Genomic DNA, 226,032 nt, shown 5'->3' with positions numbered 1-226,032 from the left:
GCTTCTCTTTTTCGGCATCGGAACCGGCGCCTACACGCTCGTGCTCGCCTGGCTACCTCCCTTCTACACCGCACTCGGCTGGAACCGCGCGGACGCAGCCTATCTTCTCGGCGGCTTGACTGTCACTGAAGTATTGGCGGGTCTTGCCGTGTCCGCGTTCGTCGGCCGCTTTCCCGATCGCCGAGGCCCACTCCTGTTCGTGCTGGCACTGCTTCTCGCGGGTCTTGTCTGCCTGATCGTGGCGCCCTTGTCCCTGCCCGTGCTTGCGAGCGGCCTGCTCGGGCTCGGAATCGGGGCGCTCTTTCCGCTTTCGCTGATCCTGACGCTCGACCATCTGGAGGATCCGGTCGCTGCAGGCGAGTTCGCAGCCTTCGTCCAGGGCGGCGGCTACCTCATCGCCAGCCTGATGCCGTTGCTGGCCGGCATCCTGCGCGACCGGTTCTCCGATCTCTCGCAGGCCTGGATGGTAATGGCCACGGGCACGGTGCTTCTTGCCCTCTTGTGCCTGCGCTTCTCTCCCGCCTCCTATCCCCGCCTTTCCCGCTAAGCCCATCACCCGAGGAGATCATCATGGCCTACTACACCTCCGGCAATCGCCGGAACTACTTCATCGAGTTCGGAGCCGGCCGCCCGATCGTCCTGCTGCACGGCATCAGCAACTCCGGCCGCGCCTGGGCGCCTCAGGTCGCGCCGCTGGTTGAGGCCGGCTTCCGGGTGATCGTGCCGGACCATGCCGGTCACGGCGCTTCGGGAAAACTCGACCGCCTATTCAGCGTCTCCGATCTCGCCGGCGATGTGCTCGCCCTGTTCGACCATCTCGCCCTCGACAGCGCCGACGTGATCGGATTGTCGCTCGGCGGAATGGTGGCGATGGAAATTGGGCTGACGCACCCCGAGCGCGTGCGCAAGCTCGTGGTCGCGAACAGCTTCTATACAACCGCGACGGACGAATTCCGGACCATGGCCAAAGGATGGGCGGCCACCTTCCGTAGCGAAGATGGCCCGGTGAAGCGCTTGGAGGGAATCTGGCCAATCAATGTCAACGAGACATTTCGCGCAAGTTCCGATGGAATGAAAACCTATCAGGTCTGGCACGCCCTGGCGGCAACGGCGGACGGGCCATCGATTGCCCATGTGGCCGAGGGCATCGCAGGCTTTGACATAGGTACAGCGCTTGCATCGCTTTCAATGCCAGTCCTCTTCATCGCGGGCGATCACGACCGCATGTCGCCACCGGCCCTCTCGCAGCGAATGGCGAGCCAAGTCAGCCGGTCGGAATATGTAGAGATCGCTGGCGCAGCGCACATCTCCAACGTCGATTCCGCGGATCAGTTCTCGAAGGCCGTGCTTGCGTTTCTTTGCGCTGATGCGAAACAGTAGCGCCGATAGATGGCCTTCTCGGTGTCCAGGGGGATGCCCATGAGTTTTCCTGGCTGGCTTGCGCCCCTTCGCTCATCTACTACGTCTGAAGGCTCGCGGCCCGTTCTGCGAGCGCAGCCTGCCTGCGCTCATTCTCTTCAATACGGGTCCGCCATGGCTGCTTTACCCGGCGACCGTAAACACGACGACCGACGCGACCAGGCAGTAGCAGCCGAACAGGTACCACCGCCCCTGCTCCAGCCAGCGCGACAGCCAGCGCAGGGCCAGCAAGCCGGCGATAAAGCTGAACACCATGCCCAGCAGGCTCGGGGCTAGCATGTGCAGCAGGCCGTCGGTCGCGCCCGCATGCGCCTTGAAGAAGCGATAGCCCTCCTTGGCGATGACGGCTGGCGTCAGTATCACGGCGAGCGCGAAGCTGAACTCCTCGGCGCGGCGGCGCTGCACACCCAGCAGCATCCCGCTGGAGATCGTCGCGCCCGAACGCGACAGTCCGCGGAACGGCAGGCACAGCCCCTGCACGGCCCCAATCCACAGGGCACGCCGGCCAGTCAGGTCTTCGGTGGCCGTGCCGGCGCGCCTGGAGGACACGATGATCAGCACGCCAGCCACGGCCAGACTGACCGCCATCAGCTTGGTATTGCCAAAGAGATGTTCCACCTCGAAGCTGTCGGCGCCGCCCATCACGGCATGCTTGATGACATACAGCAGGGCCAGCCCGACGACGCCCGTGGCTGCCGTGGCCACTGCCAGCAGGACACCGTTGTTCCACAGCGCCTTGGTCGACGAGAAATACGTCTGCCGCCACGAGCGCCAGAAATAGGCGATGACCGCGAACATGGTGCCCGTATGCAACATGACCAGCATCAACGTCATGTCGGGCGAGGTCGGGTCCAGCCCCAGCCATTTCTCGGCCAGGATGACGTGGGCCGAACTGGAAACCGGCAACAACTCGGCAAGGCCTTGCACACAGGCCAGGATGATGATGTGGAGCGTGGTCATGCGATGTTGGATGGGTGCGCTGAACGCTGTGTGGTTGATTCGCTTTTGGCACAGCCAAGGCGTGCCAGAGCGAAACGCTTTTCAATCTACCGTGATGCTACCCGGTTCGAACTGTCGTTTGCCGTGATCCGTCGATGGCAGCGACAAGCAACGACGCCTGGCGGGCAAGCGGGCGATTTCACGACGAGTGATTTGCGCAACAGGATACTAGCCCTCGGCGACGTCGAGGTAGTCCGCCGGACGCGTTTGGTCAGCCGCGTCGGCAATGCCAAGCACCCACAAGATGGCGCTGACCGCAATCGCCACCACCAGGTTGGCGATCAGGGCCCACACCGCCGCATAGCCCGGGATCGCCATGCCGCCCAGATGGATGGCATAGATCGAGCCTGCCAGTTTGAGGGATGCCGCCATCCACGTGCCGGTGGCGATGCCCGCCGCCCAACCCAGCAGCAGCCCGCGTGGATCGAGCAGACGGGTATAGAGGCCGAGCACGATGGCCGGCAGCGTCTGGATGATCCAGATGCCGCCCAGCAACTGCAGCTGGATGGCATAGGTCTGAGGCAGGCCGAGCACGAAGGCCACCGCGCCAAGCTTGACCACCAGCGACGCGAGCTTGGCCACGCTTGTTTCCTGCACGTGCGTCATCTCCGGGTTGATGAACGCCTTGTGAATATTGCGCGTGTAGAGGTTGGCCGCCGCGATCGACATGATTGCCGCCGGCACCAGCGCGCCGATGCCGATCGCCGCGAAAGCGAGGCCGACGAGCCAGGGTGGGAAGAAATGCAGGAACAGCGCCGGCACGGCGAAGTTGGCGCCATAAGCCTTGAAGTAGGGCACGAACTCGGGCATCTCATGGACACCGGCTGCCAGCGCCATGTAGCCGAGCAGCGCCAGCAAGCCCAGCACCAGCGAGTAGGCCGGCAGCAGCGCCATATTGCGCCGTATGGTGTTGCCCGACGACGAGGACAGGATGGCAGTGACCGAGTGCGGGTACAGGAACAGCGCCAGCGCCGACCCGAGGGCGAGCGTGGCATAGGCGCTGTAGCCGTTCAGGCTGGTGCTGTCGGGCGCCTTGAGCAGCAGTTTTTCCGCAGGCACCGCGCCGAAGATGTGCGCAAACCCGCCCAGGCGCATCGGAATCACGACGATGGCCACGGCGATGGTGATGTAGATCAGCAGGTCCTTGACCACCGCAATCATGGCCGGCGCGCGCAGGCCGGAGGTATACGTGTAAGCCGCCAGGATGGCGAAGGCGATGATCAGCGGCAGGTCGCCCACCAGGCCGGTCGTATTGAAGCCCAGCCCGCCGATGACCACTTCCAGGCCCACCAGCTGCAGCGCGATATAGGGGAGCGTGGCGACGATGCCGGTCACGGCGATGGCCAGCGCGAGCGCGCGGCTGTCGTAGCGCGCGCGCACGAAATCTGCTGCGGTCACGTAGCCGTGGCGCTTGGCAACGCTCCACAGCTTGGGAAAAACGACGAAGGCAAAGGGGTAGATCAGGATCGTGTAAGGCAAGGCGAAGAAGCCGGTGGCGCCCGCCCCGAACACCAGCGCCGGCACCGCGATGAAGGTATAGGCGGTATAGAGATCGCCGCCGAGCAGGAACCAGGTGACGATGGTGCCGAAACGCCGTCCCCCAAGGCCCCACTCGTCCAGGTGCGCAAGATCGCCTTTGCGCCAGTGCGCTGCAACGAAGCCGAGCACCGTCACGAAGGCGAACAGGGCGACGAAAACCGAGGTGGCGACGACGCTCATTGCGGCCCCCCTTGGGTATGGATGCCCCTGGTCTTCACATAGACCAGCGCCGTGATGACCGCGCCGATCAGCACCCAGGCGAGCTGGTACCAGTAAAAGAAGGGGAAGCCGAACAGCACCGGGTCGACGGCATTGTAGGAAGGCACCCAGAGCATGGCGATCCAGGGCAGCACCAGCAGCCACAGCCAGTGCCGGCCACCCGGTTTCGGCGTGCCTCGATCCGTCATGACGGTCTCCTGTACGCTATGCGTCCCTCCGGCACGCAGCGGCGCCGGAATGCCAGGCGGCGAATATGTCGCTCCCCGTGCAACGCGAGTATAGAACCGCATATTGCGGGGTCAAGGTGGGGATCCGTGCGCCCCGCGCGGCCGCGCACAGTTCGCCGCGGCAGCTTTGTCCCGCACGGCAAGGCAGGTCGAGCTGCGGCCGCCTGAAGACAAACCAGCAGCCACCGCGACGATGCGCGGACGAGATTGCGCGCGGGCCGCGGGGGCGGATGCGGCGATACGCCGCACCGCTGCGCGGGAACCATCGCAGCGGTACGCCCCGCCCCAAACTGATACGCAAAAATTTAAATTTCCTGATTCTGTTACCGTTCCGGCACCACGAGCAAACTGCAGGCATCCCTCGATGTCATTGCGAAGTTCCCGTGTTCCGCTACAAGCCAGATGACCCGCCGCCACAGGTGGCACAAGCCACGCCCGGTACATCGCCGGCGCCGGCCAGCAGCCCGCTGCACCCTTCCAGCCGCGCAGCAATCCACCCATCCCCCGCCCGCCTTCGCGCCGCGGCCGGCAGACAGCAGGAGCAATAAATGCATATGCTCAGCGCCGTCGACCTGGCACGCATCCAGTTCGCCTTCACCGTTTCCTTCCACATCATCTTTCCCGCGCTCAGCATCGGGCTGGCCAGCTTCATCGCCGTGCTCGAAGGGCTGTGGCTGAAGACCGGCCGCCAGGTCTACCTGGACCTGTGCCGCTTCTGGTCGCGCGCCTTCGCCGTCGCCTTCGGCATGGGCGTGGTCTCGGGCGTGGTGATGAGCTACCAGTTCGGCACCAACTGGAGCGCCTTCTCCAATTTCGCCGGCAGCGTGACCGGCCCGCTGCTGACCTATGAGGTGCTGACCGCCTTCTTCCTGGAAGCGGGCTTCCTCGGCATCATGCTGTTCGGCTGGGACAAGGTGGGCCGGCGCGCCCACTTCGCGGCCACGGTGATGGTGGCGGTCGGCACGCTGATCTCGATGTTCTGGATCCTGTCGTCCAACAGCTGGATGCAGACCCCCACCGGCTACGCCATCATCGACAACCGGGTGGTGCCGACCGACTGGTTCGCCATCGTCTTCAACCCGTCCTTCCCCTACCGCCTGATGCACATGGCACTGGCGGCCTTCCTGTGCACAGCGCTGCTGGTCGCCGGCACGGCAGGCTGGCACCTGCTGCGGCAGCGGCGCGACCAGGCCATCCAGACCTCCTTCTCGATGGCGCTCGGCATACTGTTGGTGCTGGCGCCGCTGCAGGCCCTGGTGGGCGACGCGCACGGGCTGAATACGCTGCACCACCAGCCGGCGAAGATCGCCGCCATCGAAGGGATCTGGGAGACCGAGTCCGGCGGCACCGCGCTCAACCTGTTCGGCATCCCGGACATGAAGGCCGAGGTGACCCGCTACGCCCTCTCCGTGCCGCATCTCGGCAGCCTCATCCTGACGCATACCTGGGACGGCGAGATACGCGGGCTCAAGACCTTCCCGCCGGAAGACCGGCCCAACTCGCTGATCGTGTTCTGGTCCTTCCGCCTCATGGTGGGCCTGGGCCTGCTGATGATCCTGCAGGCGGGGCTGGCGTTGCTGCTGCGCAAGCGCGGTCGGCTCTACGGGGCCGGCTGGTTCCACCGCTTCTGCCTGCTGATGAGCCCCGCCGGCTTTATCGCCCTGCTCGCCGGCTGGGTCACCACGGAGGCCGGACGCCAGCCCTGGGTCGTCTACGGCCTGCTGCGCACGGCACAGGCGGCTTCGCCGGTCAGCCGCCAGCAGGTAAGCGTCTCGCTGATGATCTTCGTGGTGGTCTATCTGCTGGTCTTCGGCACGGGCATCTACTACCTGCTGAAGCTGCTGCGCAAGGGGCCGCATGCCGACGAACACACGCCGGCCGGCGAGCGCGAAGCCATCGGCGCCCTGACCACCTATTCGGGCCGCCGCCCGCTCTCCGGCGCGGACGACCTGATCGATTCCACGCTGCCTGGGGAGACCGGCCATGCTTGACCTTTCCTTGATCTGGGCTGGCATCATCGCCCTGGGCGTGTTCATCTACGTGATGCTGGACGGCTTCGACCTCGGCATCGGCCTGCTCTTTCCCTTCTTCCCCCATGAGAAGGAACGCGACGTGATGATGAACACCGTCGCGCCGGTCTGGGACGGCAACGAGACCTGGCTGGTGCTCGGCGGCGCCGGCCTGTTCGCCGCCTTCCCCGTCGTGTACGGCGCGGTGCTGTCCGCCCTGTATCTGCCGCTGACGCTGATGCTGGTCGGGCTGATCTTCCGCGGGGTGGCCTTCGAGATCCGCTCCAAGGCCAATCGCACGCGCCATCTGTGGGACCTGGCCTTCATCGCCGGCTCGGCCACGGCGACCTTCTTCCAGGGCGTGGCACTGGGCAGCTACATCCAGGGCATCCCCGTGGTGAACCGCGAATTCGCCGGCGGCGGCTTCGACTGGCTGAATCCCTTCAGCCTGTTCACCGGCCTGGGCCTGTTGTTCACCTATGCCACCTTGGGCTGCGGCTGGCTGCTGATCAAGACCGAAGGCGAGCTGCAGCGCAAGATGTTCGTGCTGATGCGGCCGCTGACGGCGCTGCTGCTCTTGATGATCGCCGTGGTCAGCCTGTGGACGCCGCTGGTCGACCCCGCCATCGCGCGCCGCTGGTTCAGCCTGCCCAACCTGTTCTATTTCCTGCCGGTGCCGGCGGCGGTGGCGCTGTGCGCCTGGCGCATCTTCCGCGCCGTGGCCCTGCGCCGTGAAAAGGCACCCTACTTCCTGGCGTTGGCCATCGCCGCGCTCGGCTACATGGGCTTCCTGATCAGCATCTGGCCGCATATGATCCCGCCCTCGGTCACGCTGTGGCAGGCCGCCGCCCCGGCCAGCAGCCAGGCCTTCGCCCTGGTCGGCGCGCTGATCATCATTCCCGTGATCCTGGCCTATACGGCCCTGGGCTACTGGGTCTTCCGCGGCAAGGTGCGGGAGAGTGACACCGGCTATCACTGACTCGCAGGGAGACGGCCATGACGTCAACCAGGACAACCCGTTCCATCAAGGCAAGCCGGGCAAGGCAGGCCCTGTGGTTCATCGGCCTGTGGCTGGCAGGCGTGATGACCATGACGCTGGTCGCCTCGCTGATCCGCCTGGCGATGCGGCTCGAGATGTAGCGCTGTAGACAGCCACCGGGCGGGCCGCCCCGCCCCGGTCCATACACGCATTGGGCGGGAGGCAGCACCTTCCGCCATCCCCTCCGGCCGTCTCTCTTTGCCCCGCCCCTCAGGCTGCGGCACCCCCCAAAACCCTCCGAAACGCCACATTGAGGCCCGTTGTCGGCCTGCCTGCTCGCAGCAGCGGTACCTGACAGCCTGCGGCCGCCTCGGCCGGGGCCGATTCGCAGCCCGGACCCAGCCAATAATGCAACCAGTTGCATATCAACGCGGGCACTGCTATGCTCAGTGCAACGAGTTGCATATCTCGATCGCCGCATCCACCGTAGGAGACCCCGCATGGAAGCCAAGAACCTGTCGGAAGCCGCACAGCGCACGCTGGCCGCCTGGCACCAGATCCTCGAACGCAATGCCATGGAGGAACTGGACCCGCTGCTGTCCGACAAGATCGTGTTCCGCTCGCCCGTCGCGCACACACCCTACCCGGGACGCGCGGCGATCAAGCTGGTGCTCAAGACGGTCAACACGGTCTTCCAGGACTTCCGCTATCACCGCAGCTTCGTCAGCGAGGACGGCCACAGCATCGTGCTGGAATTCAGCGCCAACGTCGCCGGCAAGGCCCTCAAGGGCATCGACATGCTGCGCCTGGACGCGCACGGCAAGATCGAGGAGTTCGAGGTCATGGTGCGCCCCATGAGCGGCCTGCAGGCGCTGGCCGCCGAGATGGGTGCCCGGCTCGCCGCGCACAAGGACGCGCTCGCCGGCACGGCGGCCTCCGCCTGAGCCCCACTGTCATCACCGGCTGGCGCCGGCGCCAGCTGTTTGCTTTTTTGTTAGTTCCAGTCTTACCGGAGAAACCGATGTCCCTCCCCGCCATCCTGGAAGGCCGCCTCTCGCTGCCCGTGGTCTGCTCGCCGCTGTTCATCATCTCCAACCCCGACCTGGTGATCGCCCAGTGCAAGGCCGGCGTGGTCGGCTCCTTTCCCGCGCTGAACGCACGCCCGGCACCCGTGCTGGAGGAATGGCTGGATCGCATCACCACCGAGCTGGCCGAACACAACGCCAAGCATCCGGACCGGCCCGCCGCGCCCTTCGCGGTCAACCAGATCGTGCACAAGTCCAATGACCGCCTGGAGCACGACCTGGAGGCCTGCGCCAAGTACAAGGTGCCCATCACCATCACCTCGCTGGGCGCGCGCGAAGAGGTGAACCAGCAGGTGCATAGCTACGGCGGCATCGTGCTGCACGACATCATCAACAATAAGTTCGCCAAGAAGGCCATCGAGAAAGGCGCCGACGGCCTGATCGCCGTGGCGGCCGGAGCGGGCGGCCATGCCGGCGTGCAGTCGCCGTTCGCGCTGCTGCATGAGATCCGTGAATGGTTCGATGGTACGCTGCTGCTGTCGGGCGCCATCGGCAACGGCAACGCGGTCCTGGCCGCACAGGCGGCCGGCGCCGACCTCGCCTATATCGGCTCGGCCTTCATCGCCACCGAGGAAGCCAACGCACCCCAAGGCTACAAGCAGATGATCGTCGACAGCGGCGCGGGCGACATCGTCTACTCCAACCTGTTCACCGGTGTGCATGGCAACTACCTGCGCCAGAGCATCGTCAACGCGGGCCTGGACCCGGACGACCTGCCCGTCTCGGATCCGTCCAAGATGAACTTCGGCTCGGGCGGCAGCAGCAAGGCCAAGGCCTGGCGCGACATCTGGGGCGCCGGCCAGGGCATCGGCGCGATCAAGCGCGTGGTGCCGGCCGCAGAACTGGTGGAACGCTTCGCCGAGGAATACCAGGCCGCACGCCACCGCCTGGGGCTGGCGCCCGGCGCTGTGCGCAGCGGTGCGCGTTCGGTGTCGGCCAACGCCTGAGGCAGACGGACGGCCGCGGCGCACGAAAAGAAGAACCGCTGGCATGCCCACCCCGTTAGACAACGGTATTGGTTAAGCCGCTCTCGAGTGCCTAGAATCCCCTGTAAGCATTGGCTTCCAGGGGATTTTCATTTGGCCGGGAATTCTCCATGAGGAGGCGGTGCGGAACCACAAATTGCGGAGGAAAGTGAAATGACCTCACGTAAATTGCCTGCTGTCGCCTTGACAGTGGTGATGGCGCTTGTCTTCACGGGTGCGAGCGCTCAGTACACTCAAGGACCGACAGCCCAGCCAGGCACAGAATCAACCCAAGTTCCGAAAGCGCCACCGACCACCGCCGAAGCCAAGGCGTTTATTGCCGAGCGTTTCAAGGCGGCCGACGTCAACCATGACGGCAAGCTGACCCGCGAAGAAGCCAAGGCAGGCATGCCGGAGGTTTACAAGCACTTTGACCAGATCGATGCCCTGAAGCGGGGCTACGTGACGGAACGTCAGATCGGTGCCTACTGGGAAGCAAAGACCAAGGAACAGATGCAGCGGGAAAATCCCATCTGGAACTGAGGGAACCGAGGAACCTGAGCCCCTGCCTCTCTTGCATCACGTCCGAAGTCGCGCGGGATCCGGCTTGGCGCGTCCCGACGCGCGGGACTGCGAACGGGTTCTGGCGTTCAGGATGTTGAATCGTGGTCAGGCGCGTTGACCATCCCGGCTACCGTTGCCGGCAGGCGCCGCGTACAGCAGCGGCAGCACCTCGTCCGCCCACTGCAGCCACACTTCCTCGGCCAGGATGCCCGAACGCAGCACTGCGTGCTGCAGGCGCTGCGGCACCGTGAGGTCGGCCCCAGAGAAATCCCGCTCCTCGATCTGTCGATACTTTTCCAGCGTGGCGCGGTGCTCGACGATCAAGCGTTCCATCTCCTTGTCCAGGCCCAGCGGACCGATGGCGGCCTCCGCGCGCAGCTTCACCAGCAGCGCGCGCCGCCCCTCGCCCGGCGGCGCGGGCTCCAGCACCCAGCGCGCCAGTTCCTCGCGGCCGGCGGGCAGCACATGGTAGACCTTCTTGCGCCGGCCGCCGCCCTCTTCGTCGTCTTGCGCGGCCACCCAGCCTGACTCGGCCATGCGGCCCAGTTCGCGATAGATCTGCTGGTGCGTGGCCTGCCAGAAGTAGCCGATGGAACGGTCGAAGCGGCGCGCCAGATCGTAGCCCGACGAGGGCTTTTCCAGCAGCGAGGTAAGGAGAGCGTGTTGGATGGACATGCGCAGGAATATACCTTAGCCCGCCCCTCTTGCATCAAGGTGAGAGCCTCGCGCCATAGCATTCATGCGGCATGGCCATGTGCATGTGCATGCGCCTGCCAGGCGCGGGCGGCCTCGACCAGCGCATCGATCAGTGCCGCCGCCGGCGGCCGCCGCAGCGCCGTCTGTCGTACCAGCACACCGATGTCGCGGAAAAACGGCCCGCCGGGCAGCGCCACTTCCATCACGTTGGCCGCGCGCCCGAGCGGAATCAGGTCGGCCGGCACGATGGCACAGCCGAGTCCCTGGTCGACCATCTGCAGGATGACCGCCGGCTCGTCCAGCTCCATGCCTTCCTTGACCCAAAGACGGTGACGTTTCAGGTAACGGTCGACCAGTTGCCCGCCGGTGGAATGCCGGTTGTAACGGATGAACGGCTGCGTAGCCAGCAGGGTGCGCAGATCCGCCGGCGAGCCGAGCGGCGCAATGCCGACGAAGCGCTCGTGGATCAGCGGCACCCACTTGAGCTCGGCCGGCAAGCCCAGGCGTGGCTTGACCAGCACGGCGATGTCCAGTTCGCGGGCATCGACCTGTGTCAGCAGCTGAGTGGACATGCCTGGCACTACGTTGACGTGGGTATCGGGAAAGGCTTCACGAAAGCGCTGCATCGCCAGCGGCAGCAGCGAGGACTGCGCGGTCGACACCGCGCCCAGGTCGAGCGGGGCGATGTCGGGCTGCGCCCCCGCCCGGTCCTTCATCGCCTCGTACAGTGCAACGAAGCGCGCCGCATCCGGCAGCAGCCTGCGGCCTGCCTCGCTGAGCGCCACCGACTTGCCCGAACGCTCGAACAGAGCGCAGCCCAGGTCTTCTTCTAGGCGCCGCATCTGCGTGCTGACGGCCGATTGGGTCAGGGCGAGGCGGGCACCCGCGGCGGAAAAGGAGCCCGTCTCGGCGGCCACCAGGAAGGTTCGGAAGTAGCGGATCAAGAGTCGTCTTTAGTCGGCTTTAAATAAAACTAATTGATGCTCAGGCCAAAAATCATTCGTTTCATATTATTAGTTTTGCTGATTACAATCAACGCAGCCTGATTCCCCACTGCTGACATCGCCCCGCCATGACACGCGCCATCCCCCTCTTCCACCTGGCATTTCCCGTCAACGACCTGGCCGAGGCACGGCGCTTCTACGGCGGCCTGCTCGGCTGCCCCGAAGGCCGCAGCTCGGACGCCTGGGTCGATTTCGATTTCTACGGCCACCAGGTCGTCGCCCACCTGGCGCCCGAGGAGTGCGGCCACCGCTCGACCAGCGCGGTCGACGGGGACGACGTGCCGGTGCGCCACTTCGGCGCCATCCTGCCGATGGACGAATGGGAAGCGCTGGCCGACAAGCTGCGCGCGGCCGGCACGAAGTTCGTGATCGAGCCGCATGTGCGCTTCAAGGGCCAGGTCGGCGAGCAGGCCACCATGTTCTTCCTGGATCCCTCGGGCAATGCGCTCGAGTTCAAGGCCTTCGGCGACCTGAGCCAGGTCTTCGCCAAGTAGGCCTCCCTCTTAGGCCACCCCCTTAGCCCACCCTCTTTCCATCCACCACCACCGCCATGACCGAATTCGTGATCCAGCCTGCGGCGCAGGCAAGCATTGCCGTGGCCGGCAGCGAGGCCCGCTTCCCCATCCGCCGCGTGTTCTGCGTGGGCCGCAACTACGCCGCGCACGCGCGCGAGATGGGCAACGACCCCGACCGCGAGCCGCCCTTCTTCTTCACCAAGCCAGCCGACGCAGTGGTGCCGGCAGAAGGTGCGGTGCCCTATCCCCCGCTGACGGAGAACCTGCACCATGAGATTGAACTGGTCGTGGCGCTGGGCAAGGGCGGCGCCAACATCGAGCCCGGGCAGGCGCTTGACCTGGTCTGGGGCTATGCCGTCGGTGTCGACATGACCCGGCGCGACCTGCAGGACGTGGCCAAGAAGATGAGCCGGCCCTGGGACTGGTCCAAGGCATTCGACTCTTCCGGCCCGTGCGGGCCGCTGCATCCTGTCAGCGAGATCGGCCATCCGTCCAAGGGCCGCATCTGGTTGAACGTGAACGGCGAAGTGCGCCAGCAGGGTGACCTGGAAGAACTGATCTGGCCGGTCGCCGACGTGATCGCCTATATCTCGCAAAGCGTCACGCTGGCCCCGGGCGATGTGATCTTCACCGGCACGCCTGCCGGCGTCGGCGCGCTGCAGCCGGGCGATGCGGTCACGGGTGGCGTGGACGGCATCGGCGAGATCGCCTTCACCATCGGCCAGCGCAAGGGCTGAACGGGCGCTGGCGGGTACGGCGGCGTTTGCTGCCGCCGGCCCGTCGCCCCCTCAATCGAGCTGCGCGAGCGCATCCACGCGCAGCACCTTCGCGATGGCGCCAAGCAGCGCCATCGACGCCTCATGCTGCGCCGGGTCAGCCGCGGCGCAGGCATCCTCCAGCACGCACACCTGGTAGTCGCGGTCATGCGCGTCGCGCACGGTGGCCTGCACCGCCCAGGCGCTGCTGACGCCGCCGACCACCACGCGCTCGATGCCATGGGCGCGCAGCGCGGCTTCAAGGCCGGTGCCGTAGAAGGCGCTGACGCGCGGCTTGGTCAGCACCAGGTCCGCCAGGTCCTGCCGCAGTGCCGGATGGAAGGCCGTGCCGGGCGTGCCCGCTTCGATCGCGCCGAGTGCCTGCGCGCGGCCGAAGAACGGCGATTGCCTGGGCAGGTCGGCATAGCCCGGCGCGAAGCCTACCCGCACCAGCACGGCAAGCCAGCCGCGTTGCCGGGCGATGTCCAGGGCGCGGTTGGCCGCGCCGATCACGCCGCGTGCGGCGACCTGTCCAGCGGCATGGGCGATCCTGCCGTCCGGGTGCGTGATGTCGACGATGTAGTCGAGTCCGATAAATGCGGTCTTGGTCATGGCGATATGGGTTGGGCGGCCTGGTCCCGGCTGGATACGGGGTCGGCGTGCCGTGTCATTGCGGATGGCGCGAGGCGGCTGCCCAGATCCAGGGCCGCGCGGCGCGCGCAGCGGCCTGGTAGGCGGTGATCTGCGCCTGGCGCTTAAAGGTCAGCCCGATCGCGTCCAGGCCCTCTAGCAGCAGCGTGCGTTCGCTGACGGGCACCGTGAACGCCCAGTGCCGGCCGTCGGGATGCCGCACCGTGCAGGACTGCAGGTCCACGTCCAGCCACAGCGCGCCGCCTTCCGCCTCCTGCGCCAGCGCGCTGACCACACCATCCGGCAGCACGACCGGCAGCACGCCGTTGCGGTAGCAGTTGTTCTGAAAGATGGCGCCGAACGACGGCGCAATGACGCAGCGGAAGCCGAACTGCCGCACGGCCCAGACCGCTGCCTCGCGCGAGGAGCCGCTGCCGAAGTTCTCGCCCGCCAGCAGGATGGTGGCCGCGCGGAACGGTTGGCGGTTGAGGACGAAATCCGGACGCTCGACCCGCCGGCCGTCCGCGCCGGTCTCGTAGCGCCACGGCGACAGCAGCTTGTCGCCATAGCCATCGGCCCCGGGCGAGGTGATCTCGCGCGAGGGAATGATCAGGTCGGTATCGATATTGGCGTGCATAAGCGGCGCGGCCAGTCCGCGCAGCGTGACGAAGGGTTCCATGCTGGCTCCTCAGGACAGTAGCGGACGCGGGTCCGCGATGCAGCCGGCGATGGCGGAGGCCGCCACCGTGGCCGGGCTGGCCAGGTGGGAGCGCACGCCCGGTCCCTGCCGGCCCTCGAAATTGCGGTTGGTGCTGGTGATCACGCGCCGCCCCGGGCGGCCCGGCTGGTCGAAGTGGTCGCCGCCGGCGAAGAAGCACAGGGAGCAGCCGCTCTCGCGCCATTCGAAGCCGGCCTCGCGGAAGACGCGATCCAGGCCTTCCGCCTCCGCCTCGCGCTTGACGCTGGTGGAACCCGGCACCACGATGGCCTTGATGCCCGGCGCCACGCGGCGCCCACGCAAGACCTGGGCAGCCGCGCGCAGGTCTGGCAAGCGGCTGTTGGTGCAGGAGCCGATGAAGGCCGCGTCGATAGGAATGCCCCGCAGCGGCTCGCCCGGCCGCAGCGCCATGTAATCCAGCGCGCGGCGTGCGTCCTGGTCGGCCGGGGGCGGCACCGCGGCATCGATCGCCGCGGCCTGGCCTGGATTGGTACCCCAGCTCACCTGCGGCGCGAGCGCGCCGCAGTCCAGCTCGAGCTCGCGGTCCCAGCGCGCCCCTTCGTCCGAGCGCAGCGCCAGCCAGTCCACCACCGCCGCCTCCCAGAGTGCGCCCGCAGGCGCGAAGGGGCGGCCGGCCAGCCATTCGATGGTGCGCGCATCGGGCGCGACCAGCCCGGTCCAGGCGCCGAACTCGACCGCCATATTGCACAGCGTCAGCCTGCCCTCCACATCGAGCGCACGCACCGCCTCACCGTCGAACTCGATGGCGTGGCCGTCGCCGCCGCGCACGCCGAAGCGGGCGATCAGCGCCAGCACCAGGTCCTTGGCCGAGACGCCCGGTCCGGGGCGGCCGTGCAGCGCCACGCGCAGGGTGCGGGGCCGGCTGCGCACCAGGCATTGGGTGGCCACCGCGTGCTCCCCTTCGGTGCTGCCGATGCCCCAGGCCAGCGCGCCGATGCCGCCGACGGTACAGGTATGGCTGTCGCAGCAGACCAGCGTAGTGCCGGGCAGCGCGATGCCCAGCTCGGGCGACACCACGTGGGCGATGCCCTGGCGCGGATCGCCCAGGTCGAACAGCCGGATGTCGGCGCGCCGCGCCTCGGTGCGGAATCCTTCGATGAAGGCACGGCCGCCACGCACCAGTGTGTCGTCGCCCCGGCCCGGCTGTGTATCCACGATATGGTCCATGGTGCCGAACACCAGCTCCGGCTGCGCCACGGCCCGGCCGGCTTCACGCAGCGCGCCCAGCACGCGCGGGCCGGCGCGGTCGTGCAGGAAGATGCGGTCGATATGCAGCAGGGCCTGCTCATCCTCGAGCGTGGCCACCACGTGCTGGTCCCAGATCTTTTCAATGATGTTGCGGGGTCTCGCCTGCATGGGCGCCCTCCTTGTCGCGTCTACATTCACCTGCATCGGTCTGCCTCACTGCGCGGCAGCCGGTGCCATCAGCCCGGCCAGGTAGCGCTGCTCCAGCGCGAACACCTCGGCGAAGCCGACCAGTTCGAGCTGCTCGCGGAAATCCGCCAGGCGCGCGCCGGGCCCGCCGGCGTAGCCATTGGCGCGCAAGGCTGACATGGCGTCGCGCATGCCCTGGATGGCGGCCAGCATCAGCGTGCCGGGCAGGCTTACCCGTGCGATGCCCATGGCCTCCATCTCGGCGAAGGTGAAGCCGTCCGGCGACCTGCCGCCCTCCACCACATTGATCGCCACCGGGCCGCCAATGCCGGCCACGGCCTGGCGCGCCAGTTCCTTGGACGTCATGCCGTCGATGAAGACCATGGTCGCTCCCGCATCCAGGTAGGCATTGCCGCGCCGGATCACTTCCTCGATGCCGCCCACGGCCAGCGCGTCGGTGCGTGCATTGATGACGAAGTCCGGATCGGTGCGCGCCTCGGCGCAGGCGCGGATCTTCTGCACGGCCTCGTCGAGGGGAACAAGCGACTTGCCCTCCAGGTGGCCGCAGCGCTTGGGCATCACCTGGTCCTCGATATTGACGCCGGCGCAGCCGATGCGCTCGAAGGCGCGCACCGTGTACCACGCGTTGACGGCATTGCCGAAGCCGGTGTCCCCGTCAGCCATCACCGGCAGGTCGACCGCGTCGACGATGCGCCGGGTGGCGTCGACCATATCCGAGAATGCCAGGAAGCTGTAGTCGGGCAGGCCGAGCCGGCTCACCGAAATGCCGAAGCCGGAGCACTGCACGGCCGCGAAACCGGCCTCCTGGACGATGCGGGCGGAAAGGGCATCGAATGCTCCCGGCATCACGAGCAGCTCTGGAGCGTGGATGAGTTGGTACAACCGTGTGGTCTTGCGCATATCGCCTCCTGGTCGAATTGCGAACAGTATGCATACATCAATAGCAAAATACAACGGGATATTTGCGATATACGGCCACTATCCTGCTACCATGCATGCAATCAACAAAGGAGACGCCAACATGTTCCATCAGAAAACGGCCCTTGCGACCGCCCGCGCGCTGTTCTTCGGTGTGGCCGCCACGCTCTGCTCCAGCGCCCCTGCACAGGCCCAGGCATGGCCCTCGCGGCCCCTCACCCTGGTGGTGCCCTTCCCGCCGGGCGGCACCACGGACACCATCGCGCGCCTGCTCTCCAAGAGCCTGTCAAGCCAGCTCGGCCAGTCTGTGGTGGTGGAGAACAAGAGCGGCGCGAGCGGCACGCTTGGCGCCGCCCAGGTTCTGCGCGCGCCTGCGGACGGCTACACGCTGCTGCTGGGCACGCCCGCCGAGCAGATCAATGCCCCACTGATGCTGTCGCGCCCGCCCTATGATCCCGCCCGCGATTTCGCGCCGCTGGGCTGCGTCAGCCGCGGTCCGAACGTCCTGGTGGTCAACCCCGCGCTGCCGGCGCGCAGCGTGGCCGACCTCCTGCGCCTGGCACGCGCCCGCCCGGCCCAGATCAATTTCGGCAGCGCGGGCAACGGCAATACCTCCCACCTGTCGGGCGAACTGTTCGCGCAGACCGCGGGTGTCACGCTTACGCACATTCCCTACCGCGGCAATGCGCCGGCCATCGCCGATACGATCGGCGGACAGGTGCAGATGATGTTCTCGAACCCGGCCACGGTGCTGCCGCACATCCGCAGCGGCGCGCTACGCGCGCTGGCGGTGACCTCACGCACGCGGATCGCGGCGCTGCCGGACGTGCCCACCTTGCGCGAGGCCGGCGTACCGGTGGAGATCTATAGCTGGACCTGCCTGTTCACGCGCGCCGGCGTGGCGCCAGACATCGCAACACGGCTGCGCGGCGCACTGGCGAAGGCGCTCGACGACCCCCAGCTCGGCCAGGCCATCGCCGCCAGCGGCGCCGAGAAGTTCTCACCGGCGCCCGAGCAAGCGGCACGCTTCCTTGCGGACGAGCGGGCTTTGTGGGGTAATCTCATCCGCAGCCGCCACATCCACGCTGACTGATTCCCGCATAAACATGGCTTCACCCGACACCTCACGGACGCGCGCGCTTTCCGTCGCCGACGTCCTGCGCAACCGCATCTTCGATGGCGAGATTCCGCCCGGCTCCCACCTGATGGAAGTCACGCTCGCGCAGGAACTGGGCGTATCGCGCACCCCGGTGCGCGATGCGCTGGCACGGCTGGCGGACGAGGGCCTGCTGATCTACCAGCCCAACCGGGGCTTCCTGGTGCGCCGCTTCCAGCCCAAGGACGTGCGCGATGCCTTCACGGTGCGCGCCACGCTGGAAAGCCTGGGCTGCCGCCTGATCGGCGAGCGCGGCCTGCTGCATCCCGAGCAGGAACGGCTGGCCGCCCAGCTCGAAGCGCAGCGGCAGGTGCTGCACGAGCAGGAATGGAACGAGCAGCAGGCGCTGCTGTGGCAGGACATGAACCTGGATTTCCACTACACGCTGCTGGAACTGGCCGACAACGACTGGCTGACCGACGCGGTGCGCCGCGCGCGCCAGTTGCCCATCATCTTCGACAGCAAGTCGCGCCCGCATGACCACGCCGCGCTGGTGCTGCTCTACCAGCGCGACCACAGCCGCCAGGCACTCGGCGAGCATTACCGCATCGTCGATGCGCTGGTGCAGCGCGAAGTGGGCCGCGCCGAAGCGCTGATGCGCGAGCACATCCTGACCAACCGCGACGTGCTGATCCGCGCCCTGGGCGCCGGCCCCGAAAACAGGCTGACGCCCGCCCCCGGCGCCGACCACGCGGTTATCTACTGAGGAGGCGGGCGGCACGGGCAGCAGCGGCTGGACCAATCACCTGCTGGCCGCGCTCGCCGACACCGTGGCGAGCGCGGGCTCGCCATCCACGCGCAATCGATAGCCGACGACCTTGCCGCGGCCCCGTGTCAAACCCCGGCGTTCTGCGCCGCGAAACCCCAGTCGATCAGCTTGTCGAGCACGGCGCCGACGTAGTCCGCGCGACGGTTCTGGTAGTCGAGGTAGTAGGCATGCTCCCAGACGTCGATGGTCAGCAGCGGCTTCAAGCCTCTGGTGAACGGCACGTCGGCGTTCGATGTCTTGACCACGCGCAGCTTGGCACCGTCCTTTACCAGCCAGACCCAGCCGCTGCCGAACTGCCCGTTGGCGACGGTCGCCAACTCCTTCTTGCAGGCTTCGACCGAGCCGAACGCCGCATCGATATGCGGCTTCAGCGCCGCCGGCGGTTCGCCGCCGCCCTTGGGCCGCATGCTGCGCCAGTAGAAGGCGTGGTTCCACGCCTGTGCCGCGTTGTTGAAGATGCCGACGGCATCGGCCCGGTCCGCGGTGGCGGCGATGATCTTCTCGAGGGGCAGCCCCGCGAAGGCGGTGCCCGCGATCAGGCGGTTGAGGTTGTCGACATAGGCGCGGTGATGCTTGCCATAGTGGAAGCCCATGGTATTGGCCGAGATCACCGGGTCAAGCGCATCCAGCGCGTAGGGCAGCGGCGGCAGGACAAAGGCGGGAGCGCTCTGGGCAGCACGCGCCCAGACGGGAATGCCGCCCAGCGCGAACAGCAGTGTCGAGCTTGCCGCCACGCCGAGAAAGGCACGCCGGCCGGCCGCGACCTGACCGCTTGCTTGTTGGAATGCCATGGTGCCTCCTGGATGACGGGTGGGGGATAGGCTGCGGCAACGGCAAGGTCGCCAGCATCGAGGAGTCGGTGGGCGGTCCACGGCCGGGCCCGGGACAAGGGCAGCGGAGCAGGCTGGAAGCGGCGGCCAGGACTTGTGCGTCCGCCGCCCGCCAGTGCAGCGCGCCATGCGGCGCCAACTTCATGATAGTGAATCGTAAAGGCCGGACAGAAGGCCCGCGGACCGCCTGGCCCCGCTTGCCCAGGGGCAAGCATGCGTCACACCACGCACACGCCTCGCCCCTGCCATGTAATGCGTCAAAATGTCGCGCCCCTGCGCAGCCCGGTACGCCTTGCGCCTCAGGTAGACTGCGGCGCGGCAGCCCCGCACCCATCTATGACATCCCGCTACCGCAACCACCTCACCGCATGGCTTGGCCTGTTCGCCATGTGCCTGCTCGTGCTTGCGCCGCTGGTCAGCCAATGGGTGGCGTCTGCCCGCGCCGCCGAGCCCGCCGGCTACATCTGCTCGGCATCGGATCCGCAAGCGCAGCACGGCGATCACGGCGATAGCACCCACGGCACCCTTGCTGCCTGCGGCTACTGCGACCTGCTCGCCGGCCATACGGCGGCGCCGCCGCTGCCCGCCGTGATGCCGCTGGTCACGCTGCTGTTGCTGTTCGCCACGGTTTCCTGGCTTCCCGTGCGCTTCGTGCCGCTGGGCGCCTTCCCCTCCGGCCGCCCCAGGGGGCCACCCGTCCCGCCTCGCTTCCCGACCTGACCGCCCGCGGCACGCACCAGGCTGCCGCCGGCGATGGACATCGACCGCGGGGCCGCGCACCGGCGCGCCCCGACCCGAGGCAGACTTCTGATGCGAACCATGTTGGACAAGGGCGCGGCCGCCCTGCGCGAGGCCGTGCCGGCCGTCGCGCCTACCTTGCTTTCCCTCGCCCTGTTGGGCACCAGCGGCGGCTTCGCTCGCGCCGCCACGCCCGCGCCGTCCGCGCCCGCTGAGCCGGACGAGCAGAGCCTGCCCGCCGTCGCGGTGACGCAGACGCGCTCCTTCGCCGAGAAGAACCAGCTCCCGCAGACCACCGAGAGCATCACCGGCGCGCAGGCGGCGGCCACCATCAATGTGATGAGCACCGAAGACGCGCTCAAGTACCTGCCCGACGTGCTGGTGCGCAAGCGCTATATCGGCGACACCAATGCGCCGATGGCCACCCGCACCACGGGTATCAACGCCAGCGCGCGCAGCCTGATCTATGCCGACGATGTGCTGCTGTCGACGCTGATCAACAACAACAACGGCAACGGCTCGCCCCAGTGGTTCATGGTGGCCCCGCAGCAGGTCGACCGCATCGACGTGATGTACGGCCCCTTCTCCGCCGCCTACCCGGGCAACTCCTACGGGGCGGTGACGGCAATCACCACGCGCATGCCCAAGCAGTTCGAAGGCAGCCTGGAAGTCAATGCCGCCATGCAGCGCTTCAAGCTGTATGGCACCAATGACACAGAGCCGACGCAACAGTACGCGCTGACCCTCGGCGACCGCGTCGGCAAGTTTTCCTGGTGGTTCAACGCCGGCCATCTCAACAGCTTCAGCCAGCCCCTCACTTTCGCGACGGTCAACCAGTCGACCACGCCGGCCGGCGCCGGACTGCCGGTGATCAGCGGCGCCTTCGCCGACCGCAACCGTACCGGCGGCGCGATCCAGGTCATCGGCGCGGGCAACTTCGTGCACACGCTGCAGGACAATGCGGCGCTCAAGCTCGCCTATGACTTCACCCCCACGCTGAGCGCCACGTACTCGCTGGGCTACTGGCAGAACAGCGCCAAGGCCAGCGCGCAGACCTACCTCAGCACCGCGTCCGGCGCGCCCTTCTACGGCGCGGCCAGCGGCAACGTCAACATCGGCGGCTTTTCCTACAGCGCCAGCAGCATCGCCGGCCAGTTCTCCAGCAACAACGTGGAGCAGGAACACCTGATGCAGAGCCTGAAGGTGGAGACGCACACCCTGGGCGTGTTCGACTGGGAGGCCGCGCTGAGCAACGTCTACTACCTGCAGGACCAGACCCGCCTGTCCACCGGCCTCTACCCCGCCGCCATGAGCGGCGGTCCGGGCCGCATCACCGACATGGGCGGCACCGGCTGGACCACCGTTGACCTCAAGGGCACCTGGCGACCGCAAGGCCTGGCCGGCGCCCACATCGTCAGCTTCGGCGCCCACTACGACCAGTTCAAGCTGTCCAGCCCCACCTTCAACACCGCGGACTGGGTATCGGGCGGCCAGGGCACGCTGTTCAGCAGCTCGCAGGGCAAGACGCAGACGGCGGCGCTATGGCTGCAGGACGTCTGGCGCTTCGCGTCCAGCCTGCAGGCGACGCTGGGCGGCCGCTACGAGAGCTGGCGCGCCTTCGATGGCTTCAACTTCAACACCGGCAGCAACGGCGCCGGCGTGTCGATCAACCAGCCCGGCCTCGACAAGTCCGGCTTCTCGCCCAAGGCCTCACTCACCTGGGATGCCAGCGAGCGCTGGTCGGTGACCGGCTCCTTCGGCAAGGCGCTGCGCTTTCCCACCGTGGGCGAGCTGTACCAGAGCGTGCAGACCGGCACCACCTTCATGCAGGCCAACCCGTTCCTGGAGCCGGAGAGCGTGCTGTCGGGCGAGCTGGCGGTGGAACGGCATACCGATGAAGGCAAGCTTCGCCTGTCCGTGTTCAACGAGTACGTGAAGAACGCGCTGATCTCGCAGACCTCGACCATCCCCGGCTTCGCCACGCCTGTCTCCTTCACGCAGAACGTGGGCAAGACGCGGCAGATCGGCGTTGAACTGGCGGGGCAGCAGGACAATGTGCTGATCCGCGGCCTGACCCTGTCGGGCAACGTCACCTACGTCGATTCGACCATCCTGTCCGACGACGGCTATGTCCCCACCGCGCCGGGCGCCAGCGCGGTCGGCAAGCACGTGCCCTACGTGCCCACCTGGCGCGGCACGCTGGCGGCCACCTACCGTCCGGACAACCGCTGGGCCTTCACGCTGGCCGGGCGCTACAGCAGCCGCGTCTACGCCACGGTCGACAACACCGACATCAACCCCGCCACCTACCAGGGCTTCCAGAGCTTCTTCGTGATGGACGCCCGCGTGAGCTGCCAGATCGACAAACACTGGGGTGCGTCGCTCGGCGTCGACAACCTCAATAACCGGAAGTACTTCCTTTACCACCCCTTCCCGCAGCGGACCTTCTACCTGGGTCTCAAATACACCATCTGAACGCGACGCGCGGGCTTCGGCCCCGCCGCGACCTTCCACCATGGCACGAGACCTCTCCCCGTCCTCCACGAGCTCGCCCGCAGCCGCGTCCTACCGCATGCTGTGGCGCTGGCATTTCTACGCCGGCCTGTTCGTGATGCCCTTCCTGCTCGTGCTGGCCGTGACCGGCACGCTCTACTGCTTCCAGCCCCAGATCGAGCCGCTGCTCTACCCCGGCCTGCTGCGCGTGCAAGCCGGCGGTACCCGCCTGCCGGCACAGGCGCTGCTCGAGCGCGCGCGCGCCGCCGCGCCCGCCGGCGCCACGGCCACCACCTACACCGTCAACACCGCGCCGGGCGCCAGTGCCGAGTTTGTCTTCCGCCTGCCTTCCGGCCAGAGCGAAAGCGTCTACCTGAACCCCTATTCCGGCGCCTACCTCGGCAGTCTCAGCGTGGAAGGCCGGCTGATGAAGCAGGTGCGCCTGCTGCATCGCGCCCTGGCGCTGGGCAAGACGGGCGAGCGTCTGATGGAACTGGCCGCCTGCTGGACGCTGGTGATGATCGCCACCGGCCTGGCCATGTGGTGGCCGCGCTGGCGCGAACGCGGCGCGGCGGCGCTTCGCCTCGGCAAGGGCGCCGGTGCGCGTGGCCGCTGGAAGGAAGTCCACCTGTTCATCGGCGCCTGGCTGGCGGCAGGCGCCGTGGCCTTCGTCCTGTCGGGACTGCCGTGGACGGCCTCATGGGGCCGGCAGTTCAAGGCACTGGCCACGGCAGCGGATCTGGGCGCGCCGCGCGCGAAGGGAGCGCCGCAGTCGGTACTGCCGGGCGGAGCCGAAAGCACTGGCGGGCATGCCGCACACGAGGGACACGCCACGCCTGCCGGGCACGAAGACCATGCAGGTCATGAAGGTCATGAAGACCGTAGCGCGCCGGCCGCCGAGATGGATGCCCTGCCGCTGGCCTCCGTCCCCTGGGCGGTCGGCATGACGCACGTGCCCGAGGGCAGCGCACCGCAGGCGCCCGTCTCCAGGCTCGGCCTCGACCGCGTGGTGGCCATCGTGGCCGAGCGCGGCCTGACCACCGGCTACCAGCTCGTGCTGCCGAACTCGCCCACCGGCGTCTTCACCGCCTCCTTCTTCCCGGCAGATCCCACCGGCGAACGCACGCTGCATATCGACCAGTACAGCGGCAAGGTGCTGCGTGACATCGGCTACCGCGACTACGGTCCGGTGGCCAAGGCCATTTCCTACGGCACCTCGCTGCACATGGGCCGCTATTTCGGCCTGCTCAACCAGATTGCCTGCGCGGCCATCTCTCTGGGCCTGATGGGCCTGGCGGTGACCGGCCTGGTCATGTGGCTCAAGCGCAGGCCCACGCGCACGCTGGGCGCCCCGGCGCTGCCGCGCGCGGCACCGCCCATGCGCGCCTGGATGATCGGCCTGGGCCTGCTGGGCGCGGTGTTTCCGATGATGGGCGCCACCCTGCTGGTGGTCTGGACGCTGGACCGCTGGGTCATCGCGCGCGCCGCCGTGCGGGGTCAGGCGGCAAGCGCCTCGCGCGCGGGCTGACGGCGCGGCAGGGTGCGGTGGCCATGCCGCCGCGCCTCAGGGTGCGTCAGGCGCATCAAGGCGCCAACGCCGCCTGTATCCGCCGGAACGGCAGCAGGCGCAGATCGAGACAGGCAGGCCCCGGCGCGTCGACATCGATGATGGCGGCGCAGCGCGGCAGGAATGCCGCGCGGAAATGGTTCTTGGCCTTCACGCAAAGCAGGCGCAATCGTGCCAGGTCGATGCCGTGCAGGTCGAAGAAGGCCGGATCGTTGGCGGGCGCCACCGCCTCGGTGATGATGACCCGGATGCGCGGCTGGTCCAGCAGCGACAGCAGGGCCGTGCGGCCGCAACGCGTGCGCACGCCGGTCTCCATCGGCCCGGTGTTGTCGAACACGCCGTCGGTCAGGCGTTCCACGCGCGCCTGCACCGCCACGGGCTCGCCGAATGCGCGCGACAGGCGACCGCCCAGCCGCAGCGAACACTGTCCGCCGATGCCCGCCGCGCAGGCGAGGGCCACGGCATCCGGGTCCGCAAAGCTGGCGAACAGCGCGGGCAGGCCAGGCCGCGCGTGCAGCAAGGCGGCGAACAGGCCCGGCGTATCGCAGGCCCCGCCTGACAGCGGGTTGTCGCCGGGGTCGGTGACGGCCACCAGGCCGGGCCGGACTTCGGCAAGGGCCAGCGCCTGCGCCAGCCCTTGCTCGGGAGTCGGCAGGCTGACGGTGAACGCGGACGCGTGCGTACGCACCGCCGCCAGCAAGGCTGCCGATGCGCGCTGCGCCGCCGCGCCGTCGGGATCCGCGGCCGCATCGCCCACGACCAGCACCGAAGCGCCGGTATCCGCCGTGTCGGCATAGGGAAAGCCGCCGAACACGGCGGCCTCGATAATTTCGGCGCCGGCCTGGGCCGTGGCCAGGTCCTGCAGGCTGCGCATGGGGCCGGCGTCGGTCCGCATATTGAAGCTCGGCAGCAGCAAACCCGGTTTTTCCACGCTGACGCGAGTGCGGCGCCCACCCTCGGCGATATCCACCAGGCCCTGCAGCACGCGCTCGGCCGTCTCGCGCATGTCCACATGCGGATAGGTCTTGTAGCCGCTGGCGTAGTCGAGCAGCGGACCCAGGCGCGGGCTGAGATTGGCGTGCAGATCGAAGCTGGCGCCAAGCGGCACGCAGGGCAATGCCTCGCGCACGGCCTGCACCAGATCCAGGTCGGGCGTCTCGCGCCGGTCGGTGATGGCCGCGCCGTGCAGGGAGAGGTAGACGGCATCCCACGGCCCTTGCGCGCGCAGCGCCGCAATCACCTCCTCGGTGAACTCGCGATGCACCGCATCGTCGATGGGGCCGCCGGGCAAGGCGGACGCACAGCGCAGCGTCACCACCTGCCAGTCCTGACGAGCCTGCACGAACGCCGCCACCGCACCAAGCTCGGTGGCGGTGCCGCGCGCAGCGTCCAGCGCGGCTGCGCCCGCCGCCCACTCGCGGCGGACGAAGTCATCTCGGGTACAGGGCATGGGGCAGAAGGCATTGCCCTCGTACCAGAACCGGGCCACGGCCAGGCGGCGCCTGATATTGCCTTGCATGGTCGCCTCTCCTTGCGCTTTACTCGGGACGAATGCCGGCGCCTTCGATCAGTTGCCGGACCTTGTCACGCTCGGCCTGCAGGTGGCGCGCCAGCGCCTCCGGCGGGCCACCCATCGGCTGCGCCGCCAGTTCCTCCAGCCGCTGGCGCACGCGCGGATTGCGCAGGACCCGCTCGACGGCACCATTGAGGATAGCTACCACCGGCTGCGGTGTGCCGGCCGGCGCCATCAGCACAAACCACGAAGTCAGCTCGAAGCCAGGCAAGGTGGCAGCAATGGGCGCCACGCTCGGCACCGCCGGGACGGCATCCTTGCTGGTCACGCCCAGCGCCACCAACTGCCCCGACTTGATCAGCGGCAGCGCGGTCGGCAGGTTGTCGACCGACAGTTCGATCTGGCCGCCCAGCAGGTCGCTGTTGGCCTGGCTGGTCCCCTTGTAGGGAACATGGTCGATCTCGACCCGGCCCATGCGCTTGACTAGCTCCAGCGCGAGGTGACCGGAGCTGCCGACACCCGGCGTTCCCCAGTGCAGTGCGCCGGGACGGGCCCGTGCCGCGCGCATCAGATCGGCCATGGTCTTCAGGCCGGTGCCGGGGTTGGTCAGCACCACATTGGGCACCTGGGCCAGATAGGCCACCGGCGCGAAGTCCTTCTGCGCGTCGTAGCCGATGTTCTTGTAGACGAAGGCATTGATCACCTGGGTGCCGGGCGTGCCCAGCAGCAGGGTGTATCCGTCCGGCGTGGCGCGCGCCACCTCGGCCGCGCCCAGGCTTCCGCCCGCGCCGGCCTTGTTGACCACCACCACGCTCTGCCCCAGTTCCTGGCGCAGCCCCTCCGCGACCAGGCGGCCGAGCAGGTCGGTGGTGCCGCCGGCGGCGAACGGCACCACCAGGCGCAGCGGCTTGTCGGGCCAGGCCGCCGGCGCGGCGGCGTGCGCCGGCGACACTAGCGGAACCATCGATGCCAGCAGCGCCGACTGCATCGTCAGCAACAGCGCGCGGCGGCGCAAGCGATTCAAGAACGTCATGGCAAGGGTCTCCTGCAATCCAGCACCTACGTTGGCGGGTGATGCATCATTTGATCTATTTATACTCAAAATATATCATGTGATCTTTCCATCGGTCCAGCCGCTGCCCGGATCCGCCTGCATTGCGGCACAACACGGTACCAAGCCATGACGCACATCATCCATCGCAATCCCCGCTCGACCCTGCCGCTGGCCGCCAGCGGCGACGGCGCCCATATCGTCGACGGCGACGGCAAGCGTTACTTCGATGCATCGGGCGGTGCGGCCGTGTCCTGCCTGGGCCACGCCCATCCGGAAGTCCGCGCCGCCGTGCGCGAGCAGATGGATCGCCTGGAATACGCCCACACCAGCTTCTTCACCACCGAGGCCGCGGAATCGCTGGCGGCGCTGCTGGCCGAGCTCAGCCCGCCCGGCCTGGGCAATGTCTACTTCGTCTCGGGCGGCTCCGAGGCGGTCGAGACGGCATTGAAGCTCGCGCGCCAGTACCACGTGGAGCGCGGGCAGCCGCAGCGCTACCGCTATATCGCCAGGCGGCAGAGCTACCACGGCAACACGCTGGCCGCGCTGTCGATCGGCGGCAATATGGCGCGGCGCGCGCTCTACCAGCCCACGCTGATCGAGAGCCACCATGTGTCACCCTGCTTTCCCTTCCGCTACCGCGAGGCCGGCGAAACCGATGAGCAATACGGCGACCGCCTGGCCGCGGAGCTGGAGGCCAAGCTGCAGGAACTGGGCCCCGACACGGTGGCGGCCTTCGTGGCCGAGACGGTGGTGGGCGCCACCGCGGGCACGGTGGCGGCCGTGCCGGGCTACTTCGGCAAGATCCGGCAGGTATGCGATCGCCACGGCGTGCTGCTGATCCTGGACGAGGTGATGTGCGGCCTGGGACGGACGGGCAGCTATCACGCCTTCGAGCAGGAAGATGTGCAGCCCGACATCCTGACCCTGGCCAAGGGCCTGGGCGGCGGCTACCAGCCGATCGGCGCGGTGCTGGCGCACGACCGCGTGATCGATGCCATCCACGCCGGCTCGGGCGCCTTCCAGCACGGCTTCACCTACGTCGGCCACGCAGTGGCCTGCGCCGCCGCGCTCGCGGTGCAGCGCATCGTGCAGCGCGATGGCCTGGTGGCGCGCGCCGCCGCGCTGGGCGCCACGCTGGGAACGCTGCTGGCGCAGCGCTTTGCCGACCATCCGCACGTGGCCGACGTGCGCGGGCGCGGTCTGTTCTGGAGCGTGGAGCTGGCCCAGGACCGCGCCAGCGGCGTGCCCTTCGCGCCGGCGGCGCGGCTGCATGCGCGCGTCAAGGCCGAGGCCCAGCAGCTCGGCCTGCTGTGCTACCCCGGCGGTGGCACCATCGACGGCGAGCGCGGCGACCACGTGCTGCTGGCCCCGCCCTACCTGAGCAGCGCGGACGAACTGGCATCCGCGGCCGACATGCTGGCGCGCGCCGTCGACCGGGCCGTGGCGAGCCTCGGCGGCGGGCGCGATCGGCCATAATACGGCGCCACAGCCACGGAGCCCGGATGGATAAGGCCGACATCGACAAGCGCATCGAACAGCAGTTCGCGGATCTCCCGCCCAAGTTGCAGCAGGCCGCGCGCCATGCCATCGATCATCCGAAGGACATCGCGCTGCAGTCGATGCGCGCGGTGGCCGCCAGCGCCGGCCTGCAGTCCGGCGTCATGCTGCGGCTGGCGCGCCAGCTCGGCTTCGACAGCTATGAGGCCTTCCGTGAACCGTACCGGCTGTGGCTGGCCGAAGGCGAACCGACCTTCTCCAGCCGCGCCACTGCCTTGCGCAGCCAGCCGCAGGACGACAGCGACGCCGGCCTGCTGGCGCAAATGCTCGACTCCGACATGCGCAACCTGGCGCAGACGCTGGGTCCGCCGGCGCTCGCGGGCTTGAAGGCGGCACACGACACGCTGGCCGGCGCGCGCCGCATCTACGTGCTCGGGCTGCGCAGCCTGTACCCCGTGGCCTACTACTTCAGCTACGCCTGCGGCATGTTCATGGACAATGTCACGCTGCTGTCCGGCGTGGGCGGCACGCTGGCCGACGAACTGCGGCGCATCGGGCCGGAAGACGCACTGGTGGCATTCAGCTTCGCGCCCTACGCGCAGACCGCCGTGACAGCGGTCGACTTCGCCCGCGAACGCGGCGCACAGATGGTGGCCATCACCGACAGCGCCGTGTCGCCGATCGCCGCCGGTTCCGGCGCGCTGATCCTGGCCGCCAACACCACGCCTTCGCTGTTCCCCTCCGTGGTGCCGGCATTGTCGGTGGCGCAGACCCTGGCCGCCATGCTGGTCAAGCACAGCGGCGACGAGAGCGTGCGCGACATCGCCAACAGCGAGGCGCAGCTCAAGCGCTTCCACGTCTACGTCTCAGGCAAGCCGCGCGGCGGCTGAACGGCACGCCGCCCGCTGCCGGTTCCCTCATCGGTACCTCGGGGACCTCCTGGCCATGCGCAAGCCGCCGGGAGGCCGCGCTCAGAGTGGCGCTGCCTCGGTGGAAGCCGGAGCCGCGGGGGTGCCGGGCTGGGTTGCCGTCCCCGCGGCAGTCCCCGTTGCAGCCGACGGTGCGGGGGACGGTGGCTGCGCGCCTGCGCCATTCGCCGAGGGCTGTCCCGCCGCAGTGCCGGCGGCCGAGACCGCAGCCGGCGTGTCTGGAGCGGGCTCAGCGGGCACGGCTTCGGATGCGGAGCGCGCGACGGGCAAGGCGGCGGATGCCGCAGATGCAGCAAGCGCTGCGCTCGCCTCACTAGCCACATCGGCGCCCGCCTCGGCCGGCGCGGGCCGGGCCGGACGCGCCGCGCGCGGTGCCGGCGGCGCAGGCGGCGGCGCCGGCGCAAACCGCTGCCGGAGCCAGTCGCGCGCCTTGGCCCACCAGGACGCGAACAGGCCGGGCTCCTGCTCCTCGGGGAAGCGCACGCGCGCATCGATCAGCCGCGTGCGCAGCGAGCGCTGGAAGACATCGCCGACGATGGGCAGTGCGCTGTGCGCGCCCTGCCCCCAGTAGTCGCTGCGCAGCGTCACACGGCTGTCGTTGAAGCCGACCCAGGCGCCGGCCACGAGCTCAGGGTGCATCAGGATGAACCAGCCGTCGGCATTGTCCTGCGTGGTGCCGGTCTTGCCGGCCACATCGGCGCGGATGCCGAAGCGGCTGCGGATGCTGGCGCCCGTGCCGCGGTCGACGACGCCGCGCATCACGTCCAGCAGGGTCTGCGCGACATCGAAGGACAGCGCACGTTCGGGCTTGGCCGGCTTGAACTCGGCCAGCACCTCGCCCTTGTCGTCCTCGATGCGGGTCACCATCATCGGTGCGATGTACTCGCCGCCATCGGCGATGGTGGCATAGGCCGACACCATCTCTTTCAGGCTGACCGGGCTGGTGCCCAGCGCCAGCGAAGGCACGGCCTCCAGCGGACTCTGGCGCACGCCCATCTCCCGCGCCAGCTTGGCTACCTTCTCCGGCCCCACGGTCTGCATCAGTTGCGCGGTGATGCGGTTGCGCGAATAGGCCAGCGCATCGCGCAGCGTGATGGCCTGGCCACTGGGCGGCGCGTCATCGCTCGGGCTCCAGACCTCGCCGCCTGGCATCGGAATGGAGACGGCCTGGTCGATGAAGGTGTCGTCCGGCCGCGCGCCCTGCGCGAAGGCCGCACCGTAGACGAAGGGCTTGAAGGTGGAGCCCGGCTGGCGCCGCGCCTGCTGGACATGATCGAAAGCATCCAGCGTGAAATCGCGGCTGCCCACCCAGGCCCGGATGGCGCCATCGCGCGGATCGATCGCCATGAAGCCGGCCTGCACCATCGTCTTCTGCTGGCGCAGCGCCTGCATGAACTCGCGGTCGGACAGCAGGCGCTTCATCGCCGCGTCCGCCGCTTCACCCGCATCGCGCGCGGCCCGGAACTGTGGCGTCTCGCGTACGAAGGCGCGCACCAGCTCCTGGTCGGCGCGCCAGCCGGTACGCGCGCCCCAGGCCGAATCGGCGATACCCTGCAATTGCCGGGTCTGCCGCGCCACCGCCTGGTTGGCGAAGGCCTGCAGGCGCGAGTCGATGGTGGTGCGCACCACCAGCCCGTCGGTGTAGATGTTGTAGTCGTTGCGATCGGCCCAGCCGATCAGCCACTTGCGCAGCTGCTGCGCGAAATGCGGCGCGGGCCCGGGCTCCTCTTCCTGGCGCTCGAAGTCGACGCGCAGCGGCTGCTTCTTCAGCTGCTCGTACTTCGCCGGCGCCAGCACGTCGCGCTTGACCATCTGCGCCAGCACCGTATTGCGCCGCTGCAGCGAGCGCTCCGGGTTGATCACCGGGTTGTAGTAGCTGTTGCCCTTGAGCATGCCGATCAGCGTGGCGCTTTCCAGCACGTCGAGCTTGTCCGCCGACTTGCCGAAGTAGGTGCGCGCCGCCATTTCGATACCGAAGGCGTTGTACAGGAAGGGCACCGTATTGAGATAGGTCTCGAGAATCTCGTCCTTGCTGTACAGGGCCTCGATCTTCAGCGCGGTGATCGCTTCCTTGAGCTTGCGCGTCAGCGTCGGCGCGCGCCCGATCTCGTCCGGATAGAGATTGCGCGCCAGCTGCTGGGTGATGGTCGAGCCACCCTGACGGTCGCCCGAGAAGGTACGCAGCGCGGCCGAGCCCATGCGCCGCCAATCCAGGCCGTGGTGCTGGTAGAAGCGATGGTCCTCGGTCGCCACCAAGGCCTTGACCACCTGGGGCGAGATATCGGCCAGCGGCACCCACTCCCGGTTGGCCCACTTGAATACGGCCAGCTCCTTGCCGTCGGCGGACAGGATCTGCGCGGGCCGGTCCAGCCTGGCCTTGCGGATGTCGCTGATGCCCGGCGTGAACGGGATCAGGATCAGCACGTAGAGCACGAAGAGCACCGGCATGGCGCCGATGGCCAGGGCCAGCTCACGGCGGGTGGGACGCCGCAGGCGCTGCAGTCTTGTGGCGAGGAAGGTCTTGATCTGTGCCGGATTCATTGCGCTGGCGCCGCGAAAACTGGATGCCAAGCAGCATCGCCAGCGGCGCCGGATAGCGGAAAACCCTGAATGCTACCAAAACAGGCCAAGGCGGCGGAAGGAAGCTGGGAGGCGGCATGAAGGCAGCCACGCGGACGCGCTGGCAGTCCCGCCCGAGACAGCGTGTGCGGCAGTCGACCCGTCGCCGCCCCGTCGCCGATATCGAGCGCCGCATGCAGCACATGTTTCCGTTCCGGATCAACGCTGCCAATCATGCCGCCAATGGCCCGAGCGCCTCTGATCTCGATCTGGATCAAGCTCCAGCAGCAAAGCCCCACTATGCTTGTTCGAGGGGTGGGATCGAAGAGACGATGGCGACGTGGCGCCGGTTGCCAACCTGATCACCGGGTCTTGGCCAGGCGTCCGGCGCAAGCCGCTGCGCACCCCGCTGATCGCGTCGCCGAAGGGCGGGGGCCATGCGGGTACCCGGCGCGTCAGACCGATGATTGTGTCCGCGCCGGTTCCTGGCAGGGCCGGCTCTTGCCGAGGCAGGAGACGCCATGATCGAAGACCCTTCCGAGACCGACGCGCCTGGGCGTGCTGCCCCCGCAGGTGGGTGGCGCGCGGTGTTCCCCCCTGCCCAATGGCTAGCCGGCTACCGGCCTCAGTGGCTGGCGCACGACGCCATCGCCGGCGTGACGCTGGCCGCGTACGGCATACCGGTATCGCTCGCCTACGCCTCCCTCGCCGGGCTGGCGCCGCAGTACGGTATTTATTGTTACTTGGTCGGGGGCGTCGCCTATGCCTTGTTCGGGACTTCGCGCCAGTTGGCCATCGGCCCTACCTCGGCCATCTCGATGCTGGTTGGGGTCACCGTCGCCGACATGGCCAATGGCGATCCGCTCCGCTGGGCTTCGATCGCCGCGCTGACCGCCCTGCTGATCGCCATCATGTGCCTGCTAGCGTGGCTGCTGCGGCTGAGCTCGCTGGTCAACTTCATCAGCGAAACGATCCTGCTCGGCTTCAAGGCCGGCGCGGCGCTGACGATCGGCCTGACCCAATTGCCCAAGCTGTTCGGCGTAAAAGGTGGCGGCGAGTTTTTCTTCGAGCGGATCGTCATTCTTGCCAACCAGCTCCCGCAGACAAACCTGGCCGTGCTGGGCTTCGGCCTCGTCGCCCTTGCCGTGCTGCTGCTGGGAGAGAAGTTGCTGCCGGGGCGCCCGGTTGCGCTGCTCGTGGTGGTGATCTCCATCGTCCTGCTGTCGCTGACACCGCTGCGCGAGCTCGGCATCAAGGTGGTGGGCGCGGTGCCGCAGGGCTTGCCGGCCTTCCAGCTGCCAGGCCTGCGGCCGCGCGATGTCGACGGGGTGATTCCCCTGGCCTTTGCCTGCCTCTTGCTGTCTTACGTCGAAAGCGTCTCCGCGGCGCGTGCCCTGGCGCAGGCGCACGGCTATGAGATCGATCCGCGCCAGGAACTGCTGGGGCTGGGTGTCGCGAACCTGGCAGCGGGGTTCTTCCAGGCCTACCCGGTGGCCGGCGGCCTATCGCAGTCATCCGTGAACGACAAGGCTGGCGCCAGGACGCCGCTCGCGCTGGTGTTCGCCTCGGTCGCGATCGGGCTATGCCTGATGTTCCTCACCGGCCTGCTGGCCAACCTGCCTAACGTCGTGCTGGCGGCCATCGTCCTGGTTGCCGTCAAGGGATTGATCAATATCCGCGAACTGCGCCATGTCTGGCGGGTGAGCCGCTTCGAGTTCGCGGTCTCCATGGTCGCATTCGCCGCCGTGCTGCTGCTCGGCATCCTCAAGGGTGTGATCGTGGCGGTGCTGGTCTCCATGCTGCTGCTGATCCGGCGCGCCGCCCACCCGCATGTCGCCTTCCTCGGCCGCATCCCGGGCACGCGCATCTTCTCCGATATCGAGCGCAACCCCGACAACGAAGCCATCCCGAATGTCATGGCCTTCCGCACCGAGGCCTCGCTGCTCTACTTCAACGTCGAGCACGTGCGCAATGCCGTCTGGCAGAAGATCCGCGCGAGCACCGAGCCGGTCCGGCTGGTGGTCTGCGATCTCTCGATCGCGCCCGCCGTCGACCTGGCCGGCGCGCGCATGCTGGCGACCTTGCACACCGAGCTGGGCGCCGCGGGCATCGCGCTGCGCCTGGTCGGGGCGCATGCATCGGCGAGGGACGTGCTGCGCGCAGAGGGACTGGAGGAACGGGTCGGCTATTTCGACCGCCGCATTTCGGTGGCCGACGCGATCGACTCGTTTGCGGCAGAAGCCAATGCCGCCCAGGGCAAGGCGCAGGCCATGGTCTGAGTCGCCCTGGCTCGGGCATCGCGTTCCTGAATGGATGGCGAATGGTCAGGAGAATCAAGATGTCAACCAATAGCGACCGGGGCCCCGAAGTACGCGGCACCTCCGACATGGCACGCACGTCCATGTCCACCGAAGACGTGCTGGGCAACGTGGAGAACTTCTCGCTGGTCTTGGGAGGTCCGCTCTATCAGCTGCTGCGACGCGCACACTTGTCCGACGATGCGCTCATGCTGGTGCGCCAGCGCGTCCTCTTCATCTCGCTCTTCGCCTGGCTGCCGCTGCTGGTCCTCTGCGCGGCAGAGAGGCATTTGCTTGGGAACACCGTTGCCGTGCCGTTCTTCCTGGACCTGGAGGTCCACGTACGCTTTCTGGTGGTACTTCCCCTTCTGATCCTTGCCGAGCTTGTCGTGCACCGCCGGCTGCGCCGCATCGGGCGGGCCTTCCTCGATCGCGGGCTGATTCCTGAGGGCGCCATGACCCGCTTCCTGGACGCCATCACGTCGGCAATCCGCCTGCGCAACTCGGTGCTTGCCGAGGTCCTGCTGATCGCCTTGGTCTATGGGGTCGGTGTGCTGATCGTATGGCGTCATTACACCGCGCTACAGACGTCCACCTGGTATGCAACGCCGACCGCGGATGGCTCTCACCTCACCCTTGCCGGAGTCTGGTATGGCTATGTCAGCCTTCCGCTTTTCCAGTTCCTGCTGATACGCTGGTACTTCCGCTTGTTCATCTGGGCGCGGCTACTCTGGCAACTATCGCGCATCGATCTGAGCGTCGTTCCCACTCACCCGGATCGTGTCGGTGGCCTCGGCTTCCTTGCGAACACGGCCCACGCCTTTGCGGTCCTTCTCCTCGCGCATGGCGCCATGCTGGCCGGGCAGCTCGCAAATCGCATCTTCTTCCTGGGCGCCGCGCTGCCTGCGTTCAAGATGGAAATCGGCGTGATGGCGCTCTTTCTGCTAAGCATCGTCCTGGGTCCGCTCCTGGTATTCGCGCCACAGCTTGCCCAGGCCAAGCGAACGGGGCTGAATGAGTACGGCACCCTGGCCGAGCAGTACGTCCGTGGCTTTGACACCAAATGGCTGCGCGGCGGTGCGCCTGCCGATGAGCCATTGATGGGCAGCGGTGACATCCAGTCGCTGGCCGACCTGGCCAACAGCTTTGAAGTGATACGGACGATGCGCCTTGCGCCCATCAGCCGCGACACCGTCGTTCAGCTGGCTGCCGCTGTGCTTCTTCCGATCGTGCCGCTGGCCCTGACCATGATGCCCCTGGAGGACTTGCTCAAGCAACTGTTCGGCCTCCTGTTCTAGGCGGCCCGGCCGGCTAGTGTGGTTTCCTGAACTGCTCGGCCACGCGCTTGGCCGCCAGCAAGGGAAGAAAGTCCTGGAACCTGGCCTCCTTGCGCAAGGATTCGCATGCGGCCTCGTAGGCGGCCTCCACATCACGGACAGGGGTACTTGTCTTTACAGCAATACTGGCGATGAGTTCCGACTGTGACTGTGTCTTCATCTCGCTTCTCCCGTTTCGTGACATCGACGCTGCTGCATGGCGTTCAAGTATAGGAACATTCGGGGCAGAAAATCGAGACGGTTTCAGCGGGCGGAATGCGGCGCCCGTGCTGCCGTGCGGTGTAATCTGCCTGCAACGCACGAACCGTATCCTTCAACCCGATGGCTGATGACAGAGGCAAGGAATAATGCAGTGATGCACGCAGCAGCCATTCCCGCCGTGGCGTTCGCGCCAGCCCACCCCAAAAGCGTGGGCGGCGGCCACGCGGCTGTCTTTTCGTATGCGGGGGAACGCTTGAGCCATCAGCAATGATGGCTCTTTCTATTTCTGCACGGGTGCTCGGTCGATACGCGGGCGGGCCAGTCTCCGGGACACATCGTGGCGGCGCTGGCGTGCTACATTGCGCAGGATATTGCCGATTGGCGAATGGCGAATCGGCGGGCGAATCGGCGCATGGGGCGGAGAACGAGCGGGAAAGAATGAAAACGCTGCTGATCATCTATCACACGATGACCGGAGGAACACAGCAGATGGCCGAAGCGGCAGCCGACGGGGCACGCGCGCAGCCCGGCATCGCGGTCAAGCTGCAGCGTGCGGTCGAGACCGGCCCGGACGATGTGCTGGCGGCCGATGGCTATCTGTTCGCGACGCCGGAGAACCTGGCCGCGATGTCCGGGCTGATGAAGGACTTCTTCGATCGCTGCTACTATGCGGCGCTCGACCGCGTGAACGGCCGTCCGTACGCGGCCATGATCTGCGCCGGCAGCGACGGGCAGAATGCCCTGCGCCAGGTCGACCGCATCGCCACCGGCTGGCGCCTCAAGAGTGTGGCACCAGGCCTGATCGTCTGCACCCACGCACAGACGCCGGAACGCATTCTGGCCCCCAAGGAGATCGGCACCGAGGATCTTGCGCGCTGCGCCGAGCTCGGCGCCGGATTGGCGGCGGGCCTTGCGCTTGGCGTCTTCTGACCCTGGGCACGAGCCGGCGCAACCGCGTGCATCTGCCCACTGCTGCATCACCGTAGTACCTTGCCTGGCGGCAGGAATGCCGCGCATTTCCCCTTTGTTCTGGAGAGAGACACATGAGAGCCTGGATCGCAAGCGCCATCGGCGCGCTTGGCTGCGCGATGGCGTTCCTGGCCGGTCCGGCATGCGCCGCGGACACGGCGACGCTGACCATTACCGCTGGCACGCAGCAGCGCAGCTGGACACTGGATGGCTTGCTGCATGACCGCCGCCTGACCGACGTGACGGTGGACGATGACAATCTGAAGCGCCGCCTCACGTTCAAGGCGATCCCCATGACGGCCCTGCTGCACGGCCTGCCGGCGGCCACCGACGCGAGCGCGACCACGGCAGCCAGCGATGGCTATATCTCCCACCTGCCGGTGCGCCTGCTGCTGGCCGATGGCGCCGACGCGCCACGCGCCTGGCTGGCGGTGGAGAATCCCGCCGCACCGTGGCCGACGCTCAAGGGCCAGGACATCGGGCCGTTCCGCCTGATCTGGACCGTACCGTCGGCGCACGCCGCTTCCTTGGTGAACGAAAGCCACTGGACGTACAACATCGTGCGCATCGACATTGCCGCCTCGCCTGCCGAACGCTTCGCGGCAATCCGGCCCGCAGCGGGCCTGCCGTCCGACGGTCCGGTCATGCGCGGCTTCGCGACATTCCAGCGCGTCTGCTTCTCCTGCCACACGCTCAACCGGATCGGCGATGCGCAGCTCGGTCCCGACCTGAACCTGCCGTACAGCCCCGTCGAGTATCTTGGCGACGAGAAGCTGACCAAGCTGATCCGCAACCCGCAGTCGCTGCGCTGGTGGCCCAACGCGCGCATGTCGGCAATCGATGGTAAGACGCTGTCCGACTCTGACCTGAGCGACTTGCTGGCCTATCTGCATCACATGGCAGGACGCAAGGCGGCGCCGGCTGCCGCTGGCTCCTGACGCCCTGGCGCTCTGCAAAAAAAAGACGGTGCCCCCGGGCACCGTTGTGAACAAAGCAGCCAGCCTGCTTGCTGCCGGCCGTCTTGCTTTATCCTTGCTGCCCGTCCTTGAGCCTGGCCAGCGCGATGGCCAGCACGGCACTGCCCAGCGTCTTGACCAGGGTGGGGTGTTCGGCATAGAAATGCCCCAGCCGCTCGACCACGCCCGGGTGCGCCTGCTCGGCATGCGCGGCGATGGCCTGCACCTGTTCCGGCGTAAGCTGGCTGGCCTGCTCGGCCGTGACCTGGGTGGCGCCCGGCGCCATCACACTGCCCAAGGCACCGCCGGCGGCCTGCGCCAGCACGGCAGGCCCCACCATCGCCAGCAGTTCATTGAGCATGCCGGCCTGCTGCGCACCATTGGACTGGCCGAACAATTGGCCGACCATGTTAGAGAAAGGCGCGGTCTGGTCGGAACGGAAGGCTTCGGCGAGCCCCTGTCCCAGCACGCCCGGCGCCGCTTCGCGCGCCACTTGCTCAAACTGCTGCCCTGCGTCGGCGCCGAGTGCGCCGGCCGCTTGCTGTAGCAGATCCATCAATCCCATCGTGCGTTCCTTGCTCAGTCTTTGCGGGGGAAGAGGTGGTAGACAACGAGCAGGATCACCGCGCCGACCACTGCGCCGATGAAGCCGGCCGATTGTCCTGGGCGGTACCAGTGCAGCGCCTGCCCGATGAAGGTGGCGGCAAGGGCGCCGCCGATGCCCAATGCGGCGGTGAGAAAGAAGCCGCTCGGGCCGCGCCCTGGCGTGATCGCTCGCGCTACAAGGCCGGCGATAAAGCCAATGATGATGGTCCATATCAGGTGCATCGAGTTCTCTCGCTAGCAAGATGGGGCGCCCCGCCAGGAGCGCCCTGGTCTACCGTCATCGCACGCCGTGCGGTTTATTGCATAGGCTTTTCTTGCGTCGTCGAGTCGGTCGACGACTTCGAGTCGGCCGGCGCCGTCGACTTGCTGTGCTTGGCGTGGCTGGCGTGGCTGCTCTTCGACTTGTGCGTGCTCTTTTCCGTCTTTTCCATCGGTGCCGGTGCCTTTTCAGGTGCAGGCGACGCAGCAGGCGCCGCGGGTGCGGCAGGCGCAGCAGGCGTGGCAGGCGCTTGCGCGAAGGCGCCAGCGGCGAACAGGCCAAGGGACAGGATCGCAAATAGCTTCTTCATGTCAGACTCCAGGTGGCACGCGCGGCTTGCGCGTTACCTGCAAAAACGCCTCGTGGGCAGCGCATGTTGACGGAGGAGACCGACATCGATGTAACAGTTCGTATCCCGGATGAGCCAAGGCTAGTACATGGAAGCGCACGTAGCGCGACTGTGACAATCGTTTGCAATCGACGCGCCGGCTGCTGCGCCGCCGCCTGCAATGACCACCTGCGCCGCTGCAGGTCCGGCGCGCTCAGCGCGCGAACGTCTCCACGATCAGCTGGCGCAGCCACTGGTTGCCCGGCTCGCGATGGTTCTTGGCATGCCACAGCACGTTGACCACGATGTCCGGGATCTTGACCGGACAGGGCGCCGTCTGCAGCCCGAAGGGCTCCAGGGTGCGCTGGGCGTAGGCTTCGGGCACGACCGCGATCAGGTCGGTGGTCTGCAGGATGTGCCCGACCGCGACGAAGTGCGGCACGCGCAGGCGCACATCGCGCGGCACGCCGGCGCGCTGGATGGCCATGTCGACCATGCCGTGGCCGGTCCCCTCGGCGACGATGGAAACATGCTCGGCCGCGCGGAATGCGGCCAGCGAGATGCCGCCCTTGTCGAGCGGATGCCCCTGGCGGAACAGGCAGACATAGCGCTGGCGGAAGAGGCGACGCTGGAAGAAGCCGCTCTTCAGGTCGGGCAGGAAGCCAATCGCCAGATCGACCCGCCCGCTCTCCATTTCGCCCTGCAGCGTGTCGCCGTGGTTGCGCACCGTGCTGATCGTCACGCCGGGCGCCACCGCCCCCAGTTTCCGCATCAGCGCCGGCAGGAAATAGATCTCCCCGATGTCGGTCATGGCCACCGTGAAGGCACGCTGGCTGGCGGCAGGGTCGAAGCCGGCGCTGGCATTGAGCGTGTGGTGGATAGCATCGAGCGACTCGCCGATCGGGCCGGCCAGCCGCTCGGCCAGCGGCGTCGGGATCATGCCCTTGGCCGTACGAAGGAACAGTTCGTCGCCGAGCAGCCGGCGCAGCCGGTTCAGGGCGTTGCTGACAGCCGGCTGCGACATGCCGAGCGCCTGCGCCACCGCGGAGACGCGGCGCCGCCGCAGCAGCTCGTGGAACACCACCAGCAGGTTCAGGTCGACATCCTGCAATTCCATGCGTTTCCTCCCGGCCAAGGCTCCAGGCATTATCACTTCCGGTGATATGGCAGATCAATGATCTTCGATTTATTTATAGTCTCGCAGCGGGCACCATAGGCGCATTCCACCAGACCAGACCGGAGACACTGGCGCCATGGAACTGTCCATCCAGCCCCTGCAACGCACCCTCGTCCTGCCCGCCGGGACCAACCTGCTCGAGGCCCTGCGCACCCGCGGCATCCCCATCTCCTATAGCTGCATGGCCGGCCGCTGCGGCACCTGCCGCTGCCGCCTCGCCGCCGGCAAGGCACTGGTGGCCGGCGGCGCGGGCGCGCCCGCAGCTGTGCGTGGTCCGCAGGACGTGCTCGCCTGCCAGACCACACTCGTCGAGGACTGCATTATCGAGATCCCTGAGATCGACGAGGTGGTGGTCCACCCTGCCCGGATCCTGAAGGCGACCGTGACGGCTATCGAGGACCTGACACACGACATCAAGCGCCTGCGCCTCAAGCTGTCCAAGCCCTTCGCCTTCTCGCCGGGCCAGTATGCAAACCTGCAGTTCACGCCCGCGCATGCCCGCCCCTACTCGATAGCGGTTGCGCCGAACCCGGACGAACTCGAGTTCCATGTGCGGTTCGTGCCGGACGGCCGCGTCACCAGCTATGTCGCCGGCGAACTGAAGGTCGGCGACGCCGTGCGCGTGAGCGGGCCGCTGGGCACGGCCTACCTGCGGCGCAAGGCCGCCGGGCCCATCCTGTGCATCGCCGGCGGCACCGGCCTGGCGCCGGTGCTGTCCATCCTGCGCGGCATGGCCGAGGCCGGCATGGACAACGACGTCCACGTCTACTTCGGCGCGCGCGCACGGCGCGACGTCTATGGCGAGCGCTGGCTGGCGGCGCTGCGGCGCAAACTGCCTCGCCTGGCCGTTCACGTGGTCGTCGCTGACGGCACGGCGGACGGCCGGGACGGCTACCGCGCCGGCATGGTCACGCAGGCCGTCGACGACGACTGGACGTCGCTGGCTGGCTGGACCGCCTATCTCGCCGGCGCACCGGCCATGGTCGACGCCGCCACCGCCCTGCTGCAACGCAAGGGCATCGCACCCGCCAGCATCCATGCCGACGCCTTCCACGCGAGCGGCAACTGAATCCGGCCCCAGGCCCGTCAAAGGAGACAAAGCATGAATGAAGCCCCGTTGCGCTTTCGCCCGCCCGCCTGGGAAGACGGCGGTTCCAGCCGCATCCCCTTCCACGCCTACACGGACGAAGACATCTACCGCCGCGAACTCGAGCGTTTCTTCTATGCGGGGCACTGGTGCTATGTCGCGCTGGAAGCCGAGATCCCGAATCCGGGCGACTTCAAGCGCACGGCCGTCGGCGAGCGCTCCGTCATCGTCACGCGCGCGGCGGACGGGGAAATCCACGTCGTGGAGAACGTCTGCGCCCACCGCGGCGTGCGCTTCTGCCGCGAGCGCTTCGGCAACCGCAAGGACTTCACCTGCCCCTACCACCAGTGGAACTATGACCTGAAGGGCAACCTGGTCGGCGTGCCGTTCCGCCGCGGCGTCAAGCTCGACGGCAAGGTCAACGGCGGCATGCCGCCCGACTTCGACCCCAGGGACCACGGCCTGACGCGGCTGAAGGTGGCCACGCGCCACGGCGTGGTGTTCGCCTCCTTCGACCATGAGGTGCCGCCGCTGGAGGACTACCTCGGCCCCACCATCCTGCGCTACTTCGACCGCGTCTTCGACGGCCGCGGGCTGACCATCCTGGGCTACAGCCGCCAGCGCATCCCGGGCAACTGGAAGCTGATGCAGGAGAACATCAAGGACCCCTACCACCCCGGCCTGCTGCACACGTGGTTTGTCACCTTCGGCCTGTGGCGCGCCGACAACCGCTCCGAACTGAAGATGGACGAGCACTTCCGCCACGCCGCGATGATCTCTACGCGCGGCAGCGGCGGCAGGGGCGACGTGACCAGCGGCGTATCCAGCTTCAAGGACCAGATGCGGCTGCACGACGACCGCTTCCTCGACGTGGTGCAGGAAGACTGGTGGGGCGGGCCCACCGCTGTGATGATGACGCTCTTCCCCAGCGTCATCATCCAGCAGCAGGTCAACTCCGTCTCGACCCGCCATATCCAGCCCAACGGCCACGGCTCCTTCGACTTCGTCTGGACCCACTTCGGCTTTGCGGACGACAGCGAGGAGATGACGCGCCGCCGCCTGCGCCAGGCCAACCTGTTCGGCCCGGCCGGCTTCGTCTCCGCAGATGACGGCGAGGTGATCGAGTTCTCGCAGGAAGGCTTCGCGCAGAAGCCCTGGCACCGCACCATCGCCGAACTCGGCGGGCGCGATACCGCCGACGCCGACCACATGGTGACCGAAACGCTGATCCGCGGCATGTACGCCTACTGGCGCCGCGTGATGGAGGCCTGAGATGCTCGACTTCCCAACCTACCAGCGGCTGCTGGCCCTCTACGCCGACTATGCCGCCGCGCTCGACAATGAAGCCTGGGAGCAGTGGCCGGAGTTCTTCACCGAGGACTGCGTCTACCGCGTCCAGCCGCGCGAGAACCATGAACGCGGCCTGCCGCTGGCCACGCTGTCCTTCGAGAGCAAGGGCATGCTGCGGGACCGCGTCTACGGTGCGACGGAAACCATCTTCCACGACCCCTACTACCAGCGCCACGTGGTCGGCATGCCGCGCATCCTCGCCGACGACGGCGCGCGCATCCGCGCCGAGGCCAGCTACGCTGTGTTCCGCACCAAGCCCGATGAACTATCGACCGTGTTCAACGTCGGTCGCTATCTCGACACTATCCTGCGCACCGAGGCCGGCCTGAAGTTCGAGTCGCGCCTGTGCGTGTTCGACAGCGAGATGATTCCCAACTCGCTTATCTATCCGATCTGAGGCTTGCCATGACAGCACAATGGATGAAGATCATCGAACTGGCCGCCGTGCCCGCCGACGACGTCGTCGCGGTAGATGCCGGCGGCCGCGAGCTGGCCGTGTACGGCGTGGACGGCGAGGTGTTCGTCACCGACAACCTTTGCACCCACGGCAATGCCAGGCTGTGCGACGGCTTCCTCGAAGGCCACGAGATCGAGTGCCCGCTGCACCAGGGGCGCTTCGACGTGCGCAGCGGCAAGGCCATGTGTGCCCCGCTAACCGCGGACATCCGTAGCTTTCCGGTCAGGATCGAGGACGGTAGCGTGTTCGTGGCGCTGTTCGTGGAGCTTTAGGCCGGCACGGCCTCACTGCTTCGGGATGCCGGCGCGCGCGGCGGCGCTCGACCATTTCCGGATCTCGTCGACCTGGAAGCGGTGCAGTTCCGCGGCGTTGCCGCTGAACGCGTCCCAGTTGGTGGGGCGAAGAATCGCGCAGCATTTCCCGCAGCCTGAGCTTCCGGAGCTTGCGGGCGGGATGGTTGCCGCCGCAAACTCAATGGAAGTCGCGGCTGCTGACGGCCAGCCGCCCGAGCCATTCGCTCAGGTCCTCCAGTTGCTCGGCCACCAGGTGCCTGACCTCGCCCTGGCGCTGCCAGGTGCCGGTCACGCCGAGCAGCCTGGCGCCCAGCACGATCTTGCGCTCGCGCTCGATCAGGTCCGGCCACAGGATCACGTTGACGGCACCGGTCTCGTCCTCGATGGAGGTGAAGATGGTGCCGCTGGCGGTGGCCGGCCGTTGGCGCACGGTGACGATGCCGCAGGCGCGCACGCGGCGGCCGTCGGGGCAGTCGGCGAGCTGGCGCGCGGTGGAAAAGCGCATGGCCTGCAGCCGCCCGCGCAGCAGCGCCAGCGGATGCGCCTTGAGCGACAGGCCCAGGCTGGTGTAGTCGGCCGCCACCTCCTCGCCCAGGCGCGGCGCCGGCAGCGCGAGCGCATGCTCGGCCGGCGGCGCTTCATGGAGCAGGTCATGATGCGCCGACTGCAGCGCGGCGGCGCGCGCCTGCCAGCGCGCCTGCCGGCGGTGTCCGGCGAGGCCGGCCAGCGCATCGGCGGCAGCCAGTGCATCGACGTCATGCTTGTCCAGCGCGGCGCGCAAGGCCAGGTCTTCCACGCTGGCGAAGGGCCGCTCGGCGCGCGCGGCCTCGATGCGCGCGGCCGCCTCCTTGCGCATGCCCTTGACCCGCCCCAGGCCGAGCCGCACATCGGGTGGCGGCGCGCCCGCCTGCCAGGGTGTCGCATCGCGCATCGCCAGCGTACTGTCCCAGCGGCTCTCGCACACGTCCACCGGCAGCACGCGCACGCCATTGCGGCACGCGTCCTGCACCAGCTGCGACGGCGAGTAGAAGCCCATCGGCTGGCTGTTGAGCAGCGCGCAAAGGAAGGCCGCCGGGTGATGGCGCTTGATCCAGGCGCTGATATAGACCAGCTTGGCGAAGCTGGCGGCATGGCTTTCCGGGAAGCCGTACTCGCCGAAGCCCTCGATCTGCTTGCAGACGCGCAGCGCAAACGACTCCGGGTAGCCCTTCCTGGCAAACCCCTCGACCAGCTTGTCCTGGTGACGCTTGAGATCGCCCTTGCGCCGCCACGCCGCCATCGAGCGCCGCAGCTGGTCGGCCTCCCCCGCCGAGAAGCCGGCCGCATCCATGGCGAGCTGCATCACCTGCTCCTGGAAGATGGGCACGCCCAGCGTGCGGCCCAGCACCTTGGCGATGACCTCGTCGTGGTAGCGCGGCGGCTTGCCGGTGCGCCGGAACGCCTCGCGCTGCTTCAGGTAGGGGTGGACCATGCCGCCCTGGATGGGGCCGGGCCGCACGATGGCCACCTCCACCACCAGGTCGTAGAAATTGCGCGGCCGCAGCCGCGGCAGCATGGTCTGCTGCGCGCGCGACTCGACCTGGAACACGCCGATGGTCTCGGCCCGGCAGATCATGTCGTAGGTCGCCACGTCGTTCTGGGGCAGGTCCTCCATGCGTCCATAGCGGCCGCTGTAGCCGTGGATCATCTCCAGCGCGCGCCGGATCGCCGACAGCATGCCCAGCGCCAGCACGTCCACCTTGAGCAGGCCCAGCGACTCCAGGTCGTCCTTGTCCCACTGGATCACGCTGCGGTCGGCCATGGCGGCGTTCTCGATCGGCACCAGCCGCGACAGCTTGTCGCGCGCGATCACGAAGCCGCCCACGTGCTGCGACAGGTGGCGCGGAAAGCCGCGCAGCTGCTCGGTCAGGCTGGCCCACTGCTGCACGGCCGGCGATTCCGGATCGAGCCCGTAGCGCGCGATGCGCTCCAGGAAGGCCTTGTCGCCGTCCCACCAGGCCTGCCCCTTGACCACCTGCTCGACCACGCCCGCGTCGATGCCCAGCGCGCGCCCCACATCGCGCAGCGCGCTGCGCGAGCGGTAGGTGATCAGCGAGGCCGCCAGCGCGGCACGGTCGCGGCCGTACTTGTCGTAGATGTACTGGATCACCTCCTCGCGCCGCTGGTGCTCGAAGTCCACGTCGATGTCGGGCGGCTCGTCGCGCTCGACCGACAGGAAGCGGCCGAACAGCATGTGCGTCTGCTCCGGGTTCACTTCGGTGATGTAGAGGCAGTAGCAGACCAGCGAGTTGGCCGCCGAGCCGCGGCCCTGGCACAGGATGCCCAGGCGGCGCGCCTCGCGCACGATGTCGTGCACGGTCAGGAAGAAGTGCTCGTACTGCTTGGCTTCGATCAGCTTGAACTCATCCTCGAGCTGGTCTTCCCATTCCTTCTTCATCCCTTTGGGAAAACGCTGCCGACGGCCTTTTTCCACCTCCTCGCGCAGGTACGCGATGGGCGTCTTGCCCTCGGGCACCAGTTCTTCCGGATACTCGTAGCGCAGGTCGCCGAGCGAGAAATGGCACAGCGCGGCGATGCGCAGCGTCTGCGCCAGCGCCTCGGGCGGGTAAAGCCGCGCCAGCCGCTGGCGCTGGCGCAGGCGTGCCTCGGCATTGGGGGCCAGCGCCATGCCGCAGGCCGGCAGCGGCTGGCCGATGCGGATGGCGGCCAGCACGTCGGCCAGCGGCTTGCGCGAGCGCACGTGCATGGTGACCGCGCCGGCGGCGACCAGCGGCAGCCCGCTCTGCGCGGCCGCCGCCAGCACCCGCTCCCGGTGCAGGTTGTCGGCATGGCCCTGCAGCAGTTCCAGCGCGATCCACGCGCGCGCGCCGAAGACCGCGCGGCACCATTCCGCCTGCGCCTGCAGCAGCCCGGGCTCGGGGCAGTAGTCGGGCAGCAGCAGCGCCAGGCAGCCGGGCATGCTGCGCAGGCGCCCGCTGCTATCCGCGGGTTCGGCCAGGTCCTGCGGATGCAGCAGGTAGCTGCCCTTGGCCGCGCGCCGGCGGCCCAGCGTGATCAGCTCGCACAGGTTGCCGAAGCCCTCGCGGTCCGTCGCCAGCAGCACCAGGCGCAGCGGCGGCACGCCGGGCTGCCCCGGCGGCGGCGTCAGCGTGAAGCGGCTGCCGATCAGCAGCTGGAAATCGACGGCGGCGCCCCCCTCCCCTTTTTCCGTTTCGCGCTCCGCCTCGCGCTGGCGCAGGTCCTTGAGGGCCTGGTAGGCGCGCGCGGTGCCGGCCACCGAGCATTCGTCGGTCAGCGCCAGGCCGCGGTAGCCCAGCGCGAAGGCGCGCTCGATCAGCTCGGCGGGATGGGAGGCGCCGGTCAGGAAGGTGAAGTTGGAAATGCAGTGCAGCTCGACATAGTCGGGCAGCACCGCCGCGGCGCCGTGCGCCGCGCGGACGGATGTGGAATCGGGAGAGGCAGCGGGGCCGGCAGCCGCCCCGCGCGCATCGGAGGTCGTCATGCGAACAAGCCATGCAGGAACCAGCGCACCTCGATGGCCGCGCCATGGCCGATGCGCTCGCAGTAGACCCAGCAGCGCACGCCGTCGGCACGCTCGGCGATGTAGTAGTCGCGCGTGGCCAGCCCACCGTCCCACCAGCCGGACTCGATCCGCTCCGGGCGCGTCAGCATCCGCAGCGGCCCGCCGTGGCAAGGCCGCTCCTGCCGCACCGACAGCGGTACCGGCTCGGCCAGCAGCCACAGCGGCCGCTCGGGCAACGGCGCGCCGGCCGGCATGCCCGGGCCCGGCGCGACCTCGTCCAGCGGGCACCAGCGGTTGGCGCGCTCGGGGCGGTGGTCGGCCAGCAGCCGCGGCTGCAGCACGTTGTCGCGGCCCAGCCGCGCCACCAGCGTATCGAGCACGCGCCCCAAGCCGGCCGCCGCGGCGCCCGGCTCCGGGAACAGCGATTCGCTGCGCGGCAGGCTCTCGCTCATCGCCTCCACCTTCAGCCCCAGGCCGACCACCGGTGCGTGGAAGCGCAGCTGGCCCAGCCTCTCGTGCAGCAGCTTCGACAGGTGGTCGGCATCGCGGCTGGGCTGCGCCAGCGCCACCGCCACCGGCGTGCCATCCGGCGCGCTGCCCAGCCGGTAGCGTTCGTGCTCCAGCACCAGCACGAAACGCGTCACGCCCGCCTGGTGCTGCGCCAGCCAGCCTGCCATGGCCAGCAGCAGCCGCTGCGCGCCGGCCAGCACGCCCTCGGCACCCTCGATGCGGCCCGGCAGCTCCATGCGGCGGGCGAAGACCGGCGGCGCGACGAACCATTCCAGGCAGGCCGGCGCCTCGCCATAGGCTTGGTCCAGCCCCTCCAGCAGGCCCGGACCCACCCGCCGCTTGAGTCCGGCGCGCGGCAGCCCGCGCACCTCGCCCACGGTGCGGCAACCGATGCCGTCGAGCCAGGCGGGATCGGCCAGGCGGTACAGGGCCTCCACCGGCAGCCGGTCCAGCAGCCGCGCCATGCGGGCGGAGCGCACCGCCCGCCGCTGCGGCCGCACGATAGCGCCATGCCGGCCACGCCGCAGCGGCTGCGCCGCCAGCCAGGCCGCGCCATGCGCGCTGCTGCCGCAGCCCAGCTGGGGCACCGTGCCCAGCCGCCGCACGCAGGCGCGCACCGCGCGGCACAAGGCGCGGTGGCCGCCGAACAGGCGCAGGCTGGCGCTGGCGTCGAGCATCACCGTGGCGGCCTCGGCATCGCATGCCACGTGCGGCGTGAAACGCAGCAGCGCCAGCGCCGCCGAAGTCATCAGCTCCGCTTCGGCGGCCGGCTCGCGCTCGAGCTGCACCACCTCGGCCGACAGCGCCTGCACGCCGCCGCGCCGCATGCCGAACTGCACACCCAGCCGCATGGCCGCTTCGTTGGCCAGCACCACCCGCTCGCGCTCCAGCACCGTCACCGGCGCGGCGCGCTCCAGCATGCCGGACAGCGCCGGGGCATGCGGCCCGGGCCAGGCCGGCTGCAGCGCATCCAATGGCAGGCGCGGCAGATGCACCGCGATCCAGAACGACATGGGCAGACCCTCACGCGGCAGCGGTCAGCGCGGCGGCACGCGCGGGGGCGGACGCCACCGCGGGCCGGACGGAGCCGGAGACGGGAACGGCGGCAGCCAGTGCGGACGGCACCGCCTCCATCCCGCCCAGCGGCAGCACCAGCGGCGCCTCGCGCACCGGCCCGCGCCGCTTGTGGAAGACGATCGACAGGGCGTTGCCGGGCAGCGGCGACAGCAGCAGCCGCAGCACCGCCGGCGAGGACTCGCGCTGCGCCGCCGCCGGACGCATCACCCACACCGCGGCATCGCCGGCCTGCGCCAGCACCTGCAGCCGGCGGATGGTCTCGGGCCGCGCGGCCGGCAGCCAGGCCAGCACGCCGCCGAAGGCCTGGCTGCGCAGGATCTGCTCGGCCGCCCATGACAAGTCGGCCGGGCAGGCAGAACGCACCCAGTACAGCCGCTGCGCCGGCAGGCCCCAGGCCGCCAGTCCCGCCGCATTGGGCACATGGGGCGCCCCCACCAGCGCCAGCTGGCGCCCCTGCGCCGCCAGCGCCTGCAGCGCCGGGCGCAGCAGGCGCAGCTCGCCCACGCCGCAGTCGGCCAGCAGCAGTTCGCTCAGCGCGCCCAGCGGCCAGCCGCCGCCAGGCAGTTCGCCGGCCAGCGCCGCGTGGCCGCAAGGACAGACCGGCAGGCTGCCGGCCTGCCCCAGCTGCCCGGCCCGCCACAGGCCGGGGTAGCGCCGTTCGAGGGCATGCAGCGCATGCTGCCGGTCCGCCGGGGACAGCGGGGACGGCGGAACTTGGGCGGCCACAGGGGACGAGCCCTCCGGCGCCGCCGGCGCCATTGCGTGCGATTGCGCAATCATGTGTACGTTGCGCCACCGGCCCGAAGCCAGAGGCGAGAAAATTCCGATACTGTATATTTATACAGTATTTCTGCGCTGAGGCAAGTATGGGCAAGCATGGCGACGCCATCCAGTACCTGGCTGTGGGGAATCGGAATTGGCTGGACTACGTGCGCTCTAACCGGACTGGGAAACCGGACATAGCTGCGGACATCGCGGATTGCGGTGCAGCCCATGTAGGCAGGAGATTCAGGGGGAGTGCCGAAGTTGCTTTCGCCCAATCCTCCGCTGCTTGGGAGGGGGGCCAAAACTTCTCAATGGGCGAGAGCCGGAGGGCGCGCTCGACTGCTGTCGGCCGCCCCCGGACGCTGCGCCTTGCGCGTCGCGCTAGACCAGATGGACGAGAAGCCTCCGCCACATGACGGATGGCAGCGAACAGAATCCCCACTATAGTGCAAGCTACGTTCGTGATGAGCCCTGAGGATCCCAACGAATCGGCTTGCTCGTAGTGGTTGTTGCTATTCAGATGTGGTTAGGTAGGTTCCCTTTAACCCGCAGGCACCAACCATGACACCCACTATGGGCCTCGACGATTTCCACCGCGACCTTGGAGCGTTGAAACGCGATGCCGCACGCTGCGAGCAGCGCGACTTTTACCGCAGCGGGGACCGACGCGTATTCAGCCCGGTCGCACTTCTCATCGGCGCTGGCGGCGCGCTCTGGCTCGCTTACCTCGTTTACTGCGCGGTGGTGCCCGGTGTCCATGCGATCACGTTCGCGATTGCGAATTGAAGTCTTGGCGGCCCTTTGTGGTTGGGCCGCGCAAGAACGTCAATCAGCAGGCTTCAGTTCGATCAATAATTCCTTGGCGGCCACCCGGTCACCCTGCTTCACATGCACGGCGGCAATCTCGCAGTCGCGCTCGGCAGCGATATGGGTTTCCATCTTCATCGCCTCCAGCGCGAGCAGCGTCGTGCCTGCGGCCACGCGCTGACCCGGCTGAACCGCCACGGTCACGATCGAGCCCGGCATCGGCGCGGCGACATGCAGCGGATTGCCAGGCTCAGCAACCGGACGGCTGCTGCGTACCACCGCCGCATGTGCAGTGCTGCGCTGCTCGACCAACGCCGTGCGCGACTGGCCGTTCAGCTCGAACTGGACCTTGATGACCCCCTCTTCGGCGTCGGGGTGCGTGCCCTGTAGCGACACCAGCAGCGTCTTGCCCGGCTCAATGTCGATGTTTACCTCTTCCTGAGGTTGCAGGCCGTACAGGTAAGCAGGCGTCGGCACTACCGAGGTATCGCTGTAGGTGCGCACATGCGCGTGGTAGTCGCTCGCCTGCTTCGGATACATCAGGTACGAAGCCAGCTGGCGGTCGTCGAGCGGCTGCTCGCAGGCCGCTTCGGCGGCGGCGCGCGCCGCCTCCAGGTCGACCGGCGGAATCTGGTCGCCGGGGCGGTATGGTGCGGGCGGCTCGCCACGCAGCACCTTGCGCGACAGCGCTTGCGGGAATCCATCGGGCGGGAAGCCGAGCTCGCCCTTGAACAGCGATACCACCGACTCGGGGAAGGCGATCTCCTTGGCCGGGTCGCACACATCGGCGGCGCTCATGTCGTTGGCCACCATCATCAGGGCCATGTCCCCCACCACCTTAGACGTCGGCGTCACCTTGACGATGTCGCCGAACATCTGGTTGACCTCGGCATAGGCGCGCGACACCTCGGTCCAGCGATGCTCGATACCGAGCGAGCGGGCCTGCTCGCGCAGGTTGGTGTACTGGCCGCCGGGCATCTCGTGGCGATACACGTCGGCAGTGCCGGCGCGGATTTCGGACTCGAACGGGGCGTAGTAGCGGCGGACCCCTTCCCAGTACATCGATGCCTCATGCAGCCGTTCTAGGCTAAGGCCGGGATCGCGTTCGCTGCCCGCCAGCGCCGCGGCGATGCTCGACAGGTTGGGTTGCGAGGTGAGCCCGCTCATTGCATCGAGCGCGCCGTCCACCGCATCGCAACCGGCCCCGATGGCAGCCAGTGCCGAAGCGGCCGAGATACCGCTGGTGTCGTGCGTGTGGAAATGCACCGGCAACCCGGTCTCTTCCTTGAGCGCCTTGACCAGCGCAGCCGCCGCCTGCGGGCGGCAGATGCCGGCCATGTCCTTGATGCCCAGCACATGGACGCCGGCTTGCTGCAGTTCGCGGGCGATGCCGGTGTAGTACTTCAGGTCGTACTTGGCGCGCGAAGTGTCGAACAGGTCGCCGGTATAGCAGATCGCACCTTCGCACAGCGCACCGCTTTCACAGACGGCATCGATCGCCACGCGCATATTGCGCACCCAGTTCAGCGAATCGAAGACGCGGAACACATCGACGCCGGCGCTGGCGGCCTGCCGCACGAAGAAGCGCACCACATTGTCCGCATAGTTGGTGTAGCCGACAGCATTGGAGCCGCGCAGCAGCATCTGGAACAACACATTGGGCACGCGCTCGCGCAACTGCGCAAGGCGCTGCCACGGGTCCTCCTTCAGGAAGCGCAGCGCCACGTCGAAGGTGGCCCCGCCCCAGCACTCCAGCGAGAACAGTTGCGACAGCTCACGCGCATAGAACGGGGCAATCGGCAACATGTCTGCGGTGCGCATACGTGTGGCGAACAGCGACTGGTGCGCGTCGCGCATGGTGGTGTCGGTCAACAGCACCTGCTTCTGCTCCAGCATCCAGCGCGAGAACTTCTCCGCGCCAAGCTCGCGCAGGCGGTCGCGCGTGCCGTAAGGCAGTGGCTTGCTGTTATCGACAGCGGGAAGCACCGGCGTGGGCAGCGGCAGCGCCGGCAGCGTGCGCCCGCTCATTTCCGCATGCCCGTTCACGCTGACCTCGCCAAGGTAGCGCAGCAGCTTGGTGGCGCGGTCCTGGCGCTTGGTGAACGCCAGCAGCTCCGGCGTCTTGTCGATAAAGCGCGTGGTGACGTCCCCGGCCTTGAACGCCGGATGGTTGATGACGTTCTCGAGGAACTGCAGGTTGGAGGCAACGCCGCGGATGCGGAACTCGCGCAGCGCACGATCCATGCGCCGGATCGACTCGGGCGCGGTCGGCGCCCATGTGGTGACCTTGACCAGCAGCGAATCGTAGTACGGCGTGATCACCGCGCCGCCGTAGGCGGTACCGGCATCGAGGCGCACCCCGAAACCGGCAGCGCTGCGGTACGCGGAGAGACGGCCATAGTCCGGCAGGAAGCCGTTCTCGGGATCCTCGGTCGTGATCCGGCATTGCAGCGCATGCCCGTTCAGCGGAATCCCGGCCTGGAGCGGCACGCCCGCGGCGCGCACGACGATCTTGCCGTCGGCATCGCGCGTGTTCTCGGTCATGCCGATATGGCCGCCTTCCGTGATGCGGATCTGGGCCTTGACGATATCGACGCCGGTAACCATCTCGGTGACCGTATGCTCGACCTGGATGCGCGGATTGACCTCGATGAAATAGAACTGGCCCGAGTCGGCATCCATCAGGAATTCAATCGTGCCGGCATGCGTGTAGCCGACCGCGCGCATCAGCCGCATTGCCGCATCGCACAGCGCCGCGCGGCCGGCTTCGTCGAGGTACGGTGCCGGCGCACGCTCCACCACCTTCTGGTTGCGCCGCTGCACGGTACAGTCGCGCTCGTACAGGTGCACCAGGTTGCCATGCGTGTCGCCGAGCGCCTGCACTTCAACGTGGCGCGCGTTGCGCACCAGCTTCTCGACATAGACTTCGTCATTGCCGAACGCGGCCAGCGCTTCGCGCCGCGCCGCCGGCAGCGCGGTCTCGAGATCCTGCTCGTTTTCCAGCATGCGCATCCCACGGCCGCCACCGCCCCAGCTTGCCTTGAGCATCAGCGGATAGCCGATGCCTGCAGCCAGTCGCTTGCACTCGTCCAGGTCGCCAGGCAGCGGGTCGGTTGCCGGCATCACCGGTACGCCCGCCTCGATCGCCGCGTTGCGCGCCGCGACCTTGTTGCCAAGCTTGCGCATGACCTCGGGCGACGGGCCGATCCAGCGGATGCCGGCATCCATCACCGCCTGCGCGAAATCCGGGTTCTCCGAGAGGAATCCATAGCCCGGATGGATGGCGTCGACCTTCGCCTGCCGGGCAATGCGCAGGATGTCGTCGATATCGAGATAGGCTGCAAGCGGCTTCTTGCCGTCGCCGACCAGGTAGCTCTCGTCAGCCTTGAAGCGATGCAGCGCGAGGCGGTCTTCCTTCGAATAGATCGCCACCGTCCGGATATTCATCTCGGCCGCGGCGCGCATCACGCGGATCGCGATCTCGGAACGGTTGGCAATCAGCAGGGATTTGATCGGGGCGTAATCCATGGCGACGAAAATGAAAAAGGGAAACGGGCCATGCGCGAGAACGCAAGGCAACATGAAAAAAACAGCTGGCGACTCAGGTCCGTCCGCTCCTCCGCGCGGTCAATGCGATGCGGTTGGCAGTTCGCCTTTGCGCCGTAGACACGAGCAATCCGTGCCCACACCGTCCCATACAAGCAGGAAATGAGCCAGCAAGAAGTCAGGTACATATCTCCTTGATCTGACTGGCAACCTCCATATTAGAGCGGCTTGTCGATTTCAGAATTGAAATGCGTATTTCATATCTGCAATGCATGTGCACGGCATCCAGCTCAACTGCTGATGGCTTGAGGTGACTGGCACGGGCAATAAGACGCGGCTGAGGTCCGCACCTGACAAACTGACTGCCGGGTTGGCGCGCTACCGCCACTCCCATGCACTGCCGTCCGCCCGTGATGTCCGCCATCACCTATGCCGCGCGGATAGACTCGCCCGAAGCCCTACAATACCTCGCTTTCTCCTCGCTCCCGCCCCAACCAATGAAAAACGCGGCACTATCCGCCCTGCTCCTGGCCCTTCCGCTCGCGGCACATGCCGCCGGCAACCCGCAGGCCGGCAAGGCCCTGTTCGCCAGCCGCTGCGCCTCCTGCCACAGCGTCGGGCCTTCGGCGCGCGGCGGTTTCGGCCCGCAGCTCAATGCCGTCTTCGGCCGGCGGGCGGGCACGACAAGCGACTACCAGTACACGCAAGCCATGAAGACGTCGGGGATCGTGTGGTCGCAGGAAACGCTGAGCGCGTTCATCAAGGCGCCCGGCAAGGTCGTGCCCGGCACCCGGATGCGCTTCTGGGGCATCGGCGACGCGCAGCAGATTGAAGACCTGCTGGCCTATCTGCAGACGTTCCAATAAATTGCCGTTGCTCACCTAGTCTGCGCCTGGCAAGGCCTCGTCAGGGCATCCAGTCTTGTGCGCGTTTGAACGCCATCCCCAGGCGACTATCAATGGGTTCGGCGATTCAATGCGGAAAGCACACCAATGAGTTTCTTGACAGCAATTTCCAACTCCCCTGGCGTATGGGCGGCAAACCCCATGAGAAAGCCAGCCTGGTGCTTGTTCGACGCATACAGTTCCGTCAGCCCCAGCAGGTCGATCCCGGCGCGGCGCGCGGCATCTACGGCTTCGCGCTCGGGAATGTCGCGGATGAGCACGCAAGGCATCTGCATTCCCCCCGTTGGCACCCTCGGTTCCACGAAGTCGGCCAGGTGCTTGCGCACCAGCCGCGCCAGCGCGTCGCGCCGTTCGGCATAAACAGCCCGCATCGTGCGCACATGCGCGCCGAAATGCCCACCCTCGATGAAACGCGCCAGCGTCAGTTGCGGGATGGGCGCGCTGTGTCCATCGAGCAGGGTGCGCGCCACTGTCATGGGCACCACAAGCTGCGGCGGCAAGACCATGTAGCCGATACGCAGGCCGGGAAACAGTGATTTGGTGAACGTACCGATGTAGATCGTCCGCTCGTGCGGATCGAGCCCTTGCACGCAAGCCGTGGGCTTGCCGGCATAGTGAAATTCGCTGTCGTAGTCGTCCTCGATGATCCAGGCCTGCTGCTGCCGCGCCCATTCGATGACGGCCAGACGCCGGTCCAGCGCCAGCGACGCGCCGGTCGGGAATTGGTGCGAAGGGGTTAGGAACACGGCTTTGGCGGATTGTGCGGCGTTGCGCAGGTGTTCCACCCGCATGCCGTCGGCATCCAGCGGTACCGGCACGCATTCCAGGCCGGCGGCGTCGAACGCTTTGCGCGCCCCGTGGTAGACGGGATCCTCAATGAAGATCCGCTCGTCGGCATCGAGCAGCACCGTGGCGCACAGGGTCAGGGCTTGCTGGGAGCTGGTCAGCACCAGCACCCGCTCGGGCGTGGCGCGTGCGCCGCGTTCGAGATTGACGTAGTCCGCGATGGCGCGCCGTAGCGGCTCCATGCCCTGCGGCGGACTGTGCAGCAGCGCCTGGGTGCCATATTCCTTCAACACCTGCCGCTCCAGCCGCTCCCAGATCTGCAGGGGAAAGTTGCGTGTTTCCGGCACGCCTGGGGCGAAGGGGCGCGGCATCAGGAAGTCGCGCACGCCGCCGCCCTGGAACATGGCGCTGCCGCGCCGACTGAGACGCAGCGTTTCCTTAGTAGCCCCCGCGCACTTTGCTACCCCCGGCCTTGACAGGCGTTGGGCCCGCTCCGACACGAAGCTGCCGCTGCCGACGCGCCGCTCGATGAACCCTTCCGCATGCAACTGGCTGTACGCCGCCTCCACCGTATCGCGGGAAACGCCCAGCGACTTGGCCAGTGCGCGTGACGCGGGCAATGGCCTGCCCACGACGAGCGCGCCGTCGAGAATCAGTTGCCGGATGGCCCGTTGGACACGCGCATGCAGGGGCAAGGCGCCATGTGCAGGGTCGCCGATCCAGGCTTTGACGGATTCCAGTTGGGCATGCTTGAACAATTGGCCGGTATCTCTTCGAAAAAGTGGCGGGGTACAACCATCCATTTTAGAGCTACAAAGCAGTAGCTCTAACACGTCAACCAAACACGTCAATCAAACCGCTTTCAGGAGTCGCATTCAGGCCATGCCATCTGCCAGCTCACCTTCGTCCGTTCGCTTGCGCGATCTCACCCATCCCGTCGTGGCCGGGCTCATCTCGGTCATCGTCAACTACGGCGGCACCTTCATCCTGGTGTTCCAGGCGGCCAAAGTGGCTGGCCTGAGCCCGGCGTTGACGGCCTCGTGGGTGTGGTCGATTTCGATCGGCGTGGGGGTGACGGGAATCTTGCTGAGCTGGAGTTTCCGCGAACCAATCATCACGGCCTGGTCCACGCCGGCAGCCGCGTTTCTCGTTACGGCACTGGCAACCACGCCCTACGCGGAAGCGGTGGGCGCGTACTTGGTCTCCGCGGCCGCCTTTGTGGCGCTCGGACTATCGGGCTACTTCGAGAAGGTCATCCGCTTGATCCCGCCGGGCGTGGCTGCCGGGCTGCTGGCCGGCATCCTGCTGCAGTTCGGCATTGGCGCCTTCGGCGGCATGAGCATCGACCCCTTGCTGGCCGGCTTGCTGATCGTCGCCTATGCCGTGCTCAAGCGCTTTACCGCTCGCTACGCCGTGGTGGGCATCCTGGTGCTGGGGCTAGCCTTCTTGTTGATCCAGGATCGAGTCGATCTCTCGGGCTTGCAATTGAAGCTTGCCGCTCCCGTCTTCACCATGCCGGCATTTTCGCTCAACGCCCTGCTGAGCGTGGCCCTGCCACTGTTCCTGATCACGCTGACCGGCCAATACATGCCCGGCTTGCTGGTACTGCGCAACGATGGCTTCAAGACCAGCGCCAATCCCATCGTCACGGTTACCGGACTGGGCTCATTGCTGATGGCGCCATTCGGCTCGCACGCCTTCAACATCGCCGCGATCACGGCGGCGATCTGCACCGGCAGGGAAGCGCACGAAGACCCGTCCAAGCGCTGGATCGCAGGCATCGCCGCAGGCGTCTTCTACATCCTCGTCGGGGTGTTCGGGGTGACGCTCGCCGCTGTCTTCATGGCTTTCCCGGCGACCTTCATCACCACGCTGGCGGGCCTGGCCCTGCTGGGAACCATTGGTGGCAGTCTCGCCAGCGCCATGGCCGATGCGAAGGCGCGCGAAGCCTCGCTGATCACCTTCCTGGCTGCCGCCGCCAACATCAAGCTGCTGGGCATCGGCGGGGCGTTCTGGGGTCTGGTGATCGGTCTGGTGGCCTACGCGGTGCTCAATGGCCGGTGGCCGCGGCGGGCGCAGGCAGCGCAGCAAGCGATTCAGCCTACCCCCGAACCTGCAACCAGCAAGGGAGCGGCAAGTTGATGCGTGACGGGGATGCGGGCGAGCGCGCCGGCCTCAGGCCGCCAGACGGAACGATGACACCGCCTCGCTCAGCCGGCGGGCCTGTTCCTCCAGCGACCCGGCGGCCGCCGCCGCCTGCTCGACCAGCGCGGCGTTCTGCTGCGTCACCGTATCCATCTGCGTGACGGCCTGGCTGACCTGGTCGATGCCGGCGCTCTGCTCGAACGACGCGGCGCTGATTTCGCCCATGATGTCGGTCACGCGCTTGACCGCGCCGACGATGCCTTCCATGGTCTGGCCGGCCTGGGCCACCAGTTGCGAACCCGTCTCCACGCGCTCGACCGAGTCGCCGATCAGGGCCTTGATCTCCTTGGCCGCGGTGGCGCTGCGCTGCGCCAGGCTGCGCACTTCGCCGGCCACCACCGCGAAGCCGCGGCCCTGCTCGCCCGCGCGCGCGGCTTCCACCGCCGCGTTCAGCGCCAGGATATTGGTCTGGAAGGCGATGCCCTCGATCACGGCGATGATTTCCACCACCTTCCTGGAAGCGCCGCTGATCTGCTCCATCGTGTCGACCACCTCGCCGACCACCTCGCCGCCGCGCACGGCGATCTCCGAAGCGTTGACGGCCAGCCCGCTAGCCTGCTTGGCGTTGTCGGCGTTCTGGCGCACGATGCCGGTCAGCTCTTCCATGCTGGACGCAGTCTCCTGCAGCGACGATGCCTGTTCCTCGGTGCGCTGCGACAGGTCGGTATTGCCGGCCGCGATCTGGCTGGTGCCAGTGGCGATCGAGTCGGAGCAATTGCGCACCTGGCGCACGATGCGCAGGATGTTGTCGTTCATCTCGCCGAGCGCGCGCAGCAGCTGCGCGGTTTCGTCCTTGCCGTCCACCTCGATGCGGCTGCTCAGGTCACCCGCTGCGACGGTGCGCGCGAAGGTGACCGCGCGGTGCAGCGGGCCGGTGATGCCGCGCGTCAGCCAGACCGAGAACGCCACGCCGATGGCCAGTGCGATCGCGCCAAGCACGATCAGGCCGTTACGCGACGACGCATAGATGGCATTGATATCGCGCGCGGTCGCGTCGATGCTGTTGCGCTGGATCTCCAGCAGTTTCTCCAACGCACCCAGGTAGGCTTCGCCGGCCGGCACGAATTCCTTCTCGAGCACCTCATTGGCGGCATCGGCCTGGCCATCCTCCTTCAGCTTGGTGATCTTGTCGCGTGCCGCGTTGTATGGGGTGCGCACCTCGAGGATCTTGGCGAGCGCGTCCTTCTCCTCGCTCGACGACAGCATCGGCGCCAGCTTGTCGCGCAGCGTGGCCATGGAGTCGGCGGAGAACTTGGTCTCCTTCGCGAAGAAGGCGCCGAGGCCCGGATCGGTGCTGCGCGCCACCGCCGTCGTGCGCCGCACGCTGGCATACATCAGCCGGTACCAGTCGCTGACGATGCGCTCCTTTGCCAGCGGCTCCTGCATCATGTCCTCTGTGTGCTGCGCTACCTGGTGCAGCCGGAAGATGCCCAGGCCCGTCATCAGCATCGACAGCAGCAGCACCACGCTGAAGCCGATGCCCAGGCGCATGCCGATTCCAAGATTCTTCATTTCTTCTTACCCGATAAGTGACACAGAACTGCGCGATGGACGGCCAGGATGCCGCCAGGTCGCTACCCCGACCGCGGCGCGCTGTCTCACGGACGCGCCGACGCAATATCAGGGTTAACGACAGCCCCGGGTAAAACCTGACGGACTATCGGAAGACACCCCCTTTTAGAGGGGATACACGAGCATGACCACAGGAGTCGCGAACCGGAAAGCGATGTGGATTCTGGCAAAGCGGCCGGCGTCCCGCCGGGAACCTTGGGCAATTCCCCGCCTTGACAGGGAAGCGGCCCGGTACGATTCTGGCCGGTGGTCCGATGCTCCGCGGTTTGCGAGGTCGGCCGTCGATGTTGGAGGCGAAGCACAGGCGGCTCCCGGCCAGGTTCCGGCTCGACCATCCTGCGACGATGGAGCCTTTGATTCCGCTTGAACAAGAGGAGCCAGGCCATGACGGGTAAGCTGCTGTCCGACCCTGCCGCAGAGGCTACGCGCGCGCAGATCCAGTCCATGTCGTTGGAGGGCATCGATCCCTCCGATCCGCAGTGGTTCGTGGACGACACCATCGGCGACGTCTTCGCGCGCCTGCGCCGCGAAGACCCGGTCCATCGCTCTCGCAGCCCGGTTGACGGCATCGGCGAGTACTGGTCCGTGACCCGCTACCGGGACATCATGCACGTGGAGACCCACCACGAGCTGTTCTCCTCCGACTTTACCCGCGGCGGCATCACGCTGATGGACTTTCCGCCGGGCGAGGAGCGCCTGCAGATGTTCATCGCCATGGACCCGCCCAAGCATGACGAAGAGCGCAAGGTGGTGAGCCCGATCGCATCGCCCGGCAACCTGGGCGCCTGGGAAAACCTGATCCGCGAACGCACCTGCCGGGTCCTGGATGGCCTGCCGCGCAACGAGACCTTCAACTGGGTCGAGCGGGTGTCGGTCGAGCTGACCACGCTGATGCTGGCCACCCTGTTCGACTTCCCGATCGAAGACCGGCGCCTGCTGACCCACTGGTCGGACATGATCACCTCCAACAAGCGCACCAACCCCGATGCGCCCGACCCCGAAGTCCGCATGGCGGAACTGCACAAGATGCTGGTCTACTTCACGCGGCTGTGGAACGAACGCGTCAATGCACCGCCCAGCATGAACCTCGTCTCCATGTTGGCCCACAGCCCCGCCACGCGCGAGATGAACCCGATGGAGTACATGGGCAACCTGGCGCTGCTGATCGTCGGCGGCAACGACACCACCCGCAACTCGATGACCGGCGGCCTGCTCGCGCTGCACCAGAACCCGCAGGAAATGGCCAAGCTGCGCGCCAATCCGGCCCTGGTCGACAGCCTGGTGTCGGAGATCATCCGCTGGCAGACGCCGCTGGCCTATATGCGCCGCACCGCCACCCAGGATACGGAGCTCGGCGGCAAGACGATCCGCAAGGGCGACAAGGTGGCCATGTGGTATCTGTCCGCCAACCGGGACGAGTCCATGATCCCCGAGCCGGACCGTTTCATCATCGACCGGGAAAGGCCGCGGCAGCACCTGTCCTTCGGCTTCGGCATCCACCGCTGCGTGGGCAGCCGCATCGCCGAGCTGCAGTTGAAGATCCTGTGGGAAGAGCTGCTGCCGCGCTTCCCCGTGATCGAAGTGGTCGGCCCGCCCACGCGCGTGCGCTCCTCCTTTGTGCATGGCTTTTCGCACCTGCCCGTGCGCATCCCGGGCTGAGCCACGCCCGCCCGGCCGCACATTCCACGCCGGCCGGGCACACACACTAGGCCGGCGTAGGCCGGCGGGCTGTCCCACCCCATGCCTTCGCGGATCGCTCTCCTACCCGCCATGACAACAAACGCGCCCGAACTGGAAAGCCACCTTTTCCGCTGCATGCAGGAAGCCGCAGTACCCGGCGTCTCGCTTGCGATCATGCGCAAAGGGGAGATGGCGCTGGCCACCGGCGGCGTGCGCGACGCTGCCAGCCAGGCGCCGGTCGATGCGCACACCGTGTTCGACGTGGCATCGCTCACCAAGCCGCTGGTGTCCTACGCCGCGCTGCAGATCGCCGACGCGAGCGTGCTGGACCTGGACGCGCCCCTGTCCCGCTTCACCGCCCCCGTGGTGGCAGACGATGCGGCCGCCGCCGCCATCACCGCCCGCCACGTGCTGACGCACACCTCGGGCCTGCCCAATCTGCGCGGCAATGATCCCGTGCGGACCTACTTCCCACCAGGCGAGCGCTTCAGCTATTCCAGCGTCGGTTTCGGCTATCTGCAATCCGCGCTGGAATCGCTCACCGGCGAACCGCTGGAAGCCAGCCTGCAGCGGCTGGTGTTCGCGCCGCTGGGCATGGGCTCCTCCAGCCTGGAATGGCAGCCGCGCTTCGCCGGCAATTTCGCCAATCCGCACGAACATGCCGAACGGATCGAGAAGCACTACCCGCCGCAGGCGCATGCTTCGTATTCCCTGCAGACGACGGCGCAGGACTACGCCCGCTTCGTCCAGGCCGTGCTGCGCGGCGAGCGGCTGCGTGCGCCCACCCACCGGCAGTGGCTGACCCCCGTCTCGCGCGTGCCGCAAAGCACGGTGCTGTCACTGGATAGCACGCCGCCTCAGTCGCCCGACAGCGGCGTCGGCTGGGGGCTGGGATGGGGCATCGAACGCGAGCACGGCACCTTCTTCCAATGGGGCAAGATGCCGGGGATCCGGGCTTTCGTGATGGGCTGCCCGGCAAAGCAGTCCGCGCTCGTCCTGCTCACCAACAGCAACCGGGGCCTGCGCCTGATGCATGACGCGGTGCAGAGCGTGCTGCCCGGGGAGCACGCCGCCGTGCGTTGGCTGCTGAATTGCGTGACGGAATGAGCCAGCGGCGCTATGCGGCGTCAGCCGTTCAGCCGCGGGAGACGGCCACCACCCTCAGGCGCGCGCCGAACACATTGACCAGCAGGCCGGCCATCACCACCGCCGCGCCTGCCCACTGCACGGCGGCCAGGTCCTCGCCGAGCAGCCAATGGGCCGAGACCAGGCCGACCACCGGCACCAGCAAGGTCAGCGGCGCAACCGTGCTGGCCGCGTAGCGCGTCAGCAAGCGGCCCCACATCGTATAGCCGAACAAGGTGGCCACGAACGCCAGGTAGCACACGGCCAACACTGCCGCGCCGGACACATGCGCGGCACTCGCGGCAATGCGCGACGGTCCCTCGAAGCCCAGTGACAACAGCACAAATGGCACGATGGGAATCAGGGCGCCCCAGACCACCAGCCCGAGCAGATCCACCGGGCCGATCTTCTTGCTGACGATATTGCCGGTGGCCCAGCAGGCCGAGGCACACAAGGTGAGCAGGAAGCCTGCCACGCTCATGCCGGCCACCGCCCCACCCTGCGGCACCGCGCCCATGCCGATCAGCGCCAGGCCGCCGGCGGCGATCGCCATGCCAGCCAGGTTGAACCATCGCACCGGCTCGCCCAGCCACACCGCCGCAATGGCCAGCGTGAAGAAGGCCTGCGCCTGCAGCACCAGCGATGCCAGCCCCGCAGGCATCCCCACCGCCATCGAGTAGAAGAGGAAGGCGAACTGGCCGAGGCTGATGGTGACGCCGTAGGCCACCAGCATCCGCCACGACACGCGTGGACGCGGTACGAAGAAGACGGCCGGAAAGGCCACCAGGCAAAAACGCAGCGCGCCCAGCAGCATGGGCGGCATGCCTGCGAGCCCGACCTTGATGACGACGAAATTGATGCCCCAGGCCAGGACGATGGCGAGGGCAAGAAGGCGGTCTTTGGGTTGCATGTTGGGGGGCGAGGCCGCGGCAGTCCGTTGGCTGCGGGAAAAAGCGCAAGCCTAACATCCCGCCGCTAGCAGCGCTCGAGCGCTATGCCGGATCGCGGCAAGCCTTCACTCAAGCTGCAGCCGCGCCTTTGCCCAAAGCCTCCAGCATTGCCAGCACGACTGGCGCCTGCTCGTCCTGTCGCCAGATCCCATAGATATTCGTGAGCCCTCGAGTTCGATCCGTCCCAGGCGTTGCGACGCTCGGTTGCGCGTGGCTGCAGCAGGAGTTTTGTGGGCAGCTTGCAGCGAAGGCGCTGGGCGCCGCAAGCGGCCGGAAAACCGGCGCGGACTAAGACAATTCCTACAAATCTCCGCGCTAGTTTGAGTAACGTCTGATTTTTTCGAGCCGCAAACTAAATAAGAATACTACTGGTGGAATTCAGTTATCCACCACCTCCAGTTGCAATCGCTCTTCGCGATTCGCATTCCGATTATCCAATCCGAATTAAAAATAGGAATTGATATGAAACTCAGCAAGCTCGTTCTCGCCCTTGGCATGGCCGGCGTCCTGGTCGGCGCGGCTAACGCGGCGGCGCCCAAGACGGACAACCAGGTGTCCAAGAAGATCACGCTGACCGCGCAGATCAACGACGGCATCTACGTGACGAAGCCGGACGGCTCCACGTGGTACACGACGGAAGAGCTGGAAGCCGAAGACTTCAAGCAGCTGAAGTTCCACAAGGAGCTGCCGATCCGCGTCTGGACGAAAAACCCCAAGTTCAACGTTTCGCTGAGCCAGCCGCTGATGATGTCGAACGGCCACTACGCGATGAAGAACGCCAAGGTCGCGATCACGAGCCAGGCAGGCGACTCGGCCCTCGAGGATCTTTCGGTCAAGACGATCACCCAGGTCGCCGCAGTCGAGGGTGGCTACGATGAGATCCACCACCTGAAGATCAGCGTCGACGCGCCCACCAAGGCAACGGGTGACGATGCCCTGGGCACCAACGGCAGCTACAGCGGCGATCTGGTGATGCTGTTTGAGCCGGCCGCCACTACCAAGTAACGCCGCCTTTCCTCGCAGCGAAGCCCGGACGCCGTCCGGGCTTCGGCTCCTGCATTCCATCAGCAAGGAATTCCGCTTGCCGATCTGGATCCCCGTTCAATTCAGAAGCTATCCGCGTGCTCACCTTTCAAGCCCCTTTTCAATTCAACAAACTGTGGCTGGGTGCCTTCCTGTTTGCCTCGTCGCACTCCTTCGCAGAGGTCAAGGTATCGTACGGGGTACCCGAGGGATTCAGCGCGGGCGAAATGGACGACAGCGCGAACTACGTCGGAACCTTCAATGGGAAGACCCTTCCCGGGTTCATCAATTATTCGGCGCGGGAGGCATCGCTCGAGTTCGATGCAGTCAAGTTCGCGGCAAACGGCATTTTGCCGGACGATGTCACGGCCATCCGCAACGTCCTCTCGCAGATCGATTACAAGCGTTGCAGCAAGGGCTGCGATGAAAAGATCGCCGGCTATTACGTCACGATCGACAAGCTGAAGCGGTCGATCTCCATCCGCGACTCGCGCGAGGACTACATCGCGCCGCCAACGACGTACGGCCTGGTCAACAATCAGTCCGTGAATTTGCGCGCGTCCTCCGACGGGTACCGCGCTGCCAACATCAACGGCAATACCTGGATCGGCCTGCCGGGGCGCAGCTTCGGCTACATGAACTGGTATGCGAACAGCACCGAAGCGCGCGGCATGAGCAGCAGCTCGGCTGGCCTGTCCTCGTATTACCTGCAGAAGAATTTCGCCAGCACCTATGTGCGGGCGGGCAAGCAGAACAGCATCGACTTCGGGTCCGGCTCGGTCAGCACCTTGCTGATGCCGAGCTTCGACCACTTCGTGACCTTCGGCAGTCAAGGCAACCTGCAGGCCAACCGCAATGCGGGCTCGATGGTCCTGTACGCTAGCGCCGAGGGAAACTACGAGTTTTACCGGAATGGCAGGCTGATCCTTAAGCGGCCCGCCGTTCTCGGCCGCAACGAGATCAGCTTCGCCGATCTTCCGGGCGGCTACTACCCGGTGCAGGTCCGCCTGGTCGATCGCAACGGCAATGTAGCCAGCCAGGAAACCCGCGAGATCAACAACGTCAACTTCGGCGCGGCGGGCGGCGGCAATGCGTGGCGCGTCACCGCCGGCAAGGAGATGGGAGACGAAGGCGGCTTCCTGCTGGAGGCCGCCGTGAGCCGGAACTTCAGCCGGTTCTACCTGAACGCGGCCGGGCTCGTCGGGCGCGGCGGCGACTGGGCGGCCGAAGTCAACGTGATGCGTCCGACCAAGGTCGGCAACGTCGACATCAACCCGACGCTCGGCCTGCTGAGCGGCGAACGCAAGACCGGCGGATACCTCAGCGTTTCGGCGGTCAATGAGCGGCTCGGCAGCCTGTCGGTCAGCCACTATCTCAACAACGGCGTGTCGCGCTTCTATTCCGGCGCGCCGAGCACCAGTGTGGCGATCAGCCACAACCTGCGCCGCGCGGTGGTCGGCTACAACTACCAGAAGTCCACGCGCGGCGAAACCCAGCAGGCCGAAGTGCGCTGGAACTATCGCCCGAACGGCTTGTGGGCCACGTTCGCGCTGGGCCTGCAGAAGGGCAGCTTCAGCGGGAACAGCCGTGGCTATGGCGTGTATTTCAACATGACCTTGCAGCTCGACAAGACGCAGGCGAGCTTCAGCGTCGCGCGCGCCGGCGGTCAGACGCAGTTGAGCGGCGATTACCGCAAGGAGTTTCAGGACGGTTTCGGTACCACGACCGTTGGCATCACGGGCAGCCGCGTGAATTCGCAGTATGGCGTGAACGTGTACGGCAGCCGCTCGGGCACGCGTGGCGACGCAACGTTGAACTTCGGCCACAACGGCGACGCCAGCAACGTGGACTTCAACTACCGCGGCATGGTCGCGGCGAGCCAGGACGGTGTGGCCTTCGGCCGCTACGGCAGCAGCGGCAGCGCCATGCTGTTGCGCACGCCGGAAGTCGAGGGCGTGAAGTACGGCTTCAACGTGGAAGGCAACCCGGTGGCAGGCAACGGCACCTATGCGGTGCCGCTCAATGCCTACAGCGACCTGCCCTTTGCGCGCGTGCTGAGCAGCAGCGAGGCGCTGGACATGAACATCGAAGTCCCGGCCAACATCGTGCGCGCGCATCCGGGCCAGGTGTATGCAGCCGATGCGAAGGTCGACATCAACATGATCTACAGCGGCTTCCTGAAGGACGCCGAGGGAAAACCGGTCCAAGGGAAGATCGTGGAAACCGGCGATACGGCGCATCGCAACGGCCTGTTCTCGATCGTGAGCAAGACGGCGCTGACGGACATTACGGTCGAGTGGGGCGGACGTCGGCAAACGTGCAGCCTGAAGGCTGCCAACGGCAATGACTTCCGCTGCAAGCCGCAAGACATCGAATGAAACCAGGGGGAAAGCATATGAATTTCAAGGCACCAAGCGCGGCACCGATCCTGGCCGCGCTGTTGTTCGCGGCGGCGATGCCAGTCCAGGCGGAGGGCCAACTGATGGTGATGCCGGCCTCGACCCGCGTATTCCACAGCTACGAGCAGAAGGTGACGGCGAAAAACGTGGGCGACGCGCCGCTCTATCTATCCATTTCGGTGCAGAAGGTGACGAACCCCGGCATGACACCGGAAGAGAAGGTCGACCTTGGCGAACTCGAGCGTCCGGGCATGATTGCGAATCCCGACAAGCTGACGCTGGGGCCGAACCAGACGCGCCAGATTGTCCTGAAATCGCTGATGGAGCCGGAGCAGGAGGAACTGTACCGGCTGTACATCGTGCCGGTCAGAGCGCTGAAGGTGGATGAGGCGCCGCAGGACAAGATCACCGCGCCGATGTCGCTCTCGATCGGCTATGGCGTGCTGGTGCGGCATATGCCCCCGCCGGGCAAGCAGCGCACCGGTTGGGCGCATCGTTGCGAAAACGGCGGCATCACACTGGAGACGACGGGCAACGTTCACGAGTTGTTGACTGGTGTTTCGTACAACAACGCGAAGGAATCGAAGACCGTGGCCTTGTTCCCCGGAACGCCGCAGCATTTTGCGACGACGCGCATGACGCTGCGCGACGGCGATGAGCAGAAGACGCTGGAGTGCTCGTGATGAAACGCGGGCTCGGGATGGCGCTGGGCCTTCTGGCAGCCCTGTGCTGTTCGAGCGCGCTGGCGGCGGGCATTCTGAAGCTGTCGCGCACCGAACTGAGGCTGGAGCCGGGCAAGCCGGTTAGCGAGCTGTGGGCCGAAAACATCGGGGATACGCCGCTGTACCTGGACGTGACGCAGCACCTCGTGACGAATCCTGGGCAGACCCCGGAGCATCTGGTTCCGGTCACGGAGGTTGAGCAACCCACGCTGTTGGTGCTACCCAACCGGCTCACATTGTCTCCCGGGCAAAGATACAAAATGTCGATCAAGGAACTGGCGAAGCCATCGGTTACGAAGGTGTGGCGCCTGACGTTCCGGCCCAAGGAACACATCGTCGTTGACGCCGCTGACGCCGAGGTTTCGCCAACCCCATTGTTTCTAAGTGTGGGTTACGGCGTCGTGATCTATCAGATCAACAAAAAAAAACAATAACGATTAGCCGCTTATGAACATCCGCCCTTGGGTTTTTTGTTTTTCATCTCAAGAAATTTTATTTATTTTGAGCTGCACCACGAAGCACCACCAGAACGGCTTAATGCCAAAATATTACCGGGAATTGGAAGAATGAATATCGCCAATGAAAAAAGCGCAATTATAATTTTCGGCCGCAAATTACCGATTATTACGTTCTTCATATCGCTCATCCTCCTTCCCATCAGAGCCGACGCATACATCCTGAAATTTTCTGACCTCAGCTATGGATACGCTGCTTGCTCATGGACTGAAAATGGCGATGGAACCAGCACCGTTCGTGTTGATGTTAGCTACAAGGAAGCTAGCAAGCATTTGGGAGGGCAACGGTTTATTTCTCGTGGCTTACTGCTATATACATACGATAAAAATGGAATCCCCCACCCAAACAACGCCACTGCCAAAAGTGTAACGTTGAACGACGATTCACCCTTCGCAAAACCGTATATTGGGGAGGGCTACATAATGTACCACACGCACGTTGGCTCTCCTCCTACTATCTGGTCAAATGACAAAGAGTTTGTTGGGACTTTCGAGGTGATCATAGATAATAGCCTGGTTATCGACTGGCCCGCCCTTGGCCTTCGCGCGGGGAATTACACCAACGGCGACGACATCGCGGAAATCGCCGGTGCGGCCTATGTCAGCCGTTTCGGCAATCAGACAACGGGGGGCTGTAAAGTCATCGAACCGACAACTCCACCACCTCCGATTGTGGCGATCAACGTCACGGCGCCAGACTGGCACCTTGGTGAACTGCAATTGGGTGATAACACGAAAGTCTTCGCCAACAGCGCGGATCAGCTTTGCTTCACATACTCGGGTGCGGCAGTCAGCGGCAAGAACTACATCATCAACGCAAGTAATGCCAACGGCGTGGTGAATGGCCGCTATTTGCTCAAGCACCTGGACGATACGTCGAAGACGGTGCCGTATGGCGTCAAGCTGGATAGCGGATCGTCGACAGTGTCTCTGCCGAATGCCAGCAACGCTGCCGTTCCTCTTAGCACTTCCGGCAAGACCTGCTTCGTCCCGACTTTCACGACAACGGTAGACAAGCTTGCGAAGGATGGCGATTACAGCGATGTGCTGACATTCACGGTCGTAACCAAGTCCTAGGAGTCGACATGAAGAACCGTATTCTCGCTGGCGTGCTGGTTGCCTTGATTGGCCTGCCTGCGCTCGCTGAGCAAATCGATCTTTACGGAAAAACCTCGAGCGAGATCACCGCCACTGTTCCGCGGTTCAACAATTTCCAGGTGACCGACGACAAGGGCGGGTGGTTCGAACAGGGTCTTGTCATGCAACAGCTTGGCGGTTGGGAGACGCCTTATGAGGTAAAAGCCCGGCTGCGCGTGCTGTCGACTTCGCGAGACTTTCGGATCCGCCTGGACGAGCCGCTGCAGATCCGCAATCAGGCAGATCTTACAAAGGTCTTCCGGCAGCCGATTGTCAGCGTCGGAGCGGACGAGGGTACTGCGAAGCAACTGGTGGTCGGCCAGAGCACGGACTTTCAGAACCCCGCAGCGCCTGTGCCTGGAACCGATTCGGTCGGTTACTACAATCTGACTGTTTCCGCACTTCCGCCCACCGGTGACTTCAAGAGCACGGCAGGAACTTACAGCGGCGTGTTGTCGTTGACATTCGAGCCGGTCATCAAGGCATTGTGACGCGTTGCTGCGTTTGCCTGGACGATCCTTCAATCGACCACGTTCCGGCAACAACTGTTCGGCATTCCGTGTTCGCGATTTCGGGCCGACCGTTTCTCTTGCGGGCGTTGAGAATGCAGGTGCATGCCTTGCATAGCCAAACCCGAGCTACGGTGCCGACTCTTCGATCAACGGATGCGAGACCATGAAGCTGCTATCTTCCGGCTGTTCGGCCATTGCCTTGATGGTCGGCCTGCTTACCTCCCAAACAACGCTTGGCGCGATCGACCTCATTCCGAAGGATGTTGTCGTTCATGACAAGGCAGTTGCCGTTCAAATCATCAACAACGGCAACCGTCCGGAATATGTATCGATCTCGCTCTCACGCCTGCTGAACCCCGGCGTTCCACTGGAAGACGAAAAACTCGAACCGGTTGGCGAAGCCGCGAAGCCTGCGCTGTTCGCTGCGCCGTTCCGGCTGACGCTCGCGCCGGGCCAGACCAAGACGATCACGCTGAAGCCGTTGCATGCAGTCGAATCGGAAACGGTCTACCGGCTGGATGTGAAGCCGGTGCTCAAGGTCTTGCCGGGCGAGCAGCAGAAAACTTCCGGTACGGTAGTGGTCAACCTGAGTTTCAGCGGACTGGTCCGTCAATTGCCGGCGAAAGAGCGTGCGAGCCTGTCCGTGACGTGCGACGCATCGGGCGCGCGCCTGACCGCCACGGGAAGCGTGCGCTACCCCGTGGAAGGGGCCAAGGTGGACGGTCTCGCGTTGGACGATTTCAACGTTTATCCCGGTGTGCCCTTGCCCCTGGATGGGCGCGACATCGAGATTCCTGGCCAGCAGGTCTGCCGTGGAGCCCAAGGCTCTCGCGCAGAGGGCGCCACGTCCGACAAGTAATGCGTTCTCCGTCGCAAGTGCATGTGAGAGCCATGCCTGGCTTCTCCTCCGCGTGAATCGGAATGGCCAGGCACTTCTGACCGCCGTGCCGCCTGGCGCCGCCGCCTGCCCCGTTCGACCTGGACAAGCCACCCGCAGCGCCGCTACTGCAACAGCGGCGCTGCCTGCGCCAGCAAGAAATCAACGAATGTGGTCATCTTGGGCAGCGGCTGCCGATCCTGGCGATACAGCAGGTGGACCGGCCGCGCTTCCGGCACGTGCGCCTCCAGCACGCTGACCAAGCGACCCGCGGCCAGGTCGTCGGCCACCAGGACATAGGGCTGCAGCAGTAGCCCCGCGCCGCGCAAGGCGGCCTGCCGCAGGCCCTGGCCGGCATTGCAGACGAAGGCGGCCTCGCCTGGCCAATGCGCCGCCTCCCCTTCCGCGCCGGCCAGGCGCCAGGCCGTGCGGCGGCTCCCGACCACGTGCCCGAGGCAGCGGTGCGCGGGCAGGTCGGCCGGCGTGCGGGGCCGGCCATGCCGCCGCAGGTACGCCGGCGCGGCGCACATGACCAGGCGGTAGAAGCCCAGCGGCCGTGCCACCAGCGACTGCGCAGAGTCGAGTCCGCCGATGCGGATGGCCTGGTCGAAGCCCTCGTCGACCAGGTCCACCACGCTGTTGCTCAATTCCAGTTCGATGCTCACCTCGGGGTGCAGGCGCTGGTAATCGGCCGCCAGGGGGGCGATCACGCATTCGCCCAGCGTGGTCGCCGCGCTGATGCGCAAGCGGCCGCTGGGCCGGGCGCGCAGGCGTTCGACCGAGGCCTCGGCCCAATCCAACTGCTCCAGCACCTTGCGGCCCTCCTCGTAGAAGCGCCGGCCGGCATCGGTCAGGCTTTGGCGGCGCGTGCTGCGCTGGAGCAAGCGCGTGCGCAGGTGGTCTTCCAGCTGGCGCACATGTTTGCCGACCATCACCGGCGAGATGTCGAGCTGCCGCGCCGCCTCGCTGAAGCTGCCCGCATCCACGGCCGCGACGAAGACCTGGATGTTCCTGAGCTTGTCCATGATTCCAAACCAATAGTTTCAAGTCATGGAAATTCTCGCCTATTTATTCCTCCCGATAAAGCCATCAAACTCGTCGCGAACCAACAGCCAGGAGCCAATCCTCATGAAAATCGTCATCATCGGTGCCACCGGCGTCATCGGCCAGGCCGTCGCCACCGAACTTGGCCGCGACCACGACATCGTGCGCGTAGGCCATCGCGGCGGCGACCTCCAGGTCGACATCACCGACGAAGCCGACGTGCACCGCCTGTTTGCACGCACGGGCCGGGTCGACGCCATCGTCTCCACCACCGGCGACCTGCATTTCGGCCCGCTGGCCGACACCACCGCCGAGCAGTTCAACCTGGGGCTGCAGCACAAGCTGCTGGGCCAGGTCCGGCTCGCGCTGGTCGGCCAGCACCACCTCAACGAGGGCGGCTCCATCACGCTGACCAGTGGCATGGTCGCCCATGAGCCCATCCGCAATGGCAGCAATGCAACCACCGTCAACGTCGCCATCGAAGGCTTCGCGCTCGCGGCCGCAACCGAACTGCCCGGCCGCCGCATCAATGTGGTCAGCCCGACGGTACTGACCGAGTCCTGGGACGTGTACGGCCCCTATTTCTCCGGCTTCGAGAGCGTGCCCGCCGCGCGCGTGGCGCTGGCCTACCGGCGCAGCGTGGACGGGGTCCAGAGCGGGCGGGTGTATCGGGTGTGGTGACGGGCGCAGCTAATGCCGGAGCCGTGTATCGCGGCCGGCTCGAGCGGCCGACACTTGCGGCCCGCCGCCGCTAAAGCTGGCGCTTCACCGCGGCGCCAGCAATGGCCAGCATCCCCTGGAGCAGGCTGCGGAACGCCTCCGGGTCACGCCGATCGCCGGATTGCTGGCCGCCGATCAGGCAGAGGTGGACGGCCCTGGCGATCCGTTCGGCCTCGGCCTCGCTGCGCGCCAGCGGGCGGCACACCGACACGGCGAACGACAGGCGCGTGCGGTCGACGCGGCTCTGGTACTCGGCCACCAGCGGGTCCTGCAGCGCCCAGGCCCGGATCGCGACTTCGCGCGCGGGCTGCTTCTCGGCGACGATCTCCAGATAGCGCGCGAGGATGGTCTCCGCACCGCAACCTTGCGCGGCATAGGCGAGCATGCGCTCGGTATAGTCCCGCTCCCACTCGGCCAGCAGCGCGCGAACGAACGCCTCCCGACTGTCGAAATGATGATAGAAGGACCCGCGCGTGACGTTCAGCCGCCGCGCCAGGCGCTCGGCGGATACGCCCTGGAACCCCTCTTCATCCAGTGCCTGGAATCCCGCCAGGATCCAGCGGTTCTGTGTCAATGCAACCATGCGCTTACCGGCATACAGGCTGTGTATGGTCCCTCTTGCGTCGCTAGAGTGCGATTCTCGCATAACGCTCCGGCATCGCAGGCCTCCGGTAAGGAGACGCTGGCGATGGCCGGATCAGGAGCCCGCAATGAAAACCATCGCACTGATCGCCTTCGAGCAGTTCACCGACATCGACCTCTTCCTGATGTGGGACATCCTCGGCCGCAACCGGCAGGACTGGCGCGTCCGAATCCTTGGCGCCAAGCCGGAACTGCGGTCGGCCCACGGCCTGCTGGTCAGAACTCACGGGTCGCTGGCCGATGCCAACCATGCCGACGCTGTCCTGTTCGCCAGCGGCAAGCAAGGCGTGCCCGCCGCCCTGGCCGACCCGGCCTTCCTGGCCGCTTTCGACCTCGACCCGCAACGCCAGTTGATCGGCTCCATCTGCGCCGGCTCGTTCTTCCTGGCCAGGCTCGGCCTGCTCCCCCACAACAGGGCCACCACGCATCCGGATGCGCGTGCGGCCCTGCACGCTACCGGCGTGGAGACCGACGACAGGCCATTCGTCTGCGACGGCAACGTCGCCACCGCCGGCGGCTGCCTGTCGGCCCTGTACCTCGCGGCGTGGATCGCCGAGCGATGGCTCGGCCGCGGCAGCCACCGCACGCTCGTGGGGGAACTCCTACCTGCCGGGCAGGAGGCGCTCTTCGCGTGGCTGATCGAGACCAGCCTGGCGGCCGGGTCGCGCGAGGCGTGGGGAACTTGATGCGGGAGTCGACATTGCGTGGCCTGCGCTGCGGCCAGGCAGGACAGGGCGATTGCTGACTGGCTCAGCGGGAACGGAACACGCTCCGTTCCCGGCACGTTTCGGCCAAGCCTACTCGACCTCGACGCGCAGCCGTTCCGTCGACTTTGTCGCTTGCGTGACCGCGCCGGCGTCATGCGCGAGCGGCTTGCGGCCGAACGTCGTGTACAGCTCGAGCTGATCGGCGTAATGCGGCGAGGGCGTGCCGTCGGGAGCGATGAAACCGCTCTGGCCCGGCGCCACGACATCCCAAGCCTGGACTTTGCCGCGCGCGCCCGCGGCGCCGAAGACGATCAGGTCGTTCTCCGTGCCGCGATTCATATAGACGGGCGTACGCACGGCTTCCGCGGCATTGGCCTGCGGCACGCCGAAGAAGTTGTTGGCCCGGAACGTGAGCGGCACGGCGGGCGCACGCCAGCTGGCCGGGTCGGCGCCGAGCTTCGCTTGCAGCGCGCGGGCGGCATCATCCAGCGCGGCCAGGATGACTTCGTCGTGCGGCTTGCCCTGGAAGATATCGAAGGTCTGCGGCACGCCGGCCTGCGGTCCGCGCAGCGCCTCGTATAGCACCTTGCTGCCGTTGCTGATATTGGCCGAGCCCGTCGGCCCGTCCTGCGGTGCCGCATAACCCGTCGCGAGGAACCATTTGTCATAGGGCGCCGGAACGACCTGGCCGAGCGTACGCCGGAGCATGGCCGACAACCAGGCATCCATGATGGCCGGGCCTGCATTTTCGTATTTCCCCGTGTACTGAGGATCGCGATTCAAGCCGTCCCACGTGACCAAGTGCTGCGCCAGGGTCCGGCGCAAGTCCGACGCGGGCAAGGAAGCTGCGGCACGTTCGATGAATGGCACGAAATGGGCCCGGTTCACGTCGACGGCGCTGGTCTCCTTGAGAACCTGCCACATGTCATCCACGCTCAGCTTGTCGCGGGCCTGGATGCGCTTGTCGATCTCCACGACTCTATCGGCCCCGCCCCACAGGAAAGCAAACAGGTCAGACGCCGGGTAGCCGCGCTCCGGCGAGTTGTTCCAGTTGGCGATCCAACCCTGCTTCGGGTTGTAGACCTTGGGGTTGGTCGAGAACGGCAGCAGGCCTCGCCAGTCCCATTCCCCCGTGCCCGGCACCGGCAGGCGCGGATCATGGCCCGGACGGCGGTCGGGGTACTTGCCGGTGTGCACGTAGCCGATATTGCCTGCCTGGTCGGCGTAATACCAATTGATCGTCAGCGCGTGGCGCGATGCCTGGTCGGTCCAGGACTTCCAGTCATGCGCCTGCCCCTGGTGCGTCCACGCCAGCAGCGACTGGACTTCCTGGCCATCCCATGCGCGCGCCTTCGCGTAGGCCAGATGCTGGGCATCGTCGCGCTGCATCACGATGCCGTGCACGGTGCGATAGACATCGAGCACCACCGGCGCGCCGTCCTTGACCTTGATCAGCTCGACGCGATGCTCCATATCGCGCCAACCACCGTTGTGGAAGTAACGGCTCGGGTTGGTCGGGTCGACCTTTTCCGCGAACATGTCGATGTCATCACCGAAGCCCGCCGTCGAGCCCCACGAGATCTTGCCGTTGTGGCCGAAGAGGATGCACGGGTAGCCGAATGGCGTATTGCCGACGATGTCGAATCCCGCGCCGTGCAGCCCCACCCCATAGGTATAGGCCGGGGCGAACCAGCCGAACTGCGGGCCGTTCAGCATGATTGCGCGCGCGTCCCGCGCTTTGTCGCGGCCAACGATCCACATATTGCTCGTGGTCGGGAACCCGGCCGGGCCCGACTGGCCGAACTGGGCGAATTGCGCGAGCATGGTTGCCGCATTGTCCTGCGGCGACTGGTGCAGCAATGCGCCATCGCTGCCGCGCGCCAGGCGCGCCAGCATGGGCGCGGGTCCGTCGTATCGCGGCAGCGCCTGCGCAGCCGCCTTGGCGGCTTGCGGGCCCACCTTGACGGGATACGCGCCCTCCTCGCCCGGCACCGTCGTCGGCGCGGCGGGATTCACAAGCCACTTGAGCTGGTTGAACAGCGCCATGCCCTTGTCGGCGCCGTACTTGTCTTTCAGCGCCGTGACGAGCGCCAGATTGTCGAGTTCGCTCGTCGCATCGGAGAAGCGGTTTGCCATCGTGCCGACAAAGACCATCGCCACGTCGAAGGCGCTCCAGTTGGAGGGAGCGAAACCGAAGTCCTTGAATTGCTTCGGCATGCGCGTGTCCGGTTGCGCGCGCACCTGCGCAATCCAGGCGTTCATGCCGGCCGCGTAGCCTTCCAGGATGTCACGCTCTCGCTTGGGCAGTGCCGACAATTGCTGCTCGATCGATGCCGGCCAGTAGTTGCCGCGGATCGACCTGTCGAATTCGACGAACTTCGCACCAAGCACCTCGGCCACCGTCCCTTGGGTGCTGCGCTTGGCCATTTCCATCTGGAACAGGCGATCTTGTGCGATCGCATAGCCATAGCCGTAAAACAAGGCATAGGTGGAATCCGCATAGATATGCGGCACACCATAGCCGTCGCGCTTGATGGTGACGCCTTGTACGGCCGCTGCGCTGGCCTTCGGCGACTCGGCCTGGACCGGCAGCGGGAGTGCATTGCCCAGGGCGCCGGCGACCAGTGCAAGCGCACATACGGTCGGACTCAAACCTCGCCGGGCGAAAGCGTTAAGAAGTTCCTTGGGGGCACGACGCTCCATCTTGTCTCCTGATTTTTTGTTTCTCAATGAGATGGAGAAGCATTCTAGCGAATTGCCGACCGTCCGGTCGGTTTATTTTTCCTGCGCACAGGGCGGGCGCAAACCCGGCGATGCCGGGTCTTTCCTTGAGATGTCTGGAGGGGTACATCGATACGCGCATCGCGTACCCGATCACGCTGGAGCAGCGCACGCGCCAGGCCACACCGACGGCCAGGACCCGGCCGCCGACGGGAAGCCGGCCCTGTCGCCCAGAAGGCGCCGGCGGACAGGCACGACAGCCCGCCGGACCTGAGGCCGCGATCGAGCCGGCTTGGCTTGACCTAGGCCCGCGCCAACGCCAACCCACCCGCCGGCACCGGCCGCGCGGCAGGCGCCGCATTCTGCGGCTCATCTTCCAGCTTGAACTCGCCCACGGCCTGCTGCAGTTGCTGCGCCTGCTCGGCCAGCGCGGTGGAGGCGGCGGCGGCCTGCTCCACCAGCGCGGCGTTCTGCTGGGTGACGGTGTCCATCTGCTTGACGGCCTGGTTGACCTGTTCGATGCCCTGGCTCTGTTCCTCGGAGGCCTCGGAGATCTCGCCCAGCAGGCCGGCAACCTGCCGCACCGAGTGCACGATCTCTTGCATGGTCTGGCCGGCCTGCCCCACCAGTTGCGAGCCGCTTTCCACCTGCGCGGCGGAGTCGCCGATCAGCACCTTGATTTCCTTGGCGGCGGCGGCGCTGCGCTGCGCCAGGCTGCGCACCTCGCCGGCCACTACCGCGAAGCCACGGCCCTGCTCGCCCGCGCGTGCGGCTTCCACCGCCGCGTTCAGCGCCAGGATATTGGTCTGGAAGGCGATACCTTCGATCACCTCGATGATGTCGACCACCTTGCGCGAGCTGGTGCTGATGGCGTCCATGGTCTGGACCACCTCGCCCACCACGATGCCGCCGCGCTCGGCGATGCCCGAGGCGCCTGCCGCAAGGCCGTTGGCGGTGTGCGCGCGCTCGGCATTGCGGCGCACCATGTCGGTCAGCTCGCTCATGCTCGAAGCCGTCTGCTCAAGCGTGGCGGCCTGCTCCTCGGTGCGCTGCGACAGATCGGTGTTGCCGGCGGCAATCTGCTGCGACGCGCCGCTGATCGAATCGGTCGATTCCTTGATGCGGCCGACCAGGTCGGTGAGCATGTCTTCCATCTCGCCGAGCCCGCTCAGCAGCCGCCCGAATTCACCGCCGCGCTCGGTGGCGAATTCCTGGCTGAGGTCGCCCGAGGCCACCGTTTCGGCGATATAGACCGCCTCGCCCAGCGGCTGCTCGATGCTGCGCGTCAGCCGGAAGGCGTAAATGACGCCGACCGCCAGCGTCGCCAGGGCCAGTGCGATCATCAGCGCGCGCGCCGAGCCTGCCTGGTCCGCGGCCTGTGCCGCGATGGCGCCGGCCTGCGCCTTGTAACGGGCCGCCAGCGCGGTGGTCTGCTCCTGTATGGCATCGAGCGCAGGCAGCACGTCCGCGCTGAAGGCGCGGGCGGCTTCAGCGCGCCCGCCCTGTCCCAGCAGCGCAGCGGTCCGGGCGGTTGCGGCGGCGTACTTGGCCTGCGCGTCGCGCAGCTTGGCCAGCGCCGCCTTGTCCTCGTCTGTGGCAGCCTGCCTGGCCAGCACGCTCAGCGCCTCGTCCATGGCCTTGCCGACATCGGAGGCGCCGGCACCCTGCACCGGCTGGCCGGCGTCGGCAGCCAGCAGCCGCGCCGTGGCCATTCTGGCGTCCGCCTGGGCGGCGGCAGCGACGGTAGCGGCGGCGCCCGCCCTGCCCCACTCATCCTCGGCGACCTGGCGGCTGGCCTCGGCCAGCCCCTCCAGGCGCAATGTTCCCACCACGGCCAGCGATGCCGACAGCACGGCCACCAGCCCGAAGCCGATCCCAAGGCGCGTCCGGATTCTCAAGTTCTCGATCGACATGATAGCTACCGCCTCCTCCTCTTCTTATGTGGATTCCGCCGGTCCCACGGGCGCCCGGCTCGGCGCCGCCCCGCGGCCCGCGCGGCGCGGCAGTCTCGCCTTGTCATTCTTCTTGATGCGTGGCGCTGCATTGCGTCCGGCCTGCGGATGCGCTGCGGCTCGACGATCAGAAATCCCATGAGGTGATGCCGCGCCGGATAGCGCCCATGGATGCTGGTCGCACGAATCGACTTCAGCACATCAGGACGGATTAACGGCAGGGCCCAGCCCGCCTTTAGGCGAAAATCGGAACCCGCCTGCTGGTGTGCAAGACTCAGTTCCGCCCCAACAGCGTCATCACCGCCTGCGGCTGCTGGTTGGCTTGCGCCACCATCGACGTGGCTGCCTGGCTGACGATCTGCGCCGCCGTCATCTTCGACACTTCGACGGCATAGTCAGCATCTTCGATCCGGGAGCGGGCCGCCGTCAGATTGGCGGCGGCGGAGGCCTGCGTATTCGCGATCGATTCCAGCCGGTTCTGCGCCGCGCCCAGGGCGCTGCGCCGGGCGTCGACGGCGGCAATCGCGCGGTCGAGCGTGGCGAGCGTATCGGGCGGCTGTTTCAGGCGCATGCCGGCGCCGGCCTCGACCAGGTTGACCACGGTGTGATTCGCACCTGCATCGGTCAGCGCGGAGTAAGCGAGCGGATAGTAGATCAGCACGTTCTCGCTGCCATTGTCAGTCCGGATGTACTGCGTGCCATCCTGGGCCGTGACCAGCGTCGCCGTCTTTCCGGCCTGCGGCAGGTTCAGCACATAGTTGCCGTTCGCGTCGAGGCTCATCACGTCGTTGAACGTGTGGCCGGCCAGATCCGTGTAGTTGACCGTGACGTTGCGGGGATCCAGGGTCACGGTGGAATCGCCGCCGAGCGTGGGCAGGTCGGAAAAGGACTGGTAGGCGGTGCTGTTGGCCTTGACGGTCAACGTGCGGGTGGCGCCATCGTCCGTCATGGCGAGCGTGGCATCGTAGTAGCGGAAATTGCCGCCGCCGGTATCCACTTCCATGACGTAGGCACCGTTGGCCCGCTGGAGCAGCCGCGTCGCCGAGGGGTTCACGGTTACGCCGCTGCTGTCCTGGAACGCCACGGTGTCGGTGGCCAGGTCGATGGCGGGCACCTGCGTGACGGCCGCCGGCGGCGAAGTGAAATCGGCCGCGGTCAATGCCGTCATGTTGTCAGCCTGGGCGGTGACGGTGCCCGTCACGCCAAATCGCAGGCTGGCCTGGTAGTAGTTGCCGGCCGAGGCGATGAAATAGCGGCCGTCGTCCGCCTGCACCAGCGAGGCGCCCGCCATGGGGACACCGGTGTCGTCCCGCAGGCTGGGGGTGCCGATGGGACGCTGCGGCACGGTCGGCACATCGTGGAAGACCGGGCCGCCCGCTGCAGGGTGGAACACGACATTGCTCAGGCCCGTGGTCGTATCCGTATACGTGTTGTAGCCAACTTCCTGGTACACGGGCCGGCCTGCGCCATCGACATCCTGCACGTACATATGCCCGCTGGCATCCCGGACCAGGTTCGGGCTGACGCTACCGGCCGGGTAGTTGACGGTGGTGGACGGACTGTCGAGCTGGACATTGGTACTGCGGCCCGCCAGCACCTTGAAGCCCGTCACCGAACCCGGAATCCCGGCGATGGTGAAGTCCTTCAGCCCCAGCGCCTCCACGCCGAATCCCACGCCGCCCAGATCCACGGCAAGCTGATCGCCGTCGTTGGCACCGATCTGCAGGCCGACCTTGCCGGCGCTGCCGTCCAGCAGCCGCAGGCCGTTGAAGCCGGATTGCTGGTTGAGGCGGTCGATTTCCTTCAGGTTCGCGTTGATCTCGGCCTGGATGGCGTCAGTGTCTTCCTGGTTGAGCGTGCCGCTCAGGCCCTGCACGCTCAACTCGCGAATGCGCTGCAGACGGGCATTGAGGGAATCCAGCGCCCCCGAGGCGGTTTCCAGCATCGACATGCCGTCCCCCGCGTTGCGGCGCGCCTGGTCCATCCCGTTTGCCTGGGCACGCAGGCGGTTTGCAATGCTTTGCCCGGCCGCATCGTCGCGTGCCGAGTTGATGCGACGCCCCGATGCAAGGCGACGCATGCTATCGGCTACTGCGCTGCCAGCCTTCGAGGCTTGCAGGCTTGCGCTGAGCGCAAGCGTGTTGCTGGCGATGACGAGAGCCATCGATTCCCCCTTCTTATATCCGGCGTCCTGCCCCGGCGCCCTGTTCTGGTGCAGATAACGGCCTGCTCGGGCGAATTTTTATCAGTCGATTTACCCCACAGAATAGGGGTAGTGCGGATGAGGCTGCGCCAAGGGCCAGGCGCGATCGCCTTCGGGGAGATGCGGGACCAGGCATTCCCGGGGGACGGCTTGCCCCTCCCTGATCGGGCGGGCGTGTACGGAGGCCGCCCCAGGGTCGACGCGGGTCGCTGCGATGGCCCGCCCTACGCGCGCGGGCGGGCGGCCGCGGCAGCGCAAAGATGGAGAGGCCGGCGACGGCCGGCCCGGCGGGCCGGCGTCAATCCGCTTCGACCAGCAATGCCCGCAACTGCGCCTTCGCTACCTTCTCCAGCGTCGAGCGTGGCAGGCTGTCGACCAGGCGCACCTCGTGCGGCCGCTTGAAGTCCGCGAGCTGCGCGGCACAGGCCGCGCGCACGCGCTCGGGCAGCGCCTCGTCCGCCTGCCCGCCCGGAATCACGAAGGCCACCGGCACCTCCTCCAGCATCGGGTGCTTGCGCCCGACCACCGCCACCTCGGCCACGCCCGGCACCAGCGCGATCACGCGCTCGATCTCGGAAGCGGCCACGTTCTCGCCGCCCACCTTCAGCATGTCCTTGGCGCGGTCCGAGAAGTACAGGAAGCCGTCCTCGCCAAGGCGCACGCGGTCCCCGGTGATGAAGAGGCCGTCGGCGCGGAACGCCGCGGCGGTGGCCGCCGGGTCGCCCGCGTACTCGAGGAAGAGCGAGACGCCGCGCTGGCCGCCCACGTAGAGGTCGCCCGTTTCGCCGGGCGCGACGGGCCGGCCCTGCTCGTCCAGCACGTGAATCCGGTAGCCGTTGGCCGGACGGCCCATCGACATCGGCGCATTGGGCAGGTGGGCCGAGCCGATCGTGCCGTGCGAGATGGTCTCAGTCATGCCCCACCAGCCGATGGTCTTGATGCCGAAATGCGCGTCGGTCGCAGGCTCGCAGACGCCACTGCCCCAGAAGCGGTAGTGGTGTCGCTTCGGCCGCGGCTGGGCCATCAATGCGCGCACGCAGAACGGCACGACCGAGGTCCAGGTGCAGCGGTGCTTGAGCGAAACCGGCCAGAAGCGCGAGGCCGAGAAGCGCGGCTGCAGCACCACCGTTGCGCCCACCCAGAGCGAGGCCGCCACCGAGTAAACCTGCGCATTGGTATGGAAGAGCGGCAGATGGACGAGGTGCACGTCCTCGGCGCGCAGGTCCTCGTGCAGCGCGCACAGCCGCGCGCCCCACAGCGCGTTGGCGTGGGTCCACAGCACGGCCTTGGGACGGGCGGTGGTGCCGGAGGTGTACTGGATGCCGAACGGCGCCATGGGATCGTGCGGGCGCGCCGCCAGGCCGGCGGGGTCGGCGTCGATGGCTCCGAAAGGCTCGCCGGGGAAGGCGCCGGCGGCCGGCGCGGCGCCGCCGTGGGTGGCGGTGACGGCCAGCCAGCGCAGCCCCGGCGCTGCCTGCGCGACCATCGACGCAAAGCGCGGCTGCGTGATCGCACCCACCGCGCCGCTGTGGCTGGCGAAGTAGGCCAGCTCGTCCGCGCTGGAGCGTGCGTTGGTGGTGACGGCGACCGCGCCGGCATAGGCACAGCCCAGCCATGCGATGACGCTTTCCGGACAGTTCTCCAGATGCACCAGCACACGGTCCGCCGGGCGCACGCCGCGGGCCTGCAGGCCGGCCGCAAAGCGCCGGACCGTTTCGCCGAACTCGGCGTAGCTCCAGCTCCGGCCCTCGCCCTCGAAGGGCTCCCAGATCAGGAAGGGGTGGTCGCCGCGGCGCGCGGCCTGGGCGTCGATGAGGCTGCGGATATCGCTGCCAGCGAAGGGGTTGACGCTGGTGTCCGGAAGGGAGTGGGAGGCGTGGGCGCTGTCGGTCATGGGTCGCGTTTGGGGGAAACGGGCCGGCGTAAGGCGGCCGCGAGGATCGGCTATCCGGCCCACTGAATCACTGAAATCGGTCGGTGCCTGCCAATTCAATGATTCAGCGGCCTAGGTGCGCGGCACTCAGAACAGCGTGTAGCCGCCGTCGATCACCAGCGTGTCGCCGGTGTGGTAGCGCGAGGCGTCGCTCATCAGGTAGATGGCGATGCCGGCGAAATCCGCGGGCTCGCCCCAACGCCGCATCGGCACGCGCTTGCCCACCATTTCCTGGAAGGCGGCGTCGGCCTGCCCCTTGGCGGTCATGTCGGTGGCGATCCAGCCCGGCAGGATGGAATGGGCGCGCACCCCATGCCGCGCGTACTCGACGGCCAGCGCGCGGATCATCGAAATCAGCCCGCCCTTGGTCGCCGCGTAGTGCTCATTGCGCGCCGCCCCTTCGATGGCGGCCACCGAGGCCGTGCCCACCAGCACGCCGCCCTCGCCCTGCTTGAGCATCTGGCGCGCGGCGCCGCGCAGGGTGAAGAAGGCCCCGTCCAGATTGACGCGCAGCACACGGTGCCAGTCTTCGGTGCGCATGTCTTCGAAGCGCCCTCCCTTCGCGCTGATGCCTGCGTTGGCGAAGCAGCCGTCGATGCGGCCCAGCACGTCGACCGTTTCGGCGAAGGCGGCGTCCACCGCCGCCTCGTCGCCGACGTCGCAGCACACCGCGTGCACGCGCCGCCCGTGCCGGGCCAGCCGCTCGACCGCGGCGGCATTCTTCTGCGCATTGGTGCCCCAGATCGCGATGTCGGCGCCAGCCTGCGCCAGGCCCTCGGCCATGCCGAGCCCGATGCCGCTGTTGCCCCCGGTGACCAACGCCACCTTACCGCTCAGATCAAACGCCTTGTAGGTCATGGCCCGCTCCTTTCTCAGAGATAGATCCGCTGCCGGCCGTGCCGGCGACGCAGGCCAGTGTCCGCGAGCGCGGCCCGCCCCCGCGTCGTCCGAAACGACGAATCCGCGCGCGCGGGCATGGCGGGCCGCCATTGCGGTGCAGCACCGGACCTAGGCGCCCCGCCGCAGCGTGGCCGCCCAGAACCCGGCCGCCATCAGGCTGAAGACGAAGCCAAGGACGCAAACCCCGCTCCAGCCCGCACGGGCGTAAACCAGGGTGGACGCCAGCGCGCCCAGCCCGCTGCCCACCGAGTAGAACAGCATGTAGCACGCCACCAGCCGGCTCTGCGCCTGCGGGCGCGCCTGCAAGATCATGGTCTGGTTGATCACGTGGATGGCCTGCCCGCCCAGGTCCAGCAGCACGATGCCGGCGACCAGCGCCGCCATCGAGTGGAACATCATCCCGATCGGCAGCCAGCTGGCCATCAGGCAGGCCAGCGCCAGCCCCGTGGCGCGCTGCCCTAGGCCGCGGTCGGCCAGGCGGCCGGCCCGCGCTGCCGCCAATGCGCCGACCGCGCCCACCAGGCCGAAGGCGCCGATGCCGGTGTGCGACATCGAGAACGGCGGCGCCGCCAGCGGCAGCACCAGCGCGCTCCAGAAGGTGCTGAAGGCGGCGAACATCAGCATGCCGATCACGCCGCGCACCTGCAGCGTGCGCTCGCTGGCCAGCAGCGCCAGCATGGAGCGCAGCAGTTGCGCATACCCCATACGCGCCGGCGGCACGGACACAGCCGGCAGACGCTTGGCCAGCAGCACCAGCATGGCGGCCGACAACACTGCCGAAGCGAGGTAGACCGCGCGCCAGCCGGCGACGTCGGTGACCAGCCCCGCCAGGGTGCGCGCCAGCAGCAGCCCGATCACCACGCCGCCCTGGGCCGAGCCGACCACGCGCCCGCGCTCTGCCGGCGCGGCCAGCGTGGCGGCGTAGGCGATCAGCCCCTGCGTCATGGCCGTGCCGAACAGGCCCATGCCGAGCATGCCGGCCAGCAGCAGGCCCGGCCGCGGCGCCGCGGCCACCGCCAGTGCCGCCAGCGCCAGCAGCACCAGTTGCGCGGCCAGCAGCCGCTTGCGCTCGAGCAGGTCGCCCAGCGGCACGAAGCAGATCAGCGCGATGGCGCAACCCGCCTGCGTCGCAGTGATGACGCCGCCCACCGCCGCGCGGGCGATGCCGAACTCCATGGCGATGGCGTCAAGCAAGGGCTGCGCGTAATAGACATTGGCCACGCTGACCGCGCAGCAGACCGCCAGCAGCAGCACCACCGCCGGCGCCAGGGGCGTGTTGGCTGATAGCGGCGCTGTCCCTGTTGCCGAGGCAGCGGTGCAGGTCGGATCCATGCAGCACTCCTTTTTCTGGTTTTAATTTGAAACCTATCGCAGGCGAAGTGTATCGATTCAGGTTTCAATTTGCAACCAATTCGGAGGGCGTATCGATTTCCTGGCGTCAAGCTCGACGGCTTCGCCCCGCCGCGCTACTTCGACCAACAAGGCGAGGTGGAGGCGCGGGCGGCTGCCCCGCGCTGGCCACTGCTGGCCGGCCTGGCCGGCTACGCGCCGCCCGGCCCACCCGCAGACAGCATCGGCGGGGATCGATGAGGGCACGCTGCGCGGAGAACAGGAAGACCGGCGGCGCCGGCAGCAAAAGCCTGCCGACGGCGATCTTGTTGCACGCGCCGTCCTGTCCCAAACTGTAGGCAGATCGATCAGGCCTGTTCACGTGAACACATGAACACATGAACGGGTTCGCCCGGGGGCCGACCGTCCTGAGCCGGGGCCCCCCACCGGGCCGGGCACCGCCCGGCCGGGAGGGTCGCCATGGAAGCGCAAGCGCAGTCGGGGCTGAAATCGGGCGCGCTCGGGCTCGGGGAATCGGTGGTGATGGGCGTGGCCGGCACCGCGCCGGCCTTCAGCCTGGCGGCCACCACCGCCACGCTGGTCGCCGCCGTCGACACGCTGGCGCCAGCCAGCCTGCTGTATTGCGGCCTGATCATGTTCGGCGTCACCCTGGCCTACCGCCAGCTCAACCGGCTGCAACCGGACGCGGGTGCCTGCTATGCCTGGGTCGGGGCAATCTTCCACCCGATGCTGGGCTTTCTCGCCGGTTGGGCACTGCTGGTGGCCTCGGCCGTGTTCATGGTGTCCGGCACCATTCCCGCCGCCACCGCCACACTGATGCTGATCGACCCGGCACTCGCCACCCGCCCAACCGTGGTGACGCTGGTGGCCGCCGGCTGGCTGCTGCTGGTCAGCGCGGTGGTGATCAAGGGCATCAAGCTGACCAGCTATACGCAGGTGGCGATGACGGTGGTCGAACTGGCCGTGCTGGTGGCGCTGGCCGTGGCGGCCCTCGCGCATGCGGCACGGCCCGCGGCCCGTCCGCTGCAGCTGGCCTGGCTGTCGCCCTGGAATTTCACGCCGCACCTGTTCGCCAATGGCGCGCTGGTGGCGCTGTTCTTCTTCTGGGGCTGGGACGTCACCGCCAACCTGACCGAGGAGACGCGCGACCCGTCGCGCGTGCCGGGCCGCGGCGCGCTGCTGGCCATGGGCATCGTGCTGGCGCTCTTCATCGCCTTCGTCGCCGCCTGCCTGTCCGTGCTGTCGGATGGCGAAATCCGGCAGGCGGGCACCAATGTGGTGTTCGCGCTGGCCTCGCGGCTGTTTCCGCGACCGTGGGATTACCTTGCCGTGCTGGCGGTGATGCTGAGCACAGTAGGCACGCTGGAGACCACCATCCTGCAATTCAGCCGCACGCTCTACGCCAGCGGCCGCGACGGCCTGCTCCATCACCGCTACGCAATCCTGCATCCGGTCTGGCGCACGCCCTGGGTGGCGACACTGGTGATCTCGCTCATCGGCCTGCTCCTGCTGCTGGCCGCTGCCAACTTCGACAGCGTGGGACAGATCATCCAGGACTCCGTCAACGCCATCGCCTTCCAGGTGGCCTTCTACTACGGACTGGTGGGCTTTGCCTGCGCGTGGCACAGCCGCCGCCTGGCGTCGGGCACCGCCGGCCTGGCCCTGCTGGTGGTCTGGCCCGCCTGCAGCGCTGCCTTCCTGTGGGCGGTGGCGCTCTACAGCGTGCCAAGCTTCGATTTCACGGCACGGCTGGTCGCGCTGGGCGGCATCGCGATCGGCGTGATACCGATGCTGCTGGGGGCACGCAGGCGCAGGCGCCGCCTGGCGGCTGGCTGACCGGCCGCACAATGCATGGGATGGGCGCGGCAGGACGCCTGAGCAGCGTCCGCCGCAAACCATGCGAACTTGCCTTTTGTGGGTGATTCAGGTTACATATTCTGCGTCGCCCACAAAGGAACACCATGCATTCGCCTCGCATGAATTCGTCCCTTCGCCGCCCGCGATCCTGCCTTGCCGGCATCGCCAGCCGGCGGCCTGACCAGGCGCCGGTCTCCACGCAGGCATGGGGCACGGGCAGATGAGCGACAACACCCCAGCGCCCGCCACCGGCCGCCTCGATCCGCAGGCGGTCAACGCGCCCGTCACGCGCGCCGCCATCTTCCTCGTCCTCACCATCCAGCCCGATGCAGAAAGCCAGGGCAAGATGCGCGCGCTTTGCGCCGACCTGGCCGCACTGGTGCGCGCAGTGGGCAAGCGGGTACTGGCGGGCAAGCTGTCCTGCGTGTGCGGATTCAGTTCCGACGCCTGGGACGCGCTGTTCGGCGCGCCCCGCCCGGCCGGCCTGCATCCGTTCCGCGTCTTCGGCGAGGCACCGCGTATGGCACCCGCCACGCCGGGCGACGTGCTCCTGCACATCCGCGCCGAGCAGATGGATCTCTGCTTCGAACTCGCCATGCAGATCATGAGCCGGCTGGGCGATGCCGCCACCGCGGTCGACGAAGTGCACGGCTTCCGCTACTTCGACCAGCGCAGCATGGTCGGCTTCGTCGACGGGACCGAAAATCCCGAGGGCCAGGAAGCGCTCGACTTCACCCTGGTCGGCGCCGAGGACCCCGAATTCGCCGGCGGCAGCTACGTCATCGTGCAGAAGTACCTGCACGACATGGCCGGCTGGAACGCGCTGCCGGTGGAGATGCAGGAGCGCATCATCGGCCGTACCAAGCTATCGGACATCGAACTGGGGGAAGGCGTGAAGCCAAGCTGGTCGCACAGCTCGCTGACCACGCTCGCGGAAGATGGCGAGGAAATCAAGATCCTGCGCGACAACATGCCCTTCGGGCGGCCCGGCTCCGGCGAGTTCGGCACCTACTTCATCGGCTATGCGCGCTCGCCGGCGCCCACCGAGCGGATGCTGGAGAACATGTTCGTGGGGAATCCGCCCGGCAACTATGACCGGCTGCTCGACTTCAGCACGGCGGTGACCGGCGGCCTGTTCTTCGTACCGTCCGCGCCGCTGCTCGCGGCGCTCGCCGAGCGCGAGCCGGCCGCCGCCTTGGCCGCAGTGGCGGCCGCAGAGGCCCAGGCGTCGTCCGGCGGCGATGGCTCGCTGCGCATCGGTTCACTCAAGGGAGCTTCCCAGCATGAATAATCTGCATCGCGAACTGGCCCCGATCTCCAGCGCGGCCTGGGCGCAGATCGAGGAAGAAGTGGCACGCACCTTCAAGCGCTCGCTGGCCGGGCGACGCGTGGTGGACCTCAAGGGCCCCAATGGCAGCGCGTTCGGCGCCGTGGCCACCGGCCACCAGGCAGCCATCGCCTCGCCCGCGGAGGGCGTGCTGGTCAGGCAGCGCGAGGTCAAGGCGGTGATCGAGCTGCGCGTGCCCTTCACGCTGGCGCGCGAGGCCATCGACGACGTGGAGCAAGGCGCCAACGATTCCGACTGGCAGCCGGCCAAGGATGCGGCCGCGCAACTCGCGCTGGTCGAGGACCGCGCCATCTTCGACGGCTACGCCGCGGCCGGCATTGTGGGACTGCGCGCGGGGAGTTCCAACCCGCCGATCACGCTGCCGGCCAAGGTGGCCGACTACCCCACCGCCATCGCGCAGGCACTGACGCAGCTACGGCTGGCCGGCGTCGATGGCCCCTACTCCGTGCTGCTCGGCGCCGACGCCTATACCGCGCTGAACGAAGCCAGCGACCGCGGCTATCCGGTGCGCGAGCACATCGAGCGCATCGTCAACGGCGAGATCATCTGGGCGCCGGCGATCAATGGCGGTTGCGTGGTCTCCACACGCGGCGGGGACTTCGACCTGCACCTCGGGCAAGACCTGTCGATCGGCTACCAGAGCCACACGGACACCACGGTCAACCTCTACCTGCAGGAAACGCTGGCCTTCCTGCTTCACACGCCGGAAGCCGCAGTTGCGGTGATGCCGTGACCGTAGGGCGCTGATCCTGCGCCACTGCAGATAAAAAAGTTCATCGCCGATCTGCGGGGTGGCTGAGAAGGGTCGCAGAACGACCTATTCGCGCCGATCGCGTGGCCGAGCATCCAAGGGCAGCTAACAGAGGGATCCGGTCTTCCGCGCAGGCTTGCCACGTGCACCGGTTCTTGTGGATAGCGGACAAGGTAGCAGACATGACAATATCGACGCGAATGACCCGAGGCGGATATCAAAACTGACCAGCCTCGATGGCAAACCGCACATGCGGAGTGAAGGGCATCAGAACTGACCGGTCACGCGAGAAAATAGCATTGTGTGGGCGTCGGATTTCGGCAGTTCGGCGCCCATATGACGGTTGGTTTGGTTGGACTACTTGTAGTAACCGACGCCGCATCCCAGGCCGGCGACCGCGGTAACGAAGCTCGCCTTCGGCACCCACGTCTTGTCAGCGCCGGCCTTGGGAGACATGTAGCTGACCTCATTGACCTGGCCCTCTTTTGCCGCGTCATAGAGCCTTGGGCCATACACGTCGCCCGCAGGGTCCTTAAATGTCCTCGCATCCTTGCCGAGCAACCCCTTAACGTTGGGATTGCCGACCGCGACGAGGAGTCCGTCGCTGAGATTGAAGCAGAACGGATAGAGGTCGCCAACATGGAAGCCGTTTTCGCCCTTGTTGATCTGGTCGAGCGTCTTGGCCTTATCGGCTTTGATGGCCGCAACCGTCTTTTCAAGCATGACCTTAGCGTCCGCCGCAGTACCTTGCGCGAATGCCGTAGTCGAGAACAAGGCAGCCATGGCGCCTAGCGCGCCAATCACGAGTTTACGAAACATGGACATTCCTCTCTGCTCTTCGAGGCAATTGTCATGCACCGTGCGCAGGCCGACAAGGCATCACATCCAAACATTGCCCCAATTGATCAGTCTACTCGTGCCCGCCGACGAGCTGATAAAAAGAGGTGGGGTGGCCATTTCCGGATTTGGCCCATCGGGTCGATCCTGGGCTTGATCGAAAGGACCGTTATCGAGGTGAATCGGCCGTTGGAATGGCGGCTTTATATCTTTTGCGAACGGCAACAATTGTCGGTTACGGCCACTCGCGTGGCGCGAATGCCGGCCATGAACAAGCGCCTCGACGCGCAGCCTACCCATTAGGGTGGTGCGCGTCCGTCGCGCACCTGTCATCGTGAATCCATTCGTCCGCGCTTGCCTGCCTGTCATCTTCAGGCTGGTTGGCCGAGCGATGCATCGATTCAGGCAGCACATTGGCAGGAGTCTCACATGGAAACCCCAACCTCCAGCGGAAATCCTTTGCAGGATCTTTCCGCCAACCTCGCGGCCATCGCCGAGCGCGTCGGCCAGAGTGTCGTCGCGGTGCACGGCCGGCACCGCTTTCCGTCCAGTGGAGTAATCTGGCAACCGGGCGTGGTGGTCACGGCCGCGCATACGCTCAGGCACGAAGAAGGCATTGAAGTCGGCCTGGCCGATGGTCGTACCGTGGCGGCCGTGCTGGCGGGACGGGACCTTGGCACCGACCTGGCCGTACTGAGGATAGGCGACGTGGCGTCGAGCCCGGTCGAGACCGGCGACGCGCGCTCACTCAAGGCTGGCCATCTGGTGCTCGCGGTGGCGCGCGTGGACCGGCTCGGCACCAGCGCGGATTTCGGTGTCGTCGGCACGGCCGGCGGTCCATGGCGTACCTGGCGAGGCGGACAGTTCGATGCCTTCGTACGACTGGACGGCGGACTTCGCCCCGGTTTCTCCGGTGCGGCCCTGGCGGATATGCAGGGGCGGGTGATGGGCCTGTGCACATCGGCGCTCGCGCCGGGCGCGGGCATGCTGATCCCGACCACGACCGTGGCGCGCGTGTGCGACGAGCTGTCGAGCAAAGGGCGTATCTCGCACGGCTACCTTGGGGTGGGCACGCAGACGGTGAACCTGCCGCAGGCGTGGGTGACGAAGCTGAATCTGGCTTCCGAGCGCGGGCTGCTGGTGGTGTCGCTTGCGGCGGGCGGGCCCGCGGAGCAAGGCGGGGTGCTGATCGGGGATGTGCTGATCGAACTGGACGGCCGACCGTGCCGCGACATGGACGACGTGCATGCCGCGCTAGGCGGCGACCGCATCGGACAGTCGCTGAAGATCGGGCTGATCCGGGGCGGCGAGCGCAGCGAATGCACGGTCACGGTGGGCGAACGCCCGCAACGGAATTCATGCTGCTGAGAATCGTGCAAGGCGTCGCATGCCGAATGCCGGGATGACACCGATGAGCCCGCTCAGGGTTGCCGTCGTCGCTGCGTCGCCACAAGCGCGCGCAAGCCTGCAGGCGCTTGTCGATGCGACGCCGACGCTGGATTTCGCAGGCAGCGCGGCCGACGTTGTGGCGATCGCCGACCGCCTTGCCGGCGATTTGCCGGATGTGGTCGTGGTCGAACTGGAGCCGCAGGCCGGCGACCTGCCGGCGCCGGGAGCGGACCGCCATCCCGCGATGCCGGCGCTCGTCCTGCTCACGGACGAGGCGGACAGCGACTGGATCCATGACGCGCTGGCGGGCGGCGCGACGGCACTGCTGCCACGCGGCGCGACGCCCGGCGAAATCACCGCCGCGATCGAAGCCGTGGCCGCGGGCCTTTGCGTGCTATCCCCGGAGATCCTCGCCCGGCTGCTGGCGGAGCGTCAAGGGCCCCGCCAGATGGCATCCGCGGCGCTGATCGAATCGCTCACCCTACGCGAGATCGAGGTACTGACGATGCTTGCCGAAGGGCTTGGCAACAAGGAGATCGCGCGCCAGCTCGACATCTCGGACAACACGGTGAAGTTTCACCTGTCCTCCATTTTCGGCAAGCTCGGCGCAAGCAGCCGTACCGAGGCTGTCATGCAGGGGATGCGACACGGTCTCATCATGGTGTAGCCGGCCGTCAGGCCGATGCTGGCCTGAACCCGTCGCCCGTCACCTGCGGAGGAGGCGGTGCTCGGCCCCTCGAACGGCTGCCTGGGCGTGCAATTCGCCCCTCGCCCGAAAACACTTGACCTTGTCACAGTGACAAGGCGTCCACTGTCGGGCGAGGAGGCGTTCATGACCCATCACTATCCCCCGACTTCCCATCACGCACTGACCACGGCACTCGAGCATCCGGACGCTTCGCTCCGTCTTGCGGCTGCGCTTGGTGCCGGCACGGCTCCCGATCCGGGCCAGATTGCGCTACTGGTGAAGCGCTGCGGTGTCGAGCCGGATTTCTTCGTTCGCGACATGCTCACCTGGGCGCTCACCCGGCATGCGCAGGATCTGACATTGCCATTGCTGCTTGACGAGCTGCACTCACCGTTGGCGCAAGCGCGCAGCCAGGCGCTACATACGCTCTCAAAGATCGGCGACCCCACAACCTGGTCAGCGATCACAAGCGGGCATCTACATGACCCCGATCCGGAGGTGGCACGAACTGCGTGGCGCACCGCAGCGGGGCTGGTGCCGACCTGGCAACGAGCCGCCTTGGCACGCGAACTGGTTCGCGAGCTAGGCCGCGGCGACAAGGACCTCAAGCGGAGTCTGAGCCGGGCATTGCTGATGCTTGGAGACGACGCCATGGCCCCGCTCGATGCGGCGGCGGCCCGACACACGGACCCGGCGGTTCGCGTTCATGCCTGCGCGAGCCTCAGGCTCATCGCCGACCCGGAGAGTGCGTTTGTGCTTGATCCAGCCGATGCGTGGCGCGCACGTGCACCGTTGCCCTACGCCGATGAATAGGCGGGTTTACGGCGATCTTACGGCGATCGATGTGATGAGCCACGCGTTGGCCGAGGTGATGGAAGCCGTTGGCGGTTTGTTAGAATTTTCGAGGCTCGATTGGAGCCAAGGCCGAGACACGAGGCGGCATGACCCAGATGACACCGGAGACAAGTGATGCGCATCAGCGAGTTGGCCAATCGTTCCGGCGTCAGCGCGCGCATGCTGCGGCACTACGACGCGGTCGGACTGGTCAGCCCATCGGGACGTACGGAAGCGGGATACCGCGAGTATTCGCAAGCCGATGCCTTGCGCCTGTTCCAAGTGGAAAGCCTGCGTTCGCTGGGCCTTGGGCTGGCCGAGGTGCGTCAGGCGCTCAGCCAACAAGCGCCTCACCCCGATGTGCTCATTGACGCGCTGATGGTTCGCAGCCGAGAGCGGCTGGCCGCAGAGCAAGCGTTGCTTTGCCGTCTTAATGCTGTGTCCGCCGCCTCCCCCGAGGATTGGTCAGCAGTGCTTGAGGTCGTGCATCTGTTGAAAGGACTGGACTCGACGCATGCGCCTGAGAGACAGCGTGCTGCGTTTGACGCCGCGTCCAGCGATGCCCCGCTGGCAGCACTCATCGCGCACGCACTGCTCCAGGAACAAGAGCCGAATGTCGCGGGTGCGCTGCACTGGGCGCTGGGAAGAACCGAAGGCAGCGGCGCCAGCGTACTTGGCGCGGCGCTTCAACAGCCCGATCCGGCAGTGCGCGAACGGGCCGTGCTTGCGCTGGCGAAACTCGGAGGGTCCGATGCGGTGGAGACCTTGCGTGGCTCGCTCCTCGACCCCGCGGAGCGTGTGCGGTATCGCGCTGCGCGGGTGCTTGGCGGATGGGGGATACGCGACGCCATTCCCTTGCTGATCGAGCAGGTTCTCGTCGGGGCTCACGATGTCGAGGCGGCCGATGCGTTAGCCGATTTGGCGGAAGACCCTGCGATCGCAAAGCAAATTGTGGAGCGCTTTGAAGCAGCGATCTCAGACGGTCCAGCCGATGTCCGGACCCGTGTACGTATTTGTCAGGCGCTCGCCGAATTCAACGACACGGCGTCGGCCCTGCTTGCCCGGCTGGCCGCCGATCCAGACCCGGCAGTGGCGCGCAATGCTCGTTACGTGATCGGCATTCGCAACGACGCGCTAACGTAGCCGAGTTTGAGTTTGAGTTTGATAGTCGGCCTCTTCCTTGGAGGCGAATGCCCTCGTTTCCTGTCTCTCCCCGATCGATCAGGACTTTCTGGACATGGCTGGCGCGTGGGGAAATAGCTGCTCGCTTGCTCGGCAGTAGAAGTGCCCTCGTCCGGGAGGGTCTCATATCGGGAGCGGCCGGAGATAGCCGAGAAGCCACCATTTCGACTTCAGACGCCAAATGGCAGCTAGTGGCCGAACTCTGCCGTCGGACCATGAGCCCCCCGCAATTCGGCGATGAACCCAAAAAAAAGCCGGTTCCGTTCAGGAACCGGCTTTTTCGTGCCCTGGCTTTCTGGAGGCAAGGACTTGCCTTGCCGCAGCCAGACCTCAGGCCACCGCAGCGTCGACCGCCTCCGTCACCGGATCGGGCGACGTGTAGGCAATCAGCAGCTTGCCAGCCGCCTCGAGCCGCTCGGCTGTGCCGAACAGGCGGTTCGACACCACCGCGCTCTGCAAGGCGGCATAGAGCACCTGTGCCAGTGCCAGCGGCGGCGCCGGCAGCACCTTGCCGTAAGCCTGCTGCGCGCGCTCCAGCATCCTCGCCATCCTCAACTCCTGGGCACGGAAGAACTCACGGACCACGGCCTGCGCATCCTCGGACAGGCTCAGCGCCTCGTTCGACAGCATGCCGGCCAGGCAGATCTGGTCGCTGCCGCAGGCGGCGGTCCGCAGGGCCTCCAGATAGGCACGCGCCTGGTCCTGTGGCGCCTCCAGGGCATCCACCGCCTTCATGCGTTCCAGCACGCGCGCGTTGTACTCCTTGACCGCCTCCAGCACCAGATCGTCCTTGGAGGGGAAGTAGTAATGGATGCTCGACGTCTTCACCCCGACCAGTTCGGCCAGGTCGCGGTAGCTGAAGCCGTTCACCCCGCGGCGGCGGATCAGCGCCAGCGTGTGCTCGAGCAGTTGTTCACGTACGGTTTGGGTTTTCATGGTGCGATCTTATCTATCTATCGATAGAGCCTCAAGCATATCGCATGTGCAGATGCACAAGATACCCGCCCGCCCCGCTCATGCCGGCAGCACCTGTGCCGCCAAGGTCACCAGCGAGCCGCTGAGCAAGCACAGGCCCACCCAGCCGGTCAGGATCAGAATGCTGTCTCGCAGTCTCATGGTGTGTTCTCCGGTTTACCGGAGGAGCGCCGGCCCTCGGCCGGCGCTCCTTCCCTCTTCCATCTCAAGCAAGCGCGCCGTCGGTGTACGGATCGAACCTGCCGGCCTTGGCGCCATCGGTGTACGGGTCATACTTGCCGACCTTGGCGCCGTCGGTGTAGGGATCGGCCTGGCGCGCCGGCGTCGACGACACACTCGTGCGGTCCAGGCCCGCCACCATGCGGGTGCCGTCCGTGTAGGGGTCGAACTTGCCGACCTTGGCGCCGTCGGTGTACGGGTCGAACTGACGCGCCGGCGACGACGACACGCCGCTACGGTCCAGGCCCGCCACCGTGCGGGTGCCATCCGTGTACGGGTCGAACTTGCCAAACTTGGCGCCGTCGGTGTACGGGTCGGCCTGGCGCGCCGGCGTCGACGACACGCCCGTGCGGTCCAGGCCCGCCACCGTGCGGGTGCCGTCCGTGTACGGGTCGAACTTGCCGAACTTCGCGCCGTCGGTGAACGGGTCAACCTTGCCCAGCTTGGCGCCGTCGGTATAGACGCTGCGCGCTTCATTGCCGCGGAAGACGTAGCCGTAGCGGTCGCCGGCGACGCCGCTGTCCTTGGGGCCCGAGGCGTAAGCCTGACCGCCCAGCAGGGCGGCGGCCAGCGCGGCGGCAGTGATCAGGGTCTTGGTGAAGGTCTTGTTGGTGCTCATGATGCTCTCCATTCATCTTGAGAATCCACGCGAACGGGATCCGGTTAGTCAGCGGCGCGGCTCTTCGGGCCGGGCCGGTCAGGTATCTATGTGTAGATAGATAACCGGTCCTGAAAAAACGGGGAAATCCCCGATGTCGCGCTGGATCCTCTTTTTCGGCCTTCCCGTGTTCTGTGGGAAGGGAAGCAGCGATCCATGGACACGATATTATCTACTGATAGGTAGATAGTCAAGAGCTTTTTGCGGTGGCGCAGCAAGAACGAGGTACCTTCCCCGCAGGCCTGCCTGAAAAATCACATCCTGACGCACCCCAACGGGCCGGCATCCGCCCGACGGCGCTCAGCCAGACACCAGCGGGACCGCCAGACGCGCTGCCGGCAACTCCACCCCATGGCAGCTCGCGTAGTGGTCGCAGCGGGAGCAAGAGGGCTCCGGGCAGGGGCGGAGGTCCAGGCGGGCGCACACGCCTGCTCGACGGCCTGGAGCGCGACGGCCTGGCTGAGCGGCAGGCCGTTGCCGATGACCGGCGCGCGCTGCGCGTGCGCCTGACCCCCAAGGGCAGGCAGCTCGCCCGCACCGTGTTCGACCAGCATGGCCGCTGGATCGCCGGGCTGTTCGGCGGCCTGTTGCCCGATGAGCGCCGCCAGCTGGCAGCGCTGCTCGCCAAGGCCGCCGCCGGCATCGCCGCGCAGCGCGAAGGCGCAGCGAAGTAAGCGTGGGGGCCACCCGCGTCGCCGAGATCACCCTGGATGTGCTCGCCGCCTTGTCACGCGGTGAAATGCCGAGCGCAGCCTTCCTAACCTAGCAAACTGAACTGTCCAGAGGAGCCGCCATGCCCCCCCACGCCCAAGGCCGCCTGGCTGGCCCTGCCGGCCGAGGCGCGCCAACGCTTCCTCAATGGCATCCGCGCCGGCATGGGCGCGCTGTCGGCGCTCGGTATCGAGGCGTTGGCACTGGGCCCGGCCGAGCCGGACCTGCGGCAGGCCAGCCCGCACCGCTTCCTCGGCATCTGGCGCTGTCCAGACCGGCATGCTCGCGACGCGCTGCTGGCCGGCATCGAGGCCAGCGGCTGGTATGGCTATTTCGATCATGTGAACGCCGCCGCCGATGCAGGCAGCCTCCCGGGCCACCTGTCCGAGCTGGCCACCGTGGCGGCGCACTGAATCACTGCTGCGCGCGGCGGGAGGCGCGGGCGACGTGCCGCGGCGGCGCCGGGGAAGCACTGGTTCAGCATGCATTCGGCGAGCGGCCGTGGCTACGTCCGATCGTGCAGCAAGGACAGGAAACGCAGCGCAGCGGCGGTGGGCGGCCGGTCGCGCCGCACGATGCTGCCGTAGGCAGCGAGCTTCTGCCGGATCTGATAGGCCACGATGCGCAGCACGCCGTGCTCCGCGTCCCGTTGCGCCACGGCGGCCGGAACCACCCCGATCATGTCGGAGCGCCGGATCAGGTTGACCGTGGTCAGAATGGAGCCGGTCTCCACCAGTCCGAGCGGCAGCGGCGCGTGGTGGTCGCGGAACTCGCGCTCGATCACCTCGCGCATCGGGCTTCCCACAGGCTGGATGATCCAGGGAAAGCCCAGCAGGTCATGGAAGGCGACGCGCTGCCTTCCGGCCAGCGGGTGATGGTTGCCCACCACCACCGACAGGGCCTCGTCGTCGATTGGACGAAAATCGCAATCCGGCTGGCCGTCCTGCGCCACGCGCCGCCCCACCACCACTTCCAGCACGCCGTCGCGCAACTGGGCCAGCAGACGATCGCTGGTATCCACCGCAATCTCCACCCCCAACAGCGGGAACTCCGTCTTCAGCCCCACCAGCGCTTCGGTCAGTCGGCCCGGGGATGCCGCCATGATGCTGCCCACGCAGAAGCGCCCGGCGCTGCCCAGCCGCAACTCGGACAGGTCGCGGTTGAGCGCCTCCATGCTCCCTCGTATGCCGCGGAAGTAGCCTAGTACGCGCTCTCCCGCCGCATTCAGCGCGAGCCCGCGCCCCACCCGCTCGAACAGGCGCAGGCCCAGCGCATCCTCCAGTTCCTGCAGCATCTTGGTCGCGGCCGGCTGGGTCATGCCGAGGCGGGCGGCGGCAGCGCGCAGGGTCTTGCAGTCGTCCACGGCCAGCAGCAGCGCCACCTGGCGCATGCGCAGCCGGTTGAGCAGCAGCGGTGTGGAATCACGCGGGTCGATGGAGCCCAAGATCGATTACCTCAGGTTATCAATTGATCAAGAGCTTTCAGTTTACCGAAATCATTCGCCTCCCTAACATGGCGTTACCGATTCATCGCTGCACACCACAAAAATACCGGGAGACACATGATGAAGAAGGTCCTGGCGATGGCGCTCGCCGGCATGCTCGCGCTCGCCGCGACAGCCGCAGGGGCGCAGCAATGGCCCACCCGCCCCTTGCGCATCCTGGTGGGCTCGGCTCCCGGCGGCGGCACTGACGCGGTGGCCCGAGCGGTCGCCGATCCGCTCGCCCAGTTGCTGCACCAGCCGGTCGTGGTGGAAAACAAACCCGGCGCCTCCAACACGCTGGCGGCCGACGCCACCGCCAAGGCCACCGACGGCCATACCATGGTGATGGGCGTGGTCACCGCCCATGCCATCGCGCCGCACCTGCTCAAGCTCGGCTACGACAGCAACCGCGACCTGGTGCCGGTGGCTTTCGCCTGCGCCGTGCCCAACGTGCTGGTGGTGGGCAAGTCGGTGCCGGCCGACTCGGTGCAGGCCCTGGTCAAGCTCGCCAGGCAGCAGCCCGGCCAGATCAACTTCGCCAGCAGCGGCACCGGCAGCACCCAGCAGATCGCCGCGGTACTGTTCCAGGATGCTGCCGGCGTGCGCCTCTCGCACGTGCCCTATCGCAGCAGCGGGCCGGCGCTGATGGACCTGATCGGTGGCCAGGTGCAGATGAACTTCGACACCATGCCCTCGGTGCTGGGGCAGATCCGCAACGGCAAGATCCGCGCGCTGGCCATCGCGGCCGGCCACCGGAGCACGCAATTGCCCGACGTGCCGACGCTGGCCGAGGCCGGCGTGCCGGGCGTGGAGATCAGCGCCTGGTATGGCATCTACATGCCGGCGTCCACGCCGAAGGCAGTACAGGACAAGGTGCACGACGCCCTCAACACCGTGCTCGCCTCGCCGGCTGTCGCCACGCGCCTGGCCGGCATCGGCGCGGAGATCGCGCCCATGACGCAACAGCAGTTCATGGACTTCCATGCCGCCGAATACCGCCGCTACGGCGAACTGATCCGCAAACACAACATCCGGGTGGACTGATTCCATGACACATAGCCCCCTGCCGGTCGTCGCACTGACCCTGGGCGACCCCGCCGGCATCGGCCCCGAACTGATCGCGCGCCTGCTGGCCAGGCCCGAGGCAGGCGCGCTCGCCGACATCGTCGTGGTAGGCGACCGCTGGCTCTGGCAGGACGGCCAGCGGGTGGCCGGCGTCGAGGTCGCCACCGACGCCGTCGAGAGCTTCGCCGCGCTGCGACTGCGCAGCCCGCGCGCAGCGGGGGCGCGACGGCCGGCCTTCCTCGCGCTGGACACTGTCGCGCCCGGCGAGGTCAGCCGCGGCCAGCCCGGCGCGGCCGGCGGCCGCTCAGTGCTGCAGGTGCTGGACCGCTGCATGGACGCCACGCTGGCCGGCGACATTGACGCAATCTGCTTCGCGCCGCTCAACAAGCACGCGATGAAGCTGGGCGGCCTGCGCCACGAGGACGAACTGCACCACTTCGCGGAGTACCTCGGCGTGACCGGCTACTTCTGCGAGTTCAATACACTGGGCGAGCTCTGGACCTCGCGCCTGTCGTCCCACGTGCCGCTCAAGGACGTGGCCCGCTACCTGAGCGTGGAGCGCATCGAGCAGGCCGCCGAGCTGATCTACCGCGCGCTGCTGGCCAACGGCGTGGCCGCGCCCAAGGTGGCGATCGCTGCCTTCAATCCGCACGGCGGCGACGGCGGCATGTGCGGCCGCGAGGAGATCGACATCATCACCCCGGCCGTGCGCGCGCTGCAGACGCGCGACTGGCCGAGCGAGGCACCCTTCCATGGTCCCTTCCCCGCCGACACCATCTTCCTCAAGGCGCAGGCGGGCGAATACCAGGCCGTGGTCACGATGTACCACGACCAGGGTCAGATCGCGATCAAGCTGCTAGGTTTCTCGCGCGGCGTGACCGTGCAGGGCGGACTGCCGATCCCGATCACCACGCCGGCCCACGGCACCGCCTACGACATCGCCGGGCGCGGCGCGGCCAACGCCGAAGCGACCTGGCAAGCCTTCCAGATCGCCTGCCGCATGGGCGCCGGCCATCGCCTGCGCGCCGCCACCATCGCCTGACGCCGCCCCCACCCCGAGCCACCGAGCCACCGACACTCTCCACCAGCCGAGACTTCCATGAAAATCCGCTCCGTCCGCGCCCGCGTTTTCCAATGGAAAGGCAAGACCGTGCCACCGCAGGCCAATTTCTGCACCAACGCCATGGACCTGCTCTATGCCCCGCAGGAAACCATGCACACCTTCCGCTTCCACGCCTGGACCGTGGTCGAGATCGAGACTGACACCGGCATCGTGGGCCTGGGCAACGTGGCGCTGGCGCCTGCCATCGCCAAGGCCATCATCGACCAGTACCTGGCGCCGCTGGTGATCGGCCAGGACCCGTGGGACTACGAGTACCTGTGGCAGCGCATGTACCGCAGCACGCTTGCCTGGGGCCGCAAGGGCGTGGGCATGGCCGCCATCTCCGCGGTCGACATCGCTATCTGGGACATCCTCGGCAAGGCCGTGGGCAAGCCGGTGTTCAAGCTGCTGGGCGGGCGCACCAAGGAGAAGATCCCCTGCTACTACTCCAAGCTCTACCGCACCGACCTCGACGCCATGCAGCGCGAGGCACAGACCTGGCTGGACCAAGGCTTCACCGCATTCAAGATGCGTTTCGGCTACGGGCCTGCGCACCTGCAGCGCGGCGTGGTGGAGAACCTGAAGTCGGTCGAGGCGATACGCGAGGTGATCGGCTACGACAATGACCTGATGCTCGAGTGCTACATGGGCTGGAACCTGGAGTACGCCAAACGCATCCTGCCCAAGCTGGAACGTTTCCAGCCCCGCTGGCTGGAAGAACCGGTGATCGCCGACGATATCGACGGCTACGCCGAGCTGAACCGCCTGGGCTCCATCCCCATCTCCGGCGGCGAGCACGAGTTCGGCCTGCACAGCATCAAGCAGCTGCTGGACCGTCGCGCCGTCAGCGTGGTGCAGTACGACACCAACCGGGTCGGCGGAATCACCGCCGCACACAAGATCAATGCCTTGTGCGAGGCGTACTCGGTGCCGGCCATTCCCCATGCCGGCCAGATGCACAACTACCACCTCACGATGAGCTCGACCGCCGCGCCGATGAGTGAGTACTTCCCGGTCTTCGACGTGGAGATCGGCAACGAGCTCTTCTACTACATCTTCGACGGAGAACCCGTCGCGGACAACGGCTTCCTGCAACTAGGCGACGACGTGCCGGGCCTGGGCCTGACGCTCAAGACCGAGTACCTCGACCAGTTCGACATCATCGAGTGAGACCGCGCATGGCCACCCGCTCTCAGCCACGCTACCGGGGCATCTTTCCGGTGGCGCCCACCACCTTCACTGAAGACGGCGCGCTCGATCTCGACAGCCAGCGGCGCTGCCTGGACTTCATGATCGACTCTGGCGTGGACGGCATCTGCATCCTCGCCAACTTCTCGGAGCAGTTCCTGCTCGCCGACGCGGAGCGGGAGCTCTTGACCCGCATCGCTCTGGAGCACGTGGCCGGCCGCGTGCCGGTCATCGTCACCACTAGCCACGCCAGCACGCGCGTGTGCGCCGAACGCAGCCGCCGCGCGCAGGACATGGGCGCGGCCATGGTGATGGTGATGCCGCCCTACCACGGTGCCACCTTCCGCGTGCCGGAGGCGGAGATCTTCGCCTTCTTCGCCCGGCTGTCGGATGCGCTCTCGATCCCCATCATGATCCAGGACGCGCCGGCCAGCGGCACGGCACTGTCCGCGCCCTTGCTGGCCAGCATGGCCCAGCAGATCGAGCAGGTCGCCTACTTCAAGATCGAGACCGCCGGCGCCGCGGGCAAGCTGCGCGAAATGATTCGCCTCGGCGGCGAAGCGGTTGAAGGGCCGTGGGACGGCGAGGAGGCGATCACCCTGCTGGCTGACCTGGACGCTGGCGCCACCGGTGCCATGACCGGCGGCGCCTACGCTGACGGCATCCGGCCGATCATCGAGGCTCACCGCCGCGGCGACCGGGAGCTGGCCTTCGCCCACTACCAGCGCTGGCTTCCGCTGATCAACTACGAGAACCGGCAGGCCGGCTTTCTGGCAGCCAAAGCGCTGATGCAGGCAGGCGGGGTGATTGCCTGCGAGGCCGGGCGGCATCCGTGGCCGCCGCTGCATCCGGCGATACGCGCGGGGCTGCTGGAGACCGCGCGCCGGCTGGATCCGCTGGTGCTGCGCTGGGGCAAGTAGGGGAAGCGCGGCAAGCAGGCCATCGCCGCTCTTCAGGAGAGCCTTTGTCGCTGATCGACCCATCTTTCGCACGGGAAATCATGCTGGCCGCGCTTTCGCGTGGCGATATTCGCTTTAGCCACGCGGACGGTGAGGACTCGGTCGCGATTGTCTACCGCTATTTGAGCACGCATGCGGGTTGCTACCGTCGGATCACAGAAGCAACTCATTCCGAACGGTTTGCGGTGGCGCAGCAAGGGCGAGGTGCCTCCCCGCAGGCCTGCCTGAAAATTCACATGCCGACGCACCCCCTCGGGCCGGCATCCGCGCCGCCGGAGTCTGGTTAGTGCGGCGCAGTACGCAGTAGAATGCCGCGATGCTCCGATCGACGAGATGCTGCGATGAGAATTAAATCCCCGCCCGGCGCCGGCTATCCGGGCCTGTCACTCCGGCAACTGGAGCGCGCCGATCTGGGTGCGTGGCATGCGTACCTGTCGAACCCGGACGTCGTCCGACACACGAGCTGGAACCTTGCGTCCGCGCAGGATCTGCTGCCGCTGTTCGACGGCTTCGAAGCGGCGGCGGACGATTCGATCCGGCGGCTCGCGATCGTCGACGATGCCGACGGCGTGCTCGTCGGCACGATAGGGTTTCACACCGTTTCCTGCATCAACCGCTCCGCGGAAATCGCGTATGACCTCGCGCCGTCTCATTGGGGGCGCGGCGTCGCGAGCGCGGTCTGCGCCGCCGTCACGGATTGGGCGTTCGCAGAATATGGATTCGTGCGTATCCAGGGCGTCGTGCTCGACACCAACGTCGCCTCGACCCGCGTTCTGCAGAAATCCCGCTATCGATACGAAGGGCTTCTCCGCGCGTATCGGATGATCCGCGGCACGCCCGGCAATTTTCAGATGTACGCGCGGTTGCCGAGCGATTGACGTCTGTCGCGATCGCCGCCATCGTCGATCCCAGGCTGTCGAGCAAATCGCCGTGATGGCGCTTGAGCTGGCCGTAGATGTTTTCGTTCCGGTGCAGGCGACTCGTCAGTCCTTTGGCGACCACCCGCGCGCGCATCGTATCGCCCATTTTCGTTTCCCGCGCCGTTCCCGCAGACAAAGCCCGCAGACCAAAGCAAAGACGCCGCAAACGCGGCGTCTTTGCTGGCGGGCTGCCCCGCTACACCGGCCCACCCCGCGCCGGATCCTCCTTCTTGTCGTCAAACCAGCGGTACAGCACCGGCACCATCACCAGCGTCAGCAGCGTCGATGTGATCAGCCCGCCGATCACCACCACCGCCAGCGGGCGCTGCACCTCGGAGCCCGGCCCGTTCGAGAACAGGAAGGGCACCAGGCCCAGCATGGCGATGGTGGCGGTCATCATCACCGGGCGGAAGCGCTGGGTTGCGCCCATCGTCACGGCCTCGGACAGGGGCACGCCGGCATCGCGCTGGCTGCGGATGTAGGACACCAGCACCACGCCGTTGAGCACTGCCATGCCCCACAGCGCGATAAAGCCCACCGAGGCCGGCACCGACAGGTATTCGCCGGTGACGAACAGGCCGATCACGCCGCCGATCGAGGCGAAGGGCAGCACGGTGATGATCAGCGTGGCCAGGCGCAGTGAGTTGAACAGCAGGAACAGCAGGAAGAAGATCGCCGCGATGGTGACCGGCACGATGATCTTCAGGTGGCCCATGGCCCGCTCCAGGTTCTGGAACTGCCCGCCCCACTCCAGGTAGTAGCCCTCCGGCAGCTTGACCTTGGTGGCGGCGGCCTGTTGCAGCTCGGCGACGAAGCCGCCCAGGTCGCGGTCCTTGACGTTGATCATTACCACTACGCGGCGCTTGGCCATCTCGCGGCTGATCTGGGCCGGGCCGTCGTTGACCTCGATGCGGGCCACGCTCTGCAGCGGTACCTGCACGCCGTCCGGCGCCGTCACCAGCAACTGGCGGATGGTCTGCACATTGTCGCGGAAGGCTTCGGGCAGGCGCACCGCGGCGCTGAAGCGGCGCTCGCCCTCGAAGATGTCGGTGGCGCGCTTGCCGCCGATAGCGATCTCGATGAGGTCGTGGATGTCGGAGACATTGAGGCCGTAGCGCGCGATCGCCTGGCGGTCGATTTCGATCGACAGGTACTGCTGCCCGGTCACGCGCTCGATGCGGATGTCCTGCGAGCCCTTGATGCCGCCCGCCACCCGCGCGATCTCGCCGGCCAGTTCGCGCAGCTTGCCGAGGTCGTCGCCGAACACCTTGACGGCGACGTCGGAGCGCACGCCGCTGACCATCTCGTCGACTCTGTCGGAGATGGGCTGGGCCATCACGATCTGCACGCCGGGGATGGCCTTCAGCTTGTCGCGGATAGCGTTGGCGATATCGTCCTGGGTCCAGCCGTCGGGCCACTCGTCGCGGTCCTTGAGGCTGGCGATCGGGGTAGACTCGTTCTGGCCCTGCGGGTCGGCCGGGCTCTCGCCGCGGCCCACGCCGGACACCACCGACTTGACGCCGGGCACCGACAGCACCAGCCTGTTGGCCTCCTTCTCCAGCTTGATCGATTCTTCCAGCGAGATATTGGGCACGCGGTCCAGCGCCGGCACGATCGAACCCTCCTTCATCTCGGGGATGAAGGAGCTGCCCAGCAGCGGCACCACCGCGATCGCCGCGACGAAGGCGCCGACCGCGCACATCACCGTCTTGCGGCTGTTGGCCAGCGCCCAGTGCAGCAGGCGCAGGTAATGGCGCTTGAGGAAGGCGATCACGCGCGTGTCGTGCTCCGCCCCGCCCTTGAGCAGGTAGGCGGACAGCACCGGCGACAGCGTCAGCGAGAGGAACAGCGAAATCGCCAGTGCGATCGAGATGGTGAACGCCAGCGGCGCGAACATCTTGCCTTCCATGCCGCTCAGCGTCATCAGCGGCAGGAACACCAGGATGATGATGCCCACACCTACGATCACCGGCGTGGCCACCTCGCCCACCGCCTTGACCAGGATCTCGGTCTTGCTGAGGCCCAGCTTGTCGCGGTGGCCGAGCCGCTCGAAGGCGTTCTCCACCACCACCACCGAGCCGTCCACCATCAGGCCGATGGCGATGGCGAGCCCGCCCAGCGACATCAGGTTGGCCGACAGCCCCACCTGGTTCATGACCACGAAGGTCAGCAAGGGCGTCAGCACCAGCGTGGCCAGCACGATGATGGAGGAGCGCACGTCGCCCAGGAACAGGAACAGCACGATCACGACCAGCACCACCCCTTCGAGCAGCACCTTGGTCACCGTCCACAGCGCGGCGTCCACCAGTTCGCTGCGGTCGTAGTAAGGCACGATCTGCAGCTTGCCGGGCAGCATGCCGCGCGCATTGATCTCCGCCACGCGTTCCTTGACGCGGCTCACCACTTCCTTGGCGTTGCCGCCGCGCATCATCATCACGATGCCGCCAACGGCCTCGGTCTGGCCGTTCTTGATCAGCGCGCCCTGGCGCACCTCATGGCCGATCCTGACCTCGGCCACGTCGCGCAGGTAGACCGGCGTGCCGTCGATTTCCTTGAGCACGATGCTGCCGATATCGTCCAGGCTGCGCACCAGGCCCACGCCGCGGATCAGGTATTGCTCGGCATAGTGCGGCAGTACGCCGCCGCCCGAGTTGGCGTTGTTGCGCGCCAGCGCCTCATAGACCTGCTGGATCGAGACCTGGTAGTGGCGCATGCGGTCAGGGTTGACCAGCGCCTGGTACTGCCTGACGTAGCCGCCCTGCGAGTTGATCTCGGCCACACCGGGAATCGAGCGCAGCAGCGGGCGAACCACCCAGTCCTGGGCGACGCGGCGCTCGGCCAGCTCGTCCTGCGTCAGCTCGCGCGCGCCGTCGTCGGGGTGGTCCAACGTGTATTGGTAGACCTCGCCCAGGCCGGTGGAGACCGGGCCGAGCACCGGGCTCACGCCCTCCGGCATGCGCCCTCCGACCTCGATCAGCCGCTCCATCACCAGTTGCCGGGCGAAGTAGACGTCGGTCGCGTCGGTGAAGACGAGCGTGATCAGCGACAGCCCGGGCTTGTTCAGCGAGCGCATCTCCTCCAGGCCGGGCAGGCCGGTCATGGCCATTTCCACCGGCACGGTGACGAAGCGCTCCACTTCCTCGGGCGAGCGGCCCACCGCCTCGGTGGCGATCTGCACCTGCACGTTGGTCACGTCGGGGAAGGCGTCCACCGACAGCTTGGTCGCGGCGTTCAGGCCGAAGAAGAACAGCACTGCGGCGATCACGCACACCACCAGCCGCTGCTTGATGGCGGCTTGTACTAGGGATTGGATCATGGCGGCTTACCCCTGCTCGAGGCGCTTGCGCTCGTTGTCGAGGTGGAAGGCGCCGTCCACCACGATGCGCTCGCCCGCCTTGACTCCGCCCTGCACCACGCGCATGCCGTCGCTCTCGGCGCCGAGCTTGAGCTTGGTCAGCCGGTACTGGCCGCCGGGCTGCTCCACGTAGACCAGCTCGTCGCCGCCGTCGCGCACGATGGCCGACTCCGGCACCACGAGCTGCTCGACCGGCTTGCTGGCGATCAGCATGCTCGCCAGCATGGCGGGCTTGAGCCGCCCTTCCTTGTTCTCCAGCTCGGTGCGCACCAGCACCGTGCGGGATTGCGGATTGACCACGCGGCCCACATAGATCAGCTTGCCGGTGATGCGGTTGCGCCCCGCACCATTGGCCAGCGACGGCACCTCGATGTCCACGCTCTGGCCCTCGGCCACCAGCGCGGCCTGCTGCTCGGGCACCTCCGCCACCACCCAGACGCGCGACAGGTCGGCCACGGTATAGAGCGCGTCGGCCGGCTGCACCACCTGGCCCTGCGCCACATTGCGCTCCACCACGGTGCCGCTGATACTGGAGAACACCGGCGAATAGGAATCGATGCTGCCGCTCTTGGCCAGCGCGGCGATGGCCGTGGGCGACATGCCGAGCACGCGCAACTGGTCACGGTAAGCGCGCATCTCGGCCGAGGCGATGGCGTACTCGCTCTCGCGCCGCTGCAGCTCGCCGCGGCCGATCACATCGGCGGCGAAGAGCTGGCGCGCGCGCTCGGCATTGCGCGCCTGCAGCTCGGTCTGGGCCTCGGCCTTCAGGAATGCCATCTGGGCCGCGCCCAGCTCGCTGCTGTGCAGGCGCGCGAGCACCTGGCCGGCCTTCACTTCCTGGCCCAGCATGGCGTAGAGATCGGTCACGCGGCCGGTCACGCTGGCGCCGATGCGCGCCATGTGCTGCTCATCGAAGTCGATGCGTCCGGCCACGCGCAGCATCTCGCTGAAGGCGCTGGTGGCCACCGGCGCCACCTTCAGCGCCTGCTGCAGCGTGCCTTCTGGCTTGACGATGCCTGGCGGCAGCTTGGGGGGTTCCGCCACCGGGGCGGGCTCGTCGGAGCAGCCGGCGAGCAGGGCGAATGCCGCGGCGCAGGCCAGCAGCGAAAGGGAGAAATTGGGGCGCATGGTCAATTCGGTTCCGTAGGGGCGGTCGTCGACGGCACCGTCGACAGCAGTTTCTCGATCTGGATGGCGGCGAGCTGCAGCTCGAACTGGGCGGTGATCAGCTCGCCGCGGGCGCCGCGCAGCACGCGCTGCGCGTCGATGTAGTCGAGGATGCCGCGCTCGCCGAAGCGGTAGGCGGACTCGGCCACGGCCAGCGCCGCCTCGGCCTCGCGCACGATGCCGGACTCCAGCGCCGTGGCCTGCGCCTGGGCGATCTCCATCTGGCGGTAGGCGGTCTCCAGCTCCTGGCCCAGCTCGAACTCGCGCGCCTCCAGCGTGCTGCGCGCCTGGGCGGCCTGTGCCACGGCCTCGTTGACGGGGCCGCTGCGGCGGTCCCACAGCGGGATGGTCAGCGTCAGGCCGATCTGGTTGACGGTGTTGTCGGGCTGCCGTTCGCTGCTGGCGCGTATTGCCACCTCGGGCAGCCGCAGCGAGCGCTGGTAGTCGACCGCCAGGCTGGCGCGCTCCAGCTCCATGCGCCGCTGGGTGAGTTCCGCGCTGTCGCTGCCGAGCCGGTCGCGCAGCTGCGCCAGCGGCGGCAGCGCGACCACCTCGCCCAGCGTGCCGCTGAGCGCGAAGCCGGCCGGCATGGCGCCGCCCACCTGCTGGCGCAACGCTGCGCGCGCCTGCTCCACGCGCAGTTGGGCGCCCTGCTTGGTCTTCTGCGCCGCCAGCAGCTCCGTCTCGGCCTTGATCAGCTCATAGCGAGGCGCCTCGCCCACGTCCACGCGCAGCCGCGCCCGGGCATGGATCTGGCGCATCATGTTGAGGTCCTCGCGCGCGGCGGCCAGCTCGCTCTCGCGGCGCAGGGTCTCGTAGAAGGCCTGCTTGACTCTTGCCGACAGGTCGGCGCGCCAGCCCTGCCGGCCCGCCTGGGTGGCATCGAGCTGGCGCCGGGCCATCTCTTCGCGCAGGCTGCGCTGCTGCGGATAGTCGAGCTTCTGCGTGATGGCATAGGTAGGCGCGCTGCCGCCAGTGACGCCGGACGTGCGCGGCGACAGGCGGCCGTACAGCACCTCCACCTGCGGGTTGGGGTAGGCACGGGCGCTGGCGATAGCGGCGCTGGCGGCGTCGACGCCGGCCTGCGCGGCGACCGCGCCCTGGTTGGTGGACTGCGCCAGCGACAGCAGCTGGGGCAGCGTGAACGTGGTGGCGTGCGCCGGAGCGGCGGCCCCTGGGGCGGAGGCCGGCGCGGCGGCAGCCGCCCCTCCGGCCGCGAGCGCCGGCGACGAGCCGAGCGCCAGCGACGCGGTCAAAACGAGCGTTGTGGTCTTCATGGACAGGGAATGCGGGCCGGACGGCCGCGCGCACGCCGCCCGCCGCGTAGCGCGGCGGCAAGCATGCATCCCGCCCCATGGGGCGGGCCGGGCCTCAGGCGCTCATGCGCTCAGGCCATCCGGCGAATTCAGCAAAGCGGGAATCGCGGGCACGCGCGTGGCACACGGATGTGCAGCGCGCACCAGGCGCCGGCAGGCGCCTCAGGCCAACAGGCCTCTGGGCGGTTTGAAGCAGGCCGCGGCCGGCGCGTCGGCGCAGGCGGGGCTGGAAAGCGGGGGAACGTCCAGCGCCAGGGACAGGCGCACCTGGGGAACGGCAAACAAGGCGCCGGACTCCTCGATCTCGTCCAGGAGATCGAGTGGATCAAGCAAGTCGGCTGCCCAGATATCGCAGTACCGTGGCGGCTCATCCTCCGCCTCGGGCTGCTCGCTGTCGGAGAAGATGTCCCCGGGCAGCGCCAGGTCGACCGCATCGGCCAGCGCCGCTGCGCGGTCCATGGTCCGGGCACCGCCATCGGATGCAATCAGGCTGGCGGTATGCGGCGCGGCTGTCTGACAGGTCCCGCCCGCGGCGTGCGCCGACACCGTCGTCCCGAGGGACAACAGGCAAAGGCAGACGGCGGTGAGCAGCAGGTAAAGGGCGCGCATGCGGACAGAAAGTGCAGAGAACGCTATCAGTTGCGTCTTGCTGCGGGACAACATTGTAATGGAATGCGAGGGATAGACCACAGGGAGCCCCGGGCGTTCCCTGCCGCACAGGGCGCGAAGCACCGGCGCCTTCGCGTGGAGTGGCATGCGCGACCCTCATCCCCCTGCGCCCGCCCCTGATCAGAGGCGCCCGCTACGGCACTTCCGCCCGGCGAAGGCCTGGCTCAGTGCGCCCCGGCTGTCATTCCGATTCTCGCAATGTTGCATTGCCACAAAACCATTGCCCATTGCCTAGGGAAAACCCCTATAATCGCGACACTTCTGAATGACATCAAGGCGTAACAGACATCTGCGTCCGATTTCGCCAAAGAAAATGATTAAAGCAGCACTCGCTTCCCTCGTCCTGATCGCCTCCCTCGGCACCCTGTCGACCGCGGCTTCCGCCAAGGACGCCTCCAGCCTGCGCGTCGATGCACCGCGGGCCAGCTCGTACGACGTCTTCGTCGACGGCGCGATCAAGCCGCGTGGACGACTGATGACCCACTGGGGCGACGAAAGCCACCGCTATCTCGCCGGCGGTGACGACCGCTTCCCGCACTGATCTCGCCGCAAGCTCTCACAGCAAGCTCGCCGAATGCGGCGAGCCATGCTTTCAGCCGCCGCGTCCTCGGAGGCGCCGGCAGCGCCCCTCGCCTCGCACCAGTGAGGAGGTAGCCTGGCCGGCCCACGGCTGCCCGCCCCGCTCGGGCCTTGCGCCCATCCCGCCGCTACGCTCCCTGCGCCAGCACGCTCCGGATCACATAGCCGGCGCAATCCTGCACGAACGGCCCGATCCCCCTGGCGCCGCACCGCGCGGCCGGCATCCCTTCGTCACTCAGCCGAGATCTTGGCGCGCTTGACCACCTCGCCATAGCGCTGAAGCCGCTCGGCCATCATTTTCTCGAACGCGGCAGGCGACATTTCCTCGGGTGGCACCACCCCGCGCGAGCGCAGCGCCGCCTGCATGGCGGGATCGCTCGCGGCCTGGCGCACCGCCTGGTAGAGCTTCTGCACCACCGGCTCCGGCGTGCCGGCGGGCGCGGCGATGCCGGTCCAGGAACTCAGGTTCAGCTGCGGATAGCCCAGTTCCGCCAGGGTGGGCACGTCGGGCAACTGCGGCAGGCGCTGCTCGGAGGCCACCGCCAAGGCCCGCACCTTACCGTCCTTGATATGCGGCAGCATGATCACCAGGTTGTCGAGGATGAACTGCACCTCGTTGCTCAGCACCGCCGTGATCAACTGCGAACCGCCGCGATAGGGGATATGGGTGGCGTAGATGCCCGTGGCGGCCTTGAGCATTTCCACGTTGAGCTGGCCCATGCTGCCGGCGCCGCCGCTGCCGTAGTCGAGCTTGCCGGGGTTCTTTTTCGCATAGGCGAGGAACTCGGCGAAGGTGCGCACCGGCAGGCTGGCGTGCACCACCAGCGCATTGGGCTGGCGTCCGAGGATGGCGATGTTCTCGAAGTCCTTGATCGGGTCATAGCCGATCTTGGGCTGCGTCAGCGGATTGGCCAGGTGGCTGCTCTGCGACGACACCACGAGCGTGTAGCCATCGGGCTTGCTGCGCGCCACCGCCTGCGTGGCGACCGAGCCGCCGGCGCCCGGCCGGTTGTCGACCACCACCGGCACGCCGAGGATGCGCGCCAGCGGGTCGGCGTACTGGCGCGCCATGATGTCGACCGAGCCGCCCGGCGGGAAAGGCACGACCAGCGTGATGGGCTTGGCCGGCCAGGCACCCTGCGCCTGCACGGCAGCCGGTGCGGCGATGGCGAGCGCTGCGGCGCTCAGGCCCAGGCGGAGGAAATGGCGGCGGGAGGAAAGCAGCTTCTGCATAGTAGGGAGAAGGAAAGAACCAGGAAACTTGGGGAAAGCCGGATCCTGCCGCTCAGCGCAGGCCGAGGATGGTCAGCGCCAGCGCCTGCGCCCGAGGCACGAAGGTCGACAGTTCGCAGTACTCGCGTTCGGTGTGCGGATGGCCGCCCACCGGGCCGGTGCCGCACAGCGTGGGCGTGCCGACCGAGGCCGTCAGGCCGCTGTCCGCCGCCCCGCCGGTGAACTCGCCGTCCACCGTGAAGCCGAGCCGTTCGGCATTGCCCTGGTAGAGCGCCAGCAGCGCATCCGGTGTGCGCGCCATCGGCATGGTGCGGCGCATGTCGGTGATGCGGCCGCGCGTGCGCGGGATGGTCTCTTCCTCGACGATGGCGCGGATGCGCTCGCTCAAGGCTTCGATGTCGGTCTCCGCGGTGAAGCGCACGTCAAGCTCCGCCTGCGCATGCGGCGCCACCATATTGGGCACGATGCCGCCCTGCACGCAGCCCACATTGGTGGTGATGCCCTGCTCCGCATCGGTCAGTGCATGCAGCGCGAGGATCTTGCGCGCCAGCGCCTCGATGGCGCTCGCGCCAGCCGCATGGTTGATGCCGGCATGCGCGGCCACGCCCTCCACCTCGAACGCCACCACCATCGAGCCCTTGCGGCCGGTGACGAGATTGCCGCTGACGCGGCCCGGCTCCGCGTTGAACACGGTGCGCGCGGCGCGCCCGACTTCCATGATGCGCTCGCGGGTGGCGCCCGAGCCGATCTCCTCGTCGCACGAGAAGAACAGACGCAGCGGTGGGGCCTGGCGGCCCATGCGCGCCAGCGCCTCGGCGACGAAGACGTTCATCACCAGGCCCGACTTCATGTCGGCCACGCCGGGGCCGTAGGCCCGCCCCGCCTCGACGCGGAACGGCCGGCGCGCCGCCGTGCCGGCCGGATACACGGTGTCCATATGTCCCATCAGCAGCACCGGCAGGCCTTGGCCCGAGCCGGGCACCGCGGCATCCAGGCAGACGCCGTAGCCGGGCACCGGATGGAAGGCGACGTCGATCCCGGCCTCTCGCAGATGCGCGCCCAGGACCTCGGCCACGGCCGTCACGCCGGCCTCCTGGCGGCTGCCGCTGTCGATATCGACAATGCGCTGCAGCAGCTCCTGCATGGCCTGCTGGCGGCCGGCCAGCCATGCAAGCATGGCTTCCGGTTCCTGGACGACTTCAGTTTCAAGCATGCGGCTTACGCTCCGTGCGGTGGAATTCGAGGCCCCGAAGAAGGGGGTCTTGGGGACGATCCGAATGCGATCCGAATGCGATCCGAATGCGATCCGAATGCGATCCGAATGCGATCCGAATGCGATCCGAATGCGATCCGAATGCGATCCGAATGCGATCCGGGCGCAATTCGGGTCCGATTCATATATTGCAAACGTGATACGATCATGCAATACGCATTGCAGAGTGTCAACACGATGACAACCCGTAAGCCGGCCGCCCCCGACAGCGCCACCCTGCTCGATCGCCTGGCACGCGAGGCCGCCACGCTGACGGCACGCGAGCGCGCGCTGGCCGATGCCCTCACTCGCGGCTACCCGCACGTGCTGCTCGAGTCAGCGACCGCGCTGGCCGCCCAGCACGGCACCAGCGCTTCCACCGTGGTGCGGCTGTTTGCCAAGCTGGGCTACGCCAGCTATGCTGACGCCCAGCGCGAGGCGCGCGCCAGCGTGACCGCCATGCTGCCCACCGCCGGCCAGCGCGCGCCCGCCACTATCGGCGCCCGGCGCACGCTGCGCGACTGCCTGGACGACGCGCTGCGCCACGACCAGCACAACCTGGCCGCCACGCACGAATCGCTCGATATCGCCGCCTTCGAAGCCGTCGCGCACTTGCTCGCCGGCGCCAAGGGTCGGGTCTTCGTGCTGGCGCAGAAGAACAGCGCGCCGGTGGGCGCCTGGTTGGCGCTGCACCTGAACATGTGCCGCCCCGATGTGCATGAACTCGGCGCGGGCGCGGTGACGCCCACCGACGGCGTGCTCTGGCTGCGCCCGGAAGACGTGCTGCTCGTCTTCAGCATCCGGCGCTACTCCCGCGCGCCGGTCAGCATCGCGCGCGTGTTCCGCGAACGCGGCGCCCGCGTGGTGGCCCTCTGCGACAGCCCGGCGGCACCGCTGGTGCCGCTGGCCGACCACCATCTGCTGGTGCGCACGGCAAATGCCTCGCCGTTCGACTCCTACACCGCCGCCTTCTTCCTGTGCAATGCATTGGTCTCGGCCGTGGCGCAGCTGCGCAAGCCGGCCACCATCGAAGCCTTGCAGCGCCGCGATGCGCTGTGGGAAGCGTTCGGCTCCGATCTGGCCGAGGGCACGCGCAAGGGCTGAGCGCCCTCAGTGCACCCTCAGTGCACCCTCAATGCACCCTCAGCGCGCCCTCGTCATCCACCGCGGCAGGTCCGCCACGATCTGCCGCAGCAGGCTGGCCGCGGCAGGCGACAGTGCCCTGCCCTGGCGCGACACCACCTGTACCTGCCCCTGGTACAACAGCGGATTGCTCATCGGCAGCGATACCAGCCGCTCGCCGCCATACGACGACCATTGCGCAATGCGCGTGCACAGCGCATAGCCCAGCCCACCGAAGACAAAGTGCCCGAGGGCACTGAACGAGGAGGTGGTGAGCAGCGAGGGCAGCCGCACGCCCTCGCTGATCTCCGCCGCCTCGATGTGCTGGCGCACGCCGAAGGTGCGGTGCAGCGTGGCGCCGGCGTAGGGCAGCAGGTCCTGCAGCCTGAGCGGGCCGCGCATCGTCGCCAACGGATGGGATTCGAGCACCTGCGTCTCGATCGGCTGTGAATGGACGTAGTGGGTACGCAGCCGCGTGTCGTTCGGCGGCTGGAACACCATGCCGATGTGGGCCGTGCCGTCGACGATGCGGCGCACGATGTCATCCGTGCTGGCCACGTCCAGGTCCACGGTGATGCCGGGGTGGGCCTGCATGAAGCTGCGCAGGCTATGCCGCATCAGCCATTCGACGAAGCCCTCGCCGGCCACGATGTCGATATGGCCCCGCGCCACTTTCTCGATGCTGTCCATCTCGGCCAGAAGCTGCTGCTTCTGCCCGTGCTGGCTGCGCACGTAGGCGGCCAGCAACTGGCCAGCCTCGGTGGCTACCACGCCGCGCCCGTGGCGCTCCAGCAAGGGCGTGCCGCAGTCCTTCTCCAGCACACCGATGGCCCGGCTGACCGCCGAGGGATCCATGTTCAGCACCTCGGCCGCACCGCGCACCGAGCCGCTTTCGAGCACCTGCATGAAGTAGCGCACGCGGCGCGTGTCCAGCCTGTCGTCCATCTCCAGCACGGCAGCCCCCTCGAGTGTTGCATTCAATGCAACAAGTTTCCCATATCACGATCATTGATGAAACGCTTGGCGATCGGAATACTAGGTGCCTGCCCGCCGGCTGGCGGCCCGCTGACGGGCCGTGATGACCGCAAAGCACATCATGCTTGCCGGGCTTCGCTTGCGAGACACCCATGACCCAATCCCTTTCCCCTCGCGCCGCCGCGCCGCAGGTGCCCGTCCTGGACACCGTCACCGCCGCCGGCAAGTTCCGCCTGCTCGCCGTCACCCTCGCCGTGGTGGCGCTGGCGGAAGCGATCGGCGCTGTCCAGTTCAAGCTCGGCCCCGGCCGCGTCGTGCTGATGCCGATGATGTGGTCGCTGCTGATGGCGGCGGCCTGGGGCATCGCCTGCCGGCAGGTGCCGCGACCCTTGCGCGTCGGCCCCGGCCTCCAGGCCCTGGCCACCGGCCTGCTCAATGCCGGGCTGCTGCTGTTCGTGGTGAAGCTCGGCCTGACCGTCGGCGTGGCCCTGCCCAAGGTCAAAGAGGCGGGCTGGGCCTTGCTGTTCCAGGAGTTCGGCCATGCGCTGGGCACCCTGGCGCTGGGCCTGCCGCTGGCCTTGCTGCTCGGCATCAAGCGCGAGGCGGTGGGTGCCACCTTCTCGGTCGGCCGCGAAGGCAATATCGCCATCATCAGTGAGAAGTACGGCATGGATTCGCCGGAGGGCCGTGGCGTCCTCGCGGAGTACATCACCGGCACGGTGCTCGGCGCACTGTTCATCGCCATCCTGGCCGGCTTCATCAGCAGCCTGCACCTGTTCGATCCGCGCTCGCTCGCCATGGGCGCCGGCGTGGGCTCGGGCAGCCTGATGGCCGCGGCCGTGGGCGCCATCGTCGCCCAACACCCCGGTGAGCTCGGGAAGGACATCACCGCGATTGCCGCCGCCTCCAACCTGCTGACCTCGGTGGTCGGCTTCTATTTCACGCTGTTCCTGTCGCTGCCGCTGTGCTCGTGGCTGTACGGCAAGCTCGAACCGGTGCTCGGCCGCTTCGGCCGCCTTGGCCGTTCTTCGCGCCGGGGCGAAGCCACGGGCACGGCAGGCCTGGCGCAGTCCGGGGCGCTCTCCACGCACCGCCTGTCGATCGCCGATGCCGCGCTCGGCTGGGCGGTGGTCGGCGCGGGCGTGCTGATCGGCAACTGCCTGTCCTACCACGTGCCCGTGCTGGTCTCGCTCGAAGGCGTGCTGGCCGTCATCGCGGTGGTGGCAGCCTGCCAGCTCGTCAAGCACCTGGTGCCGCGCGTGCCGCTGCTGCTGTTGCTGTCCATCGTCGCCACGCTGGTCGGCGTGCCCGGCCTCTTCCCCTTCTCCGACGGCCTCATCGCGCTCACCGACAAGCTGAATTTCATGACGTTCACGACGCCGGTGCTGGCGCTTGCCGGGTTCTCGGTGGCCAAGGACCTGCCGATCTTCCGCCAGCTCGGCTGGCGCATCGTGGTGGTCTCGCTGACCGCCACGGCCGGCACCTTCCTCGGCGCGACGCTGATCGCCGAGTTCTTCCACTGACCTCACCCAGACGATATCCCGCCATGTACCGCGACACTGACATCGCCGACGACATCCGCCAGAGCATGGTGAGCTGGCGGCGCGACATCCACGCCACGCCCGAGACCGCCTTCGAGGAGCACCGCACCGCCAATATCGTGGGGCACGCGCTCGCGCTGATGGACATCGAAGTCCATCGCGGCCTCGCCACCACCGGCGTGGTGGGCACCCTGCGCAACGGCGCCGGCCCCAGCATCGCGCTGCGCGCCGACCTCGACGCGCTCAATATGCAGGAGCTGGGCAGCCCGGCCCATGCCTCCACCTGCGCCGGCAAGATGCACGCCTGCGGACACGACGGCCACACCGCCATGCTGCTCGGCGCGGCGGCCCACCTGGCGCGCCACAAACCCTTCCGCGGCACCGTACATTTCGTCTTCCAGCCCGCCGAGGAGAATGAAGGCGGCGGGCGCGTCATGGTGCAGGAAGGCTTGTTCGACAAGTTCCCCGCCGACTCTGTCTACGGCATGCACAACTTCCCGCAGCTGCCGCGCGGGAAGTTCGCCATCCGCGCCGGCACCATGACCGCCTTCCTCGACAACTTCGAGATCCAGATCACCGGCAAGGGCTCGCACGGGGCGCAACCGCACAACGGCATCGACCCGGTGGTGGTCTCGGCGCAGCTCGTGATGGCGCTGCAGACCATCGCCAGCCGGCGTACCGATGCCACCGATTCGGTGGTCGTCAGCATCACGCAGATCCACGGCGGCGACACCTGGAACGTGATTCCCGAGACGGTCCTGCTGCGCGGCACCACCCGCACGCTGCACCCCGCCGTGCGCGAGCGCACGCAGAACGCCATGCAGCAGATCTGCGCGGGCGTGGCGCAGACGCACGGCGCCCGCATCGCGCTCGATTTCCGTCCCGGCTATCCTGGCGTGGTCAACACACCGGGCGAGACGGCGGCGGCGATCGCGGCCGCCGCCAGCCTGGTGGGCGCCGACAACGTGAAGACCGACATCAAGCCCGCCATGGGCTCGGAGGACTTCGCCTTCATGCTCGAGGAGCGCCCCGGCGCCTATATCGGCATCGGCGCCGGCGAGGGCCCGAACGATCCGCCGCTGCACAACCCCTACTACGACTTCAACGACAACATCCTGCCGCTCGGCGCCGCCTACTGGGTGAAGCTGGTCGAGCAGCAACTGCCCCCGGCCTGAAGGCATGTTCCTGTCCGTCTTCGACATCTTCAGGATCGGCATCGGCCCGTCCAGCTCGCACACGGTGGGACCGATGCGGGCGGCCCTGGCGTTCGCGCGTGCGCTGCAGGCGCAAAGCCTGCTGCCGGCGGTGGCGCGGATACAGGTGGAGCTGTTCGGCTCGCTGGCCGCCACCGGCCGCGGGCATGCCACCGACAACGGCGTGTTGCTGGGCCTGATGGGCGAAACCCCCGAGACGGTACGCCCCGACGCCGTGGCCGCGCGCGTTGCGGCGGTACGGCGCGATTGCGCCATGCCCCTGCTCGGCCTGCGCGACATCGCCTTCGACCCGCGCCGCGACATCGCCTTCCGCGCCGACCGTTCGCTGCCCGCCCATCCCAACGCCATGCGCCTCTTCGCCTTCGGCGCGCACGGCGCGCTGCTGCGCGAAGCGGAGTACTACTCCGTCGGCGGCGGCTTCGTGGTCGAGCGCGGCGCCTCGGCCGATGCGGCCGATCAGCGGGCCGCCCCGCTCAACGTCTTCCACAGCGGCGACGAACTGGTTTCACTGGCGCTGTCACAACGCCGCACCATTGCCGGGCTGATGCTCGCGCGGGAATGCACTTGGCGGCCGGCGGCCAAGGTCCGCGCGGACGTGCTGGCCATCTGGGACGTGATGCAGGACTGCGTGCAGCGTGGCCTCGGACTGCGCGGCGACACACCACCGCAAACCCTGCCGGGCGCACTGCGCATGCGCCGGCGTGCCCCGGAACTGTATCGAGCCCTGACACGCGACGGCACCGCCGGCGCCGATCCGATGGCCGCGCTCGACTGGGTCAACGCCTACGCCATGGCGGTCAATGAGGAGAACGCCGCCGGTGGCCGCGTGGTCACGGCCCCGACCAACGGTGCCGCCGGCATCGTGCCGGCGGTCCTGCACTACTACACACAGTTCGTGCCGGGCGCGAACGAGGACGGCGTGGTCGACTTCCTGCTCACCGCCGCCGCCATCGGCATCCTCTACAAGACCAATGCCTCCATCTCGGGCGCCGAGGTCGGTTGCCAGGGCGAGGTCGGCGTGGCCTGCTCGATGGCGGCCGCGGGGCTGGCGGCTGCGCAGGGCGGCACGCCGAAGCAGGTCGAGAACGCCGCCGAGATCGGCATGGAGCACAACCTCGGGCTGACCTGCGACCCCGTCGGCGGCATGGTGCAGATCCCCTGCGTGGAGCGCAATGCCATGGGCGCGGTCAAGGCCATCAATGCCGCGCGCATGGCGCTGCGCGGCGACGGCAGCCACTATGTGTCACTCGACACCGTCATCAAGACCATGATGCAGACCGGCGAGGACATGAAGGCCATCTACAAGGAGACCTCGCTGGGCGGCCTGGCGGTCAATGTCGTGGAGTGCTGAGGCCCGGCGCACGCTGCGCATCCGGGACTCGGACGCCTGCGCCACTCAGCAGCCGAAGCGCTGCGGCAAGATCGCCGTTGTGCGCCGCCACCAGACGGATGCGCCTGCGCCGTGTATCCTCTCGGTCCCGGCATGCGGCGGCCACCGCGGCCGCCTCCCCGCAACCGGATCCTCTCATCAGACACCTCCCATGGATTGGCTCTCCCGGCTGCCGGCCGCCCTCGCCCTGGCCAGCATCACCTGCCTGGGCAATGCCCACGCCTCGGATCCGGACTGCAGTACGCCGGCCGCCGGCACGCAGGCCGAACGGCTGATCTGCGAACACGCGCTGCTCGCGATGGGACACGGCCGCATCCGCGCCCAGCAGCAACGCTTGCTGCAGGCCGGTGCCATCAGCCAGGCGGACATCGCGGCGTTCCTGGCCCGGCGCGATGCCTGCACGACGGTCGCCTGCCTGGATACCGTGTTCTCGCAATGGAAGCAGCATGCGGCCGCGATCCAGGCCGCCGGCGCGCCGGCGTCGCCGGCCGGCATCGGGCGGGCTGATAGCGCTCCGCACGTACGGCCCTCAGCGACGCGTGGCGAGGAGACCGCCGGTGGACGCGCCGTGCCGGCCGCCCCGATCGCCGCCCTGCTGCTCGCGCTGGCGGCGGCAGGGGTTGCGACGCTGGTACGCGCGCGCCGGCGCCGCTCGCGCGGCGCGGACAAGGTGCGTCCTGGCTGAAGCGGCAGGCCGATACAAGGCGCCGCGCCTGGCACCATCGACGCCGCTCCAACCGTAAGAAGACCGCCGGCCCATCAATGACGACAAAAAGTCACATTTCCCGCTAAAGATCAGCGACACCCCTCCGTTAATACATGGGAGAGACATTCAAAGCCTCTCCGCATGTCACGAAACACCCACATCGCGGGAAGGAAGCGCCTGCGCGGCAGCCCTGAGCGGCGCCGCGATCAGTCCAGGCGCTCGCGATCCTGTGAAGGCGGGAAACCACATACGACGCGCAGACCGGCAGCCGGCGCAAGCCGCAGGCATGCCGCCATTGCCGCACGGTATCCCTGACCTCGGGCATGCAGGAAATACAGTGAAGAACTCCAAAACGAAGGGTAAACGTCCATGGCATCCATTTCCTCCCTGGGGATCGGGTCAGGTCTTGACCTGAACAAGCTGCTCACCCAACTCTCCGACGCGGAAAGCATTCCGCTCAAGCTGATCAAGAACAAGCAGGCCGCGCACCAGGCCAAGCTGTCGGCCTACGGCACGGTCAAGAGCGTGCTGGGCGCCTTCCAGGGCGCGGCCAAGAAGGTCAGCGAACTGGCCACGTACAGCGCCACCAAGGCCAGCGTGGGCAACTCGGACGTGATGAGCGCGTCCACCGGCGCCAATGCCGTGGCGGGCAGCTACACCGTCGACGTCACCGGGCTGGCCAAGGCGCAGTCGCTGGTCGGCAGCGGCCAGGCCAGCCTGACCGCGGCCATCGGCACCGGCACGCTGACTTTCGACTTCGGCACGGTCAGCGGTTTCGATGAAACCACTGGCAAGTATGTCAATCCGGGTTTCGCGCCCAACGAAGGATCGACCAAGACCGTCACGATCGAAGCCGGCAGCAATTCGCTGCAAGGCATCCGCGACGCCATCAACAAGGCCAATATCGGCGTCACCGCCAGCATCGTCAATGACGGCAGCGACCAGCCCTACCGCCTCGTGCTGACCTCGGACAAGACCGGCGCAGCCTCGAGCATGCGTATCAGCGGCTCGTCGCCGGAGCTGCAGAACCTGATCGGCTACGATCCCGCCCTGACGACCCAGCCCAGCGGCGTCAAGGAAACGGTGCGCGCCACCAATGCCACGCTGAGCATCAACGGCATCGCGGTCAGCAGCCAGAGCAACACGGTGACCGACGCCGCCCAGGGCGTAACGATGACGCTCAACAAGACCGGCACCACCAGCCTGTCGGTGAGCCGCGATATCGAAGGCGTCAAGGCCTCGATCCAGGGATTCGTCACCGCCTATAACAACCTGCAGAACGTGGCCGGCCAGCTGACCGCCTTCAATGCTGCTGACCGGACCAGCGCCGCGTTGACCGGCGACGGCGTGCTGCGCAATATCCAGAACCGCCTGCGCAGCATCCTCAATTCCCCGCAGCCCGCAGGCGACGACAAGCTGACCCGGCTGGCGGAGATCGGCGTGACCTTCCAGAAGGACGGCACCATGGCGGTCGACGACACCAAGCTGACCAAGGCGCTCAACGACAACCTGGGCGGTGTCACGCGGCTGTTTGCGGGCGACGGCACCACCGGCGGCTACGGCCGCCAGATCTCGAGCGCGATCGATGGCTTCAATTCCGACAAGGGTTCGCTGAAGACCGCGACCGATGGCCTCAGCAAGACGCTGAGCAACCTGCAGAAGGACTACACCACGACGCAGGACCGCATCAATGCCAATGTGGATCGCTACCGTGTCCAGTTCACGCAGCTGGACCTGATGATGTCGCGCATGAACCAGACCAGCAGCTACCTGACGCAGCAGTTCAACTCGTTGAACAATATGAACACCAAGAAGTAAGGCGCGGACGGGCGCGCAGACATGACAAGGGGCGCCCGCGGGCGCCCCTTGTCACAGGGTCGGAAGCGATGCGCGGCGCGGCCCGCAGGCCCGCCCGCCGCACCCGGTCAGATCACGCCCTGCGCCATCATGGCGTCAGCCACCTTGACGAAGCCGGCCACGTTCGCGCCTTCCACGTAGTTGATGTACCCATCGGCCTTCTGGCCGTGATGGATGCAGTTCTGGTGGATGTCCTTCATGATGGCGTGCAGCTTCTCGTCGACCTCGGCGTGGTGCCAGGTCAGGCGCATGGCGTTCTGCGACATCTCCAGCCCCGAGGTGGCGACGCCGCCGGCATTGCTGGCCTTGCCCGGCGCGTACAGGATGCGCGCCTCGACGAAGCGGTCCACCGCTTCCAGCGTGGAAGGCATGTTGGCGCCTTCGGCCACGCAGAAAACGCCATTGGCCAGCAGGCGCTCGGCGTCGGCGCCGTCCAGCTCGTTCTGCGTCGCGCAGGGCAGCGCCACGTCGGCCGGCACGTGCCAGGGCGTGCGTCCTTCTTCGAAGCGCAGGTCGTGGCGCGCGGCGAAGTCGGACAAGCGGCCGCGCTCGTCGTTCTTGAACGCCATCAGCTCGTCGAGCTGCTCGGCGCGCATGCCCTGCGGGTAGTGCAGCACGCCACCGGAGTCGGATACGGTCAGCACCTTGGCGCCCAGCTCCATCGCCTTCTGCGCCGCGTACTGCGCCACGTTGCCCGAGCCGGAGATCAGCACGCGCAGGCCGTCGAAGTCGCGGCCGCGGCGATGCAGCATCTCCTGCGCGAAGTAGACGGTGCCATAGCCCGTCGCCTCCGGACGCATCAGGCTGCCGCCGTAGGCCAGCCCCTTGCCGGTGAACACGCAGGCGGACTGGTTGGACAGCTTCTTCATCATGCCGGCCATGAAGCCCACCTCGCGCGCGCCCACGCCGATGTCGCCGGCCGGGATGTCGGTATCGGCGCCCAGGTGGCGGTGCAGCTCGCTCATCAGCGCCTGGCAGAAGCGCATCACCTCGCCGTCTGACTTGCCCTTGGGATCGAAGTCGGAGCCGCCCTTGCCGCCGCCCATCGGCAGCGTGGTCAGCGCGTTCTTGAAGGTCTGCTCAAAGCCCAGGAATTTCAGCACCGACAGGTTGACGGTGGGGTGGAAGCGCATGCCGCCCTTGTAAGGACCGATGGCCGAGCTGTGCTGCACGCGAAAGCCGCGATTGACCTGCACGCGCCCCTGGTCGTCGGTCCATGCCACGCGGAACTGGATCACCCGTTCCGGCTCGACCAGACGTTCCAGCAGGGCCTGCTCGGCATAACGGGGATGGCGTTGCACGAAGGGCCAGAGGGTGAGCATCACCTCTTTCACGGCCTGCAGGAATTCGGGCTGGTGGGGGTCGCGCCGAGCGACCCCGGCCAGGAAGGTATCAAGGGTGAGTGAAGCCACGGATGTCTCGATTGTGCTTGGCAGAAAGCGCGCCGCGAGGGTGTGACCGGCCGGCGTGCCGTTGTAGACACCGCACCGCGCTCCCGGAACGCGCCCGGACGCACCTGCGGCAGGCCGCGCGGGATCGTGTCCCTGCCAGCCAATGTGCAGACATTTACGCTGTGTGGTGAATGCCTGCGGCAAACACGAAGATTAGCACTACATCGATGCCGGACGATACCCGGTCAGACCACATTTGCGCAATAAAATGCGCGATAGCCGGCATGTTGCCCGCATAGTGGCCATGCTTGCATGGACTTGGATGTCTTATCGCCGCCCCAGCGAAAGTCACACGGGCGCCAGCCCGATCATCCGGCCGATATCGGCTGCCGCCTGCTGCAACGCCGGCACGATCTCGGCCACGATGCGCTCGGGCGTGGCCTCTCCCGTCGCGGTGGAAATCCCCAGCGACAATTGCCGCGAGCCGGTCGCCGGCAGCGGCACGGACACCGACATCTGGTTGCTCTCGGGATAGGCCAGCTCGCTCCACTGCCCCACCGGCAGCGTCAGCGCCATCGCCAGCGCGCTCCCCGGCGGCAGCACGCTGCCCACCCGCAGGTTCATCACCACCAACCTGCGCCGCTCCGCCGGCGCCATGGCGCGGCCGACGATGATCACGCCGTCCGCGCCCGCCTCGCCCAGGTTCGACGTTCCGGAGTACGCATCCGCCAGCCGCTGCAGGGTCTCTTGCACGGCCTCGGTCACGCCAAGGCTCTCCAGCGCGGCGAAGCCGATCTCGAAGATCCGCGTGGTCAGCCGCCAGCGGTTGTCCTCGCGCGCCACGTAGCCATCCTCCTCCAGCGTCAGCAGGAAACGCAGCACCGTCGGGTGCGGCAGGTCGACCGCGCGCGACAGCTCGGCCAGCGTCGGACGGCCGTTGTGACGGAACGCCTGCAGGATCGCTAGACAGCGCTGGATCGACCTATTATTCTTCATCCGTTCACTCAGAGTACATTACGTTCACTTAGTGAACATCATAAGCCCAGACGAGGCGCGCGGCAAGCACTGCGAACCCACTGCTCGGAGACAAAGCACATGACCCCCACCATCGATGTCCGGGCTTCCGCCCGGATGCGCTTCCAGCCGTTGCGCCGCGCGCTCGGCCTGGCCCTTCCCTTGCTGGCATGGCTGGCGCCGCTGGCGCCCGCGCAGGCGAGCGATGCCTGGCCAAGCCGGCCGATCCGCTGGGTCGTGCCCTATCCTCCCGGCGGCTCGACTGACATGCTGGCGCGCGTGGTCGGCCAGAAGCTGGGCGAGCGCCTCGGCCAGCCCGTGGTGGTGGAAAACAAGGCGGGAGCAGGCGGCAACCTGGGCACGGACTACGTCGCCAAGCAGCCGGCCGACGGCTACACGCTCGTGATGGGCAACATCGGCCCGATCTCGATCAACCCCTCGCTCTACCGTGACCTGCCCTATGACCCCGTCAAGGACCTGGCACCCGTCACCATGCTGATGTCGGTGCCCAACCTGTTGGTGGTTAATCCCGCGCTGCCCGTGCACTCGGTCAAGGAACTGGTCGCCTACGCGAAGCGGCAGCCTGCGCCGCTGGGCTACGCTACGCCGGGCGCCGGCACGTCGCTGCACCTGGCGGGCGAGCAGTTCGCCACGATGGCGGGCATCAAGCTGACCCACGTGCCCTACAAGGGCAGCGCGCCGGGCCTGAACGACACCATGGCGGGCCATGTGCCCATGATGTTCGACAACATGCCCTCCGCCCTGCAGCTGGTGAAGACCGGCAAGCTGCGCGCGCTCGCCATCACCAGCGCCCAGCGCTCGCCGCAGCTCCCGGACGTGCCGACCATGGCCGAATCCGGACTGCGCGGCTATGAGATCGCCGGCTGGTTCGGCGTGCTGGTCCCCGCCGCCACGCCCAAGCCCATCGTGGCGCGGCTCGACAAGGAACTGCAGGCGATCCTGAAGCAGCCCGACGTGCGCCGCCAGCTCGACGAAATGGGCGGCATCGTATCGGGCGCCGGGCCGCAGGAATTCGGCCGCTATATCGACAGCGAGACCCGCAAGTGGGGCCAACTCGTCCGCAGCGCCGACATCAAGATCCAGTAGCCACAGGCGTGTCCGCCCCGGGACGCCCAACCGCCCAACGACAAGTCGATAACGAGGAGTCGATCCATGCCACAAACCCAGACCATCGAGATCCAGCCCATCGCCGGCGCCATCGGCGCCGAAATCCGCGGCGTTGACCTGGCCGCACCGATGTCCGACACCACCTTCGCCCAGATCGAAGCCGCACTGCATGCGCACCTGGTGATCTTCTTCCGCGACCAGCAACTGACGCCCGAGCAGCACAAGGCCTTCAGCGCACGCTTCGGCCCGCTGCTGGAGGTGCCCTTCGTGCGCGCCCTTCCCGGCCACCCGGAGATCCTTCCGGTGATGAAAGGCAAGGACGAAAAGACCAAGCGCAATTTCGGCGGCCTGTGGCACTCGGACATGAGCTACGCCGAGATCCCGCCGCTCGGGTCCGCGCTGTACGCGCGCGTGATTCCGCCTTACGGCGGCGACACCATGTGGATCAATATGTATCGCGCCTACGATGCGCTGTCGGACACGCTCAAGGGCGTGCTCGAAGGCCTGCGCGCCGTGCACAGCCCGGTGCGCTCCTACGGCGCCAACGGCGCCGTGGTCAACAACGGCGACCCGGCCCACAAGATGGATGTGCGCACCGACGATCGCGCCACGCGCGAAGCCGTGCACCCGGTGGTGCGCGTGCACCCGGCCACGGGACGCAAGGCGCTGTATGTCAACAGCACCTACACGCTGCGTTTCGAGGGGATGACGGAGGAAGAGAGCGAGCCGCTGCTGCAGTTCCTCCACAAGCATGCGGCACGGCCGGAGTTCACCTGCCGCTTCCGCTGGACGCCGGGCGCGCTGGCCGTATGGGACAACCGCTGCACGCAGCACTTGGCCATGAACGACTACGACGGCTTCGACCGCGAGCTGCATCGCACGACGATCTCCGGCACGCGGCCGGTGGGCGTGGCCTGAGCAGTAGGAGGGCAACGGCGGCGGACAGGCGGCGCCGGAGATCCGCCGCCGCTGCCGTGCCCGCCGCAGCGGCCGCAGTGGTGCCTTGCGCCAGCGGATTCAAGCCGGCGCCTGCCCAGCCGGCCGCAGCATCTCCTGCAACACGCCCTGGCTCGCCACTGCGTCCCAGCCGTACAGCATCGGCACCATTTCCCCCGCCGCCCAGGCTACCGCCTGGTTGTCATGCCAAGGGCTGTCCGGATCCGCGGCCGCACCGTGGAAGACGATCCAGCGGCTGTTGTCCCAGCCGCCCACGTCGAACACATAGCGCGACAGCGATGCGTAGACAGGCTCCGTTCCCAGGCTGGGCACGTAGCCGCTGCAGAACACGGTGTCGCTGTCGCCCATCAGCGGGCCGGCGTCGCGGGCCGCCAGCGCCGGGGCCTGCGGAAACTGCGCGGCGAGCAGATGGCGGCGCGTCATCCGGTGGCGCTCGCCCCAGGTGGCGGACGGTTCGGCCGCGACGGCTTCCAGCGCCTCGCGCAGCGGCTCGGACCAGGCTGCGCCACCGAGCAGACCGGCGTCGTCCTGGCGCAGCAGATGCGGCAGGCACCACCACAAGTGATTCTCGGGCGCGATGCCGGGCGGCAGTCCGTCCTGGGCCGGCAGGCCGACCGCACTCAGGCCACTGCGGGCGGCCACCGCGCGCGCCAGCTTCAGCCGCAGCGAGGTGTAGGCGGCCCCCTCGGTGGAGCCTGCCTGCATGAAGCCGTCCCAGGCCAGCAGGCGGTCGCGCAGGGCGGCAGCGGGCGGCGTCAGGCCGTCGATCCCGCGCAGCCGCCCACACAGCTCGCGCGCCGGCGGACTCAGCGTGTCGCGGTGGATCGCCGCCATGTCGTCGATGGTGGCCGGCCCCAGCGCCTGCAGGCGCTGCCAGATGCGCTCGGCGCGGTGCGGCGGATGGCAGTCGGTGCAGAGGTAATCCTCGCCGGCCGCCGCCACACGGTTGTTGGCGGTGACGATGAGGCCGCCGGCCGGGTCCACCTGGCGCGGCATGCGCTCCCAGGCGACATGTCCGTCCCAGGCGTGCTCGGCGCGCCAGCCCGGCACCGGCAGCCAGCCGTTGGCGGCGGGCCGGCGCGGCACCAGCGCCCGCACCAGATGGCCGATGTGGCCGGCGGTGTCGGCGGCGACCAGGTTGTGGTCGGTCAGGCCCCAGCCGCGCGTGGCGGCATGTAGTGCGTCCACGCTGCGCGCGCGCATCATCGGCAGCATGCACTCGAAGGAGCGATCCAGTTCGGCGTGCGACACGGTGCGCAGCGCCAGCGCCGAGCCGCTGGCCGGGTCACCGGTCACCACCGGCCCGCGGCTGGTCTCGACGATCTCGCAGGCCACCGCCGGCTGGCCGCGCACCGCTACCTGCTCCACGCGCCGCACGGTCTCGCGCCACTCGCCTTCGCGTTCGAGGTAGCGCTGCCCGCCGTCGGCGAAACGCTCGAGGAACAGGTCGGCCGTATCGACGAAGGCTACCGTCACGCCCCAGGCGACGTCGCGGTTGTGGGCGAAGTGCGGGAAGCCCGGCACGCCGGGCACGGTGAGGCCGATCACGTCGAAGCCATCGCTTGCACTGTCGCAGGCCAGGTGGCACTGGTAATAGAGATTCGGCATGTCGAGCATGCGATGCGGATCCCCCGCCAGCAGCGGCCGACCGCTCGCGGTACGGCTGCCGGCCAGCACCCAGTTATTGCTGCCGCCGCCGGCCGCGTCCGGGCTGGCCGTGCGCAGCAACTCCGCCATGGCGTCGGCCAGCGCGTCCAGCGGCGGGCCCTCGCGCTGTGTCACGGCGCCGGGCGGCATGCAGACCATCTCCTCGCCGCCGCCGTCCATGCGCAGCTTGCCGAGCTGATGCGGGCCGACCACAGGCAGCGCCAGCGCGCGCCACAGCTTGGGATAGACCGAGTTCAGCATCAGGCTGGCGTGGCGCATCGCGGCGATGGCATGCCAGTCCTGCCAGGGCTCCGGCGCCTCGCCCAGCAGGGCATATTCGGCCGGCAGCGCACCCTGCGCGATGAAGGCGTTCACGCCGGCCGCATAGGCATGCAGCATCGCGCGCGCCTCGGCGCCCAGCGCGGCGGCATCGCGGCGCGAGGCGGGCTCGCCGCCCAGCCGGCGCGCCAACAGGTCGAAGGGCAGCGCGGCCGGCCCCGCCCATTCGGCGAAACGGCCGATTGCGCGGCGGCGATTGGCATCCATCTGCCACAGGCGGTCGGTGGCATGGACGTAGCCGAGGCCGAAGAAAGCATCTTCGACACGGCTCGCGCGGATGTGGGGAATGCCCCAGGGATCGCGCCAGATTTCCACCTCGCCGACCAGGCCGGACAGCGTGCGTGCGGCGCCGCTCATGCCCGCTCTCCCTTCTGCGCCGACGCCGCAGCGATGGCGGGCGGCTGCGCCTGCAGGAAGCCGGTGATGCGCTCGTAGCAATGGGCCAGCTGCAGCAGCGACAGCTCGTCGCGTGGCCTGCCGATGATCTGCACGCCCATCGGCAGGCCCTGCTCATTCCACCCCACCGGCAGGCTGATCACCGGGCAGCCGGACAGCGTGCCCGGCGTCACCACCTCCATCCAGCGGTGGTAGCTGTCCATCGCACGCGCGCCGATGCGCGCGGGCCAGCGCTCGTCGATGGAGAAGGGGAAGACCTGCGCGCTCGGCAGCGCCAGGAAGCGGTGCGTCTCGAACAGCTTCATGGCCAGGTCGTACCAGGCGGTGCGGTCCACGGCCGCGCGGCTTACGTCGGCGGCGCTGAGCTTGCGGAAGCCCTCGAGCTCCCACTGCAGTTCGGGCTTCATCTTCTCCCGCCGGGCCGGGTCGGCATGGGCCTCGCCGAGGCTGCTGCCCAGGCTGAACTGGCGCAGCACCACGAAGGCCCGCCAGACGCGCTCCCAATCGAAGGCGGGCGCTGCCGCCTCGGTCTCGATGCCGGCGCTGCGCAGCCGCGCGAGCGCGGCCTCACACATAGCGAGAATGCCGGGCTCGAATGCCAGATGGCCACCCAGGTCGCCCAGCCAGGCGATGCGGGTGCCGGAAAAATCCGTATCGAGCCGATCGTGCCAGTCGGGCACCGCGCCCTCCAGCGACAGGGGCGCGCGCGCGTCATAGCCCGATTGCACGGACAAGAGCAGCGCCAGGTCGTCCGCGCTGCGCGCCATCGGCCCTTCGGTGGCGAGCTGGCTCATGAAGGCATCCACGCGCGGCCAATGCGGCACCCTGCCCTGCGACGGCCGCAGGCCCAGCACATTGTTGTAGGCCGCCGGATTGCGCAACGACCCGCCCATATCGCTGCCATCGGCTACCGGCAGCATGCGCAGCGCCAGCGCCACGGCGGCGCCGCCACTGGACCCGCCGGCGCTGCGCGTTGGATCCCAGGCATTGCCGGTCGCGCCGAATAGGGGATTGAAGGTATGCGAGCCGAGCCCGAACTCAGGCACATTGGTCTTGCCGATAAAGATGGCCCCCGCGGCACGCATGCGCGCGGACACGATGGCATCGGCTTCCGGCACATGGTCCGCGAACAGCGGCGAGCCCGAGGTGGAACGCAAGCCGCGCGTGTGGGCCAGGTCCTTGATGGCCTGCGGCAAGCCGTGCAGCGGACCTACGGCATCGCCGCGTGCCACAGCGGCGTCAGCCGCGTCGGCCTCTGTCAGCACGTCTTCACGGGGGCGCATTGAAACGATGGCGTTGAAGCGTGGATTCAACGCCGCGATGTGATCGAGGTAGGCGCCGACGACCTCGCGCGACGACAGGTCCCGCGTGCGGATCCGGTGCGCCAACTCTCGCGCGGGAAGCTGGCAGATCTCGGGAACCGTGACCGGGTCGACGGAGGTGGCGGGAACGGCAGGAGCGGCGGGGGCGACTGTCTTGGCGGTCATGACGGCATCTGCTGTGGGGGAGATCCACCATATTGGCCGAGCCTGCCGTTCAGGGCAATGCGGGAGTGCCCCACACGCCCGGCGCGGGCGCAGCCGGGGGCCTGCGCAGGCCGCTGCCCACGCCGCAACCTGTACGCCTTGCCCTCGCGGCAGCAGTACGGTTGGCATGCTTTCGGGCAAACTGTGTATTTCCGAGGCTCGCCGCCGCCCCTACAGTCGGCCGGGCAGGCCCGATCGCCGCGCCGCGCGCGGCCACAGACAACGAAGAACGGAGACACCATGCGGCTGCTTCTCGCCACCTTCAAGCACGAGACCAATACCTTCTCGCCGGTTCCCACCCCCTACGCGCGCTTCTTCTACAGCGGCGACGACAGCCTGAGCGGCGAGCGCGCCATCGCAGCGCGCCGCGGCACCGGCAGCGGCATCGGCGGCTTCATCGAGGTGGCCGAGCGCGAAGGCGCGCAGATGGTGGTGCCGGTGGTGGCGGAAGCGCCGCCCAGCGGCCCGGTCGACCCGCAGGCCTATGAGCGCATCGCCGGCCGCATCCTGGAGGCCGCGGCAGCGCAGCACTTCGACGGCATCCTGCTGGACCTGCACGGTGCCATGGTCACGCCGGATTACGAGGACGGTGAGGGCGAGCTGCTGCGTCGCCTGCGCGCCCTGCATCCGACCACCCCGATCGGCGTGGTGCTGGACATGCACGCCAACCTCTACCCCGACATGGTGGCGCGCGCCACCGTGCTGACCGGCTACCACACTTACCCGCACGTGGACATGGCCGCTGCCGGCAAGCGCTGTGCCGAGCTGCTGTGCCGCGCCATCCGCGGCGAGATCCGCCCCGTGCTGGCATGGGGCAATCGTCCCATGCTGCCGCACGTGATGCGCCAGGGCACGCACGCCGAGCCGAACCGCTCGCTGCAGGCGCGCTGCATGGCCCTCGAGAACGCCGGCGAGGGCATCCTTGCCGCCTCGCTCTTCACCGGCTTTCCCCACGCCGACATCCATAACGCCGGCCTGTCTGTCGTGGTCTGCGCGGATGGCAACGCCGGCCAGGCCGAGCAGGCCCGCGAGGGCTTGCTGGACCAGGCCTGGGAACAGCGCACCGCCTTCCTCTACCACGGCAGGCCGCTGTCCGATGCGGTGGCCAGCGCCAAGACGGTGCAGGGCCGCCCGGTCGTGCTGCTGGACCATTGCGACAACGTCGCCTCGGGCGGCACCATGGACACCACGGCGGTGCTCGCCGAAGTGCTGAGGCAGGACCTGCGCGGCGCCGTGTTCTACGCGATCCGTGATCCCCAGGCGGTGGACGAGGCCATCGCCGCCGGCATCGGCAACGAAGTCACGCTCTCGCTGGGCGGCAAGTCGGAACTGCCCGCCACCGGCGAACGCAACGCGCCGATCACCCTGACCGCAAGCGTGCGCACCATCAGCGACGGCCGTTTCCGCCTGCGCGGCCCGATGAGCGCCGGCGTCGAGACCAGCTCCGGCAAGACCGTCGTGCTCGACACCGGCTCGGTGCTGGTGGTGGTGATCTCCTCGCACATCGAACCCTTCGACCTGAACTGCTTCCATGCGCTGGGCATCGATCCGGCACAGCAGCAGTACCTGGTGCTGAAGAGCCGCGTGCACTGGCGCGCGGGCTTCGGCGAGCTCGCCTCCCACGTGATCGAGTGCGACAGCATCGGCGTGACGACGTCAGACTATGGCAAGTTGAAGTTCGAGAATGTGCGGCGGCCGATTTATCCGCTTGATGCGATGTAGGATGGGTGGCGGTGGTTTGGCGGAGGCCGCCGAGGTCTGCCCGCTGATTCTTGTCTCCCCTTGTATGTTTCCATCAGCCCGAATCGAAGCCAGGATTTGCAGTCCTATTGCCAAGGAAAGATCAAAGGTTTATAGGACAGTGCTGTCGATAGGGCGGAACTTCGCCACCGGTACGCCAAACCTGAAACCCCTCGGAGCCTGAAGCTCGCGGGAGAGCATGTGGTCAACGTACGGGTCCGCTTCATCCATTTCGTATAACCCGAACAGTTGCCAATTTTGAATATGCATCCGCAAGGCAGGGAACCGAATGACGGGCGTCCACGGCCCACCGCAGGGATTGATGTGTCCAAGGAGCATCTTGATGCTTGCTGGATGGATCAGTCGCTGCGGGTAGGCAATGAGGCGTCGGGATGGGGCGAGTTGATAGCGAAGTTCAAGGCGTGCGATGTCGACCTGGTTGTGGTTGAAGCGACCGGCGGCTACGAGCGAGGCCTGGTACGGGCGCTGCAGCAAGAAGGAGTGGAAGTTGCGCGGGTGAATCCGCGTCAGGCTCGCGACTTTGCTAAGGCGATGGGCGAGTTAGCCAAGACAGACCGGATCGACGCGCGAGGGTTGCGCGACTTTGCCGATGTACTGGCACGCCATCCGGATCGCCACAAGTACCTCACGGCACCGCTGGAGGCGCACCGGGAGTCGCTGGCGGCGCTGATGATTCGGCGGCGCCAGTTGGTGGAGATGCGAGTGGCCGAAGGCAATCGGCTGGAGAAGGCGGGGCCGAAGACGGCGCGCAGCATCCGCGCAGTGATACGCACGCTGGACAAGCAGATTGCCGAGATCGACTCGGATCTGGATGACCACATCGAGCAGCACTTCAAGGAGCAGCGCAAGCTGCTCGATAGCGTCAAGGGTGTCGGGGCGGTGACGACCATGACATTGCTGGCGGCGCTGCCGGAGCTGGGCAAGCTTGGGCGCCGGGCGATCAGCAAGCTCGTTGGCGTTGCGCCACTGGCTTGTGATTCCGGCAAGCGCCAGGGGACCCGATGTATCTGGGGTGGGCGTGCAGACGTGCGGGCGGTGCTTTACATGGCCACCCTGTCGGCGATGCGTTACAACCCGGCGATCGCGGCTTTCCGGCAGCGTTTGCTGGCCGCCGGCAAGCCCAAGAAGGTCATGATCGTCGCTTGCATGCGCAAGCTGCTGACCATCCTCAATGCTATGGCCAGGGATGGCGCCCTATGGGATCCAACCAGGCATGCTTCACAGGCCCTCCAGCCTTGACTTGAAACACAGTTGCTCTCCCGCTTGCGGGAGAGGGGTCGGGGGTGAGGGCAGGCGCTTGCAGCCACGATTTGCTGACCTCGCTTGCTGACCTCGCGTGATGTGGCGGCATCGCGTCCTTGTTCCAAGCGGCGTCAGCCCTTGCACCCAACGGCCATACGACATCCCCCTTCGGGGGCTGCCGGTCACTTTTCTTTGCGTTCTGCAAAGAAAACTAACGAAAAGAAAGCAGCCCTGCCGGGGGCAGAGCAATAAGGCTTTCGGTGGGCGTTGCCAGCTGTCGTGGGCGTGTCGCTTCTGCCGGTCTCTGCCGTTCGCGAGGCGGGCCGCCACGGCTTTGCCACCGTCCTAAGTTGTATTGCTTGGCCCGTGATGACGAGCGGTGGTGGTGGTTCGGCCATCTGCCGATACCGGGGCGGAGCGCCACTTTCTGATCGGCGTGGCTGGTTGCATTGCAGGCCTGGGGCTCCCATGCGGGACGGACGGCAAGCGCGATCGTCGTAAGGGCTTCAACCCGGGTATGTGCGGGGCGCGTCTATTGCACCAATTAAGTGTGACACTCCACATCGACCACTTTGCGTTTCACTCGCGAGGCGGTCGCAGTAGCGCCCACGCTTCAAACTGGGACCACTTGCCTGCAATCAAAACCAGCGCCGCTCGGTAGACAGTGGCCATCCGCCTCGGTAACGGCAGATGGTCGAACCACCACGGCGGCACGGCATCAGGGGCCCAACAGTCCATGCTCGCGGCATCGGCAGCGTCGACCACGTCCGCACCGGACGCGGTAGCTGCCAGCAGAGGCGGCACGGCCACGACGGCTGGCGATAAACCCAAGCGAGCCTTATTGCTCTGCCCCCGGCAGGGTCTGCTTTCTTTTCGTTAGTTTTCTTTGCAGAACGCAAAGAAAAGTGACCGGCAGCCCCCGAAGGGGGATGTCGTGCGGTCGTTGGGTGCAAAGGCTGACACCGCCCAGGACAAGAACGCGATGCCGCCAGTTCAAGCGACATCGAAAAAGGGCCAGCAGATCGCGGCTGCAAGCGCTTAGCCCATCGTTCCCACGCCCCAAATAATACCCGGGCGATATTGCAAACAAATTTACACCCGGGTATTATTTGCCAATGACACTCGCATAGAGCCAGCCATGGCAGACCATCCCTCCCCCCTTCCTACACCAGCTTCGACGGCCACCGGCGCCTCGCCTCCGGGCCCCTGGCGGCCGTCGCCCTTGCCGTCAAGCATGCCCTCGACAGCGGCGCGGCCGGCCCGATTCTGATCTTCGATGACAGCACCGGGAGGTCGATCGACATCGACACGCGCGGCAGCGATGCCGAGCTGCTGGCGCGCTTCGCGCCGGCGGCCGAGCCGTCCGTGCCGGCCGCATCCGATGAGAGCGCTGCCACCGCAACGCCCAGGGGCCGCGGCCGCCCGAAGCTGGGCGTGGTCGCGCGCGAGGTGACGCTGCTGCCGCGGCACTGGGAATGGCTGGCAGCCCAGCCGGGCGGAGCGTCCGTCGCGCTGCGCAAGCTGGTCGATGAAGCCCGCCGCGTCCACGGCGAGCGCGACCGCAAGCGCCACGCGCAGGAGCGCGCCTATCACTTCATGTCGGCGCTCGCAGGCGACCTGCCCGGATTCGAGGAAGCCACGCGCGCGCTGTTCGCTGACGATCCCGCGCGCTTCGCCGCGCTGATCGACGGCTGGCCGGCCGACGTCCGCGACCATGCCACGCGGCTTGCTGCCGCCGAAGCGCCGGTGCCGCTCCCCGGCGACTGACGGACGACCGTCACCGCCTGCGCCGCGCGCTGGCTGCCGCTGACGGCATCGCCCGCGCGGCCCTGCCGGCCGGTTTGCCGGCGCGCCGCCACGGCGGTGCCCGGCGTTCGGTTTTTCCCGCGCTCACCCGCGCCTTCCCCCCTGGTCCGGCGGCCTGCCGCACCGGAACGGCCTCCTATTGCCCGAAAACATCATGCAACCCCCATTCAGCCTTGGGCCCCCCAGCCCCCGCCCCATGTGGCGGCACTATCTGACCATGCTCGTCCCAATGATGCTGACCAACGTCCTGCAGTCGGCCGCCGGAACCGTGGACAGCATCTACCTCGGCCAGTTGCTCGGCATAGAGGCGCTCGCGGCCGCGTCGGCATTCTTCCCGGTCTTCTTCCTGCTGCTTGCCGTCATAGTCGGGCTGAGCAGCGGCGCCACCGTGCTGGCCGGCCAGGCCTGGGGTGCCGGCGACCGCACGCAGGTGCGAGCCATCGCCGGCACCGCGCTGGCACTGACGCTGTGCACCGCCCTCGCCATCGGCATAGCAGGCGGCACCTATGCGGGACTGCTGATGCGCGCGCTCGGCACGCCGGGGCCCATCCTGGACGAGGCAACGCGCTACGCGCGGCTGATGCTGATGGGCATGCCCATCTTCTTCCTGCTGTGGCTGGCGACCTCGCTGAGCCGCGGCGTCGGCGACGCGGTGACCCCACTCTGGGCACTCGCGCTGGCCACAGCGCTCGCCCTCGCCTGCACGCCGGCCTTCATTCGCGGCTGGGGCGGCCTGCCCCGACTGGGCGTGGCAAGCGCGGCGGTCTCGACGCTGATCGCCTTCACGCTCGCCACCACTTGGCTGGCGGTGCGCTGGCGCCGCGGCGGGCATCCGCTAGCCCCGGATGCGGACTGGCTGCGCCACCTGCGCCCGGACCCCGCCATCGCGCGCAAGATCCTGCGCATCGGCATCCCATCGTCCTTGCAGATGATGACGATGGCCTGCGCTGAGTTCGCGTTGCTGGGTCTGGTCAACCGCCACGGCGCCGGCGCAACCGCGGCCTACGGCGCCGTCAACCAGGCGATGAGCTGGATGCAGCTGCCGGCCATGTCGCTCGGCATCAGCACCACCATCCTCGCGGCGCACGCCATCGGCGCAGGCCGTGCGGAGCGGCTCGTCGGCATCGTGCGCACCGGGCTGTGGCTGAACCTCGCGCTCACCGGCAGCCTGGTCGCCGCCGTGTACGGCCTGGCGCCATCGATCATCGGCCTCTTCCTGACCGACGACGCGGTCGCCGCGCTTGCGCTGCAACTGCTGCGCACGGTGGCGTGGAGTGTCGTCTTGTTGGGCTCGGTCAATGTCCTGGTCGGCGCGATGCGCGCGAGCGGCACCGTGCTCGCCCCGACCGCGGCGGGCATGTTCGCCATTCTCTGCATCGAGCTTCCCGCCGCCTGGTGGCTGAACGCGCGCATCGGCATGCCCGGGATCTGGTGGTCGTACGCGCTCGCGTTCGCCGCGATGTTGGCGCTGCAGGCTGCGTACTACCGCCTGTCGTGGCGGCGCCGGATGATCCGGCGCCTGGTGTGAAGGCGGCCGGCGCGAGCGCGCCCCGCCGCACGCCGCGCACGATTGCCTGTCGTGACGAAATCCGCGGTGCATCGTCCCCCCGCAGGCGTGAATGATGGTGGTGCCGGCAGCGCCGTCACGGATCAGGGGAGGCGCATCATGGCCGGCCGGCGGGTGGCATCGCCGTGCCGCCAGCATCGCGGCCTTCGGCATAGCGGCGGACCGCCGACACGATGGCCTCGACAATGCGCTGCTGGTTCGCCTCGTCGCTGACATAGGCCTCGTCTTCCGGGTCGACGATCACCCCCACCTCCAGCAGCACCGCAGGCATTTCCGTCTTGCGCAGGACGACGAGGTCGTCGAAGCGGTAGATGCCCAGCCGAGGATCCAGCAGCTCCCGGTTCTCGCCCGCGATCGGCTCCGCGTGGTGCAGCGCCGGCGCCCGGCCCAGCTTGCGCATGGCTTCACCGAGTTCCTCTGCGAAGGCATAGCTCTGCGCGAAGCGGGGGTTGCGCATGGAAACGAACAGGGAATAGCCGGCGATCGGCTTCGTCGTCCGGTAGGCATCCAGCGTGCCCGACTTGGCCTTTTCCAGGTAGCGGGGTTGTGCGGAATCGTGATGGATCGACAGGAACAGGTCTGCGCCTTGCGCATTGGCAAGCTGCGCCCTGTCGTCGAGGCTCATCGCCTGCCCGGCTGTGCGGGTCAGCACGGGGCGGAATCCGGCCGCCGCCAGCGCCGCGCAGACTTTGCCGGCGAGCACGTCGTTGTAGTGGACCTCGTAGATCCCGCGCACGCCGAGGGCGCCGCCTGGCCCCGGATCGTGGCCGGGATCGACTACGATGCGCAGCGACCGCGGCGCGGGCGCCGCCGGCCCCGCTCCGTCATGTGCCAGCGCGAACCACGGCAGGCACAGCGCCAGCGCCAGGCCACGCGTGGCGAGCAAGGAGGCGCGGCGGCGCGTCAGTTCCACGCCTTCTTCGCGATCATGTCATCCCGGCAGGTGCCTGCCTTGCACTCGCGAAGGCGGTCGCGCAGATACTCGGTGCGTGCCCGGTTGACCCGGTAGTTGCAGTCCACATCGATGGCCCCGCCCCCCTCGCAGGATGCATCGCGGTACTTGATCCACTCCAGCTGCACCTCCTTCAGCTTCTGCTTCGCGCCCTCCTTGACGACGCCGCGCAGCTCGCCGTAGACCGCGTTCAGTTCCTTGTCAGACTCTACGAACAGCTTGGCGAAACAGTAGGTCTTGTCATAGCTGGTCCGGTACTTGTCGCACTCGCCATCGGCATGGGCGGCGAAGGACGACAGACCGAGCAAAGCGAAGGTCAGCGCGGGAAGAAGGGCTTTCATGGAATTCCTGTGAGCGATCGGAAATGGGTTGGACCTGGCGCCGCGCTGCCATGGCCGCGCGACGCCGCTGGTATTCTAGCCAAGCCAAGTGAAGGATTGCGCCCGGCAAGCCGCAGCGGAAGTGGAAGGGAGCGAGGCCGATGCGAAATTGGCCCCGGCCATTGGCGAACCTCACGGCCCGTCGCAAGGCGCGCACATGCCCCGGCTATAATCCGGCGCACCGCAACCCCATCAACGCGCCCATCGCATGCTCAAGGACCAGACGGAAGCCCGACCGACGCGCCGTTATGTCGAGAAGCAGGAAGCCGTACTCGCCGCCGCCGCCCGCCTGTTCAACCGCAAGGGCGTGCGTGGCGCCACGCTGTCCGATGTCGCCCGGGAAGTCGAGCTCAGCACCAACAGCATCACCTACTACTACCGGAAGAAGGAAGACCTGGTGGTGGCCTGCCTGCTGCGCGCAATCGGCGAGATGGTGGAGATCGCCGGCGCGGCCGCGCACGAGGCCACGCCCGCCGAGCGGGTGCGCGCCTTCGTCACCCGCTTCTTCCAGCGGCTGGCCCGGACCGCCACCGGCGAGCGCCCGGAAATGATGAGCTTCCGCGAGATCCGCGCGCTGCCCGACAGCCACGCGGCCATTGCCTTCGATGCCTACACGGACATGTTCCGGGGCATCCGCCGGCTGCTGCGCGACAGCGAGGCCGCACCACACAGCCAGGAGCAACGCAGCGCCCTCAGCGCCGCCACCCACCTGCTGCTGTCACTGACCAGCGGCGCGGCCGTCTGGGTGGAACGCTATGAGCCGGAGGACTACCCGAAGGTCGCCGACACCGTGATCGACCTGCTGCTCAATGGCATCGCCTCGCCGGCTTCCCACTGGCACGCCCAGGGCACGCTCGCGCTGCCGGCCATCGAGATGCCGGAGAACACGCAGGCGGCCTTCCTGCGCGCCGCCACCGAACTACTGAACGAGCAAGGCTACCGCGGTGCCTCGGCCGACCGTATCTCGGCGCGGCTGAACCTGACCAAGGGCGCCTTCTACCACCACAACGAGAACAAGGACGACCTGATCTCCGCCTGCTTCGAGCGCATGTTCACCGTGATCCGCAACACGCAGTCTCTGGTGGAAGCGGGGCCGGGCAATGGCTGGGACAAGCTGTGTGCGGTCTCGCGCGCGCTGGTGAACTATCAGTTCTCGAGCCAGGGACCGCTGCTGCGCCTGACCATCTACGGCGCGCTGCCGGAGGACATGCGGCTGTCCAAGATGCGGACCATGGCAAAGCTGTCGGCACGCTTCACCCGCTTCCTGGTGCAGGGCATGCAGGACGGTTCGATCCGGCCGCTGGATCAGTCCATCGCCGCGCTGCAGGTCAATGGCATGATCAACGCGGCAGTGGAGCTGCGGCGCTGGGCCGAGGACGCCTCGGCCGAAAATGCGGCCGACCTGTTCATCCGTCCGCTTTTCCTGGGCCTGTTCGCGCGCCGCTGACATGGGCGCGCGTGGTCGTGCTTAGTGGTGCGAGTCGTGCGTAGTCGAGTCACTCGCGCGCGTCATAGACGAATGCCGGATCGTCCAGGTCGATGGCCGCAAACTCGTCCTTCTCGCTCCAGTAGTCCTGCGTGTGCTGCCATTCCCGCTTGGCGCCGCGCCTGGGCAGCAGGTGCATGCCGCGCATCAGGTAGCCCGGATTGAAGTTCTCCGGGTCCACCCAGGGCAGCAGCGGCATGTCCGCGTCCTCAGCTCGCAGCGCGGGCGTCATGCGGCGCGCGCCGATCGCCTTCATGTGCCGCAGCAGCCGGCAGACGAAATCGCCGACCAGGTCGGCACGCAAGGTCCAGCTGGCGCGGAAGTAGCCGAACACCCAGGCCATATTGGGCACGCCGGTAAACAGCATGCCGCGGTAGGTCACGGTGTCGGAGAAATCGAGCGGCTTGCCGTCGATGGCGAAGTCGATGTCGCCCAGCACATTGAGGTTGAAGCCCGTCGCCGTGACGACGATGTCGGCCTCCAGCGTCTTGCCCGACTTGAGCTGAATGCCCGTTTCGACGAAACGCTCGATCTCGTCCGTGACGACCGACGCCTTGCCTTCCTGCACGCTGCGGAACAGGTCGCCGTCCGGGATGAAGGCAATGCGCTGCCGCCAGGGACGGTAGCGCGGCGTGAAATGGGTATCGACGTCGAAGTCCGGGCCCAGGTAGGCGCGCACGCCTGCCAGCAACTCCTGCTTCACGGTCTCGGGCTCGGTGTGCGAACGCTGCGCGAACACCTGCTGGTCATGCAGGATCTTGCGGCGCACGATTTCGTGGATCCAGCTTTCGTCGATCTGGAGCTGGCGCAGTTCGTCGGCCAGCGCGTTCGCGTTGCGCCCGGTGATGAAATACGTCGGCGAGCGCTGCAGCATGGTCACGTGCCCGCACGTTCCGGCGATGGCCGGTACCAGCGTGGCTGCGGTCGCGCCTGAGCCAATCACCACCACGCGCTTGCCCGCGTAGTCCAGGTCTTCCGGCCAGTTCTGCGGGTGCACGATCGCCCCCTGGAACGCGGCCATGCCAGGCCAGTCCGGCGTGTAGCCCTCGGCGTGCCGGTAGTAGCCCTGGCACATCCAGAGAAAGCCCGTGGTGAAGCGCACCGTGGCGCCCGTGTCCGAACGCACCACCTCGATGGTCCACAGATTGGCCTGGCTGCACCACGAGGCCGACCGGATTACATGGCGATAGCGGATATGCGGGGCGAGGCCATTCTCCTCGATGACTTCGCCCATATAGCCGCGGATCTCCGCCGCCGTGGCGATCGGCGTGCCGGTCCAGGGCTTGAAACGGTAGCCGAAGGTGTAGAGGTCGCTGTCCGAGCGGATGCCCGGATAGCGGTGGGTCAGCCAGGTCCCGCCAAAGCTTTCCTGAGCTTCCAGCATGACGAAGCGCTGCTCCGGGCACTGCGTGCGGAGGTGATAGGCGGCAGCGACGCCGGAAATGCCGGCGCCGACGATGAGGACATCGAAATGCTCGGGCGCCGCCTGCCCGGACTGGCCGGCGGCCTCTGTCTCAACCATGCTTGCCTCCTGCGGCCCAATGCGGGCGGACGTGGAAGATCGTGGAATGCTGTACCCCTGGTCAAGGCACTCTATCCCCGTTGCACGATTCAGTCGAGATGTCGTTCGATCATTCTCAGCAGGCGCCAGGGCTGCTCGAGCATCACGAGGTGCCCGCTTTCGATCTCCTCGTAGCGTGCGCCAGCGATGGCGCCAGCCACTGCGCGGCCGTGCCGCGGCGGCACCATGCTGTCATGCGCCAGGCCGATGACCAGGGTCTCGGCCCGAATCGCCGGCAGCTGCGCGTGGATGTCTACGGTGGCATCGAGCGCGGCCTGGCGATCGCTGCCGGGCGCGAGGCCGGTGGTGAAGCGGTCGAGGATGGTGTCGATGGTGACCGCGTCGCAGACCGACAGAAAGCGCTCCGAGGCGCCATTGAGCAAGACGAAGCGAGCCAGCTGCCTGCGGTCCTGCCGGGCCAGCGCCTGCCACAGGTCGAACTGCACGCGCATGCGCGCATCGGTCTGGGCCCAGGCGCCGAGCAGCACCAGTCGGCGCACCTTCGCGGGCATGGCGGCTGCTGCGGCGGCGGCCACGACGGCGCCAAGCGAATAGCCGATCAGGTCGACCGGCCCTCCCTCGGCCAGGGCCGCCACCGCCTCGACCTGCGCGACGAGCTTGTCCAGGGTCAGCTCGCCGCCGTCGTCGCAGGTCTCGCCCGAGCCCGCCAGGTCGGGCGCCAGGCAACGCCGGCGCTCGGCAAGGCGAGGCAGCAAAGCCGCCCAGTTGGTCTCGGCGCTGGAACTGGTCCCATGGACGAGAATGGTCGCGCGGCCGCTGCCGGCTGCGATCAGGCTGGTGCGGATGCCTGCGGCATCGACTGTCAGGCGTTGCATGTCGTCTCCTCTCCCGGTTCCGGCCTGCATGGACTACCGCCATGATCGGGGCCGGGCGCCGCATCCCGCCATCCCGGGAAACCCCGGGGCACCGCCTGCGCCCGCCCCCCTCATGCCGCAGGCGAAGTCTCGTGCAGATGGCAGGCGACCATGCGCCCGCCGCCCCGCGCCACCAGCGCGGGATCCTCCGTGCGGCAGCGCTCCATCGCGAGCGGGCAGCGCGGATGGAAACGGCAGCCCGATGGCGGATTGAGCGGACTCGGCACCTCGCCCTTGAGCACGATGCGCGAGCGCATGCGCTCCGCTTCCACGCTGGCCACCGGCACCGCGGACAGCAGCGCGCGCGTGTACGGGTGCTGCGGATTGTCGTAGAGTTCGTCGCGGCTGGCGATCTCCACGATGCGGCCCAGGTACATCACGGCGATGCGGTCGCTGATGTGGCGCACCACCGCCAGGTCATGCGCGATGAAGACGTAGGTGAGACCGAGGCGGCGCTGCAGCTCCATGAAAATATTGACCACCTGGGCCTGGATCGATACATCCAGCGCCGACACCGGCTCATCGCAGACGATCAAGCGGGGCCCTGCGGCCAGCGCGCGAGCGATGCCGATGCGCTGGCGCTGGCCGCCGGAGAACTCGTGCGGATAGCGGTCCGCCATGTAAGGCAGCAAGCCCACCATCTCGAGCAGCTCAGCCACGCGCGCGCGGTAGGCCGCCCGGTCCTTGGCCAGGCCATGCACCTCCAGCGGCTCGCCGACGATGTCGCTGACTTTCATGCGCGGATTCAGCGAACCGAAGGGGTCCTGGTAGACCATCTGCACGCTGCGCCGGAAGCGCCGCTCATCGGCCTTGCTGAAGGCGGCGAAATCGGTGCCGTCGTAGACGATGCGCCCTTCCGTTGCCGCCAGCATCTTGATGATGGCCAGGCCGGTGGTGGACTTGCCACAACCGCTCTCGCCGACCAGGCCGAGCGTTTCCCCGCGGCGCAGCGAGAAGGAAACGCCATCGACCGCCTTGACAGAGCCGACCTGCCGCTTGACCAGCACGCCCCGCGTGACCGGAAAATGCACCTTGAGGTTCTCGACGCGCAGGATCTCGTCGCCAGGTGCGGCTGACACAGCGGATGCATCGGATGCGGCAAGCGCACCCGGTGCGCCGTCCCGGCGCAACAGGGAGGAATGATCAGCGTGGTTCATCGCGCAGGCATGCCTTGTAGTGTTGATCACCGATGGCGCGCAGCGCCGGCCGTGCCATGCCGCAGTCCGCCATCGCTTCCTTGCAGCGCGGCTGGAAGGCGCAGCCGCGCGGCAGTGCGGTCAGGTCCGGTGGCTGGCCGTCGATCGGCACCAGCGGCTGGCGCGTATCGCCGTCAATGCGCGGCACCGAGGCCATCAGGCCGCGCGTATAGGGGTGGGCAGGCCGCCCGTAGAGCGCTTGCGCGCTGGCCATCTCCACCATGCGCCCGCCATACATCACGCCGACCCGGTCGGCATAGCGTGCCACCACGCCCAGGTCGTGCGTGATCAGGATCAGCGCGGTGTTGGAGGTCTCGGCCAGCGACTTGAGCAGGTCCAGGATCTGCGCCTGCACAGTGACATCCAAGGCCGTGGTGGGCTCGTCGGCAATGATCAGTTGCGGCTTGCACGCCAGCGCCATGGCGATCATCGCGCGCTGGCGCATGCCGCCGGAGAACTGGTGCGGATAGGCGCCGAGCCGACTCACCGGTTCCGGGATCTGCACCTTGCCCAGCAGCTCGCCGGCGATGCCGAGCGCCTCCTTCCACGGCATGCCCTGGTGCAGGTTGACCGGCTCGGCGATCTGCCGGCCCACGGTCAACGCCGGGTTCAGCGAGGACATCGGCTCCTGGAAGATCATGGCGATGCGGTTGCCGCGGATAGCGCGCATCTGCGCCGGCTTCAGCTTGAGCAGGTCCTGCCCGTCGAACAGGATCTCGCCCGACTCGATACGCCCGGCCGGGGCGGGAATCAGCCCGAGGATGGACAGCGCGGTCACGCTCTTGCCCGAGCCCGATTCGCCGACGATGGCCAGCGTTTCGCCGGGCGCCACATCGAACGACACCTCGTCCACGGCGGTGACCACGCCCCGGTCGGTGCGAAAGCGCGTGGTCAGCTTGTTCACCTGCAGGATAGGCCGCGCCATGCGGATCTCCTATTGCCAATGGAAGGCCAGTGGAAGGCAGGCGGCAGCAGCCGCCCGCCTTGCCGTGCGCCAAGGGATCAGAATCCCATCTTCTTCTTCATGTCCTGATCGACCCACAGCCGTGCGTAGATCGGCCCTGGTCGCACCGCCCCCGCGCGCAGCTCGCCCTCGTAGTTCTTCACCCATGGCCACCAGGCGGTGTACTGGTAGGGCGTCGGCAGCCAGATATAGGGTGCATCGGCCAGCACCTCGCGCGTCAGCGCGCGCATCGCCTCCTGGCGCCGGCCCACGTCGCGCAGCCGGAAGGCATCATTGACGCGTTGCTCGAACTTGGGGTTGCCCCATTGCGACGCGTTCCATACCTGGCCGACCACGAAACTCTTGCGGATGGTGGTGGTCGGGTTGGTATGGCCATTGCTCATCAGGTAGCCCGGCGCATTGGTGCGCGTGGTCATCGCCGACAAGAAGGCCGCGTACTCCATCGGCTGGATCTCGATGTGCACGCCCACCTGCTCCAGGTAGGCCCCGATCAGCGGCAGCAGCTCCATCTGGCTGGGGTCGCAGGCGCACACTTGCACCTTGAAGGAGAAGCCCTTGGGATAGCCCGCCTCGGCCAGCAGCTTGCGCGCCTTGTCCGGGTTGTACGTGAACAGCTCCTTGACCGACTCGGGCATTGCGCTCAGCGGCTCGAAATAGCCGACGTAGTCCGGATGCTGCGGGTAGGCAAACAGCTCGGCGTTGCCGCCATAGAACTGCTTGACGATCTCCTGCTTGTTGACCGCCATGTTGAGTGCGCGGCGCACGCGCACGTCGTTGAACGGCTTGGTGTCGACTCTCATCGCCAGGTACTGGCCGTTGGTCGACAGCCAGCGCGACCACTTCAGCGCCGGCGCGCTCTTCTTCAGTTCCTCCGCCGCCGTCCAGCTCACGTTCTCCGCGATGTCGAGCTTGCCGGTGCGCAACATGGTGTTGCGCGTGGCCTCGTCCTTGACGGTGCGGACCACCAGCTTGTCGACGAAGGGCAGCTTGTAGTCCTTGCCCCCGATGCGCTCGCTGCCCCAGTACAGGGTGTTCTTCGTATAGGTGCCGGCGGTGCCCTGCACGAAGTTGCTCAGCGTGAACGGGCCACTGCCGTTGATGTTCTTCCAGTTGCCCGCGCCGGCCGCCGCCACCTCCTTGGGCATGACGCCGGAGTAGTAGCCCCAGCCGAAGCGATAGTCCCACTCCGCATTGAACTCCTTGAAGCGGAACACCACCGTGTACTTGTCCACGGCTTCGACTTTGGCCAGGTGGTCAAAGTAGGTGGGAATGCGCTTGGCGCTGGCATTCAGCCGGTCGTAGCTGAAGACCACGTCCTCTGCCACCAGTTCGCGCTCGGGCATGACACCTGGCTTGGCCGGGAATTTCACGCCCTTGCGGAGCTTGATTTCCATGGTCAGCGGGTCGAGCCACTTCCAGCTCTCGGCCAGCTCGCCGCGGATTGCGTCCTCCGGCAGCCAGGCGTCCGGGACGAAGGAGTACTTGCCGCCGTTGCGCTTCGCCTTGGACAGGTCCGCGGTGAAGAGCTGCTCGTAGACCTGGCCGGTGTCGTAGTTCTGCTTCCAGTTCCAGTCGGCCAGGTCCCAGGACAGCGCGGAGATCGTCGGGTACATCGACCCCACTTCCACACTGCCGCCGTACTTCGGCGCCTCGGCCTGCGCGCAGGCCGTACCGGCCGCGAGTGCCAGCGCCATGCCCGCCAGCATCGATGATGTGATCCTGTTCAAGCCGCGTCCCTCCGTCGTTGTCGTATCGCTCTTCCGCTTGAGGCCCGTGGCCGGCGCTCCGTCGCGCCCCACGGTCGTCTGGCGGCCGGCGCGCCGGCCGCCGCCTACCGCGATCCGCGCATGCGCGGATCGATCAAGTCACGCAACGCGTCGCCATAGACATTGATGGCATAGACGACGACGGTCAGGCAGACCCCGGGCGCAAGCGCGAGCCAGGGCCCCTGGAACATGAAGGTGCGGCCGTTGCCCGACAGCATGCCGCCCCAGGTGGGCGCCGGCGGCGGCACGCCCAGGCCGAGGAAGGACAATCCGGACTCGGCCAGGATGGCCGTGCCGACCCGTGTAGTGAACAGCACGATGACCGGCGGCAACACGTTGGGCAGCACGTGGCGCCACAGAATGCGGCTGGTGGATGCCCCCATCGACTGCGCCGCGTGCACGTACATGTTCTCGCGCACGGAGACCACCGCGCTGCGGATGATGCGCGAGCCGCCGATGCCCAGCAACAGGCCCATGGTCAGGATGATCTGCCAGCTTCCGGGCCCCAGCACCGATACCACCACGATGAGGATCACCAAGTCCGGAAAACTCATCCAGGCGTCGACCATGCGCTGCACCACCAAGTCGAACTTGCCGCCCAGGTAGCCGCTCAGGATGCCCAGCAGCACCGATATCAGCGTGGCGAGCGTCGCCGCGGACAACCCGATCACCACGGATAGCTGCGCGCCGAATAGGCAGCGCGAGAGCATGTCGCGGCCGAGGTTGTCGGTGCCGAAGGGATGTGCCCACGATGGTGGCTGCAGCCGCAGCATCATATTGATCTGGTTGACGCCATAAGGCGCTAGCCAGTCGGCGAAGACGCCGCAGAACAGGAAGATCGCGCAGATCACGGCGCCGGCCGCGCCCAGCGGCTTCTCGCGGAAGAGCCTGCGCGTCAGCTTCAGCGCGGCGGTGATCCAGCCCAGGGCGGCAGCGCCTGGCAGGCGCCGCGGGGCGGCAAGAACCTGTGCATCGGTGGCGGGACGGTCCATCAGCGGTGCCTCACTTTCGGATCGAACAGCCCGTAGCTCAGGTCCACGAGCAGGTTGATGAGCATCACGGCTGCGCCGACCACCAGGAAGACGCCCGTGATCACCGGGTAGTCGCGCTGGTTGACGGCCTCCAGAAGCAGCAGGCCCATGCCGGGCAGCGCGAAGATCTGCTCGATCACCACCGCGCCGCCGATCAGCAGCGGCGCCTGCAGGCCGATCAGCGTCACCACCGGGATCAGCGCATTGCGCAGGGCGTGGCGCAGGATCACCAGCCGTTCATCGAGACCCTTGGCCCAGGCTGTGCGGATGTAGTCCTGGCGCAGCACCTCCAGCATCATGGTGCGCGTCATGCGCATGGTGATGGCCGAGAGCGCCATGCCCAGGATGATGGCCGGCACCAGCATGTTCAGCAGGTGTTGCACCGGGTCTTCCAGGAACGGCACGTAGCGCACCTCGGGCGCCCAGCCCCACCACACCGAGGGAAAGACAATCACCATGGTGCCCATCCAGAAACTGGGTACCGCCAGCATCAGCAGCGAGAAGGAACGCGCCAGGTAGTCGGCCGCGGTGTCCTGCCGGATGGCGGAGAGCACACCGACGGGCAAGGCCACGGACAGCGCGACGAACAGCGCGATGACGCCCAGCGAAAACGTGGCGGGGATCCGCGCCAGCACCATGTGCATGACCGAATCGCCCTGCCACAGCGAGTTACCCAGGTCGCCGTGCAGCACGATGTTGCCGATCCAGTGCAGATACTGGCGCCACATCGGCTGGTCCAGGCCCAGCGCGCGGACCAGGTCCTCGCGGCTCTTGCTGTCGGCGCTGATGTCATTCTGGCTGAGCATCAGGTCCACCACGTCGCCCGGCACCATGCGGACAATGGTGAAGACGATCACGCTGGCGAACAGCAGCGTGGGAATCAGCGCCAGCAGGCGGCGCAGTGCGTAGGCCCCCATGGCGGGTTCAGGCCGCCCGCGGCGCGGCTGCTGCCGTGCGCCCCTGGCTGCTCGATACCGGAAACACGATTACCGATGTCGTCCTTACCATGCCGCCTCCCTGTTCCGTGCTTGATCGCTCAGCCAAACCTGCTGAAGAAACTAGAAATCTCGCAGATGTCTGGCACAACAGATTGCATTCAGGTGGCACGCGCCGATGGAAAGGCGCCGTAGCGTGCCTCGCAAAAGTCAGCGAGGCCAGCATACCAATACCTCTAATTCAAGACAACCGCATCGCCGCGCGAATGCTCTAGTGGTTTACCTAAGCAAGGCGCCGCGGCGCGCGGCAGCGCGAACGGCCGCCATGCCGGCTACCGGCATGGCGGCGTCTTGCACGCTCCAGGCACCCTCCAGGCACGTTCGGGCTCGCGGCCCGGCCGTGCAACGCGCTCAGTAGCCGCGCAAGGCGGCCCAGCGGTCGGTGTGGTAGCTGGCGTCGCCCAGCAGCACCTGCAGCGTGCGGGCGCGCTTCATGTAGAAACCGACCTCGAACTCGTCGGTCATGCCGATGCCGCCGTGCATCTGCACGCCCTCCTGCACCGCCAGCGTCGCCGTCGTGCCGGCGCGCGCCTTGGCGGCCGACACCAGCGCCTGCGGCAACTGCGCATCCTCGGCCAGCCGCTGCTGGGTGCGCAGCACCAGTGCGCGCGTGATCTCCAGCTCGGTGAACAGATGCGCCGCGCGGTGCTGCAGGGACTGGAACTCGCCGATCAGCCGCCCGAACTGCTTGCGCTCCTTCAGGTATTGCAGCGTGCGAGTGAAGGCTTCGTCGCCCACCCCGAGCAGTTCGGAGGCCAGCGCCGCGCGCGCGATATCGAGCACCTCGCCCAGCGGCGCGGCGCCGCCACCCACCGCACCGAGCACGGCGTCCTGCGGCACGCGCACCTGCGTGAAGCGGATGCGCGCGGCATTGGTGGCGTCTGCCATCACGGTGCGCTCCACCTGCACGCCCGCGGTATTGCGCGGCACGAGGAACAGGGTGACGCCTTGCGCGTCGTCGTCCGCACCGCTCGTGCGCGCCACTACGATCAGCGTGTCGGCGACATGGCCGTCGACGACAAAGACCTTATTGCCGTCGAGCACGTAGCCACCTTCGCCGGCGGCCGCCCGCAGCGTCTGCCGCTCGGGCCGGTGCGTGCCATGCTCGTCGAGCGCGAGCGCGGTCAGGTGGCGGCCGGCGGCGATGGCCGGCAGGTAATGCGTTTTCTGCGCCGGGCTGCCGAGGCGCGCCAGCAGCGCCGCGCCCACGAGCGCCGTCGAAAAGAAGGGAGTCGGCGCCAGCGTGCGGCCGATCGCCTCCATGATGACGCCGGCCTCGACAGCGCCGAGGCCGCTGCCGCCGTACTGCTCGGGGATCATCACGCCAGCGAAGCCGAGTCCGGCGAATTCGGCCCAGAGCTCGCGCGAGAAGCCGGTGGCGTCACGCTCGTCGCGGAGCTTGCGCAGCGTGGAGATAGGTGCGCTTTCGCGCAGGAAGGCGAGCACGCTGTCGCGCAGCATTTCCTGCGTATCGTTCAATACGATTGCCATATGCGTTCCGATGCGGGAAGTTGGGGCGATCAGGCGCCCGGCAGGCCGAGCAGGCGCTTGGCGACAATGTTGAGCTGGACCTCGCTGGTGCCACCCTCGATGGAATTGGCCTTGCTGCGCAGCCACGTGCGCGCGGCCGCGCCTTCCTGGCTGCGCTCGCTCTCCCATTCGAGCGCATCGCTGCCACCGATCGACATCAGCAGTTCATGGCGGCGCTTGTTCAGCTCCGCCCCGTAGTACTTCAGCACCGACGAGAAGGCCGCGATGCCATCGCCCTGGCGCGCGAGGTCCAGCGTGCGCTCGCCGGCGCAGGCAAAGGCCGCCTCATCGATCTCGAAGGCCGCGACCTGCGCGCGCAGCGCAGGCGCGTCAAGCGCGCCGCGCGCATCCACACCAATCGTCTCCGCCGCCAGCTTGCCCAGTGGCTTGCGCGCACCGCGCCCGCCGATGGCACTGATCATCTCGCGCTCGTGCGTGAGCAGGTACTTGGCGATCTCCCAGCCGCCATTCGGCTCACCGAGCAAGTTGGCGCGCGGCACCTTGACGTCGTCGAAGAAGGTTTCGCAGAACGGCGACTTGCCGGAGATCAGTACGATCGGCCGGGTCGACACGCCCGGCGTCTCCATGTCGAACAAGAGGAAGCTGATGCCGGTGTGCTTCTGCGCGGAGAAGTCCGTGCGCACCAGGCAGAAGATCCAGTCTGCGCGGTCGGCGTAGGAGGTCCAGATCTTCTGGCCATTGACGACGAAATGATCGTCGCGTTCCTCGGCACGCGTCTGCAGGGACGCCAGGTCGGAACCGGCGTTGGGCTCGGAATAGCCCTGGCACCAGCGGATCTCGCCGCGCGCGATCTTCGGCAGGTGCTCGCGCTTCTGCGCCTCGGTCCCGTACTTCAGCAGCGCGGGCCCGAGCATGGAGATGCCGAAGCTCTGCAGCGGCACGCGGCAGCCCAGCGCCTGCATTTCCTGGCGCAGCACCTTCGCCTGCTCGCGCGACAGGCCGCCGCCGCCGTACTCGCGCGGCCACTCCGGCACCGTCCAGCCTTTGTCGGCCATGCGCGCCAGCCACTGGCGCTGGGCCTCCGACTGGAAGCGGAAGCGACGTCCGCCCCAGCAGACATCGTCTTCGTTGCGCATGGGTTGCCGCATTTCCGGCGGGCAATTGGCTTCCAGCCAGGCGCGCGCGGCCTGGCGGAAGGATTCGAGGTCTTCCACGCTGGTCTCCTGTTTTGTTCTGCTCGCTATCCGCCAGGCCGCACCGCCGCGTCGATTCCAATTTTTCGAAAAACGGGTACTGCGCGGGTGGACAAGTCGGGTTATACAAGGCAAGGCGCGCGCGGGCACCGTCAATACCACATCCATGATGAGAATTCATGAAGGGTAGAGGCAGACTGCATAGCCCGCGTGGTGCCAGATGGTCCGAAGCGCCATCTCCGCACCGGCTCCGGCCATGCCACGCCCCACATCGTGCGGATGCGGCATCCACACGATGCGGCGCAATGTGCTAGCATGCCCTGAAAAACATACCCTATTCCCTAAACTGCCGATGCAGCCGTTTTGCAGTGCAGTACGCGGCAGGGGATAAGACGAATGGAGGAGAGACAGTGAAGGCCGAAGCCACCAGCGCCCCGCCCAGCGCGGGGAGCGCGGACGGGCCGCCGGCGCGCCCCCGCATGCCGGCATTCCCCGGCACGCGGGCGCCGGACCGTACGCGCACCGTGGATGCGGGCGGTATCCGCCTGGCCGTATGCGAATGGGGCGCGCCGGATGCCACGCCGATCCTGCTGGTACACGGCGCACTGGATTTCGCCCGCACCTTCGACGGCTTCGCGCCGCTGCTGGCCGACGCCGGCTACCGGGTGGTCTCCTACGATCACCGCGGACACGGCGATTCCGAGCACGCTGACCTGTACAGCTGGCTCGCGGACGAGCGCGACATGCTCGCAGTGGCCGATTCCATCACGCGCGAACCCTGCATCGCCATCGGCCACAGCAAGGGCGGCTCGCTGCTGGTGCACGCCATCCAGGCGCTGCCGCACCGATTCAGCCGCTTCGTCGCGATCGACGGCCTGCCTTTCCGCCGCCCGCAGACCGACAGCAGCACGCGGGAACGCAAGACGATGAGCGCCGACTTCATCGCCAGCTGGCTGGACGCGCGCCGCGCCAGCGGGGAGCGCGCGCGCAAGCCCGGCACGCTGGAGGAACTGGCGCAGCGCCGCGCGCGCATGAACCCGCGCCTGTCGCACGAATGGCTGTGCTACATCGCCTCCCAGGGCGCGCGCGAGGATGCCGACGGCTGGCGCTGGAAGCTGGACCCCGCCATCGGCATGTCGGGCTTCGGCCCGATGCGCGCGCGCTGGGTGCTGGATCGCATGCCCGGCTTTCCCGTGCCGATGCTCGCCATCTTCGGCACCGAGCAGGAGCCGATGGGCTGGGACGCCACCGCCGAAGACCTCGCGCCCTACCTCCCGCCGTCGGCGCAGGTGCATGTGATGCCGGACACCGGCCATTTCATCCATATCGAGCGGCCGCAGCAGACCGCGGAACGGATCCTGCCCTTCCTGCGCCAATGACCTCGACACTGCGATGACCGCAACGACCGCATCGACCGCAACGACCACCTACCTGCGCCACAACCGCCTGCGGCTGGCCCTGCATACCCTCAAGCCGGGCACGGGCCCGGCGCTCCTGCTGCTGCACGGGCTGGGCGAGGCCTCCCCCACCGTGCTACCGGCGGAATACGCTGCCTGGCCTGGCGCCGTGCACGCGCTGGACTTCACCGGCCACGGCCGCTCCGACCTGCCGCGCGGCGGCGGCTATAGCTGCGAGCACCTGATGGCCGACGCCGACATCGCGCTGGCCCATCTGGGCAGCGCCACCGTTGCCGGGCGCGGGCTCGGCGGCTATGTGGCACTGATGCTGGCAGGCGCGCGCCCTGCGCAGGTACGCGGCGTGATCGTGCGCGACGGCCCCGGGCTGGCCGGCGGCGTGAGCGTCGAGAGCAATCCGCACATCCCGGTGGTCGATACCACGCGACGGGGTCCGCCCGACCCCTATGCCATCGCCGATCTTGCCACCGAGATGCGCCCGCCGCGCTATGCCGCCAACTTCGCCAGGCTCGCCGCGCAGCACTCGGGCATGGCGCAGCCGGTCTCGGTGTGCTGCCGCGAACAGCCGGAATGGCTGCGCGCCGTGATGGCCCAGCTTTCGCTGGAGACCATGCCGATGGCGCCGGCGCTGGCGGCGTATGCCGCCTTGGCGCAGGCAGCGCACCCCGGCGTGATGGGGGCCGCGGCATGACAGCGGAGTTCGGTGCCGGCGCCCCCGCCGTCTCCGCCCACCCGGCCTCCTGCACTGTATCTCCCGCCGCAGCGCCCGCGGCCGCTCCCATGACCTCCGCCATCCCCAGCCCGATCACGCATGCGGAGCAGGCCGAGCACGGCTTCCTCGCGCTCGTGCAGCAGCACCTGCCGCGCAATGCGCGCGCCTTCCTGATCCACGGCATGCTCGGCATGACGGGCTTCCGCCTGGTGACGGCACCCACCTTCGTGCCGGCCTACGTCTATCTGCTGTCGGGTTCCAAGCTGGTGGTCGGCTGCGTGCTGTCAGCCCAGTATGCCGGCATGGCCATGTCATCGATCTGGGGCGCGACGCAGATCGAGCACCGGCAGCGCGTGATGCCGCTGATCTACCTGGTAGGCTGGCTGGTGCGCCTGCAGATCCTGGGCCTGGCGCTGTCTGCCTTCCTGCTGTCAGGCTTTTCGGCACTGGCTGCAGCGGCCTTGTTCCTGCTGCTGTTCGGCCTGTTCAACGGCGTGCAGAACGTCACCTTCAACTACCTGACCTCGAAGATCATCCCGCTCACCCGGCGCGGCGCGCTGACCGCCCGCCGCAACTTCCTCGGCGGGCTGACGGCCGCCGCGGTCGCCTATCTGGGCGGCGAGGTGCTGGTGGGACGCAACCTGCTGGGCAATGGCTACGCGACCACCTTCCTGTGCGCCTTCATCCTGACGAGCCTGGGCATCTCGGCGCTCACCCGCATGCGCGAGCCCGAGCTGCACGATGTGCACGCGCCGTCCGGCTTCGGCAAGCGCGTGCGCGAGCTGCCAGCGCTGCTGCGGCAGGACCCGCACTACGTGCGCTTCTTCCTGGCGCGTGCGCTGGTGGCCTTCAGCATGATGGCCGTGCCCTTCTACGCCATCCACGTGGGCAACCACATCCCGCTGTCGGGCGCCACGCTGGGCTACCTCAGCCTGGCCTACCTGATGGCGCAGACCACCAGCAACCTGCTGTGGGGCTGGCTGGCGGACCGCCGCGGCTTCCGCGTGGTGTTCCTGTCCAGCATCGGGCTGTGGGCGCTGGCCACCGGCGCGCTGCTGCTGTGCGACGCACGCTGGGCCTTCCTGCTGGTCTTCTGCGGCCTGGGCGCCGGTTTCGGCGGCTACTTCCTCGCCTCGGACAATTTCGCGCTGGAGTTCGGCAACCGCAAGGACCGGCCCATGCTGCTGGCGGTGTCGGACACCGCCACCTATTCCATGATGGCCCTCGGCCCCGTGCTTGGCGGGCTGCTGGCCCAGCACGCCGGCTTGCCGGTGGTATTCCTGGTCGCCATCGCCGTCATGGGCCTGGCCTTTGCCCTGGCGCGCCAGGTGCAGGACCCGCGCCGCCGCCGGCCGCCCGGCGGCGACGCCGGCATGCCGCGCGCGGCATGAGCGGCGCCGCAGCCCCGACCCATTCCCTTTATCAGCAAGGAGACCCTCATGCGTGAAGCCGTCATCGTGTCCACCGCGCGGACCCCCATCGGTAAGGCCCACCGCGGCGCCTTCAACAACACCCAGGCGCAGGAACTGGGCGCCCACGCTATCGCGCACGCCGTGCAGCGCGCAGGCATCGACCCGGCCGAGATCAGCGATGTGATCCTGGGCTGCGCGGCGCAGCAGGGCACGACCGGCGGCAACGTGGCACGCCAGGCGCTGCTGCGCGCCGGCCTGCCGGTGACCGTGTCGGGCATGTCGATCGACCGGCAGTGCGCCTCCGGCCTGATGGCCATCGCCACCGCCGCCAAGCAGATCATCGTCGACGGCATGCAGGTGGCGGTAGGCGGCGGCCTGGAATCGATCTCGCTGGTGCAGAACGACAAGATCAACAGGTACCGCGGCCAAGACCCGCAACTGGTCGCGCAGCTGCCGCAGATCTACATGACCATGCTGGAGACGGCCGAGATCGTGGCCCAGCGCTATGGCGTGAGCCGCGAGGCGCAGGACGCGTACGCGCTGCAGTCGCAGCAGCGCACCGCCGCCGCCCAGCAGGAAGGCCGTTTCGACGCCGAGATCGTCCCGATGACGGCGACCATGCTGGTTGCCGACAAGGCGACCGGCGCGGTCAGCGAGAAGCAGGTCACGCTGGCCAAGGATGAGGGCAACCGTCCCGGCACCACGCTGGCCGACCTGCAAGGCCTCAAGCCCGTCTTCAAGAACGGCCAGCGCGTGGCCGAAGGCGGCTTCATCACCGCCGGCAACGCTTCCCAACTCTCCGACGGCGCTTCCGCCATGGTGCTGATGGAGGCCAAGGAAGCCGAGCGGCGCGGGCTGCAGCCGCTGGGCGCCTACCGCGGCATGGCCGTGGCCGGCTGCGATCCGGACGAGATGGGCATCGGCCCGGTGTTCGCCATTCCCAAGCTGCTCAAGCAGCACGGCCTGTCCATCGGCGACATCGGCCTGTGGGAGCTGAACGAGGCCTTCGCCAGCCAGGTGCTGCACTGCCGCGATGCGCTGGGCATCCCCAACGAGCGCCTGAACGTGTCCGGCGGCGCCATCTCCATCGGCCATCCCTACGGCATGTCGGGCGCACGCATGGCCGGCCACCTGCTGATCGAGGGCAAGCGCCGCGGCGCGAAGTTCGGCGTGGTGACCATGTGCGTGGGCGGCGGCATGGGTGCCGCGGGCCTGTTCGAAATCTTCTGAGCCCCGCTCCCGCAGCCTGACATCCGTCGCGCGGCGCGCCCCCCTGCGCGGGGGCGGCCGCCCACCTCGTCTTCACGCACCGCATCCAGGAGACACCGCATGACCACCATCAACGCCGTCACCACCCTCGAGATCGAAGACGGCATCGCCGTCCTCACGCTGGATTCCCCGCCCGTCAATGCACTGTCCGCCACCGTGCGCGCCGGCATCCGCGACGGCGTCGTGCGCGCCATCGCCGACGACGGCGTCAAGGGCATCGTGCTGATCTGTGCCGGCAAGACCTTTATCGCCGGCGCCGACATCACCGAGTTCGGCAAGCCGCCGGCCGGCCCCGCCCTGCAGGAAGTGCAGGCGCTGATCGAGGATGCGCCCAAGCCCGTCGTCGCCGCCATCCACGGCACTGCGCTGGGCGGTGGACTGGAAGTGGCGCTGGTGTGCCACTACCGCGTGGCCGCGCGCTCGGCCAAGTGCGGCCTGCCGGAGGTCAAGCTCGGCCTGCTGCCCGGCGCCGGCGGCACCCAGCGCCTGCCGCGCATCGTGGGCGCGGCGCGCGCACTGGAGATGGTCACCTCCGGCGAGCACGTGCCGGCACCGGCGGCCGCTGAGATGGGCCTGGTCGACGCGCTGAGCGACGACGCCTCGCTGCGCGCCGATGCCATCGCCTTCACCCGCCGGGTGATCGCCGAGGGACGCCCGCTGCGCAAGGTGCGCGAGATGAACGAGAAGGTGGAGGCCGGGCGCGGAAAACCCGAGCTGTTCGCCGAGTTCCGCCGTGCCAACGCCCGCCGCTTCCGCGGCTTCGACGCGCCGGAGTACAACATCCGCTGCATCGAGGCAGCGGTCAACCAGCCCTTCAACGAAGGCCTGGCCACCGAGCGCAAGCTGTTCCTGGAACTGATGAACGGCACCCAGTCCGCCGCCCAGCGCTACTACTTCTTCGCCTCGCGCCAGGTCTGGAACCTGCCGGATGTGCCGGCCGACACGCCGCTGATCCCGGTCAAGCGCGTGGGCATCGTCGGCGCCGGCACCATGGGCGGCGGCATCGCCATGAACTTCCTCAACGCGGGCATTCCGGTCACCATCGTCGAGACAGCCCCGGAAGCGCTCGAGCGCGGCCTGCGCACCATCCGCGCCAACTACGACAACACCGCCAAGAAGGGCCGCCTGAGCGCCGCCGACGTCGACAAGCGCATGGCGCTGCTGACGCCTTCGCTGGACCTGGCGCAGCTGGCCGACGTGGACCTGGTGATCGAGGCCGTGTACGAGGACATGGGCGTGAAGAAGGAAGTCTTCGGCAAGCTCGACAAGATCGTCAAGCCGGGCGCCATCCTCGCCACCAACACCTCGGCGCTGGACGTCAACGAGATCGCAGCGTCCACCTCGCGGCCCGAGGCCGTGATCGGGCTGCACTTCTTCTCGCCGGCCAACGTGATGAAGCTGCTCGAGGTGGTGCGCGGCGACAAGACCTCCAAGCCGGTGATCCGCACCGCGATGGAGCTGGCGCGCAAGATCGGCAAGATCGCCGCGCTGGTGGGCGTCTGCCCGGGTTTCGTCGGCAACCGCATGCTGGCCCAGCGCCAGCGCGAGGCCCAGAAACTGGTGCTGGAAGGCGCCCTGCCCTGGGACATCGACCGCGTGCTCTACCAGTTCGGCTTCCCGATGGGCCCGTTCGCCATGAGCGACCTGGCCGGCCTGGACCTGGGCTGGACGCGCGAGAAGTCACGCAGCGCCACGCTGCGCGAGATCCTGTGCGAGATGGACCGCCGCGGCCAGAAGAGCGGTGCCGGCTACTATGACTACGACGAGAAGCGCAATGCCAAGCCGTCGCCGGTCGTGGAGCAGATCATCCGCGACTTCGCCGCCAAGCAGGGCAAGGTGAGCCGCACGGTGTCTGACCAGGAGATCCTGGAACGCTGCGTCTACCCGATGATCAACGAGGGCGCCAAGATCCTGCAGGAAGGCAAGGCGATCCGCGCCTCCGACATCGACGTGGTCTGGGTCAACGGCTATGGCTGGCCGGTCTACCGCGGCGGCCCGATGTGCTATGCCGACACCATCGGCCTGGACAAGGTGCTGGCCGCGATGAAGCGCTTCGAAGCCGAACTGGGCGCCGACTTCAAGCCTGCCAGGCTGCTGGAAGACCTGGTGGCACAGGGCAAGCGTTTTGCCGACCTGAAGTAGGCGACGGCGCACGGCCGTCCGGCAATGACTACCTTCGTCTAGCCGGGCGCCGCCGCCCACGGCGCCACAAGGAACCGGAAGGCCAAAGACCTCGCTGACTCCCTGCCATTTAGAACTTGTGACGAATACCGACAGCGGCGCCGAGCATCGTGCTTTGGCCACTTGCCAGGAAGTAGCCGTTGGCGAAGCTGATTGCCGAGGTATCGAGGTTCAGGCCGGCATTCTTCGAGAACGCCGTAGTCAGATAAAGGTCCGTGCGCTTGGACAGGGCATAGTCAGCGATGAAGGAGACCTGCCAGGGGTTGGCCAGGTGCGTCTGGCCCAGCAGGTTCTTCACATTGTCATAGCTGTATTCCAACGTCAGACCGAGCGCGGGGGTGACCTGATAGTTGCCGCCGATCCAGAAGTAGTCGTCGCGTACGACCAAGGAGCCGTCCTGCGCCTTGTTCTGGCCCCAACGATAGCCACCCATGATCTTGGCAGTATTGCCAATGGTATAGCTGGCACCAATCGCTGCCTTCTTGAACGAACCGGTACCGACAAAGGCCCCGGTAGCCGAGCTGAGGCTCGGATTGTACTGGTCATATGCCACGGCCGCGCCGAACGGACCGGCAGCATACTCCATACCAAGGCCGTAGGCAGAATCGCGACGGAACTGCCCAGGTACTTCACCGTTGCCGCCGACATTCGGTGCCCCTTGACTGGTGCCGGGCAGTGCGACGCCGGTGCCGAACGACCAGTGCGCAATCGCGGTCACGGGACCGAAGGTGCCCACGTATTTGGCGGTGTTGTCTTCCCGAAGGTTCGCCCCCGCAAAGGCCACCACAGGCTCGTATTGAACCGCGTAGGCCGTGGGCGAGTAGTTGGCCATGATCTGGAACAGCGACGTGTACTGGCGTCCGAACATCACCTGGCCGTAGCGGCTGTCCAGACCAACGTACGCCTGGCGACCGAACAAGCGGCCTTGTGACATCACACCGCTGTCGATGCTGAACCCGCTTTCAAGGACGTACACGGCCTTGGTGCCGTTGCCGAGGTCCTCCACACCGCGCAGGCCCCAGCGCGAGCTGGACAGACCACCCGAAGACATTCGGAAGGCATTGCCGCCCTGACCAGCGTTGAAGTTGTTGGCAGGCGTCGGCGGCTGAGATCCAAGGTGGCTCACATACTCGATGTTGACATCCGCTACACCATAGAGCGTCACGCTCGACTGGGCGTGTGCGCAACCGATGAAGCCCAATGCTGCCGTCGCAAAAAAGACTCGTTTCATGGTTTATCTTGCTTCTCTTAACTCATCAGTCAAATGCTTCCAATGCCGACTTGAGATTCCCCCCAACAAGGCATGGCTCGTACCCACGGAACTGCGTACTGCTCGGAACTTGCAAACAAATGCCAAGGCCCGTTCGGGAGTCGTCCGACTGAAGAGCGCAGGAGCCCCCTGCCGCCGAGCTACCGCAGCATTGGCATTGCTTGCAAATTGAGGATTCGGGGCGAACTCAGGCCCCGATGGCGGACAAGCCTTATTCGGAGATGTCGGTGCCGTGCGTTTCGGGCAATAGCCAGATGGCAACAAGGCTGATGACGCTAGTCCCCGCGAGGTACCAGGCCGGCGAGTTGGGGTTATTTGTCCAGGCCAGAAGTCCGGTCACCACGAACTGCGTGGTGCCGCCAAACAGCGTTGTTCCAATTGCGTAGACCAGGGAAACACCAATGCTGCGAAAGGCAGCCGGCAGCAACTCGGGAATCACGACAAGCGATGCCGCGGCACTCATGGCTGTGAGCGAGGCGATGACAGCGGTCACGGTCAGGAAGCTGACGGCACCGGGCGCTGCGCCGAGCCACCAGAACATCGGCACGATCAACAGCATCAGGACCACGCGCGGCGCAAGCAACACAATCTTCCGACCGCGCCAGTCGCTCAACCAGCCTCCGACAAGACCGAACGCGAACGTCATCACGCCACCAACCAGCGCACTCGTCTGCGCAAGCGCGGCCGGCAGGTGCAGAGTCTGGATCGCATAGGTGGTCATGTAGTTGCCAATCTGCGATGCCACGGCGGCGGACAGCGTCATCAGTACACCCAGCACGACATAGCGCCGGTGCGACTTCATCACGCCACTGACCACCTCGGAGGTGCTGCGCTGCGTATTGTCCTTAAAGGTCTCAGGCAGGCTGCGGCGGATCTTCAGGGCCACCGGCACGAGCGCAAGGCTCAGGACAAAGGGAATACGCCACCCCCAGGCTGCAAGATCCTGCGCCGAAAGCATCAGCGACACGGCAACGCCCAGCAGTCCGCCGACCGCTACGGCAATGCCCTGGCTCGCCAGCTGCCAGCTCGCGTACAGCGCGCGGCGATGCGGCGGCGCAGCCTCGACGAGCAGCGCCGTAGCAGGCCCCACCTCTCCGCCAAGCGCCAGGCCTTGCAGCAAACGGCAGGCCACCACAATGACGGGGGCGGCGATGCCGATGGAGGCATAGCTTGGCGTGGCGGCCATGCCAAGCGTGCCGAAGGTAATCAGCGCAACGGTCAAGATCATCGCCGGCTTGCGCCCGGCACGGTCAGCCAGCGCGCCAATCAGCACAGCGCCGAGCGGGCGGGTGAAGAAGCCTACGCCGAAGGTGGCAGCTGCCAGCAGCAAGCTGCCAAAATCACCGCCAACCGGGAAGAAGGCCCGACCGATGTAGACGGCGAAGTACGCGTAGATAACGAAGTCGTAGAACTCGAGGGCATTGCCCGCAACTGCGGCAGCGACAGCAGCTCGACCGATAGCAGGACGCGCAGCAGACGCGCCCGAGTCCATTTCCGGGCGAATCTCAAGCATCTGGGCAGACGCCGTACTAGTGGCACGCATCATGTCTCCTTGGAATAATATTAATGGCCACGTAAGGGGTTCAACGCAATCAGCTCTCCTGCAGTCCCCTTATGGTCTGTAGGAACACGTCCTGGCCTTGCTTCCAGATGGCTCGTTGCCAATCGTCAGCTTGCGGATAGAAGGCATCCTTGAGCGTTTGACGGATTGCTGCCGCCTGCAGCGGATCCGAGGACCCATGGCGATGCAGCCAGTGTTCGGCACGACTCGCACCAATGACTTGCGGCGTGGGGTACGTACCGAACTCCAGGCAGAGATTGGTTAGCACGGCTTGCGAGCATTCATCGAAGAGCGCGAACTGAATCGGCCCAGTCATGGGGATGCTGTTGGAAGTGCCCGCATGAACAGAGGTCACATCGCCCCACCAGCGGCGAGCGCGGTCCAATGAAGCTCCCTCGTCAAGGCAGGCGAAGATGCGCTCTCCGACGCTGTACGGCCCAAGTCCGGTATGGACGTCGATGGAACCGAGATGCCGGCAATGCCGCGCATAGCGCTGGAGGATCTGGCGGAACGTCATGTTGCTCCACGTGGGCTCACGCCCGCCAAAATGCATGCCATCGGCAAACTCATATTGGCCCAGCGCGACAGCGCGCTGAAATCCTTTCGGGCCCCAATCCTTGCGTAGCCGGAAGAGAGTGAGCTCGTTGTCATCGCTCGGCGGCCAATCTGTCGGCAGGAGCAACTCATGGATCGCCGCATAAGGCCCATTGACTGGCAGCGGAGCGGAGAAGTCGATGAAATTGCGATTCAGGTCGACGTTCTCCTGCGTCTCCCGCCGCGAATGCGAGAACCCGTGAGGGTTGACCGCATGGATGTACAGGACAGCGGTGTCAGGCTCAGTCACCGGACCGAGTCCGAGCAGACCAGTCTGGATGGCGGAGCCGCAGTAGCCTTCCACGCCATGCACGCCACTGATGACGACGACTAGCTTCGAAGCGTTCGCCAGGCCATCCAGCACGACATCGGTGGCAAGCGCCTCTCCGTCAGCGCCGGCGATCGGCAGTTCATAGGAATCGACGCAGAGGCCGCGGAATGCGGCGGCCTGCAGAAACTTCTGTCGCGCCTCCGCATATGTTCGACTAAACAGATTACGAATTTCTGCTTGCACTTTGACTCCTCGGTGTTCTTGATATGGTTCTGGCATTGCTATGTCTTCAGACGGCACGAGCCGTTCCCATCCGCCCGGCTCGATGTTCTGCACAAGCGCTTCCAAATGCGGAGAAGATCGCCCTCGCCAAAGCGCAGTCGTCAACGCGCATCTCCGGATGCCATTGCACGGCCAGCGTAAATTGCGATGCCCCAGCGATTGAAAATGCCTCGACGAGTCCGTCTGGCGCTGTCGCCTCGATGCGCAGTCCAGTGCCCAACCGCTCGACGCCCTGGTGGTGAAGTGAGTTGACGATGGCCGAGGCACCTGCAAGTTCGGCAAGCCGGCCACCCGGGGCGATGCGAATCTCGTGGCTATCGTCGTACCAGCGCTGCAGCGGGCGAGCGTGATCGCCCTCCCGATGGTCCAAGCGACCGGGCTGGTCGTGGACGGCGCGCTCAAGCGTGCCCCCATACAGGACATTCAACTCTTGGAAGCCGCGACAAACCCCAAGGACCGGGATCCCCGCTTCAATCAATGCGGGCAGCAAACCCAGCACTGCCGCGTCGCGATGGGGGTCTTGCATCGTCGTCTCGGGCAGGGGCGCTGCCCCATACCGCTCGGCGGCGACATTGGACGGGCCGCCAGTCAGGACAATGCCGTCAAGGGTGTCAATCAGCGTGTCTGCATCAATCGCTTCGGCACATGCGGGGAGCAGCAGCGGTTGGGCCTCAGCGACTTCAGAAATAGCGCGCACATAGCCATTGAGCGCCGAGTAAGCCGGGTGCTTATACAGTTCGATGCGGTCCGTGATGATGGCCACGACCGGACGAAGCGACTTGAGTTGGGTAGCGGAAGGCATTGCGAGGTGGCGGTCAGAATCGATCCGGCCACAGTTTGCGGACTGCTTCCACTTGTGTAAATTGCAAGTAAGTTCTAATTACCATGCAACCTATGCAAGTGGACTACCCTCGCCATGAATACGCGTCAACTACGCCACTTTCTCGCTCTTCTGGACACCGGCTCGCTGGCCGCAGCGGCGGATACGGTACATCTAAGCCAACCAGCACTTTCCCGTAGCATCCGCGCCCTTGAAGACGCGCTTGGTGTGCCGCTGTTCGACAGAAACGACAGGCGGTTGCGCCCTACGGCATTTGCAGTCGCGTATGCGCCTCGCGCGCGCCGCATGCTTTCCGACGAAAGAGAAGGTCTGCGCACACTCGGCCTGATGCAGGCGGGAGATCTTGGCACGTTCTCCACCGGCATGGGATCCTCCCTCGCCGCGCCAATCTTGCGCCCGATGCTGGCTGAACTCCTGCGCACCTCGCCGGGATTACGGCTGCGCAGCATCATCGACACGTCCGAACGACTCCTGGATGCCTTGCTGGCCGAGCGAATCGATTTCTTCGTGGGGGACATCCACGCGGCAGAATTGCGCGACGATCTTACGGCCGAGCCAATCTATCGCTGCACCTTCGGTTGGTATGCCCGACACGGCCACCCCCTGGCAAACGGCGGAAGTGTCAACGTCGACCACATGCGGCAGTATCCATTGTTTGCGCCAGGGCACATCGCACCCTCCGTGAGCCGGCGACTCACACAGCTCTACGGCTTGCCGACACCCGTATCGGACCAGTTTGCACTGATATCAGATGACTTTGGCACTGTGCTTGAGATAGTTGCGTCGACCGACGCGATTGTCCCGATGACAGACATTGCTGCGCTCCCTGCGCTCAGGTCGCAATCCATTGTTGAGCTTGCAGTCAGCCCCACTCTCGATCTGGATTTGACGCTCGGTATCGTCCGGCATAGCGACCGTACCCTGGCACCAGCCACTACCCGCGCGTTCGAAATCATCCGCGAACGGTTTTCAATGGCGGCTGCCGAAATCGCCAGTATCAAAGGACTCGCGCCGCCCGGGTGACGTCGACCGGGAACGGCCGACGGCCCGTTGCCTTGGCCGGCGCAATCAGCGCCAAAAAATCCCGCCTCATACAGCGCGCTCCATCTCGTCGAGAATCAGGCTTGCGCGCGCGACTGTTGCGTAGGTCCTGACCAAGGTCGCTTTGATTCATGTGCTCATTGCGCATGTCGAATCATCGACTGGGTACCCGCTCCTGTGCGAGTTTTGAGCATCATCCTTAGGCAGTAGAAGGGCCACACTCAAGCGGGCTCTTATCGTTCCAGGCTTCGCATCCCTTGTGGCACGGCGCCGATCGCTCTGACTCAATGGCGCGCCTCCGATACCAGAAAAATCCCAAGGTAACTTCAGCTCATTCCCAACACAAATTGGATATTCCCAATGGAATAATTAGAAAAATAATAGAAATACAGCCAGAAAATTTTCCGCGCGTTTTTAAATCAATAACTGGCGTTTACCCTCTGTTTTATGGAAACATGGAAACATGGCTCCGCCGCCACCGCCACCGCCGGCAAGGCGGACGCTGCCCTGCCTTTCACCTTGGGCGACATGCCGGCCACCCAGGACCGCGCACGTCGCCGCTAGCCTGCAACGGAGAATACCCATGAACGGAACAACAGCGCGCCCCGGCGCGGACATCCCCTTCTGCCTGCCGCCGCTGCCCCGCGAGCAGCAGGAAGCCGCGGCCTTCGAGATTCCGCCCGGCGCCTGCGACACGCATGCGCACGTGGTGGCCGCGGACGCCACGGCCTACCCCATGGTGCCCGAGCGCAGCTACACCCCGCATCCCGCCACCGAGGCGGACTACCTGGGCATGCTGGAGACCAACGGCATGTCGCGCGGGGTGCTGGTGCAGATCAGCGTCTATGGCACCGACAACCGCTATATGCTCGAGGTACTGCGCCGCCACCCCGACCGGCTGCGCGGCGTCGGCGTGGTTGCGCCGACGGTGAGCGACCGCGAGCTGGAAGAGATGCACGCGGCCGGCGTGCGCGGCCTGCGCATCAATGTGCTGTTCGGCGGCGGCATCGGCTTCGATGCGATGGAGAGCCTGGCGCACCGCATCAAGGGCCTGGGCTGGCACATGCAGTTCCTGATGGACGCGCGCGAGCTGCCGGCCTTGCAGCCGCGCATGCGCAAGCTGCCGGTGCCGGGCGTGGTCGACCACATGGGCCATATGCCAGTGGCCGAAGGCTTGCAGAGCCCGGGCTTCCAGGCGCTGCTCCACCTGGTGCAGGACCACGGCTGGTGGGTGAAGCTGTCCGGCGCCTATCGCATCAGCCAGCAGTTCGACGCCTTCGCCGACGTCACGCCGTGGGCACAGGCACTCTTCGCCGCCGCGCCCGATCGCATGGTCTGGGGCAGCGACTGGCCGCATGTGCATATCTCGCCCATGGTCAATACCGGCCGCCTGCGCAACCAACTGGCTGCCTGGCTGCCCGATGCCGAGGCGCGCCAGCGCGTCCTGGTCAGCAACCCGCAGCGACTGTACGGCTTCCCGGCCCTCTGACGCTGGCCCGCCATCCCGCTGGCCGTATTTCTCCCGCGCGCAATCGGCGCCGGCCAGCAACTACCTGGAGAGATAATCTATGCAATGGTATAGGGAACTGAATTCAACGGAGCGCCGCACCTTTATCGGCGCCTTCGGTGGCTGGGCCATCGACGCGCTGGATTTCATGGTGTTCACCTTCGTCATCTCCACGCTCATCAATCTGTGGGGCATCGAGAAAGGACAGGCCGGCATGCTGGGCACGGTCACGCTGCTGTTCTCCGCGATCGGCGGCTGGCTGGCCGGCATCCTGGCGGACCGCTACGGGCGCGTGCGCATCCTGCAGATCACCATCCTCTGGTTCTCGGCGTGCACGGTGGCGATCGGCTTCACGCAGAACTTCGAGCAGCTCTTCCTGCTGCGCGCCTTGCAGGGCCTGGGCTTCGGCGGCGAATGGGCGGTCGGCTCGGTGCTGATGGGCGAGATCGTGCGCGCCGAGCACCGCGGCAAGGCGGTGGGCACGGTGCAGAGCGGCTGGGCGGTCGGCTGGGGCGTCGCGGCCATTCTGTACACGCTGGCCTTCTCGTTCCTGCCGCCCGAGTGGGCCTGGCGTACGCTGTTCTGGATCGGCGTAGCCCCGGCCTTCCTGGTGGTGTACATCCGCAAGCATGTGCCCGAACCCGAGGTGTTCCAGCGTACCCGTGCCAAGGTCGAGGCTTCGGCCGAGCGGCCCTCGTTCTGGGCGATCTTCTCGCCGGCGCTGCTGAAGACCACGGCGGTCACCGCGCTGCTGTGCACCGGCATGCAAGGCGGCTACTACGCCATCACCACCTGGCTGCCGACCTTCCTGAAGACGGAGCGTCAGCTCTCCGTTCTCAACACCGGCGGCTATCTGATGGTCATCATTGCCGGCTCGTTCTGCGGCTATATCGTGGGCGCCTACCTGGCCGACAAGCTGGGCCGCCGCGCCAACCTGCTGATCTTCGCCGTGCTGTCCGCGGTCAGCGTGTACGTCTACACCCTCGTGCCGCTGTCCAACAACCAGATGCTGGTGCTCGGTTTTCCGCTGGGCTTTGCCGCGTCGGGCATCTTCAGCGGGATCGGCGCCTACCTGACCGAGCTCTTTCCCTCGGCAGTGCGGGCCAACGGGCAAGGCTTTGCCTACAACTTCGGCCGCGGCGTCGGCGCGCTGTTCCCCAGCCTGGTCGGCTTCCTCAGCCAGACCCACGGCCTGGGCTGGGCGATCGGCGCGTTCGCGACCGGCGCTTATACGATCGTCATTCTCACCGTGCTGCTGCTGCCCGAAACCAAGGGCCGCGTGCTGGACTGAGGCGCTTGATTGAGGCACTAAGCGGAGCCGGGGCGGCAAGCCCCGGCCGAGCGCCCGCAGTGGGGCGGCAAGCGCGCGTGCTACGATTGACGGGTTGTCCATTACGAAGTCTCTACTACCCATGCGCGTCGGCCGCCCCATTCCCGCGCCACCGCAGCCCGTCTGCGACTATTGCGGCGCCAAGGCCGCGCTCGTCCAGTACGGCGAGCCCGCCTACCCCTATCGCGATGACCGCGGCGCGCTCTGGCTTTGCGCGCCATGCGAAGCGTGGATCGGCATCTATCCCCGCAGCAAGCGCCACCTGCCCCTGGGCAGGCTGGCCGATGCGGAACTGCGGCAGGCCAAGTCCGACCTGCACCATGCCCTGGAACCGCTGGTCGCCGCCAAGATGCGGCGCGATGGCTGCAGTGCGTTCGTGGCGCGCGCCAAGGGCATCCGCTGGCTTGCGTCGCAGCTCGGAATGTCAGACGAATCTGGCAACCTCCATGCCTTCGACCTCGATCAGTGCCGCCGGGCCATCGCCCTGATCGAAGTCTTCGTCGCCAGCCACCAGCAGGGCGCGCGCTGAGCGCATTGACCGAAGCGCGCCTGCCAGGGCGAAAGCGCGCACAATGCATGCATGGCCCGCCGCAACGAAGGAGGTCCGCCATGCCAGCAAGCGACGACGGCCCCACCCGGACAGCCGGCTCCGCAGACTCCGGCAGTTGGGTGCGCCTGTTGCTTTGCGGGGATGTGATGACCGGACGCGGCATCGACCAGATCCTGCCGCATCCTGGCAAGCCGAGGCTGCACGAACCGTGGGTAAAGTCAGCGTTGGACTACGTGGCGCTTGCCGAACGTGCCAACGGCCCGCTGCGGCGGCCGGTTGACCCGGCCTACCCCTGGGGCGATGCGTTGGCGCTGCTCACGCGCTTCCAGCCCCAGGCACGCATCATCAACCTGGAGACGGCCGTGACCACCAGCGACGATGCGCAGCCCGACAAGGGCATCCACTACCGCATGCACCCGGCCAACCTGCCCTGCCTGACCGCCGCCGGCATCGACTGCTGCGAGCTTGCCAACAACCATGTGCTGGACTGGGGACGGACCGGGCTCGAGGAAACCCTGGCCGTGCTGCATGCCGCGCACATCAGCACCGCCGGTGCCGGACGCGATGCGCAGGAGGCCGCCGCGCCCGCCGTCATCCCGCTGGGTCCGGAGCGGCGCATCCTGGTGTTCGCCTACGGCGCGCCGAGCAGCGGCGTGCCGCCGGAATGGGCGGCCGGCGCCACGCAAGCCGGCGTCAGCACGCTGCCGGAGCTTTCCAAGCACGCGGCGGACACCGTCGCCAGCCATGTCCAGGCGGCGCGGCGCGCCGGCGACGTCGTGGTGGTCGCCTTGCACTGGGGCGGCAACTGGGACATGGACACGCCGCACGCACAGCAAGCCTTCGCGCGGCGCCTGATCGATGCCGGCGGCGCCGACATCATCCACGGCCACTCGTCTCATCATGTCAAGGGCATCGAGGTATATCGCGGCCGGCTGGTCATCTACGGCTGCGGCGACTTCCTCAACGACTATGAGGGCATCGGCGGCTACGAGCACTACCGGCCCGATCTCTGCCTGATGTACCTGCCCCTGGTCGACTGCGCCGACGGCTGCCTGCGCCAGCTCAGGCTGGTACCGATGCAGATCCACCGCATGCAGCTGCGGCGCGCGCCCCCCGAAGGCGCGCAATGGCTGCGAACCACCCTGTCGAAGCTGGGAGCGCCGCTTGGCACGGAGGTGGTGGACGCGGAGGACGATACGCTGGCGCTGCGTTGGAATGCTTGAGATAGACGCGGTGTTGAAAGTGAGCGACCAGCCATGGCGGTGGTCGCAAGCATTCCAAGCCCCTGGCCCGGCGCCCCCAATCTCGGCCGCGCGCTCATGGTCAGTTTGTGCGGCGCCTTTGATCAATGCTATCTAGCATCGCCCTCGCGTCTCTTGCTCTCGGATTAATAGCAAGCAGCTTCTTTAGCTCGACACTTGCTTCGTCATATCGTTTCAAATTCGCGAGCATTGCCGCAAGATTAAAATAGCCGTCTTCAAACGTTGGATCTATTTCAACTGACCTTCTGTAGAAGCCCATCGCCTTTTGAAAATCGTTTCCCTGTTCGGCGAGCACGCCAAGACTATATGGGCCAAAAGGCGAGGTCGGATCCAATTGCGAAGCTCTTTGGAATGCAATCTTTGCCTCTGCGCGCCTGCCAAGCTCGCCCAGTGCGTTGCCATAATTGATATAAGCCAGGCTGAAGTTTGGATCAATCTCTATGGCCTTCTTTGACCATGCCAGCTCTTCGCGGAACTGGCCAAGTTTCCCGTAAAGTCCTGCGATAGTGTTAATTGCGCGGACATCCCGTGGCCGGATTTCCAGTGCTTCCTTCAGAAGATTGATTGCGGCGGGTAGGTTGCCAGAATGTTCAGCCGCACGCGACCTGGCAATTAGATCGCCTGCGGCTGCATCGTTGGAAGCGGGTGCCGCCAAGGAGGCGGACCAAAGGATCGTTAGGATTGCAGCCACTGATGCCATTTTCACAATCTTCGCCATCGCCATTCTCCCTTTCTCAAGCCATCGCCCGGTCATCGCCTTGTGGGGTGTTCAAAGCCAGCAGAGCGGGACAGCCCAGCTTATCGCCCCGGATTGGGCTGCGGCATCACCCGTTTTGGTTAAGCGATGAGGCCGATAGTTGGCAATCGAACACAATGCAGCTTCGAATGCGGCCTCCCGAGGGATGCAATAAGAAAGACGCCTCACACGAGTCTGGCAGCCGCCATCTCGGTCATCTGCGCCAGGCAGTGCGGCACACGCTGCAGAATCGACTCACATCGTTTGGGATGCATCCGGATTCCGGCGGCCTTTGTGCCGCCCGACAATCCCCGCTCGACTATCGCGGAGCGACCGACGAGCGTCGCCGCTAACAGAAGGGGCCGTCGATGACAACCGAAGGCATGGGCAATCGCATTGCCAGACTGCTCGCCGCCGATGTGCACGCCCTGATCGGCTCATTGGACAATGTGGCGCGCCGACCCGTCCTCGACCCGTATCTTCGAGAGTTCGACGAAGTTATCTTCAAGGCCAGTCAGCGCCTGGTGCATCATGAAACCGCCAGGCGGCAGACGGTCCAGGCCATTGCGCACGCCAAACGCGATATGGAAACGCTCGATGCACAGATTGCCGCAACGCGCAGGCACCTGGACGAAGCCGCGGCGCTCGCCAGTACGGCGCGCCGGATTGACCTGGAAAAACAGCTCGGCACGCTCGATGCCCGTCTGTGCGACGCGGCGCAGCGATGCGCCGAGATCCAATCCGACCTACTGGCCTTGCGCGCCAAATGCGACCAGATGGCACAAGTGCTGGCAGCGGCGACCGCTGCCAGCCTCCTCTCTCATCGGGCGGCCGGCCGTGGCGCGGATGCCTGCGCCGTGCGGGACGCACAACTGGGACAAGGAAGCCACGACGCCATGGCCGCCACCACCGGCGCGGCCGACCTCGGCACCGCCGACGCCGGAGCCGACGCAGCCCTGCTCCGGCGGCTGGAGGTCATACAGAAGGAGCAGCGCATCTCCGAGCGGCTCAAGCGCCTCCAGGCAGCAAGCAGCCGTGAGGCGGCCTGAGCAGTCCTGACATGCCAGCCCGCTCCTGCTTGGCGGGTGCCGGGTCCGCTCACCCCTGAAAATGCTGGTACATCGTCGCGCCCGCGGGCGCGGCGTCGGTACGGAGCTACTGCGACGGCCGCGTATGCGGGCCGACGGCGATGTTGGGCCGCCCTGCCCTCGCGCTCCCGCGCGCCGACCGCCCCTTCAGCGACGGACTAGACTCGCAGCGCGGCCTCGGCGCTCAAACCCCTGCGCGCGCTGAGGCGCCTGACCACATAACCCAGCGTGGTGGCCTGGATCAGCAGGCTGAACACCACCACCACATAGGCCACGCCGATCACCACCTCGCGGCCAGGGAAAGCAGGCAGCGACAGCGCCAGCGCGATCGAAATGCCGCCCCGCAGGCCTCCCCAAGTCATGATGGTCGCCGAGTGCGGATTGAGCCGGCGAAAGCTCTGCAGGGCCAGCAGGGGCACGGCCACGCTGACGGCGCGCGCCAGCAGCACGACCGGGATGGCAGCCAGGCCAAGCCAGACGATATGCTGTTGCAGCGACAGCGCGATGATCTCCAGGCCGATCAGGCCGAACAGGACGAGATTGAGCAGTTCGTCCAGCAGGCCCCAGAAGTTGAACAGATGCTCCCGTGTCTTCTCGGACATCGATGTTGCCGCCCCATGGTTGCCGATCACCAGGCCCATGATGACGACCGACAGCGGCGCGGATACGTGTGCCAGTTCTGCCAGGGCGTATCCTGCCGTGGCCAGCGCCAGGGTGATGAGGATCTCCACGGGATAACTGTCGATGCCGCGCAGCAGCAGCGAGGCGCCGTAGCCGAGCACGGCCCCCAGCAGGAGCGCGCCAAACACTTCGCGTGCCAGCGACGTCGCCACGTGCGCGGCCGAGAACTCGGTGGCGCCGGTTGCCAGGCCGACCAGGGTGAGGAAGGCCACCACGGCCGTGCCGTCATTGAACAGCGATTCACCCGCAATCTTGGTTTCCAGGCTCGCCGGGGCACCGGCCTTCTTTAGCACGCTCAGTACCGCGATCGGGTCTGTCGGCGAGATCAGCGCGCCGAACACCAGGCACCATAGCAGGCTGATCGGATGGCCGAGCCACTGTGCGATGTAGTAGAAGCCCAGGCCCGCTGCGCCGGTCGAGATCAGCACGCCGATGGTGGCCAGCAGGATCACGGCACGCGTCTGCTGGCGCATGCGGGAAAGATCGACGTGGAGAGCGCCGGCGAACAGCAGCAGGCCGAGCAGCCCATGGAACACCACATCCGGAAAATCGATCTGCGCGACCAGCTTGCGCGCCTGCACCACCAGTTCGGGATGAACGAAGCCCAGGGCTGAGAGGCCCAGGCAGGCAACGATGCCCACCGCAGTGATGCCCAGCGTATCGGGCAACTTGATGAAACGGTAGTTGATCACTCCAAACATGGCGATCAGGGAAAGAAGGGCTCCGGCCCCTTGGAATACAGTCATACGCAGGCAATCTCCCTAGTTGCGCAGGGATGGACGGGCTGGCTGCTCGCCAGTACGAACCCCTTAGTTTGCACCAGTCGGTGCGGTCTGCGGCGTTAGAGCGCGCTGATTGCTAAAAAACTAGGATTCTGAAGATGAATTTCAGAGTGTTCCCAAGTTTCAGTGCTTCCAACCCAGCCAAAATCCCAGCATTTGATGGCGTTCGCTGAAACACTCATTGGCGATCAATCCAAACGATCTCGACGTTCAATCAAAAAAGGATGCGAACTGTTAAACGTGGAGAATTCGCTTGAATCTGTTGCGCCTGAATCCGTTTCTCACGATCGGCTTGGGATCACTGGCCATCGCCGCGTCTACGGTCTTCATTGCTTCGGTCGTTGCCGGCACCATTGCCGAAGCACGGCACAACGAAGCGCTGAAGAACAAGGGGAATCGCATCAGTTGGCGATGGGGCATCTGCGTCTTCGGCGTGGGAGGGCAAACGCTGGCCGCCGCCATCAACGTGATCAGTGCCATGCGGGCCTATGCTGACTCCAACCCCGAGCAAGCGCTGATGTATCTTGGGGCGGCGGGATCAGGCTTGGTTGCTGCCGTCGCCAACTACAATGCTGGGCGCGGCGTCCTCCGCAGACTGTTCGAATCTTGACCGGTGTCGGGTCCCCTGGGCAGGCAATCCGGTCGCTCGTCATTCCCCATAGGGCACATCTCGGAACCCAGAATTCCGAGTTCACGCTGCGCTGAAATTGGCCATGATGAAAACCACCTTGATCTTCACCCTGACAGTCGCCCTGCTCGCCGGCTGCGCTCCCTCCAAACCCATTACCGCCCGGTCCGTGCCCGTGGACATCCACACGGCCCGCAATTCGCTCGACTGGCCCGGCAGCTATGATGGCATCCTGCCCTGCGCCGACTGCCCCGGCATCCGCACCCGCCTGACGCTGATGCAGGACGGCCGCTACGAACGCACCACCCTGTACCTGGACCGCCAGACGCAGCCCGAAACGGTGTCCGGCACGTTCAGCTGGGAATCCGACGGCAGCACCATCCGCCTGGACGCATCCGGCGACAGCCAGCGCTATTTCATCGGCGAGAACCAAGTGATCATGCTGTACCGCGACGGCACCCGCCCGACCGGCCCGCTGGCGCCACACTACGTGCTGCGGCGCGCGCAATAACACACGACGGCCCGTCGGGTCCGGCATGGGGCGTCGCGCCGGGTGCCGGTCCCGGGGATCACCCATGAAAGCCATCGACGGCATCAAGATCATCCAGGTGGACGGGCTGAACCGCGCCGGCGCCGCGAGCCTGGCCGGCGAGGCCGCGCACGGCAGCGGGCACGGACATGGCAATCTCGCCGAGCAGGCCATGTCCGCCGCGCTGACCTACCGCGCGCGCGCACCGCTGATCGACTCGCTGCTCGGGGAGATCGGCCTGAGCGGGACTTCCCTGCAAGGGCCGGCGCCCGGGCTTTCGGCAGCGTCGGTGACAGGTGGCGCACCCGTACCCATCCCGGCCGCATCGGTGAACGGCATCCAGGAAGGCGTTGCGGCACTCACCGCGACGTCTCCAGCCGAGGAGGCGAGCGCGCAGCCCGGCCCGACGCGCCGCGGCTATGGACCGTCCGTGCGGTAGACCTGCGCGCTGATGCTGAAGGTGCAGGCCTTGCCGCCGCGGTCATTGCGCTTGACCTGCGCCTGCGGCGAGTCGCACAGCGCCTGGTAGACCTCGATCTCCGGGCCGCCGGCGGCCGACTGCTCGCCCAGCTTGCCTGATGCTCACTCCACCACCGCCCCGCTCGCCTTCACCAGCGGCGCCCAGCGCCCGCTCTCGCTCTGCAGGAAGGCGCCGAACTGCTGCGGCGTCATCGGCATTGCCTCCAGGCCCTGGTCCGCGAAGCGCCGCGTGACCTCCGGCGCCTTCAGCGCCTTGCGCGCTTCCTCGTTGAGCCGGTTGACGATGGCGTCCGGCGTGCCGGCCTTGACCACCATGCCGAACCACACGCCGGCATCGAGGCCGGGCACGCCGAGCTCGGCCAGCGTCGGCACTTCGGGGAGCTGGGCCGCGCGGCGTGGCGCGGCGATGGCGAGGGGCTTGACCTTGCCACCCTGGATCAGCGGCGAGGTGGTGATGACCGGGTCGAACATCATGTCGACCTGGCCCGCCATCACGTCCTGCAGCGCGGGAGCCGAGCCCTTGTAGGCCACGTGAGTGAATTGCCCGCCCGCCTTCTCTGCGAACATGCCGCCCAGCAGGTGGCCGATCGAGCCGATGCCCTGCGAGGCGTAGTTGACGCCGCCGGCCTTGCTGCGCGACAGCGCCATCAGGTCCTTGACCGAGCCGGCCGGGCTGGTCTTGGGCACCACCAGCACCAGCGGCGATGTCGCCAGCGCCGTGACCGGCTTGAAGTCCTTCAACGGATCGTAGGAAAAGTTGCGGTACAGGCCCGGATTGATGGCGAACATCTCGGTGGCCGCGACGAACACGGTGTAGCCGTCGGCATCGGCACGCTTGACCGATTGCGCGGCGATCTGGCCGCCCCCGCCGGGACGGTTCTCCACCACTACCGCCCTGCCCAGCCCGTTCTGCATCTGCTGGGCGAGCTGGCGGGCGATCATGTCGGTGATGCCGCCGGCCGGGAACGGCACCACCATGGTGAGCGGGCGGCTGGGATAGGTGTCGGCGCTGGCGGCGGGGGCGGCCAGGCAGGTGGCGGCCGCGAAGGCGGCGCACAGTACGGTTCGCTGGAAGCTCAGCATGCTCTTTGTCTCCTGTTTCTCGTTGGAAGGGGCCGTGAATTCGGCCCTCTGTGGAAAGCGCGGCCCGCTCAGGCCGCGGCAAAACTCGCGCGCACGGTGCCGACGCCGCTGATGCGCGCCTCGTAGCACCGCCCCGCTTCGGCGGCCACCATCGGGCCGAGCGCGCCGGTCAGCACCAGGTCGCCGGCACGCAGCGGGTCGCCCAGCGAGGCCAGCTTGCGCGCCAGCCACACGGCGGCGTTGAGGGGATGGCCGAGGCAGGCCGAGCCCTTGCCGGCCGACAGGCGCTCATCGCCGCAGAACATCTCCATCTGCACGGCCTTCAGGTCCAGCCCGGCCAGCTGCACCGGCACGGCACCCAGCACCACCAGGCCGCTGGAGGCGTTGTCGGCCACGGTGTCGACATAGGCGATATTCCAGTCGGCGATGCGGCTGCCCACCACTTCAATGGCGGGCAACACGTAGTCGACCGCGCCGATCAGGTCGACCAGCGTGGCATCGGCCGCGCTAACGTCGTGCTTGAGCACCAGCGCCACCTCGGCTTCGACCTTGGGCTGCAGCGTGCGCGCCACGGGAATGGGCTCGTCGTCGCCGAACACCATGTCGGCGAAGAGCGTGCCGAAGTCAGGCTGGTCGACGCCGAGCTGGCGCTGCACGGCCGGCGAGGTCAGGCCGATCTTGCGGCCGACCACGCGCCGGCCCTGCGCCTGCCAGAAGGCGACGTTGGCACGCTGGACGGCGTAGGCCGTGTCCGCGTCGCCGGCAGCGATCTCGCCGCGCAGCGGGGCGATGGGCGTGCGGTCCTGCTCGGCGCGGCGCAGGCGCTCGGCCAGGGCGGCAATGGTGTCTTGCTGGGTCATGTCGGGGGCATCCTGTGGTGGTGTTCTTTGGGTGGCGGCCGGCCTCAGCCGGCCTGCCCCGCGTGCATCACGGCAAAGCCGGCGATCCATTCGGGAATGGCGCGGTAGTAGTCGATCTCCGCGCGGTAGGGGCCGGCTGCCGCCAGCGCCGCGAAGGCCGCGATCCAGGTGCGGATCTCGTGGGCGGACTTGCCGCCGTCGCGCGTGATGGCGGCATTGGTCATGCCGTCGACGGCGGTCAGCTCGCCACGCTGCAGCGTGGCCAGGAAGGCCTGGTCCCATTCCGGGTTGAGCGCGTGCATGGCGCTCTCGCCGGCGGTGAAGGCACGCGCCGCGGCTATGGTGCGGGCCTGCCGCGCGGCGCGCGACTCGGGCGAGGGATTGCGCCCGGCGATCAGCCGCTCGGCGTTCTCCGGGCTGGCGGTGGCAAGCTCAGGCACCGGCGGCTCGTGCGAGATGCCGCCCGAGCCCACTACCAGCACGCGCTTGCCCAGCCGGGAAGCAAAACGTCCGATGGCGTCGCCCAGCAGCCGCGCGCGCCGGCACGAGGCCATAGGCGCCGCTACCGAATTGATGAAGACTGGGATCACGGGGTAGCGGTCGAGGCCGCCGGTCAACACTTCCAGCCCCTGCGCGCAGCCGTGGTCGACCTGCATGCGGTAGGACAGCGCCACGTCGATGTCGGCGGCGAGTACGGCCTCGGCCAGCGCCAGCGCGGTGTCGCGCGGCACGTCCAGCGGGCCGGCCAGGCTGCGGAAGTCGCCCACCGCACTGGCGGCGGCGCCGATGCAGAACGGCGGCATCAGGTCGTAGAAGAAACCGTTGTAGTGGTCGGGCGCGAAGGCGATGACCAGCTCCGGGTCGAAGGCCGCCACGCGCGCCCGCGCCTGCGCCTGCACCCGCTCGACTTCGGCCAGCACTGCCGGCGCCGGGTCGAAGTAGCCGTGCAGCGGCGTATGGGAGAGGCATTCGAGATGGATGGGCATCTCAGGCTCCTGCCGTGCGCACCAGGGCCGGCACGCCGGGCTCCGCTGCGCGGCCGGGCTGCGGCACCGGCGGCGCCTGCGGCCGGCCGGCCGCGGGCGTCAGCGCCAACTTGTCGGCCACGCCAAGGATGGCGCGCGACACGTCCTGCGGCGAGCAGCTCGCCGCCACGAAGCGGTCGGGGCGCAGCACCACCACCGACTCGCGCTGGCTGCCGAACCAGTCCTTGAGGCGGCCGTGCACGTCACCGACGGCGAGCACGCCCTCGGGTACGTCGTCGCGGTAGTCGAGCTGCGGATCGGGCTTGGCGATGATGAAGCAGGCGCCCAGCCGCGCCCACGCCTCGCGCGCCTGCGCGCTCAGGCCGAAGGTGGGGTCCATGCCCCAGCTCAGCACCGCGAAGCGGTTGCCGATCACATCGTCCAGCCGCGCGATGCGGCCGTCCGCACAGCGCACCAGCGGCTGGATGAACATGCGCCCCACCGGCGAGGCGCCGAGCGGATCGCGTCCATGCACCAGGCGCCCCAGCAGCGACTCGCGCTTCTCGCTCATCAGCCCCAGCAGGCGGCCGAGCGCCGAGTTGCCCGCGCGCTCCAGGCGGCGTGCCAGGAAGCCGGGCTGCGCCGCGGTTCCGGACTCGGGCAGCAGCACCACGCCCTGCTCGTAGCGCGGCATCGGCTTGAAGCGCATTTCCACGAAGTAGCGCTTGGCCGACGGCAAGATGTTCATCACGCGGGTGAAGGCGTCGCGCAGGCGCGCGGCGGTACGGCCGGCCGGCGCGAAAATGTCACCCGCCACCTCGGACAGGTGAATCATGGAGCGCGCATGTGCGCGCCGCTCCATGGTGTAGGTGTCGAGCAGCCGGTCGCCGCACTGGCCCTTGACCACCATGGCCAGCTTCCAGCCCAGGTTGGCCGCGTCGCGGATGCCGCTGTTGTAGCCCTGGCCCTGCCACACCGGCATGATGTGCGCGGCATCGCCGGCCAGCAGCACGCGCCCGGCGCGGAAGCTGCCCGCCAGCCGCGCATTGTGCGTATAGACGCGCTTGCGGATGTAGTCGACCTTGTCGGGCTCCGGCACCAGCTTGCGGATCAGCGCCGCCATGTTTTCCGGCTTGGAGAGCGCCTCCTCGGTCTCGCCAGGCATCACCATGAACTCGAAGCGGCGGATGCCGTGCGGCAGCGCGGCCGAGACATAGGGGCGCTCCGGATCGCAGTGCAAATAGATGTGCGGCTTGCCGATGGGGTCATTGCGCACGTCCACCACGATCCACTGGTTGGGCTTGGTGCGGCCCTCGAACGGCACGTCCAGCATGCGCCGCACGAAGCTGTTGCCGCCGTCGGCGCCGACCAGGTAGGCGGCGCGCACGCGCACCGGCTTGCCTGCCTCGTCGGCCGAATCGATGGTGACGCCGTCGGCGTCCTGCGTGAAACCGCTGACGTTCTGGCCGAACAGCACCTGCACATGGGGGAAGCGGGCCAGGCCCTCGTACAGCACGCGGTCCGCCAGCGGCTGGATGAAGGCATTGCGGCGCGGCCAGCCGAATTCGTCGGTGCGGGGCTCGATCGAGGCAAAGCAGCGCCCGCCCGGCGTGACGAAGCGCATCCAGTGGTGCGGCGTGGTGTGCGGCAGCAGCGCCTCGACCAGCCCGACCGACTGGAACACGCGCAGCGCTTCGTCGTCCAGGCCAATGGCGCGCGGGTAGTCGATGATCTCGTCCAGCCGCTCCAGCAGGACCACCCGCACGCCCTGCAGGCCCAGGATGTTGGCGATCATCAGGCCCACGGGACCGGCGCCGATGATGGCGACGTCCGCGTGCAGATCACAGGGGCGGCCGTCTCCGGCCGCCATCTCGATGGCGGTGCTCATGTCTCCTCCTTGCCCTCTGGCGGGGTCAGACCGGGGCGGCTTCCGGCACGGGCCGGCCCAGCAGGAAATCGATGTGGATGCGGTTGAAGGTGGGCGCGTCCTCGAACTGCGGCCAGTGGCCGCAGCCGTCCATCACGGTGAACAGCGCGCCGGGGATCATGGAGGCGATGCGGCGGCCCTCCGACACATCCGCGGTGGGATCGTCCGAGGTCCACAGCACCAGCGTGGGCGCCTGGATGCGGCCGTAGTCGGCGGCGCGCAGGATGTTGCGCTGGCGCGTTTCCATGTCCTGCAGCACCATGTTGCCGCGCTGCGCCTCGACCATGCCCGGCTGCGCATAGATGGCCTGGCGCGTGGCGATCAGGTCGTCGAAGGCCTTGCGCTTGTCGGCCATCAGCCATTCCACTCTCGCCTTGATGAAGTCCCAGGCCGGATCCTCCACCGCGCGCATCGACAGCGTCTTCAGGCGCTCCATCACCACCGGGTCGGCCTGCGAGCCGCCGGCCGTGTTCAGCACCAGGCGCTCCACGCGCTCGGGATGCTCGATGGCCAGGCGCGACGCCACCCAGCCGCCGAGCGATTCGCCGCTGATGGACGCGCGCTCGATGCCCAGCGTGTCCATCACGCGCAGCACGTGGTCGACGTAGTCCGCCACCTCGCGCGGCCCTTCGGGCTTGTCGGTCCAGCCGTGGCCGATCATGTCGATGGCCCAGACATTGAAGTGCTCGGCATGCGCCTGCAGGTTGCGCACATAGGCCTCGGCATGGCCGCCCACGCCGTGCAGCAGGATCAGCGCCGGCTTGTCCTCGCTGCCGGCATGCAGGTAGCGGGTGCGGATGCCCTTGGCATCGAGCCAGCCCTGCGAGAACGTGACGCCGCGCAGCTCGCCCCAGATGCTCTGGAACGGCAGTTGGGGGACGGCGGCAGAAGACGGGGATGCGGTCGCGGAGGGCGCGGCGGGGGGCAACGCGGAAGAGGCGCTGGACATTGTCTGCTCCATGAATTGGTTATCGGTATGGGCAGCAGTCTAGAGACCCGATTGCCCGCAGACAAAAAAACGTTCAAGATGTGCAAGGAGTGCACATCTTTGATTTTCAAGGACTTTTTCGATGCCAACCACCACCGCAACACGCGCCGCGCACCGTTCTCCCTACGCGAGCGTGCGCGGCCTGTCGCGCGGCCTCGCCGTGCTGCGGGCACTCAACCAGATGGAAAGCGGGCGCGCCACCGCGCAGCAGCTCAGCGAGGCGACCGCCCTGCACCGCACCACGGTACGCCGGCTGCTGGAAACACTGATGGCCGAGGGCCTGGTGTGGCGCAGCGAGTCGGACGACAGCTACCGGCTCACGCTGCAGGTGCGTGCGCTCAGCGAAGGCTTCACCGACGACGAGTGGATCTCCACGCTGGCCGCTCCGCTGATGGGCGAGCTGCTACAACGCGTGGTCTGGCCGTCGGACCTGGCAACGCCGGACGGCGACGCCATGATCATCCGCGAGACCACACACCGCTTCAGCCCGCTGTCCTTTCACCGCGCCATGGTCGGGCGCCGCCTGCCGATCCTGCTGACGGCGGCGGGACGCGCCTACTTCGCCCATTGCAGCGACGCCGAGCGCGACCACGTGCTCAATGTGCTGCGCGCAGGCGGCGGCGGCCCCGAGCAGGCCGCCCTGGCCCATGACGAGGCCTACCTGCGCCGCTTGGTCCAGCGCATCCGCGCCGACGGCTTCGCCGCCAACCGCGGCGACTGGACCGAGCAGCGCAAGATCGCCGCGTTGGCGGTGCCGGTGCGCCACGGCGAGCGCACGCTCGGCAGCCTCAACGTGGTCTACCTGTCCGCCGCGATCCCTGCCAAGGAAGCGATCGAACGCTTCGCCGGCCCGCTGCAGGAAGTGGCGGCGCGGATCGAGGCCGCCCTGGCCGGCAAGGCCGCATAGCCCCCCCACCGACGAGGGGTCCGGTCGGCGGCCCGTGCTGACGAAACGTTAGCGGACACTGGCGGCACGGCCGGCGCGCGGGAGGCGCCGGACCGCCGTCCGCCCATGCATGGAACGACAGGACATCAGAACGCCTGAACAGCAGAACGTCAGAACGTCAGAACAACGGAACACCGGGATACCACGGGGAAAATCATGCGGGTCATCGGCCTGGCGGCACTTGCCGCCGGCAGCCTTCTCACGGGCTGCGCCTCCATCGTCAGCGGCACCGGCCAGATCGTCTCGGTCGAGACACAGAAGGACGACGCAGCGGCGCCAGGCGCCAATTGCAAGCTCACCAATAGCAAGGGAACGTACTACGTCACCACGCCCGGCACCGTGACCATCCACCGCGCCTACGGCGACCTCAACGTGCGCTGCGACAAGGACGGCATGGAACCCGGCCTGGCCACCGTGAAGTCCACCACCAAGGCCATGGCCTTCGGCAATATCCTGATCGGCGGGGCCGTCGGCGTCGCGGTGGACACGGCGTCCGGCGCCGCCTACGACTACCCCGAGATCATCCTGGTGCGCATGGGCGGCAACTCCATCGTCAGCATCCCGGCCACGGCCGGCGGCCTGGCGCACGCCCAGGCCTCGCTGCCGGCGCCGACGGGCTATGCCGACGCGGCCAACGTCGATGCCCTGCCCTACGCGCGGGCGCGCAAGGGCTATGCCACCTACCTGCAGCGCAAGGCGCCCAAGGCCTTTGTGCTGGCCGATGGCGGACACTATGCCTACTGGAGCGGCAACAAGGACGCCATCGACAAGGCCATGGGACGCTGCCGCGACATGCAGTTCGCCCACTGCCGCCTCTATGCCTATGACGATGTGGTGGTGTGGCCGCGCGGAACGGCGTTGACGCCGGAAGACCCGCCGGAGGGAACACGCGTCGCGAAGGCGGCCGTCAGTGGCGTGACGCCACCGGTGGCCGCGGCAGCCGCGGCGCCGGCAGCGGCGACGGCGGCCACCGACGCCATGCGTCCGGCAGCCGGAGCGGCCTCGCCCTGAGCGTTCGTGCTCGGCCTCTAGGGCGCCACGATCTCGAACTGCGGATCGAACTTGTCCAGCATCCCCATCCAGGCCTGCAGCGCGGCCGGGTCGCCGTCGATCTTCGCGCGCCCGGCGCCGACCGCCTCGCGCAGGGTGGTCTGGCCCAGCAGCGCGCCCATCAGCACGGCGCGCGGCACGGTCAGCGTGGCCTGCGCGTCGGCGTGCTGCTGGTCAGCCTTGTAGCGGAACACCGCGTTCTCCACCGTGAGCGCATAGCGCTTGCCGGTATCGGGCTGGACCCAGTTGATCTTGAGCGTGCGGCCCGCCGCGCGCTCGGCGTTCAGGCGCACCGCCAGGTAGTCGAGGAACATCGGGTCGGTCATCGCGCGGACCATGTCGGGGCTGCCGGACTGCGTTGACTGTGCGCGCTGCACGCCGTTGCGCAGTTCGCGCGCACCCATCAGGTAGGCGCTGCGCCAGCTTGCCGATTCGGCCTGGTAGCCGAGCTGCTCGAGCGCATCGGCCTCCAGCCGGCGTGCGGCCTGGTTGGCGGGATCGGCGAAGACGACGTGCTTGACCACTTCCGCCACCCAGCGATAGTCGCCTTGTGCGTACGACTCGCGGGCCTGCGCCAGCACCTTGTCGGCGCCGCCCATGTACTGCACGTAGCGCTTGGCCGCTTCCTCGGGCGGCAGCGGGTGCAGGTCGGCAGGGTTGCCGCTGTACCAGCCGAGGTAGCGCTGGTAGACGGCCTTGGCGTTGTGGTTGACGGTGCCATAGTAGTCGCGCAGGTCCCATTGGCCGGCCAGCGACGGCGGCAGCTTCACCATTTCGCCGATCTCGGTCATGGTGTAGCCCTGGTTGGCCAGGCGCAGCGACTGGTCGTGGATGAACTTGTAGGCGTCGCGCTGGCGGCCGAGGAAGGCGCCGATATTCTGCTGCCCCCACTTCGGCCAGTGATGCTGGGCGAAAAGCACCTCGGTGCGGGAGCCGTAGCGGTCCAGCGTCTCGTCCAGCGCGCGCCACCACTGGTTGGCATCGCGCACCTGCGCGCCGCGGATGGTGTAGAGGTTGTGCAGGTTGTGGGTGGCATCTTCGGCCGCGCACAGCGCCTTCCATTGCGGGAAGTACATCAGCATCTCGGCCGGCGCCTCGGTGCCCGGCGCCATCTCGAACTCGATCTGCACGCCGTCGATGGTGCGCGTCTCGCCGGTCTTGCGGACCAGGTCCGTGGGCGGGATCAGCGTCACGGTGCCCAGCGATACCGTCTTGCCCAGGCCCGCGTCGACCTGGCCCTTCGGGCCCTTGGGCAGCAGCGCGCCGTACATGTACTGGGCACGCCGGCTCATGGCGTTGCCCGCGTAGAGATTCTCGCTGACCGCCTCCTCCATGAAGCCTTCCGGCGCGAGGATCTTCACGCGCCCGGCCTTGACATCGTCCTCGCTGACCACGCCCTTGACGCCGCCGAAATGGTCGACGTGGCTGTGGGTATAGATCACGGCGACCACTGGCTTGCGGGGCCGGTGCCGGTAGTACAGGTCGAGGGCGGCGCGCGCGGTTTCCGCGGTGAGCAGCGGGTCGATGATGATGATGCCGCTGTCGCCTTCGACCAGCGTCATATTGGACAGGTCGAAGCCGCGCACCTGGTAAATGCGGTCGGTCACGCGGAACAGGCCGTGCTTGAGGTTGAGCTGGGCCTGCCGCCACAAGCTGGGATTGACCGTATCCGGCGCGGCGTCGCCGCCCAGGAAGGCATAGTCGTTGAGATTCCAGACCACCCGCCCCTGCGCGTTGCGGATGTCGCCGGTGTCCAGCGTGCCCATCCAGCCACGCTGGGCATCCTCATAGTCTTGGCGGTCGGCGAACGGAAGGCGCGTCAGCACCGCGCCATTGGCCTGGCGCGTGAACGTGGTGGCGTCGCCCGGCCCGACGGAATCGGCAGCGCCGCAGACGCCGGTGGTGCTCGACAAAACGAAAAGTGCCGCGGCCAGCGCGGCAGGCTTGCGAAGCATGGTGCCTCCTAGTTGGAAATCGTGGTCCGGGTGGTCCGTGCCAAACCCGGTTAGCGCCAGTCCTGCGCGATCATGTCTGCGCCCTTCTCGCCGATCATGATCGACGGCGCGTTGGTGTTGCCGCCGACCAGGGTCGGCATGATGGAGGCATCGACCACGCGCAGCCGCTCCATGCCATGCACGCGCAGGCGATGGTCCACCACCGCCATCTCATCCTGGCCCATGCGGCAGGTGCCGACCGGATGGTAGATGCTGTCGGTGCGACGGCGCAGCAGCGCGACCAGCTCGTCGTCGCTGCGCACGTGCTTCACGTACAGTTCGCGTGGCGCGTAGCCGGCCAGCGGCTTGGCCGCCATGATCTCGCGCGACATCTTGTAGCCCTTGAGCAGGGTGGCGACGTCATCGTCGTGGCCCAGGAAGTTCGGGTCGATGCGCGGCGGCGCGGTCGGGTCGGCCGACACCAGCCCAACCGATCCCCGGCTCTTAGGGCGCAGCACGCAGACGTGGCAGCTCATGCCGTGGCCCAGGTGCCGCTTGCGGTTGTGGTCGTCCACGATGCCGGTGACCCAGTGCAACTGCACGTCGGGGCGGGCCAGCGCGGAATCGGTGCGCAGGAAGCCGCCAGCCTCGCCGAAGTTGGTAGCGAGCAGCCCGGTCTGCGTCTTGCGGTATTCGAAGAACGCGCGCGTCATGGCGGCCACGCCGCGCAAGGACAGGCCCATCAGCGAGGTGTCGTGCGTCTTGTACGGCAGCACATAGTCGGGATGGTCCGCCAGGCCCTGGCCGACGCCCGGCAGCCCGTGGCGCACGGCGATGCCGTGCGGGCGCAGTGCCGCCTCGTCGCCGATGCCGGACAGCAGCAGAAGCTGCGGCGAACCGAAGGCGCCCGCCGACAGGATGGTCTCCCGGCGTGCCAGCAGTTCCACCTCGCGGCCCTTGACGCGCACCCGCACGCCGCGTGCCGCCTTGCCCTCGAGGATGAGCCCGGTGGCGTGGGCGTCCGTCAGCACCGTCAGGTTCGGCCGGCTGCCGCGCAGCGGATGCAGGAAGGCCACGGCGGCGCTGCAGCGGCGGCCATTGCGGATGGTGACATGGTAGTGGCCTACGCCCTCCTGCTCCGCGCCGTTGAAGTCGTCGTTGACGCGATGGCCGGCGGCCCGCCCCGCTTCGACGAAGGCATGGGTGGCCGGGTGCGCATCGAGCGCGCTGACTCTCAGCTCGCCGCCCGCGCCGTGATAATCGCTGGCGCCGGCAAAATGGTCCTCGGAGCGCCGGAACCACGGCAGCACCTCCTGGTACGACCAGCCCGGATTGCCCTGCGCAGCCCAGTCATCGTAGTCGGAGCGGTGGCCGCGGATGTAGATCATCGCGTTGATCGCACTGCTGCCGCCCAGCGTCTTGCCTCGCGGCTGGTAGCCCAGGCGGCCGCCCAGGCCCGACTGCGGCACCGTCTCGAAGGCCCAGTTGACGTGGCGCGTGGGGAGAATGCCGATGATGCCTGCCGGCGTGTGGATCAGCGCGGAGCGGTCGGTGGGGCCTGCCTCGACAAGGCAGACGCGCACGCCGGGATCGGCGCTCAGGCGGTTGGCCAGGACACAGCCGGCAGAACCGGCGCCGACGATCACGTAGTCGAATTCCATGTCGTATCGGATGGTGAGGATCGTGATGGAGCAGGCCTAGAGCGCTGGTGCGAGCTGAAGCGCACCGCCCCGCGGGCTTGCGTCGGCGCCTCCGGCTCGGCCCTGGAACGGGCGCAGCGCGGCCACGGCGGATGACGGCTGTGTCGCCATGGATCGCCTCCTGGAATTATTCTGAACGTTCAGTACAATTCAAGTGTGCGAGCGGGCCCGCCGCGGTGTCAAGCGACGGGCGCCAGGATTGGGGTAAATCCCAGGGCCATTGCAGACCGATGCGCGGCAGCAGGCGCTCCGGGACGGCACGGCCCCTGGACCGGCCCTTTTGTCCCCGCTGGTACAATTTCCGCCAACCCATGCCTGCCCATGCGATGACTTCCCCCGCCACAGCCGAAGCCGCCCCTGCCGGCACCGCAGCACCCACCAAGAACCGCCGCGGCCTGGAAACCCGCCAGCGCGTGATCGCGCTGACGAAGGCACTGATCGCCGAACACGGCTACGCCGAGGTCACCCTGGACCAGATCTCGGCGGGTGCCAATGTGGCGAAAAGCAGCCTGCTCTGGCATTTCGGCAGCAAGGAAATGCTGCTGGCGGAAGCCGCCATCAGCCTGTTCCAGGAAATTGAGAGCGAACTGCAGGCCCACGACCTGGCCGGCGAGGTACCGTCCCAGCGCCTGGATGCGATCTTCGACCGCGTGGCCGACTACTTCACGCACCACCCGGAAACCAAGGGCGTGGTGCTGGCGCTGCTCTTTTCAAGCAGCGTCCCGGACTCCGTGCGCGAGCACATCCGCGCCGGCTGGGACGGACACCTCCGCGCCCTGGTGGACGCGCTGAGCACGCCGGAACGCCCGCTGCCGCCGGAGATGGCGCGCCTGATGCTGGCGGTCTTCCATGGTTGCTACTGCCACTGGTATGCGAACGGCCGCACCGAGCCCATTACAGCCTACCTGGCGCCGGCTAGGGAATTGCTGCGCAACTGGCTGGAAGCGGCGCCCTCGGCCTGAGGCGGCGCCGCGCGCGCAGCCCGCCCGTCCGGCCTTGCGTTCTTGCGTTGCGCTGTCGATTTCCCCGGTCCCCATTCGTCGTCCCTTCAGAGCCACCCACCGCGCCGGCAATCCGCCCGGCAGCGGCGTGGCTTCCCCAACCCAATCCAGGAGAGAACAATGCGTGTCATGGTGATGGTGAAGGCAACGACAGAATCGGAAGCCGGCAAGATGCCAAGCACGGAACTGCTGGCAGCCATGGGCAAGTTCAATGAGGAACTCGTCAAGGCCGGCATCATGCAGGCGGGAGAAGGCCTGCACCCCAGCGTGCGGGGCAAGCGGGTGCGCTTCTCAGGCAAGCAGCGCACGGTGATCGACGGCCCTTTCGCCGAGACCAAGGAACTGGTCGCCGGCTTCTGGCTATGGCAGGTCAAGTCGGTGGAAGAAGCGGTCGAATGGGTCAAGCGCTGCCCTAACCCGATGGAGAGCGACTCGGAGATCGAGATCCGTCCGCTGTTCGAGATGGAGGACTTCGGCGAGGCGCTGACGCCGGAGCTGCGCGAGCAGGAGGCGCGGCTGCGGGCGGAGGCCAAGGGGCAATAGGCGGGCTTTCCCTTTTCCTCCAGGCGTATCACTCGGACACGCCTGGAGACACCTCATCGCGGTATCTTGGCCCGGTTGCCGCAACCACGGCGACCGGGATTGGCGTCCCGACTACGTAGGCGGTCGACCGTACGCATACGGTCCTGTCGAATCGTCGCCAAGGAGAACGCCCCATGCCCGAATCCATCCGCCAGACCCTGGCCGCCGAACGCTGCGGCCCAGACCTGTTCCTCACCGCCCACTTCCCGCTGGAAACCCCGCTCAGCCTGGCCGCCCAGAAGGCTGCGCAGTTGCATGGTCTGCTGCTGATGCTCAACGATCACGCCATTGGCGATGGCAGCCTAGGCGCCTTTGCACCAGGGATCCAGTCCAACATGCTCTCGCTCGCCGCCGAACTGGCACATGAAACCCTGGTGTTCAGCGAGATGGCTGTGCGGCATGCGCCGGAGTCCGCAGCCAACGAGTAAGCCAGACGCGAGCGGAGCGCAACCGGCCGCCCGCCCCGCTGGCATTCCCCTCCCCGGCCACTACAATGCAAGCACCCCCGGCCGGACTGCGCGGGCGGCTAGCGCGGCACGCTTCGCTGCGGCGCCGCATCGGCGGTACCGCCTGCCGGCCAGCAGACAAGGATGCCCATCGTGCTGATCTTCCGCCAACTCTTCGACCAGCAGTCCTCCACCTACACCTACCTGCTCGGCGATCGCGCCAGCGGCGAGGCCGTGCTGATCGACCCCGTATTCGAGCAGGCGCGCCGCGACCTGGCCCTGATCGACGAACTCGGCCTGCGCCTGCAGTGGACCGTCGACACCCATGTGCACGCCGACCACGTCACCGGCGCCTGGCTGCTCAAGCAGCGTGCCGGCAGCCGCATCGCCATCTCGGGAGCCAGCGGCGCCGAAGGCGCCGACCGCTATCTGCAGGACGGCGACACCATCGCCTTCGGCCCGCATCACCTGCAGGTGCGCGCCACGCCCGGCCACACCAGCGGCTGCATCAGCCTGGTGCTGGACGACGAGAGCATGGCCTTCACCGGCGACTGCCTGCTGATCCGCGGCACCGGCCGCACCGACTTCCAGCAAGGCAACGCCCACGCCCTGTTCCACGCCGTGCAGGAGAAACTCTTCACGCTGCCCGATGCCTGCCTGCTCTACCCGGCGCACGACTACCGCGGCCTCACCGTCACCAGCGTGGGCGAGGAACGGCGCTTCAACCCGCGCCTAGGCGGAGAACTGTGCGAGGAAGACTTCGTCGGCTACGTCAGCAACCTGCGCCTGCCCCATCCCCGGCAGATCGACATCGCCGTACCGGCCAACCTCAAGTGCGGCGCCGCCGCCAACGCCCCCGCCCAGCAGGCCGAGCCTGTCTGGGCACCGCTCAACTACACCTTCGCCGGCATCTGGGAGATCCAGCCGCAATGGCTGGAGGAACACCTCGACGCACCCCAGATCATCGACGTGCGCGAACCAGCCGAGTTCAACGGCCCGCTTGGACGCATCCCCCACGCCCGCCTGATCCCGCTTGGCGACCTCGCCGCACGCACAGCCGAGATTGCGCAGGACCGCCCCGTCATCACGGTCTGCCGCGCGGGCGGCCGCTCGGCACAGGCCACGGTGATCCTGCGGCAGTACGGATTCGAGTCGGTGGCCAACCTCGCCGGCGGCATGCTGCGCTGGAGAGCGGAGGGGCGGTTGGTGGAGAACGCGGGCGTGTAGGCCCTCACCGCCAGCGAACCGCAGCCTCTTGGGCAACGCGCGCGCGCTTGGCGCCGGCACGCCCCGCTGCCTGGCCCGGCCCGTGGCATGCCGTCGTCCCGCTTCACGCGACGCCAGCCTACCCTGTCCTCCGGCACCTTGCTGCGCTGGCCGCTGCCACGCGCCCTCTGGGATGGCGCGTCGCGCGGGAGCTTCCCGGACCAATCGCGCAGATGAACCGGCGCGGCCCCTTGACCCGGGAGCGGCGCGCCGCGCGTACTGGCTCAGATCACTTGGCCTGAGAGGCCTCGTGCCGGGCGGACATCTGATTCAACTGCGCTTGCACCATGCCCATGGCGATCGGCGGCAGCAGCACGCTCCACAAGGAGAACCACCGCTGAGAGTCCGCCAAAGGCGCACCGATACGCGCTGCCCCTTCCCGCAGCACGCTGCCGAGCGTCAGGAGTTGGATAGGCACGGCCAGCGGCACCAGCAAGCTCGCCAGCGCCGCGGCACGCGGCGTCAACAGCTGCCGCGACGGACAGATGGCCGCGACCTCGCCATGCACGCGATAGAGCCAATAGGTCATTGCAATAGCGCCAAGGACCGCGGCCACACCTGCCACCTTCAAGGCAAGCGCCGCCGACGCCATCGATACCGGCCCCGTGCACGTCGCCAAGGCAAAACCGATGGCCGCCAGCCAAGGCAAAGCCGCCAGCCCGACTACCAGCGCCGGCTCCCTGTGCTGCGGGACCAACGACACATGACGCGCGCCCGGCGCAACGGTAAAGAGTTCCCGGCGTACCGGCAGGAGAAGCAGCGTCGCCACACCGAAGCCAGCCGCGCCGGCGAGCACACCACCCAACGCACCCCAATGCCGCAGCAGGTCACTCGCCATCGACAAGACCACAGGGAAAAGCGGCAACTGAAGCGCCGTCAGCACACCGAAAGCGCTGGCGAAGGCGACCCGCCCGCCTCTGCCATCTGCCAGCACGGCAGGTACGCTGATCACGAAGGCATACTGCACCACGTATCCGAAAAAGCGCGCCGCAAGAACGCGCGACAGCCCAATGTCTTCTGCAGGAAGCGCGAGCAAGGCCGTCATGCCGCCCCCCACAACTGCGAGGAGAATCAGCGCAAGCACCGTCCGCCAGCGCACCACCAACAACCCCAATGCAAGACCCATCAAGCTACCTGAGACGGTGCTTGCAGAGTAGACGATCGCACTGGTGCCAAACGGGATGGCATCGCTTTCCCGGGCGCTCAGCACGATCGACTGCTGCAGCATGACCACGCCGAGAAACACGGACACCAAGGCCCCCAGCAAACCCCAAAATCGATAGGTGCTGGCTTGTTCAGCAAACGTCCAGGAGTGTGGTGGCGAGTCGATAAGCATAGGTAGTCAATCCCGAGATCAAAAGGCAAGCGAAGGCAAGCAGTCCCGTCCTTGTACGGTTGGGAAAGCAAAGCCGGGCCCGCCTTGCGCCAGTCGCACAAAGGGGCCGGAGTGGAGCGGATGAGGAGGATCAATCCTCCTGCCGCACGTTGGAGCCGGCGTCCGGGACGTGCTGCACCAGGGCCGGATCAATCAGGTATGGCTTGGCCGCCAGGGTGTCGCGGGTGTTCTTCTGCACCGCGATGGCACCGAACAGCGCCAGTGCGAACGACATGCCATAGAAGCCCTTTTCGCTCAGGGCAAGCGTGGCGTTGAACAGGCCCACGCACAGCAGCAGCACCGCCAGCAGCACGGAAAGCCAGCTCAGGCCGTAGTAGATGCCGGTTACCGGAATGCCTTCCAGCTTGTCGCGCACGCTCTTCTGCACGGAGACAGCCGCAAAAAGGCCATAGACCAGCACGGTGAAGTAATAGCCGCGCTCATTCAGTTGCATGTCGGCATTGAAAAGCCCGATGAGGTAGGCCAGGAAGCCGGCGAGCAGTGCGGCCCAGGAAGCGGCGACGAAGGCGAACGAAGGGGGCTGTGCTTGATAAGGATGCATAAGCTTGTTGGTGGTTGTTGAGAAACGGGGGGTAAGGGGGTATGGGCGTATGAGAGTCGGTCAGCTCGGCACCACGGCCGCGGTGCGCGTGGCGGCCTTCAACAGGCATGGCTCCTTCTCTGCAGGCAGCAAACGACGGGCGACAGGCGGAAAATGCAGCGACGGAGTTCGTCACCTGCCGCATTGCGAGCGGCAATTTCCCGTGGGGGAGATCATTTCAGCAGCGAGAACAGGAATGGAGCCGAATTGTCCGAACATGCGCAGGGATTTTCATTCGCTCGCGCTTTCCGCTGCAGTAGCGCTTTCTATCTTCGGATTAAACCGAAACCAACCGCTGAGGCCGTGTCACCGGCGTCGCTGGTGCATTTCGATGCAGCATGAGCCCGTTTCCGGGAATGCCGGGCGCCAAGCGTTTCGCTGCCTTGCTGGCAGCATGCTGCGCCAGCGGGCGGAGGGGCGGTTCGTGGAGAACGGGGACGTGAAGGCCGGGCTTGGCATCCGCGCCCCCAAACCGGGTAAGCGGCAGCCGGCTCAGATATCCAGCACCAGCTCCCCCGAGCTGGCACGCGAAACGCAGATCAAGATAGACCGGTTAGCGGCGCGCTCTTCCTCACTCAGCACGTAGTCGCGATGGTCCGCCACGCCCGAGACGAGGCCGACCTCGCAGCTGCGGCAGAGTCCCTCGCGGCACGATGACGGCAGGCACAGGCCGCTTCCTTCCAGCACCGACAGGATGCTCTCGCCGGCAGGCACGGTGAAGCGCCCGCCGTGCCGCGCCAGCGCGATGTCGAACGCCCTATCCGTCTCGCCTGGGCGGTCGGCGGCCGGGACTGCCGGGGCGAAGCGCTCGAAATGCACGGACTTGTCATCGATGCCTGCCGCCTTGGCGCAGGTCGACATCGCCTCCATCATCGCGCCGGGGCCGCAGCAGTAGACGTGCCAGCCGGCCGGCATGTCCCGCAAGGCGGCGGCCAGGTCGGCAGCGCCGCCCTGCTCGTCATCGGCATGGAGCCGGACGCGGCCGGCATGGGATGCGAGCCGATCGAGGTAGGCGGCGCTGCGGCGCGACCGCACGCAGTACAGCAGGCGCCATTCGCGGCCGTGGTCGACGCACCAGCGGATCATGCTGAGTATCGGCGTGATGCCGATTCCTCCTGCTATGAACAGATGGCCGGGCGCCGCCGCTTCCAGCCGGAACAGCGCGCGGGGCTCCCCTACTTGCAATCGGTCACCGAGGCGCAGGTGCTCGTGCGCAAAGCGCGAGCCACCCCGGGATGCAAGTGCCAGGCCGATGCCAAGGCAATAGCGCCTGGTGTCCGCCGCCGAGCTGGCGATCGAGTACTGCCGCGTGCAGCCATTGGGAAAGGCCACATCGACATGCGCGCCGGGCTCGAATGCGGGCAGCGCCGCGCGGGTCGGGCTGCGTAGCTCGACGCCCAGTACGCCTTCGGCTTCCACACGTAATCCGGTGACCAGGAGTTCCATCATTCAGGCCACCGTCGCCGGCTTCGACTGCTCGCTTTGCCGCGCTTCCTCTTCCACCCGGCGTGCGACGACCCACCGGAACTGCGACAGCGCCGCGTCGATGGAGAACGGGATCATCTTGAAGTCCGGATCGAGCGCGAGCGAGCGCTGCTGCGCTGTGATGATGTCACGGTCCTCGTCGAAGGCCGCGACCACGCTCTGGTGGATGGAGCGCGTTACCTCCGGCTGGTCGATGGCGAAGTTGTGCGGATGGGCGAAGAAGTAGTGCGTGGAGTTTTCGGTTTCCGGTGTCAGCGCCTGGCAGCCGCGGAACTCGGCCGCATCCACGCGCCGCCCCTCCGGCGCGCCCGTTCCGGTCGGCGCCATGCCGGAGTCCATCAGCAGGATGCCCGGGATGGTGAAGTTGTAGATGTTCCAGCGGTCGACCTTGCCGGGCCAGTGCTTTACCTGCTTGGCGAACTGCGGTGCCTCGGTGTTGAGGGTCCAGCGCTCGATGCGCACCCCGTTCTCGAGCCGCTCGACCTTGGGCTGCACGCCGGCATAGTCCTCGCTGCCGCCCAGCGTGGTGGGATGCACGAAGGGCAGGTGCGAGAAGTCGAGCAGGTTGTCCGCGATCAGCAGGTAGTTGACGTCGTAGTGGATATAGCCGTCGAGGCTGCGCCAGGCGGGATCGTCCAGCCAGTGTGTATCGGGAATCAGGGCCGGGTCCGCCGCTTCGGCGTCGCCCATCCAGATCCAGATCCAGCGGTTGCGCTCGACCACGGCGAAGGTCCGCACCCGCGCCTGCGGCGGAATGCGCTGCTGCGCCGGCGCTTCCACGCATTGCCCGTCTGCATTGAACTTGAGACCGTGGTACAGGCAGCGCACGCAGTCGCCCTCGCGCCGGCCGATCGAGAGCGGCGCCCCCCGGTGGCAGCAGCGGTCTTCCAGCGCGACGATCTTGCCGTCTTCGCCGCGGTACATCAGCACCGGGATGCCGATGATGGTGCGCGAGAAGAGTTCGCTCGGCCCGACCTCCTTGTCCCAGCCGGCGACATACCATGTGTTTTTGATGAACATCTTCGCCTCTCCTAGTTGAGGTTTTTCCATTCGCCGCCTTGGATCTGCACCATCGCCACCGCGCGGGCGTCATAGCCGGAATGATCGGCGGCCGACATGGTGCAGACGCCTTGCGTTGTCACCACGTCGCGCGTCGCCTCCAGCGCATCGCGCAGCGCGGTACGGAATGCCGGCGCGCCCGGCTTGGCCACGGCCAGCGCCTTGCCCAGTGCCTGGCGCAGCACGATGCCGGCATCCCAGACATTGGCGGCGAACACGGAGACGGACTGGCTGCCGTGGGCGGCCTCGTAGCGCTGCACGAAGTCGGCGGCCACGGCACGCACCGGATTGGCCGGCGCAAGCTGGCTGGCAACCAGCACCGGGCCGACCGCGAAGATCGCGCCCTCCGCGTCTTTGCCCGCCACGCGCAGGAAGTCGCGGTTGGCAATGCCATAGGTCTGGTAGACCTTGCCGCGGAAACCGCGCTCGGCCAGGGTCTTCTGCGGCAGCGCGCCCGGCGTGCCGGACGCCGCGATGAAGACCGCATCAGGCTTCGCAGTGGTGATCTTCAGCGCCTGCGCCACGACGGACGCATCGGTCTTGGCATAGCGCTCCTCGGCCACCAGGCGGATGCCGGAGGCCGGTAGCTGCGTGCGCAGTTCATCGAGCCAGGCCTCGCCGTAGGCGTCGCTGAAGCCGACGAAGGCCAGCGTGCGCACGCCATCCGCTTTCATGCGGGCGATGGTCGCCCGCATCATCAGCGCCTCGTTCTGGATGACCTTGAACACCCAGCGCCGCGTAGCGTCCATGGGCTGGACGATCTTGGCGCTGGCGGCCAGGCTGAGCAGCGGGACGCCCTTCTCCGCGGCCACCGCCGTCAGTGGCAGCGTGGCCGGGGTCACCGAGGAGCCCATGACGACGTCGACCTTCTGCTCGTCGGCCAGGCGCCGGAAGTTGCGCACGCTGAAGGCCGGGTCCGAGGCATCGTCCAACACCGTGTAGCGGATGGCCTCGCCACCGACCTCGCGGGGCAGCATGTCGACGGCGTTGCGCGCGGGGATGCCCAGGGAAGCGCCCGGACCGGTGAGGGAGAGCGTGACGCCGACGTGAACGTCGGCCCACGCGGCGGAACTGAACAGACCGGCGAGCGAAAGCAGCCAGCCCAGGGGGCGGGAACGGACCATCTTTGTCTCCTGTGTCGTTGTGATCGACGCCTTCTGCGAGGCGTGTTGACAGGAGTCTAGGTGGTGGCCCAGTATGCCTCAACCTCATGACGAACATGATTGGAATGTACGCCATGCATACCGACACTTTTGACTACAACCTGCTGGCCGTGTTCGACGCCATGCTGCGCGAGCGCAGCGTGACGCGCGCCGCCGAGCAGCTCGGCCTCACGCAGAGCGCGATGAGCCATGCCTTGAACCGCCTGCGCGATTACTTCGACGATCCGCTCTTTGTGAAGACCGGCAAGGGCATGACGCCGACGACCAAGGCCGAGGCGCTGTCGGGCCCGATCCTGGAGGTGATGACAGCCATGCGCACGCGCGTGCTGCCGCAGGCGAGCTTCGATCCGGCCACCATGGAGCGCACCTTCACGCTGTGCATGACGGACATGGGCGAACTGGTCTTCCTGCCGCCGCTGATCAAGCACCTGCGCCTCATCGCGCCGCACTGCACGCTGCGCACCATGCAGGTTCCCATTCAGCAGATCGAAGCGCTGCTTGCCTCCGGCGAGGCGGACCTGCTGCTCGGCTCGGTGCGCACCGCGCCGGAATCGCTGTTCCAGCAGCAGTTGTTCATGCACGGCTTCGCCACCATCGTCAGCAGCAAGAACCGCGAGGTTGACGACACCCTCACCCGCGAGCAGTTCGAAACCATGCCGCACATCGCGGTCAGCCTGGCCGGACGCACCAGCCCGCCCTATGACGCGGCCTACGAAAGCCACGGGCTGCGCCGCCGCGTCTATCTCCACACCCCGCACTTCCTCACCGTGCCACTGCTGATGGACCAGCAGCCCGAGCTGATCGCCACCGTTCCCGAAGAACTCGCCAATGTGTTCTGCCGCTACGGCATCGTGCGCACGGTGAAGCCGCCCATCACGCTGCCGCCGTTCGCGCTCAGCCAATACTGGCACCCCCGCTTCCATCACGACCCCGCCATCGTCTGGCTGCGGCAATGGATCAAGCAGATCTTCGACCGCTATCCGGTGATCGAGCCATTGCCGGCCGAGCCGGCCTCCGGGGTGCCGGTGAAGCGCGGCAAGCGGACTGCTGCAGCCAGGCGGAAGTAACGTCGCGCCGGCCACGCCGGATCCGCGCTGCGCTGCCTTGCTGCACCGCAGCGCTTCCCTGCGCTGCGCGGGTTGTCTCGCGGCGCGCCGCCGACCTGCAGGCCACAAGATGGGCGCTTGCCGCCATCAACGGGCCGCCAGCATGAGCGCCGCCCGGCCGAACTGGATTTCTGTTATCTCATCCAGGCAATAGTCTGCACCCGCAGCCCGATGCTAACGTGCCTCCCGTCGTCAAGATCAACGCGACGACGCATCCATCACGGAGGTAAGCGCTGTGGATACAGCCAGCAAGATCATCATCCGCCCGGCCCCGCCAGACGATGCCTTGGCGCCGCTGCGGCACGAAGTCCGCGCCTTCCTGGCCGAAACGCTGCACCAGGTGCCGCCGCAGGTGCGCGCCCGGAGCTGGTCCGGTTCCGACGCGGCGTTCAGCCGCGCGCTGGGCGCCAAGGGCTGGATCGGCATGCATTGGCCGCGCGCCTACGGTGGCCAGGAACGCTCGATGCTGGAGCGCTACGTCGTGCTGGAAGAGCTGCTCGCCGCGGGCGCGCCGGTTGGCGGGCACTGGGTGAGCGAGCGCCAGAGCGGCCCTCTGCTGATGCGCTATGCCGACAAGGCCGTGGCCCAGGACATCGTGCCGCGCATTACGCGTGGCGAGGTGCGCTTCTGCATCGGCATGAGCGAGCCCGATTCCGGGTCCGACCTGGCCTCGATCCGCACGCGCGGTGACAAGGTCGAGGGCGGCTGGATCGTCAACGGCACCAAGCTCTGGACCTCCGGCGCCCATCAGGCGCACTACATGATTGCGCTGGTGCGCACCGACCGCAATGCAGAGAAGCACGACGGCCTCTCGCAGTTTCTGGTCGACATGCGCACGGCCGGCCTGCAGGTGCGCCCCATCGCCAATCTGGAAGGACGGGAAGGCTTCAACGAGGTTGTGTTCCAGGACGTCTTCGTGCCGGACAACATGCTGATCGGCGAGGCGGGAAAGGGCTGGGCGCAGGTGACCACCGAGCTGGCCTTCGAGCGCAGCGGCCCCGAGCGCTACCTGAGCAGCATCGCCCTGCTGATTGAGATGCTCGACCATGGCGTTGCCGGCGACCCGCGCCACGAGACCGAGCTCGGCTACCTTGTGGCCGAGATGAGCAATCTGCGCCAGATGTCGCGCGGCATCGCCGCCATGCTCAACGGTGGCGAGAATCCCTATCTCGCCGCCGCCAATGTCAAGGACCTGGGCGCGCTCTTCGAGCAGCGTATCCCCGAGGTCGCCCACCAGTTGTTCGGCCAGGAACTGCGCCGGGATGGCACCCCGTTCATGCTGACCCAGGCCTACCTCACCCAGACCGTACCCTCGTTCTCCCTGCGGGGCGGTACGCGCGAAATCCTGCGGGGAATCATTGCCAAGGGGCTGGGCATCCGATGAGCAGCGAACTCGAACAAATGCTGGAGGACAGCGCGCAGCGCCTGTTCTCCAAGGAAGTGGATCTGGCACAGATCGAACAGATGGAACTCGCCCAGTGGCAGGGTGCGCTGTGGGACAAGGTGGAGCAAAGCGGCCTGCTGCGCGTCTTCGCAGGCGAGGCCGACGGCGGCGCCGAGGCCGACTGGAGCGAGGCCCTGCCCGTGCTGCTGGCCTCCGCGCGCGCGCTGCTGCCGCTGCCCTTCGTCGACGGCGCCCTGTGCGGATGGCTGCTCGGCAGGCTGGGCCTGGCCATGCCGGACGGTCCCATCGGACTGGCCGACCTGGGCGCCGAGGTACAGGCCGAAGCCAGCGCGGGAGGCTGGAGCATCAGCGCCACGCTCAACGTGCCGTGGGGCCGCCACGTCCAGCACGTTCTGGTGCGGGCGCGTACGCCTGAGCATGACACCGTGTGGCTGCTGCTGCCGCGCGCCGGCAGGATCGAGACCGGCGAGAACATCGCCGGCGAGCCGCGCGACCGCCTGATCTTCGACAACGTGCGGGCCAGCGCGGCTGCCTGCGGCGACCCTGTCACGGGCGACCCGGCTGCACTGGGCGCGCTGGCGCGCGCCATCCAGATGACCGGCGTCCTCGAGCGCATGCTCAACCAGACCGTGCAGTACGCCAGCGAGCGCATCCAGTTCGGCCGCCCGATCGGCAAGTTCCAGGCCATCCAGCAACAACTCGCCGTGCTGGCCAACGAAGTGGTCGCCGCGCGCATGGCCGTGGCCAGCGCTTGCGCGGCGCTGCCCGGCGAGCACTGGGAATTCCATGCGGCCGTGGCCAAGGTGATCTGCGGCCAGGCCGCCGGACGTGCGGCCTCGATCTCGCACCAGGTGCACGGCGCCATCGGCTTCACGCGCGAACACTCCCTGCACTTCGCCACCCGCCGCCTCTGGTCATGGCGGGCCGAGTACGGCAGCGAGCCGCAATGGGCCGCGCGCATCGGCGCCCGCGCGATCCAGGCCGGCGGACAGGCCCTGTGGCCGACGCTGACGGCGGCGGTGTGAACGCCGGCTGATCACCCAAAAAGAGAGAACATCACGCAGGAGACAAAATGCGATCCACGCTCATCCGCTTCTTGCTTGCCGCATGCATGGCGGCCTCCACGGCCAATGCCGCGCAGGCGGCCGAAACGGCCGCGGAGTACCCGTCGCGGCCCATCCACATCATCGTACCGTTCACATCCGGTAGCGGCTCCGACTCGTCGGCGCGCTTCTATGGCGAGGCGCTCGGCCGTGAACTCGGCCAGCCGGTGATCGTCGACAACCGGCCCGGCGCCAACGGCATCATCGGGCTGCAGATGTTCAAGCGGCAGCCCGCGGATGGCTACACCATCCTGCTTGCCAGCAACTCGCCGATGTCGGTCAACCCCATCGTGCTGAAGAACCTGCCGTACGACCCGGTCGCCGATTTCAAGCCGGTATCCGGCCTCAGCCGTGGCATGAACGTGTACCTGGTGCCGGTGAACTCGCCCCTGAAGACGATCAACGACGTGGTCAGCTATACCAAGCGGACCGGAAAGACGCTGAGTGTGGCCACCTACTCGGCCGGCTACCAGCTCGCCGCCGCGTGGTTCGCGAACATGGCGGGAATCAAGTTCACCGACGTGCTCTACAAGGGCCAGGCGCAGATCATGACCGACCTGATGGGCAGCCAGATCGACATGGCCGTGGTGGACCTGGGGGGCGCCTTTGCGCTGGTCAAGGAAGGAAAGGTGCGTGCGTTGGCTGTCTCCGGTGAGCAGCGCCACCGCGACTTCCCCAATGTGCCGACCATCCGCGAAAGCGGCTACCCGGATTACGTGCAGTACAGCTGGGTATCGTTCTACGTGGGCGCGAAGACGCCTGACGGCATCACGCAGAAGCTCGCCGATGCGATGCAGAAGATCCTGCAGACGCCGGAAGCCCGCAGCTTCCAGGCCACCAACGGCGGCGAAGTCATGCCTTACGCACCAAAGGAGATGAGCGCGTTGCAGCAAGCGGAGATCGCTCGCTTCCGCAAGGTGGCCACGCTGAGCGGCATCAAGCCGCAGTAAGCGCGCCGCCGCCGGGCCGCGGCACTCAGCCCGCGGCCTCACGTGCCGCGCCGGCCAGCATGGACCGCAGCAGCGAGATGAAGGGGTGCGTATGCACGTTGTTATGCCAGCACAGGTGGATGGGCAGCGACAAGCGCGGATCGTCGATCGGCACGAAGCGCACGCCCGGATGCCGGCACAGCTGTCTGGCCAGGAAGGCGGGCACGATGGCGTACAGATCGCTGTTGCAGAGCGCATCCGCGATCGCCAGGTAGCTGGTCAGTACCCCGCCCACCTGGCGCTTCTGGCCATGGGCCTCAAAGTAGTGGTCGATCATGCGCGTGATGCGGCCGAACTGGGAGACCTCCAGGCTGGGCAGTGGGGCCAGCTCTGCCGCGGTCGTCACCGCGCCGATGCGTGGGTTCGCCGCCGCGCACAGGCAGCCGAACTGGGCAGTCAGCAAGTGCTCGGAGCGCAGGGCTTCGAACTCGGCCGGATAGTACGCCACCATGACGTCGATGGTGCCGTTGCTCAGCGCGTTCACCGCGCCGGTGATCGGCACCGGCTGCATCCGCACGTGCGCCGCGGGCGCCACAGCACGCAGGCGTGCGAAGAAGGCCGGGGCGATCAGCGACTGCAGCGAATCGTTGATGCCGATGGCGTAGGTTCCCGTCTCTTGCGCGGGGTCGTAGTCTTCGGCCCGCGCGTAGATGCCTTCGATCGCCCGCAGCGCCTGCTCCAGCACCTGGCGCAGGTCCTGCGCGCGGCGCGTCGGCAGCATCTTCTGCGCGCTCTTGATCAGCAGCGGGTCACCGAGCTCGTCGCGCAGGCGGTCGAGCATGCGGCTCACGGACGGCTGCGTGCTGTCCAGCCGCTTGGCCACCTCGCTGACGCTGTGACTCTCCAGCAAGGCGGCCAGCACCACCAGCAGGTTGAGGTCTTTCTTCCTGAGGTCTCCCAGGCCAAGCGGCCGGCGTTCCGCCGCGGTCTCCTCACCAGGGCGCGGTGCGCGCATGGCGTGATCCGCGAGGTCTCCATAGTCCATCTTCGTTTTTGTCCAAAGCAAGGCATGACTCGATAGCCAAGATTTTACGCATCTCGCCGCATTCTGTTCCTTGATCGCCAGCTTCCACATTCGACATGCATTCTCCCGACACTTCCCTGCTCATTGAGCGTACGGGCCACGTGACACGCGTCACGCTGAACCGCCCTCCACACAACTTCCTCGACGCTGCCCTCGTAACCGAACTGGCCGACACGCTGGAAGCGCTGGACCGCGACAACGACTGCCGCGCCATCGTGCTGGCTGCGAGCGGCAAGTCGTTCTGCGCGGGCGCGAACCTCGGCAATGGCGATGACGGCACCCAGACCAAGCGCGACCCGGAGGCACTCTACCGGCCGGCCATGCGACTGTTCCGCACGCGCAAGCCGATCGTCGCCGCGGTACAGGGCGCCGCCGTGGGCGCAGGCGTGGGATTGGCGCTGGTGGCGGATTTCCGCGTCACGTGCCAGGACGCGCGCTTTAGCGTCAATTTCAATCGCCTCGGCTTCCACCCCGGCTTCGGCCTGAGCCTCACGCTGCCGCGCCTGATCGGCGCGCAGCAGGCCGCGCTGCTCTTCTACACCGGGCGGCGCATCGACGGCGCCGCTGCCGTCGAGATCGGCCTGGCAGACGTACTGATGCCCGGCGACCAGGTGCTGTCATCGGCCATGGCGCTCGCCGCGGAAATCGCCGCCTCGGCCCCGCTCGCCGTGCAGAGCACGCGCGCGACGCTGCGCCATGGGCTGGCGGAAGACATTACCAACGCCAACCGGCACGAGCTGGCGGAACAGCTCCAGCACTTCGCCACTGCAGATTTCCGCGAAGGCGTCGCCGCGATGGCGGCACGCCGCCTACCCGATTTCAAAGGCGCCTGACGCCGCAATCCAATCCAGGAGTATTTCCGTGCAGAATCAGACCCCAACCTCCTGCGGGCCGCTCGAAGGCGTGCGCGTGCTCGACCTGTCATCCGTGGTGCTTGGCCCCATGGGGACACAGGTACTCGCCGACATGGGTGCCGACGTCATCAAGGTTGAAGCACCGAGTGGCGACATGATGCGTGCCAATGGCACCGTCACGCATCCTGGCATGAGTTCCATCTTCGTCGCCATCAACCGGAACAAGCGCTCCATCGTGCTGGACCTCAAGCTCGACGAGGACCGCAACGTGCTGCGCCAGCTCATCAAGACCGCCGACGTGCTGGTCCACAATATGCGCGTCCCGGCCATCGAGCGCCTCGGCTTCGGCTACCAGGATGTCCTCGGCATCAAGCCGAATATCGTTTACTGCGCCGCGACCGGATTCGGCCAGGACGGACCAGACCGGGAAAAGCCTGCCTTCGACGACATCATCCAGGCAGGCAGCGGCCTGGTCGGCGCGAACGCCATCGGCCACGCGGCGCCGGACTACCTGCCCAGCCTGATCGCCGACAAGACCGCAGGGCTGGCGGTGGCCAACGCCATCCTGGGCGCCTTGTTCTACCGTGAGCGCCACGGCAAAGGACAGTACGTCGAGGTACCGATGCTCGAGACCATGGCCGCCTTCGTGCTCGCCGAGCACATGGGCGGCATGGCGTTTCCCGGCTCGAAGACGCCGGCCGGCTACCAGCGCCTGCTCGAAGGCGGCCGCAAACCGCTGCGCACCGCCGACGGCTGGATCAGCATGCTGCCCTACACAGAGAAGCACTGGGACGCCTTCTTCCGGGAGGCAGGCCGCGACGACCTGGCCGAGCGCTACGACATCGCCGACAGGATCGAACGGAACCGCTACATCAAGGAGATCTACGCGCATCTCCGCGAGATCGCCCTCACCCGCACCACCACCCAGTGGATGGAGACCTGCGAGCGGCTCGACATCCCCGCCACCCCCATTTACACGCTGGACGAACTGCCGGAGCACCCGCACCTGAAAGCCGTCGGCCTCTTCGAGACCTCGGAACACCCGCTGCTGGGCACCATCCGGCAGGTTCGCCCGGCGGCGCGCTACAGCCTCACTCCCCTGTCAATTCGCCGGCCGGCGCCTACGCTTGGGCAGGACACAGAAACGGTGCTGCGTGAGCTGGGCATCTCAGAGGCGGGGATTCAGAGGGTGTCAGGCAAACGAGCGGGAAGCTGAAGCGCTCGGGAGGTTTCGACAATTGGGAGGCCCGCGCGGGTGCGGGCACAGGGGACGCCGCCGCCATGCTCCCCAGCCCGCCGCACTGATCGTGCCGATGGCGGTTGTCGCTTGGCGGCGGAGTCGATCGACATCGCCATGCGCGGGAAGTCACGAAGTATCATACGGAAACGCTTTGGACGCCCGTGCTAGGTATCGTCTTCTCGTTGCTGTGAATACAGCGACCGGGTTTAGCAGCCCGTGCAACGTAGGCGGACAACCGCATCCCTCCCAAGGAGCCCCGCCCATGCCAAAGCACACCCGCTACGGACTCACCGCCGAACACAGCGGCTCGTCCCTCTTCCTCACCACCCACTTCCCGCTCGAATCCCCGCTGACCGTCGCCGCGGAAAAGGCCGCGCAACTGCACGGCCTGCTGTTCATGGCCAGCGACTACGCCGCCAGCCGCGATACCTTCGCCGCGCTGGAACCGGCGATCCAGGCCGGCATCCTGGCGCTGGCTTCCGCACTGGCGCACGAGACGCTGGTGTTGAGTGAGATGGCGGTGCTGCATGGGCCGGAGCAGGCTGGCGATAGCTAGCGTCCGGGGCGTTAGCGCGCCGGATTCCTGTCACCTCCGCAATCCGGCGGGCCCGGCAGGACTTCATTCCGACCGCCCAATGGGAATTCCGGGCGGCCTCGGTCCAGCGATCGCCCGGCCCGACTTGCGCGCGAATAGTGTCGGCTGAAAACACTAGGGCTGGCTTCCGCTGGATACTTCTTTTGCCTCGGCGCGACAACGCGGCGGAGCGCACCGGTCGCGTCCTGAGGCGCCATCGACATCGTCCTTGATGCACCTTTACCGCGCTCGTGTGGCAAGGCGCGCAATGATCCGGTCAGCCATCGCCCGGTCGATGACTTCGAATGAGCGGCTCGTGCGTTCGTAGGCATACATGGCGCCAGTCGCGATGTCGAACCACCAACCGATCAATACCATTGCCCCGGCATTGACCTGCTGGTGGACGATCGGGTATGTCATCAGATGCTCAAGCTGCACAAGTACGTTGAGTTGCGACAATTGATCGTGCGGTTTCAGCCTGTCATCGAGCGGACCTTCGTGTTCGAGGCGAAATGCGGCGTTGTTGGCGTGGTACAGCCATTTATCGAGGTTCGGCGCTTTCAGCTTGGCGTTGCGCGTATATACGGCTTTCATCGCACCGCACTCGGAATGCCCGCACACAACAATATTCGCGACTTTCAATACCAGCACTGCGTACTCGATCGCGCTTGCCTCGGAAAGGTCACCGGTAGAGGCACCCTCCGCAGTCGCCGGTGGTATCAGGTTGCCGACGTTGCGCATTGTGAACAGGTCGCCCGGATGGGTCGAGGCAAGCAGGTCGGGCACAACCCGGCTGTCCGAGCACGTGATGAAGAGCGCGTCAGGTGTCTGCGCAAGCGCCAGTTTGCTGAACTGCTTCGCGTACTGCGGCAGCATTTTCTCGCGGAATTCAACGATGCCCATTATGAGTTTGCGCATGGTTTGTCTCCGAAAGGCGCCCGGTCGGAACATCTTCCGGAACACTCAATATACACGTCGATTGGGTGCTCTCCGAATGGGAAAAGTGATTTCGACCAGACGGCATGAGGGCTGCCGCGCAATGTGCTAACGCCGCGGGATAGACCGCCGAACGTCTACGTGCGGCGACGCTCAATACGGTGCCAGTCGAGGCTTGCGCGGGTGCGCGCAACTCTATACACCCGTCACACGCGGTCCGGCGAATCTGGCTGCGACATGTGCGAGCCGGGGGGAGAGGTCACCATGGCTATTCGTACCACGCGCGAAGCGCTGTCGCGCATTTTCTACCAGCGCTGTTTTTGGCTGTTTGTTGTGCTGCTCACGCTCATCGGTGCGGTGTCGTTTGTCCCTGCGAGCGACAGCGGCCGCCTCATCCTGAACGTCGTCAATATGTTCCTCCTGATAGCGACCGTGGCAGCGGTCCGCCGCACGACCCTGTCGTTCGTGATCGCGCTGTTACTTGCCATTCCGGCCATGTGGTTCCAGTAGCTCGGACTGTGGCACGACGACGACAGCAGCCTTGCCGTCTCCTGGATGTTCAGCGGCGCACTCTATTTCATCAGTGCCGCGTATCTTCTCCGCTATGTTTTCCAGCCCAGGATCATGACGCCGGACAAGCTGTTTGGCGCCGCAGCGGCGTATCTGTTGATCGGCGTCCTCTGGGCGTACGTCTACGCGAGCATCGGATTCTTCTACCCGCACTCGTATATGGTCGTCGGGCAGCCGGATCGGCTCTTTATGACGACGCGCTTTACTTCAGCATGACCGTCCTCACGAGCACAGGCTTCGGCGACATCACGCCACTCACGCGCGCGGCACGCGGCATGTGCATGTTGGAACAGATCACCGGCAGCTTGTTCGTCGCGATCCTGATCGCCCGTCTCGCCGGCGTTTACCCCCCCCCCCCCCCCCCCCCCCCCCCGCGAGAGTTATACCGACGACAGATCCGAAGAGCTTGGGAAGCGTTAGGGCAATGAGAGGATGCAGTAATGATGACGGCAGGGGCGGCACTTCAACCGCACTGACGGGTCCAGCCGGCCTGGTCGAGCGCGACGAATCACCAATTCCCGACCCTGTGCCGGGCCTTGTGGCGGTGGTGCGTAGCAGCGTGTGGAGCGCTGCCGCGAAGTCGGGCCTAGTGGCGGCAGTGGGTTGAAGCGGAAGCTTGGTTGCCGGGGTAGCGGCCGCTTTCGGCTGCGAAGAGGAGACGATCGGCTTGCGGCGCGTCGCGGGCCCTTTCCGGCCAGTTTGAGTCAGTCGCCCGCCTACCCTCGATGACCGAGTTGACCGAAAAGCCGACAGCCACCTGAACAGCACGAATGGCCGCTAGCGAGGCCAAAACGGCCTCTAAACGCTGTGGGCCCGGGCGGAAGTACGCATCGGCAAAGTTCAGCCTGACGGCCTGGTGACGCAGGCGTAAGCCATCTGTTATCTCCCGATGGCAATTGGATTGAAGAATACGAACAGTTCCCAGTCCAGACCGGCCAGCACCCGAGGTTCTACAGGGCGGAAGATCATGTTGTCGGCCCGGAAGTCGCCATGGGTGATGGCAACCTCAGCGACAGCAGGCAGATGCTGTGGCAACCAGTCGACCAGCCGGTCCATCGCCGGATGCCGGCCGGCCAGCTCGTCGCTCAGGTACTGCCCCGACCAGCGTGCCAGCTGACGAGCAACATAGCCGCCCGCCTTGCCGTAATCGCCGAGGCCGATCGCCGTGTGCAGCCTGGCCAGCGTCGCGTTCATCGCATCCGTATAGGCGGCGTGTGCGCAGACAGTAGGTGGGATTAGACTGCCCGCCCTTGAACTGGTCGGTCGTCAGCGGTCCGGGATATCCCGCCACATTCTGCGCCATCCAGCGTTCCAATCAGCCACATCGAGAGCAGGACAGTCGGCTTGCGGCCGCGGCGGTCGGCATATGCGCCGATCACCAGCCCGCCAAGCGGGCGCATCAGGTAGCCCGCGCCGAACGTGCCGAAGGGTTTCCGCGCTCGAAAGACGAGTGATCCGCAATCTTCCTCAAGCGGGCCGCCACCTTCACGCACAGCCCCTCCTTGATCACTCGGCGCAATTTGCGACAAGCGCCGTTGTGATGACGATAAGACACCGCGCACATACACTTCTATATAGGAGTTATCATTTGGAAGTAGTGCTCTTCTCGGCAAATTCGTTATTTTGCTTGACTATTTCCAGGTCGACTCTCTACAGTTGTCATCAATACCTATACAGGAGTTGAGCAAATGCCGAGAGCCATCGTACTCAACCGGGCCGACAACGTGAGCTGCTTGCGTACAAGGATGAATACGAGGTCGCTCGTTTTCACTCGTCGCCTGAGGTCGTGGAGAGCCTGAAGCAGCAGTTCGAAGGCGACTTCCGCATCGCGTTCAGCCTGGCGCCGCCGATGGTGGCCCGCAAGGACGAGATGACTTGGACACAAGAGACAAGATGGCCCGGCGAGTCCTAACCGCTTTTACTGCCGCGTGCAGGCCAATACAGACATCACACCAAGGAGACTCTCGATGTCAGAAGCTCAACCGCAAGTTACCCCCAAACTTAAGAAATCCGTCGCCCTGTCAGGTGTGACCGCCGGCAACACCGCGCTGTGCTCGGTCGGCCGCACCGGCAATGATCTGCACTATCGCGGCTACGACATCCTCGACATTTCCGACGCGTGCGAATTCGAAGAGATTGCCCACCTGCTGGTGCACGGCAAGCTGCCCACAGTGGCCGAACTGCGCGCCTACAAGGCCAAGCTCAAGGCCCTGCGCGGCCTGCCCGCCAACGTCAAGGCGGCGCTGGAATGGGTGCCCGCCAGCGCCCACCCGATGGACGTGATGCGCACCGGCGTCTCCGTACTGGGCACCGTGCTGCCGGAGAAGGAAGACCACAACGCCCCGGGCGCGCGCGACATCGCCGACCGCCTGATGGCGAGCCTCGGCTCGATGCTGCTGTATTGGTACCACTACAGCCACAACGGACGGCGCATCGAGGTCGAGACCGACGACGACACCATCGGCGCCCACTTCCTGCATCTGCTGCACGGCGAGAAGCCCTCGGCGCTGTGGGAGCGCGCCATGCACACCTCGCTGATCCTGTACGCGGAGCACGAGTTCAACGCCTCGACCTTCACCGGCCGCGTGATCGCTGGCACGGGCTCGGACATGTACTCGTCCATCTGCGGGGCGATCGGCGCGCTGCGCGGCCCCAAGCACGGCGGCGCCAATGAAGTGGCGTTCGAGATCCAGAAGCGTTACGAGACCCCAGATGAAGCCGAGGCCGACATCACGCGCCGCGTCGAGAACAAGGAAGTGGTGATCGGCTTCGGCCACCCGGTGTATGCCGTTTCCGACCCGCGCAATCAGGTGATCAAGGAAGTGGCGCGCAAGCTGTCCAAGGACGCCGGCTCGATGAAGATGTTCGACATTGCCGAGCGCCTGGAGACGGTGATGGGGGACATCAAGAAGATGTTCGCGAACCTGGACTGGTTCAGCGCCGTCAGCTACCACATGATGGGCGTGCCGACCGCGATGTTCACCCCGCTGTTCGTGCTCGCGCGCATCTCGGGCTGGACGGGGCACATCATTGAGCAGCGCGCCGACAACAAAATCATCCGACCGAGCGCCAACTACACCGGGCCAGAAGACCAGAAGTTCGTACCGCTAGAGGAGCGCAAATAGGACGCCGGATGTCGCGTCGCGTCGCGTAACCATCAGAACTCATCTGCCCAAACTATTTGCTGTGTGCCACCGGTGCTAACTGATGGTTGCGCTTTTAACACCTGCTGAAGAGGGTCTGCCGGAATTCGCAATTTTGCGCTGCGGCGCACAACGTCAAATCTTGGCATGCCTCTCTTCGCGTTTCAGCGGGGCGCCGCCCGGAAGCATTGGCGCTGTCCGAAATGGCGATGCGAATGTGGCTCATTGCCCGGCAAGCAGTCAGCCGAATTGTTCCGTCTCTTGATTTCGTCCGCAACAGTTCATGCTGGTTCATGTGTCGCAGACACATTCGCATGCCCGAATTTGATTGCAGCGCTACCTCGCCTTTCCTAACGTAACCCACAACTTCCAACCGTGCCGCCCCCTCGCCCTACACCACGTCGCCGCACTCTCCCAAGGCAGCCGCAGTAGTCGGCACACCACCTAGGCCGACGCCTGCAACGCGCCTATGCTGCGGACATTTTCCGCTTCCTGCAATTGGCGCCACATCACCTTGCCAGTGCCAGATTTAGGCAGCGCATCGACGAATTCGACCACGCGCGGGTACTTGTAGGCGGCCATGTTTTCCTTGGCCCACTCGACGATGTCCTCGGCCTTGGTCTTGCCCCTGGCATGCGCGCGCAGCACCACCACGGCCTTGACGGTTTCGCCGCGATACGCGTCGCGCGTACCGATGATGCAGGCCTCCTGCACGTCCGGATGCTTGTACAGCAGGTTTTCGACTTCAGCCGGCCACACCTTGAAGCCCGACGCGTTGATCATGCGCTTAAGGCGATCGGTGATGAAGAAGTAGCCCTCTTCGTCCACGCGGCCTAGGTCGCCAGTGCGGAAGAATGTCTTGCCCTCGAACTTAATGAAGGCCTCGCGCGTCGCGTCTTCATTGCCCCAGTATCCCTTGAACACTTGCGGCCCGGACACGATGATCTCTCCGATCTCATTGGGCGGCACCTCCTTGAGCGTGACCGGGTCGACCACGCGCGCATCGGTGTTGAAGACCGGCACGCCCAAGCACTGCAGCTTGGGACGGTCAAAGGGATTGTAGTGGGTTGGCGCCATCGTCTCCGACAGGCCGTAGCCTTCAAGGTAGTTCAGTCCGAACTGCTCGCGCAGGCGCTCGGCAACGGCCTCCGGCATGGCCGCGCCGCCGCCGCCGATATAGAGCAGGCTCGACAGGTCGAACTGCGCTAAGTTGGGGTTGTTAAGGAAGTCAATCACCATGGTGGTGATGTTTGTCCAGTGCGTAATCTGGTGGCGCGAGATCAGGCGGCCGGCCGCCTCCCGGTCCCAGCGCGGCAGCATCACCACCGTGGCACCGCTGTGGATGGGGCCGTTCATCCCGAGTTGCATGCCGGTAACGTGAAACAGTGGGAGCACCGACAGGATCACCGACTCCGCGCTGGTTCGGGTCCAGATTGAACCGCCGATGGCGTTGTGCATTACCGAGCGGTGCGTGTGGATGCAGCCCTTCGGGAAGCCCGTGGTGCCCGACGTGTAGGGCATCACCGCCATGTCGTCAGGTCTGGCCGTGTGCGGCCCTGGCTGAAGGCCGGCGCCGATCGCTTCGGCCCACGGCGTGGCACCGGCCGGCAGCGGGTGCTGGGTAGTCAGCCAGGCGGCCTGGGCGTCTTCAGCATGCTCATGAGTCGCCGGCAGTGCGTCCGAATATTGCGTCACCAGCAGATGATGCAGGCGCTCGGCCGGCGCCAGTTCGGACAGCGCCTGCTCGACGCCGCCCCCCAGCTCCGCGGTGCAGATGGCCACGCGCGCACCAGCATCGGTGACGTAGTGCTTGAACTCCTCAGTGCGATTCATCGGGTTGACCGGCACCACCACGGCATCGGCACGCAGGATCGCGTAGTAGCTGATGATGAACTGCGGGCAATTCTGCATGTAGAGCAGCACCCGGTCGCCCTTCTTCACGCCCGCCTTTTGCTGCAGCCAGCCAGCGAGGGCCACGGCTTCCGCTTCCAGTTCACTGAACGTGAACACCCTGTCAAAATAGTGGATCGCGGCCTTGTCCGGATAGCGGTGGGCAGATACTTCCAGGTTGTACCAGAGCGAGGTCTCAGGCAACACGACCTGGGTCGGTAAGAATTTTGGCCAGAAGTGGAAGTGCGGGCGAGCAGCGGTCTGCATCGAAGCGTCTCCAAAATTATGAGTTCAACCTTGGGTGATCGAATCAAACTACGAAATCAACAACGCCGGACCTCCCACTCCCTCCAGTCTGGCAATCAACTGCTCAGCCATTGGCCAGGGGCCGTAGCCCGAGGTTGGGTTGAGGTGCTCGACTTTGCCCAGATCGACGAGGTCACTAGCCCTGGCATGCGCCAGTTCCACAAGCCGGGACAATTCCCTCAAGGGATCGTTCTGGCTGGTGGCTACCAGGCTAGGGAATGGCAGCCGCTGACGCGGTACCGGAAGCCAGCCGCCAGCCTCGACGGCGTGGCACGCATTGACGGGCGCGTATAAAAGTCCCGCGACTGCCTCAGCTTAGAGGCAGACGTGGGACGCGTTCGTTGACAAGGCCACGGGCCTCTTACGTACGCAGCTACCAGGTTCGAGCCTATCCAAGCGTACCGACATCTATCTGACGACCGCTGGGCCCCTGCCCAGGCCAGCCCAGGCCGGGGGATCCTCAGCCCTGCAGGGCCACCACGGCTTCCGGGAGGGAAGCAGCCTTCAGCTCGACGTTCGCCAGTTGGCGCGTGTCGGACTCGTAGCTGCGGGCGGCCAGCCAGAAGCTAAGCGTCGCAAGCACACCAAACGCCGGCATGGCCATCAGCGCCGTTTGCAATCCCCAAGCATCAGATATCGCGCCCCCCACAAAGGGACCAACGGCCAAGCCAAACAGGTTCTGGAATAGCGACAGCACTGCGGCTCCTGTGGAACGCATGCCCGGATGGACAACGTCAAGCACAACGTCGGCTGTCGGGGCTACCGAGCAGGTCATCAGGAAGCCGCCGATGAGAATAAGCACGAATTGGGGCTGAAATCCGGTGACGACCGCACCACTGAACGCTGCCACGAACAAGAACGGGGTCACGATGCACAAGGCGGCACAAAGGACCAGCTTGTTACGCGGTTTGCGCAAGCTGACGCGATCCGAAACGAACCCCCAGATGAAGACTCCTAACGCACCGCTCAGTACGACCATTGACGCTAGCGCCCCCGCCTTGGCCGGGGCAATACCGTAGACGCGGTTCAGGTAACTCGGTGTCCATGCCCAAATCGTGGATACCACGGTAACCTGGAAGGCTTGGCCCAAGCACGTCCACCATAAGGACGGCGAGTTCAGCATTGCCTTCGTGATGTGGCTAATCACGCTCCCGGCGGAGCGCTTGCCTTCTTCAAGCTGGGGTGTCAGCGCTACCGTCTTGTAATCGGGCACTAGCAAGTACAGCAGGGCCAACACCAGCCCTGGCACCCCGACCACACCGAACGCCGATTGCCAACCCCATTTGGCTGCAATCAGGCCGCCGAGCAGCACACCGAGCACTGCGCCCGCAGAGGCGGCGGCAAAGAAGGCGCCAAGCAGCCTGGAGCGCAAACGCTTCGGAAACAGGCCGGCGATTAGCGCCGCGCCCACCGAGCCATAGCCGGTCTCTCCAAGGCCCACCACCGCGCGCGCGGCAAAAAGCTGCGAATAGTTGCGTGTGAACAGGCAGGAGATCGTCGCCAGGCTCCAGAGCCCGGCCATCAAGGCAATACTCTTGACCCGGCTCACGCGATCCGCGATCAGTGCGACCGGCAGGCCGCCTATCGCGACGACAATGGGGATGATCGAGACAAGCCCACCGAGTTCCTTGTCGGACAGACCCCAGGCCGCTTTCAGTTGGGGAAACAGCGACACGACCACCTGACGGTCGATATAGTCAAACAACATCAGCGCGAAGCTCATCCAAAAGGCAAACCAGGCTCGCCCCCGGCTAACCAGATAGTCGTCCCCAGCGCCGCTTTGCAAATCAGCCGGTAGGTTCATCCTTGTCTCCTTTACTGAAAGCGGTCCAGTGCCTCCAGAATCCGCCCGAATCGTTTTTCTAATCCGGTCCTCATTCGTGTGGGCGTGAAGACATAGAACTCGCCCGCACGAATGGCGACGAGCACTTGTTCGGCCACCTTCTGCGGTGCCGTTCCCGCGGCGATAGTCGCCCGCAGGCGCTCAGACGAATGGCTGGAGCGCTCGGCGATTGGCGTCGCCACCGGTCCCGGACACAAGACCGAAACGCCTACACACGTTTCACAAAGCTCTTGCTCGAGCGCCTCGGACAGGGCCACCACGCTGGATTTGGTGGCGGCGTAAGCGCCCATCTGGATGTCGCTGTTCACCCAGAAGCCTGCGCCCGAGGCGGTATTCACGACATGGGCCGCTTCGCCATGGCGGCGCAGGAGCGGCACGAAATGGCGGATGCCATGGATCACGCCGAATACGTTGACACCGAAGACGCGCTTCCAGTCTTCCTCGGACAGCGATTCCAACGTGCCGCTCATGTCGATGCCGGCGTTGTTGAATAGCAGGTGGATCTTTCCCAGTTGCGCTTCGAATTCTGCTGCCGCGGCACGCACGTCGGCGTCGATGGATACGTCGAGCACGCGCGTGACGATGCGCCGGCCGCTTGCGACAAGTGCGGCGCGCGCGGCGTCGAGCGCGCCGCCATCGATGTCGGCCAGCGCGAGATCGACGCCCTGCGCAGCCAGCGCGTGCGCCAGCGCCAGGCCAATGCCGGAAGCCGCCCCGGTGATGATTGCCGCTTTGCCGCGGAGGTCGGCGAATCCCGGAGGCGCCCCTTTGTCAGTGGTGGTGGTTTCGCGGGTCATAGGAGTCCTTGGTGGTTGGGATCCGGCATTCAGCCGAGCGCGGGCTCGGGCGACAGCCGAACGAGCTGCTTACCGATGTTTGCGCCGGTAAAGATGCGGTTCAGCGCCGCGGGCGCGTTCTCGATGCCATCGACAATATCGACCCGGTATTTGATCAGGCCGTCCTTAACCCATTGCACCATGTCATCGAGGGCCTGCGGAAATTTCGGGAAATAGTCGGCGATCAGGAAACCCTCGACCCGCGCACGCTTCATGATGATGTTGTGGAACTTCTTCGGGCTCCACCACTCTCCGCTGGCGTTGTAGGTCGAAATCATGCCGCACAGCGCGACACGCGCGCCAACGTTCAGGTGCGTGAGGACCGCGTCCATCACGTCCCCGCCGACGTTCTCAAAGTCCACATCGATGCCGTTCGGGCAAGCCGAGCGAAGATCGGCCAGCACATTGCCGCGTTTGTAGTCGACACAAGCATCCAGGCCGAACTCTTCTGTCGCCAGCCGGCACTTGTGCTCGCCGCCGGCAATCCCGACGACCCGGCAGCCCAGTATCTTCCCGATCTGTCCCGCAATCGAACCAACACCGCCTGCTGCTGCCGAAACCACCAGCGTTTCGCCGGCCTTCGGCTTGGCGATATCGAGCAGGCCGAAGTAGGCGGTCATGCCAGAATTGCCCAGCACGCTGGCAAAGGCGTGCAGGGGCAGGCCGTACTCCACCGGAATCCGGCGCGCGTGCTTGGTGACCGAGTATTCTTCCCAGGCCATGCCGCCCTCGACGATGTCGCCCGGCTTGAATTGGGGGTGGTTCGACTCGACCACAACGCCCATGGTTCCGCCGCGCATGACTTCGCCGATCGCAACGGGGGCCATGTACTGATCGATGTCGCTCATCCACACACGGTTGGTCGGTGCCACCATCAGGTAGACGTTGCGCACCAGGATCTCACCGTCGCGCGGCTGCGGTATCGGTGCCTCGACGAGCTGGAGATCGGTCTCTCTGATGTCGCCACTCGGGCGCTGCCTGAGAATCCAGCGTCGGTTCTTCGTTGCCATGCTTATACCTCCAGACTTTGTCCTTGATGGCGGCCGTAGCAGGTCGCCGGTGCACTAGTTTTCTGCATATCGCTCAGTCTTCCAGCGCCCCGTAAACGACGTTGCGCAGGAAGGTCCGGTACCACGTGCGGATGGTCATGTCGTTCTCCTGCAGCATCAGGATCGTGATCAGCTCCTCGGCCGGGTCGGCCCAGAAATAGGTGCCGAGCGCGCCGCCCCAGTAGAAGTCGCCCACCGAGCCCGGCACCGGGCACAAGCCTTTCGCATTGCGCACGCCCACGCCAAGCCCATAGCCCTGACCGATCTCCGGCAAGGGTGCATTGATACCCAGGCCCCGCGTCGAGCTGCCATAGGCGAGCTCAGCCGGCAGGTGGTCGGCCAGCATCCATTCCACGCTCTTGCTTGAGAGCTGGCGGGTGCCGTCGAGCACGCCGCCGTTCAGCAGCATCTGGCAAAAGCGCGCGTAGTCGCCGGCGGTCGACAGGAGGCCGGCACCGCCGGAGAACCATTTGGGCGGATTGGCGGCGTCGTAGTCGGACAGAACACCCTTCGGGCCGGCGGGATCCTGCCTTGGCAATGCGAGGCCGGCGGTGCCCGTCTTCGCCAGGTGGAACCCGGTCGCGTGCATGCCCAGCGGACGCGCCACGCGCTCAGTAATGAAACGATCGAGGTCAGTCCCCGACACCACTTCGATGATGTGGCCAAGCACGTCGGTAGACATGCCATACTCAAAAGCCGTACCCGGCTGGCATTGCAGCGGCAGGGAGGCCAGCTTGATAGCCATCTCTGCATTGGTCTGCTGGCTGTTCAGGAGTTCGTGATTCCGATACATCCGCTGGACCAGCGAATCTCCGAACGGCCCGTACGTCAGTCCAGATGTATGACGGAACAAGTCATGTACGGTTATCGCGCGCCGCACCGGCTCGAGCACAAGATGTCGCATCCCAGTCGCCACGTCGAACTGCTCGACGCCGACTTGCATGTTGCTGAATTCGGGCAGAAAGTGCTCGACAGGATCGCTCAGTGCCAACCGGCCTTCCTCCATCAGCATCAGCGCGCCCGCGCAGACCACAGGGCGGGTCAACGCAGCAAGGCGAAAGACCGAATCGCGCTGCATCCGGCGGGACGGGTCGTTCCCCTTCTCGAATCCCATGGCTTCGAAGAAGGCGATTCTGCCCCGGCGCGCGATCAGGACGACGGCGCCCGGGATCCTGCCCCGTTCGACGTCGGCATCTAGCACCGCCGTGATGCGTTGCAGCCGCGGTGCGGACAGTCCGACCTGCTCCGGGGTATCGGCCATGGTCAGGGTGGAGTCGGCAACCATCGGTTCAGGCCTCCCTTACCACGGTACCGTATGCGTTTGCGGGGCCTGCGCCGTCGAGCGCTCCGCTGGCGATGCTGCTGTGGAAGAGATTGAAGGTTTCCCTCACCGCCTCAGGCAGTGGTGTGCGCGGCAGCGCGCCGATAACACGCTCCAGGGCACTGGCGTCGTAGTCCTCGGGCAGGCCCAGCGCAGGGCCGTCACAGGTGATCGTCCCGCGCGCGCCTGGTGCAACTGACTCGATGGCCCCGATCAGCTCTCGCATATCGGCCACCGTGCCGCGCATGTTGAAGACGTCTGCGCCGCTGTATTCTGCCCGTGCGCAGGCGATGAAGATGCGTGCAAGGTCGTCGGCGTAATGGATCTGGCTGCGGCCGGCGTACGGAATATGGAACGGTCGGCCCTGTGCCGCCGCCAGGATCGCCTGGGTCGGGGCCGCGGTGAGGCCAAAGTCACGGCCCACGCCGAGCACTGTCGCGGGGCGCAGGCCGATACTGGTGACGCCGCGGTCATGGAAGTACACGCGCGCCATCGCCTCCTCGGCTTGCTTGAACACACCGTAGAGAGTGTCTGGACTCCCCGGGCTGTCATGGGCGACGGCCTCCGCGTCCGGCCTTCCGTAGATTGCGATCGAAGACGCATACACGATGCGCCGGACCTGCGTGCTGCGCCGGGCCACCGCCTCGAACAGGTTCACGCCGCCCAGTACGTTGACGCGTGCTCCCAGCGGCGGATCGCTCCTGAACCTCGGATGGATCAGGGCGGCAAGATGGATGACGTGCGTGATGCGATGCGCGTCCAGGATTTCCTGCAACAGGTCCAGGTCGGCGATGTCGCCCCGGGCGAACGTCACGCGCGACAGCTCCGCGTCGTTCATCAGCAAGCGTAGCCGTTGCATATCTGAACCTGCATCGAAGGCGACCACGGGTACGTCCTCTCGCACGAGGCGCCGCACGATCCAGGCGCCGATGCAGCCCAACGCGCCGGTTACCAGAAAGCGTTCAGTACTGTGCATGGTGCCCTCCGCAGATGTTGGCCGGTACGTGCAGGAATGCCGGAAGCCGCGCCATTGTCCAAGTGCGCAGGTTGTCTTGCACATCGGGAGCTCTCCGGGCATGCGCACGGAGGGATGGAAAGACTCGCTGGTATTCATAAGGCATCATGGTTCCCCTCAAAGAACGCCGGGACAATGAATCTGAAGCGCCGGCGGCGCTAGTTCGCTACTGGCAACTATTGTGTGGAGGGAGTCGGTGCGGGGATTTGCCTGACGGGACGCACCCTTATCTATTCGGGACAGACAGGGTCAACCCGTATGCCCATCCGAATTCCTCGTGACCCGGCAGACGCTTTGGCGACGGCCGCGAGGCGGGTTGTCGGCATGCACGCACCGCATGCCCCAAAAAGTCACGCCGGTACCCGGAAAGTCAATCGCCAGACAGGGTGCCCGTTTGGTAACCGCTCCGACGGCGAAAGCTGTCGCCGACCCAGTGCGGCGGCGCAGGAGTTGTAGGCAAGAGATGAGATTGTGGCGATTTCGTTGCTGATGAAGAGTTCCACGGAACGGCACCTGGCGAGATCCGGCGCGCCGGATCTGCCGCTCTTGCAAATAGCTTTACCTGCACCACAGCATCGGGGCGCGTTCTGGCTAATCCGCCTGAGTCCAACTGTCGAGGCCGGGCATGCCGAAGTCCCCCCGAACCCCGTATAGACCACGATTGCAAGCGGCTGCACGTATCGTTAGTATTTTCCGGAGTCCCTTGGCCCGCTCCGCGTCGGCAACCTTCAGTAGAGGCTTCCCATGTATCGATTGGTTCGCAGTGCCACTCTGCAAGGCTATGCCGAGACCGCACGTGCTGTCGGGCTCGACCCGTACCAAATGCTGGCAACGGTCGGGCTTCCCCGCGCTTGTCTCGATCAGACCGACAGCCTGATCTCGGCAACCGCGGCTTGCCGGCTGCTCGAAGTCTCGGCGGCGGCGTCCGGCGTCGAGGATTTCGGTCTGCGCATGTGCGAAAAGCGCAGGTTGTCGATCCTCGGACCGCTCAGCCTGGTGATCCGCGAAGAACCGACGTTGCGCGATGCACTGAATTCGATGTTGCGATACATGTCGCTGCACAGTGAGGCGGTGCTGGTCGATATCGAAGAGAGCGCCGACACGCTGCTGATCCGCATGTCGCTGATGGTTGAGCACCAGGCACACACGCGGCAGGCGGACGAAATGGTGCTGGGTTCGCTGTTCCGGATGCTGCGCGAGCTGATCGGCCCGCACTGGCAGGCACAACGCGTGTGCTTCTTGCATGGCGCGCCGAAAGGCTTGACCAACCATATGCGGATCTTCGGCAAGGCCGTCGAGTTTGACAGCGATTTCAACGGTTTCGTGTGCGCCTCAAAGGATCTTCAGGCGGTACCGCCAGCAGCGAATCCGGAGATGGCCCAATACACCCGTGTATTCCTCGACTCGCTGCTAGCGCAAACCAAGCAGACCATGACGGAAAAGGTCCGGCGCCTTGTGTATTCCTTGCTGCCCACCGGGCAGTGTAGTGTTGAACGGGTCGCAAGCCAGCTTGGCGTTGACCGGCGCACGGTGCACCGCAGGCTGGTGCAGGAAGGAACGACCTTCAGTTGCGTCCTCGACGAGGTGCGCGAGAGCCTTGCCGTCCAGTATCTAGGGTCCAGCGAACGCGCGGTCGGCTATGTCGCGGAGTTGCTCGGTTTTTCCGTACACAGCGCCTTTGCGCGATGGTTCCGCGGCCATTTCGGCTGCAGCCCCAGCGACTGGCGGACGGCCGATGCGCAACGCACGCGAGGGCCGGCGCAAACGGGGCAAGCACCGGCGCGGATATGGCAGGAGCCCGCAACGCAAGCCGTCCCTGCCTCCGCCAGCCGCGGCGCGCAAGCAGGGTGCGACGGCAACGCAGGCTGATTACGCCCTGTGCACGTGCAGCACGGTGGCGCCGGCGTTGCACCAATCGACTGCCTTCTGGATTTGCTCGTCCAGCGTGCGACACCGGTCCTTGGGCTTTCTTTTTAGAACGGCTTGTCGCCAATGATGGCCGCACGCTCCATCTTGCGGTGGCAGGGCGGGTAATCCATCACGGCATAGTGCTGGGTGCAGCGGTTATCCCACATCGCTACGCTGTACGGCTTCCAGCGCCAACGCACTTGATACTCCGGAACGTAGGCTTGGCTAATCAGGTACTGCAGTAAATCACTGCTGCCCTTGCTGTGATCCTGGCCGTAACGCACGCGCTCCTTGGTATGGTAATTCACGAAGTGGCTCGCGAAGCCACTGACGAACAGAGCCTTCTCGCCGGTTTCCGGATGGGTACGCACCACCGGGTGCTCGGCATCCGGGTATTGCGCCTTCATCGCCAGGCGCTTTTCCTTGGGCATGGCTGCGGCCCAGGTGGAATTGAAGCTGTGGTTGGCGATCAGGCCATCGATTTCCTTTTTGACGTCGTCCGGCAACTTTTCGTAGGCCAGTACCATGTTGGCCCACATCGTGTCGCCGCCCACTGGCGGGCACTCAATGCAGCGCAGCACCGCGCCCATGGGCGGGGACTCGCGGAAGGTGCCGTCGCAGTGCCAGGCATTTTCGTAGCGGTCGGGCGGATTTTCCGGGGTCTTATAGATCTGCACCAGGCCCGGCGCGTCCGGGTGGCTGGGCACCATGGGATGGTCTTCCAGTTCGCCCAAGCGCCGGGCGAAGGCCACATGATCGAGACGCGAAAACTTCTCCAGGTTCTGATCGCGCAGGAACAGCACTTTGTGCTTCAGTAGTGCGGCGTAGATTTCCTTGAACAGGCCGTCGTCCCGCGCTGCATCGCCCAGATTCACATCGAGCAGTTCCGCACCGATGGCGCAGGTCAGTTGTTCTATTCTCATATCGTCTCCTTGGAATTTTCTTCGAGCAATGCACCGCAGAGCTTGCTGTAGGCAAATATGATTCATCGAGAAGAAAGACGATTCTCTTTGAGCGTCATTGCTTTCTCATTTCGCGCCACGGCGTGTGTCAAGGTAGTTATCGCGAGCGTCCGCTATGCCGCTTTGCGGTACTGCACGTGTCGCACCACGAAGTACCCCTGGATGTGCCCACTTTGCCCCGTATCGGCAAAGTCCAGCCCGACGACCTCGTGACGCAGGCGTACCTGCCCCGGCCCGGGAACGCCCACGGCGACATCCTCGGACTGACGAGAATTCGTCGCTCGAGGGCGGTAAGATCAAGCAGGTACCGCCGCTGCCGATCCCGTTGGCGAGGTGTTGGCATCCAAGCGGACATCGGCAACCTGACGCAATTCCGTCTCATAGCTGCGCGCAGCGATCAGGAAACAGAGCGCTGCGACGAGGCCGAACGCCGGCATGACCGCAAGGGCCGTCTGCAACCCCCAGGCATCAGAGATGGCACCGCCCACGAAGGGTCCAACGGCGAGACCAAAGAGATTCTGAAAGAGCGACAGCAAGGCAGCGCCCGTGGAGCGGACACCCGGATGCACCACATCCAGGACGATGCCCGCAGCCGGCCCAACCGTGCAAGTCATCAGGAATCCGCCGAGCGCGATCAGCGAGAACTGCCAACTGGCCGATGCCGGCCCGGTAAAGGCTGCTGTGAAGACCACCAGGGTCACCACGCACAGCACAGCCACCACGATGAGCTTGTTACGCGGTCGCCGTGCCGCAAAGAAATCGGCAACGACGCCCCAAACGATGGCGCCCAGCGCGCCGCACAAGACAATGAGGGCCGCCTGCATTGCAGCCTGATCCGGTCGGATGCCGAAAGAGCGATTGAAATAGCTGGGCAACCATGCCCAGATGGTCGACACTACGACCAGTTGAAACGCGGCGCCGACGCAGGTCCACCAGACTGTGCGTGAGTTCGAAAGCGCGGTGACGACGTGCCGAATGAAGTTCTGCGCCGACTCCTGCGCGTGGGCCAGGCGAGGCGTGAGTGCCACGGTCTTATAGTCAGGCACCAGCAGATACAAAATCGCCAGCACAAGGCCCGGAAAGCCCACCACGCCGAATGCGGCCTGCCAGCCCCAGCGCGCGGCGATGACACCACCCAGCATCACGCCGAGCACGGCGCCTATCGAGCTGGCTGCGAAGAAGGCTCCTAGCAGCATCGAGCGCAGGCGCTTGGGGAACAAGCTCGCAATCAAGGCTGCGCCCACCGAACCATAACCGGTTTCGCCCGCCCCCACTATCGCGCGGGCGGCAAACAGTTGCGCGTAGTTCCGCGTGAACATGCAGGCGATTGTCGCCAAACTCCAGACTGCGGCCATCAGGGCAACGCTCTTGACCCGGCTCATGCGGTCGGCCAGCAGCGCCACGGGCAGGCCGCCCAAGGCGACGACGACGGAGATGATCGACACCAAGGCGCCGAGCTGCTTGTCCGACAGGCTCCAGGCTAGTTTCAAATGAGGAAACAGCGAGACGATGACTTGGCGGTCGATGTAGTCGAACAGCATCAAGGCGAAGGTCATCGCAAAGGCGAACCAGGCCTGCGGCCGGCCGACGAGATAATCGTCGGGGCCGCCATTCTGGGGGGAAGCGGAATGCAGGTTCATGAGTGTCTCCCATTTGGGGCGGCCGCTCCGTTGAAGACCACCTCCAATGTTTGCGCTACGCCCAGTGACTATCGCCAGCCGTCGGCAGCCCCGTGCCAGAAAAGCGTAGGAGCGCCGCAGGGTCAAACACAGCGGCATCGACACGATGCCGCTGGTTCTCCCGAATCAAATGGCGATAAGGGCCGTCAGGCGGCGTCAAGCGCTAGCGCTTATTTCTGATCCTGATCTGCAGGATCCGCCTCCAGTCTGGCAATCAACTGCTCAGCCATCGGCCAGCGGCCGTAGCCCGAGGCCGGGTTGAGGTGCCCGACTTTGCCCAGGTCGACGAGGTCGCTACCCCAAGCGCGCGCTAGCTCGATAACTCGGGACAGTTCTCCCAATGGATCGTTCTGGCTTGTCGCTACCAGGCTAGGAAATGGCAGCCGCTGACGTGGTACCGGAAGCCAACCACCAGCCTCGATGGCAGCCAAAGGCGGGTAGCCTTCAGGCATCGGCCGTTCGAAATCGGGAGGCGTGGCCAGGAGGACGCCTTTGATGCGTGCCGCATGAGCGGTGACCAAAGCCCAATGCGCGACCATGACGCAGCCGCCGCTATGGGCCACCATGATGACGGGGCCTTGAATGTCCGCAACCGCCTGTTCGATGGCAGCGACACGACGAGAACAGTCGAGGTTTTCTCGACCCATGGGCGGTACGGTGCGAGCGTTGGGTAGCCGCTCAGCCAATAACGTTTGCCAGTGCTCTGCGACTTGGTCGCGCAGGCCGGGGACGATGAGCACGGTTGACGTGGTCATGACGATGGTCCTATGGGGTGTTGCAGTATCCGTTGAACGCGGAAGCCCGTCTGCACTGCCATTGGGCGGCATCGCAGTGTTGCCGGTACGCATTGACGGGCGCTAAAAGTCCCACGTCTGCCTCAGCTTAGGCAGACGTGGGATGCGGTCGTTGACCGAGCCGCGGGCCTCTTACGCAGCTACCAGGCGCGGTGCGGAACGCTGGGCAGGGGTGCGGTTTGGCGCGAAACCGTTTGCAGCCAGCGTTTCATCGGCATCCTTGTAGAACGTGCCGATCTTGTAGATCTCGCGTGCCTCTTGGGCGTTGGCAATGTCACGGCCAAACTCCGTGGAGATCCGGACCAACTGCTCGATCTGCTCGACCGTGCCCATCTTGCGGTCGCGCCGTTGCGTCCAGATATTGTCCTCAGTGCCGCAGCGCACATGCAGTCCCATGGCGATCGCCATCATGTTCGTGGGCAGGACATTCAGCATCGACGACTCAAGGGTCAGCACGGAGCCATCAGGGCAGGCGCGGACGAAGTTGGCCAGGTTGTAGATGTTCGGCGCGTCGAAGCCGCCGCCGAGCGCCACCCAGGTAAGGATCAAGGGCACGTTCGCCACGCCGCGGCGCATCATGCGCTCGAGCGTTTCGATCTGGGTAGTATTGGCAAGCTGGAAATGCGCCTGGACGCCATTTGCGGAGAGGCGCCGGATATGTTCCTCCAGCCACTCCGGGCCACCGGGGATTGTCATTTCACGGTATGCGCGCATCATGCCTGGCTCACCAAGGGAAACGCCCTTGAGGTCGGCTTCGCACATCTGCTCAATCACATTCATCTGGTTCGTGTTGACGACGACCGTTACCTGGTCCGGCTTAGGATCGAGGTCGGCCAGCATGTGACGGGTATCGTCGGAGAGCCACTTGGCAACGTCGGCCTCGCTTTCCGGAGCAAACGAGATCGATCCTCCCACCTGGATGATCATGTCGGGCACCGCGGCGCGCACACCGGCGATGAGTTCATTGAACTTGGACAGCCGCTTTGAACCCTTGCCATCCAGCTCTCGCACATGCAGATGCAGCACGGTGGCGCCGGCGTTGTAGCAGTCAACGGCTTTCTGGATTTGCTCTTCCATCGTGACCGCAATGTCTTCCGGGAAATCGGAAGGCATGAACGCCGGCGCATAGGGCGCTGCCGTGATCACGAGCTTCTGTTGATTCTCAGGGAAATTGGCGCCGTCTTGGAAATGCATAGGGTGTCTCCTAGTGTTGAGTCAAGCACTTGTGAATTCTTCCCATGGCTAGGAAGGAAGGAATCTCGCTCGGCACGGGAATCCTAGGACTGGACTGCCGACTTCGATATATCATTTGGGACATCAGATGTCTAAATTGGGACACCGCAATGCAGAAATATATGCCCATGATCCGGAGCGCAAGCCTCACCGGCTACGTGGATCTTGCACGTCATGTCGGACTGGATCCCGAAGCCATGCTGCGCAAGGCCGGGTTGAGTGCACGCGCCCTTGTGGACCCCGACGCACCCATCAGCACCATTGCGGCACGCCAACTAGTGGAGAGCAGTGCCGCCGCTGCAGGGGTGGAAGATTTCGGCTTGCGACTGGCGATGAGCCGACGACTCTCCAACTTGGGACAGATCAGCGCTGTGATGCGCGAAGCGCCTACGGCTCGAGAGGCGCTCGAGAGCCTGTGTCGTTACATGCGGCTGATCAATGCCTCACTGCTGACCTGCATTGAAGACCATGGCGAGGCTGTACTGATTCGCGAAGACATCCTGGTGGACGACAAAGACTCCGTACGACAGTCCATTGAGATGGCCATTGGTGTGCTCTATCGGATGATCGAGGAGCTATTGGGGCCAAGCTGGCGACCGCGAAGCGTCTGCTTCGAGCACCGCCCACCGCACGGTGCGACATGCCACAAGGCCTTCTTTGGATTGGCGGTCGAATTTAATGCGAGCTTTAATGGCATCGTGTGCCACGCAAAGGACTTGGCCGCGCGTCGGCCCGTCAATGATTACCAGTTGGCGCCCTATGCTCGCCGCTTTTTGGATCAGGCTTTGTCAGGTGCGAATGAAAGTGCCACGCATACCATTCGGCAGGTCATAGTTGCGATGTTGCCCAACGGCCGATGCACGGCCGACCAGGTGGCAAGACACCTCGGCGTGGATCGCCGTACCCTGCATCGGCGTCTGACCGCCGAGAACACCAGCTTTTCGTCGCTGCTTCAACTTGTTCGGTCCGAACTCGCCTCGCGACAGATTCTCGACAGCGACCGCTCGCTCAGCGAACTCGCGGATTTGCTCGGCTTTTCCAGCTCAAGCGCCTTTGCTTTCTGGTTCAGGAAGCACTTCGGAATGACTGTTTCGAAATGGAAGGAAGCTCAGTAGGCGCTGGCGAACCTGATGCAGATATCTAGCAGCGATAGAGAGGAACAACTCTCAGTGCAGCGAATTCGTTTGAGCTCTTTGCCGGTGGCCCTCGACCTCAACAACGTCGATGAAGATCAGGCAAGGAAGTCGAGGGCCAACAGGCATTCGATGTAAAGCATGCACCCCCGCGAGCAGACGCCAGAGTGGCCAGCGCTTGACATCGCGGCCGGCGCGAGCTTTGCTTGCGAAAGGAAGCGGCTCTCCAGTTATCGCCCATGTCCCCGCAGACGTCCCCTTTGCCCTCCGCCCGTACTTGGGCCCTCCACTGCACGCTCTTTCGCGGGCAGACGCCGCCGCGCGCCTGCCTTTACCTGCTCGCGGACCTGCGCCGGGGCGTCGCGTTGTCAGCCATGCTGGCCGAGCAGCCGCTGGGTGGTGCCTTGGCCGCGTGGCTGGAAGCGGCCGCGATCGGCAGGCCCTCGCCACGGGCGCTGCAGTCGGCCGAGTTGCCCTCGGAGCAAGACCAGCGAGCTCTTTACGCGTGGATCGAGGCGCACGACGTTGTCCTGGAGCCGCAGAATCTGGGGGGGCGTTCCTGGAAGCCTGTCGATCAACTCTTGCACTCGGCGTGGGAAAGCCTCGGGCTGACGCCCGGCGCAGTCAGCGAGGTGCCGACCTGGGCCGGCGCGCAGCAGGGGCTGGACCGCTGGTTTCGCGAACATTGTCAGCGCGTCAGCGGGGCGTAAGGCGGGCGGCGCCAGCGCCCTTGGCTACCCCTGGTGGCGCGGGTCGGCGCTAGCCGCTGCAGGTCCTGAGCACCCGGCGGGCGCAACACGCGCCGAACCGTGCGCCGCGTCACGACGATCCGCTTGTCGCCGTCGACGCATTGGTGACAATGCGTCCTACCCCCCTTGCCGTCTTGACCTTACGGAGGCCTGCTTTACCCCGCACACACCGGACGCCTTAGGACTTAGTTGCAATAATTCCCGCGCAGCCGGCCATCATTACCGCTGCTGAACCGATTCCTCTCGGGTGCTTTTCTGGCATCCGACGCGAACGCGCCGCGTCATACCTGGATGATCCCGCGCTGAGGATGTCTCAGGTGGCCGGGCTGCTCGGCTATGTCGAGCAGAGTTCCTTTTCCCACGCGTTCAAGAGGGTGGTATGGAATGTCGCCGAGTGCCTGGAGGCAGAGGGCGCGGTCGTCGCAATCGCGAAGGCCAAGCTGACATACATGCCCGACCCCAGGGTCATACCGACAATCGGATCTAGAGGATGAACGGTCATGCTTTCCGACGCAAGCTATCCAGCGGATGCGGCCGGGCCCGGACTTGTGAACGACTGCGTTGGGGCCGCGTACGGTCCTTCGTCTTCACGGATCGAACGGCAGCTCATCGGCCATTGCAGCCAGTCGACCGCACCTACCCCAATGGCAGAGTCACGCCCTGAGGGGGTCAGTCAAGGTTTTTCAGAGGGAAGTTGGGTTCCGGCACGAACAATTGAGCAGGGAGATCCTGTTCCATCTTCAAAGGCCGGTTCTGCAGACACTGAAGAAGACGTCATGCGCCCCAGCCTCGCGAGCTGTCCATGGCCGGCCAGCGTGAGGTCGTAGCATGCGACACGCTGGCCGGCCATGGACGGCTCGCGACAACAGGTCAACCCTGGAAAAGCTACCGACCTGGAGCCGAATAGCGTGACCGCCAAGCGAAAGGGGTTACCGTGGAGGCCCGAGGTCCACGAGAAGCGGCGAGCCGCGCTTCCGCAAGGCGTTGAGGTAGATGCTCTCGTCGTACCGCGTTCCTGTCTGCCAGCAGCGGTAGAGAATTCGTATCCACTTGAACGCCAATGCCCGGACGGCTGCCTGATACGAGCTGCCCTTCGCTCGCTGTTGCCGGTAGTAAGCGCCGGCCCAGAACGATTTGTTGATGGTCTGGCCCGCCCATTCAACGAAGGTCTGGCGCAGGAAGGTCGGGCATTGCCAGCGCCAGTGCACCCAGCACTTCTTGCCACTGCGCTCAGTGACTGGCGCGATGCCAGAGTACTTCTGCAGTTCATCAGCGCCCTTGTAGCGGTCACGTTGCTCGCCAAACGCAGCCAGCAAGCGCGGCGTAAGATGCGGACCTGCGCCAGGCAAACCATCAAATAGGTCAAAGTCTGGCAGCGTTCGTGCCACTGCCGCGATTTCTTTATCGAACACGTCGATCGCGGCGAGCGCTGTGCGTAGTTGCGCCGCCAACATCAGCGCGTGCAATCGGTGAGGTGCAACGACACCGGGATCGTCAGTAAGCGACACAGCGCAGCGGATCGACTCCAGACGCCCCTCAATCAAATGGGTCCGGCGACAGTTGTGGGCATGGAAGAAGTCTTCCAGGGTCTTCCTCCTAGCACGCCTGACTGCTGGCAGAGTTGGCCAGCGAGTCAGGAAATCGCAGAACAGCACGGTGTCGATGTGCTCGAACCATTCCAAGGCTTGAGGATAGTACTGCTTGAGTGCATTGGTTAGTCGGTTGGCAAACCGGGTCTTGTCCCCGACCAGTTCGCGACGCTGCTCGATCAGGCTCAGCAAGGAACGCATCCCGGCACTCTGCGGCCGGAGTGCGCTGAACCGCTCAGGATGGCGCAGCAGAAGGTCGAGTGCCAGCTCGGCATCGGTGGGATCGTCCTTAGCTCGGCTCGGTTTGAACGCCTCTCGGTACTTTGCGAGCATTGAGGGGTTGATCGGAAAGAGTGTCAAGAACGCATGTTTCTGTAGAGCAGAGACGATCGGACCTCGGGATAGCTCAAGAGCGATAGCGATGGGGCCGCCAAAGCGCTTGTGAAGTGCTGCTACCCATTCATCGATGCATGCAACCTGGTGGGGGATGCAGTCAAACTCGCGCCTGTCCCCTCCGGCCGGCTGCAGGCAGATGTCGTGCTTGGTATCCGCCCAGTCGATACCGACGAAGGCCTTGAATTGCTGATTCAACAGAGGTGCCATGTGAACCTCCACAAGTGATAGATTACTTGGCAGGGACATGCATGCTTGCTTTCAGCGAAGGCAATATAGTGAGCCGGTGCGACGGCGAACCCTGAGTATTCGTTTGAGCGCAAGCGCACCCGCGGACTCGAAGCTAACTCCGTAATCGTCCTAACGTTTGGGTCGGGATATTCGTAGCCCGCAGGTGCATGTCCCGCCTTCACTGGCAGCTTCGCTGCCAGTCCCAAAGTATCGATGAAGGCGGGACGGAATATCTATAAAGGGTCGGCAACAGCCTGTAGGGGAGCTCTAGCGTCAGTCCCACAAGTCCATACGGTGTACTTTGTGGTTGGCGCTGACACCGAGGCCGCCTTCATCACTCCCGCAAATCGCCGAAGAACCTTTTTGCCCCAACGCTATGCGCGATGCTCGCCGCTCTATCCTTGCCGGCTGTTTCTCTCCCCGCTGAGCTTTGCTAGGGTTGTCTACTCGTGGGTGTGCATTTCGCCGCGCTTGTTTCCGACGGGGGTCACCGGGGTGTCCCGGTTCGTCAAATCTTTGTCCCGATTTGACAAATGGAGTGACTGATCTTCGCAAATAATGACTGGGTGGGGCCAGTCGGTATCGGTCTCTTTCAAACTGGGCAGCGGCACCCCGCACCTGTGGCAACTCTTGATTTACAGGAGCACCACGCCGGTACTTCATATTTGCTGGAAGTAGTAGAGCCAAAAGCCAAGCTCCGTAATCTCTCTTCTCTGACTTGCCATGAACTTTCTTGACGGACACCTGTTCCCTGAAAACCAGCAACCGCTGATCATCACGGCTGCGCCTTATGCGCCGTCGTGGGTTCCGTCGGACTTTCCCGAGGAGATCCCCGTCACCATGGAGGAGCAAATCCAGAAAGCGGTGGATTGCTACAATGCCGGTGCCACCGTACTGCACCTGCATGTGCGCGAACTCGATGGTAAAGGCTCCAAGCGTTTGTCCAAGTTCAATGAGCTCATCGCCGGCGTCCGCGCCCGCGTGCCAGAGATGATTATCCAGGTCGGCGGATCCATCAGTTTCGCTCCAGAAACCGAAGGCGCGGCGGCAAAGTGGCTCTCGGACGACACGCGCCACATGCTGGCTGAACTCGACCCCAAGCCCGACCAAGTGACGGTCACCGTCAATACGTCGCAGATGAACGTCCTCGAGCAGTTCGACCACCGCGACATCGTGGGCAGCTCGATGGAAGATCCCGCGGTCTTCAATGCCTACAAAGAGATGACGGTGCCGGCTCAGCCGGGCTGGGTGGAGGAGCACGTCCGCCGCCTGACCGCGGCGGGGATCCAGAGCGCGTTCCAGTGCTACAACGTCAACAGCTTCGAGTCCGTGGAACGGCTGATGCGCCGCGGGATCTACAAGGGCCCGCTGGTCATGAACTGGGTGGCGATTGGCGGCGGCATGGACTCGCCGACCGTCTACAGCCTGGCCAACTTCATGCGCGGTGTGCCGGATGGCGCAGTAGTGACGGTGGAAAGCTCGGTACTCAACGTGCTGCCGGTCAACACCATTGGTATTGCGATGGGGCTGCATGTTCGCTGTGGCACAGAAGACAACCTCTGGAACCAGACGCGGACTAAGAAGATTGGCACGGCAGCGCAGATCGAGCAACTGGTGCGCATCTCTCGTGAGCTGAGTCGCCCGATCGCTACCGCAAAGGAAGCGCGCGAAATGTGCAAGATCGGCGTGTTCTATGACACGGTAGAAGAATCGCTGCAGGCCAACGGCTTCGCGCCCAATCGAAACGGTGGGCGACAAGGCTTCCTGCAGAAGGTTGCCTGATCAGGCTTCTGGTTTGGGGGGCATTGCCTCCCAACCGTACATTTTCTGCGCGTCATTCGTGCAATCGTCGGCCAGGCCGTAAGAGGTACTCACGGGCTGCTTTGGTCTGGTCTACGCTGGCACCGTCCGCCTTCGGCGCGGCAATGAACTCCTTGCCGCATACCATCGTATGTGAGAGCCACGCGCATATTCCGGCCGGACGAGCGTTACCGTCGACACATTCCAGGTAATGGAACCCATGAACAACTCAGAGAAGCTGTCCCTTGTCATTGCCGCCGGGCAAACCGTGATACGCATGTACCGCGCCCTTGACCGCAGCGACTATGAAGGGGTCTCCAGATGCTTCATGCCTGATGGCATTTGGGAGCGGATCGGGAATGCGCTCCACGGGCAACAACAGATCCTCGCTTCGCTGAACCAGCGGTCCGC

Annotated in this window: 197 protein-coding genes and 4 pseudogenes (2 of these 201 cut by a window edge); 107 read left to right on the top strand and 94 right to left on the bottom strand. The window is 66.7% G+C overall.

All coding sequences use genetic code 11. From position 1 onward, the window contains the following. Together AC1Z3O_RS24250 and AC1Z3O_RS24245 are read left to right on the top strand one after the other, a co-directional pair. Positions 1-547: the 3' portion of an MFS transporter gene (locus AC1Z3O_RS24250; protein ID WP_483518410.1), read on the top strand. Its footprint begins 635 nt before the window's first position; 547 of the gene's 1,182 nt are visible here — the last part of the coding sequence; its start codon lies off the left edge, out of view; its stop codon occupies positions 545-547. A 23-nt stretch (positions 548-570) separates the two neighbouring features. Next, on the top strand, positions 571-1,380 hold the full coding sequence (locus AC1Z3O_RS24245; RefSeq protein ID WP_483518409.1) for an alpha/beta fold hydrolase: 810 nt from the start codon (positions 571-573) through the stop codon (positions 1,378-1,380). Positions 1,381-1,542: 162 nt separating this feature from the next. Here the strand turns inward: AC1Z3O_RS24245 and AC1Z3O_RS24240 are convergent, their stop codons facing one another. From AC1Z3O_RS24240 to AC1Z3O_RS24230, 3 genes are all read right to left on the bottom strand, one after another. Next, entirely contained in the window at positions 1,543-2,379 is an 837-nt protein-coding gene (locus AC1Z3O_RS24240; protein ID WP_483518408.1) for an undecaprenyl-diphosphate phosphatase, read from the bottom strand. A 207-nt stretch (positions 2,380-2,586) separates the two neighbouring features. Continuing rightward, positions 2,587-4,137 carry a monocarboxylate uptake permease MctP gene (gene mctP / locus AC1Z3O_RS24235; protein WP_483518407.1) on the bottom strand — a complete coding sequence of 517 codons (1,551 nt, stop codon included), beginning with the start codon at positions 4,135-4,137 and terminating at the stop codon, positions 2,587-2,589. Beyond that, a complete protein-coding gene (locus AC1Z3O_RS24230; RefSeq protein WP_483518406.1) occupies positions 4,134-4,364 on the bottom strand; it encodes a DUF3311 domain-containing protein in 231 nt (76 codons plus the stop codon). Before AC1Z3O_RS24230 ends, mctP begins: the two co-directional genes overlap by 4 nt. A 587-nt stretch (positions 4,365-4,951) precedes the next feature. Here AC1Z3O_RS24230 and AC1Z3O_RS24225 point away from each other — a divergent pair. The 6 genes from AC1Z3O_RS24225 (at position 4,952) to AC1Z3O_RS24200 (ending at position 9,984) form a co-directional block, all read left to right on the top strand. Further along, positions 4,952-6,394, top strand: a complete 1,443-nt coding sequence (locus tag AC1Z3O_RS24225; RefSeq protein ID WP_483518405.1) for a cytochrome ubiquinol oxidase subunit I — start codon at positions 4,952-4,954, stop codon at positions 6,392-6,394. Next, positions 6,387-7,391, top strand: coding sequence for a cytochrome d ubiquinol oxidase subunit II (gene cydB, locus AC1Z3O_RS24220; RefSeq protein ID WP_483518404.1), 1,005 nt, complete (start codon positions 6,387-6,389; stop codon positions 7,389-7,391). The genes AC1Z3O_RS24225 and cydB overlap by 8 nt, the downstream gene beginning before the upstream one ends. A 17-nt stretch (positions 7,392-7,408) precedes the next feature. Next, positions 7,409-7,552 carry a hypothetical protein gene (locus AC1Z3O_RS24215; protein WP_483518403.1) on the top strand — a complete coding sequence of 48 codons (144 nt, stop codon included), beginning with the start codon at positions 7,409-7,411 and terminating at the stop codon, positions 7,550-7,552. 339 nt (positions 7,553-7,891) lie between these two features. After that, positions 7,892-8,335 carry a nuclear transport factor 2 family protein gene (locus AC1Z3O_RS24210; RefSeq protein WP_483518402.1) on the top strand — a complete coding sequence of 148 codons (444 nt, stop codon included), beginning with the start codon at positions 7,892-7,894 and terminating at the stop codon, positions 8,333-8,335. Positions 8,336-8,412: 77 nt separating this feature from the next. Beyond that, complete coding sequence (locus tag AC1Z3O_RS24205) at positions 8,413-9,423, top strand: NAD(P)H-dependent flavin oxidoreductase (protein ID WP_483518401.1); 1,011 nt, start codon at positions 8,413-8,415, stop codon at positions 9,421-9,423. 192 nt (positions 9,424-9,615) lie between these two features. Continuing rightward, positions 9,616-9,984: an EF-hand domain-containing protein gene (locus AC1Z3O_RS24200; protein WP_483518400.1), complete on the top strand. Its 369-nt coding sequence runs from the start codon at positions 9,616-9,618 to the stop codon at positions 9,982-9,984. A 126-nt stretch (positions 9,985-10,110) separates the two neighbouring features. On the opposite strand, the gene AC1Z3O_RS24195 is transcribed toward AC1Z3O_RS24200, so the two are convergent. Then, a complete protein-coding gene (locus AC1Z3O_RS24195) occupies positions 10,111-10,680 on the bottom strand; it encodes a PadR family transcriptional regulator (protein ID WP_483518399.1) in 570 nt (189 codons plus the stop codon). 62 nt (positions 10,681-10,742) lie between these two features. Next, complete coding sequence (locus AC1Z3O_RS24190) at positions 10,743-11,645, bottom strand: LysR family transcriptional regulator (RefSeq protein WP_483518398.1); 903 nt, start codon at positions 11,643-11,645, stop codon at positions 10,743-10,745. A gap of 128 nt (positions 11,646-11,773) precedes the next feature. On the opposite strand from AC1Z3O_RS24190, the gene AC1Z3O_RS24185 reads away from it, so the two are divergent. Next, entirely contained in the window at positions 11,774-12,199 is a 426-nt protein-coding gene (locus tag AC1Z3O_RS24185) for a VOC family protein (RefSeq protein WP_483518397.1), read from the top strand. 56 nt (positions 12,200-12,255) lie between these two features. Beyond that, positions 12,256-12,957, top strand: a complete 702-nt coding sequence (locus AC1Z3O_RS24180) for a fumarylacetoacetate hydrolase family protein (protein WP_483518396.1) — start codon at positions 12,256-12,258, stop codon at positions 12,955-12,957. 51 nt (positions 12,958-13,008) lie between these two features. Here AC1Z3O_RS24180 and AC1Z3O_RS24175 read toward each other — a convergent pair whose 3' ends face one another. From AC1Z3O_RS24175 to AC1Z3O_RS24160, 4 genes are read right to left on the bottom strand one after another with little or no spacing between them, the layout of a single operon-like run. Next, on the bottom strand, positions 13,009-13,587 hold the full coding sequence (locus AC1Z3O_RS24175; protein ID WP_483518395.1) for a cysteine hydrolase family protein: 579 nt from the start codon (positions 13,585-13,587) through the stop codon (positions 13,009-13,011). Between the two features lie 55 nt (positions 13,588-13,642). Beyond that, a complete protein-coding gene (gene leuD, locus AC1Z3O_RS24170; protein ID WP_483518394.1) occupies positions 13,643-14,284 on the bottom strand; it encodes a 3-isopropylmalate dehydratase small subunit in 642 nt (213 codons plus the stop codon). Positions 14,285-14,293: 9 nt separating this feature from the next. Beyond that, positions 14,294-15,700, bottom strand: coding sequence for a 3-isopropylmalate dehydratase large subunit (locus tag AC1Z3O_RS24165; RefSeq protein WP_483518393.1), 1,407 nt, complete (start codon positions 15,698-15,700; stop codon positions 14,294-14,296). 45 nt (positions 15,701-15,745) lie between these two features. Beyond that, entirely contained in the window at positions 15,746-16,639 is an 894-nt protein-coding gene (locus AC1Z3O_RS24160; RefSeq protein WP_483518392.1) for an isocitrate lyase/PEP mutase family protein, read from the bottom strand. A 121-nt stretch (positions 16,640-16,760) separates the two neighbouring features. Here AC1Z3O_RS24160 and AC1Z3O_RS24155 point away from each other — a divergent pair, with 121 nt between their 5' ends. Then, positions 16,761-17,750 (top strand): Bug family tripartite tricarboxylate transporter substrate binding protein, encoded by a 990-nt coding sequence (locus AC1Z3O_RS24155; RefSeq protein WP_483518391.1) that lies wholly within the window; start codon positions 16,761-16,763, stop codon positions 17,748-17,750. A gap of 13 nt (positions 17,751-17,763) precedes the next feature. Next, positions 17,764-18,519 (top strand): GntR family transcriptional regulator, encoded by a 756-nt coding sequence (locus AC1Z3O_RS24150; protein WP_483518390.1) that lies wholly within the window; start codon positions 17,764-17,766, stop codon positions 18,517-18,519. A gap of 128 nt (positions 18,520-18,647) precedes the next feature. On the opposite strand, the gene AC1Z3O_RS24145 is transcribed toward AC1Z3O_RS24150, so the two are convergent. Then, positions 18,648-19,373: a superoxide dismutase gene (locus AC1Z3O_RS24145; protein ID WP_483518389.1), complete on the bottom strand. Its 726-nt coding sequence runs from the start codon at positions 19,371-19,373 to the stop codon at positions 18,648-18,650. Between the two features lie 375 nt (positions 19,374-19,748). Here AC1Z3O_RS24145 and AC1Z3O_RS24140 point away from each other — a divergent pair, with 375 nt between their 5' ends. From AC1Z3O_RS24140 to AC1Z3O_RS24130, 3 genes are all read left to right on the top strand, one after another. Then, positions 19,749-20,132 carry a DUF2946 domain-containing protein gene (locus AC1Z3O_RS24140; protein WP_483518388.1) on the top strand — a complete coding sequence of 128 codons (384 nt, stop codon included), beginning with the start codon at positions 19,749-19,751 and terminating at the stop codon, positions 20,130-20,132. Between the two features lie 90 nt (positions 20,133-20,222). After that, positions 20,223-22,625: a TonB-dependent receptor gene (locus tag AC1Z3O_RS24135; RefSeq protein WP_483518387.1), complete on the top strand. Its 2,403-nt coding sequence runs from the start codon at positions 20,223-20,225 to the stop codon at positions 22,623-22,625. Between the two features lie 40 nt (positions 22,626-22,665). Beyond that, positions 22,666-24,171 (top strand): PepSY-associated TM helix domain-containing protein, encoded by a 1,506-nt coding sequence (locus AC1Z3O_RS24130; RefSeq protein ID WP_483518386.1) that lies wholly within the window; start codon positions 22,666-22,668, stop codon positions 24,169-24,171. A 55-nt stretch (positions 24,172-24,226) separates the two neighbouring features. Here AC1Z3O_RS24130 and AC1Z3O_RS24125 read toward each other — a convergent pair whose 3' ends face one another. Further along, positions 24,227-25,729, bottom strand: coding sequence for a M81 family metallopeptidase (locus AC1Z3O_RS24125; RefSeq protein ID WP_483518385.1), 1,503 nt, complete (start codon positions 25,727-25,729; stop codon positions 24,227-24,229). 19 nt (positions 25,730-25,748) lie between these two features. Beyond that, positions 25,749-26,756, bottom strand: a complete 1,008-nt coding sequence (locus AC1Z3O_RS24120) for a Bug family tripartite tricarboxylate transporter substrate binding protein (RefSeq protein WP_483518384.1) — start codon at positions 26,754-26,756, stop codon at positions 25,749-25,751. A gap of 147 nt (positions 26,757-26,903) precedes the next feature. Between AC1Z3O_RS24120 and AC1Z3O_RS24115 the strand changes: the two genes are divergently transcribed. Further along, the gene (locus AC1Z3O_RS24115; protein WP_483518383.1) at positions 26,904-28,253 is read left to right on the top strand and encodes an aspartate aminotransferase family protein; all 1,350 of its coding nucleotides are present in this window, start codon (positions 26,904-26,906) and stop codon (positions 28,251-28,253) included. Between the two features lie 26 nt (positions 28,254-28,279). Then, on the top strand, positions 28,280-29,164 hold the full coding sequence (locus AC1Z3O_RS24110; RefSeq protein WP_483518382.1) for a MurR/RpiR family transcriptional regulator: 885 nt from the start codon (positions 28,280-28,282) through the stop codon (positions 29,162-29,164). 81 nt (positions 29,165-29,245) lie between these two features. Here the strand turns inward: AC1Z3O_RS24110 and AC1Z3O_RS24105 are convergent, their stop codons facing one another. After that, entirely contained in the window at positions 29,246-31,744 is a 2,499-nt protein-coding gene (locus tag AC1Z3O_RS24105; RefSeq protein ID WP_483518381.1) for a penicillin-binding protein 1A, read from the bottom strand. Between the two features lie 116 nt (positions 31,745-31,860). Here AC1Z3O_RS24105 and AC1Z3O_RS24100 point away from each other — a divergent pair, with 116 nt between their 5' ends. The 3 genes from AC1Z3O_RS24100 (at position 31,861) to AC1Z3O_RS24090 (ending at position 35,357) form a co-directional block, all read left to right on the top strand. Continuing rightward, entirely contained in the window at positions 31,861-32,124 is a 264-nt protein-coding gene (locus AC1Z3O_RS24100) for a hypothetical protein (protein WP_483518380.1), read from the top strand. Between the two features lie 159 nt (positions 32,125-32,283). After that, positions 32,284-34,041: a SulP family inorganic anion transporter gene (locus AC1Z3O_RS24095; RefSeq protein WP_483518379.1), complete on the top strand. Its 1,758-nt coding sequence runs from the start codon at positions 32,284-32,286 to the stop codon at positions 34,039-34,041. A 59-nt stretch (positions 34,042-34,100) separates the two neighbouring features. Next, positions 34,101-35,357, top strand: a complete 1,257-nt coding sequence (locus AC1Z3O_RS24090) for a hypothetical protein (protein ID WP_483518378.1) — start codon at positions 34,101-34,103, stop codon at positions 35,355-35,357. Positions 35,358-35,370: 13 nt separating this feature from the next. Here the strand turns inward: AC1Z3O_RS24090 and AC1Z3O_RS24085 are convergent, their stop codons facing one another. Then, a complete protein-coding gene (locus AC1Z3O_RS24085) occupies positions 35,371-35,556 on the bottom strand; it encodes a DUF3562 domain-containing protein (RefSeq protein WP_483518377.1) in 186 nt (61 codons plus the stop codon). A gap of 479 nt (positions 35,557-36,035) precedes the next feature. Here AC1Z3O_RS24085 and AC1Z3O_RS24080 point away from each other — a divergent pair, with 479 nt between their 5' ends. Continuing rightward, on the top strand, positions 36,036-36,527 hold the full coding sequence (locus AC1Z3O_RS24080) for a flavodoxin family protein (RefSeq protein WP_483518376.1): 492 nt from the start codon (positions 36,036-36,038) through the stop codon (positions 36,525-36,527). A 113-nt stretch (positions 36,528-36,640) separates the two neighbouring features. Then, on the top strand, positions 36,641-37,504 hold the full coding sequence (locus tag AC1Z3O_RS24075; protein ID WP_483518375.1) for a c-type cytochrome: 864 nt from the start codon (positions 36,641-36,643) through the stop codon (positions 37,502-37,504). An 88-nt stretch (positions 37,505-37,592) separates the two neighbouring features. Here the strand turns inward: AC1Z3O_RS24075 and AC1Z3O_RS24070 are convergent, their stop codons facing one another. The 4 genes from AC1Z3O_RS24070 to AC1Z3O_RS24055 all read right to left on the bottom strand — a co-directional run bounded on the left by AC1Z3O_RS24070 (position 37,593) and on the right by AC1Z3O_RS24055 (position 39,832). Beyond that, positions 37,593-38,087, bottom strand: a complete 495-nt coding sequence (locus tag AC1Z3O_RS24070; protein ID WP_483518374.1) for a hypothetical protein — start codon at positions 38,085-38,087, stop codon at positions 37,593-37,595. Positions 38,088-38,101: 14 nt separating this feature from the next. Then, complete coding sequence (locus tag AC1Z3O_RS24065; RefSeq protein WP_483518373.1) at positions 38,102-38,350, bottom strand: GlsB/YeaQ/YmgE family stress response membrane protein; 249 nt, start codon at positions 38,348-38,350, stop codon at positions 38,102-38,104. 74 nt (positions 38,351-38,424) lie between these two features. Beyond that, positions 38,425-38,697, bottom strand: coding sequence for a hypothetical protein (locus AC1Z3O_RS24060; RefSeq protein ID WP_483518372.1), 273 nt, complete (start codon positions 38,695-38,697; stop codon positions 38,425-38,427). A gap of 232 nt (positions 38,698-38,929) precedes the next feature. Continuing rightward, the gene (locus AC1Z3O_RS24055; protein WP_483518371.1) at positions 38,930-39,832 is read right to left on the bottom strand and encodes a LysR family transcriptional regulator; all 903 of its coding nucleotides are present in this window, start codon (positions 39,830-39,832) and stop codon (positions 38,930-38,932) included. Positions 39,833-39,968: 136 nt separating this feature from the next. On the opposite strand from AC1Z3O_RS24055, the gene AC1Z3O_RS24050 reads away from it, so the two are divergent. The 4 genes from AC1Z3O_RS24050 to AC1Z3O_RS24035 are packed head-to-tail and all read left to right on the top strand — an operon-like array spanning position 39,969 to position 43,058. After that, positions 39,969-40,961, top strand: a complete 993-nt coding sequence (locus AC1Z3O_RS24050) for an FAD-binding oxidoreductase (RefSeq protein WP_483518370.1) — start codon at positions 39,969-39,971, stop codon at positions 40,959-40,961. 33 nt (positions 40,962-40,994) lie between these two features. After that, on the top strand, positions 40,995-42,251 hold the full coding sequence (locus AC1Z3O_RS24045; RefSeq protein WP_483518369.1) for an aromatic ring-hydroxylating dioxygenase subunit alpha: 1,257 nt from the start codon (positions 40,995-40,997) through the stop codon (positions 42,249-42,251). 1 nt (position 42,252) lies between these two features. Further along, positions 42,253-42,726: an aromatic-ring-hydroxylating dioxygenase subunit beta gene (locus AC1Z3O_RS24040; RefSeq protein ID WP_483518368.1), complete on the top strand. Its 474-nt coding sequence runs from the start codon at positions 42,253-42,255 to the stop codon at positions 42,724-42,726. A gap of 8 nt (positions 42,727-42,734) precedes the next feature. Then, entirely contained in the window at positions 42,735-43,058 is a 324-nt protein-coding gene (locus AC1Z3O_RS24035; RefSeq protein WP_483518367.1) for a non-heme iron oxygenase ferredoxin subunit, read from the top strand. A gap of 199 nt (positions 43,059-43,257) precedes the next feature. On the opposite strand, the gene AC1Z3O_RS24030 is transcribed toward AC1Z3O_RS24035, so the two are convergent. The 3 genes and pseudogenes from AC1Z3O_RS24030 to imuA all read right to left on the bottom strand — a co-directional run. Next, a complete protein-coding gene (locus AC1Z3O_RS24030; RefSeq protein WP_483521959.1) occupies positions 43,258-46,581 on the bottom strand; it encodes an error-prone DNA polymerase in 3,324 nt (1,107 codons plus the stop codon). After that, entirely contained in the window at positions 46,578-48,125 is a 1,548-nt protein-coding gene (locus AC1Z3O_RS24025; RefSeq protein WP_483521958.1) for a Y-family DNA polymerase, read from the bottom strand. Before AC1Z3O_RS24025 ends, AC1Z3O_RS24030 begins: the two co-directional genes overlap by 4 nt. After that, positions 48,061-48,969 (bottom strand): annotated as a pseudogene (imuA, locus tag AC1Z3O_RS24020) (translesion DNA synthesis-associated protein ImuA); the annotation flags it as partial. The gene AC1Z3O_RS24025 and the pseudogene imuA, both read right to left, overlap by 65 nt. A 546-nt stretch (positions 48,970-49,515) precedes the next feature. Between imuA and AC1Z3O_RS24015 the strand changes: the two are divergent. Beyond that, positions 49,516-49,740, top strand: a complete 225-nt coding sequence (locus tag AC1Z3O_RS24015; RefSeq protein WP_483518366.1) for a hypothetical protein — start codon at positions 49,516-49,518, stop codon at positions 49,738-49,740. A gap of 39 nt (positions 49,741-49,779) precedes the next feature. Here AC1Z3O_RS24015 and AC1Z3O_RS24010 read toward each other — a convergent pair whose 3' ends face one another. Next, positions 49,780-53,289 carry a pyruvate carboxylase gene (locus AC1Z3O_RS24010; protein WP_483518365.1) on the bottom strand — a complete coding sequence of 1,170 codons (3,510 nt, stop codon included), beginning with the start codon at positions 53,287-53,289 and terminating at the stop codon, positions 49,780-49,782. Positions 53,290-53,804: 515 nt separating this feature from the next. Between AC1Z3O_RS24010 and AC1Z3O_RS24005 the strand changes: the two genes are divergently transcribed. Beyond that, positions 53,805-54,173 (top strand): c-type cytochrome, encoded by a 369-nt coding sequence (locus tag AC1Z3O_RS24005; protein ID WP_483521956.1) that lies wholly within the window; start codon positions 53,805-53,807, stop codon positions 54,171-54,173. Positions 54,174-54,262: 89 nt separating this feature from the next. Here AC1Z3O_RS24005 and pdxR read toward each other — a convergent pair whose 3' ends face one another. After that, complete coding sequence (gene pdxR, locus AC1Z3O_RS24000; RefSeq protein WP_483518364.1) at positions 54,263-55,756, bottom strand: MocR-like pyridoxine biosynthesis transcription factor PdxR; 1,494 nt, start codon at positions 55,754-55,756, stop codon at positions 54,263-54,265. Positions 55,757-55,880: 124 nt separating this feature from the next. Between pdxR and AC1Z3O_RS23995 the strand changes: the two genes are divergently transcribed. After that, complete coding sequence (locus AC1Z3O_RS23995) at positions 55,881-57,140, top strand: benzoate/H(+) symporter BenE family transporter (protein WP_483521954.1); 1,260 nt, start codon at positions 55,881-55,883, stop codon at positions 57,138-57,140. A gap of 33 nt (positions 57,141-57,173) precedes the next feature. Here the strand turns inward: AC1Z3O_RS23995 and AC1Z3O_RS23990 are convergent, their stop codons facing one another. Next, positions 57,174-58,715 (bottom strand): methyl-accepting chemotaxis protein, encoded by a 1,542-nt coding sequence (locus tag AC1Z3O_RS23990; protein WP_483518363.1) that lies wholly within the window; start codon positions 58,713-58,715, stop codon positions 57,174-57,176. A 444-nt stretch (positions 58,716-59,159) separates the two neighbouring features. On the opposite strand from AC1Z3O_RS23990, the gene AC1Z3O_RS23985 reads away from it, so the two are divergent. After that, complete coding sequence (locus tag AC1Z3O_RS23985; protein WP_483518362.1) at positions 59,160-60,434, top strand: cytochrome P450; 1,275 nt, start codon at positions 59,160-59,162, stop codon at positions 60,432-60,434. Positions 60,435-60,545: 111 nt separating this feature from the next. Beyond that, entirely contained in the window at positions 60,546-61,562 is a 1,017-nt protein-coding gene (locus tag AC1Z3O_RS23980) for a serine hydrolase domain-containing protein (RefSeq protein ID WP_483518361.1), read from the top strand. Positions 61,563-61,590: 28 nt separating this feature from the next. Here the strand turns inward: AC1Z3O_RS23980 and AC1Z3O_RS23975 are convergent, their stop codons facing one another. Beyond that, entirely contained in the window at positions 61,591-62,490 is a 900-nt protein-coding gene (locus tag AC1Z3O_RS23975) for an EamA family transporter (protein WP_483518360.1), read from the bottom strand. A gap of 502 nt (positions 62,491-62,992) precedes the next feature. On the opposite strand from AC1Z3O_RS23975, the gene AC1Z3O_RS23970 reads away from it, so the two are divergent. From AC1Z3O_RS23970 to AC1Z3O_RS23940, 7 genes are all read left to right on the top strand, one after another. Next, positions 62,993-63,535 carry a fimbrial assembly protein gene (locus AC1Z3O_RS23970; protein ID WP_483518359.1) on the top strand — a complete coding sequence of 181 codons (543 nt, stop codon included), beginning with the start codon at positions 62,993-62,995 and terminating at the stop codon, positions 63,533-63,535. Between the two features lie 245 nt (positions 63,536-63,780). Further along, entirely contained in the window at positions 63,781-65,931 is a 2,151-nt protein-coding gene (locus AC1Z3O_RS23965) for a TcfC E-set like domain-containing protein (protein ID WP_483521952.1), read from the top strand. A gap of 104 nt (positions 65,932-66,035) precedes the next feature. Further along, positions 66,036-66,635: a pilus assembly protein gene (locus AC1Z3O_RS23960; RefSeq protein ID WP_483518358.1), complete on the top strand. Its 600-nt coding sequence runs from the start codon at positions 66,036-66,038 to the stop codon at positions 66,633-66,635. After that, the gene (locus tag AC1Z3O_RS23955; RefSeq protein ID WP_483518357.1) at positions 66,635-67,108 is read left to right on the top strand and encodes a fimbrial biogenesis chaperone; all 474 of its coding nucleotides are present in this window, start codon (positions 66,635-66,637) and stop codon (positions 67,106-67,108) included. The genes AC1Z3O_RS23960 and AC1Z3O_RS23955 overlap by 1 nt, the downstream gene beginning before the upstream one ends. Positions 67,109-67,135: 27 nt before the next feature. Further along, positions 67,136-68,266, top strand: a complete 1,131-nt coding sequence (locus AC1Z3O_RS23950) for a hypothetical protein (protein WP_483518356.1) — start codon at positions 67,136-67,138, stop codon at positions 68,264-68,266. Positions 68,267-68,274: 8 nt separating this feature from the next. Continuing rightward, on the top strand, positions 68,275-68,817 hold the full coding sequence (locus AC1Z3O_RS23945) for a hypothetical protein (RefSeq protein ID WP_483518355.1): 543 nt from the start codon (positions 68,275-68,277) through the stop codon (positions 68,815-68,817). 184 nt (positions 68,818-69,001) lie between these two features. Further along, on the top strand, positions 69,002-69,697 hold the full coding sequence (locus AC1Z3O_RS23940) for a hypothetical protein (protein ID WP_483518354.1): 696 nt from the start codon (positions 69,002-69,004) through the stop codon (positions 69,695-69,697). 143 nt (positions 69,698-69,840) lie between these two features. Here the strand turns inward: AC1Z3O_RS23940 and AC1Z3O_RS23935 are convergent, their stop codons facing one another. Next, positions 69,841-70,740: a LysR family transcriptional regulator gene (locus AC1Z3O_RS23935; RefSeq protein WP_483518353.1), complete on the bottom strand. Its 900-nt coding sequence runs from the start codon at positions 70,738-70,740 to the stop codon at positions 69,841-69,843. A 103-nt stretch (positions 70,741-70,843) separates the two neighbouring features. On the opposite strand from AC1Z3O_RS23935, the gene AC1Z3O_RS23930 reads away from it, so the two are divergent. After that, positions 70,844-71,440: a short chain dehydrogenase gene (locus AC1Z3O_RS23930; protein ID WP_483518352.1), complete on the top strand. Its 597-nt coding sequence runs from the start codon at positions 70,844-70,846 to the stop codon at positions 71,438-71,440. 70 nt (positions 71,441-71,510) lie between these two features. Here AC1Z3O_RS23930 and AC1Z3O_RS23925 read toward each other — a convergent pair whose 3' ends face one another. Further along, positions 71,511-72,062, bottom strand: a complete 552-nt coding sequence (locus AC1Z3O_RS23925; protein WP_483518351.1) for a TetR/AcrR family transcriptional regulator — start codon at positions 72,060-72,062, stop codon at positions 71,511-71,513. A 127-nt stretch (positions 72,063-72,189) separates the two neighbouring features. Here AC1Z3O_RS23925 and AC1Z3O_RS23920 point away from each other — a divergent pair, with 127 nt between their 5' ends. Next, positions 72,190-72,807, top strand: coding sequence for a DJ-1/PfpI family protein (locus AC1Z3O_RS23920; protein ID WP_483518350.1), 618 nt, complete (start codon positions 72,190-72,192; stop codon positions 72,805-72,807). A gap of 111 nt (positions 72,808-72,918) precedes the next feature. Here AC1Z3O_RS23920 and AC1Z3O_RS23915 read toward each other — a convergent pair whose 3' ends face one another. The 6 genes from AC1Z3O_RS23915 to AC1Z3O_RS23890 all read right to left on the bottom strand — a co-directional run bounded on the left by AC1Z3O_RS23915 (position 72,919) and on the right by AC1Z3O_RS23890 (position 83,869). Continuing rightward, a complete protein-coding gene (locus tag AC1Z3O_RS23915; RefSeq protein ID WP_483518349.1) occupies positions 72,919-75,531 on the bottom strand; it encodes a penicillin acylase family protein in 2,613 nt (870 codons plus the stop codon). A 320-nt stretch (positions 75,532-75,851) separates the two neighbouring features. Next, complete coding sequence (locus AC1Z3O_RS23910) at positions 75,852-77,462, bottom strand: methyl-accepting chemotaxis protein (RefSeq protein ID WP_483518348.1); 1,611 nt, start codon at positions 77,460-77,462, stop codon at positions 75,852-75,854. A gap of 313 nt (positions 77,463-77,775) precedes the next feature. Further along, positions 77,776-79,665 (bottom strand): flagellin N-terminal helical domain-containing protein, encoded by a 1,890-nt coding sequence (locus AC1Z3O_RS23905; RefSeq protein ID WP_483518347.1) that lies wholly within the window; start codon positions 79,663-79,665, stop codon positions 77,776-77,778. 337 nt (positions 79,666-80,002) lie between these two features. Next, positions 80,003-81,598 carry an AMP-binding protein gene (locus AC1Z3O_RS23900; RefSeq protein WP_483518346.1) on the bottom strand — a complete coding sequence of 532 codons (1,596 nt, stop codon included), beginning with the start codon at positions 81,596-81,598 and terminating at the stop codon, positions 80,003-80,005. Between the two features lie 126 nt (positions 81,599-81,724). Continuing rightward, positions 81,725-82,495 (bottom strand): SDR family NAD(P)-dependent oxidoreductase, encoded by a 771-nt coding sequence (locus AC1Z3O_RS23895; RefSeq protein ID WP_483518345.1) that lies wholly within the window; start codon positions 82,493-82,495, stop codon positions 81,725-81,727. 150 nt (positions 82,496-82,645) lie between these two features. Continuing rightward, positions 82,646-83,869 (bottom strand): MFS transporter, encoded by a 1,224-nt coding sequence (locus AC1Z3O_RS23890; RefSeq protein ID WP_483518344.1) that lies wholly within the window; start codon positions 83,867-83,869, stop codon positions 82,646-82,648. Between the two features lie 69 nt (positions 83,870-83,938). On the opposite strand from AC1Z3O_RS23890, the gene AC1Z3O_RS23885 reads away from it, so the two are divergent. From AC1Z3O_RS23885 to AC1Z3O_RS23870, 4 genes are all read left to right on the top strand, one after another. Then, positions 83,939-84,127, top strand: coding sequence for a hypothetical protein (locus AC1Z3O_RS23885; RefSeq protein WP_483518343.1), 189 nt, complete (start codon positions 83,939-83,941; stop codon positions 84,125-84,127). Between the two features lie 219 nt (positions 84,128-84,346). Continuing rightward, positions 84,347-85,723 (top strand): APC family permease, encoded by a 1,377-nt coding sequence (locus tag AC1Z3O_RS23880; protein WP_483518342.1) that lies wholly within the window; start codon positions 84,347-84,349, stop codon positions 85,721-85,723. A gap of 241 nt (positions 85,724-85,964) precedes the next feature. Continuing rightward, entirely contained in the window at positions 85,965-87,035 is a 1,071-nt protein-coding gene (locus AC1Z3O_RS23875; protein ID WP_483518341.1) for a Dyp-type peroxidase, read from the top strand. Beyond that, a complete protein-coding gene (locus AC1Z3O_RS23870; RefSeq protein ID WP_483518340.1) occupies positions 87,028-87,825 on the top strand; it encodes a family 1 encapsulin nanocompartment shell protein in 798 nt (265 codons plus the stop codon). The genes AC1Z3O_RS23875 and AC1Z3O_RS23870 overlap by 8 nt, the downstream gene beginning before the upstream one ends. A gap of 375 nt (positions 87,826-88,200) precedes the next feature. Here the strand turns inward: AC1Z3O_RS23870 and AC1Z3O_RS23865 are convergent, their stop codons facing one another. Then, the gene (locus AC1Z3O_RS23865; RefSeq protein ID WP_483518339.1) at positions 88,201-88,662 is read right to left on the bottom strand and encodes a cache domain-containing protein; all 462 of its coding nucleotides are present in this window, start codon (positions 88,660-88,662) and stop codon (positions 88,201-88,203) included. Positions 88,663-89,109: 447 nt separating this feature from the next. Between AC1Z3O_RS23865 and AC1Z3O_RS23860 the strand changes: the two genes are divergently transcribed. The 4 genes from AC1Z3O_RS23860 (at position 89,110) to AC1Z3O_RS23845 (ending at position 92,734) form a co-directional block, all read left to right on the top strand. Continuing rightward, positions 89,110-90,048: a S1C family serine protease gene (locus AC1Z3O_RS23860; protein ID WP_483518338.1), complete on the top strand. Its 939-nt coding sequence runs from the start codon at positions 89,110-89,112 to the stop codon at positions 90,046-90,048. A gap of 43 nt (positions 90,049-90,091) precedes the next feature. Next, positions 90,092-90,736, top strand: a complete 645-nt coding sequence (locus tag AC1Z3O_RS23855; protein ID WP_483518337.1) for a LuxR C-terminal-related transcriptional regulator — start codon at positions 90,092-90,094, stop codon at positions 90,734-90,736. Between the two features lie 165 nt (positions 90,737-90,901). Continuing rightward, positions 90,902-91,570 (top strand): HEAT repeat domain-containing protein, encoded by a 669-nt coding sequence (locus AC1Z3O_RS23850; protein WP_483518336.1) that lies wholly within the window; start codon positions 90,902-90,904, stop codon positions 91,568-91,570. 156 nt (positions 91,571-91,726) lie between these two features. Beyond that, the gene (locus AC1Z3O_RS23845) at positions 91,727-92,734 is read left to right on the top strand and encodes a HEAT repeat domain-containing protein (protein ID WP_483518335.1); all 1,008 of its coding nucleotides are present in this window, start codon (positions 91,727-91,729) and stop codon (positions 92,732-92,734) included. A gap of 369 nt (positions 92,735-93,103) precedes the next feature. Here the strand turns inward: AC1Z3O_RS23845 and AC1Z3O_RS23840 are convergent, their stop codons facing one another. Together AC1Z3O_RS23840 and AC1Z3O_RS23835 are read right to left on the bottom strand one after the other, a co-directional pair. Continuing rightward, positions 93,104-93,709, bottom strand: a complete 606-nt coding sequence (locus AC1Z3O_RS23840; protein ID WP_483518334.1) for a TetR/AcrR family transcriptional regulator — start codon at positions 93,707-93,709, stop codon at positions 93,104-93,106. 244 nt (positions 93,710-93,953) lie between these two features. After that, positions 93,954-94,586, bottom strand: coding sequence for a copper resistance protein CopQ (locus tag AC1Z3O_RS23835; protein ID WP_483518333.1), 633 nt, complete (start codon positions 94,584-94,586; stop codon positions 93,954-93,956). Between the two features lie 539 nt (positions 94,587-95,125). On the opposite strand from AC1Z3O_RS23835, the gene AC1Z3O_RS23830 reads away from it, so the two are divergent. Beyond that, the gene (locus AC1Z3O_RS23830) at positions 95,126-95,299 is read left to right on the top strand and encodes a hypothetical protein (RefSeq protein ID WP_483518332.1); all 174 of its coding nucleotides are present in this window, start codon (positions 95,126-95,128) and stop codon (positions 95,297-95,299) included. Between the two features lie 96 nt (positions 95,300-95,395). Continuing rightward, positions 95,396-95,749: a DUF6616 family protein gene (locus AC1Z3O_RS23825; RefSeq protein WP_483521950.1), complete on the top strand. Its 354-nt coding sequence runs from the start codon at positions 95,396-95,398 to the stop codon at positions 95,747-95,749. Positions 95,750-95,841: 92 nt separating this feature from the next. Here AC1Z3O_RS23825 and AC1Z3O_RS23820 read toward each other — a convergent pair whose 3' ends face one another. Next, entirely contained in the window at positions 95,842-96,780 is a 939-nt protein-coding gene (locus AC1Z3O_RS23820; protein WP_483518331.1) for a LysR family transcriptional regulator, read from the bottom strand. Between the two features lie 138 nt (positions 96,781-96,918). Between AC1Z3O_RS23820 and AC1Z3O_RS23815 the strand changes: the two genes are divergently transcribed. From AC1Z3O_RS23815 to AC1Z3O_RS23790, 6 genes are read left to right on the top strand one after another with little or no spacing between them, the layout of a single operon-like run. Next, the gene (locus AC1Z3O_RS23815) at positions 96,919-97,863 is read left to right on the top strand and encodes a Bug family tripartite tricarboxylate transporter substrate binding protein (protein WP_483521948.1); all 945 of its coding nucleotides are present in this window, start codon (positions 96,919-96,921) and stop codon (positions 97,861-97,863) included. A gap of 4 nt (positions 97,864-97,867) precedes the next feature. Next, positions 97,868-98,926, top strand: coding sequence for a 4-hydroxythreonine-4-phosphate dehydrogenase PdxA (locus tag AC1Z3O_RS23810; RefSeq protein ID WP_483518330.1), 1,059 nt, complete (start codon positions 97,868-97,870; stop codon positions 98,924-98,926). Positions 98,927-98,983: 57 nt separating this feature from the next. After that, positions 98,984-100,156, top strand: a complete 1,173-nt coding sequence (locus tag AC1Z3O_RS23805; RefSeq protein ID WP_483518329.1) for an L-rhamnonate dehydratase — start codon at positions 98,984-98,986, stop codon at positions 100,154-100,156. Between the two features lie 8 nt (positions 100,157-100,164). Then, positions 100,165-101,094: a dihydrodipicolinate synthase family protein gene (locus tag AC1Z3O_RS23800; protein WP_483518328.1), complete on the top strand. Its 930-nt coding sequence runs from the start codon at positions 100,165-100,167 to the stop codon at positions 101,092-101,094. 44 nt (positions 101,095-101,138) lie between these two features. Further along, entirely contained in the window at positions 101,139-101,420 is a 282-nt protein-coding gene (locus AC1Z3O_RS23795) for a hypothetical protein (protein ID WP_483518327.1), read from the top strand. A gap of 54 nt (positions 101,421-101,474) precedes the next feature. Next, positions 101,475-102,011, top strand: a complete 537-nt coding sequence (locus AC1Z3O_RS23790; protein WP_483518326.1) for a GNAT family N-acetyltransferase — start codon at positions 101,475-101,477, stop codon at positions 102,009-102,011. A gap of 238 nt (positions 102,012-102,249) precedes the next feature. On the opposite strand, the gene AC1Z3O_RS23785 is transcribed toward AC1Z3O_RS23790, so the two are convergent. The 4 genes from AC1Z3O_RS23785 to AC1Z3O_RS23770 form a co-directional block, all read right to left on the bottom strand. Further along, positions 102,250-105,369: an efflux RND transporter permease subunit gene (locus tag AC1Z3O_RS23785; protein ID WP_483518325.1), complete on the bottom strand. Its 3,120-nt coding sequence runs from the start codon at positions 105,367-105,369 to the stop codon at positions 102,250-102,252. A 6-nt stretch (positions 105,370-105,375) separates the two neighbouring features. Beyond that, positions 105,376-106,536 (bottom strand): efflux RND transporter periplasmic adaptor subunit, encoded by a 1,161-nt coding sequence (locus AC1Z3O_RS23780; protein ID WP_483518324.1) that lies wholly within the window; start codon positions 106,534-106,536, stop codon positions 105,376-105,378. A gap of 2 nt (positions 106,537-106,538) precedes the next feature. After that, entirely contained in the window at positions 106,539-107,852 is a 1,314-nt protein-coding gene (locus AC1Z3O_RS23775) for a TolC family protein (protein ID WP_483518323.1), read from the bottom strand. A 201-nt stretch (positions 107,853-108,053) separates the two neighbouring features. Further along, positions 108,054-108,647, bottom strand: a complete 594-nt coding sequence (locus AC1Z3O_RS23770) for a cobalt-zinc-cadmium resistance protein (RefSeq protein WP_483518322.1) — start codon at positions 108,645-108,647, stop codon at positions 108,054-108,056. A 226-nt stretch (positions 108,648-108,873) separates the two neighbouring features. Between AC1Z3O_RS23770 and AC1Z3O_RS23765 the strand changes: the two genes are divergently transcribed. Continuing rightward, complete coding sequence (locus AC1Z3O_RS23765) at positions 108,874-109,101, top strand: hypothetical protein (RefSeq protein WP_483518321.1); 228 nt, start codon at positions 108,874-108,876, stop codon at positions 109,099-109,101. A 269-nt stretch (positions 109,102-109,370) separates the two neighbouring features. Here AC1Z3O_RS23765 and AC1Z3O_RS23760 read toward each other — a convergent pair whose 3' ends face one another. Continuing rightward, complete coding sequence (locus AC1Z3O_RS23760; protein WP_483518320.1) at positions 109,371-110,372, bottom strand: Bug family tripartite tricarboxylate transporter substrate binding protein; 1,002 nt, start codon at positions 110,370-110,372, stop codon at positions 109,371-109,373. 52 nt (positions 110,373-110,424) lie between these two features. Further along, positions 110,425-111,585 carry a M20 family metallopeptidase gene (locus tag AC1Z3O_RS23755; RefSeq protein ID WP_483518319.1) on the bottom strand — a complete coding sequence of 387 codons (1,161 nt, stop codon included), beginning with the start codon at positions 111,583-111,585 and terminating at the stop codon, positions 110,425-110,427. A gap of 237 nt (positions 111,586-111,822) precedes the next feature. On the opposite strand from AC1Z3O_RS23755, the gene AC1Z3O_RS23750 reads away from it, so the two are divergent. Beyond that, entirely contained in the window at positions 111,823-112,728 is a 906-nt protein-coding gene (locus AC1Z3O_RS23750; protein WP_483518318.1) for a MurR/RpiR family transcriptional regulator, read from the top strand. 39 nt (positions 112,729-112,767) lie between these two features. Here the strand turns inward: AC1Z3O_RS23750 and AC1Z3O_RS23745 are convergent, their stop codons facing one another. After that, on the bottom strand, positions 112,768-113,691 hold the full coding sequence (locus AC1Z3O_RS23745) for a LysR family transcriptional regulator (RefSeq protein ID WP_483521946.1): 924 nt from the start codon (positions 113,689-113,691) through the stop codon (positions 112,768-112,770). Positions 113,692-113,873: 182 nt separating this feature from the next. Here AC1Z3O_RS23745 and AC1Z3O_RS23740 point away from each other — a divergent pair, with 182 nt between their 5' ends. From AC1Z3O_RS23740 to fliD, 5 genes are all read left to right on the top strand, one after another. Further along, positions 113,874-115,244 (top strand): DUF3100 domain-containing protein, encoded by a 1,371-nt coding sequence (locus AC1Z3O_RS23740; RefSeq protein WP_483518317.1) that lies wholly within the window; start codon positions 113,874-113,876, stop codon positions 115,242-115,244. A 23-nt stretch (positions 115,245-115,267) separates the two neighbouring features. After that, complete coding sequence (locus tag AC1Z3O_RS23735; RefSeq protein ID WP_483518316.1) at positions 115,268-116,437, top strand: M20 aminoacylase family protein; 1,170 nt, start codon at positions 115,268-115,270, stop codon at positions 116,435-116,437. 4 nt (positions 116,438-116,441) lie between these two features. Continuing rightward, positions 116,442-117,827 (top strand): L-serine ammonia-lyase, encoded by a 1,386-nt coding sequence (locus AC1Z3O_RS23730; protein WP_483518315.1) that lies wholly within the window; start codon positions 116,442-116,444, stop codon positions 117,825-117,827. Positions 117,828-118,017: 190 nt separating this feature from the next. Then, positions 118,018-118,551: a lysozyme inhibitor LprI family protein gene (locus AC1Z3O_RS23725; RefSeq protein ID WP_483518314.1), complete on the top strand. Its 534-nt coding sequence runs from the start codon at positions 118,018-118,020 to the stop codon at positions 118,549-118,551. A gap of 390 nt (positions 118,552-118,941) precedes the next feature. After that, positions 118,942-120,390 (top strand): flagellar filament capping protein FliD, encoded by a 1,449-nt coding sequence (gene fliD / locus AC1Z3O_RS23720; RefSeq protein ID WP_483518313.1) that lies wholly within the window; start codon positions 118,942-118,944, stop codon positions 120,388-120,390. Between the two features lie 107 nt (positions 120,391-120,497). On the opposite strand, the gene gdhA is transcribed toward fliD, so the two are convergent. Both gdhA and AC1Z3O_RS23710 read right to left on the bottom strand, forming a co-directional pair. After that, positions 120,498-121,841: an NADP-specific glutamate dehydrogenase gene (gene gdhA, locus AC1Z3O_RS23715; protein WP_483518312.1), complete on the bottom strand. Its 1,344-nt coding sequence runs from the start codon at positions 121,839-121,841 to the stop codon at positions 120,498-120,500. Between the two features lie 327 nt (positions 121,842-122,168). Beyond that, complete coding sequence (locus AC1Z3O_RS23710; protein WP_483518311.1) at positions 122,169-122,816, bottom strand: IclR family transcriptional regulator; 648 nt, start codon at positions 122,814-122,816, stop codon at positions 122,169-122,171. Positions 122,817-122,915: 99 nt separating this feature from the next. Here AC1Z3O_RS23710 and AC1Z3O_RS23705 point away from each other — a divergent pair, with 99 nt between their 5' ends. Continuing rightward, a complete protein-coding gene (locus tag AC1Z3O_RS23705) occupies positions 122,916-123,941 on the top strand; it encodes a Bug family tripartite tricarboxylate transporter substrate binding protein (RefSeq protein ID WP_483518310.1) in 1,026 nt (341 codons plus the stop codon). 66 nt (positions 123,942-124,007) lie between these two features. Then, the gene (locus AC1Z3O_RS23700) at positions 124,008-124,880 is read left to right on the top strand and encodes a TauD/TfdA dioxygenase family protein (RefSeq protein ID WP_483518309.1); all 873 of its coding nucleotides are present in this window, start codon (positions 124,008-124,010) and stop codon (positions 124,878-124,880) included. A gap of 99 nt (positions 124,881-124,979) precedes the next feature. On the opposite strand, the gene AC1Z3O_RS23695 is transcribed toward AC1Z3O_RS23700, so the two are convergent. Further along, positions 124,980-127,262, bottom strand: a complete 2,283-nt coding sequence (locus AC1Z3O_RS23695; protein WP_483518308.1) for a penicillin acylase family protein — start codon at positions 127,260-127,262, stop codon at positions 124,980-124,982. Continuing rightward, positions 127,259-128,788, bottom strand: coding sequence for an amidase (locus AC1Z3O_RS23690; protein WP_483518307.1), 1,530 nt, complete (start codon positions 128,786-128,788; stop codon positions 127,259-127,261). Before AC1Z3O_RS23690 ends, AC1Z3O_RS23695 begins: the two co-directional genes overlap by 4 nt. A gap of 279 nt (positions 128,789-129,067) precedes the next feature. On the opposite strand from AC1Z3O_RS23690, the gene AC1Z3O_RS23685 reads away from it, so the two are divergent. From AC1Z3O_RS23685 to AC1Z3O_RS23670, 4 genes are all read left to right on the top strand, one after another. Further along, a complete protein-coding gene (locus AC1Z3O_RS23685) occupies positions 129,068-130,549 on the top strand; it encodes a M81 family metallopeptidase (RefSeq protein WP_483518306.1) in 1,482 nt (493 codons plus the stop codon). Between the two features lie 282 nt (positions 130,550-130,831). Beyond that, positions 130,832-131,827, top strand: a complete 996-nt coding sequence (locus tag AC1Z3O_RS23680; protein WP_483515946.1) for an IS110 family RNA-guided transposase — start codon at positions 130,832-130,834, stop codon at positions 131,825-131,827. A gap of 1,209 nt (positions 131,828-133,036) precedes the next feature. After that, positions 133,037-133,597 carry a DUF2239 family protein gene (locus AC1Z3O_RS23675; RefSeq protein WP_483521944.1) on the top strand — a complete coding sequence of 187 codons (561 nt, stop codon included), beginning with the start codon at positions 133,037-133,039 and terminating at the stop codon, positions 133,595-133,597. A gap of 193 nt (positions 133,598-133,790) precedes the next feature. After that, on the top strand, positions 133,791-135,164 hold the full coding sequence (locus AC1Z3O_RS23670) for an MATE family efflux transporter (RefSeq protein ID WP_483518305.1): 1,374 nt from the start codon (positions 133,791-133,793) through the stop codon (positions 135,162-135,164). A 136-nt stretch (positions 135,165-135,300) separates the two neighbouring features. Here the strand turns inward: AC1Z3O_RS23670 and AC1Z3O_RS23665 are convergent, their stop codons facing one another. After that, on the bottom strand, positions 135,301-136,116 hold the full coding sequence (locus tag AC1Z3O_RS23665) for an N-acetylmuramoyl-L-alanine amidase family protein (protein WP_483518304.1): 816 nt from the start codon (positions 136,114-136,116) through the stop codon (positions 135,301-135,303). Continuing rightward, positions 136,107-136,496, bottom strand: a complete 390-nt coding sequence (locus tag AC1Z3O_RS23660) for a lysozyme inhibitor LprI family protein (protein ID WP_483518303.1) — start codon at positions 136,494-136,496, stop codon at positions 136,107-136,109. Before AC1Z3O_RS23660 ends, AC1Z3O_RS23665 begins: the two co-directional genes overlap by 10 nt. Before the next feature lie 247 nt (positions 136,497-136,743). On the opposite strand from AC1Z3O_RS23660, the gene AC1Z3O_RS23655 reads away from it, so the two are divergent. After that, on the top strand, positions 136,744-137,982 hold the full coding sequence (locus AC1Z3O_RS23655; protein ID WP_483518302.1) for a TetR/AcrR family transcriptional regulator: 1,239 nt from the start codon (positions 136,744-136,746) through the stop codon (positions 137,980-137,982). 49 nt (positions 137,983-138,031) lie between these two features. Here AC1Z3O_RS23655 and AC1Z3O_RS23650 read toward each other — a convergent pair whose 3' ends face one another. The 9 genes from AC1Z3O_RS23650 to AC1Z3O_RS23610 form a co-directional block, all read right to left on the bottom strand. Further along, positions 138,032-139,543, bottom strand: coding sequence for a flavin-containing monooxygenase (locus AC1Z3O_RS23650; RefSeq protein ID WP_483518301.1), 1,512 nt, complete (start codon positions 139,541-139,543; stop codon positions 138,032-138,034). 89 nt (positions 139,544-139,632) lie between these two features. Beyond that, positions 139,633-140,418 (bottom strand): alpha/beta fold hydrolase, encoded by a 786-nt coding sequence (locus AC1Z3O_RS23645; RefSeq protein ID WP_483518300.1) that lies wholly within the window; start codon positions 140,416-140,418, stop codon positions 139,633-139,635. Positions 140,419-140,528: 110 nt separating this feature from the next. Next, positions 140,529-141,536 carry an ABC transporter ATP-binding protein gene (locus tag AC1Z3O_RS23640; protein ID WP_483518299.1) on the bottom strand — a complete coding sequence of 336 codons (1,008 nt, stop codon included), beginning with the start codon at positions 141,534-141,536 and terminating at the stop codon, positions 140,529-140,531. Positions 141,537-141,600: 64 nt separating this feature from the next. Next, positions 141,601-142,578 carry an ABC transporter ATP-binding protein gene (locus tag AC1Z3O_RS23635; protein WP_483518298.1) on the bottom strand — a complete coding sequence of 326 codons (978 nt, stop codon included), beginning with the start codon at positions 142,576-142,578 and terminating at the stop codon, positions 141,601-141,603. A gap of 77 nt (positions 142,579-142,655) precedes the next feature. After that, the gene (locus AC1Z3O_RS23630; protein WP_483521942.1) at positions 142,656-144,311 is read right to left on the bottom strand and encodes an ABC transporter substrate-binding protein; all 1,656 of its coding nucleotides are present in this window, start codon (positions 144,309-144,311) and stop codon (positions 142,656-142,658) included. Positions 144,312-144,448: 137 nt separating this feature from the next. Beyond that, on the bottom strand, positions 144,449-145,375 hold the full coding sequence (locus AC1Z3O_RS23625; protein ID WP_483518297.1) for an ABC transporter permease: 927 nt from the start codon (positions 145,373-145,375) through the stop codon (positions 144,449-144,451). Then, a complete protein-coding gene (locus AC1Z3O_RS23620; protein ID WP_483518296.1) occupies positions 145,375-146,331 on the bottom strand; it encodes an ABC transporter permease in 957 nt (318 codons plus the stop codon). Before AC1Z3O_RS23620 ends, AC1Z3O_RS23625 begins: the two co-directional genes overlap by 1 nt. A 429-nt stretch (positions 146,332-146,760) precedes the next feature. Next, positions 146,761-147,900 carry an acyl-CoA dehydrogenase family protein gene (locus tag AC1Z3O_RS23615; protein ID WP_483518295.1) on the bottom strand — a complete coding sequence of 380 codons (1,140 nt, stop codon included), beginning with the start codon at positions 147,898-147,900 and terminating at the stop codon, positions 146,761-146,763. 29 nt (positions 147,901-147,929) lie between these two features. Beyond that, positions 147,930-149,114 carry an acyl-CoA dehydrogenase family protein gene (locus AC1Z3O_RS23610; RefSeq protein WP_483518294.1) on the bottom strand — a complete coding sequence of 395 codons (1,185 nt, stop codon included), beginning with the start codon at positions 149,112-149,114 and terminating at the stop codon, positions 147,930-147,932. A 389-nt stretch (positions 149,115-149,503) separates the two neighbouring features. Here AC1Z3O_RS23610 and AC1Z3O_RS23605 point away from each other — a divergent pair, with 389 nt between their 5' ends. From AC1Z3O_RS23605 to AC1Z3O_RS23585, 5 genes are all read left to right on the top strand, one after another. Then, entirely contained in the window at positions 149,504-150,472 is a 969-nt protein-coding gene (locus tag AC1Z3O_RS23605; RefSeq protein WP_483518293.1) for an alpha/beta fold hydrolase, read from the top strand. Between the two features lie 13 nt (positions 150,473-150,485). After that, a complete protein-coding gene (locus tag AC1Z3O_RS23600) occupies positions 150,486-151,199 on the top strand; it encodes an alpha/beta hydrolase (protein WP_483518292.1) in 714 nt (237 codons plus the stop codon). Positions 151,200-151,288: 89 nt separating this feature from the next. Further along, positions 151,289-152,611 (top strand): MFS transporter, encoded by a 1,323-nt coding sequence (locus tag AC1Z3O_RS23595; protein ID WP_483518291.1) that lies wholly within the window; start codon positions 151,289-151,291, stop codon positions 152,609-152,611. Between the two features lie 48 nt (positions 152,612-152,659). Continuing rightward, positions 152,660-153,862 carry an acetyl-CoA C-acyltransferase gene (locus tag AC1Z3O_RS23590; protein WP_483518290.1) on the top strand — a complete coding sequence of 401 codons (1,203 nt, stop codon included), beginning with the start codon at positions 152,660-152,662 and terminating at the stop codon, positions 153,860-153,862. Positions 153,863-153,961: 99 nt separating this feature from the next. Beyond that, positions 153,962-156,043, top strand: coding sequence for a 3-hydroxyacyl-CoA dehydrogenase NAD-binding domain-containing protein (locus AC1Z3O_RS23585; RefSeq protein ID WP_483518289.1), 2,082 nt, complete (start codon positions 153,962-153,964; stop codon positions 156,041-156,043). A gap of 109 nt (positions 156,044-156,152) precedes the next feature. Here AC1Z3O_RS23585 and AC1Z3O_RS23580 read toward each other — a convergent pair whose 3' ends face one another. The 4 genes from AC1Z3O_RS23580 to AC1Z3O_RS23565 form a co-directional block, all read right to left on the bottom strand. Further along, entirely contained in the window at positions 156,153-157,313 is a 1,161-nt protein-coding gene (locus AC1Z3O_RS23580) for a porin (protein WP_483518288.1), read from the bottom strand. Between the two features lie 250 nt (positions 157,314-157,563). Then, positions 157,564-158,865: an MFS transporter gene (locus AC1Z3O_RS23575; protein ID WP_483518287.1), complete on the bottom strand. Its 1,302-nt coding sequence runs from the start codon at positions 158,863-158,865 to the stop codon at positions 157,564-157,566. Positions 158,866-158,944: 79 nt separating this feature from the next. Further along, on the bottom strand, positions 158,945-160,021 hold the full coding sequence (locus tag AC1Z3O_RS23570) for a M14 family metallopeptidase (protein WP_483518286.1): 1,077 nt from the start codon (positions 160,019-160,021) through the stop codon (positions 158,945-158,947). A 46-nt stretch (positions 160,022-160,067) separates the two neighbouring features. Beyond that, a complete protein-coding gene (locus tag AC1Z3O_RS23565) occupies positions 160,068-160,862 on the bottom strand; it encodes a gamma-glutamyl-gamma-aminobutyrate hydrolase family protein (RefSeq protein ID WP_483518285.1) in 795 nt (264 codons plus the stop codon). Between the two features lie 114 nt (positions 160,863-160,976). Between AC1Z3O_RS23565 and AC1Z3O_RS23560 the strand changes: the two genes are divergently transcribed. Next, complete coding sequence (locus tag AC1Z3O_RS23560) at positions 160,977-161,924, top strand: LysR family transcriptional regulator (RefSeq protein WP_483518284.1); 948 nt, start codon at positions 160,977-160,979, stop codon at positions 161,922-161,924. A 1-nt stretch (position 161,925) separates the two neighbouring features. Here the strand turns inward: AC1Z3O_RS23560 and AC1Z3O_RS23555 are convergent. Then, a pseudogene (locus AC1Z3O_RS23555) lies at positions 161,926-162,075 on the bottom strand (IS5/IS1182 family transposase); the annotation flags it as partial. 450 nt (positions 162,076-162,525) lie between these two features. Between AC1Z3O_RS23555 and AC1Z3O_RS23550 the strand changes: the two are divergent. The 4 genes from AC1Z3O_RS23550 to AC1Z3O_RS23535 all read left to right on the top strand — a co-directional run bounded on the left by AC1Z3O_RS23550 (position 162,526) and on the right by AC1Z3O_RS23535 (position 166,552). Beyond that, the gene (locus AC1Z3O_RS23550) at positions 162,526-163,431 is read left to right on the top strand and encodes an amidohydrolase family protein (RefSeq protein WP_483518283.1); all 906 of its coding nucleotides are present in this window, start codon (positions 162,526-162,528) and stop codon (positions 163,429-163,431) included. 79 nt (positions 163,432-163,510) lie between these two features. Beyond that, positions 163,511-164,740 carry an MFS transporter gene (locus AC1Z3O_RS23545; RefSeq protein WP_483518282.1) on the top strand — a complete coding sequence of 410 codons (1,230 nt, stop codon included), beginning with the start codon at positions 163,511-163,513 and terminating at the stop codon, positions 164,738-164,740. A gap of 121 nt (positions 164,741-164,861) precedes the next feature. Further along, a complete protein-coding gene (locus tag AC1Z3O_RS23540) occupies positions 164,862-165,308 on the top strand; it encodes a zinc-finger-containing protein (protein WP_483518281.1) in 447 nt (148 codons plus the stop codon). An 80-nt stretch (positions 165,309-165,388) separates the two neighbouring features. Continuing rightward, entirely contained in the window at positions 165,389-166,552 is a 1,164-nt protein-coding gene (locus AC1Z3O_RS23535) for a CapA family protein (protein WP_483518280.1), read from the top strand. 100 nt (positions 166,553-166,652) lie between these two features. Here the strand turns inward: AC1Z3O_RS23535 and AC1Z3O_RS23530 are convergent, their stop codons facing one another. Then, positions 166,653-167,309 (bottom strand): tetratricopeptide repeat protein, encoded by a 657-nt coding sequence (locus AC1Z3O_RS23530; RefSeq protein WP_483518279.1) that lies wholly within the window; start codon positions 167,307-167,309, stop codon positions 166,653-166,655. 386 nt (positions 167,310-167,695) lie between these two features. On the opposite strand from AC1Z3O_RS23530, the gene AC1Z3O_RS23525 reads away from it, so the two are divergent. Further along, positions 167,696-168,376 carry a PspA/IM30 family protein gene (locus tag AC1Z3O_RS23525; protein WP_483518278.1) on the top strand — a complete coding sequence of 227 codons (681 nt, stop codon included), beginning with the start codon at positions 167,696-167,698 and terminating at the stop codon, positions 168,374-168,376. Between the two features lie 197 nt (positions 168,377-168,573). Here the strand turns inward: AC1Z3O_RS23525 and AC1Z3O_RS23520 are convergent, their stop codons facing one another. Then, the gene (locus AC1Z3O_RS23520) at positions 168,574-169,842 is read right to left on the bottom strand and encodes a cation:proton antiporter (RefSeq protein ID WP_483518277.1); all 1,269 of its coding nucleotides are present in this window, start codon (positions 169,840-169,842) and stop codon (positions 168,574-168,576) included. A gap of 289 nt (positions 169,843-170,131) precedes the next feature. On the opposite strand from AC1Z3O_RS23520, the gene AC1Z3O_RS23515 reads away from it, so the two are divergent. From AC1Z3O_RS23515 to AC1Z3O_RS23505, 3 genes are all read left to right on the top strand, one after another. After that, entirely contained in the window at positions 170,132-170,488 is a 357-nt protein-coding gene (locus AC1Z3O_RS23515; RefSeq protein WP_483518276.1) for a hypothetical protein, read from the top strand. Positions 170,489-170,591: 103 nt separating this feature from the next. Next, positions 170,592-171,017: a copper resistance protein NlpE gene (locus AC1Z3O_RS23510; protein ID WP_483518275.1), complete on the top strand. Its 426-nt coding sequence runs from the start codon at positions 170,592-170,594 to the stop codon at positions 171,015-171,017. A gap of 64 nt (positions 171,018-171,081) precedes the next feature. After that, on the top strand, positions 171,082-171,474 hold the full coding sequence (locus AC1Z3O_RS23505; RefSeq protein WP_483518274.1) for a flotillin domain-containing protein: 393 nt from the start codon (positions 171,082-171,084) through the stop codon (positions 171,472-171,474). A gap of 143 nt (positions 171,475-171,617) precedes the next feature. Here AC1Z3O_RS23505 and AC1Z3O_RS23500 read toward each other — a convergent pair whose 3' ends face one another. From AC1Z3O_RS23500 to AC1Z3O_RS23480, 5 genes are all read right to left on the bottom strand, one after another. Further along, positions 171,618-172,598 (bottom strand): Bug family tripartite tricarboxylate transporter substrate binding protein, encoded by a 981-nt coding sequence (locus AC1Z3O_RS23500; protein ID WP_483518273.1) that lies wholly within the window; start codon positions 172,596-172,598, stop codon positions 171,618-171,620. Positions 172,599-172,666: 68 nt separating this feature from the next. Further along, positions 172,667-173,458 carry a 2-keto-4-pentenoate hydratase gene (gene mhpD / locus AC1Z3O_RS23495; RefSeq protein WP_483518272.1) on the bottom strand — a complete coding sequence of 264 codons (792 nt, stop codon included), beginning with the start codon at positions 173,456-173,458 and terminating at the stop codon, positions 172,667-172,669. A 44-nt stretch (positions 173,459-173,502) separates the two neighbouring features. Continuing rightward, the gene (locus AC1Z3O_RS23490; RefSeq protein ID WP_483518271.1) at positions 173,503-174,444 is read right to left on the bottom strand and encodes a 3-carboxyethylcatechol 2,3-dioxygenase; all 942 of its coding nucleotides are present in this window, start codon (positions 174,442-174,444) and stop codon (positions 173,503-173,505) included. Position 174,445: 1 nt separating this feature from the next. Then, positions 174,446-176,311 (bottom strand): bifunctional 3-(3-hydroxy-phenyl)propionate/3-hydroxycinnamic acid hydroxylase, encoded by a 1,866-nt coding sequence (locus AC1Z3O_RS23485; protein ID WP_483518270.1) that lies wholly within the window; start codon positions 176,309-176,311, stop codon positions 174,446-174,448. Positions 176,312-176,336: 25 nt separating this feature from the next. Beyond that, complete coding sequence (locus tag AC1Z3O_RS23480) at positions 176,337-177,299, bottom strand: alpha/beta fold hydrolase (RefSeq protein WP_483518269.1); 963 nt, start codon at positions 177,297-177,299, stop codon at positions 176,337-176,339. Between the two features lie 121 nt (positions 177,300-177,420). Between AC1Z3O_RS23480 and AC1Z3O_RS23475 the strand changes: the two genes are divergently transcribed. Further along, complete coding sequence (locus AC1Z3O_RS23475) at positions 177,421-178,245, top strand: DNA-binding transcriptional regulator (RefSeq protein ID WP_483518268.1); 825 nt, start codon at positions 177,421-177,423, stop codon at positions 178,243-178,245. A gap of 195 nt (positions 178,246-178,440) precedes the next feature. Next, on the top strand, positions 178,441-179,295 hold the full coding sequence (locus AC1Z3O_RS23470) for a hypothetical protein (protein WP_483518267.1): 855 nt from the start codon (positions 178,441-178,443) through the stop codon (positions 179,293-179,295). Between the two features lie 17 nt (positions 179,296-179,312). Here AC1Z3O_RS23470 and AC1Z3O_RS23465 read toward each other — a convergent pair whose 3' ends face one another. Beyond that, a complete protein-coding gene (locus AC1Z3O_RS23465) occupies positions 179,313-181,289 on the bottom strand; it encodes an alkyl/aryl-sulfatase (protein WP_483518266.1) in 1,977 nt (658 codons plus the stop codon). 50 nt (positions 181,290-181,339) lie between these two features. After that, positions 181,340-182,929, bottom strand: coding sequence for a GMC family oxidoreductase (locus tag AC1Z3O_RS23460; RefSeq protein ID WP_483518265.1), 1,590 nt, complete (start codon positions 182,927-182,929; stop codon positions 181,340-181,342). 365 nt (positions 182,930-183,294) lie between these two features. Between AC1Z3O_RS23460 and AC1Z3O_RS23455 the strand changes: the two genes are divergently transcribed. The 4 genes from AC1Z3O_RS23455 (at position 183,295) to AC1Z3O_RS23440 (ending at position 186,224) form a co-directional block, all read left to right on the top strand. Next, positions 183,295-183,930, top strand: coding sequence for a TetR/AcrR family transcriptional regulator (locus AC1Z3O_RS23455; RefSeq protein WP_483518264.1), 636 nt, complete (start codon positions 183,295-183,297; stop codon positions 183,928-183,930). Between the two features lie 159 nt (positions 183,931-184,089). Next, positions 184,090-184,512 carry a YciI family protein gene (locus AC1Z3O_RS23450; protein WP_483518263.1) on the top strand — a complete coding sequence of 141 codons (423 nt, stop codon included), beginning with the start codon at positions 184,090-184,092 and terminating at the stop codon, positions 184,510-184,512. A 173-nt stretch (positions 184,513-184,685) separates the two neighbouring features. After that, positions 184,686-184,979, top strand: a complete 294-nt coding sequence (locus AC1Z3O_RS23445) for a hypothetical protein (protein WP_483518262.1) — start codon at positions 184,686-184,688, stop codon at positions 184,977-184,979. A gap of 174 nt (positions 184,980-185,153) precedes the next feature. Continuing rightward, positions 185,154-186,224, top strand: coding sequence for an MBL fold metallo-hydrolase (locus tag AC1Z3O_RS23440; protein WP_483521940.1), 1,071 nt, complete (start codon positions 185,154-185,156; stop codon positions 186,222-186,224). A gap of 268 nt (positions 186,225-186,492) precedes the next feature. Here the strand turns inward: AC1Z3O_RS23440 and AC1Z3O_RS23435 are convergent, their stop codons facing one another. The 5 genes from AC1Z3O_RS23435 to AC1Z3O_RS23415 form a co-directional block, all read right to left on the bottom strand. Continuing rightward, entirely contained in the window at positions 186,493-187,599 is a 1,107-nt protein-coding gene (locus tag AC1Z3O_RS23435) for a hypothetical protein (RefSeq protein ID WP_483518261.1), read from the bottom strand. A gap of 130 nt (positions 187,600-187,729) precedes the next feature. Continuing rightward, positions 187,730-188,200 carry an inner membrane protein YiaA gene (gene yiaA, locus AC1Z3O_RS23430; RefSeq protein ID WP_483518260.1) on the bottom strand — a complete coding sequence of 157 codons (471 nt, stop codon included), beginning with the start codon at positions 188,198-188,200 and terminating at the stop codon, positions 187,730-187,732. A 531-nt stretch (positions 188,201-188,731) separates the two neighbouring features. Then, on the bottom strand, positions 188,732-189,688 hold the full coding sequence (locus AC1Z3O_RS23425; RefSeq protein WP_483518259.1) for a PDR/VanB family oxidoreductase: 957 nt from the start codon (positions 189,686-189,688) through the stop codon (positions 188,732-188,734). Next, positions 189,689-190,744 (bottom strand): aromatic ring-hydroxylating dioxygenase subunit alpha, encoded by a 1,056-nt coding sequence (locus tag AC1Z3O_RS23420; RefSeq protein WP_483518258.1) that lies wholly within the window; start codon positions 190,742-190,744, stop codon positions 189,689-189,691. It abuts the gene before it with no gap. An 11-nt stretch (positions 190,745-190,755) separates the two neighbouring features. Further along, positions 190,756-191,907: an ABC transporter substrate-binding protein gene (locus AC1Z3O_RS23415; protein ID WP_483518257.1), complete on the bottom strand. Its 1,152-nt coding sequence runs from the start codon at positions 191,905-191,907 to the stop codon at positions 190,756-190,758. A gap of 113 nt (positions 191,908-192,020) precedes the next feature. Here AC1Z3O_RS23415 and AC1Z3O_RS23410 point away from each other — a divergent pair, with 113 nt between their 5' ends. The 4 genes from AC1Z3O_RS23410 to AC1Z3O_RS23395 all read left to right on the top strand — a co-directional run bounded on the left by AC1Z3O_RS23410 (position 192,021) and on the right by AC1Z3O_RS23395 (position 196,510). Next, positions 192,021-193,013, top strand: coding sequence for a LysR family transcriptional regulator (locus AC1Z3O_RS23410; RefSeq protein WP_483518256.1), 993 nt, complete (start codon positions 192,021-192,023; stop codon positions 193,011-193,013). A 274-nt stretch (positions 193,014-193,287) separates the two neighbouring features. After that, complete coding sequence (locus AC1Z3O_RS23405) at positions 193,288-194,436, top strand: acyl-CoA dehydrogenase family protein (RefSeq protein WP_483518255.1); 1,149 nt, start codon at positions 193,288-193,290, stop codon at positions 194,434-194,436. Then, positions 194,433-195,482: an acyl-CoA dehydrogenase family protein gene (locus AC1Z3O_RS23400; protein WP_483518254.1), complete on the top strand. Its 1,050-nt coding sequence runs from the start codon at positions 194,433-194,435 to the stop codon at positions 195,480-195,482. Before AC1Z3O_RS23405 ends, AC1Z3O_RS23400 begins: the two co-directional genes overlap by 4 nt. Before the next feature lie 47 nt (positions 195,483-195,529). Next, positions 195,530-196,510, top strand: a complete 981-nt coding sequence (locus tag AC1Z3O_RS23395) for a tripartite tricarboxylate transporter substrate binding protein (RefSeq protein ID WP_483518253.1) — start codon at positions 195,530-195,532, stop codon at positions 196,508-196,510. A gap of 25 nt (positions 196,511-196,535) precedes the next feature. Here the strand turns inward: AC1Z3O_RS23395 and AC1Z3O_RS23390 are convergent, their stop codons facing one another. Next, positions 196,536-197,504, bottom strand: a complete 969-nt coding sequence (locus tag AC1Z3O_RS23390) for a LysR family transcriptional regulator (protein ID WP_483518252.1) — start codon at positions 197,502-197,504, stop codon at positions 196,536-196,538. A gap of 125 nt (positions 197,505-197,629) precedes the next feature. Here AC1Z3O_RS23390 and AC1Z3O_RS23385 point away from each other — a divergent pair, with 125 nt between their 5' ends. From AC1Z3O_RS23385 to AC1Z3O_RS23375, 3 genes are all read left to right on the top strand, one after another. Beyond that, complete coding sequence (locus AC1Z3O_RS23385) at positions 197,630-198,406, top strand: enoyl-CoA hydratase/isomerase family protein (protein ID WP_483518251.1); 777 nt, start codon at positions 197,630-197,632, stop codon at positions 198,404-198,406. A gap of 22 nt (positions 198,407-198,428) precedes the next feature. Continuing rightward, positions 198,429-199,643 carry a CaiB/BaiF CoA transferase family protein gene (locus tag AC1Z3O_RS23380; protein ID WP_483521938.1) on the top strand — a complete coding sequence of 405 codons (1,215 nt, stop codon included), beginning with the start codon at positions 198,429-198,431 and terminating at the stop codon, positions 199,641-199,643. Positions 199,644-199,929: 286 nt separating this feature from the next. Next, positions 199,930-200,223, top strand: coding sequence for a hypothetical protein (locus AC1Z3O_RS23375; protein WP_483518250.1), 294 nt, complete (start codon positions 199,930-199,932; stop codon positions 200,221-200,223). A gap of 258 nt (positions 200,224-200,481) precedes the next feature. Here AC1Z3O_RS23375 and AC1Z3O_RS23370 read toward each other — a convergent pair whose 3' ends face one another. Next, the gene (locus tag AC1Z3O_RS23370; RefSeq protein WP_483518249.1) at positions 200,482-201,159 is read right to left on the bottom strand and encodes a carbonic anhydrase; all 678 of its coding nucleotides are present in this window, start codon (positions 201,157-201,159) and stop codon (positions 200,482-200,484) included. Positions 201,160-201,441: 282 nt separating this feature from the next. On the opposite strand from AC1Z3O_RS23370, the gene AC1Z3O_RS23365 reads away from it, so the two are divergent. From AC1Z3O_RS23365 to AC1Z3O_RS23355, 3 genes are read left to right on the top strand one after another with little or no spacing between them, the layout of a single operon-like run. Continuing rightward, positions 201,442-201,687 (top strand): hypothetical protein, encoded by a 246-nt coding sequence (locus AC1Z3O_RS23365; protein ID WP_483518248.1) that lies wholly within the window; start codon positions 201,442-201,444, stop codon positions 201,685-201,687. Positions 201,688-201,732: 45 nt separating this feature from the next. Continuing rightward, positions 201,733-201,963 carry a hypothetical protein gene (locus AC1Z3O_RS23360; protein WP_483518247.1) on the top strand — a complete coding sequence of 77 codons (231 nt, stop codon included), beginning with the start codon at positions 201,733-201,735 and terminating at the stop codon, positions 201,961-201,963. Beyond that, positions 201,960-202,175: an ion channel gene (locus tag AC1Z3O_RS23355; protein WP_483518246.1), complete on the top strand. Its 216-nt coding sequence runs from the start codon at positions 201,960-201,962 to the stop codon at positions 202,173-202,175. The genes AC1Z3O_RS23360 and AC1Z3O_RS23355 overlap by 4 nt, the downstream gene beginning before the upstream one ends. A gap of 451 nt (positions 202,176-202,626) precedes the next feature. Here AC1Z3O_RS23355 and AC1Z3O_RS23350 read toward each other — a convergent pair whose 3' ends face one another. After that, entirely contained in the window at positions 202,627-202,941 is a 315-nt protein-coding gene (locus tag AC1Z3O_RS23350; RefSeq protein WP_483518245.1) for a phosphotransferase, read from the bottom strand. Positions 202,942-203,060: 119 nt separating this feature from the next. Continuing rightward, positions 203,061-203,177: pseudogene (locus AC1Z3O_RS23345) on the bottom strand (MFS transporter); the annotation flags it as partial. A gap of 299 nt (positions 203,178-203,476) precedes the next feature. On the opposite strand from AC1Z3O_RS23345, the gene AC1Z3O_RS23340 reads away from it, so the two are divergent. Continuing rightward, a complete protein-coding gene (locus AC1Z3O_RS23340) occupies positions 203,477-203,659 on the top strand; it encodes a DUF6537 domain-containing protein (RefSeq protein ID WP_483521936.1) in 183 nt (60 codons plus the stop codon). 55 nt (positions 203,660-203,714) lie between these two features. Next, positions 203,715-204,872 carry a bifunctional 2-methylcitrate synthase/citrate synthase gene (gene prpC / locus AC1Z3O_RS23335; protein WP_483518244.1) on the top strand — a complete coding sequence of 386 codons (1,158 nt, stop codon included), beginning with the start codon at positions 203,715-203,717 and terminating at the stop codon, positions 204,870-204,872. A 462-nt stretch (positions 204,873-205,334) separates the two neighbouring features. Here prpC and AC1Z3O_RS23330 read toward each other — a convergent pair whose 3' ends face one another. The 7 genes and pseudogenes from AC1Z3O_RS23330 to AC1Z3O_RS23300 all read right to left on the bottom strand — a co-directional run bounded on the left by AC1Z3O_RS23330 (position 205,335) and on the right by AC1Z3O_RS23300 (position 213,111). Then, positions 205,335-207,047, bottom strand: coding sequence for a long-chain fatty acid--CoA ligase (locus AC1Z3O_RS23330; RefSeq protein WP_483518243.1), 1,713 nt, complete (start codon positions 207,045-207,047; stop codon positions 205,335-205,337). Between the two features lie 48 nt (positions 207,048-207,095). Further along, positions 207,096-207,353: pseudogene (locus AC1Z3O_RS23325) on the bottom strand (alpha/beta hydrolase); the annotation flags it as partial. 193 nt (positions 207,354-207,546) lie between these two features. Next, complete coding sequence (locus AC1Z3O_RS23320) at positions 207,547-208,890, bottom strand: MFS transporter (protein WP_483518242.1); 1,344 nt, start codon at positions 208,888-208,890, stop codon at positions 207,547-207,549. Between the two features lie 11 nt (positions 208,891-208,901). After that, positions 208,902-209,726 carry an SDR family NAD(P)-dependent oxidoreductase gene (locus AC1Z3O_RS23315; RefSeq protein ID WP_483518241.1) on the bottom strand — a complete coding sequence of 275 codons (825 nt, stop codon included), beginning with the start codon at positions 209,724-209,726 and terminating at the stop codon, positions 208,902-208,904. A 29-nt stretch (positions 209,727-209,755) separates the two neighbouring features. After that, positions 209,756-210,775: an NADP-dependent oxidoreductase gene (locus AC1Z3O_RS23310; RefSeq protein WP_483518240.1), complete on the bottom strand. Its 1,020-nt coding sequence runs from the start codon at positions 210,773-210,775 to the stop codon at positions 209,756-209,758. A 73-nt stretch (positions 210,776-210,848) separates the two neighbouring features. Then, on the bottom strand, positions 210,849-212,099 hold the full coding sequence (locus AC1Z3O_RS23305) for a serine hydrolase domain-containing protein (RefSeq protein ID WP_483518239.1): 1,251 nt from the start codon (positions 212,097-212,099) through the stop codon (positions 210,849-210,851). Positions 212,100-212,103: 4 nt separating this feature from the next. Then, positions 212,104-213,111 carry an NAD-dependent epimerase/dehydratase family protein gene (locus AC1Z3O_RS23300; protein WP_483518238.1) on the bottom strand — a complete coding sequence of 336 codons (1,008 nt, stop codon included), beginning with the start codon at positions 213,109-213,111 and terminating at the stop codon, positions 212,104-212,106. 783 nt (positions 213,112-213,894) lie between these two features. Here AC1Z3O_RS23300 and AC1Z3O_RS23295 point away from each other — a divergent pair. Continuing rightward, positions 213,895-215,019, top strand: coding sequence for an AraC family transcriptional regulator (locus tag AC1Z3O_RS23295; RefSeq protein WP_483518237.1), 1,125 nt, complete (start codon positions 213,895-213,897; stop codon positions 215,017-215,019). Between the two features lie 104 nt (positions 215,020-215,123). Here the strand turns inward: AC1Z3O_RS23295 and AC1Z3O_RS23290 are convergent, their stop codons facing one another. From AC1Z3O_RS23290 to AC1Z3O_RS23275, 4 genes are all read right to left on the bottom strand, one after another. Continuing rightward, entirely contained in the window at positions 215,124-215,981 is an 858-nt protein-coding gene (locus AC1Z3O_RS23290) for a TauD/TfdA dioxygenase family protein (protein ID WP_483521935.1), read from the bottom strand. Positions 215,982-216,316: 335 nt separating this feature from the next. Further along, a complete protein-coding gene (locus tag AC1Z3O_RS23285; protein ID WP_483518236.1) occupies positions 216,317-217,660 on the bottom strand; it encodes an MFS transporter in 1,344 nt (447 codons plus the stop codon). Positions 217,661-217,869: 209 nt separating this feature from the next. After that, positions 217,870-218,454 carry an RBBP9/YdeN family alpha/beta hydrolase gene (locus tag AC1Z3O_RS23280; RefSeq protein ID WP_483518235.1) on the bottom strand — a complete coding sequence of 195 codons (585 nt, stop codon included), beginning with the start codon at positions 218,452-218,454 and terminating at the stop codon, positions 217,870-217,872. Between the two features lie 171 nt (positions 218,455-218,625). Continuing rightward, the gene (locus AC1Z3O_RS23275) at positions 218,626-219,687 is read right to left on the bottom strand and encodes a beta-keto acid cleavage family enzyme (protein ID WP_483518234.1); all 1,062 of its coding nucleotides are present in this window, start codon (positions 219,685-219,687) and stop codon (positions 218,626-218,628) included. A gap of 149 nt (positions 219,688-219,836) precedes the next feature. On the opposite strand from AC1Z3O_RS23275, the gene AC1Z3O_RS23270 reads away from it, so the two are divergent. After that, entirely contained in the window at positions 219,837-220,841 is a 1,005-nt protein-coding gene (locus AC1Z3O_RS23270) for an AraC family transcriptional regulator (RefSeq protein ID WP_483518233.1), read from the top strand. 257 nt (positions 220,842-221,098) lie between these two features. Beyond that, the gene (locus AC1Z3O_RS23265; protein ID WP_483518232.1) at positions 221,099-221,569 is read left to right on the top strand and encodes a hypothetical protein; all 471 of its coding nucleotides are present in this window, start codon (positions 221,099-221,101) and stop codon (positions 221,567-221,569) included. A gap of 968 nt (positions 221,570-222,537) precedes the next feature. Here AC1Z3O_RS23265 and AC1Z3O_RS23260 read toward each other — a convergent pair. Then, the gene (locus tag AC1Z3O_RS23260; protein WP_483518231.1) at positions 222,538-223,800 is read right to left on the bottom strand and encodes an IS110 family RNA-guided transposase; all 1,263 of its coding nucleotides are present in this window, start codon (positions 223,798-223,800) and stop codon (positions 222,538-222,540) included. Between the two features lie 744 nt (positions 223,801-224,544). On the opposite strand from AC1Z3O_RS23260, the gene AC1Z3O_RS23255 reads away from it, so the two are divergent. Together AC1Z3O_RS23255 and AC1Z3O_RS23250 are read left to right on the top strand one after the other, a co-directional pair. Beyond that, entirely contained in the window at positions 224,545-225,603 is a 1,059-nt protein-coding gene (locus AC1Z3O_RS23255) for a beta-keto acid cleavage family enzyme (protein ID WP_483518230.1), read from the top strand. Positions 225,604-225,841: 238 nt separating this feature from the next. Next, positions 225,842-226,032: the start of a nuclear transport factor 2 family protein gene (locus AC1Z3O_RS23250; protein ID WP_483518229.1), read on the top strand. Its footprint extends 238 nt past the window's final position; the window shows 191 of its 429 coding nt (coding positions 1-191); its start codon is at positions 225,842-225,844; the stop codon falls past the right edge of the window.

The organism is Cupriavidus sp. 09_S30, from assembly GCF_056930435.1.
Note: the sequence above shows the minus strand (reverse complement) of the source record. Positions and strands in the feature narration are given on the sequence as shown.

Bases quoted from the DNA above. Each gene is read 5' to 3' on its own strand.
- AC1Z3O_RS23375 (WP_483518250.1), top strand. From the start codon at position 199,930: ATGCCAAAGCACACCCGCTACGGACTCACCGCCGAACACAGCGGCTCG.
- AC1Z3O_RS23330 (WP_483518243.1), bottom strand. From the start codon at position 207,047: ATGCAGACCGCTGCTCGCCCGCACTTCCACTTCTGGCCAAAATTCTTA.
- leuD (WP_483518394.1), bottom strand. From the start codon at position 14,284: ATGGAACCCTTCGTCACGCTGCGCGGACTGGCCGCGCCGCTTATGCAC.
- AC1Z3O_RS23685 (WP_483518306.1), top strand. From the start codon at position 129,068: ATGCGGCTGCTTCTCGCCACCTTCAAGCACGAGACCAATACCTTCTCG.
- AC1Z3O_RS23400 (WP_483518254.1), top strand. From the start codon at position 194,433: ATGAGCAGCGAACTCGAACAAATGCTGGAGGACAGCGCGCAGCGCCTG.
- AC1Z3O_RS23290 (WP_483521935.1), bottom strand. From the start codon at position 215,981: ATGAGAATAGAACAACTGACCTGCGCCATCGGTGCGGAACTGCTCGAT.
- AC1Z3O_RS24240 (WP_483518408.1), bottom strand. From the start codon at position 2,379: ATGACCACGCTCCACATCATCATCCTGGCCTGTGTGCAAGGCCTTGCC.
- AC1Z3O_RS23420 (WP_483518258.1), bottom strand. From the start codon at position 190,744: ATGTTCATCAAAAACACATGGTATGTCGCCGGCTGGGACAAGGAGGTC.
- AC1Z3O_RS23560 (WP_483518284.1), top strand. From the start codon at position 160,977: ATGAATACGCGTCAACTACGCCACTTTCTCGCTCTTCTGGACACCGGC.
- AC1Z3O_RS23730 (WP_483518315.1), top strand. From the start codon at position 116,442: ATGTTCCTGTCCGTCTTCGACATCTTCAGGATCGGCATCGGCCCGTCC.
- AC1Z3O_RS23540 (WP_483518281.1), top strand. From the start codon at position 164,862: ATGCGCGTCGGCCGCCCCATTCCCGCGCCACCGCAGCCCGTCTGCGAC.
- AC1Z3O_RS23260 (WP_483518231.1), bottom strand. From the start codon at position 223,800: ATGGCACCTCTGTTGAATCAGCAATTCAAGGCCTTCGTCGGTATCGAC.
- AC1Z3O_RS24040 (WP_483518368.1), top strand. From the start codon at position 42,253: ATGCTCGACTTCCCAACCTACCAGCGGCTGCTGGCCCTCTACGCCGAC.
- AC1Z3O_RS23505 (WP_483518274.1), top strand. From the start codon at position 171,082: ATGAAAGCCATCGACGGCATCAAGATCATCCAGGTGGACGGGCTGAAC.
- AC1Z3O_RS24005 (WP_483521956.1), top strand. From the start codon at position 53,805: ATGAAAAACGCGGCACTATCCGCCCTGCTCCTGGCCCTTCCGCTCGCG.
- AC1Z3O_RS24025 (WP_483521958.1), bottom strand. From the start codon at position 48,125: ATGTCGTTCTGGATCGCGGTGCATCTGCCGCGCCTGCCATTGGATGCG.
- AC1Z3O_RS23460 (WP_483518265.1), bottom strand. From the start codon at position 182,929: ATGGAATTCGACTACGTGATCGTCGGCGCCGGTTCTGCCGGCTGTGTC.
- AC1Z3O_RS23775 (WP_483518323.1), bottom strand. From the start codon at position 107,852: ATGAAGACCACAACGCTCGTTTTGACCGCGTCGCTGGCGCTCGGCTCG.
- AC1Z3O_RS24050 (WP_483518370.1), top strand. From the start codon at position 39,969: ATGGAACTGTCCATCCAGCCCCTGCAACGCACCCTCGTCCTGCCCGCC.
- AC1Z3O_RS23435 (WP_483518261.1), bottom strand. From the start codon at position 187,599: ATGCTTATCGACTCGCCACCACACTCCTGGACGTTTGCTGAACAAGCC.
- AC1Z3O_RS23450 (WP_483518263.1), top strand. From the start codon at position 184,090: ATGCGTGTCATGGTGATGGTGAAGGCAACGACAGAATCGGAAGCCGGC.
- AC1Z3O_RS23270 (WP_483518233.1), top strand. From the start codon at position 219,837: ATGCAGAAATATATGCCCATGATCCGGAGCGCAAGCCTCACCGGCTAC.
- AC1Z3O_RS23480 (WP_483518269.1), bottom strand. From the start codon at position 177,299: ATGTCCAGCGCCTCTTCCGCGTTGCCCCCCGCCGCGCCCTCCGCGACC.
- AC1Z3O_RS23645 (WP_483518300.1), bottom strand. From the start codon at position 140,418: ATGCAACGCCTGACAGTCGATGCCGCAGGCATCCGCACCAGCCTGATC.
- AC1Z3O_RS23305 (WP_483518239.1), bottom strand. From the start codon at position 212,099: ATGGTTGCCGACTCCACCCTGACCATGGCCGATACCCCGGAGCAGGTC.
- yiaA (WP_483518260.1), bottom strand. From the start codon at position 188,200: ATGCATCCTTATCAAGCACAGCCCCCTTCGTTCGCCTTCGTCGCCGCT.
- AC1Z3O_RS23470 (WP_483518267.1), top strand. From the start codon at position 178,441: ATGCGGGTCATCGGCCTGGCGGCACTTGCCGCCGGCAGCCTTCTCACG.
- AC1Z3O_RS24035 (WP_483518367.1), top strand. From the start codon at position 42,735: ATGACAGCACAATGGATGAAGATCATCGAACTGGCCGCCGTGCCCGCC.
- AC1Z3O_RS23625 (WP_483518297.1), bottom strand. From the start codon at position 145,375: ATGGACCGTCCCGCCACCGATGCACAGGTTCTTGCCGCCCCGCGGCGC.
- AC1Z3O_RS23615 (WP_483518295.1), bottom strand. From the start codon at position 147,900: ATGGCAATCGTATTGAACGATACGCAGGAAATGCTGCGCGACAGCGTG.
- AC1Z3O_RS23770 (WP_483518322.1), bottom strand. From the start codon at position 108,647: ATGCCACTCCACGCGAAGGCGCCGGTGCTTCGCGCCCTGTGCGGCAGG.
- AC1Z3O_RS24185 (WP_483518397.1), top strand. From the start codon at position 11,774: ATGACACGCGCCATCCCCCTCTTCCACCTGGCATTTCCCGTCAACGAC.
- AC1Z3O_RS23940 (WP_483518354.1), top strand. From the start codon at position 69,002: ATGAAGCTGCTATCTTCCGGCTGTTCGGCCATTGCCTTGATGGTCGGC.
- AC1Z3O_RS23355 (WP_483518246.1), top strand. From the start codon at position 201,960: ATGACCGTCCTCACGAGCACAGGCTTCGGCGACATCACGCCACTCACG.
- AC1Z3O_RS23705 (WP_483518310.1), top strand. From the start codon at position 122,916: ATGACCCCCACCATCGATGTCCGGGCTTCCGCCCGGATGCGCTTCCAG.
- AC1Z3O_RS23280 (WP_483518235.1), bottom strand. From the start codon at position 218,454: ATGACCACGTCAACCGTGCTCATCGTCCCCGGCCTGCGCGACCAAGTC.
- AC1Z3O_RS23565 (WP_483518285.1), bottom strand. From the start codon at position 160,862: ATGCCTTCCGCTACCCAACTCAAGTCGCTTCGTCCGGTCGTGGCCATC.
- AC1Z3O_RS24010 (WP_483518365.1), bottom strand. From the start codon at position 53,289: ATGGATTACGCCCCGATCAAATCCCTGCTGATTGCCAACCGTTCCGAG.
- AC1Z3O_RS23980 (WP_483518361.1), top strand. From the start codon at position 60,546: ATGACAACAAACGCGCCCGAACTGGAAAGCCACCTTTTCCGCTGCATG.
- AC1Z3O_RS23955 (WP_483518357.1), top strand. From the start codon at position 66,635: ATGAAACGCGGGCTCGGGATGGCGCTGGGCCTTCTGGCAGCCCTGTGC.
- AC1Z3O_RS24070 (WP_483518374.1), bottom strand. From the start codon at position 38,087: ATGGGATTGATGGATCTGCTACAGCAAGCGGCCGGCGCACTCGGCGCC.
- AC1Z3O_RS23680 (WP_483515946.1), top strand. From the start codon at position 130,832: ATGCATCCGCAAGGCAGGGAACCGAATGACGGGCGTCCACGGCCCACC.
- AC1Z3O_RS24145 (WP_483518389.1), bottom strand. From the start codon at position 19,373: ATGGCATTCCAACAAGCAAGCGGTCAGGTCGCGGCCGGCCGGCGTGCC.
- AC1Z3O_RS23945 (WP_483518355.1), top strand. From the start codon at position 68,275: ATGAAGAACCGTATTCTCGCTGGCGTGCTGGTTGCCTTGATTGGCCTG.
- AC1Z3O_RS23855 (WP_483518337.1), top strand. From the start codon at position 90,092: ATGAGCCCGCTCAGGGTTGCCGTCGTCGCTGCGTCGCCACAAGCGCGC.
- AC1Z3O_RS24225 (WP_483518405.1), top strand. From the start codon at position 4,952: ATGCATATGCTCAGCGCCGTCGACCTGGCACGCATCCAGTTCGCCTTC.
- AC1Z3O_RS24140 (WP_483518388.1), top strand. From the start codon at position 19,749: ATGACATCCCGCTACCGCAACCACCTCACCGCATGGCTTGGCCTGTTC.
- AC1Z3O_RS23690 (WP_483518307.1), bottom strand. From the start codon at position 128,788: ATGACCGCCAAGACAGTCGCCCCCGCCGCTCCTGCCGTTCCCGCCACC.
- AC1Z3O_RS23910 (WP_483518348.1), bottom strand. From the start codon at position 77,462: ATGTCGATCGAGAACTTGAGAATCCGGACGCGCCTTGGGATCGGCTTC.
- AC1Z3O_RS23500 (WP_483518273.1), bottom strand. From the start codon at position 172,598: ATGCTGAGCTTCCAGCGAACCGTACTGTGCGCCGCCTTCGCGGCCGCC.
- AC1Z3O_RS23265 (WP_483518232.1), top strand. From the start codon at position 221,099: ATGTCCCCGCAGACGTCCCCTTTGCCCTCCGCCCGTACTTGGGCCCTC.
- AC1Z3O_RS24090 (WP_483518378.1), top strand. From the start codon at position 34,101: ATGTCAACCAATAGCGACCGGGGCCCCGAAGTACGCGGCACCTCCGAC.
- AC1Z3O_RS23840 (WP_483518334.1), bottom strand. From the start codon at position 93,709: ATGAAAACCCAAACCGTACGTGAACAACTGCTCGAGCACACGCTGGCG.
- AC1Z3O_RS23425 (WP_483518259.1), bottom strand. From the start codon at position 189,688: ATGATGGAACTCCTGGTCACCGGATTACGTGTGGAAGCCGAAGGCGTA.
- AC1Z3O_RS23925 (WP_483518351.1), bottom strand. From the start codon at position 72,062: ATGGTTGCATTGACACAGAACCGCTGGATCCTGGCGGGATTCCAGGCA.
- mctP (WP_483518407.1), bottom strand. From the start codon at position 4,137: ATGAGCGTCGTCGCCACCTCGGTTTTCGTCGCCCTGTTCGCCTTCGTG.
- AC1Z3O_RS24175 (WP_483518395.1), bottom strand. From the start codon at position 13,587: ATGACCAAGACCGCATTTATCGGACTCGACTACATCGTCGACATCACG.
- AC1Z3O_RS23755 (WP_483518319.1), bottom strand. From the start codon at position 111,585: ATGCTTGAAACTGAAGTCGTCCAGGAACCGGAAGCCATGCTTGCATGG.
- AC1Z3O_RS23800 (WP_483518328.1), top strand. From the start codon at position 100,165: ATGGCCACCCGCTCTCAGCCACGCTACCGGGGCATCTTTCCGGTGGCG.
- AC1Z3O_RS23865 (WP_483518339.1), bottom strand. From the start codon at position 88,662: ATGTTTCGTAAACTCGTGATTGGCGCGCTAGGCGCCATGGCTGCCTTG.
- AC1Z3O_RS23350 (WP_483518245.1), bottom strand. From the start codon at position 202,941: ATGAACGCGACGCTGGCCAGGCTGCACACGGCGATCGGCCTCGGCGAT.
- AC1Z3O_RS24055 (WP_483518371.1), bottom strand. From the start codon at position 39,832: ATGGAATTGCAGGATGTCGACCTGAACCTGCTGGTGGTGTTCCACGAG.
- AC1Z3O_RS24060 (WP_483518372.1), bottom strand. From the start codon at position 38,697: ATGAAGAAGCTATTTGCGATCCTGTCCCTTGGCCTGTTCGCCGCTGGC.
- AC1Z3O_RS23475 (WP_483518268.1), top strand. From the start codon at position 177,421: ATGCCAACCACCACCGCAACACGCGCCGCGCACCGTTCTCCCTACGCG.
- AC1Z3O_RS23710 (WP_483518311.1), bottom strand. From the start codon at position 122,816: ATGAAGAATAATAGGTCGATCCAGCGCTGTCTAGCGATCCTGCAGGCG.
- mhpD (WP_483518272.1), bottom strand. From the start codon at position 173,458: ATGACCCAGCAAGACACCATTGCCGCCCTGGCCGAGCGCCTGCGCCGC.
- AC1Z3O_RS23535 (WP_483518280.1), top strand. From the start codon at position 165,389: ATGCCAGCAAGCGACGACGGCCCCACCCGGACAGCCGGCTCCGCAGAC.
- AC1Z3O_RS23390 (WP_483518252.1), bottom strand. From the start codon at position 197,504: ATGCGCGCACCGCGCCCTGGTGAGGAGACCGCGGCGGAACGCCGGCCG.
- AC1Z3O_RS23930 (WP_483518352.1), top strand. From the start codon at position 70,844: ATGAAAATCGTCATCATCGGTGCCACCGGCGTCATCGGCCAGGCCGTC.
- AC1Z3O_RS24180 (WP_483518396.1), top strand. From the start codon at position 12,256: ATGACCGAATTCGTGATCCAGCCTGCGGCGCAGGCAAGCATTGCCGTG.
- cydB (WP_483518404.1), top strand. From the start codon at position 6,387: ATGCTTGACCTTTCCTTGATCTGGGCTGGCATCATCGCCCTGGGCGTG.
- AC1Z3O_RS23970 (WP_483518359.1), top strand. From the start codon at position 62,993: ATGAAACTCAGCAAGCTCGTTCTCGCCCTTGGCATGGCCGGCGTCCTG.
- AC1Z3O_RS24075 (WP_483518375.1), top strand. From the start codon at position 36,641: ATGAGAGCCTGGATCGCAAGCGCCATCGGCGCGCTTGGCTGCGCGATG.
- AC1Z3O_RS23995 (WP_483521954.1), top strand. From the start codon at position 55,881: ATGCCATCTGCCAGCTCACCTTCGTCCGTTCGCTTGCGCGATCTCACC.
- AC1Z3O_RS23525 (WP_483518278.1), top strand. From the start codon at position 167,696: ATGACAACCGAAGGCATGGGCAATCGCATTGCCAGACTGCTCGCCGCC.
- AC1Z3O_RS24130 (WP_483518386.1), top strand. From the start codon at position 22,666: ATGGCACGAGACCTCTCCCCGTCCTCCACGAGCTCGCCCGCAGCCGCG.
- AC1Z3O_RS23575 (WP_483518287.1), bottom strand. From the start codon at position 158,865: ATGCTTGAGATTCGCCCGGAAATGGACTCGGGCGCGTCTGCTGCGCGT.
- AC1Z3O_RS23965 (WP_483521952.1), top strand. From the start codon at position 63,781: ATGGACGACAGCGCGAACTACGTCGGAACCTTCAATGGGAAGACCCTT.
- AC1Z3O_RS23785 (WP_483518325.1), bottom strand. From the start codon at position 105,369: ATGATCCAATCCCTAGTACAAGCCGCCATCAAGCAGCGGCTGGTGGTG.
- AC1Z3O_RS23370 (WP_483518249.1), bottom strand. From the start codon at position 201,159: ATGCGCAAACTCATAATGGGCATCGTTGAATTCCGCGAGAAAATGCTG.
- AC1Z3O_RS23590 (WP_483518290.1), top strand. From the start codon at position 152,660: ATGCGTGAAGCCGTCATCGTGTCCACCGCGCGGACCCCCATCGGTAAG.
- AC1Z3O_RS24110 (WP_483518382.1), top strand. From the start codon at position 28,280: ATGGATAAGGCCGACATCGACAAGCGCATCGAACAGCAGTTCGCGGAT.
- AC1Z3O_RS23580 (WP_483518288.1), bottom strand. From the start codon at position 157,313: ATGAAACGAGTCTTTTTTGCGACGGCAGCATTGGGCTTCATCGGTTGC.
- AC1Z3O_RS24095 (WP_483518379.1), top strand. From the start codon at position 32,284: ATGATCGAAGACCCTTCCGAGACCGACGCGCCTGGGCGTGCTGCCCCC.
- AC1Z3O_RS23510 (WP_483518275.1), top strand. From the start codon at position 170,592: ATGATGAAAACCACCTTGATCTTCACCCTGACAGTCGCCCTGCTCGCC.
- AC1Z3O_RS23880 (WP_483518342.1), top strand. From the start codon at position 84,347: ATGGAAGCGCAAGCGCAGTCGGGGCTGAAATCGGGCGCGCTCGGGCTC.
- AC1Z3O_RS24135 (WP_483518387.1), top strand. From the start codon at position 20,223: ATGCGAACCATGTTGGACAAGGGCGCGGCCGCCCTGCGCGAGGCCGTG.
- AC1Z3O_RS23520 (WP_483518277.1), bottom strand. From the start codon at position 169,842: ATGACTGTATTCCAAGGGGCCGGAGCCCTTCTTTCCCTGATCGCCATG.
- AC1Z3O_RS23870 (WP_483518340.1), top strand. From the start codon at position 87,028: ATGAATAATCTGCATCGCGAACTGGCCCCGATCTCCAGCGCGGCCTGG.
- AC1Z3O_RS23900 (WP_483518346.1), bottom strand. From the start codon at position 81,598: ATGACCGACAGCGCCCACGCCTCCCACTCCCTTCCGGACACCAGCGTC.
- AC1Z3O_RS23545 (WP_483518282.1), top strand. From the start codon at position 163,511: ATGCAATGGTATAGGGAACTGAATTCAACGGAGCGCCGCACCTTTATC.
- AC1Z3O_RS24105 (WP_483518381.1), bottom strand. From the start codon at position 31,744: ATGAATCCGGCACAGATCAAGACCTTCCTCGCCACAAGACTGCAGCGC.
- AC1Z3O_RS23760 (WP_483518320.1), bottom strand. From the start codon at position 110,372: ATGCAGAAGCTGCTTTCCTCCCGCCGCCATTTCCTCCGCCTGGGCCTG.
- AC1Z3O_RS23895 (WP_483518345.1), bottom strand. From the start codon at position 82,495: ATGACCTACAAGGCGTTTGATCTGAGCGGTAAGGTGGCGTTGGTCACC.
- AC1Z3O_RS23410 (WP_483518256.1), top strand. From the start codon at position 192,021: ATGCATACCGACACTTTTGACTACAACCTGCTGGCCGTGTTCGACGCC.
- AC1Z3O_RS24215 (WP_483518403.1), top strand. From the start codon at position 7,409: ATGACGTCAACCAGGACAACCCGTTCCATCAAGGCAAGCCGGGCAAGG.
- AC1Z3O_RS24200 (WP_483518400.1), top strand. From the start codon at position 9,616: ATGACCTCACGTAAATTGCCTGCTGTCGCCTTGACAGTGGTGATGGCG.
- AC1Z3O_RS23550 (WP_483518283.1), top strand. From the start codon at position 162,526: ATGAACGGAACAACAGCGCGCCCCGGCGCGGACATCCCCTTCTGCCTG.
- AC1Z3O_RS24230 (WP_483518406.1), bottom strand. From the start codon at position 4,364: ATGACGGATCGAGGCACGCCGAAACCGGGTGGCCGGCACTGGCTGTGG.
- AC1Z3O_RS23595 (WP_483518291.1), top strand. From the start codon at position 151,289: ATGACCTCCGCCATCCCCAGCCCGATCACGCATGCGGAGCAGGCCGAG.
- AC1Z3O_RS23700 (WP_483518309.1), top strand. From the start codon at position 124,008: ATGCCACAAACCCAGACCATCGAGATCCAGCCCATCGCCGGCGCCATC.
- AC1Z3O_RS23635 (WP_483518298.1), bottom strand. From the start codon at position 142,578: ATGGCGCGGCCTATCCTGCAGGTGAACAAGCTGACCACGCGCTTTCGC.
- AC1Z3O_RS24245 (WP_483518409.1), top strand. From the start codon at position 571: ATGGCCTACTACACCTCCGGCAATCGCCGGAACTACTTCATCGAGTTC.
- AC1Z3O_RS23920 (WP_483518350.1), top strand. From the start codon at position 72,190: ATGAAAACCATCGCACTGATCGCCTTCGAGCAGTTCACCGACATCGAC.
- AC1Z3O_RS23385 (WP_483518251.1), top strand. From the start codon at position 197,630: ATGCATTCTCCCGACACTTCCCTGCTCATTGAGCGTACGGGCCACGTG.
- AC1Z3O_RS24165 (WP_483518393.1), bottom strand. From the start codon at position 15,700: ATGCAGGCGAGACCCCGCAACATCATTGAAAAGATCTGGGACCAGCAC.
- AC1Z3O_RS24125 (WP_483518385.1), bottom strand. From the start codon at position 25,729: ATGCAAGGCAATATCAGGCGCCGCCTGGCCGTGGCCCGGTTCTGGTAC.
- AC1Z3O_RS24015 (WP_483518366.1), top strand. From the start codon at position 49,516: ATGACACCCACTATGGGCCTCGACGATTTCCACCGCGACCTTGGAGCG.
- AC1Z3O_RS23310 (WP_483518240.1), bottom strand. From the start codon at position 210,775: ATGGCAACGAAGAACCGACGCTGGATTCTCAGGCAGCGCCCGAGTGGC.
- AC1Z3O_RS23655 (WP_483518302.1), top strand. From the start codon at position 136,744: ATGCTCAAGGACCAGACGGAAGCCCGACCGACGCGCCGTTATGTCGAG.
- AC1Z3O_RS24155 (WP_483518391.1), top strand. From the start codon at position 16,761: ATGTTCCATCAGAAAACGGCCCTTGCGACCGCCCGCGCGCTGTTCTTC.
- AC1Z3O_RS23810 (WP_483518330.1), top strand. From the start codon at position 97,868: ATGACACATAGCCCCCTGCCGGTCGTCGCACTGACCCTGGGCGACCCC.
- AC1Z3O_RS23875 (WP_483518341.1), top strand. From the start codon at position 85,965: ATGAGCGACAACACCCCAGCGCCCGCCACCGGCCGCCTCGATCCGCAG.
- AC1Z3O_RS23780 (WP_483518324.1), bottom strand. From the start codon at position 106,536: ATGCGCCCCAATTTCTCCCTTTCGCTGCTGGCCTGCGCCGCGGCATTC.
- AC1Z3O_RS23990 (WP_483518363.1), bottom strand. From the start codon at position 58,715: ATGAAGAATCTTGGAATCGGCATGCGCCTGGGCATCGGCTTCAGCGTG.
- AC1Z3O_RS23745 (WP_483521946.1), bottom strand. From the start codon at position 113,691: ATGGACGACAGGCTGGACACGCGCCGCGTGCGCTACTTCATGCAGGTG.
- AC1Z3O_RS23275 (WP_483518234.1), bottom strand. From the start codon at position 219,687: ATGCATTTCCAAGACGGCGCCAATTTCCCTGAGAATCAACAGAAGCTC.
- AC1Z3O_RS23695 (WP_483518308.1), bottom strand. From the start codon at position 127,262: ATGAGCGGCGCCGCACGCACGCTGTCCGGCCTGGTCGGCGAGGTGGAA.
- AC1Z3O_RS23660 (WP_483518303.1), bottom strand. From the start codon at position 136,496: ATGAAAGCCCTTCTTCCCGCGCTGACCTTCGCTTTGCTCGGTCTGTCG.
- AC1Z3O_RS24160 (WP_483518392.1), bottom strand. From the start codon at position 16,639: ATGCGCAAGACCACACGGTTGTACCAACTCATCCACGCTCCAGAGCTG.
- AC1Z3O_RS23255 (WP_483518230.1), top strand. From the start codon at position 224,545: ATGAACTTTCTTGACGGACACCTGTTCCCTGAAAACCAGCAACCGCTG.
- AC1Z3O_RS23585 (WP_483518289.1), top strand. From the start codon at position 153,962: ATGACCACCATCAACGCCGTCACCACCCTCGAGATCGAAGACGGCATC.
- AC1Z3O_RS24045 (WP_483518369.1), top strand. From the start codon at position 40,995: ATGAATGAAGCCCCGTTGCGCTTTCGCCCGCCCGCCTGGGAAGACGGC.
- prpC (WP_483518244.1), top strand. From the start codon at position 203,715: ATGTCAGAAGCTCAACCGCAAGTTACCCCCAAACTTAAGAAATCCGTC.
- AC1Z3O_RS24205 (WP_483518401.1), top strand. From the start codon at position 8,413: ATGTCCCTCCCCGCCATCCTGGAAGGCCGCCTCTCGCTGCCCGTGGTC.
- AC1Z3O_RS23600 (WP_483518292.1), top strand. From the start codon at position 150,486: ATGACCGCAACGACCGCATCGACCGCAACGACCACCTACCTGCGCCAC.
- AC1Z3O_RS23485 (WP_483518270.1), bottom strand. From the start codon at position 176,311: ATGAGCACCGCCATCGAGATGGCGGCCGGAGACGGCCGCCCCTGTGAT.
- AC1Z3O_RS23860 (WP_483518338.1), top strand. From the start codon at position 89,110: ATGGAAACCCCAACCTCCAGCGGAAATCCTTTGCAGGATCTTTCCGCC.
- AC1Z3O_RS23935 (WP_483518353.1), bottom strand. From the start codon at position 70,740: ATGGACAAGCTCAGGAACATCCAGGTCTTCGTCGCGGCCGTGGATGCG.
- AC1Z3O_RS23805 (WP_483518329.1), top strand. From the start codon at position 98,984: ATGAAAATCCGCTCCGTCCGCGCCCGCGTTTTCCAATGGAAAGGCAAG.
- AC1Z3O_RS23465 (WP_483518266.1), bottom strand. From the start codon at position 181,289: ATGCTTCGCAAGCCTGCCGCGCTGGCCGCGGCACTTTTCGTTTTGTCG.
- AC1Z3O_RS23445 (WP_483518262.1), top strand. From the start codon at position 184,686: ATGCCCGAATCCATCCGCCAGACCCTGGCCGCCGAACGCTGCGGCCCA.
- AC1Z3O_RS23740 (WP_483518317.1), top strand. From the start codon at position 113,874: ATGACCCAATCCCTTTCCCCTCGCGCCGCCGCGCCGCAGGTGCCCGTC.
- AC1Z3O_RS23315 (WP_483518241.1), bottom strand. From the start codon at position 209,726: ATGACCCGCGAAACCACCACCACTGACAAAGGGGCGCCTCCGGGATTC.
- AC1Z3O_RS24080 (WP_483518376.1), top strand. From the start codon at position 36,036: ATGAAAACGCTGCTGATCATCTATCACACGATGACCGGAGGAACACAG.
- AC1Z3O_RS23295 (WP_483518237.1), top strand. From the start codon at position 213,895: ATGTATCGATTGGTTCGCAGTGCCACTCTGCAAGGCTATGCCGAGACC.
- AC1Z3O_RS23650 (WP_483518301.1), bottom strand. From the start codon at position 139,543: ATGGTTGAGACAGAGGCCGCCGGCCAGTCCGGGCAGGCGGCGCCCGAG.
- AC1Z3O_RS23960 (WP_483518358.1), top strand. From the start codon at position 66,036: ATGGTGATGCCGGCCTCGACCCGCGTATTCCACAGCTACGAGCAGAAG.
- AC1Z3O_RS23320 (WP_483518242.1), bottom strand. From the start codon at position 208,890: ATGAACCTACCGGCTGATTTGCAAAGCGGCGCTGGGGACGACTATCTG.
- AC1Z3O_RS23915 (WP_483518349.1), bottom strand. From the start codon at position 75,531: ATGGAGCGTCGTGCCCCCAAGGAACTTCTTAACGCTTTCGCCCGGCGA.
- AC1Z3O_RS23415 (WP_483518257.1), bottom strand. From the start codon at position 191,907: ATGGTCCGTTCCCGCCCCCTGGGCTGGCTGCTTTCGCTCGCCGGTCTG.
- AC1Z3O_RS23630 (WP_483521942.1), bottom strand. From the start codon at position 144,311: ATGGCGCTGGCACTCGCGGCCGGTACGGCCTGCGCGCAGGCCGAGGCG.
- AC1Z3O_RS23975 (WP_483518360.1), bottom strand. From the start codon at position 62,490: ATGCAACCCAAAGACCGCCTTCTTGCCCTCGCCATCGTCCTGGCCTGG.
- AC1Z3O_RS24100 (WP_483518380.1), top strand. From the start codon at position 31,861: ATGAAGGCAGCCACGCGGACGCGCTGGCAGTCCCGCCCGAGACAGCGT.
- AC1Z3O_RS23395 (WP_483518253.1), top strand. From the start codon at position 195,530: ATGCGATCCACGCTCATCCGCTTCTTGCTTGCCGCATGCATGGCGGCC.
- AC1Z3O_RS23815 (WP_483521948.1), top strand. From the start codon at position 96,919: ATGGCGCTCGCCGGCATGCTCGCGCTCGCCGCGACAGCCGCAGGGGCG.
- AC1Z3O_RS24085 (WP_483518377.1), bottom strand. From the start codon at position 35,556: ATGAAGACACAGTCACAGTCGGAACTCATCGCCAGTATTGCTGTAAAG.
- AC1Z3O_RS23850 (WP_483518336.1), top strand. From the start codon at position 90,902: ATGACCCATCACTATCCCCCGACTTCCCATCACGCACTGACCACGGCA.
- AC1Z3O_RS23750 (WP_483518318.1), top strand. From the start codon at position 111,823: ATGACAACCCGTAAGCCGGCCGCCCCCGACAGCGCCACCCTGCTCGAT.
- AC1Z3O_RS23890 (WP_483518344.1), bottom strand. From the start codon at position 83,869: ATGGATCCGACCTGCACCGCTGCCTCGGCAACAGGGACAGCGCCGCTA.
- AC1Z3O_RS23985 (WP_483518362.1), top strand. From the start codon at position 59,160: ATGACGGGTAAGCTGCTGTCCGACCCTGCCGCAGAGGCTACGCGCGCG.
- AC1Z3O_RS23365 (WP_483518248.1), top strand. From the start codon at position 201,442: ATGGCTATTCGTACCACGCGCGAAGCGCTGTCGCGCATTTTCTACCAG.
- AC1Z3O_RS23735 (WP_483518316.1), top strand. From the start codon at position 115,268: ATGTACCGCGACACTGACATCGCCGACGACATCCGCCAGAGCATGGTG.
- AC1Z3O_RS23790 (WP_483518326.1), top strand. From the start codon at position 101,475: ATGAGAATTAAATCCCCGCCCGGCGCCGGCTATCCGGGCCTGTCACTC.
- AC1Z3O_RS23530 (WP_483518279.1), bottom strand. From the start codon at position 167,309: ATGGCGAAGATTGTGAAAATGGCATCAGTGGCTGCAATCCTAACGATC.
- AC1Z3O_RS24030 (WP_483521959.1), bottom strand. From the start codon at position 46,581: ATGACGACCTCCGATGCGCGCGGGGCGGCTGCCGGCCCCGCTGCCTCT.
- AC1Z3O_RS24065 (WP_483518373.1), bottom strand. From the start codon at position 38,350: ATGCACCTGATATGGACCATCATCATTGGCTTTATCGCCGGCCTTGTA.
- AC1Z3O_RS24210 (WP_483518402.1), top strand. From the start codon at position 7,892: ATGGAAGCCAAGAACCTGTCGGAAGCCGCACAGCGCACGCTGGCCGCC.
- AC1Z3O_RS23455 (WP_483518264.1), top strand. From the start codon at position 183,295: ATGACTTCCCCCGCCACAGCCGAAGCCGCCCCTGCCGGCACCGCAGCA.
- AC1Z3O_RS24195 (WP_483518399.1), bottom strand. From the start codon at position 10,680: ATGTCCATCCAACACGCTCTCCTTACCTCGCTGCTGGAAAAGCCCTCG.
- AC1Z3O_RS24150 (WP_483518390.1), top strand. From the start codon at position 17,764: ATGGCTTCACCCGACACCTCACGGACGCGCGCGCTTTCCGTCGCCGAC.
- AC1Z3O_RS23905 (WP_483518347.1), bottom strand. From the start codon at position 79,665: ATGGCTCTCGTCATCGCCAGCAACACGCTTGCGCTCAGCGCAAGCCTG.
- AC1Z3O_RS24115 (WP_483518383.1), top strand. From the start codon at position 26,904: ATGACGCACATCATCCATCGCAATCCCCGCTCGACCCTGCCGCTGGCC.
- AC1Z3O_RS23300 (WP_483518238.1), bottom strand. From the start codon at position 213,111: ATGCACAGTACTGAACGCTTTCTGGTAACCGGCGCGTTGGGCTGCATC.
- AC1Z3O_RS23835 (WP_483518333.1), bottom strand. From the start codon at position 94,586: ATGAGCACCAACAAGACCTTCACCAAGACCCTGATCACTGCCGCCGCG.
- AC1Z3O_RS23670 (WP_483518305.1), top strand. From the start codon at position 133,791: ATGCAACCCCCATTCAGCCTTGGGCCCCCCAGCCCCCGCCCCATGTGG.
- AC1Z3O_RS24120 (WP_483518384.1), bottom strand. From the start codon at position 26,756: ATGACGTTCTTGAATCGCTTGCGCCGCCGCGCGCTGTTGCTGACGATG.
- AC1Z3O_RS23490 (WP_483518271.1), bottom strand. From the start codon at position 174,444: ATGCCCATCCATCTCGAATGCCTCTCCCATACGCCGCTGCACGGCTAC.
- fliD (WP_483518313.1), top strand. From the start codon at position 118,942: ATGGCATCCATTTCCTCCCTGGGGATCGGGTCAGGTCTTGACCTGAAC.
- AC1Z3O_RS23285 (WP_483518236.1), bottom strand. From the start codon at position 217,660: ATGAACCTGCATTCCGCTTCCCCCCAGAATGGCGGCCCCGACGATTAT.
- AC1Z3O_RS23620 (WP_483518296.1), bottom strand. From the start codon at position 146,331: ATGGGGGCCTACGCACTGCGCCGCCTGCTGGCGCTGATTCCCACGCTG.
- AC1Z3O_RS23725 (WP_483518314.1), top strand. From the start codon at position 118,018: ATGGATTGGCTCTCCCGGCTGCCGGCCGCCCTCGCCCTGGCCAGCATC.
- AC1Z3O_RS23845 (WP_483518335.1), top strand. From the start codon at position 91,727: ATGCGCATCAGCGAGTTGGCCAATCGTTCCGGCGTCAGCGCGCGCATG.
- AC1Z3O_RS23360 (WP_483518247.1), top strand. From the start codon at position 201,733: ATGTTCAGCGGCGCACTCTATTTCATCAGTGCCGCGTATCTTCTCCGC.
- AC1Z3O_RS23765 (WP_483518321.1), top strand. From the start codon at position 108,874: ATGATTAAAGCAGCACTCGCTTCCCTCGTCCTGATCGCCTCCCTCGGC.